This window comes from Sporosarcina sp. QA0331, from assembly GCF_055808055.1.
This window is the reverse complement of record NZ_CM147850.1, coordinates 631,667-862,352: the sequence shown is the minus strand read 5'-3', so window position 1 is coordinate 862,352 and position 230,686 is coordinate 631,667. Positions and strand designations below refer to the sequence as shown.

201 protein-coding genes, 3 pseudogenes and 1 riboswitch (2 of these 205 cut by a window edge) are annotated in these 230,686 nt (G+C 42.8%); of the genes and pseudogenes, 67 read left to right on the top strand and 137 right to left on the bottom strand.

Features of this window, described 5'->3' with window-relative positions:
• Positions 1–284, bottom strand: the 5' portion of a protein-coding gene (locus AC0L13_RS04145) for a helix-turn-helix domain-containing protein (RefSeq protein ID WP_473644262.1). 259 nt of this gene lie to the left of the window's left edge; the window shows 284 of its 543 coding nt (coding positions 1–284); its start codon is at positions 282–284; the stop codon falls past the left edge of the window.
• Positions 285–445: 161 nt separating this feature from the next.
• Between AC0L13_RS04145 and AC0L13_RS04140 the strand changes: the two genes are divergently transcribed.
• From AC0L13_RS04140 to AC0L13_RS04130, 3 genes are all read left to right on the top strand, one after another.
• Positions 446–1,723 carry an MFS transporter gene (locus AC0L13_RS04140; protein ID WP_473644260.1) on the top strand — a complete coding sequence of 426 codons (1,278 nt, stop codon included), beginning with the start codon at positions 446–448 and terminating at the stop codon, positions 1,721–1,723.
• 229 nt (positions 1,724–1,952) lie between these two features.
• Positions 1,953–2,942 (top strand): ornithine cyclodeaminase family protein, encoded by a 990-nt coding sequence (locus AC0L13_RS04135; RefSeq protein WP_473644258.1) that lies wholly within the window; start codon positions 1,953–1,955, stop codon positions 2,940–2,942.
• A 65-nt stretch (positions 2,943–3,007) separates the two neighbouring features.
• The gene (locus AC0L13_RS04130; RefSeq protein ID WP_473644256.1) at positions 3,008–3,280 is read left to right on the top strand and encodes a hypothetical protein; all 273 of its coding nucleotides are present in this window, start codon (positions 3,008–3,010) and stop codon (positions 3,278–3,280) included.
• On the opposite strand, the gene AC0L13_RS04125 is transcribed toward AC0L13_RS04130, so the two are convergent.
• Positions 3,246–4,025: an SDR family NAD(P)-dependent oxidoreductase gene (locus AC0L13_RS04125; RefSeq protein ID WP_473644254.1), complete on the bottom strand. Its 780-nt coding sequence runs from the start codon at positions 4,023–4,025 to the stop codon at positions 3,246–3,248. The two genes, AC0L13_RS04130 and AC0L13_RS04125, sit on opposite strands and share 35 nt — an antisense overlap.
• A gap of 175 nt (positions 4,026–4,200) precedes the next feature.
• Between AC0L13_RS04125 and AC0L13_RS04120 the strand changes: the two genes are divergently transcribed.
• The gene (locus AC0L13_RS04120; RefSeq protein ID WP_473644252.1) at positions 4,201–4,602 is read left to right on the top strand and encodes a hypothetical protein; all 402 of its coding nucleotides are present in this window, start codon (positions 4,201–4,203) and stop codon (positions 4,600–4,602) included.
• Positions 4,603–4,649: 47 nt separating this feature from the next.
• Here the strand turns inward: AC0L13_RS04120 and AC0L13_RS04115 are convergent, their stop codons facing one another.
• The 5 genes from AC0L13_RS04115 to AC0L13_RS04095 form a co-directional block, all read right to left on the bottom strand.
• Positions 4,650–6,176, bottom strand: a complete 1,527-nt coding sequence (locus AC0L13_RS04115; protein ID WP_473644250.1) for a tripartite tricarboxylate transporter permease — start codon at positions 6,174–6,176, stop codon at positions 4,650–4,652.
• Positions 6,177–6,194: 18 nt separating this feature from the next.
• Positions 6,195–6,644 (bottom strand): tripartite tricarboxylate transporter TctB family protein, encoded by a 450-nt coding sequence (locus tag AC0L13_RS04110; RefSeq protein ID WP_473644248.1) that lies wholly within the window; start codon positions 6,642–6,644, stop codon positions 6,195–6,197.
• Positions 6,645–6,882: 238 nt separating this feature from the next.
• Positions 6,883–7,893, bottom strand: coding sequence for a Bug family tripartite tricarboxylate transporter substrate binding protein (locus AC0L13_RS04105; RefSeq protein WP_473644246.1), 1,011 nt, complete (start codon positions 7,891–7,893; stop codon positions 6,883–6,885).
• Positions 7,894–8,040: 147 nt separating this feature from the next.
• The gene (locus AC0L13_RS04100; protein WP_473644244.1) at positions 8,041–8,727 is read right to left on the bottom strand and encodes a response regulator; all 687 of its coding nucleotides are present in this window, start codon (positions 8,725–8,727) and stop codon (positions 8,041–8,043) included.
• Positions 8,728–10,320, bottom strand: coding sequence for an ATP-binding protein (locus tag AC0L13_RS04095; protein WP_473644242.1), 1,593 nt, complete (start codon positions 10,318–10,320; stop codon positions 8,728–8,730).
• 164 nt (positions 10,321–10,484) lie between these two features.
• Here AC0L13_RS04095 and AC0L13_RS04090 point away from each other — a divergent pair, with 164 nt between their 5' ends.
• Positions 10,485–10,706, top strand: a complete 222-nt coding sequence (locus tag AC0L13_RS04090) for a hypothetical protein (RefSeq protein ID WP_473644240.1) — start codon at positions 10,485–10,487, stop codon at positions 10,704–10,706.
• Positions 10,707–10,968: 262 nt separating this feature from the next.
• Positions 10,969–11,109: a hypothetical protein gene (locus tag AC0L13_RS04085; protein WP_201024365.1), complete on the top strand. Its 141-nt coding sequence runs from the start codon at positions 10,969–10,971 to the stop codon at positions 11,107–11,109.
• A gap of 186 nt (positions 11,110–11,295) precedes the next feature.
• Here the strand turns inward: AC0L13_RS04085 and AC0L13_RS04080 are convergent, their stop codons facing one another.
• A complete protein-coding gene (locus AC0L13_RS04080) occupies positions 11,296–11,430 on the bottom strand; it encodes a hypothetical protein (protein ID WP_473644238.1) in 135 nt (44 codons plus the stop codon).
• A gap of 354 nt (positions 11,431–11,784) precedes the next feature.
• On the opposite strand from AC0L13_RS04080, the gene AC0L13_RS04075 reads away from it, so the two are divergent.
• On the top strand, positions 11,785–12,291 hold the full coding sequence (locus AC0L13_RS04075) for a hypothetical protein (protein WP_473644236.1): 507 nt from the start codon (positions 11,785–11,787) through the stop codon (positions 12,289–12,291).
• A gap of 36 nt (positions 12,292–12,327) precedes the next feature.
• Here AC0L13_RS04075 and AC0L13_RS04070 read toward each other — a convergent pair whose 3' ends face one another.
• The 6 genes from AC0L13_RS04070 to AC0L13_RS04045 all read right to left on the bottom strand — a co-directional run bounded on the left by AC0L13_RS04070 (position 12,328) and on the right by AC0L13_RS04045 (position 19,344).
• Positions 12,328–13,647 (bottom strand): acetamidase/formamidase family protein, encoded by a 1,320-nt coding sequence (locus tag AC0L13_RS04070; protein ID WP_473644234.1) that lies wholly within the window; start codon positions 13,645–13,647, stop codon positions 12,328–12,330.
• A 116-nt stretch (positions 13,648–13,763) separates the two neighbouring features.
• Positions 13,764–15,173 (bottom strand): tetratricopeptide repeat-containing diguanylate cyclase, encoded by a 1,410-nt coding sequence (locus AC0L13_RS04065; protein WP_473644232.1) that lies wholly within the window; start codon positions 15,171–15,173, stop codon positions 13,764–13,766.
• Between the two features lie 162 nt (positions 15,174–15,335).
• On the bottom strand, positions 15,336–15,557 hold the full coding sequence (locus AC0L13_RS04060) for a hypothetical protein (protein ID WP_473644230.1): 222 nt from the start codon (positions 15,555–15,557) through the stop codon (positions 15,336–15,338).
• 232 nt (positions 15,558–15,789) lie between these two features.
• Complete coding sequence (locus AC0L13_RS04055; RefSeq protein WP_473644228.1) at positions 15,790–17,460, bottom strand: acyl-CoA dehydrogenase family protein; 1,671 nt, start codon at positions 17,458–17,460, stop codon at positions 15,790–15,792.
• A complete protein-coding gene (locus AC0L13_RS04050; protein ID WP_473644226.1) occupies positions 17,457–18,962 on the bottom strand; it encodes a class I adenylate-forming enzyme family protein in 1,506 nt (501 codons plus the stop codon). The genes AC0L13_RS04055 and AC0L13_RS04050 overlap by 4 nt, the downstream gene beginning before the upstream one ends.
• A 4-nt stretch (positions 18,963–18,966) precedes the next feature.
• Positions 18,967–19,344 carry a MerR family transcriptional regulator gene (locus AC0L13_RS04045; protein WP_473646836.1) on the bottom strand — a complete coding sequence of 126 codons (378 nt, stop codon included), beginning with the start codon at positions 19,342–19,344 and terminating at the stop codon, positions 18,967–18,969.
• A gap of 217 nt (positions 19,345–19,561) precedes the next feature.
• Between AC0L13_RS04045 and AC0L13_RS04040 the strand changes: the two genes are divergently transcribed.
• The 3 genes and pseudogenes from AC0L13_RS04040 to AC0L13_RS04030 all read left to right on the top strand — a co-directional run.
• Entirely contained in the window at positions 19,562–19,984 is a 423-nt protein-coding gene (locus AC0L13_RS04040) for a hypothetical protein (protein WP_473644224.1), read from the top strand.
• A 293-nt stretch (positions 19,985–20,277) separates the two neighbouring features.
• A pseudogene (locus AC0L13_RS04035) lies at positions 20,278–20,412 on the top strand (hypothetical protein); the annotation flags it as partial.
• A 50-nt stretch (positions 20,413–20,462) separates the two neighbouring features.
• Positions 20,463–20,783 (top strand): annotated as a pseudogene (locus AC0L13_RS04030) (transposase); the annotation flags it as partial.
• Between the two features lie 126 nt (positions 20,784–20,909).
• Here the strand turns inward: AC0L13_RS04030 and AC0L13_RS04025 are convergent.
• From AC0L13_RS04025 to AC0L13_RS04015, 3 genes are read right to left on the bottom strand one after another with little or no spacing between them, the layout of a single operon-like run.
• Entirely contained in the window at positions 20,910–21,824 is a 915-nt protein-coding gene (locus AC0L13_RS04025; protein ID WP_473644223.1) for a glycine betaine ABC transporter substrate-binding protein, read from the bottom strand.
• Positions 21,821–22,672 carry an ABC transporter permease gene (locus AC0L13_RS04020; protein ID WP_473644221.1) on the bottom strand — a complete coding sequence of 284 codons (852 nt, stop codon included), beginning with the start codon at positions 22,670–22,672 and terminating at the stop codon, positions 21,821–21,823. Before AC0L13_RS04020 ends, AC0L13_RS04025 begins: the two co-directional genes overlap by 4 nt.
• Positions 22,665–23,930, bottom strand: a complete 1,266-nt coding sequence (locus AC0L13_RS04015; RefSeq protein ID WP_473644219.1) for a quaternary amine ABC transporter ATP-binding protein — start codon at positions 23,928–23,930, stop codon at positions 22,665–22,667. Before AC0L13_RS04015 ends, AC0L13_RS04020 begins: the two co-directional genes overlap by 8 nt.
• 204 nt (positions 23,931–24,134) lie before the next feature.
• On the opposite strand from AC0L13_RS04015, the gene AC0L13_RS04010 reads away from it, so the two are divergent.
• The 3 genes from AC0L13_RS04010 to AC0L13_RS04000 all read left to right on the top strand — a co-directional run bounded on the left by AC0L13_RS04010 (position 24,135) and on the right by AC0L13_RS04000 (position 25,828).
• Positions 24,135–24,689, top strand: coding sequence for a GbsR/MarR family transcriptional regulator (locus AC0L13_RS04010; protein ID WP_473644217.1), 555 nt, complete (start codon positions 24,135–24,137; stop codon positions 24,687–24,689).
• Between the two features lie 294 nt (positions 24,690–24,983).
• Positions 24,984–25,169, top strand: a complete 186-nt coding sequence (locus AC0L13_RS04005) for a hypothetical protein (protein WP_473644216.1) — start codon at positions 24,984–24,986, stop codon at positions 25,167–25,169.
• A gap of 113 nt (positions 25,170–25,282) precedes the next feature.
• On the top strand, positions 25,283–25,828 hold the full coding sequence (locus AC0L13_RS04000; RefSeq protein ID WP_473644213.1) for a manganese efflux pump MntP: 546 nt from the start codon (positions 25,283–25,285) through the stop codon (positions 25,826–25,828).
• Between the two features lie 109 nt (positions 25,829–25,937).
• Here AC0L13_RS04000 and AC0L13_RS03995 read toward each other — a convergent pair whose 3' ends face one another.
• The gene (locus tag AC0L13_RS03995) at positions 25,938–26,102 is read right to left on the bottom strand and encodes a hypothetical protein (RefSeq protein ID WP_473644211.1); all 165 of its coding nucleotides are present in this window, start codon (positions 26,100–26,102) and stop codon (positions 25,938–25,940) included.
• A gap of 225 nt (positions 26,103–26,327) precedes the next feature.
• On the opposite strand from AC0L13_RS03995, the gene AC0L13_RS03990 reads away from it, so the two are divergent.
• Positions 26,328–27,623, top strand: coding sequence for a tetratricopeptide repeat protein (locus AC0L13_RS03990; protein ID WP_473644209.1), 1,296 nt, complete (start codon positions 26,328–26,330; stop codon positions 27,621–27,623).
• A complete protein-coding gene (locus tag AC0L13_RS03985; protein WP_473644207.1) occupies positions 27,623–27,757 on the top strand; it encodes a hypothetical protein in 135 nt (44 codons plus the stop codon). Before AC0L13_RS03990 ends, AC0L13_RS03985 begins: the two co-directional genes overlap by 1 nt.
• Positions 27,758–27,811: 54 nt before the next feature.
• On the opposite strand, the gene AC0L13_RS03980 is transcribed toward AC0L13_RS03985, so the two are convergent.
• The 4 genes from AC0L13_RS03980 to AC0L13_RS03965 all read right to left on the bottom strand — a co-directional run bounded on the left by AC0L13_RS03980 (position 27,812) and on the right by AC0L13_RS03965 (position 31,741).
• Positions 27,812–29,023 (bottom strand): acetyl-CoA C-acyltransferase, encoded by a 1,212-nt coding sequence (locus tag AC0L13_RS03980; protein ID WP_473644205.1) that lies wholly within the window; start codon positions 29,021–29,023, stop codon positions 27,812–27,814.
• Positions 29,024–29,211: 188 nt separating this feature from the next.
• Positions 29,212–30,030, bottom strand: coding sequence for a hypothetical protein (locus tag AC0L13_RS03975; protein WP_473644203.1), 819 nt, complete (start codon positions 30,028–30,030; stop codon positions 29,212–29,214).
• A gap of 293 nt (positions 30,031–30,323) precedes the next feature.
• Positions 30,324–30,458: a hypothetical protein gene (locus tag AC0L13_RS03970; RefSeq protein ID WP_473644201.1), complete on the bottom strand. Its 135-nt coding sequence runs from the start codon at positions 30,456–30,458 to the stop codon at positions 30,324–30,326.
• On the bottom strand, positions 30,458–31,741 hold the full coding sequence (locus tag AC0L13_RS03965) for a helix-turn-helix domain-containing protein (protein ID WP_473644199.1): 1,284 nt from the start codon (positions 31,739–31,741) through the stop codon (positions 30,458–30,460). The genes AC0L13_RS03970 and AC0L13_RS03965 overlap by 1 nt, the downstream gene beginning before the upstream one ends.
• Before the next feature lie 403 nt (positions 31,742–32,144).
• On the opposite strand from AC0L13_RS03965, the gene AC0L13_RS03960 reads away from it, so the two are divergent.
• On the top strand, positions 32,145–32,864 hold the full coding sequence (locus tag AC0L13_RS03960; RefSeq protein WP_473644197.1) for a hypothetical protein: 720 nt from the start codon (positions 32,145–32,147) through the stop codon (positions 32,862–32,864).
• 82 nt (positions 32,865–32,946) lie between these two features.
• On the top strand, positions 32,947–34,116 hold the full coding sequence (locus tag AC0L13_RS03955) for a hypothetical protein (protein ID WP_473644194.1): 1,170 nt from the start codon (positions 32,947–32,949) through the stop codon (positions 34,114–34,116).
• A 178-nt stretch (positions 34,117–34,294) separates the two neighbouring features.
• Here the strand turns inward: AC0L13_RS03955 and AC0L13_RS03950 are convergent, their stop codons facing one another.
• Both AC0L13_RS03950 and AC0L13_RS03945 read right to left on the bottom strand, forming a co-directional pair.
• Positions 34,295–35,359, bottom strand: a complete 1,065-nt coding sequence (locus tag AC0L13_RS03950) for an alanine/ornithine racemase family PLP-dependent enzyme (RefSeq protein ID WP_473644192.1) — start codon at positions 35,357–35,359, stop codon at positions 34,295–34,297.
• An 11-nt stretch (positions 35,360–35,370) separates the two neighbouring features.
• The gene (locus tag AC0L13_RS03945) at positions 35,371–36,780 is read right to left on the bottom strand and encodes an alanine/glycine:cation symporter family protein (RefSeq protein WP_473644191.1); all 1,410 of its coding nucleotides are present in this window, start codon (positions 36,778–36,780) and stop codon (positions 35,371–35,373) included.
• 258 nt (positions 36,781–37,038) lie between these two features.
• Here AC0L13_RS03945 and AC0L13_RS03940 point away from each other — a divergent pair, with 258 nt between their 5' ends.
• Both AC0L13_RS03940 and AC0L13_RS03935 read left to right on the top strand, forming a co-directional pair.
• On the top strand, positions 37,039–38,988 hold the full coding sequence (locus tag AC0L13_RS03940) for a methyl-accepting chemotaxis protein (protein WP_473644188.1): 1,950 nt from the start codon (positions 37,039–37,041) through the stop codon (positions 38,986–38,988).
• Between the two features lie 275 nt (positions 38,989–39,263).
• Complete coding sequence (locus AC0L13_RS03935; RefSeq protein WP_473644186.1) at positions 39,264–40,319, top strand: acyltransferase family protein; 1,056 nt, start codon at positions 39,264–39,266, stop codon at positions 40,317–40,319.
• A 43-nt stretch (positions 40,320–40,362) separates the two neighbouring features.
• On the opposite strand, the gene AC0L13_RS03930 is transcribed toward AC0L13_RS03935, so the two are convergent.
• A complete protein-coding gene (locus tag AC0L13_RS03930; RefSeq protein ID WP_473644184.1) occupies positions 40,363–41,079 on the bottom strand; it encodes a GDSL-type esterase/lipase family protein in 717 nt (238 codons plus the stop codon).
• Positions 41,080–41,419: 340 nt separating this feature from the next.
• Here AC0L13_RS03930 and AC0L13_RS03925 point away from each other — a divergent pair, with 340 nt between their 5' ends.
• Complete coding sequence (locus AC0L13_RS03925; protein WP_473644182.1) at positions 41,420–43,168, top strand: methyl-accepting chemotaxis protein; 1,749 nt, start codon at positions 41,420–41,422, stop codon at positions 43,166–43,168.
• A 181-nt stretch (positions 43,169–43,349) separates the two neighbouring features.
• Entirely contained in the window at positions 43,350–44,477 is a 1,128-nt protein-coding gene (locus AC0L13_RS03920) for a response regulator (protein ID WP_473644180.1), read from the top strand.
• 43 nt (positions 44,478–44,520) lie between these two features.
• Here the strand turns inward: AC0L13_RS03920 and AC0L13_RS03915 are convergent, their stop codons facing one another.
• From AC0L13_RS03915 to AC0L13_RS03875, 9 genes are all read right to left on the bottom strand, one after another.
• Positions 44,521–47,562, bottom strand: coding sequence for a hybrid sensor histidine kinase/response regulator (locus tag AC0L13_RS03915; RefSeq protein WP_473644178.1), 3,042 nt, complete (start codon positions 47,560–47,562; stop codon positions 44,521–44,523).
• Between the two features lie 13 nt (positions 47,563–47,575).
• On the bottom strand, positions 47,576–48,487 hold the full coding sequence (locus AC0L13_RS03910) for a diguanylate cyclase domain-containing protein (protein WP_473644176.1): 912 nt from the start codon (positions 48,485–48,487) through the stop codon (positions 47,576–47,578).
• Positions 48,488–48,576: 89 nt separating this feature from the next.
• Positions 48,577–50,697, bottom strand: coding sequence for a cellulose biosynthesis cyclic di-GMP-binding regulatory protein BcsB (locus AC0L13_RS03905; RefSeq protein ID WP_473644174.1), 2,121 nt, complete (start codon positions 50,695–50,697; stop codon positions 48,577–48,579).
• Positions 50,694–51,962, bottom strand: coding sequence for a glycosyltransferase family 2 protein (locus AC0L13_RS03900; RefSeq protein WP_473644173.1), 1,269 nt, complete (start codon positions 51,960–51,962; stop codon positions 50,694–50,696). Before AC0L13_RS03900 ends, AC0L13_RS03905 begins: the two co-directional genes overlap by 4 nt.
• The gene (locus AC0L13_RS03895; protein ID WP_473644171.1) at positions 51,955–53,664 is read right to left on the bottom strand and encodes a DUF2334 domain-containing protein; all 1,710 of its coding nucleotides are present in this window, start codon (positions 53,662–53,664) and stop codon (positions 51,955–51,957) included. Before AC0L13_RS03895 ends, AC0L13_RS03900 begins: the two co-directional genes overlap by 8 nt.
• Complete coding sequence (locus AC0L13_RS03890; RefSeq protein ID WP_473644169.1) at positions 53,654–54,517, bottom strand: GGDEF domain-containing protein; 864 nt, start codon at positions 54,515–54,517, stop codon at positions 53,654–53,656. Before AC0L13_RS03890 ends, AC0L13_RS03895 begins: the two co-directional genes overlap by 11 nt.
• Positions 54,498–55,592 carry a glycosyl hydrolase family 8 gene (locus AC0L13_RS03885; RefSeq protein WP_473644167.1) on the bottom strand — a complete coding sequence of 365 codons (1,095 nt, stop codon included), beginning with the start codon at positions 55,590–55,592 and terminating at the stop codon, positions 54,498–54,500. Before AC0L13_RS03885 ends, AC0L13_RS03890 begins: the two co-directional genes overlap by 20 nt.
• A gap of 164 nt (positions 55,593–55,756) precedes the next feature.
• Positions 55,757–56,368, bottom strand: a complete 612-nt coding sequence (locus AC0L13_RS03880) for a class D sortase (protein ID WP_473644164.1) — start codon at positions 56,366–56,368, stop codon at positions 55,757–55,759.
• A 15-nt stretch (positions 56,369–56,383) separates the two neighbouring features.
• A complete protein-coding gene (locus AC0L13_RS03875; RefSeq protein ID WP_473644162.1) occupies positions 56,384–61,507 on the bottom strand; it encodes a collagen binding domain-containing protein in 5,124 nt (1,707 codons plus the stop codon).
• 319 nt (positions 61,508–61,826) lie between these two features.
• On the opposite strand from AC0L13_RS03875, the gene AC0L13_RS03870 reads away from it, so the two are divergent.
• A protein-coding gene (locus AC0L13_RS03870; RefSeq protein ID WP_473644159.1) for an IS3 family transposase occupies positions 61,827–62,968 on the top strand; the annotation gives its coding sequence in 2 pieces (ribosomal slippage) (positions 61,827–62,100 and positions 62,100–62,968; 1,143 coding nt in all).
• Between the two features lie 109 nt (positions 62,969–63,077).
• Here AC0L13_RS03870 and AC0L13_RS03865 read toward each other — a convergent pair.
• The 4 genes from AC0L13_RS03865 to nikC are packed head-to-tail and all read right to left on the bottom strand — an operon-like array spanning position 63,078 to position 66,983.
• Complete coding sequence (locus AC0L13_RS03865) at positions 63,078–64,109, bottom strand: ABC transporter ATP-binding protein (RefSeq protein WP_473644157.1); 1,032 nt, start codon at positions 64,107–64,109, stop codon at positions 63,078–63,080.
• Positions 64,054–65,106, bottom strand: coding sequence for an ABC transporter ATP-binding protein (locus tag AC0L13_RS03860; protein WP_473644155.1), 1,053 nt, complete (start codon positions 65,104–65,106; stop codon positions 64,054–64,056). Before AC0L13_RS03860 ends, AC0L13_RS03865 begins: the two co-directional genes overlap by 56 nt.
• Before the next feature lie 25 nt (positions 65,107–65,131).
• Entirely contained in the window at positions 65,132–66,073 is a 942-nt protein-coding gene (locus AC0L13_RS03855) for an ABC transporter permease (protein ID WP_440500083.1), read from the bottom strand.
• Positions 66,074–66,089: 16 nt separating this feature from the next.
• On the bottom strand, positions 66,090–66,983 hold the full coding sequence (gene nikC, locus AC0L13_RS03850) for a nickel transporter permease (RefSeq protein WP_473644153.1): 894 nt from the start codon (positions 66,981–66,983) through the stop codon (positions 66,090–66,092).
• A gap of 348 nt (positions 66,984–67,331) precedes the next feature.
• On the opposite strand from nikC, the gene AC0L13_RS03845 reads away from it, so the two are divergent.
• Complete coding sequence (locus AC0L13_RS03845) at positions 67,332–68,951, top strand: glutathione ABC transporter substrate-binding protein (RefSeq protein WP_473644151.1); 1,620 nt, start codon at positions 67,332–67,334, stop codon at positions 68,949–68,951.
• A gap of 385 nt (positions 68,952–69,336) precedes the next feature.
• Here the strand turns inward: AC0L13_RS03845 and AC0L13_RS03840 are convergent, their stop codons facing one another.
• The gene (locus tag AC0L13_RS03840) at positions 69,337–72,093 is read right to left on the bottom strand and encodes a M14 family metallopeptidase (RefSeq protein WP_473644149.1); all 2,757 of its coding nucleotides are present in this window, start codon (positions 72,091–72,093) and stop codon (positions 69,337–69,339) included.
• A gap of 268 nt (positions 72,094–72,361) precedes the next feature.
• Here AC0L13_RS03840 and AC0L13_RS03835 point away from each other — a divergent pair, with 268 nt between their 5' ends.
• Positions 72,362–73,780 carry a DUF6612 family protein gene (locus tag AC0L13_RS03835; protein WP_473644147.1) on the top strand — a complete coding sequence of 473 codons (1,419 nt, stop codon included), beginning with the start codon at positions 72,362–72,364 and terminating at the stop codon, positions 73,778–73,780.
• Positions 73,781–73,999: 219 nt separating this feature from the next.
• On the opposite strand, the gene AC0L13_RS03830 is transcribed toward AC0L13_RS03835, so the two are convergent.
• The 14 genes from AC0L13_RS03830 to AC0L13_RS03765 all read right to left on the bottom strand — a co-directional run bounded on the left by AC0L13_RS03830 (position 74,000) and on the right by AC0L13_RS03765 (position 94,101).
• Complete coding sequence (locus AC0L13_RS03830; protein WP_473644145.1) at positions 74,000–74,680, bottom strand: DUF4956 domain-containing protein; 681 nt, start codon at positions 74,678–74,680, stop codon at positions 74,000–74,002.
• Between the two features lie 20 nt (positions 74,681–74,700).
• On the bottom strand, positions 74,701–75,411 hold the full coding sequence (locus tag AC0L13_RS03825) for a polyphosphate polymerase domain-containing protein (RefSeq protein WP_473644143.1): 711 nt from the start codon (positions 75,409–75,411) through the stop codon (positions 74,701–74,703).
• A gap of 1 nt (position 75,412) precedes the next feature.
• Positions 75,413–78,526: an exopolysaccharide Pel transporter PelG gene (pelG, locus tag AC0L13_RS03820; protein ID WP_473644141.1), complete on the bottom strand. Its 3,114-nt coding sequence runs from the start codon at positions 78,524–78,526 to the stop codon at positions 75,413–75,415.
• 2 nt (positions 78,527–78,528) lie between these two features.
• Positions 78,529–79,938: a GT4 family glycosyltransferase PelF gene (gene pelF, locus AC0L13_RS03815; protein WP_473644139.1), complete on the bottom strand. Its 1,410-nt coding sequence runs from the start codon at positions 79,936–79,938 to the stop codon at positions 78,529–78,531.
• A 4-nt stretch (positions 79,939–79,942) separates the two neighbouring features.
• Positions 79,943–81,775: a DUF2194 domain-containing protein gene (locus tag AC0L13_RS03810; RefSeq protein WP_473644137.1), complete on the bottom strand. Its 1,833-nt coding sequence runs from the start codon at positions 81,773–81,775 to the stop codon at positions 79,943–79,945.
• Positions 81,756–82,673: a hypothetical protein gene (locus AC0L13_RS03805; RefSeq protein WP_473644135.1), complete on the bottom strand. Its 918-nt coding sequence runs from the start codon at positions 82,671–82,673 to the stop codon at positions 81,756–81,758. Before AC0L13_RS03805 ends, AC0L13_RS03810 begins: the two co-directional genes overlap by 20 nt.
• 1 nt (position 82,674) lies before the next feature.
• On the bottom strand, positions 82,675–84,552 hold the full coding sequence (locus AC0L13_RS03800) for an NAD-dependent epimerase/dehydratase family protein (protein ID WP_473644133.1): 1,878 nt from the start codon (positions 84,550–84,552) through the stop codon (positions 82,675–82,677).
• Positions 84,553–85,035: 483 nt separating this feature from the next.
• Positions 85,036–88,002, bottom strand: a complete 2,967-nt coding sequence (locus tag AC0L13_RS03795; RefSeq protein WP_473644130.1) for an S-layer homology domain-containing protein — start codon at positions 88,000–88,002, stop codon at positions 85,036–85,038.
• 287 nt (positions 88,003–88,289) lie between these two features.
• Positions 88,290–89,060, bottom strand: coding sequence for an ABC transporter ATP-binding protein (locus tag AC0L13_RS03790; RefSeq protein WP_473644128.1), 771 nt, complete (start codon positions 89,058–89,060; stop codon positions 88,290–88,292).
• A complete protein-coding gene (locus tag AC0L13_RS03785) occupies positions 89,050–90,042 on the bottom strand; it encodes a FecCD family ABC transporter permease (RefSeq protein WP_473646834.1) in 993 nt (330 codons plus the stop codon). Before AC0L13_RS03785 ends, AC0L13_RS03790 begins: the two co-directional genes overlap by 11 nt.
• A gap of 14 nt (positions 90,043–90,056) precedes the next feature.
• Positions 90,057–90,938 carry a heme ABC transporter substrate-binding protein IsdE gene (gene isdE, locus AC0L13_RS03780; RefSeq protein WP_473644126.1) on the bottom strand — a complete coding sequence of 294 codons (882 nt, stop codon included), beginning with the start codon at positions 90,936–90,938 and terminating at the stop codon, positions 90,057–90,059.
• Between the two features lie 15 nt (positions 90,939–90,953).
• Positions 90,954–91,919, bottom strand: a complete 966-nt coding sequence (locus AC0L13_RS03775; RefSeq protein WP_473644124.1) for an NEAT domain-containing protein — start codon at positions 91,917–91,919, stop codon at positions 90,954–90,956.
• A gap of 70 nt (positions 91,920–91,989) precedes the next feature.
• Complete coding sequence (locus AC0L13_RS03770; RefSeq protein ID WP_473644122.1) at positions 91,990–93,507, bottom strand: NEAT domain-containing protein; 1,518 nt, start codon at positions 93,505–93,507, stop codon at positions 91,990–91,992.
• Positions 93,508–93,525: 18 nt separating this feature from the next.
• A complete protein-coding gene (locus tag AC0L13_RS03765) occupies positions 93,526–94,101 on the bottom strand; it encodes an NEAT domain-containing protein (protein ID WP_473644120.1) in 576 nt (191 codons plus the stop codon).
• Between the two features lie 483 nt (positions 94,102–94,584).
• On the opposite strand from AC0L13_RS03765, the gene AC0L13_RS03760 reads away from it, so the two are divergent.
• The 3 genes from AC0L13_RS03760 (at position 94,585) to AC0L13_RS03750 (ending at position 97,675) form a co-directional block, all read left to right on the top strand.
• Complete coding sequence (locus AC0L13_RS03760) at positions 94,585–95,559, top strand: agmatinase family protein (protein WP_473644118.1); 975 nt, start codon at positions 94,585–94,587, stop codon at positions 95,557–95,559.
• 32 nt (positions 95,560–95,591) lie between these two features.
• Entirely contained in the window at positions 95,592–96,245 is a 654-nt protein-coding gene (locus tag AC0L13_RS03755) for a helix-turn-helix transcriptional regulator (RefSeq protein ID WP_473644116.1), read from the top strand.
• Between the two features lie 158 nt (positions 96,246–96,403).
• Entirely contained in the window at positions 96,404–97,675 is a 1,272-nt protein-coding gene (locus tag AC0L13_RS03750; protein ID WP_473644114.1) for an Nramp family divalent metal transporter, read from the top strand.
• 50 nt (positions 97,676–97,725) lie between these two features.
• Here the strand turns inward: AC0L13_RS03750 and AC0L13_RS03745 are convergent, their stop codons facing one another.
• On the bottom strand, positions 97,726–98,949 hold the full coding sequence (locus AC0L13_RS03745) for a hydantoinase/carbamoylase family amidase (protein WP_473644112.1): 1,224 nt from the start codon (positions 98,947–98,949) through the stop codon (positions 97,726–97,728).
• Entirely contained in the window at positions 98,946–99,698 is a 753-nt protein-coding gene (locus tag AC0L13_RS03740; RefSeq protein ID WP_473644110.1) for an L-2-amino-thiazoline-4-carboxylic acid hydrolase, read from the bottom strand. Before AC0L13_RS03740 ends, AC0L13_RS03745 begins: the two co-directional genes overlap by 4 nt.
• A 345-nt stretch (positions 99,699–100,043) precedes the next feature.
• On the opposite strand from AC0L13_RS03740, the gene AC0L13_RS03735 reads away from it, so the two are divergent.
• From AC0L13_RS03735 to AC0L13_RS03725, 3 genes are read left to right on the top strand one after another with little or no spacing between them, the layout of a single operon-like run.
• Positions 100,044–101,138, top strand: a complete 1,095-nt coding sequence (locus AC0L13_RS03735) for an endospore germination permease (protein WP_473644108.1) — start codon at positions 100,044–100,046, stop codon at positions 101,136–101,138.
• A gap of 19 nt (positions 101,139–101,157) precedes the next feature.
• Positions 101,158–102,597 (top strand): spore germination protein, encoded by a 1,440-nt coding sequence (locus AC0L13_RS03730; protein WP_473644106.1) that lies wholly within the window; start codon positions 101,158–101,160, stop codon positions 102,595–102,597.
• The gene (locus AC0L13_RS03725) at positions 102,590–103,744 is read left to right on the top strand and encodes a Ger(x)C family spore germination protein (protein ID WP_473644104.1); all 1,155 of its coding nucleotides are present in this window, start codon (positions 102,590–102,592) and stop codon (positions 103,742–103,744) included. Before AC0L13_RS03730 ends, AC0L13_RS03725 begins: the two co-directional genes overlap by 8 nt.
• Before the next feature lie 173 nt (positions 103,745–103,917).
• On the opposite strand, the gene AC0L13_RS03720 is transcribed toward AC0L13_RS03725, so the two are convergent.
• Entirely contained in the window at positions 103,918–104,532 is a 615-nt protein-coding gene (locus AC0L13_RS03720; protein WP_473644102.1) for a PH domain-containing protein, read from the bottom strand.
• Positions 104,533–104,910: 378 nt separating this feature from the next.
• Between AC0L13_RS03720 and AC0L13_RS03715 the strand changes: the two genes are divergently transcribed.
• Positions 104,911–105,720 carry a YitT family protein gene (locus AC0L13_RS03715; protein ID WP_473646831.1) on the top strand — a complete coding sequence of 270 codons (810 nt, stop codon included), beginning with the start codon at positions 104,911–104,913 and terminating at the stop codon, positions 105,718–105,720.
• Positions 105,721–105,826: 106 nt separating this feature from the next.
• Here the strand turns inward: AC0L13_RS03715 and AC0L13_RS03710 are convergent, their stop codons facing one another.
• Complete coding sequence (locus AC0L13_RS03710) at positions 105,827–106,489, bottom strand: peptide-methionine (S)-S-oxide reductase MsrA (protein WP_473644100.1); 663 nt, start codon at positions 106,487–106,489, stop codon at positions 105,827–105,829.
• Between the two features lie 222 nt (positions 106,490–106,711).
• On the opposite strand from AC0L13_RS03710, the gene AC0L13_RS03705 reads away from it, so the two are divergent.
• A complete protein-coding gene (locus tag AC0L13_RS03705) occupies positions 106,712–107,506 on the top strand; it encodes a hypothetical protein (RefSeq protein WP_473644098.1) in 795 nt (264 codons plus the stop codon).
• A gap of 258 nt (positions 107,507–107,764) precedes the next feature.
• Here the strand turns inward: AC0L13_RS03705 and AC0L13_RS03700 are convergent, their stop codons facing one another.
• A complete protein-coding gene (locus AC0L13_RS03700; RefSeq protein WP_473644096.1) occupies positions 107,765–109,405 on the bottom strand; it encodes an SWIM zinc finger family protein in 1,641 nt (546 codons plus the stop codon).
• 296 nt (positions 109,406–109,701) lie between these two features.
• Here AC0L13_RS03700 and AC0L13_RS03695 point away from each other — a divergent pair, with 296 nt between their 5' ends.
• Complete coding sequence (locus AC0L13_RS03695) at positions 109,702–111,042, top strand: S8 family peptidase (RefSeq protein WP_473644094.1); 1,341 nt, start codon at positions 109,702–109,704, stop codon at positions 111,040–111,042.
• Positions 111,043–111,209: 167 nt separating this feature from the next.
• On the opposite strand, the gene AC0L13_RS03690 is transcribed toward AC0L13_RS03695, so the two are convergent.
• Positions 111,210–111,473, bottom strand: coding sequence for an excalibur calcium-binding domain-containing protein (locus AC0L13_RS03690; protein WP_473644091.1), 264 nt, complete (start codon positions 111,471–111,473; stop codon positions 111,210–111,212).
• 210 nt (positions 111,474–111,683) lie between these two features.
• On the opposite strand from AC0L13_RS03690, the gene AC0L13_RS03685 reads away from it, so the two are divergent.
• Entirely contained in the window at positions 111,684–112,325 is a 642-nt protein-coding gene (locus AC0L13_RS03685; protein ID WP_473644089.1) for a metal-dependent hydrolase, read from the top strand.
• Between the two features lie 260 nt (positions 112,326–112,585).
• Here the strand turns inward: AC0L13_RS03685 and AC0L13_RS03680 are convergent, their stop codons facing one another.
• The 6 genes from AC0L13_RS03680 to AC0L13_RS03655 all read right to left on the bottom strand — a co-directional run bounded on the left by AC0L13_RS03680 (position 112,586) and on the right by AC0L13_RS03655 (position 118,813).
• The gene (locus tag AC0L13_RS03680) at positions 112,586–114,127 is read right to left on the bottom strand and encodes a class I adenylate-forming enzyme family protein (protein WP_473644087.1); all 1,542 of its coding nucleotides are present in this window, start codon (positions 114,125–114,127) and stop codon (positions 112,586–112,588) included.
• Positions 114,128–114,411: 284 nt separating this feature from the next.
• Positions 114,412–115,131, bottom strand: coding sequence for a DUF6904 family protein (locus AC0L13_RS03675; RefSeq protein ID WP_473644085.1), 720 nt, complete (start codon positions 115,129–115,131; stop codon positions 114,412–114,414).
• 307 nt (positions 115,132–115,438) lie between these two features.
• On the bottom strand, positions 115,439–116,026 hold the full coding sequence (locus AC0L13_RS03670; protein ID WP_473644083.1) for a class D sortase: 588 nt from the start codon (positions 116,024–116,026) through the stop codon (positions 115,439–115,441).
• A gap of 16 nt (positions 116,027–116,042) precedes the next feature.
• Positions 116,043–117,293 carry a hypothetical protein gene (locus tag AC0L13_RS03665; RefSeq protein WP_473644081.1) on the bottom strand — a complete coding sequence of 417 codons (1,251 nt, stop codon included), beginning with the start codon at positions 117,291–117,293 and terminating at the stop codon, positions 116,043–116,045.
• A 5-nt stretch (positions 117,294–117,298) separates the two neighbouring features.
• Positions 117,299–117,709, bottom strand: a complete 411-nt coding sequence (locus tag AC0L13_RS03660) for a hypothetical protein (protein ID WP_473644079.1) — start codon at positions 117,707–117,709, stop codon at positions 117,299–117,301.
• A gap of 24 nt (positions 117,710–117,733) precedes the next feature.
• On the bottom strand, positions 117,734–118,813 hold the full coding sequence (locus AC0L13_RS03655) for a hypothetical protein (protein WP_473644077.1): 1,080 nt from the start codon (positions 118,811–118,813) through the stop codon (positions 117,734–117,736).
• Positions 118,814–119,050: 237 nt separating this feature from the next.
• On the opposite strand from AC0L13_RS03655, the gene AC0L13_RS03650 reads away from it, so the two are divergent.
• Complete coding sequence (locus AC0L13_RS03650; RefSeq protein WP_473644074.1) at positions 119,051–119,524, top strand: DUF4352 domain-containing protein; 474 nt, start codon at positions 119,051–119,053, stop codon at positions 119,522–119,524.
• 237 nt (positions 119,525–119,761) lie between these two features.
• Here the strand turns inward: AC0L13_RS03650 and AC0L13_RS03645 are convergent, their stop codons facing one another.
• From AC0L13_RS03645 to AC0L13_RS03635, 3 genes are all read right to left on the bottom strand, one after another.
• Entirely contained in the window at positions 119,762–121,573 is a 1,812-nt protein-coding gene (locus AC0L13_RS03645) for an ABC transporter substrate-binding protein (protein ID WP_473644072.1), read from the bottom strand.
• A 62-nt stretch (positions 121,574–121,635) separates the two neighbouring features.
• Positions 121,636–123,123, bottom strand: coding sequence for an ABC transporter permease (locus AC0L13_RS03640; protein ID WP_473644070.1), 1,488 nt, complete (start codon positions 123,121–123,123; stop codon positions 121,636–121,638).
• Positions 123,124–123,136: 13 nt separating this feature from the next.
• The gene (locus AC0L13_RS03635; protein ID WP_473644068.1) at positions 123,137–124,555 is read right to left on the bottom strand and encodes an ABC transporter permease subunit; all 1,419 of its coding nucleotides are present in this window, start codon (positions 124,553–124,555) and stop codon (positions 123,137–123,139) included.
• A gap of 120 nt (positions 124,556–124,675) precedes the next feature.
• On the opposite strand from AC0L13_RS03635, the gene AC0L13_RS03630 reads away from it, so the two are divergent.
• Both AC0L13_RS03630 and AC0L13_RS03625 read left to right on the top strand, forming a co-directional pair.
• The gene (locus AC0L13_RS03630) at positions 124,676–126,409 is read left to right on the top strand and encodes an ABC transporter ATP-binding protein (RefSeq protein WP_473644066.1); all 1,734 of its coding nucleotides are present in this window, start codon (positions 124,676–124,678) and stop codon (positions 126,407–126,409) included.
• Between the two features lie 280 nt (positions 126,410–126,689).
• Positions 126,690–127,235, top strand: a complete 546-nt coding sequence (locus tag AC0L13_RS03625) for a DoxX family protein (RefSeq protein ID WP_473644064.1) — start codon at positions 126,690–126,692, stop codon at positions 127,233–127,235.
• 142 nt (positions 127,236–127,377) lie between these two features.
• On the opposite strand, the gene AC0L13_RS03620 is transcribed toward AC0L13_RS03625, so the two are convergent.
• Positions 127,378–128,904 (bottom strand): Na+/H+ antiporter NhaC family protein, encoded by a 1,527-nt coding sequence (locus AC0L13_RS03620; protein WP_473644062.1) that lies wholly within the window; start codon positions 128,902–128,904, stop codon positions 127,378–127,380.
• Positions 128,905–129,244: 340 nt separating this feature from the next.
• On the opposite strand from AC0L13_RS03620, the gene AC0L13_RS03615 reads away from it, so the two are divergent.
• Positions 129,245–130,855 (top strand): GNAT family N-acetyltransferase, encoded by a 1,611-nt coding sequence (locus AC0L13_RS03615; protein ID WP_473644060.1) that lies wholly within the window; start codon positions 129,245–129,247, stop codon positions 130,853–130,855.
• A gap of 210 nt (positions 130,856–131,065) precedes the next feature.
• Here AC0L13_RS03615 and AC0L13_RS03610 read toward each other — a convergent pair whose 3' ends face one another.
• From AC0L13_RS03610 to AC0L13_RS03595, 4 genes are all read right to left on the bottom strand, one after another.
• Positions 131,066–131,719, bottom strand: a complete 654-nt coding sequence (locus tag AC0L13_RS03610; protein WP_473644058.1) for a plasmid pRiA4b ORF-3 family protein — start codon at positions 131,717–131,719, stop codon at positions 131,066–131,068.
• Positions 131,720–131,969: 250 nt separating this feature from the next.
• Positions 131,970–132,998, bottom strand: a complete 1,029-nt coding sequence (locus AC0L13_RS03605; RefSeq protein ID WP_473644056.1) for a hypothetical protein — start codon at positions 132,996–132,998, stop codon at positions 131,970–131,972.
• Between the two features lie 320 nt (positions 132,999–133,318).
• A complete protein-coding gene (locus AC0L13_RS03600; protein WP_473644054.1) occupies positions 133,319–134,845 on the bottom strand; it encodes a Na+/H+ antiporter NhaC family protein in 1,527 nt (508 codons plus the stop codon).
• A gap of 16 nt (positions 134,846–134,861) precedes the next feature.
• Positions 134,862–136,004, bottom strand: coding sequence for an aminotransferase class V-fold PLP-dependent enzyme (locus AC0L13_RS03595; RefSeq protein ID WP_473644052.1), 1,143 nt, complete (start codon positions 136,002–136,004; stop codon positions 134,862–134,864).
• Between the two features lie 62 nt (positions 136,005–136,066).
• Here AC0L13_RS03595 and AC0L13_RS03590 point away from each other — a divergent pair, with 62 nt between their 5' ends.
• Entirely contained in the window at positions 136,067–136,726 is a 660-nt protein-coding gene (locus AC0L13_RS03590; RefSeq protein ID WP_473644049.1) for a Crp/Fnr family transcriptional regulator, read from the top strand.
• A gap of 508 nt (positions 136,727–137,234) precedes the next feature.
• Positions 137,235–137,570, top strand: a complete 336-nt coding sequence (locus tag AC0L13_RS03585; RefSeq protein WP_473644047.1) for a DUF192 domain-containing protein — start codon at positions 137,235–137,237, stop codon at positions 137,568–137,570.
• 138 nt (positions 137,571–137,708) lie between these two features.
• Here the strand turns inward: AC0L13_RS03585 and AC0L13_RS03580 are convergent, their stop codons facing one another.
• The 11 genes from AC0L13_RS03580 to AC0L13_RS03530 form a co-directional block, all read right to left on the bottom strand.
• The gene (locus AC0L13_RS03580; protein ID WP_473644045.1) at positions 137,709–139,244 is read right to left on the bottom strand and encodes a bifunctional metallophosphatase/5'-nucleotidase; all 1,536 of its coding nucleotides are present in this window, start codon (positions 139,242–139,244) and stop codon (positions 137,709–137,711) included.
• Positions 139,245–139,447: 203 nt separating this feature from the next.
• Positions 139,448–140,812, bottom strand: coding sequence for an aminotransferase (locus tag AC0L13_RS03575; protein ID WP_473644043.1), 1,365 nt, complete (start codon positions 140,810–140,812; stop codon positions 139,448–139,450).
• A gap of 23 nt (positions 140,813–140,835) precedes the next feature.
• Positions 140,836–142,122: a TRAP transporter large permease gene (locus tag AC0L13_RS03570; RefSeq protein WP_473644041.1), complete on the bottom strand. Its 1,287-nt coding sequence runs from the start codon at positions 142,120–142,122 to the stop codon at positions 140,836–140,838.
• Between the two features lie 5 nt (positions 142,123–142,127).
• A complete protein-coding gene (locus AC0L13_RS03565; RefSeq protein WP_473644039.1) occupies positions 142,128–142,652 on the bottom strand; it encodes a TRAP transporter small permease in 525 nt (174 codons plus the stop codon).
• Complete coding sequence (locus AC0L13_RS03560) at positions 142,622–143,629, bottom strand: TRAP transporter substrate-binding protein (protein WP_473644037.1); 1,008 nt, start codon at positions 143,627–143,629, stop codon at positions 142,622–142,624. Before AC0L13_RS03560 ends, AC0L13_RS03565 begins: the two co-directional genes overlap by 31 nt.
• On the bottom strand, positions 143,629–144,318 hold the full coding sequence (locus tag AC0L13_RS03555; protein WP_473644036.1) for a GntR family transcriptional regulator: 690 nt from the start codon (positions 144,316–144,318) through the stop codon (positions 143,629–143,631). The genes AC0L13_RS03560 and AC0L13_RS03555 overlap by 1 nt, the downstream gene beginning before the upstream one ends.
• 271 nt (positions 144,319–144,589) lie before the next feature.
• A complete protein-coding gene (gene rbsK / locus AC0L13_RS03550; RefSeq protein ID WP_473644034.1) occupies positions 144,590–145,465 on the bottom strand; it encodes a ribokinase in 876 nt (291 codons plus the stop codon).
• 23 nt (positions 145,466–145,488) lie between these two features.
• The gene (locus AC0L13_RS03545; RefSeq protein WP_473644032.1) at positions 145,489–146,412 is read right to left on the bottom strand and encodes a nucleoside hydrolase; all 924 of its coding nucleotides are present in this window, start codon (positions 146,410–146,412) and stop codon (positions 145,489–145,491) included.
• A 205-nt stretch (positions 146,413–146,617) separates the two neighbouring features.
• Complete coding sequence (locus AC0L13_RS03540) at positions 146,618–147,880, bottom strand: M20/M25/M40 family metallo-hydrolase (RefSeq protein ID WP_473644031.1); 1,263 nt, start codon at positions 147,878–147,880, stop codon at positions 146,618–146,620.
• Positions 147,877–149,685 (bottom strand): S9 family peptidase, encoded by a 1,809-nt coding sequence (locus AC0L13_RS03535; RefSeq protein WP_473644029.1) that lies wholly within the window; start codon positions 149,683–149,685, stop codon positions 147,877–147,879. Before AC0L13_RS03535 ends, AC0L13_RS03540 begins: the two co-directional genes overlap by 4 nt.
• Positions 149,686–149,799: 114 nt before the next feature.
• Positions 149,800–150,201, bottom strand: coding sequence for a hypothetical protein (locus tag AC0L13_RS03530; RefSeq protein ID WP_473644027.1), 402 nt, complete (start codon positions 150,199–150,201; stop codon positions 149,800–149,802).
• 188 nt (positions 150,202–150,389) lie between these two features.
• Between AC0L13_RS03530 and AC0L13_RS03525 the strand changes: the two genes are divergently transcribed.
• On the top strand, positions 150,390–151,097 hold the full coding sequence (locus tag AC0L13_RS03525; RefSeq protein WP_473644025.1) for a DNA alkylation repair protein: 708 nt from the start codon (positions 150,390–150,392) through the stop codon (positions 151,095–151,097).
• Between the two features lie 156 nt (positions 151,098–151,253).
• Here AC0L13_RS03525 and AC0L13_RS03520 read toward each other — a convergent pair whose 3' ends face one another.
• Entirely contained in the window at positions 151,254–152,285 is a 1,032-nt protein-coding gene (locus AC0L13_RS03520; protein WP_473644023.1) for an SDR family oxidoreductase, read from the bottom strand.
• Between the two features lie 311 nt (positions 152,286–152,596).
• On the opposite strand from AC0L13_RS03520, the gene AC0L13_RS03515 reads away from it, so the two are divergent.
• Entirely contained in the window at positions 152,597–152,992 is a 396-nt protein-coding gene (locus tag AC0L13_RS03515; RefSeq protein WP_473644021.1) for a VOC family protein, read from the top strand.
• Between the two features lie 239 nt (positions 152,993–153,231).
• Here AC0L13_RS03515 and AC0L13_RS03510 read toward each other — a convergent pair whose 3' ends face one another.
• Positions 153,232–154,527, bottom strand: coding sequence for a serine hydrolase domain-containing protein (locus AC0L13_RS03510; protein ID WP_473644019.1), 1,296 nt, complete (start codon positions 154,525–154,527; stop codon positions 153,232–153,234).
• A gap of 186 nt (positions 154,528–154,713) precedes the next feature.
• On the opposite strand from AC0L13_RS03510, the gene AC0L13_RS03505 reads away from it, so the two are divergent.
• Positions 154,714–155,787, top strand: a complete 1,074-nt coding sequence (locus AC0L13_RS03505) for an S-layer homology domain-containing protein (RefSeq protein WP_473644017.1) — start codon at positions 154,714–154,716, stop codon at positions 155,785–155,787.
• An 84-nt stretch (positions 155,788–155,871) separates the two neighbouring features.
• Here the strand turns inward: AC0L13_RS03505 and AC0L13_RS03500 are convergent, their stop codons facing one another.
• Positions 155,872–157,254 (bottom strand): aspartate aminotransferase family protein, encoded by a 1,383-nt coding sequence (locus AC0L13_RS03500; RefSeq protein WP_473644015.1) that lies wholly within the window; start codon positions 157,252–157,254, stop codon positions 155,872–155,874.
• Positions 157,255–157,431: 177 nt separating this feature from the next.
• Between AC0L13_RS03500 and AC0L13_RS03495 the strand changes: the two genes are divergently transcribed.
• The 3 genes from AC0L13_RS03495 to AC0L13_RS03485 all read left to right on the top strand — a co-directional run bounded on the left by AC0L13_RS03495 (position 157,432) and on the right by AC0L13_RS03485 (position 160,591).
• Positions 157,432–158,295, top strand: coding sequence for a MurR/RpiR family transcriptional regulator (locus AC0L13_RS03495; RefSeq protein WP_473644013.1), 864 nt, complete (start codon positions 157,432–157,434; stop codon positions 158,293–158,295).
• A gap of 190 nt (positions 158,296–158,485) precedes the next feature.
• On the top strand, positions 158,486–159,373 hold the full coding sequence (locus tag AC0L13_RS03490) for a PucR family transcriptional regulator (RefSeq protein WP_473644011.1): 888 nt from the start codon (positions 158,486–158,488) through the stop codon (positions 159,371–159,373).
• 111 nt (positions 159,374–159,484) lie between these two features.
• Positions 159,485–160,591 (top strand): ABC transporter ATP-binding protein, encoded by a 1,107-nt coding sequence (locus AC0L13_RS03485; RefSeq protein WP_473644009.1) that lies wholly within the window; start codon positions 159,485–159,487, stop codon positions 160,589–160,591.
• 461 nt (positions 160,592–161,052) lie between these two features.
• On the opposite strand, the gene AC0L13_RS03480 is transcribed toward AC0L13_RS03485, so the two are convergent.
• The 14 genes from AC0L13_RS03480 to AC0L13_RS03415 form a co-directional block, all read right to left on the bottom strand.
• Complete coding sequence (locus tag AC0L13_RS03480; protein ID WP_473644007.1) at positions 161,053–161,994, bottom strand: ROK family protein; 942 nt, start codon at positions 161,992–161,994, stop codon at positions 161,053–161,055.
• Positions 161,995–162,003: 9 nt separating this feature from the next.
• On the bottom strand, positions 162,004–163,023 hold the full coding sequence (locus AC0L13_RS03475; protein ID WP_473644005.1) for an SIS domain-containing protein: 1,020 nt from the start codon (positions 163,021–163,023) through the stop codon (positions 162,004–162,006).
• A 20-nt stretch (positions 163,024–163,043) separates the two neighbouring features.
• On the bottom strand, positions 163,044–163,976 hold the full coding sequence (pfkB, locus tag AC0L13_RS03470) for a 1-phosphofructokinase (RefSeq protein WP_473644003.1): 933 nt from the start codon (positions 163,974–163,976) through the stop codon (positions 163,044–163,046).
• A complete protein-coding gene (locus AC0L13_RS03465) occupies positions 163,973–164,815 on the bottom strand; it encodes a class II fructose-bisphosphate aldolase (RefSeq protein ID WP_473644000.1) in 843 nt (280 codons plus the stop codon). Before AC0L13_RS03465 ends, pfkB begins: the two co-directional genes overlap by 4 nt.
• Before the next feature lie 275 nt (positions 164,816–165,090).
• Entirely contained in the window at positions 165,091–165,822 is a 732-nt protein-coding gene (locus AC0L13_RS03460) for a GntR family transcriptional regulator (RefSeq protein WP_473643997.1), read from the bottom strand.
• Between the two features lie 59 nt (positions 165,823–165,881).
• Complete coding sequence (nagA, locus tag AC0L13_RS03455; protein ID WP_473643995.1) at positions 165,882–167,090, bottom strand: N-acetylglucosamine-6-phosphate deacetylase; 1,209 nt, start codon at positions 167,088–167,090, stop codon at positions 165,882–165,884.
• A 22-nt stretch (positions 167,091–167,112) separates the two neighbouring features.
• Entirely contained in the window at positions 167,113–167,757 is a 645-nt protein-coding gene (locus AC0L13_RS03450; RefSeq protein ID WP_473643993.1) for a YesL family protein, read from the bottom strand.
• 62 nt (positions 167,758–167,819) lie between these two features.
• The gene (locus AC0L13_RS03445) at positions 167,820–169,433 is read right to left on the bottom strand and encodes an extracellular solute-binding protein (protein WP_473643991.1); all 1,614 of its coding nucleotides are present in this window, start codon (positions 169,431–169,433) and stop codon (positions 167,820–167,822) included.
• 15 nt (positions 169,434–169,448) lie between these two features.
• A complete protein-coding gene (locus AC0L13_RS03440; protein WP_473643989.1) occupies positions 169,449–170,327 on the bottom strand; it encodes a carbohydrate ABC transporter permease in 879 nt (292 codons plus the stop codon).
• Between the two features lie 12 nt (positions 170,328–170,339).
• Positions 170,340–171,320 carry an ABC transporter permease gene (locus AC0L13_RS03435; protein ID WP_473643987.1) on the bottom strand — a complete coding sequence of 327 codons (981 nt, stop codon included), beginning with the start codon at positions 171,318–171,320 and terminating at the stop codon, positions 170,340–170,342.
• A gap of 27 nt (positions 171,321–171,347) precedes the next feature.
• A complete protein-coding gene (locus tag AC0L13_RS03430) occupies positions 171,348–172,499 on the bottom strand; it encodes a Gfo/Idh/MocA family protein (protein WP_473643985.1) in 1,152 nt (383 codons plus the stop codon).
• 111 nt (positions 172,500–172,610) lie between these two features.
• The gene (locus AC0L13_RS03425) at positions 172,611–173,636 is read right to left on the bottom strand and encodes a LacI family DNA-binding transcriptional regulator (protein WP_473643982.1); all 1,026 of its coding nucleotides are present in this window, start codon (positions 173,634–173,636) and stop codon (positions 172,611–172,613) included.
• A gap of 378 nt (positions 173,637–174,014) precedes the next feature.
• A complete protein-coding gene (locus tag AC0L13_RS03420; RefSeq protein WP_473643980.1) occupies positions 174,015–174,809 on the bottom strand; it encodes an SDR family NAD(P)-dependent oxidoreductase in 795 nt (264 codons plus the stop codon).
• Positions 174,810–174,849: 40 nt separating this feature from the next.
• Positions 174,850–175,692, bottom strand: a complete 843-nt coding sequence (locus AC0L13_RS03415) for an aldo/keto reductase (protein WP_473643978.1) — start codon at positions 175,690–175,692, stop codon at positions 174,850–174,852.
• A gap of 172 nt (positions 175,693–175,864) precedes the next feature.
• Here AC0L13_RS03415 and AC0L13_RS03410 point away from each other — a divergent pair, with 172 nt between their 5' ends.
• Positions 175,865–176,236, top strand: a complete 372-nt coding sequence (locus AC0L13_RS03410) for a winged helix-turn-helix transcriptional regulator (protein WP_473643976.1) — start codon at positions 175,865–175,867, stop codon at positions 176,234–176,236.
• 101 nt (positions 176,237–176,337) lie between these two features.
• On the opposite strand, the gene AC0L13_RS03405 is transcribed toward AC0L13_RS03410, so the two are convergent.
• From AC0L13_RS03405 to AC0L13_RS03320, 18 genes are all read right to left on the bottom strand, one after another.
• The gene (locus tag AC0L13_RS03405; RefSeq protein WP_473643974.1) at positions 176,338–177,318 is read right to left on the bottom strand and encodes a 2-hydroxyacid dehydrogenase; all 981 of its coding nucleotides are present in this window, start codon (positions 177,316–177,318) and stop codon (positions 176,338–176,340) included.
• Between the two features lie 45 nt (positions 177,319–177,363).
• Positions 177,364–178,440, bottom strand: coding sequence for a tartrate dehydrogenase (locus AC0L13_RS03400; protein ID WP_473643971.1), 1,077 nt, complete (start codon positions 178,438–178,440; stop codon positions 177,364–177,366).
• A gap of 82 nt (positions 178,441–178,522) precedes the next feature.
• Positions 178,523–179,938, bottom strand: coding sequence for an SLC13 family permease (locus tag AC0L13_RS03395; RefSeq protein WP_473643969.1), 1,416 nt, complete (start codon positions 179,936–179,938; stop codon positions 178,523–178,525).
• A gap of 101 nt (positions 179,939–180,039) precedes the next feature.
• Positions 180,040–180,732, bottom strand: a complete 693-nt coding sequence (locus AC0L13_RS03390) for a class I SAM-dependent methyltransferase (protein ID WP_473643967.1) — start codon at positions 180,730–180,732, stop codon at positions 180,040–180,042.
• Positions 180,733–180,765: 33 nt separating this feature from the next.
• Complete coding sequence (locus AC0L13_RS03385) at positions 180,766–181,437, bottom strand: GntR family transcriptional regulator (RefSeq protein ID WP_473643965.1); 672 nt, start codon at positions 181,435–181,437, stop codon at positions 180,766–180,768.
• Positions 181,438–181,536: 99 nt separating this feature from the next.
• Entirely contained in the window at positions 181,537–182,700 is a 1,164-nt protein-coding gene (locus AC0L13_RS03380; RefSeq protein ID WP_473643963.1) for a mandelate racemase/muconate lactonizing enzyme family protein, read from the bottom strand.
• 33 nt (positions 182,701–182,733) lie between these two features.
• Entirely contained in the window at positions 182,734–183,651 is a 918-nt protein-coding gene (locus AC0L13_RS03375) for an NAD(P)-dependent oxidoreductase (protein WP_473643961.1), read from the bottom strand.
• A 25-nt stretch (positions 183,652–183,676) separates the two neighbouring features.
• Positions 183,677–184,231: a Fe-S-containing hydro-lyase gene (locus AC0L13_RS03370; protein WP_473643959.1), complete on the bottom strand. Its 555-nt coding sequence runs from the start codon at positions 184,229–184,231 to the stop codon at positions 183,677–183,679.
• Positions 184,232–184,242: 11 nt separating this feature from the next.
• Positions 184,243–185,088, bottom strand: coding sequence for a fumarate hydratase (locus AC0L13_RS03365; RefSeq protein ID WP_473643957.1), 846 nt, complete (start codon positions 185,086–185,088; stop codon positions 184,243–184,245).
• Between the two features lie 26 nt (positions 185,089–185,114).
• Positions 185,115–185,618 carry a PaaI family thioesterase gene (locus AC0L13_RS03360; RefSeq protein ID WP_473643955.1) on the bottom strand — a complete coding sequence of 168 codons (504 nt, stop codon included), beginning with the start codon at positions 185,616–185,618 and terminating at the stop codon, positions 185,115–185,117.
• A gap of 14 nt (positions 185,619–185,632) precedes the next feature.
• Complete coding sequence (locus AC0L13_RS03355; protein ID WP_473643952.1) at positions 185,633–186,994, bottom strand: MmgE/PrpD family protein; 1,362 nt, start codon at positions 186,992–186,994, stop codon at positions 185,633–185,635.
• A 66-nt stretch (positions 186,995–187,060) separates the two neighbouring features.
• Complete coding sequence (locus AC0L13_RS03350) at positions 187,061–188,230, bottom strand: acyl-CoA dehydrogenase family protein (protein ID WP_473643950.1); 1,170 nt, start codon at positions 188,228–188,230, stop codon at positions 187,061–187,063.
• A gap of 28 nt (positions 188,231–188,258) precedes the next feature.
• Positions 188,259–189,065, bottom strand: coding sequence for an enoyl-CoA hydratase/isomerase family protein (locus tag AC0L13_RS03345; protein WP_473643948.1), 807 nt, complete (start codon positions 189,063–189,065; stop codon positions 188,259–188,261).
• 27 nt (positions 189,066–189,092) lie between these two features.
• Positions 189,093–190,016, bottom strand: coding sequence for a hydroxymethylglutaryl-CoA lyase (locus AC0L13_RS03340; protein ID WP_473643946.1), 924 nt, complete (start codon positions 190,014–190,016; stop codon positions 189,093–189,095).
• A gap of 23 nt (positions 190,017–190,039) precedes the next feature.
• A complete protein-coding gene (gene pcaC / locus AC0L13_RS03335) occupies positions 190,040–190,420 on the bottom strand; it encodes a 4-carboxymuconolactone decarboxylase (protein ID WP_473643944.1) in 381 nt (126 codons plus the stop codon).
• Positions 190,417–191,634: a CaiB/BaiF CoA transferase family protein gene (locus tag AC0L13_RS03330; RefSeq protein WP_473643942.1), complete on the bottom strand. Its 1,218-nt coding sequence runs from the start codon at positions 191,632–191,634 to the stop codon at positions 190,417–190,419. The genes pcaC and AC0L13_RS03330 overlap by 4 nt, the downstream gene beginning before the upstream one ends.
• 64 nt (positions 191,635–191,698) lie before the next feature.
• Positions 191,699–193,018: an MmgE/PrpD family protein gene (locus AC0L13_RS03325; protein WP_473643940.1), complete on the bottom strand. Its 1,320-nt coding sequence runs from the start codon at positions 193,016–193,018 to the stop codon at positions 191,699–191,701.
• A gap of 77 nt (positions 193,019–193,095) precedes the next feature.
• The gene (locus tag AC0L13_RS03320) at positions 193,096–194,130 is read right to left on the bottom strand and encodes a DctP family TRAP transporter solute-binding subunit (RefSeq protein ID WP_473643938.1); all 1,035 of its coding nucleotides are present in this window, start codon (positions 194,128–194,130) and stop codon (positions 193,096–193,098) included.
• A 294-nt stretch (positions 194,131–194,424) separates the two neighbouring features.
• Here AC0L13_RS03320 and AC0L13_RS03315 point away from each other — a divergent pair, with 294 nt between their 5' ends.
• The 3 genes from AC0L13_RS03315 to AC0L13_RS03305 are packed head-to-tail and all read left to right on the top strand — an operon-like array spanning position 194,425 to position 197,026.
• The gene (locus AC0L13_RS03315) at positions 194,425–194,922 is read left to right on the top strand and encodes a TRAP transporter small permease (protein WP_473643935.1); all 498 of its coding nucleotides are present in this window, start codon (positions 194,425–194,427) and stop codon (positions 194,920–194,922) included.
• Positions 194,910–196,175, top strand: coding sequence for a TRAP transporter large permease (locus AC0L13_RS03310; RefSeq protein ID WP_473643933.1), 1,266 nt, complete (start codon positions 194,910–194,912; stop codon positions 196,173–196,175). Before AC0L13_RS03315 ends, AC0L13_RS03310 begins: the two co-directional genes overlap by 13 nt.
• 20 nt (positions 196,176–196,195) lie before the next feature.
• On the top strand, positions 196,196–197,026 hold the full coding sequence (locus tag AC0L13_RS03305; RefSeq protein WP_473643931.1) for an HpcH/HpaI aldolase/citrate lyase family protein: 831 nt from the start codon (positions 196,196–196,198) through the stop codon (positions 197,024–197,026).
• 302 nt (positions 197,027–197,328) lie between these two features.
• Here the strand turns inward: AC0L13_RS03305 and AC0L13_RS03300 are convergent, their stop codons facing one another.
• The 3 genes from AC0L13_RS03300 to AC0L13_RS03290 form a co-directional block, all read right to left on the bottom strand.
• Positions 197,329–198,963: a copper amine oxidase gene (locus AC0L13_RS03300; protein ID WP_473643929.1), complete on the bottom strand. Its 1,635-nt coding sequence runs from the start codon at positions 198,961–198,963 to the stop codon at positions 197,329–197,331.
• Between the two features lie 126 nt (positions 198,964–199,089).
• Positions 199,090–199,308 (bottom strand): hypothetical protein, encoded by a 219-nt coding sequence (locus tag AC0L13_RS03295; protein WP_473643927.1) that lies wholly within the window; start codon positions 199,306–199,308, stop codon positions 199,090–199,092.
• 340 nt (positions 199,309–199,648) lie between these two features.
• On the bottom strand, positions 199,649–201,298 hold the full coding sequence (locus AC0L13_RS03290; protein ID WP_473643925.1) for a glycerol-3-phosphate dehydrogenase/oxidase: 1,650 nt from the start codon (positions 201,296–201,298) through the stop codon (positions 199,649–199,651).
• A gap of 170 nt (positions 201,299–201,468) precedes the next feature.
• On the opposite strand from AC0L13_RS03290, the gene AC0L13_RS03285 reads away from it, so the two are divergent.
• Complete coding sequence (locus AC0L13_RS03285) at positions 201,469–202,032, top strand: glycerol-3-phosphate responsive antiterminator (RefSeq protein WP_473643921.1); 564 nt, start codon at positions 201,469–201,471, stop codon at positions 202,030–202,032.
• On the opposite strand, the gene AC0L13_RS03280 is transcribed toward AC0L13_RS03285, so the two are convergent.
• From AC0L13_RS03280 to AC0L13_RS03250, 7 genes are all read right to left on the bottom strand, one after another.
• Positions 202,027–202,803: an HAD-IIA family hydrolase gene (locus tag AC0L13_RS03280; RefSeq protein WP_473643919.1), complete on the bottom strand. Its 777-nt coding sequence runs from the start codon at positions 202,801–202,803 to the stop codon at positions 202,027–202,029. The two genes, AC0L13_RS03285 and AC0L13_RS03280, sit on opposite strands and share 6 nt — an antisense overlap.
• Positions 202,804–202,819: 16 nt before the next feature.
• Complete coding sequence (locus AC0L13_RS03275) at positions 202,820–203,530, bottom strand: MgtC/SapB family protein (protein ID WP_473643917.1); 711 nt, start codon at positions 203,528–203,530, stop codon at positions 202,820–202,822.
• Between the two features lie 41 nt (positions 203,531–203,571).
• Entirely contained in the window at positions 203,572–204,342 is a 771-nt protein-coding gene (locus tag AC0L13_RS03270; RefSeq protein WP_473643915.1) for a sugar phosphate isomerase/epimerase family protein, read from the bottom strand.
• 18 nt (positions 204,343–204,360) lie between these two features.
• Positions 204,361–205,707, bottom strand: a complete 1,347-nt coding sequence (locus AC0L13_RS03265; RefSeq protein ID WP_473643913.1) for an MFS transporter — start codon at positions 205,705–205,707, stop codon at positions 204,361–204,363.
• A gap of 390 nt (positions 205,708–206,097) precedes the next feature.
• Complete coding sequence (locus AC0L13_RS03260; RefSeq protein ID WP_473643911.1) at positions 206,098–206,667, bottom strand: DUF6434 domain-containing protein; 570 nt, start codon at positions 206,665–206,667, stop codon at positions 206,098–206,100.
• Between the two features lie 306 nt (positions 206,668–206,973).
• Positions 206,974–207,333: a cupin domain-containing protein gene (locus AC0L13_RS03255; protein ID WP_473643909.1), complete on the bottom strand. Its 360-nt coding sequence runs from the start codon at positions 207,331–207,333 to the stop codon at positions 206,974–206,976.
• Between the two features lie 149 nt (positions 207,334–207,482).
• Entirely contained in the window at positions 207,483–207,614 is a 132-nt protein-coding gene (locus AC0L13_RS03250; protein ID WP_473643907.1) for a TRAP transporter large permease subunit, read from the bottom strand.
• A 243-nt stretch (positions 207,615–207,857) separates the two neighbouring features.
• Here AC0L13_RS03250 and AC0L13_RS03245 point away from each other — a divergent pair, with 243 nt between their 5' ends.
• The gene (locus tag AC0L13_RS03245) at positions 207,858–209,093 is read left to right on the top strand and encodes an EAL and HDOD domain-containing protein (protein ID WP_473643905.1); all 1,236 of its coding nucleotides are present in this window, start codon (positions 207,858–207,860) and stop codon (positions 209,091–209,093) included.
• A 13-nt stretch (positions 209,094–209,106) separates the two neighbouring features.
• On the top strand, positions 209,107–209,577 hold the full coding sequence (locus AC0L13_RS03240) for a chemotaxis protein CheX (protein WP_473643903.1): 471 nt from the start codon (positions 209,107–209,109) through the stop codon (positions 209,575–209,577).
• Between the two features lie 130 nt (positions 209,578–209,707).
• Here AC0L13_RS03240 and AC0L13_RS03235 read toward each other — a convergent pair.
• From AC0L13_RS03235 to AC0L13_RS03225, 3 genes and pseudogenes are all read right to left on the bottom strand, one after another.
• Positions 209,708–210,151, bottom strand: a pseudogene (locus tag AC0L13_RS03235) (transposase); the annotation flags it as partial.
• 551 nt (positions 210,152–210,702) lie between these two features.
• Positions 210,703–211,473 (bottom strand): SDR family NAD(P)-dependent oxidoreductase, encoded by a 771-nt coding sequence (locus AC0L13_RS03230; protein ID WP_473643901.1) that lies wholly within the window; start codon positions 211,471–211,473, stop codon positions 210,703–210,705.
• Between the two features lie 16 nt (positions 211,474–211,489).
• Complete coding sequence (locus AC0L13_RS03225) at positions 211,490–212,896, bottom strand: SLC13 family permease (RefSeq protein ID WP_473643899.1); 1,407 nt, start codon at positions 212,894–212,896, stop codon at positions 211,490–211,492.
• A 187-nt stretch (positions 212,897–213,083) separates the two neighbouring features.
• On the opposite strand from AC0L13_RS03225, the gene AC0L13_RS03220 reads away from it, so the two are divergent.
• The 14 genes from AC0L13_RS03220 (at position 213,084) to AC0L13_RS03155 (ending at position 226,471) form a co-directional block, all read left to right on the top strand.
• Positions 213,084–213,989 (top strand): LysR family transcriptional regulator, encoded by a 906-nt coding sequence (locus AC0L13_RS03220; protein ID WP_473643897.1) that lies wholly within the window; start codon positions 213,084–213,086, stop codon positions 213,987–213,989.
• 104 nt (positions 213,990–214,093) lie between these two features.
• Positions 214,094–214,525: a hypothetical protein gene (locus AC0L13_RS03215; RefSeq protein WP_473643895.1), complete on the top strand. Its 432-nt coding sequence runs from the start codon at positions 214,094–214,096 to the stop codon at positions 214,523–214,525.
• Positions 214,526–214,744: 219 nt separating this feature from the next.
• Positions 214,745–214,827: riboswitch (cyclic di-GMP riboswitch) on the top strand.
• Positions 214,828–214,877: 50 nt separating this feature from the next.
• Positions 214,878–215,531 carry a response regulator gene (locus tag AC0L13_RS03210; RefSeq protein WP_473643893.1) on the top strand — a complete coding sequence of 218 codons (654 nt, stop codon included), beginning with the start codon at positions 214,878–214,880 and terminating at the stop codon, positions 215,529–215,531.
• Positions 215,532–215,695: 164 nt separating this feature from the next.
• Positions 215,696–216,016, top strand: coding sequence for a hypothetical protein (locus AC0L13_RS03205; RefSeq protein ID WP_473643891.1), 321 nt, complete (start codon positions 215,696–215,698; stop codon positions 216,014–216,016).
• Between the two features lie 23 nt (positions 216,017–216,039).
• Positions 216,040–216,846 (top strand): TrmB family transcriptional regulator, encoded by an 807-nt coding sequence (locus AC0L13_RS03200; protein WP_473643889.1) that lies wholly within the window; start codon positions 216,040–216,042, stop codon positions 216,844–216,846.
• 92 nt (positions 216,847–216,938) lie between these two features.
• Positions 216,939–217,706 (top strand): cyclase family protein, encoded by a 768-nt coding sequence (locus AC0L13_RS03195; protein WP_473643886.1) that lies wholly within the window; start codon positions 216,939–216,941, stop codon positions 217,704–217,706.
• Between the two features lie 14 nt (positions 217,707–217,720).
• Positions 217,721–219,712 (top strand): sodium:solute symporter family protein, encoded by a 1,992-nt coding sequence (locus AC0L13_RS03190; protein WP_473643884.1) that lies wholly within the window; start codon positions 217,721–217,723, stop codon positions 219,710–219,712.
• A gap of 21 nt (positions 219,713–219,733) precedes the next feature.
• A complete protein-coding gene (locus AC0L13_RS03185; RefSeq protein WP_473643882.1) occupies positions 219,734–220,642 on the top strand; it encodes a fumarylacetoacetate hydrolase family protein in 909 nt (302 codons plus the stop codon).
• 485 nt (positions 220,643–221,127) lie between these two features.
• The gene (locus AC0L13_RS03180) at positions 221,128–221,526 is read left to right on the top strand and encodes a cupin domain-containing protein (RefSeq protein ID WP_473643880.1); all 399 of its coding nucleotides are present in this window, start codon (positions 221,128–221,130) and stop codon (positions 221,524–221,526) included.
• An 18-nt stretch (positions 221,527–221,544) separates the two neighbouring features.
• Positions 221,545–221,943 (top strand): RidA family protein, encoded by a 399-nt coding sequence (locus AC0L13_RS03175; protein WP_473643878.1) that lies wholly within the window; start codon positions 221,545–221,547, stop codon positions 221,941–221,943.
• A gap of 301 nt (positions 221,944–222,244) precedes the next feature.
• On the top strand, positions 222,245–223,582 hold the full coding sequence (locus tag AC0L13_RS03170) for a short-chain fatty acid transporter (protein ID WP_473643876.1): 1,338 nt from the start codon (positions 222,245–222,247) through the stop codon (positions 223,580–223,582).
• Between the two features lie 44 nt (positions 223,583–223,626).
• Positions 223,627–224,304 carry a GntR family transcriptional regulator gene (locus AC0L13_RS03165; RefSeq protein WP_473643874.1) on the top strand — a complete coding sequence of 226 codons (678 nt, stop codon included), beginning with the start codon at positions 223,627–223,629 and terminating at the stop codon, positions 224,302–224,304.
• Positions 224,305–224,306: 2 nt separating this feature from the next.
• Positions 224,307–225,173: a fumarylacetoacetate hydrolase family protein gene (locus AC0L13_RS03160; RefSeq protein ID WP_473643872.1), complete on the top strand. Its 867-nt coding sequence runs from the start codon at positions 224,307–224,309 to the stop codon at positions 225,171–225,173.
• Between the two features lie 395 nt (positions 225,174–225,568).
• Positions 225,569–226,471, top strand: a complete 903-nt coding sequence (locus AC0L13_RS03155) for a LysR family transcriptional regulator (RefSeq protein ID WP_473643870.1) — start codon at positions 225,569–225,571, stop codon at positions 226,469–226,471.
• On the opposite strand, the gene AC0L13_RS03150 is transcribed toward AC0L13_RS03155, so the two are convergent.
• From AC0L13_RS03150 to AC0L13_RS03130, 5 genes are all read right to left on the bottom strand, one after another.
• Positions 226,462–227,469, bottom strand: coding sequence for an ABC transporter ATP-binding protein (locus AC0L13_RS03150; RefSeq protein ID WP_473643868.1), 1,008 nt, complete (start codon positions 227,467–227,469; stop codon positions 226,462–226,464). The two genes, AC0L13_RS03155 and AC0L13_RS03150, sit on opposite strands and share 10 nt — an antisense overlap.
• A gap of 6 nt (positions 227,470–227,475) precedes the next feature.
• Positions 227,476–228,456, bottom strand: coding sequence for an ABC transporter ATP-binding protein (locus AC0L13_RS03145; RefSeq protein WP_060203998.1), 981 nt, complete (start codon positions 228,454–228,456; stop codon positions 227,476–227,478).
• A 17-nt stretch (positions 228,457–228,473) separates the two neighbouring features.
• On the bottom strand, positions 228,474–229,409 hold the full coding sequence (locus tag AC0L13_RS03140; protein ID WP_060203996.1) for an ABC transporter permease: 936 nt from the start codon (positions 229,407–229,409) through the stop codon (positions 228,474–228,476).
• Positions 229,410–229,425: 16 nt separating this feature from the next.
• Positions 229,426–230,343: an ABC transporter permease gene (locus AC0L13_RS03135; RefSeq protein ID WP_060203994.1), complete on the bottom strand. Its 918-nt coding sequence runs from the start codon at positions 230,341–230,343 to the stop codon at positions 229,426–229,428.
• A 70-nt stretch (positions 230,344–230,413) separates the two neighbouring features.
• Positions 230,414–230,686: the 3' end of an ABC transporter substrate-binding protein gene (locus AC0L13_RS03130; protein WP_473643865.1), read on the bottom strand. The gene runs 1,281 nt beyond the window's last position; 273 of the gene's 1,554 nt are visible here — the last part of the coding sequence; its start codon lies beyond the right edge, outside the window; its stop codon occupies positions 230,414–230,416.

Genomic DNA, 230,686 nt, shown 5'->3' with positions numbered 1-230,686 from the left:
ATCATCCCTAAATCTTTGTAATAAATGTGATGGGCATCCATCCGTTGATCGATAATAAGGGATTGACTGCTTTCCGTTTCTTCCTCTTCAAAAAAATAACTTGGGTTAACACCGAATGCGATTGATATCTTTTTCAAAGACTCCAGCGTCGCAGATGACTTCCCTCGTTCCAGCTGGGAAAGGAAGCTGATGGAAAAGCCCGTTCGATCGGCAAGCGTCTTTAGCGTCATGCCGCCCTCCGATCTAATTTTTTTAATTTTTATTCCTAAATGATTTGCAGTCATTTGCATTCTCCTAAAAATTCCTATTGACAGAATATTATCGTGAATCTATGATGGACATACATGCAATTGAAGTGTCACTTCAATATTTCAGTAAAGCGCTTTCATTTTTTTTAGGAATCAATTGAAGTAGTGCTTCAATTATAGCAAAGGGGGAAGAAAATGTGGAGAAAAAACAGTTAAACAGGGTGTTGGTTGCGAGTCTCGTTGGAAGTTCAATTGAGTGGTTCGACTACTTCCTATACGGAACAGTCGCTGCGCTCGTTTTCAATCAACTCTTCTTTGTCAATGAGGACCCGACGATCGGTCTATTATTGGCGTATGCATCATTTGCGCTCGCCTTTTTCATACGGCCATTCGGTGGTATCATTTTCAGTCACATCGGCGACCGGATCGGAAGGAAGAAAACACTCGTTTTAACATTAAGCCTTATGGGGATTGCCACATTTGGTATGGGGTTATTGCCTACTTATCAGGCAATCGGCATTTGGGCGCCGATTTTGTTAATTACGCTTAGACTTATTCAAGGTTTAGGAATCGGCGGAGAATGGGGCGGCGCTCTCTTGCTCGCAGTTGAATATGCGCCACCTGAAAAAAGAGGCCTTTTCGGATCTGTACCACAAATGGGCGTTACAATCGGAATGGTGCTTGGAACATTTGCATTGTCGATTATGACAATGCTGCCAGAAGGTTCGTTCATGACGTGGGGCTGGCGCGTACCGTTCATCTTAAGTGCATTGCTTGTCTTATTTGGATTGTGGATTCGTAAAGGAATTGATGAAACACCTTCATTCAAAGAAGTTCAAGAGCGAGGAGAGATTCCGAAAATCCCTCTCGTTACAACATTTAAAACGCATTGGCGTGAAGTGTTGATCGCAATCGGAGCGAAAGTTGTCGAGACGGCGCCATTCTACATATTCGGTACATTCATCGTTTCGTATGCGACAACTTATCTCGACTATTCGAGGACTGCCACGTTGAATGCCGTCATGATCGCTACGATTATCACGACGATTTTGATTCCGATCATGGGAAGACTGTCGGACAAGGTCGGGCGCAAACCACTTTATGTATGGGGTGCGGTTGGAATGATCCTGTATGCATTCCCATACTTCTGGTTGATCAAACAAGGATCTGTTGCATTGCTCGTTATTGCGACAATCATTGGCCTTGGCATCATTTGGGCACCAATTACTGCAGTGCTTGGTACGATGTTCTCTGAAATTTTCTCGGCGGAAGTCCGTTATACAGGCATTTCGCTTGGCTATCAAATTGGAGCTGCCCTTGCTGGAGGGACTGCGCCACTCGTTGCAACGGCGCTGCTTGCTGAGTTCAACAATTCATATGTTCCGGTTGCGCTTTATATTATTTTCACCGCGGTCGTTTCCCTTATCGCCATTTGGGCTGTGAAAGACCGAAAAAACGAAGCGCTCGATCAATAAAGTGAAACTTCAATCAGTGGGTGCATTATCCCACTGATTAGTCGAACAAAGGCTAAGTTCGCAACGTCCTGTTGCAACGCCTTTGTGACCTGCATCGTGCAGGCCCGAATCAATCGGGCTTTTACTGGCTGTAGATCCCCACTATCAATTATGAATACTCCTAGCAATCTTTAAAAGTGGGGTCTTACAGCCAGTTAGAGCGGGATAATAATATTGAAGGAGCGATTTCATGCTAATTATTAATGAAAAAGAGATTCAAACAACATACGGGATGACAGATGCGCTGCATGATGTCGAACAGATATTGCGTGCAAAAGCAGCAGATAAAATCGCCAATCCTCATCGTACCGTCATCGAATTTCCGCAGCATAGCGCGTCTGTACTGTACATGCCAGGCGCGGATTTAGTAAATGAAACGGCTACAATCAAAACGGTGTCAATTTTCCCGGAAAATCCGGCTGCAGGAAAACCGACGACACAAGGAGTCATTCTCGTAACAGACGCGAAGAACGGCGAACATCTCGCGATGATGAATGCTTCGTATTTAACAAGACTACGGACAGGAGCATTAAGTGGAATCGCTACCGACCGTCTTGCAAGAGAAGATGCGACTGTATTGACTGTCATTGGAACCGGTGCGATGGCATTTGAACAAGTTCTCGGCGTCTTGGAAGTCCGACCGATTTCAAAAATGCTGCTCGTAAATCCGACGACGGCTAAGGCAGAACGGTTCAAAGATAAGCTGCTCGCTTTCGGGATCGATGCGGAGATTCAAATTGAAATTATGGTCAATGTTTCCGAAGCGGTTAGCCAAGCGGATATCATATGCTGCAGCACCCGTTCGAATACGCCGGTATTTGAGGGAAATGATGTGAAGCCTGGTACCCATGTCAATGGCGTCGGTTCTTATTTGCCTCATATGCGTGAAATGGATTTCACCTTCATTCAACGTTGCAGCAAAATTGTCATCGACGACGAAGCTGGCGTCAAAGAGGAAGCCGGAGAATTGATTCACGCGAACGAACAGCCTGGATGGTCGTTCGATGATTTGCATGGCGAGCTGATGGATGTAGTGACTGGGCAAACTTCAGGAAGAACCGACGATGAAGAAATCACGTTTTTCAAATCTGTAGGAGCCGCCTACTTCGACCTCGCTGTGGCGCAGGGCGTTTATCGGAAAGCGTTGAAAGCAGGCATCGGGGTTGAAGTGGATGTATAATAAAACAGGCGAAGGAATTCATTTAAATTCCTTCGCCTGTTTTATTGGACGCGGGATGTCTTGCTTTGGACGCCGAATACCTCACTTTGGTCGCGGGACGACTCGCTTTGGACGCGGGATTCCTCACTTTGGTCGCGGAACGACTTACTTTGGACGCAGGATGCCTCGCTTTGGACGCGGGACGACTCGCTTTGGACGCAGGATGCCTCACTTTGGTCGCGAGACGACTCGCTTTGGACGCAGGATACCCCACTTTGGTCGCCCGGAGGCTTGTTTTGGACGCGATTCAAACAAAGACGGATTTTATAAAACTCCTGCCATACCACCGTCGATATTGACTGATGTACCCGTGACATAAGAAGCGGCATCTGACACAAGGAAGGTAATTACTTTAGCTGCCTCATCCGTATTTCCAATACGTCCTAACGGAATTTGACTTTGTTTGCTAGAAAACTCTTCCCATGATAGTTCCGGGTTCTGTTTTTTCCACTTCTTTTCAATCTGTTCACTGCGAATCAGACCAATACACACAGTATTCACCCGAATATTGTCTGGACCAAGATCTTTGCTCATTGCTTTTGTTAAAGCCATTCCTGCTGCTCTGCTGACCGAAGTTGGCAATGATGCCTCAGAAGGTGTCTTTCCTTTAACAGCCGTTACGTTGAGGATTGCACCCCCGCCAACTTGCCGCATATGTGGTATCGCATTTCGGGAACAACGGATGGCACCGAATAGTTTCAAGTCAAGATCTTGATGCCAAAGTTCCGTCCCTACTTCATCAAATGGATGAGCTTGAGAAGTCCCAGCGTTATTCACTAAAATATCTAAACGCCCATATTTTTCGATTGTAGCAGAAACGATTTTTTCGCAATCCTCTTCTTTTGTAACATCCGCTTCCACAAAGAACACTTCTTTACCTGTTTGTTCTAGAATAAAGGCTACTGCTTCTTCCAATCGCTCTTTATTTCTTGCACAAATCGTTACCTCGGCGCCTTCTTTAACTAAATAGAGAGCTGTTTCTAAGCCAATCCCTCTACTTGAACCCGTAATGAGTGCGACTTTTCCTTTTAATCCTAATTCCATTATAATCCCCTTTCCTAAATGCAATTTGTTCAACTACTCCTATTATAGCTTTATATCATTTTCCGCGGGAATTTTCAGTCTTGGGAGGACTTAGTACTGGTTGTATTGAAATTAATAATGCAACGGCACAAAGTATTGAGCCATCCTAAAATACAAGCCTTCTGGAGGTTGTTAAATGGACGATTATAATCAATTGGATTTGTTTACCAAAGTTCATGATAACTTTATTAAGGACTGGAACGAAGCAATGAATTCAGGTGATACATCTGTGTTAGAGAGGATGACTGAGGATTATTATGTGGCATTCTTTAAATCTTCGAATGAAAAACCGATGTTTTTTAATAAAGAAGAATCTATAAATGGAATGCGACAATCCGTTAACCAGCTATTGGGAGCGAAAAAGCGATTTGAAAATCGGGTTATTCGTCTTCGGAATGAACAAAATGCGGTGGTGTTTTATGAACTTTTGATTGAAAAAGAAAATAAAATTATTGCAAGGCTGTTTAGTATCGAAAATTGGATTTTTGCAGAAAACAATTGGATGATTGTCCGAGAAACGGAAGAAGCGATTAATTAAAAGTAAAAAACGGATTGCCCATTTTTTATGGCAATCCGTTATATTTATTAACCTTCTTCTTCCACAATGACCGAACGGCCTTTCATTTTCAACAACAGCGGAATTAAGAGCCATGCTGCAGCCGCAATGATGAACACAAGCGACAACGGTTTAGTGACAAAAATGCTGAAGTCGCCGTTCGAAATCGTAAGCGCCCGACGCATATTGTTCTCAATCATCGGACCTAAAACAAGTGCTAGCACGAGAGGAGCGACCGGATAATCGTTTTTTGACAATAAATATCCGAGCACGCCACATCCAAGCAATAAATACAAATCGAAAGTCGTATATTGCACAGCGTACACACCGAAAAATGAAATTGCCACAATGATCGGCAATAAATATTTCTTTGGTGTTTGAATGATTTTTGCGAAGACACGAACGAGTGGCATATTCAACGCTAGAAGCATTAAATTGCCAATGAACATACTCGCAATAAGCCCCCATGCGACTTCAGGATGCTCATCGAAAAGCAGTGGACCTGGCTGAATGTTATACATGATGAGCGCGCCCATCAAGATGGCTGTCGTGCCGGATCCAGGAATCCCGAGTGTCAGCAATGGAATCATCGCACCTCCGGAAGCTGCGTTGTTCGCTGACTCCGGGCCTGCAACTCCCGCGATGTTTCCTTTACCGAACGTCTCAGGTTTCTTACTGAATTTTTTCTCCGTCATATACGAGAAGAATGAAGCAAGCGTTGCGCCTGCCCCAGGAAGTACACCGATGAAAAATCCGAGCAATGAACCGCGGACAATCGGAACGGAGCTATCTTTCATGTCCTGCTTCGTCGGAAGAATACGATTGATCTTTGCAATCGCTCCTCCTTCATCATCCCGTTCCAATATCGTTTTGAACACTTCGCCAAGCGCGAATAGCCCGACCGCAATCGTCAAAAACTCCAATCCGGAATACAAAATAGGTTGGTTGTACGTAAAGCGAGCGATTCCAGAGACGGCATCAATGCCGATTGTGCCGAGCAAAAGTCCGAAAACTGTCATGATCAATGCTTTCGTCATCGATTTCCCTGCCAAACCACTAACAGCCGCCAAACCTAACAGCATCAATGAAAAATATTCCGCAGGGCCGAATTTGATGGCAACATTGGACAGCGGTTCTGCAAGCAAAACGAGACCGATCAAGGAAATAATTCCGGCACAAAATGACCCGATAGCGGCAATTGCCAATGCCGCCCCTGCCCGACCTTGCCTTGCCATTTGGTAGCCATCTAGCGTTGTGACAACAGACGCTGATTCACCTGGAGTGTTCAAAAGAATCGAAGTGGTGGATCCCCCATACATCGCACCATAATAGACACCCGCAAGCAAAATGATGGAACTCGCAGCCGCCGCACTAGTCGGCATACCGGATGTAATAGTTGCCGTGACCGGAATAAGGAGGGCCACCCCACTCATCGGACCGATGCCGGGCAATACGCCGACAGCTGTTCCGATGACGACGCCGATGAACGCAAATAATAGATTATGCCATTGGAAAGCGGTTGCGAAACCATCGGCTAAAAATTGTAATGTGCTCATGTTTTGACTCCTTTCTCCTTAAAACGTCGGGAATCCGGGCAATGAGCCCCCAAGAAATTCCGCAAAGAAATAATAAACGCCAAATGAAAATACCGCAGCGATAATAAGACTCGGAACGATCCGGCCGCGCTCCATCGTCTGGAATGCGATGAGTAAAAAAAGAAAAGTTGAAATGACGTACCCGATCTTTTCCAATAAAAATGCATATAACGCAGCACTCACAAAAATGATGAGGAACTTTTTATACTGAAGCTTTTCCGATGACGTCGTTTCAGTTTTGTATTTGAACGTTTCATATAACAATCGTAAACTCAAAAGAATTAAAATGATGCCAAGTCCTAACGGAAAGATTTTCGGTCCAACCGTCGACCCGTACGCGCTGTTCGCAATCTTCGTACTTTCGATTACAAATAAAAGACCAATCAGTAAAAAAGCGATGCTTGCATATCGATCGAATGTTTTACTCATAGTCTTTGACACCCCCTTATAAAAAAAGCGAATAGCGCCTGCATGGAGGCGACAGGCATAAGACAAAGATGTGGCGTGGCACTTTTTGCCACAGAACAGCTTTGACTTATGACCCCGAGCCAATCGAACAGCGAAAGGTTCGATTTGCCGTTTTTCTGCGATTTCTGCAGAAAATAAGGCATCCTTTCAGCGCAAGTAGCTGGACTGAAAAGGCGGCCGTTCAAGCCGCCAATACGCTTTATTTTTGCATGCCGAGTGCTGTCAGAAGCTCCACAACGACTTTGTCTTGATCTTCCAAATACTTCGTGAAATCTTCAGATCCACGGTATTCGCTTTCCCAGCCATTTCGCTCAAGCTCCGCTTTCCACTCATCCGTTTCAACCATTTCTTTCAGCTTTCCAGACCAGTAATCGACAGCTGCATTAGACATTTCCTTCGGTCCGAAAAGTCCGCGCCAAATTGTGAACTCTGCGTCAATACCTTCTTCTTTAAATGTCGGCACTTCAGCTAATTCGCCGCCAAGACGCTCGGATGAACTGACAGCAAGGACACGGACATCACCTGATTTCACGTACTGCCCGATTGTCGATGCATCCGTTGCAATGACATCTGCATTGTTCCCGAGAAGCGCCGCAACAGCTTCTCCTCCGCCATCATAAGATACATATTTCACAGTTTTCGGGTCGATGCCATATTCAAAAGCAGGCAAGATTCCAACTAGGTGATCCATGGATCCAGGTGCGGACCCACCAGCTAGCGTAACCGATGTTGCATCACTCTTAATCGCTTCTAATACATCCTTCAGCGTTTGGAATTCTGAATCGGCTTTCACGACAATTGCACCGTAATCCCGCGTCAATTGCGCCAATGGCGTTGTGTCTTTATAACCGTAAGGGCTGTTCCCTTCAGCCTTATTGTTATTAATCAATAGTGGTGGTGATTTCACTATTAAAGCGTAATCATTCTTCACTTCTTTTGTTGCAAACTCCGCCATGTAAACGGCGCCGCCGCCACCTGGTTTATTCTCAACTGTAATCGGTTTTTCGATCAATTTCGTGTCATTCATCGTTTTCGCGATGGCACGTGCTGTCAAATCCCATCCGCCGCCCGCCCCGGATGGCGCGACGATCATTATGTTATTTTTCGGATAATCCGAGGAGCTACCCTCTGCCCCATCATTCTTTGAACATGCTGCAAGGCTAAACGCCAATACCCCAGTCAAAGCAACTGTCGTGAGTTTCTTCCACATCTTCATGAATCCCCCTTTAAAATAAAAAAGATGATAGCGCTTTCATACGCTATCATCAATTTATCAGAAAGTTGGTTGTTTTCAATGTTTGCGATCATAAGTTCAATAATGAGCGTAAACATCATTTTGTTCATAAAGTTCACAACGTTAGTGAATGAAATACCTTCTTTCAGGACGTCCGACTGAACCGTAAATAAGTTCGGTATGTGCCTGTTTTTCTGAAACGAGGTACTCCAAATAACGCCTGGCCGTTGACCGGCTAACACCGATATCCACACCAAGCGTTTCCGCAGTAATTCCCCCCTCAATCTGTTTCATATGTTTGACGACTTTCTCTTTCGTTATTGGATCAATCCCTTTCGGCGGGAGGGAATCCATGTTTACAGCTGGTGGTACATTGGTTTTATTCCACAAGAACTGGATGGAATCCTCCTTCATAACCCCGACAGCTGCCAGCTTTTCATGTTTCGCTTTGTAGGAAAGAAGGCTTTCCTTGAAACGATCGAATGTGAGCGGCTTCAATATATAATCAGCTACGCCCCGGCGGTACGCTTTTTTTACAATATCAACTTCGGCGGCTGCCGTTATGAAAATGATATCTGTTTCAGGACTGTTTTCGTGGATGAAGCCCATGATTTCCGTGCCAAGCGCATCTGGCAAATAAACATCGAGCAGCACAAGATCTGGCGACAATGCCTGCACCCAATCCTTCGCTTCCTCTCCAGTGTGCGCGGCCCCAACAACGGTGAAACCTTCTATTTTATCTATGAATCGATGATGAATATCGGCAATCCGTTTATCATCTTCAATGATGAGAATTTCAATCGGTCTCATTCAATTCCCCCCTTTCGGAATAGAGATGATGAACAGTGCACCACCTAAATCACCTTTTTCTACTGTAATGGAGCCGCCTAGATCTTCGACGTTCTCCGCGACTTTTAAAAGCCCGTAGCCTCGGTCTTCCACATCTTTCGTCGACACTTTTTCCTGGAATAAATCATCCAATACTTCATTTGCAATTCCTTTGCCCGAATCCTCCACTTCAAACAATATCTCTCTTCCATTATCCAGGATGAAAAGACGGACCATCCGCTTCACTTCTGGATTCATTTCGACTGCTTCAAATGCGTTCGTCACTAGATTTCCGATAATGGAGACAAAATGGGTCTTCTCCAAATGGGACGGCAGCTCTTTCAGGAAGCTATCTTCATCGATTAGGAAACGGACTTTCAATTCCCTTGCACGGTTGAAGAAGCCGATGACGATTCCGCCAAGGAAAGGATCTTGCAATCGCTTCGTAACAAACTGGATGAGTGATTGGTGCTCGGCTGTCTCGTCATGGATCAGGTTGAGCGCCTCGTCATATGAGTGCAATTGGATAAGCCCTGAAATCGTATAAAGAAAATTATTATATTCATGTGTCTGCGCACGAAGCGCCTCAGTATAACGTTTCACTTGCGACAATTCCATAGATAGCTGATCGATCTCAGATTGAAGACGAAACGTAGATACTGCGCCGATGATCCGGTCGTCTGCATGAATCGGGACACGGTTGACGATGACTTTCTTCCCGTGGATTTCCATCGGCCGATCAAGATGCCGCTCCCCCGTTTCAAGCACTTTCGGCAATAATGTATTTGGAAGTACTTCTTGGATTGTCCGTCCGACCAGTTCTGTTTGGCCCGGAATTGAAAGCGTGTCATAGGCAGCCGCATTCACTGTTGTAATAACCCCTTTTGCATCGACCATTATGATGCCTTCACGCACGGACTCGATAAGTGCATTCCGTTCGGTGAATAAATTCGCGATTTCAGCAGGCTCCAAATCAAATAGCTCTTTTTTAATATTACGTGCCAAGACGCTTGAACCGATAATTCCAAGAACGATGGCAATGAGCACGATATACGAAATATTATCGATGTACTGAAAGAATATGGAAGAAATATCTTCATTCAAATAACCGACAGAAATGACACCGACAATATCGCCTTCTTCATTGAAAACAGGCGTTTTCCCTCGGAGTGCAGGACCAAGAGTTCCAGTCGCCTTCGAAACATAGGACTCCCCGAATTGAAGCGCACGTTCGTTGTCGTCACCGACCATTTTTTGGCCAATTCGCTCGACGACAGGGTGTGCATACCGTATGCCTTCACTATTTCCAATGACGACATATTCGGCTTCGGTTTGTAGTCGGACGGCTTCTGCGATAGGCTGCAGCAGCCTGGAAGGATCGTCCTCTTCAAATGCCGCAACGACATCCGGTCGGGCCGCCGTCGTTTTTGCAATACTCAGCGCGCGGACGCCAATCTGTTTCTCAATCCCATTCGACATTGTGAAGTAGAATGAAACGCCGATAATGATCGCTATGAGGGAAACGAACAAGGCGCCATATGAAAATATGCGTGATTGCAACGATTTTGGTTTCATGGAGGATCATCTCTCAATCTTGAAGTGTATATGCTAGTCGATAGGGACTTCAGCGAGAAATCCGTTTGTCCCTATGTTACACTATTGGCAATAGTGAAGGAATAGTATGAATCAATCAAGATGGATGCGGGTACGATATCATTGACGGAAGGGAGCGTGCCGTGATGAAAGAATTCAAAATCACATATTTTTTTGATGAGGAACATTACATAAGGCGCTTCATCCATACTGACTCCATGGAAAGCGCCGAACAGCTTGTCAAATCGGAACGGGATCAATACATCACCTTCCGCGATAGTCGGGGCATCTATCATGAGCTTCACACTGGCAGCGTGAGGGTCGTGCAGGTTTCGGAGTATTTTCGGGAGGATAAAAAAAATCGATGAAAAGTTGTCCTGTGATATTTGTGGAACAGCCTTTTATATCATTCAAATAAGTTGACTAACAAACCTGCCAAAATAATAATCAATACGCCGCCTAACCGGGATGAGATTTGTCCAATTAATTCAGCCTTTGGTGGTATAAACGAGCCTTTGCGAAGTTAATTGAGCCTCGATGAAATAAATGAGTCCTCGTTAAAAAAACATATGAATAATTAATAAAGGACAGCACAAAATAACTCGATTCTAATTTTGAGGAGGGATAAGAATGAAATCCAAAAAATTTCTTCTTCCGTTTATGTCGGTTATTTTGTCAGCGGGCTTACTATACGGTTGCAACGGCGTTGACGAAGATGAACCAGATCCGACGGAAGAGCCTTCGGAGCAACGCGAAGATAATAGTCAATAAAGTCTAAGTAGCACCGTTCAAGGCGGTGCTTTTTAATGCTGCAATAAAAAAGAATTTACTGGTGATTCATTCCAATCGGGTAGGAAGCTAATCATTAATTAACTAGCCGCCTCTTACCCCTATGTCATATGCTCAATATTAAATGAGGTCTTTTACCTTCTGACAAATGAATAGTAATCGTCTCGATCAGCTCTGGAAGTTCACGCATCGTCGGATTGTAAAGTCCGCTCCCTTTTCTTTAAAGAATCGTGCTGTTTTATCGATAATCGCTTCTTGATCGGCATGTGCCAATGCATTGTATTCATCCAAGCGTAAGCCCATTTCCGAACTTCCCACCACGACGCCGTCTGACCAAACACCGGCATTCACACCTTCTTGAATATCTGCAATCGTGTCGCCTACTTTTACGACTTTCCATGGAGTACTTTTTTCATGATGCCACCACTTTCATATAGTTTTCTATTAACGAGCAAAGCGATAGTCTTATCTTCTTCTCAAAAAACAAGCACAAACTCGATTTGTGTAGATTCCTCCATATAATGAAGCATGGAATTGCCGCTAGTAAATCATCTATGCGGCATTTTTGGTATTTGCAAGCAGTAAGCGGCTCAGACAAGTAATTGAAACTTTCCTAATACCCGACCGTAATTTGTTATAGCAAAGGAGTTGGGCATTTTGACGAAATGGGCTGGCTTTCAACTAGGTACTATCATTTTCATCGGGCTTCTCATAGTCGGAAAACAATTGTACAATCAACAAATTACAGATTTTATTTCCTCATTCAGTTTCGGGATTCAAGCATCCCTCTTGATCACATTCCTGACGGTTGTCGTGACGATATGGGCTTGTGCACTTTTATTTTATTGGCAAAATCGAAAAGGCAACACGAGTTTCACTCATAAAATTTGGCGGATCATGCCGGCGATTTCGGGTGGACTGTTATTTCTATCAATTCTCGGATTTCTCATTCTTGGATTGACTGTCTTGTCAAATATGACGCCGCAATTGCATTGGCTACTTGATGTGTTTGTCGTTTATTTTCTAATGGTGTTCTACTTGTTCATCTTTTCAATTGTCGTCAGGTATGGAAAACAGGAACAGCCAGGAAATAAAGTCTTCACATCCGCTCATATTGCTGTTCTCATTACGCTAATTACTTTATTTTTCATTCCAGGCATCTAAAAAAGAGCGGGGACATTTCCTCGCTCTTTCCTTTTGTTAATCACGATTTCGATATTGTTCATCCACTACACTATACAAATTCGCCTTTTCCAAATAAGCCTTTGGCGCTTGGAATGTGACCGTGACAACACCTGGATGGCGTCCGATTTCAATAGAGCCTGTAATTGTAGCGCGGTTCATGATTTCTTCGACTGGAACGTCGAATAGCTTCGCCGCACGGGCAAGCCCGTTCGCCGTTGCGACATTCAGATCAGTGCCTGACCCGATGACCGAAATCGGGAGGCTTTCTTCAATTTCCTCTACTCCCCATTTCGCCGCTAACGCTTTGGCGGATTGTTTTTCCGATGCAGTGAGCGGTTTAGCTGTATACGGAAGATCCTCTTCATTCGGCAAAAGAATCGGTCCTTCGATGTTCATCCCCTTCAAAACATTCACTTGCAAATGTACAATACCGGCAACATCCGCTGTATGTCCCGCGATTTCGCCGTCTCCTTGCATCGCATGCATATCCCCGATATAGACACCGCCGCCCGGCACTTTCACTGGACAGATGAGTATTGCACCCGCGCGTACACGGCTAATGTCCATATGTCCATCCGTACGGTGCTCGTCCAGCTCTTCCTGCGACACTGCATATTCATGCGGCGCTCCGACGAGGAAGGAACCAAAATCGCCGGCATTATGCGAATCCGGCATTGGCATCGATGGCGTCGTACCAAGCTGTCCAAGGAAAGGACGCATTCTCGCTACTGTACCAATCAGGTCATGCGGTGCAAAAGTGACGATTGGATTTTGAATTGAGGCATCCGGCGTGCGCATATATTTCCTGCCATTTTGACCGATTTTCTCTGCAGCTTCCTTCGTCACCGTCAATCCAACATCGCCGCGGTCGCTGAACGTAATCGTATAGCCGTTCGTGAAAGTGAATGGTGTAATATCCTCATCACACTTCGCACAGCGGATCGCTTCCTGCCCGATTCCTTTAATGACTGTTTCCGGATACATCGTCCCGCACCCTGGGCATTTCACGGCCACAAAAGGATCTCCTAAAAATCGTCCTTCCACCGGCTGGTCATGTCCTGACGAAGTGGCCATCGAAGTCACTTGGATTGATTTGATCCGGATGGCAATCGCATCTCCTACTTCAGCACCTTCGACGAAAACAGGCGTCGTTACTTCATGTCCGCCTTTGATACAAGGTGTAATCATCGGTCCCCAGCATCCCGGTGCAGTATTCGCGACAATTTGACCTCCGTCCTTCACAGGGCCTAGCATCTCTTTTGAAGGGTCCAATACTCCGTCAATGAATGAGTTCACAAAAAGCGTTTCAACTGGTGTGCCTACTGCAGTTTTCATCTTCTCTTCCCCCTTGTTCATATTCTACCTTGATTATACCAAATATTAATAGAAATTTCAGAACACCATCGTTCTAGCGATTCAAACAAAAAAGAGACTACAAGCAGCCTCTTCTTTCAACTCAATATGCATATGCGGTTTTTCCCGCCCTCTTTCGCTTGATAGAGCGCGACGTCCGCTTGGTGGAACAGTTCGGTGAATGTTTGAATGTTACCCTTTGCATTATCGGCAAGGCCGACACTGGCGGTTAATGAAATGTAAATGCCGTCTTTTTCAATTTTGATTGAACGGACGGCCTCGAGTAGTTTCTCTGCTTTATGGTAAGCTTCTTCAATGGAAAGATCTCGCAAAATAATAGCGAATTCATCACCACCGAAACGGCCCATCAAGTCACCGCTCCTAATTTGGCCGGAACATGCTTGACCGATCTTCTTTATGATTTTATCGCCAAATATATGACCGTATGTGTCATTCAAGCTTTTTAAGTTATCAAGATCGAGAGCGATACAAACGACGCTTTCGCTTGTCTGAGCAGCTTCGGCTAACCATTTGTCCGTCGTCGTTTCCATGTAGCTCCGGTTGTATAGACCAGTAAGGAAATCGGTGTTAGCTTGGCGTTCGATTGTAGAAATTCGATGCTTCACCCCTAATTTCACGGCGGCCATCGTGATTTCGTGCTGTCGCAGATCGCTTAACAGATCAATATATGCCTGTTGGGCTTTATACCCACGTTGCATATCCCCCATGAGATCACAAAGCTTGCATCTCTTTTCTAAAATGCCTTTCAGCAAATTCCTGTCATTATAGCTTTCCGCAAGCTCTTTCGCCTTGTCGTATACTTGCAATGCTTCAGGGTACATCTTTTTCTGCATGAAAAAGCGTCCGTACAAGTCATGTACTTGCGTCTTTTCCCGAATGAAAGATTCCAGTAGCGGGTCATTCACCATCTCATTTACGAGCTGTTCAGCCTCTTTCATTTTCTCTAAACCAATTAGCGCATTGGCAATATTTAATTTCACCCGAAATTCCAATATCGGAGTTTGCGGTTCATGCAGTTTTGCCATCGCCAATCCTTTTGTCGCCATTGTATGGGCACCTTCAAAATCCTTTTCGACGGCGAGAATCATACTATAATTGCTATAAGCATTGCTGACGATATTATAGTGTTTGAGCTTTTTGCCTAACTCAATGGCTCGTTCTAATGTTTCTTTCGCTTTCTGATAGTCTTTATTATATTCATATAGCAGGAACAGGACATTGCATCCATTCAGTCGATCGTCTTCATCGCCATTGTCCGCACAATAGTCAATATAGGCATCGATACTATGAAAAGCTTCTTCGATTGCGCCGATGCAATAAAATGATGCAGCATTGTTTATATGGGCAGTTAAAATGGATTTTGGGTCATTCGCCTTTATACCGGCTTCCAATAGTTGAAAACAAGCTTCAATTGTCTCTTCGTATTTCCCTTCCACACGTAGCTTCAGGACATTACGTTGCAATGAAATCAGATCTTCCTTCTCCATGCCCACAACTCCTATTCAATATATCTAGTTCAATATAACCTCATCCGTCTTTTTGATGTGTGATTCCATAGTATCATATACTGGGTTATTGTGGAACTTTTTTATTGAATAATTATGTATGGAGCTTTCAAAAACAAGCCCCTTTTTATATGACATTTCCCCCTATTTACTAGCTTGTCCGTTCAATGCTTTGGTAATTTCTTGTCCAGACGTTTCAGCTACGTTCAACAAATCGGTTTCAGTTTGAAATAAATGATTCTCATATTCCTTTTCAATCGAAGCGAGAAGATTCAATGCCGGGCCAACGCCTGCAAATATTGCGGCGCTGCTTGCTATGACGGTGATTGCCAAAAGTATTGCAGCTAACTTTTTAATTGCGCTCACTCCCCCAAGTTTATATCCTTTCTATTACTATACGACGGTTAGAAGGAATAGAAAATTCAATTTTATTGATAAAATACGCTATTCAACTAGCAAAATCGCCAGTAAATAAAATGAACCAATGTGCATCGACAGATTATATTGTCAAATGCTGGGGGAACTTGGGGAAACATTCATTTTTCGCACCATGCATAAATGGAAGAAAGGAGCCGGCAGTTATGCCGACTCCTCCCCACTACATAATTTGGTCAAAATATGCGACAGTCTTCATTTCATCTCCGACTTTCCGTAAAGACCAAGTAACTTCTATATAAATTTCTGCTAATTTCTCAAATTTGCCACCATGTTTCATTGCCCATTCAAGAGCGACAACACTTTCGTAAAGGTGTGCCATCCTCTTCATTAACCCTTTCGCCTCGAATGTTTGGAGTGCATTATCGAAGCTGGCAAACGCGATAAGGTCAGTCGATAATGAATTTAGTTCAATCGATATTGCTTTTTTCATCTCACAATCATTTATGACGACGAGGCGGTTACGCATTTCGTCTATAAATAGTTTATGGGCTTCGAATTTATTGACGAGGCGAATAAGCTCCAACCCTAAAATATTAGCGGTGCCTTCCCAAACGGTGAGCACTTGCGCATCCCGAAGCAGGCGTGGCGTGACGAAATCTTCGATATAGCCGTTACCGCCATGCATTTCTATCGCTTCATGCGCAAAGTGGATCGCTTGCTCAGCCGTCTCCTTTTTGATGAGCGCGATAAAAAGCCTGTTGAGGATCATTTCACGGTCAGACGCGGCGCCTTCCGTTACTTTTTCATACAGTTGAATGAAGTCAAAGACGGTTGCCACTTCGACATGGAGCCTCGCCGCCATCTTACAGAGCGTGTCCTGTACCATCGGATAGTCGGTAAGTCTGTGCCCGAATGCATTTCGGCGAGTTGCATACGCTTTAGACTCCAACAAGGCACGACGCATAATACCAATGGAGGCGACCGCATTGCATATGCGAGAAAGATTGAGCGCTTCCATCATATAATAAAAGCCTTTCGACGGATCCCCGATCGTATAGGCTAGCGCACCATCGAATTCTACTTCTCCGGAAGGGACCGCCCGCACACCGAGTTTGTCTTTCAAGCGGCGAATCCGAAGCCCGTTCGATTTGCCGTTTTCATTACGCCACGGGACAGCGAACAATGTTAACCCTCGTGACCCGGCTTGTGCTCCTTCGATCCTTGCAAGTACCATAGCGACGCCTGCCATTCCAGCATTCGAGGCGAAATATTTCTCGCCGTATAAGCGGTACTGATCCCCATCCTTCACCGCCTTCACGACATTCGCCCCGACGTCCGATCCGCCTTGGCGCTCTGTCAGAAATGTCGCTCCTTCGAAAAGCGGAACTTCTCCCGTCGAGCAAACATTGCCGAGAAACAGGTTTTTCACGTGTTCATCTGCATAATGATCGAGCAAATAGGCGGTCGCCATTGTGAGGGTCACCGGGCAATAAAACCCGGGTTCCGCATGGGACAACAAATAGCCTTGGGCGAAACTGTACGTGTAGTTTCCTTTATGGCCAAGCTCCGGAATTTCCTTATGGACATACCCGACAATGCCCGTATCATACGTTTCTTGGACAGTTTTTCGATATCCTTCATTCACCCAAACGTCAGAAACTTCCTCTCCGAACTTGTCGTATCTTATAAGGCGCGGCTCCCCTTCACGGTCGGTATGCTTCGCGCGCTCATCAATCTCGTTTGCACACTGCTCCCCGAATAATGATAGCTCACGTTTTGCATACTCGAGGAACTGGCCTTGCAAATGATCCTCTATTATTAGCCGGAGCGTGTCGTCGCCTTCAAAGAAGTTGTCAGTCTTGATCGATTCTGCTTCCTGTACTACTTTCATTGGACTGTCACCCCTTCCCGCAACGGCTGCTTCAAGATTTTCCCTGAAGCGTTTCGTGGCAATGCGTCAACTTGTTCGTACAGGCGCGGCACTTTATATTTCGCGAGATGCTCTTGAAGGAACTCTTTTAATTCCCCAATATCGACCGGATTCGCTGCAGCGAACACCGCTTTTACCGTTTCGCCCCATTCGGGATGAGGGACACCGACGACCGCCACTTCACGAATGCCCGGATAGCTGAGAATCGACTCCTCAATTTCTTTCGGGTAAATGTTGACGCCTCCTGAAATGATCAAGTCCTTTTTCCGGTCGACGATCCATATATAGCCGTCCTCATCGAACTTCGCCAAGTCCCCAGTTTTGAGCCATTGCCCGATAAACGCTTCCTTCGTCGCTTCCTCGTTTTTATAGTAGCCAATCATATTCCCTTCGCCGAAAAGGACAATTTCACCGATTTCCCCCTGTGGAACGTCGTCTCCCTCTTCATTCACAATCCGTAGCTCTGTATGAAGCGGCGCACGTCGACCGACGCTGCCTGATTTCGCTGCATGTTCATCTGCAAGCAGCAACGAGCCGCTCGGACCTGCTTCCGTCAGACCATAAACACAAATAAGATTATCTGTCCGGAAAGCGGTTTTCACCATGTTCACTTCTTTCGCAGATAGCGGCGCCCCGCCGTAAATCCACCATTTCATCGAGGATAAATCGGCGTCCTTTAATCGTGGGTGTCCCGCTGTGAGCAAATAAGCGACAGGTGCGCCGAAGAAATGCGTCGTCTTCTCCTTCTCCACAGTGTCAATCAAGAGGTCAGGCGTAAAAGTCGGTGTCAGGACGAGCGTCGCGCCGACATACATGCCCGCCATCATGAATAAATGAAGCGGCGCTGAATGACTGAGCGGCATCATGAGGAGGACGCGACTTTCCGGCTTGAATTCCATTTCGACAGCGATCATTGATGCGACAGTCAGGATGTTGCGATAGCTAAACAGCACCCCTTTTGGATTTCCGGTCGTTCCGGACGTGTAAAGGATTGTTGATTCATCATCTTCCTTCAAATCACATGGAATCGGTTTGTCGTCTGCGTTTTGGATGAGCACTTCGAAGCTTTTCCAGTTTCCAGACGCTTCTCCTGTCTTAATTAATATAGAAGGAGATTGCAATGTTTTTACAGTTTCAAACAGCAATTCATGCACAATGATCGCTTCAGCATCTGAATGGTTCAGCACATACGCCAATTCTTCCGTCGTCAGCTTGACGTTGATCGGAACGACAATCGCGCCAATCCGCTGAACTGCGAAATACGCGACGATGAATTCCTCGACATTCGGCAAAAACAATGCTACTTTTGCACCTTTTCGGATACCTTCATTTAAAAGCGCGTGTCCGAACCGGTTGACCCTCGCGTCCAGTTCCTTGTATGTCATCCGCTTCCCCATGCTGACGACTGCTTCCGTTTCTGGATACTTTCTTGCATTCCTCTCCAACAAATGTGAACTGTTCATCCCTTCATTCCCCTTTCGAAATATCCAATTTTCCAATGAATCCATCGAGCAACTCTTCCATTTCAGCCTTCATTTCCTGAAGCTCCTGGATTTTACGATCAATTTCCCCGATACGCCGTTTGCCGTATTCAATCGTCACTTCAAGCTGTTTGCGCCCTGTCCGATCCTTATCAAACAACAACACCATCTCCCTGATATCGTCCAATGAAAATCCGTACCGCTTGCCGCGGAAAATGAGCTTCAACTTTGCAAGCTCAGCATTGGAATAGAGCCGTTGATTTCCATCCGACCGATTCGGCGAGAGCAGTCCAATTTCCTCATAATACCGGATTGTACGTGTCGATACCCCAAATAATTCCGCCACTTCCGTAATCGTCTTCAGCTTCACCACCCCTTCAGCCTTTCTTTGAATATAGCATTGACGTTAACGTTAAGGTCAAGTAATTGTTTTGAATAGTGAATAAACGATTCGCACTATGAAAACTTGGATGTTTTACAGTTATTCTAATAATTTAGAAGATGTTGTAACAATTTAACTATAATTTTCAAATTAATCATGCTATAATGAAAAATAACTATGCCAAAAGGAGGAATATATTATGTCTAGTAAACATTTTTTGCATGATCACCGGTCTGTTAACGCATTGCGTTGGGCGAAAACATCCAATGGCTTGTCGGAGATTTTCACGACACATGGTACTTATTCTTCTACCCTTACACCTATGGACATCCTCGAGAAACTATCAGGATCATCGAGAGTTGTCCTACAAACGGAACCATCGGATCATATCGATTGTGTATGGATCTTGAATAGTTCCTTCAGAACATATGAATTGGAAGAGTACCTCACCAATGTAGTTTTCAATGATGGAACAAACATTTTAATTCCTGTTCCTCAAAAATATATTGACCAAAATAGAAAGCGTTTACATACTTTCGTGTATAACGAAGGGCAATTGAACTACATATTTCCTAGCATTAAAGAGTTCAATGAACAATACTATCCACGTGTCTATAAATGATAAAAAAGGCAGCATCCGCTAAAGGAGGCCACTGAAAAAGTCCTTCAAAATAGGATTACCTTTAAAACTGTTGATTTTCGTTCCGGGCGGGCGGTAAGCCTCCTCGGTCGCTTTGCTCCACTGCGGGGTCTTACCTGTCCCGCTCATCCCACAGGAATCGCCGCTTTGCACTCCAATCAACGAAACTCAAATAAAATAAAAGCGTAAAAACAAGCGATCCATTTCCTATCATCAGGGAATGGATCGCTGTTTTTATTGTATAATTAACATATTAAATCCTGGTGGTGTTCCCGATGATTTCTAATCAAGAAACTTTAAACCTCAGTCCATATATGGTTTACGATATCGTCGTCCCAAAAGATAATATGCTGCGTCAAATAAATGAACTTGTTGATTTCACCTTCATTCTCGAGGAGTTGAAAAGTAAATATTGTGTGGATAATGGCCGTAAAGCGGTGCCACCGATTCGCATGTTTACTATTATTTTGACATTAATAAATGCAAAATTTGTCCGCTTCGTGAAGGTTGTTATAGGTAAGGTGCGAAAAGTAGAACCTATTCCGTAACGATTAAGTCGACGGAACATAAAGATCAAGAAGCGTTTCAAAATAGCGTGGAATGTAAAGAGAAGGCAAAGTCCCGCTATAAGATTGAGGCGAAGAATAGTGAGTTGAAACATAGACACGGGTATAATGTAGCCACATCTGCGGGTCTATTTGGCATGCAAATGCATTGAGCCTTGACCATATTCGCAGTTAATCTCAAACGAATAATAACCTTAATGCGAGAAGCAGAGTAAGAAATAGCAAAGACACCATTTCGTTCGAAAAAGAACGAAATGGTGTCTTTTTTGATTTTGGAGTACCTTGCAGATTAAAAACGTAAGTTTTTCAGTGGCCACCGCTAAAGGAGGCTGCCTTTATATTTATTCCTTTAAATCTTCGATTGAATCGATGTCCATATATTGTGGTACGACGAGACCGATTTTCACGCCTTCCATACTAACTCCGAGATCCTCGAATTTACCATCGAATTTCTCTGCATATGTTGCATGCGTTACTGGCAACCATGCAGCTAGCGTTGCGTCAGCACTTCCATCAGCAACAGCTGTCCACATAGGACCTGCTTCGACTTGCGTCAATGTAACATTGTATCCCATATCTTCAAGTACTAATTTCACGACGTTATGGCTTGCGATTTCACTATCCCACGCCACGTAAGCAAGTGTGATTTTATCACCATCAACTTTGTCCACACCATCAGTCCACTCTGCAACCTTTTCCGGATTAGCATCAATCCAGTTTTGTGCAGCAGCTTTTTCTTTCTCGCCTTCCTGGATAGCAACCATTACTTCGCCCATATCTTCTTCAGACCAATTGAAGTTAGAAAGGATTTGATGGGCTTCCGGCAAGTCTTCTGCAAGACCAAGACGACCAATTGAATGGATTTGCTCTTCCCCGCCGTACGACCCTTTTGGATCATCCAAGTATTTCAAGTCAAACTTCGCGAATTTCCAGTGAGGTGTCCAACCTGTGATGATGATCGGCGCTTCAGCGTCATACGCTTTTTTCAAAGCCGCAGTCATTGCTGCGCCCGATCCTGTCGTTACGTCCCATTTGTCGAGCTCATAATCAGCGATCGCTCTGTCGGTCGCTTCCATAATGCCAGCGCCTGGGTCGATTCCCGTAATTTTATAATCAACGGATTCTCCGACGCTTGCCGTACCGCTTCCGCCTGACGTAGATGAATCACCAGCTTTATCGTCATTTCCGCAAGCTGCTAAACCTACTGCGAGTAGTGCTGCTGCTCCGAGTCCAAACATTTTCTTCGTCAATTTCATTGTATAGTTCCCCCTTGTTTTTTCTTGCCTGCTTGCTGTGTGATCCGGTCAAGGATGATGGCGACGATGACGATGGATAGACCTGTTTCAAAGCCTACACCCGTCTTCAATTGTGTCACCGCTCTGTATACTTCCTCACCAAGTCCAGGTGCACCGACCATTGACGCGATAACGACCATGGAAAGTGACAGCATGATGCTTTGGTTGACCCCTGCCATAATCGTCGGCTTAGCGAGCGGGATTTGCACTTTCCAAAGTCTTTGCCATGTAGTTGAGCCGAATGCTTCGGTCGCTTCGATCAAATCTTTTGGCACTTGCTCGATTCCAAGCATTGTAAGCCGGATCGTCGGCGGCATTGAGAAGATGACCGAAGCGACAACACCCGGTACGACACCGATATTGAAGAAGAAAATCGCGGGTAATAAATAAACGAATGCAGGCATCGTCTGCATCAAGTCCAAAATCGGACTAATAACCTTCTTCACTGCTGGTTTTTGTGAACCCCATATGCCGAGCGGGATACCGATAACGAGCGCAATGATAACGGATGTAATGACAAGCGACAGCATTTGCAGCATCGAATGCCAATATCCGAGATAATCAATGAACAGCAACCCGACTAACGTAAATATTGCAATACGCCTTGTTGAAATAAACCAGGCGAGCAATGCGAACAAGATTGCAAGCACAATGGACGGCACCATATCCATCCAATTAACTGCCCCTTCGACGACACCTTTTAAGAAAGAGGAAATTCCGTCGAAGACAGATCCGAAATGGGTGACAAGCCAATCGACACCATTATCGATCCAGCTCGCGAATGGTAAGCGCGGTAATAAATTATCCAATGTTGCTCACCTCCATCTCCATTTCATCTTGCGATTCAACCACAACTTCACTTGAGCCGCTATTAATAAACTGCCCGTCGCCTGCCAACGCGCCGATCAGTGCACCACGAATAATAATGCCTTGCAAATGGTTCTCTTCATTCACGACAGCAACCGGAATCTGTGTCGTCGATACTGTATCAAACAGATCGGTTAAGACAGTGTCCGGAGAAATCGTAGGAATATCGGTGATGAGGACATCCTCCAACGTTTTTCCTGTTTCTGTTGCGTCGGATGCGGCTAGCGCTGTCACAGCACCAAGCAGTCGGTTCCCTTTATCCACAACGTAAATCGAAGAGATCCCTTGCTTTTTCATAAGGCGCAATGCAACGAGCGCACCTCGGTCGATTTGCACCGTATCCGCCTTTTTCATAATATGTCCTGCCGTCAACACTTTCGAAAGGTCGACATCTTCGACGAATCGTTCTACATATTTATTCGAAGGATTCATCAAAATTTCTTCAGGCGTTCCGATCTGGACGATATCCCCATCCTTCATTAATGCGATGCGGTCACCGATCCGGAGCGCCTCGTCCAAGTCATGGGTAATGAAAATAATCGTTTTCCCCATGTCATGGTGAAGCTGGAGAAGCTCATCTTGCATATCTTTTCGAATTAACGGATCAAGTGCACTGAATGCTTCATCCATGAGCAGCACATCGGGATCATTGGCAAGCGCACGCGCCAAGCCGACCCGCTGCTGCATTCCGCCACTCAGCTGGTTCGGATATTGGTCCTCGTAGCCAGCAAGACCGACAAGCCTTAACGACTCGATTGCCTTCGCTTTTCGTTCCGGTTTTGCAATACCTTGGATTTCAAGGCCATATTCCGTGTTTTCACGGATTGTTTTATGCGGGAAAAGCGCAAAGTTTTGGAACACCATTCCGATTTTCTTCCGTCTCACTTCACGGAGCTGTTCTTTATTCATACCGACAATGTCTTCTCCATCGATGCGGATCGAACCCATCGTCGGATCAATCAACCGGTTCAACATCCGTACTAATGTTGACTTCCCGCTTCCTGACAGTCCCATAATGACAAATATTTCACCATCATAGACGTCGAAAGTAGCGTTCTTCACGCCTACTGTCGCGCCAGTGGATTTGAGGATTTCACTCTTCGACTTCCCCTCGTTCAATAGCTGTGCTGCGCGCTTGCTATTTTTACCGAAGATTTTCGTCGTGTTGACAACTTCGATTTTCTTTCGTTGTTCTACCATGTGTACACTCCCTATTTTTTTGGAAACTCATCGTTTACTAGTATATGCATAAAGAATTTACATTACAACCGTTATTTCGAATTAAATTGTTTGTACAGTAAAAACTGTACAAAGTTTAAACTTATCGTTACACTTGAATTGCGGTTATAATACGCTTAGGGTATTTATGGGGAATTCACCCCTAGACAGCGGAGGGAAAGCACTATGGACGGTAAAGAAACACTCGACAAAGCACGAGAGCGGATTATCGAAACAATCGCACAAAATATACATTTATATGGACTCACTGCATCTGCCGGCAGACAGTATGGCACGATGTTCTTCCACGACAAACCGATGACATTGGACGACATGACCGAAGAACTCGGCATGAGCAAAACAAGCATGAGTACATCCGTCAGAGCACTGGCCGAATTAAAACTAGTTGAGCGGGCATGGGTACGCGGCGTCCGCAAAGATTTGTATCAAGTGAAAGACGATTGGTACCAAAGCTTCATTAATCTATTTTCAATTAAATGGCGCAGATCCATTTCACTCCATTCCGTCGCCGTCAGGAAATCACTGCGTGAACTTGAGCAGCTGAACAACAATCCCGACATCGGTGAAGATTTGAAAGCAATTGTCGAAACGGATATTAGCAAACTCAAATATGTACGCGACTACTTCGAATGGCTAGAACGCCTCGTCGACGCCTTCGAAGACCACGACATCTTCGACCTTGTTCCTCTGAAGGAATACGAAGAGCCAGAAAAGAAATAATCGAACATCACCATATAAAAAGGCGGCCCCAAAGGGACCACCTTTTTTCATTGTGTGAACGGAAATTTTGAAATGTGGCAGAAACGCATAAATCATCAGAAACACGCATAAATCAGGAAACTCGCGAATAAATGTCATCATTGACGCATAAATTTGCGTAGAAACGCATAAATGCCTGCAAAAGCTCATAAAACGCTATATTGACGCATAAATGTAAAAAACGAGTCCCCATTGCATTCACGACACAGTTATAATAGTGTTAAAGGCGCCTGCATTGTAAAAGGAGGCATTCGAATGCAAAAAAAGATACCACTACTAATGCTCTTGCTCATCATCGGTTCAATATCACTCGTTTTTTCCCTAACCCTTTCGTTGCCGAACACAGTTGAGTGGATTTTGCTCATCTTCGGAGTTCTATGCAACGTGATAAGCGCAGTCAGTCTCATGATTATCGGCGCGAAGAGGACGAGAGGCTCGTAAAAAGCTGTTTCGAAGTTGAAATCTACTTCGAAGCAGCTTTTTTTCATCCGCCTACATTGCCCCCTCAACTAGTCATATACATAGGGGATAAACTTGGCACGGAGGAATTTTCAATGAAGTTGATAACCATTTTGATCATTGCAACAGCAGCAAATATTGATAACTTGGGAATCAGTATGGCATACGGTTTACGGGCCAACCGGATTCCATTTCGTTATAATTTGATCATTTCACTTATTTCAGCGGTATGTGCATTCGTTTCCATCTTTGCTGGAAGCTTATTATCCGACTTCCTTTCCAAGTCCACCTCCAACATAATTGGCGGAAGCTTGCTGATCGGTCTCGGTTTTTGGGTTGTCGTGAAATCAGCAAATCCTTCCGAGGAACGCACCCGCAAAATGGGTTTCATTAATTGGAAGGAGTCCATTGTCTTAGGTTTCATCCTTGCCTTTAACTGCCTATCCATCGGCTTTAGTGCAGGTGTTACAGGCGTAGAGCCTTACTCAACAGCACTGATGATCGGTATTTTTTCATTTATTTCCATTGTACTTGGGGTTCGGATTGGAGAGCAAATCGGTACAAGCTGGTTCGGACAGCAGGCGGAGCGCATTGGTGGAATTCTGTTGATAGTGATTGGTTTGATTGAGATATTCATTTAGGAGTTTATTCGAAGACATTTATGCATAAAATGCTTCTTTTATTCGTATATAATCAAAAAGATGACTATAACCTTCATCGAAGGTCAGCCATCTTATGTCCAAAAATAAATCACTTTGTTGTAAGCTTATCTGTCAATTCATCGTAATCAACTGATTTCAATAAGCCATTGGATTGCATCTTCTTCACAAATTCTAAGAGTTCCATCTTCATCTTCATGATCTCGATGTCCAGGAATTCCATATCGCAGTCTACTTCAGTTTTTGCTATCGTCATCCCCTTCACACTCCTTTTGTCCTGTTTAATTTAGATGAATCTCCATGGCGTGGGACTATTAACTACAATATATCATGCAAGCTCCTCCTAAAGAAGTATAACCGATTGGGACATTTTTTTTCAAATCGGCGTTTTTTTTCACTTTTCTTAGAAAAGTTTCTCATTTTGCATATTCATGCTTTATACTATAATAGGAATAGGATAAATAAAGAGAGGGATCGGCGATTGAAAATAGGTCATTTGATACGTGCAGAACGTGTACGGCAAGATATGAAACAAGTTGTCCTAGCCAAAGGTATTTGTACGCCATCTTATTTATCAAAAATTGAACGGAATCAAATTGAACCGAGTGATGACATTACCGAACTGCTTATGCAGCGGTTAGGAATGGATCCGGGGAAATTGCAGGAAAATGATGAAGAAACTGAACGCGAGTTTGAGCAGATGTTGATGAAGACATATCGTGAAGTATTGACAGAGAGAGATTTAAATTTTACGAAAGAAAAATTGGAATATCTTGAGCAAAACATCCCCCTATTTGAAAATGATTCATTACATTTTACTTATTCGCTTATTACTTTTCGATTTAATATGATAGTAAGAATTGATTTAGAAAAACTCAAACAAGAAATTGAATTACTTGAAGAGTCTATTGATAATTTTGATGTATACCAACTTTATTTGTTTCACTTAAACAAAGGGTTATTCTGTTATAATACCGGCAATCGAAAAATGGCCATACATTATTTTGAGTTAATACTTGATAAATTGGAGTCGCTACCTCTTGGTGAATGGGAAAAAGCTGAATTTAATTATATAATTGCTGCGATTTATGCGGCCGATGGACATATATTTAATTCGACTGATCATGCTAGACGTGCGCTTATTTATTTCCGAGAACATCTAATGATGAGTAGAGTGTTAGACTGCTATATTCTTATCGGAATTTCTTATAAAAGAAGCTATAAATACCAAGACGCACTAGAAGCATATTTAAAAGCTATGCAAATTAGCGAAGAATTTAATTTACATAGCGAAAAAGGGATTATTTATCATAATATAGGAACTCTGAATAGTACTATGAGAAATAGTGACGAAGCCATCCAATATTATAAAAAAAGCATTGACCATAAAATAGATTCCTCTGAAAAGCTGATCACTATTCTCTGCTTAATTGAGGAATATTCAAAAATGAGTGAAAAGAATCTGGTTAGCGATTGGGCAAGCAAAGGGATTGCAATGTATCACCAATTAAATGATGAAAACGAAATTTCTTACTTCCATCATTTCAGTCTATATAAATCGCTGCATAGCAAAGAAGGATTGTCTGTAGAAATAGCAGAAGCAGCAATTCAACACTTCAAAGAAATTCAAGACTTCAGGTATATCCATAAGTATTGCATTGCTCTAGCAGAATGGTACTATTATAATAGGAAATATAAGCTAGCATCTATTTTTTATCGAGATGGGAATAGATATGGCTATATTTATAGGAAAACGGAGAAATGGGAGGATTTATAATGAAAAAAGTTGTATCGATTCTTTTACTAGTTATTGTTTTAGGCATGACAGCTCACAGCAATTCAGTTACAGCCAGTACTGCTGATCAAATTCCAAAGGTTTTAAAAACTTTCTCTTACACAATTGAAAAATGAAAAAAGGAATGCTCCGTTTCGGATGCATTCCTTTTTTTCATCTATTAAACCTTCTTAGCTTTCATCCACACCTTCCACCACAACTGATATCCCTTGTCCGACTCCAATGCACATTGTTGCCAATCCGCGTTCAGCTTTTCTCCTCTTCATTTCATGAACCAATGTTGTCAGAATTCGCGCCCCGCTTGCTCCTAGCGGATGCCCTAATGCAATGGCTCCCCCGTTGACATTGACTTTATCCGTATCCAAATCGAGTTGTCTTACACACTCCAATGATTGAGAGGCAAATGCTTCATTAATTTCCACGAGATCAAAATCGGATGGCCGTAACCCCAATCTTTTCATCAATTTCTTCGTCGAATAAATCGGTCCAAGTCCCATAACGGATGGCTCTAACCCGGCTGTTGCGGACCCGGTGTATTTGACGAGTGGCTTCAGTCCATGCTTTCTTGCAAACTCTCCGCTTACAAGCAACAAGGCTGCCGCCCCGTCATTTACTCCGGTTGAATTTCCCGCCGTCACGGTTCCACCTTCGAAAATCGGGGATAATGCAGATAGTTTCTCTATTGTAGTGTCCCCTCTTGGATGCTCATCACTATCTATGACATGCTCGTTCCCCTTCTTTTCCGTGAACGCAACTGGAATGATTTCATCCACGAACCTTCCTTCCTCCATTGCCCGCTTCGCTTTCTGCTGGCTATTGAACGCGAATTCGTCCTGTTGATCCCTCGTAACACCAAAGCGCGACGCAACATTTTCTGCTGTCTGCGGCATCGAATCTGTACCGTATAAATTAGCCATTCGAGGATTGATGAACCGCCAACCGATTGTTGTGTCGTACAAATTCAAATCACCACGAGGAAATTCCGATTCGGGCTTCTTCATTACGAAAGGGGCTCGTGTCATGTTTTCGACGCCCCCCGCAATGATCGCTTCGCACTCCCCTGATAAAATGGAGCGAGCTGCCAAACTGACCGCATCTAAACTTGAGCCGCAAAGTCGGTTCACAGTCGTCCCGCTAATCTCTTTCGGAAAACCGGCTAGCAATAACGACATCCGCGCAACATTCCGGTTCTCCTCCCCCGCCCCGTTCGCATTTCCAAATATGACATCATCGATTGACTCCAATGGAAGCCTAGGATTCCTTTCAGCCAATCCTTTAAGAATAAAAGCCCCTAAATCATCGGGACGGATGTGCTTCAATTGCCCTTTATACTTTCCGATCGGAGTCCGAACCGCATCGATAATAAAAACTTCCCTACCCAATCACTGCACCTCTCTTCTTTTCTAGGCGCCTGTTCAGCAAACTATTCAGACAATACACTAAAATTGCATATTCGATAAGCAAGAAGCTTATAGTATCAAAAATTACATCGCTTCATTCTGCATAAATATTATTTTCAGTGAGTTGTCATAAATGCTTCTTACACAGGCACCGAAACAATTCTTACAATTTAAAGGAATATTCTTAAACTGGATAAGTATGATACAACCGTGGAGTCGGCGAGGAGTTTGAATAGGATGCCGAATAGGATGATAACTAGGACTGTGTAGGCTGCGTAACCGTGGAGCGGGTCGATTCCTTTTGGTTTTTTGGACAATAGGACACTCATTACATATCCGGGCGACAATATAAGGACATAGGCGACACTAACAATCAGCAGGAAACTTCCGTACCAATAGGATTTTATTAGTAAAAAAAATAGGGCTACGACACCGATGACGATCGCCGGTAATGAATGAGCACCATACAATACTACAGTTTGTTTGAACGGATATGTCGGCCCGAAATTCTTTCCGATAATGAAAAGTCCGATCGATACAATTGCTATGCAAACCGCCATGAATCCAGCTACATTTAGGAAAACTGACGAAAATGATGGCCCGCCATCCGCAGCGTCAATGAACGGTAAACCGTCTATCGATTCAAGTGCCGCCCCTTTCAGAGCCGTATAAAACGACAGACCAAAGATGACTGCATAAAGTATCAATGAAATAAAGCCATTCCTGAACTCATCATCCTGTTTCGTAAGACTGATCGAAGGATGTTTCACATGCTCTACAAAATAGGACCAATACTCCTTCGTTAAATTACTCACATTCTCAAGATGAGCGTTTGACTCCTGATTCACAACGGTCGCCTCCACTGCTGTCTGTCCATTTCCATGAGGTAGTTGTTCTTGAAAACCGTCCGCTTCTTCAGTCAATCTGATGCCACAACTCCCACAAAACCGCCCGTTCGCAAACTTATTTCCGCAATTTGTACACGTCAAATGTTCTCCTCCTGTTTATTGGTCAATTACTTCATCCAAGACTACGGTAGCCAATCCAGGGTATTGGCCTTCTATAGTTACTGTATTACGATAATCCAATAGTTACGACTGATTTTTAGAAAAATACGCTTCGCATATGTGGGAGGTCGCAATTGCAGATTAATGCAAGGGCTTAAGCGAGTAAAGTAGCTTATGAGCTGAGATACGTGGCACAACAATCTATTTGCATGCAAAAAAAAGCACGTTCATCGGGCTGATTTACGTGCTTGTAAAATTAATAATCATTATCTCATTTACCCCTTGCCATGTGGCGGGCCGACTTCCGGTCGGTCATTGGTGACGTAATCGCTGCCGATTGCCGGATTCATCAAAGGAGCGAATACTGCTAAACCGAGTACGAGGCAGGCCATCATGACTTTCCTCTTCACTATTCTACACCTCCTTTCACCTCCATCGTTAACCGCTTGTATGCTTCGATGCAAAGCTCCTGGAATTTGTATGCGTTTTTATATTTTTTGATTGATTCATAGTAAAGGGAAATATCCTGGGCGGCATTCTTCAGTTTTTTCCAGTCTTCATTTGCATGCAGATGGCGGATGCAGTTCCTCATTTTCTGTTCGTACAGATCATATTCCCCTAAGGCATAGTACAGCTTTCCCTCATAATAATCGAGATTGGCCTGATCTAACTCATTCTCGATCGTACTTTGCAATCGGTTCATACTTTCCCGTAACGCCAATTGATCACCGTGCTTGAATAAAATCCTTAATTTCAGCAATTGTGAGTCGAAAAGAGTTGTACACTTCAACTGTTTTTTCATTTCAATGCATTGATTGACTGTTTTTAATGCTTGAGCATAATTGTTTTCTTCCATCAATACATAAGCCAAGTTATGGTAAAGCCACCCATGAGTCGTTGTCATCGGAATCCTCAATACGCTGAATCCCTTGTCAATATACTGTCTCGCTTCTTTCACCTTATGTTGATCGAGGTAGAGTGCCGCAATCAGATTATAGCAATCTCCGGACTTGGCCCAATCATGCAAGTGTATATACTGATGCTTTGCACGCTTCGCATATACATGTGCGGTGCCATAATCATATAGCTTGTAAAGCGCTAAGGAAATATTGTAATTTATTTTCGCTGAAAGGGATTCCTCTCTCGTCAAGTGGAGAGCGTCTTGAAAATGGGAAATGCTTGCCTGGTAGTCCTTATTAAAATAGTAAAACAGCCCTGATATATACGTATATTTTTCAATAAGTAACCTGCTGGCGTTTTCGAAGAATGTCTGTGGGATATAGGCGATTTCTGAGGAGTAATAAGCTTGGGCTTCTGGAACTTGGCCAACTTTTACTAATTCGGTGTATTTCAATAAATGAAACAGGATTTCCTGATAGATGGAGGAGATATATGCAAATTGCTTGCGATGCTTGTTTAGAAAACCAGGAATTCCCTTCAAATCCGAAGATAACAGCTCCTCATATTCCATTAATATTTTTTGGAGACCTGCATCATCTTCATGAACTCGCTGGAAATAGGCAATTGGCACATCTAGCCGCTCGGCAAGCAATTCGAGTACATCAATGGATGGTTCAAAACGACCGCTTTCAATATTGCTATAGTGGGAAGTTGATATGATTTCGGAGCTCGCCTCCTTTTGAGTGAGGCCTCTGCTTTCCCGCAGCCTCCGTATCCGACTGCCGATGTGCATGCTGGCACCTCTTTTCTTCCTTTCCACCATTGTACGTAACTTATTTGTTATATACAACAAGAAATTTATCTATTCCTAATTTTCATTCTTTAGTACTTGTTTTGTGGACAGGCAAATGATTCTTCCATCATTATAGGGAAAATCCACTCCTTAATTTGTTCTATTAAGTTTTTTATCATTTCATAAAAATAACCGCCTATTTACCTAGCAAGCATTGTTAATCTTTGCATATACGCAAAAGATTCCCGGCTTTTCATTCAATAACATACAAGAATTTCGTGCAAATTAATTAATATCACAAAATTTTAACTATTAAATTATCCGTGATATAGTTTAAGTATGTTGGACAACATACAATTTGAAGGCAAACTGGCCAGTTGTCTTCGCAAAAGGAGCGAGTAACGTGAAAAGATTCATTGCATGTGCATTGGCAGGAATTCTCGTTATCGGTGTTCAGTTCCCTATCCGCGCTTCAGCAGTCCAGCAACTTAAAGATGAGATGTTAACGATTCAACCTATTTTTTCCGTTGAGGAGCTCGTCCTTTCAACAAGAATGAGCGAGAAGGAGATCCCCGGGCAAATAGACAAGGAAATGGATAAACAAAACCAATTGTCCAGTGAACTAGCGAAGCGGTTGACCGAGCATTTCGGCAAAACTGATAAGGTTCAAGGCGGGGGGGCTGCAAACTATATCGTCGGTCCGAGTGCTAGTGGCGATTTCTTCTATACACCGGCCAAAACAGCATTCGTAAACCATGGTCATGTCGGATTATACTATTCCAGCAACACGATTGTGGAATCGGTCTTCCCTACCGGTGTTCGCAGCATTTCCGCCAACGTCAAGATGGTAGAAAAAGGGACTGTTGTAAAATCCGTTTCCACAACAAGCACGGTCAAGCGAAATGCGGCAAACTGGGCGTATTCCCAGATCGGGCAGCCGTACTCATTGAACTTTATGAACAACCGCAACACGGGACATATGGGTGCGAAAAACTGCTCCAAACTTATCTGGTCAGCTTACTTATTGTATGGCGGACTGGATTTGGACGCAAATAAAGGCTTTGGCGTCTACCCTCGAGATATCCGCGACGCTAAACAGACAAGATTCATTCGCCAAATATAAATGACACCGAGACACAACTGATTCTTACGAAGGGGCTGTCCGTTTGAGGCAAGCCCCTTTCTTAGCTAAGGAGGTTTCGGAATTGGAGAAAAAGTTGATGATTGCCTGTTTCATCGCGATGGTATTCGCTGTCTTGACTGCCTATTTTACTTTTAGCCATCAACATTCAATAGAGCTCCTATCAGAGACTGACCTTTCAAATCCTGATTTGCTGACGGATACTGCGGCTATTCTATATTTCTCTACAACTGCGGATCAGGACAAGAATGGGGATGGCCTCAGCTTTGCGGTTTTTGTAGATCAGAATGGAAATTCAAAACTGTGGAAAATGCATGGCCTTGAACTTGGAACGGTTTTTGCAACAAAGGATACATTCTTTTTGTCGGACCGCGATCATGTCTATTTGGCTGATTTGAATGGGACCAAAACGTTCACCATGCTAACGGAAGAACATACCGGTGAGTTGACGGCTTTCAATAACAAGGACGGTCTCTTTTACAGCGTCTATAATTCTGGCTTCACCGATGATGGCGGCTATGCATCCAACATTCGGTTCGGTAATCAAGACAGCTTCGAAACAATCCACATCCCCCATTATTTGCAAATGTCCGGCAAGGTAGACGGAAATCTGCTGATGGTGATCGGTGACGCTGACCGCCTTTCATTGCAAAAGATGCCCCTTCAAAAAGATGTCCAGCTGGAAGAAATCGTATCGCTTGGCAAGATTGGCGAACGGGTCGGATTGGCATCGATTCTCAAAGAAGGCGACTATTATTATCTCTTAATTGCCGACACGGAAAAGCTGACAAGCGATGTGTACCGGATCCACGAAAAAACGAAAGAAATCGAGACGTTTCCATTGTTCAGTTACAAGAATATCGAAGATTATATCGCCCGCATTCCGTATAACCTCCGGAACGCCGCCACAATCCATGACGGCATCCTCTATTATGTGGACGGAATCGGAGAAGTGCATGCGTTCAATTCCAAAACAGGTGAAGTCGATATACCATTCACCCTGCATGGGGCGAGTCAAGGACAAAGGAAAATGTCCGAGCAAACGTATTTCAAAAACGGCAAGCTCCACTTCTTCCGCCATCATGAATCGTCCGATACGCACACAATCGACACATATGACTTGAGAACAGGTGACTTGATCAACGAATTGCCAGTCAAAGGACTGGACAACATGTTCGACTATGTCAAACAAAAGAGAAAGCACGTTTCCCCTTACGACTTCATAGTAAGATGAAAACTGTTCAAAACGGTGCCTGTGCAGCAAACAATACAGATTATGCACTATAATTGCATAGATAAAATAAAGAAATCATCCGTATCGATCTTCGGATGATCTCTTCTCGTATAAAAATACTAAAAATCGAATTATCATTATTGTGCCATGCACAGGCACCTATAAAAGGGGCACCTACTCAGTCTACGTAGACCTTCCTAACGTAGCGGGAAGTGAAGGCGCGCATTGTAGAGAAGTAGCCGAGCTGCAGTTCAACTGTATCGCCGACTTTGTAGGCGGTTTTGCTGTCGGTGACGTCGAGCATGAGATGGTCGGAGCTTGCGCCAAGGATGATGATGTCTTCGTCGACAGGTGTGGACGTTTCGACGTCAAAATCCTGTTTTCCAAGAGCACAAATCGCTTTCAACCTCATGCCCCTGTCCGTAAATGTCGGGCTATTCCCATACGAATCTACTCCGACTGTCCCCCACGGCAAGGATGGCTTCTCTTTCAGTTCGACGATTTCACATTCCAAAGTGAACACATCTTTAAACGTTCCCGGCAGAAACGTGTAGTTGGAGCGTTCCTTACCGAACAAAAGTGATTCGCCGAGGCGTAAATTGTTGACACCTTCGCTAATTCCACCTTTGAGCATCAAGTCCAATGTCGCAGAATTCCCCCCGCTGACGACTTCCAGGTCCCTGCCGATCCTTGTACCAATCGTTTTGGACAACCCCGCAAGCGACGCCATTTTCTCCGAATCGGATTGGATGAATGAAAAGCATGTCAAGTTGACACCGATTCCATATAAATGGACGCCTTCCTTTTTCTCGGTTTCCACCGCAACATTAATAAGCTCCTCATAATCGGTAAATCCTTCGCGGATATCGCCAAGATCCACCATCAAAATCACTTTGTGGACCTTTCCTTTTGCAATTGCAACGTCATTGATCGCCTGGATCGTCGCAAGCTCCGAATTGAGTGAAGCATCCGCGTACGATACAAGATCCTCAACCTCACTCATCATCGGCGGACGGATTAGCCACTTCTCCGCATCAAGGTCTTTCAATAATTTCAAGTTCTCAACACGTGAATCGCCGAGCCGCATAATGCCGCCAGCGACATATACGGAGGCAATTTCAGGATCCGCGCCGAATACTTTCGTCACGCCTGTCACAGCAATATTCCTTGCTGCGCAAAGCGCTGAAACGGCACGGACATTTTCAAGCAAATGTTTTTTATTAATACGAACGACTGGATACATACCCATCCCTCTTAATTCCAGAAATCAGTCTTCTCTTTAAGCCCGATCGATTTCGCCTTAAAGACAGGGTTCTTCCCTTCTTTTTTCTGTCTCGTATAATCATCAAGACATTTGAAAGCAGTTCCTCCAAGGATCAAAATGATCGGAATGTTAATCAGTGCCATAATGCCCATGAGAACATCTGCCGTGTTCCATGCAATCGAGAAATCGAGTTGCGCGCCGAAGAAGACGATGACGACGGCTGCTAGTCTAAAGAGTGTTAAACCGGTTTTGCCCACTTCTTTTTTATTCAAATACTTAAGATTCGATTCTGCATAGAAGAAGTTCCCGATAAGCGATGTGAACGCAAAGCAGAACAGTGCAAACGTAATGAACCAAACACCAAATCCTCCGAAAAGCGACGATACAGCTGCTTGCGCATAAGGAACTCCCGCCATGTCTTCAGTAGGCACGACGCCCGAGCTCAATAGCATGAAAGCTGTTGCCGAACAGATCAATAACGTGTCAATGAACACCGACAGCATTTGGACCAGACCTTGCTTTGCGGGATGGGAGACGCTTGCCGCCGCAGCAGCGTTCGGTGCAGAACCGACACCCGCCTCGTTGGAATAAAGACCGCGCTTAATCCCGTACATGATGACGGAACCAGCGAAACCGCCGAATGCCGATTTGAAATCAAATGCCGATGTAAAGATGTCTACGAACATACCCGGCACAAGATTCAAATTAGCGATGACCATGATCAGCGCCACGCCGATATAAGCAATCGCCATTACCGGAACGATGATACTCGTAATTTTACTTAATGCTTTTCCGCCTCGGAAGATACTCAATCCTGTCAGAAGCGCTAAAATCGCACCGACGATGATCGGTGTCGATGAATTGTAGAATGAATATCCTTCAAAAGCCGATGCAATGTTGAAGGAAGCAACCATGTTGAATCCGCCCATATACGTTAAAATGAGGGCGACCGCGAAGACGACTCCTAAAAATCTGCTTTTCAGCGCCGCTTGGATGTAATACGCTGGCCCACCGTAAGAGCCGCCATCTTGATCTCGCTTCTTATAAATTTGCGCAAGCGTACTCTCGATGAACGCGGAAGCGCCGCCAATAATCGCGATAACCCACATCCAAAACACTGAACCTGCTCCGCCGAGGACAATTGCAGTCGAAACACCAGCAATATTTCCGACACCGACCCTTGACGCGGTAGATACCATCAATGCTTCGAATGCAGAGATCGAATTTTTGTCTTCTTTCGGCTCCGCTACAAGCTTAATGGATTCCTTGAATAGACGGAATTGGACAAATTTCGTACGAATGGTGAAATAAAGTCCTGCAACAATCAAAAGTATAATAAGAATGTAGCTATACAACCATGTACTAAAACTGTCAATTAATCTCTCATACAATTCATACATAAAATACACTTCCTCTCTACTTTTTTAATATTTTCATGAATCCGCTTTCATTTCAAGAAGATGCATATACTTTTCATATTTTATTACAATATAACTTTATTGACGATTTTTCAATGTTAAATATTGTGATATATAGTTCTTTTTATTTAAAAACTTGGAAACAAATACTTTTCTTCTGATATTAAAATTGAATTTATTTTTGCCGAAATAAAAAGATAGAAAGAGTTGATGGAATGACTCACAGAGAGGAAGAGAATAATGTTTACAAACATTCGTACAAAACTAATTTCAGCTTTTGCGCTAATATTGATCATTCCCACGGTCAGCATTGGATTACTATCATATATAAGTGCGAAAAATGCCGTGGAAAGCCAAATTATCGGAGAAGCTACTGATAGTATCGAAGTGTTGAATACGACAATCGATAGCACTTTATCAGCTAAGATTCATGATATTAAAACATTGAGCGAGCAAATACAGTTCGCTGGAAATGAAAGCGAAGCCCTACGGAGCAAACTAGCTCAATATGCGGAGTTGCATCCAGAGATTTTGAGCATTTATGTCGGTATGGAGGATGGGACTTTCATTCAGGAACCCGTTATTAACGACACGTCTTCCTATGACCCGCGAACACGGGATTGGTTTAAGCAGTCCATGGAACATAAAGGCGAGGTTCAAATTTCAAAGCCGTATGAAGATGCTACCGTGGATGCTATGGTTGTCACCATTTCAAAGACGACGAAAGACAATGCCGGTGTCATTAGCGTCGATATTACGTTAGATTTTATCGATCAATTAACCCGTCAAGTGTCGATTGGCGATGAAGGGTATGCAATGCTATTGGACGGTGATATGAATTTCATTTCCCATCCGACGAGCGAAGCAGGAACGTTGGCGGAGGAAGACTTCTACCAAAATATGTACAAGCAGTCGAGTGGAGATTTTGATTATAGCTTAGAAGCCGACAAAAAATTTATGACATTCACGACGAATGAATTGTCGGGATGGAAAATCGGAGGTACCCTCTTTGAATCGGAAGTAAAAGATGCAGCGGCTCCAATTCTGAAGACGACGATTGTCGTCATTATCATAGCGCTAGTTGTTGGCATCATTCTCGTTTATTTCATTATGCGATCCGTCCTCAAACCGATCAAGGATTTGCGGAATAAAGCAATTACAATCAGCAACGGCGATTTAACCGAGGAAATCATTGTCGGGTCAAAAGATGAAATCGGGCAATTGGGGCAAGCGTTCCGGGACATGCAACATAGTTTGAAACGTTTAATCGGAAATATCGAGAAAAATACGGAATTCGTCGCTGCCTCATCCGAACAATTGACGGCTAGCGCCGAACAGACGATGTATGCAACAGAACATGTCGCGTCAGCTGTACAAGAAGTGGCTGGCAATGCCGAAAGCCAACTGAACAGCGTTGAGCAAAATGCGCAGCTCATTAACGAAGTAACAGAAGGGATTTCATACATCGCCGATCGTTCTACAAAAGTGTCTGAGCTCGCCATCCATACGATGACGCAAGCCGAAATCGGCGGACAGGCAGTTAGTGACACGATGAATCAGATGTCGTCCATTCAGTCTTCTGTATTGGAATCAAACCGGATGATTAGCTCCTTATCTGAACGTTCGAAAGAAGTCGGCACGATCTTAAATGTTATCACCGGCATTGCACAGCAGACAAATTTACTTTCATTGAATGCCGCCATCGAAGCAGCAAGAGCGGGTGAACACGGAAAAGGATTCGCAGTCGTCGCAGATGAAGTTCGGAAGCTTGCCGAGCAATCTCATCAGTCCGCTACGGAAATTTTCACGATCATTCAAGGCATCCAACAAGACACCGAAAGCTCCGTCAATATTATGGCGAAAGTGACAGATGACGTTAAAGAAGGAATGGCCATCTCGAACGGGGCGATTGAAAAGTTCCAACAAATCTTAACAAGCACGCAGGAAATTACACCGCAAATGGACGAAGTTTCCCAAACGGCACAAATCGTCCAATCCGCTATCCAAGCGGTTCATGACACAGCCATCGAACTTGAAAACATGGCGAAAAGCAATGCTGCTTCCTCCGAAGAAGTAGCCGCCTCCACAGAAGAGCAGCTCGCTTCCATGGAAGAAATCACCGCATCCGCCAAAACCCTCTCCACTATGGCCGAGGAACTACAAGAACTCATCTCAACCTTTAAACATTAAGCGGGTTGAGACAGTTCCCGAGGTGGTGCCTGTGCAACACACATTTATGACAATTCAATAATAGTCATTAAATTCAAACAGAAGCCAACCAAAGACTGATACGGTTGGCTTCTTCTCATTTTATATTCAATGTTAGTACATAGTCAGAATAGTTTCTGTACGAGCACCGTAATTTGCCAGCATTTTTTCATTTTCATATCAATGCTGTTACAAAGCGCTGAAAGCTTGAGAAGGGGGTATATAATAGCAGCATATTTAGTTAGAGGTGTATAGTTATGAATAAGAAACGATTAACGTGGGTGGATGTCACGAAAGGGTTTTTGATGATCCTTGTTGTCATCGGTCATTACCCGGGAGAGCTCGATTTTCCACTCGCGAAATATATTTATTGGTTCCATATGCCAGCATTTTTCATCTTAAGCGGTTTGTTTTTTAAGCCGGTTTTCGAAAAAAAGGATATGAAACCGACAATCCACAAGCGATTTATGCAATTGATCGTCCCCTATCTGTTTTTCCTCGTCAGTATTACGCTGATTCGTTATGGGATGGAAATCGGTTCAGGCAACTGGGACTTGTCGTGGTATCTCAATGACTTATGGACGCTTGCCGTCGGCGGGCGATTCATTCGCGGAGCGTACGGGGTCTTTTGGTTTGTGACTACATTGTTTTTCACTTATATATTTTTCTTGCTGCTCACGAAATATTTCAACCGGACGAAACAGTTCATCATTCTTGGCGTTTTCTATATCATTGCTCATTTCGAGAGTATTATCGCCATGCATGTCATCGGCGGGAAACCGTCCGAGGCGGCACAATCTATACCGATGATTTGGAACATTGACGTCGCCCTCATGGCAATCGTCTATTTCGCCATCGGATATTACTTGAAGGATCTTTGGATGGACATTTCGAGAAAGTGGATCGTTGCAGCATTGGTCGTCAGTATGACCGCTGTCCTGCTCGATAGCTTCCACATCATCGACTACCGACTGAGCATGAAATTTTTACGGTATGACCATTTCGTATTAGATTTGGTGATTCCCCTTTCATTCACAGTTCTATTGGTAGGCGCCTTTCAGTTCATCACAGCGCGACTGTCGCTTAACTGGCTGCGAAAAATTGAGCAGCACTCGCTTTCCATTATGTATTTGCATATTTTTGCAGATATCATTTTAAACGATTATTTCACTTATGGCCTTATCGGCTTTACAGCGATCGGATTATTCATTCCAATCATCGTTTCTATTTTAATTAATAAACTGCTGCCGCACGGCCAACTTCTGCTAGGCGGATTTAAACCGAAGAAAAAGTCAGAACCAATTCCAACATAAAAAAAAGCTGGACCTCGAAGGTTCAGCTTTTTTTATATTATATTTATTTAGAACGAAGCTGTTCGACCCAAACTTCATATCCTTTTCCATTCAAATGAAGCCCATCAACCGTGAACTTCTTATCCAACTGCCCGTTCTTATCCGTAAAACTCGAATGTAGATTGATGAACATAATTCCATGCTCATCCGCAATCCTCCGCAATATATCATTAAATTCATTTACTTTTGCATTAGATACTTCATTCCCAAAAAGCCCGTAATTCACCGGAAGGATTGATTGAATATAAAGCTGGGTCTCCCTCCCTTCAAAAGCATCAACGATCGCATTGACGCGGATTTCGAAATTCTTGGCATCTGTTTTATAGCGAATATCATTGACCCCAATCATCAAATAGGCCTCTTTCGGATTCCGGTCCACCACTTCTTCGATCCGATCCAATACGCCTTTGGCCACATCATTCCGGATTCCTCGATTCAGAACAACGTCGTCACGGAAGTATTCCTGAAATTCTCCGTAATCGGTAATGCTATCCCCGATGAAAACTTTATCCACATTGTCCGTGGCAGAGTGCTCGAAGACACTCTTTTTCGTATAGTAATATGCAGAATCTCTTTTAGGGGAAGGCGTTGTTTGCATTTTCGTTTTCACAAATTCGATTCCGCCAATCTTATGTACAACATAACTTCCTGTTCCAATTAACAAGACATTTAAAAGCAATGACACTACAAATAAAATAGTTCCTTTTTCCAATCCAGACACTCCTGTTCTTCCACCAATAAAGCATGTTATACCCCATTCCGCGCGAAAAATAACAGGAATTGTTTGGTTGCCTGTTCATGGTTCAATTATGGCAATTCACTTTTTAAAATAAAAATACAAAAACCTACCGACAGATCATTGACTTGATAAGCTTTTCGTTTTTCATTATACAATTGTATTGCATTATCTGAGTTGTGTGCTGCACAGGCACCAGGCGAAGGAAGAAAGTTACTGTCGGTTAATTTTATTTTAATAGTATTTTCATACTTTAATAGGTATAATGAGATGGTAATATTCTTTTCGTTTTCATTACTTTTGATTCAGTCAGGGAGGGACTTCTTTGTTTAGGCAAAAAGGAAGCGTTCGGAAGAAAATTATTCTAGGAACTTTAATTCCTATTTATCTTCTCACAATGGTATTTGGTTTTGTGTTTTATTACACATCAATGCGCATCGTTGAAGTAAATGTCATGCCAGAGTTTGAGAAATCACTGAGCTCGGCAATGGATGATGTGACAGAGAAAGTGACGGGACGACTTGTCAATCGCGCATTACAGGATAAAAATGCGCATAATCAGCTTCTCCATATTATCAATGGCGTGAAGAAAAGTGACGGTGTAGAAAACATTTCGATACATAGTAAGGTTGACGGTGAGGATACGCTTCTTGCGTTTTCAGAGTCGACCGATTATCTAGTTCCACGGTCATTCAATGAGAACCATAATCTAACGCTTGAGAAAGGCGAGGCATTGTTCAGCGATGTCTATAAAGATGAAGACGGTGTGCATAAATCACTTTATTATCCGATTCCGGAAACAGATTCGGTCATTGTGGTGAGCCAGGACGCTTCGTCGATCAGTGATCTGGAACGTACGATCATTATCGTAAGCATTGCCCTCATCGTTCTAGGAAGCATCCTTGGAGTTGCAATCCCTTCACTCGTCTCAAGACAGATCACGAAACCGCTTCAGCAATTGGTTCGTTTCACTGAAGTCATCGCGCGAGGCGACTTGACGCAAACGATTCAAATGAAGAGCAAAGACGAAATCGGCCGGCTTGCCCATAGTTTCGATCATATGAAAAATGAACTTAACAGCATGATCAAACATGTGAATACAGCGGCGGACAATGTCGTCACTTCATCAAGCGAATTAGCCTATAGCGCCGAGCAGATGAGTGAAGTTGTAAATCAATCAACCGTTGCGACGCAAGAAGTTTCATCAGCTAGCGAATCGCTTTCGGTTGCAGCCAATCAAAATCTGACAGCACTTGAGCAGATTACAGCGGGCATCCAGGATATTGCGGATTCTTCTTCAAAAGTTGCGGAAGAGACGTCAGAAGTTTCGAAAGCAGCTGAGCAAGGAAGCCAGTTGATTAACGACTCGATTGAAGGCATCCATACGATTAATCAATCGGTGCAAGCTTCGATGAAAATTACAGAAAACATGTATATCCGCTCAGCTGAAATCGAGAAGATCATCGGCATGATCACCGATATTTCTGACCAAATCAACCTTCTTGCATTGAATGCCGCCATCGAAGCGGCTCGTGCTGGTGATGCCGGGAAAGGATTCAGCGTTGTAGCGAGCGAAGTACGAAACTTGGCCGAGCAATCTGCAGCTTCTGCAAATCAGATCCGTGGCCTCATTACCGAAATGCAAAACGGCTCCCGGCAATCAGTTGAGGCAATGGCACAAGTGTATTCCGACGTTGAACGCGAAACGGTTATCGTCAACAATGCAGGAGAAACATTCGGCAGTATTTTAGCAAAAATCGCGAACATCTCGGCAAACGTACAATCCGTTTCCGCGACAGTCCAAGAAATTTCCGCAGGTTCCGAAGAGATTCTCGCATCGACACACGACACTGTTCAATCGCTTGAATCCACATCCGGCCATACGCAAAATATCGCCGCTTCTATGGAAGAGCAGCTCGCTTCAATGGAAGAAATGGTGGCAACGACAGATACGTTGAACGGCTTGGCGAATGAATTAAAGTTGGAAATTAGTAAATTCCAAGTGGCCGAAGAGACTCCAGTTGATGAAGTTGAGATTAAAGAAGATTTGCTAGAAGATGAACAATCAGAGTAAAAATACAACACCGCCTGTCAGTTGCTAGGCGGTGTTCTTTTATAATAAGTAAAATATATCAACCGCTGGCCAAGCGTGGAAATGGCGTTATCCATCGGCATTGCTTCTTGCACAGCCGTTAAATAATTGAGATAATATTGGAATATATTGCTTACTATTTCAATGATGGGGGTAATTCATTGTGATCCGTGCGATTGTTGTGGATGATGAGCAGCTGGCTCTACGCCATATGGTGAAGAAGCTGCAATCAATCAAAGAGGTTGAAGTTGTCGGTTCTTTTTCAAATGCGCGTGATGTTCTCAAGGAAATGAAAAATCTTGATCTCAATGTTGTTTTCTTGGATATTGAAATGCCGGGATTAAGTGGGCTTGATTTGGCGGATCTTATCAACGATTGGGACAAGGATATTTTCATCGTCTTTGTAACAGCTTACCGGGATTATGCAGTACAGGCGTTTGAACTGCATTCCATTGACTATTTATTAAAACCAATCATGTCGGAACGGCTGGAGAAAACGATATTGCGGATCCAAGAACAGCTTGAGATGCAATCCCTACAAAAGACAGATGCTCCACTTACTTCAAATGCCTTGAAAATTATCTGCTTCAAAGAATTTGCTGTATATTATCACAACACCCCAGTGAAGTGGAAAACCGGAAAGGTGAAGGAACTTTTCGCCTTTTTCATAACAAACCTCCAAGATCCTATCCACAGGGATACTATCATTGAAACATTATGGCAAGACGTGGAATACCAAAAAGCAAAAATTCAATTGCATACTGCAATTTCATACTTACGAAAAACGTTGGATTCAATGGGTTATCCGAATGCCATCACTTTTTCAAACGGTAGCTACGTAATGGAAATCGATCATTTTCAATGTGATGCCCATCAATTTGAACTGATCTTCGAAGGGCATCCACAAATAACATTTGCTAATATCGAGATATTCGAAGACATCATTCAAAATTATAACGGTGATTATATGGAGAACAACGGATATGAGTGGGCTCATGTGAAGGCGCATGCACTCCGTCAAAAACTATCGCATCTCCTTCAAATGATGATCAACTACTTCTCTGATAATAATTTGTTGAATAAAAAACAGCAGTACTTACAACTCCTCGTTTCCCTGAATCCGTATTCGGAGTCTGCCGTTCAACAACTAATGCGATTCTATGTCAATACTGGCAACCGCGGAGAGGCCGTAAAAATTTATCATGAAATGAAGGATCTGCTTGTTGAGGATCTTGGCATTTTACCGGATCAATCATCGACAGAGCTATACGACTCCATTTTGAAGGGATAGAAAAAGTGCCATAAGACTGGCTAGACAGTCAACGGCACCTTTTTCATTTTGGAACGGTAAATGACACGGTTGTACCAACACCAAGCTCACTCGTAATTGTCAATCCCTTGCCGAATAATTGACGTAGCCGCTTATCAGTATTCAACAAGCCGATTCCTTTATTCCGTTCACCCACCTTGGATAACAACCTCAACGCTTTTTCCTGCTCCATCCCGACTCCGTCATCCGCAATCGAAATTTCGACAAATCCTTCTAATTCTGTGATGGATATTTTCACAGTTCCGCCATCAGGCTGTTGTAGAACCCCATGGTTAATAGCATTTTCAACTAGCGTCTGGATTGCGAGTGGAGGAACGAGCACTTTTAAATTTACGTCCACTCGCCACTCTACTTCCAATCTTTCACCAAACCGTTCCTTTTCAATAAATACATAGGAACGGACAAGTGCAAGCTCCTTATTAAGCGGCACGAGTTCACTTAAGTTTTGGGTTGTAAAACTTGCATTCAAGTAATTGCCGAATTCATTAATCAGTTTCAGCATCTTTTCTGGGTCCTCTTCACTGAGCGCTGCTATTGTATTTAAAGTATTAAATAAAAAATGCGGTTGTATTTGTGCCTGTAGCCATGCAGCTTCCATAATAACCCGGTCGGACATCGATTTTCCGAGATCTGTCAGTGCCTTCGCTCGTACAAACAATTCAACTTTATCGACCGGTTTTATAATATAATCATTTGCCCCAAAATAAAACCCTGTTTGAATATCCTCTAACTGACTGCGGGCGGTCAACATCATGACAGGCAGCTCTGCCATCGTGTATCGCTGCCGAATCCTCTCTGTCAATTCATAACCGGACATCTTCGGCATCATTATATCTGTCAAAACGAGATCCCATTTGCCTTTATTCAATACTTCCAATGCTTCTATCCCGCTCGTGCATGTGGTCACTTCGAATTGCGCAGCTCTCAAAATGCGCTGAACAATAGTTAAATTGAGTGTATCATCATCGACGACAAGAATCCTTGGCAGTCCTTCTGATTGTAACCCTGCAGCCATTTCCAAACGGACGTCCGTGGACTTATTCAGCGCTAGATGCTCCGTTCTCGATTTTATCCTTTCATCTCCTACGGGAATCGCGAATGAGAAGGTCGACCCTTCAGCAACAGCAGATTGAACTTCCAGCTCGCCGCCATGAAGACTGACGAGTTGCTCACAAATGCTAAGCCCGAGACCAAGTCCCCCACCCATTGCCGTAATACTAGAATCAGCCTGCTCATATGGAAGAAAAATCGATTTCAACATTTCCTTGTCCATACCGACTCCGGTATCTTTCACGCTGATCCTCGCCATCTCCCCTTCGATATCGGCGGAAATCGTAATTTCTCCACGCTCCGAATACTTCACAGCATTATGAATGAGGTTGAACATAATTTGGAACAGCCTATTTTCATCAGCTCTCACGTAAGGAAATTCATCAATTATTTTTATCGCGAATGAAATATCCTTCCCCTCCGTCATAAGTCGCATCATGTCAACGACGCTTGCGACAACGGCGGAAAGATCGACGTTAGCTTTATGAAGCTTTATACCGCCCTCTTTCAATCGTTGAATGTCGAATAGATCATTCAAAATATAAGACATCCTCTTACTGACAGAAATAAGTGTCTCCATATTCCTCTTGCTTTCAGGAGATAAATTGTCATTTTCCGTTTCATAAATCGTTTGAGAAATATTCATTATGCCATGCAACGGATTGCGCAGCTCATGCGAAGTATTTGCCAGAAATTCATCTTTCTTTTGATTAACACGTAAAAGCCTTTCCGCGAGTGCCTTACTTTCCTCTGTAGCTCGAAAAAAATGTCGGAACCAGAAAACGGCAAAACAGATGACAGCAATAATCATATTAAATGGGTAATACGGCAGAACGATCAATCCAATCGTATTGAATGATGCACATAATACATTGAACGCAATACTTATCGTTGCAAATAACAAGTAGATTGAGCCGCTCATCCCGTTCGACACGATTTTCAGCAAACTGAACGGAATTAAGATCGGACCAACAATGAAGATCAAAGAAAATAAATATCCCGAAATAGGTCGAATATCCAATAAAAGAACAAAAATATAAACAAAATATACGATGACCAATAATCTACATAGAATGGAAAGTAGCGATGTAGCTTTCAACGTACCGGCTAGCAACTTTTTGAAGAAGAGCACAAGGAAGATAATACTTGTTGCATAAGAGAATTGTACAAGCTTCATCAACCAAAATTGTTTGATGGCCGGGAATAAATAAAGCAAGATCCGCTCATCATCAAGAAGGATTGATATTGCAGCACATCCAAACACAATAGCCAAATATAATAGTTCGCTTCTTCTTGAAAAACCGATGTAAATGATGACTGCGAAAACAAAGTGCAACAGCAAGATGCTGACGGATAAGATTTGGGACATGAGTGCAACAGTGTGGCTTTTTTCAACCGATGACGAAAAACCAAATTGAATCGGCTTCATCATCCCACTTCTTTTCGACAGACCTGCGTCAGCTACTTGTATGGATAAATCAATCACTTTGACATCGCTATCCAAGTTCACTTTAAAAGGTTTGACGTTTGGAACATAATCAGTTACCTCCGTCGCGACAATCCCCTGTTCAATCACTTTTTCACCATTAATATAAATGGCCGATGCGGATCTAATATCTTTTACATATAACGTATACGGCTCACTCATCTCATCCACTAAAATCATAAGATGATATGTGCCGTATAAAAAGGACAGGTCCTTTCCAGCTGGTGGATCTATTAGCGACTCTCGCCATTTACCTGGCACGGTTATGTATGCCTCCGGCGTATTGTCCGGCTGCTTGGCTTTTTCAAGACTCCATGGGGAAAACATCCATTCCCCTACTAACTGAACCGGATCTTCCGCTAAGTCAACTCCGCGCAGATCTAGCACCCCTCCTTCTGCTTGCGGAAAATCCTTATCATAGTACAGGTTGGCCCATACGAATCGAAGCCCTACTAACGCAATTAAGAAACAACTTGTCAGTATGATGATTTTCTTTCTATTCATGCTCATTAATTTCGCCAGGTTACTTCATATCTCCTTCATTCACTAAGAAACTGGTTTTATATCGTTTATTGGCGTTACCGACTTTCCCTTTTGCTTCATACATAGCATCATCTGCTAGTTCGATCAATCGTCGGGCATTCATACTATCATCAGGATAAATACTCGCACCGATGCTGACGCTAACTTTGATATGATGCCCTTCTAATTCGAAATTCTTGTCAAATTGAACTAAAATACTTTCGATTACACTTTCCAGATTATCGGGATCTTCGAGGAGGATAATGAATTCATCCCCACTCACATGGAAGACTCGCTCGGCAAGAAACGGCAGTTGAGAGATCCTCTTCCCAACCTCGATTATTAGCAAATCCCCGATAGTATGGCCATATTTATCATTCACCAACTTGAGCTGATTCACATCCATGAAAAGCACCGCAAACTTTGTGCCGTCTTGCTCCGCTCTACAAATATGCTCATCTATCGAAAGGAGCAATTTCCTTCGATTCGGCAGCTGCGTCAATTCATGCCTAAAGGCAAGCTTTCTCCATTTTTCCGCATTTTTTTGGTCGGTTTTATCGACATGCAATATAATCACTTGTTGTACGGCACCATTGTTAGTCACCGGGATGAACGTGGATTCAATCCATTTCAAATCGCCATATTTCGTAACGAAATAGCTTTCTCCGTTCCACTGCTTTCCTTGCTGTATTTCATCCCAAATCCCCAGCCAGTCGGCTTTCTCCTTATTTACCAAATCCCAATAATTGCTCAACAGCAATTCATCCGCTGTATAATGAAATTTTTCGAGAAAGAGCTCGTTCACTTCTATAATCTCTGCTTCACATGTAAGTTTGACAATCATAAATGTTTGATCAAATACATGTTGAACAGTTAGAAAGGTACTTTTATCAAATATTAAATTTCCAGACATTAGACTCACCTCTGTAATTGACTCATCTATTACTATAGGTGTATGTTCTTATAGTTTTCTTAAACTTTTCGAGGGAGGATGTGCTTAACTCATAATTCCATGTTATTCTTCCGTGCTTTTCTCCTCATGATTATATAAACAACCACCGCAACAAGAAGTATGCTCGCGAAACCGATTAGCCACCATTTCGTCAAAACATCTACTTTTTCTTCCGCCTTCACCGATTTTACAGCATCCTTCACTTGTTGGAATTGTGTTGCATTCGTATAAAGATGTTGTTCTTTCGTCTGGATGGCAACAGTTGAAGGTTCCTCCAAATTGCTTAACGTTTCAATGAAGTGAGCGTCGAAAAGGGGAGTATTTTCTCCTAGCCCACCGAAAATGATCATGGCATGCTTTTTATCACTCCACGGATTTCCTTGCATCCAACTGAACTGCTTGACCGCTTCTGGAAGGAAACCGAATGATTCGAAAGTAGGGGCTCCTTCTTCCATGCCAACAATAAGATCCTTTTCCACCTCGCGCAATGAAGGATGGAATGAAGGTCCTCCAATAAAAATTAAATGATTATTGCTCGCTTGCTTACCGTCGAATCGGTCACCATCCACTAACTCGATGGCAGGCACTCTTCCGAAAGCGGTTAATGAACCGAATAACGTCATCAATTCATCATCCCCGACTTTCTTTCCAGCCGGTAAGACGATTTTCGTTAGTTCGGAAGGATCGTTGAACGGATACGGATAACTAGCTAATGTTTCTTCACTCATCGACTCTCCTTCTTGAAACGTGAAGTAACTGTCTTCCGACAAATAGATCCAACGATTTTCATTGTTGCTGAGACAAGGGTTCTTTCTCTTTAATCCATTCACTTCAAATTGGAGAGAAATCATACGATTTGCTTTGATGGTCCCCTCTTGAATCGGCACGTGAACGGAATAGACTCCATTTTCCTCCTCACCAAGGGAACGGACGTCGATTGGATAAGGAACATTATTTACATAGATCACCATCTCGACCGCTTCGCCAACAAGATTGCTTTCAATTTCCTGCGATGTATACTTCAGCGTATCAGAGCGACGCAAACGAAGCTCCATTGCAGGATTCGCATCCATTCGAGGAGGTGCATAGCCAAAATATGTGTCACTCTTACTAGTGGATCGGTCGAACGTCAAATTTCCGATACCAAACTTTTTCAAAGTGATTGTTCCACTCTCATTTACATTTTCCGGAATAGAAGTAATATTCATCATCTGTCCTACTAATTGTTTACTATACTGATCTTGCGATAAAATACCGATGCGGCTCCCAATTTGGTCAGGCGACTGTGCCGTAATAATTAATGACTCGACCGTCCCGCCTTGATTAGTAACGCGGTGCCTTGAAAGGGACAGACCCTCTTTTTGAACCTTCACTTCCGCTTTGGCAAATAAGCTGTTCATCGTTTTAGATGTAAATTCAGATGGAGTGCCGATAACGATGAAATTCCCAGTAATGGTTCCGATTTTTGATTCTCGAAGAATCTGTATGCCATTTGTGCCTTCAGATTTCCCCGTTAGATATGCACCAACCGCCGCCCCAGCACCCCTAGTTTGCAAAGAAGGATTATCTGGAAGGACTATTGCGACTGGCTGTCCTTCCTTTTCGGTGAATAAGGCTGGATACTCCGATAACGACGGACTATCTGATGATTGTTCGTTCAATTGCAAGGAGGAATCAATACCGATTGTGAGCCAATTCCCTGGTGTTTCCTGATCGACACAAACCCCTTCTTTAATGACACCGTTAAATGTCACTTTCACACTATGAAACCCTTTAGTGAGGGCATTGCCTGTCAGCGCAATGACAATACGGTTCTCCAGTGTTTCACTATTTAACGAGATGGAGCGGACATTTTCCTCGTCAATACTGACAGTGACTGCGGATGGTTCGATTAGCAGCTCTGAATGCTTCAAATGCAGGACAATTTCATTCCCCGCGGGAGCGATATCAGATCGAATTTCGTAGAAGAAAGTCTTTTCCTCAACCGGACCGTACAACTCGATCGGTATATTCGTTATAACTTGACGATTTTTATGCGTCTCTTCGGTGGAAGCAATCGACAACCCATCCAACTGGATCTCATATCCCGCCTTCGCTATACGACCGAGAAACATTGTGCTGCCTAGTAGGCAAATCGTAAGTAGAAGCAATTTTATATTACGTTTATTCATTGGACATCTCCCCGTTTTTGTTCGAATCGTTCTGTCTTGTACCAGCGAACTTCCTGCCGCAAAAAGACCCGTTTCAATTCCAAGCCTAACGAATAGACGACTAGAACGATCCACATTTGTGAATACGTGAAATACATTAAAATGACATAGAAGAAATTAGAGCGATTCATCTCCGTCTTCTCGATACTTAGCGTAATCATAACTTCTGCTAAAAACAGGAGTAAGGCAAGCCCCCAAAGGACAAGCGCCACATTCCCGATAGATAAATTTAATTCGAAGAAAATGTTGACGATAAACAGGGCGTTCGAAAGGATGACCCCAAAAAAGAACAGGAAGTAGGTGAAAAAGAAATAGAACAAGTCAAAGATGATTCGTTTCCGTTTCAACTTAAAAAATTGCCTTAGGAACTTCAGGACGACATATTGATTGCCCCTCGCCCACCTCGTCCTCTGCCGCCACCAAACCTTCAGTGTTTCCGGTTCCTGCTCCCACGTAATCGCGGCCGGGAAAAAACGTATTCGATACCCGAGATTATAGACGCGCACCGTCAATTCCGTATCTTCCGCCAGCGCTTTCACATCCCAACCACCCAATTCCTCCATCACGGATCGCCGGATCGCAAAGTTCGTACCGGGTATCGTCGCAACTTTGAACCATTTCCAGCGTCCTCCTTGCGCCATCCATTGAAAGCAGATCGTTTCGATATTAATGAATCTAGTGAGCCATGTGTTTTTCGCATTTGTGACACGGAACTTCCCAACGACAGCTGCGGCTTCTTTATCATTCAACAAACCCATAACCAAATACCAGACCGCCATCCGCTCAGGCGTATTATCAGCGTCGTAAACAACTATTACTTCACTGGAGGTTTGCTTCAGCGCTTCATTCAACGCCGAGGACTTTCCTATCCCCTTGTTCGGCGGCTTCGTTTCAATCACCTTAATGAATGGAAATTTATCCGTAAACGATTCAGCGATTTCTCCCGTACGATCCGAGGAATTATCATTTATGACAATGACCTCCAATTTGTCTTTTGGGTAATAAAGCCTAGACATCGCCTTCAAAGTTTGTTCAATAACGACCTCTTCATTATGTGCTGGGATGAAAATGCTGACAGTCGGCAAATTGGTCATATTTTCCTTCCATCTCGGTATAACACGTTCATACGTTTTGAAATGACGGTAGCCGCCTTGCATGAGAAACATATGGTATAACAGCATGACCCAGATGAGAACGAGTGCAGTGTAAAAAAGTATATTAGCCAATAGATTCCCTCTCTCTGAACAGCCGTTTTTTCAATCCGACACGTAAACTTGCAATATAAATAAAGAAGGCAGTTAGGAATAACGCTACTACAACGACCATCAGCCATAATGCTCCTTCTAGCGGATGCTCTTTCGACCATTCAACGAACCGATTCCAGTAGTTCCTTTCAGATTGGACCTTCAAAACCCCATTCTCTTGTTGATGGATGAGTATATTGTTCGTCTTCACGATCTGCTCATTTGAACGTAAATCCAACCATTCAATCTGCCCTACCGAATAAATGAGCTCCAGCATCTCCGGCAAATACTCAAGACCTAAATACGGATGATAAAACCCGCCAACTATTGAGCCAGGAATTTCCTTCAATTGTTTAACAGACTCCCTTGCACTTTCAAGAGGGTCTGCCATTGTCGGATCCGCATAACCGATCGTTTCAGGATAAAGTGTCATACCAGATAAGATTTGAGGTGTTGAAATAAACAGCGGGGCATCCATCACTCCCCAATTATCATCACTTAATTGCACTTGTCCGAAAATCGATGTGAAGTAATCCGAGGTAATCTCGTATCCTGTCGAACTCATCGTGTAATGCGGCGCTTCGAATGCTAGCGGAATTAGGCCGAGGTCGACCAAATCTTCAATCGCTTTCCGATGTTTACGTTCGATATACCTTTTCTCGATCAAGTCAACTTCACTCATGAACGATTCAAACTCTTCTTTCGAACGAAAGGACTCGCGGGAAGGTAAAGGGGCCGGCAACTTGTCCGTACGCTCCGTCGTGATTTTTTGATTTAATTGATCGTCCCAGAACTCGAATCCTTCCCCGGTTTCCTCGTACCGATAGGAATGCGTATACCCATGTGCAATAATGATGCCACCGCGGTCCTGTAAATGTCTTAGCACATCAACAAGCTTTCGATTTGCAGACAACCGCATCTGTTCGCCCGTTTCATTGTTCACATAAACCGGAATAACTGCCATATAGAACGGAATGCCCCGATCCGCCAAATAGTCCCCTGTCTCTTTAACTAACTCATGGTCCGAAACAGGTGAAATGTCCTCTAATCGAAGATAGGCAGGATGCACGTCAGGCGGATCTATCCCTAATATTGGATAAACCGCTTTCGATATTTGCATCTTTTCATCCGTGTCAAAAGAGGTTGCTGCTATATAGGAAAGCCGCCCATTTTTGATTATGAAAGGGATCGTTTCATTCAAACTATTGCCACTTACGATAATTTCACTTCCTTGCGGCGGGATAACTTTCATGGCTGAAATAGACTTAGTAAGCGAGCGATTATCAAGCGACCTTAATTCAACCTCTCCCCGATAGTCCCAACCTTTGAATGTCCGAAGTTGGTCCGCGTTGTGTCCGAATGCGATAATATCCCCCTTGTACCGATCCAGTGCATTAATGAGTGGCTCGGGCAAGTCCATCTTTGCATCTCCAACAAAAACAACCGCATCCTTCCCCGCCAGAAGTTCAGGTTGAAATTCCTGTACGGAAATGACTAGTTGCTCTGTTGTGAAAGCAGAAAATGTAGCGTCAATCATGTGCACATTTTCATCTATCCGATCTTCTTCGGCTGCATAAATGAGCAATAGTTTTAGGCTGTCGCTTGCTGCATCTAATCGAGATGGCATAACGCCCCAACTTGGAAGGAGAAGAAAGCCGATCAGTATCCACCTTCTATATTGCATGGGTGATCATCTCACTTTCGACTTTTTCCAACAGCTCTTCATATTCCAGATTGAACGAATTCTTGTCATATAAGACAAATCCGATATGGAATGAAAGATCAATATACTTTCCGTTCAGCAACTGATGGGTTTTAAGTCGTTCACGTAACTTTTCGATAATAGTTTCCAAGGATTCATCAGTCGTATTCGTTAATTCAACCGCGATGCAATCGCGATCATACCGGAACTTCCGATCTGTCATCCTCAACATTTCCTGCAATACTTGAGCAATTGACGAAAGCACATGTTCCCTTTCTTTTTCGCCATAGAGTTTCCTGAACTCTTCATAATGCTCAACTTGGAGGAAGAGGAGGACGAATGCGCCGCCGTATCGGTTAATGCGTTTCATTTCAGAAGTCACTTCCAACTTCATCCGTTCACGATTATCAAAACCCGTTTCCGGATCCACGGCCACGAATTGACGGATCTTTTCGCTCAGCTGAACAATCTGCTTTTGTTGATTCATAACTTGCTCATGCACTTTACCTGCAAAAACGATGAGAACGATGAGCAATAAGCCATATGCCAAGAAAAAAGGCAATGGAATACCGATTGGCGCAATCGGCAATCGATTGTTCGAAAGATGACTAAAAAACAAAGTAGAGCCAAGTATAAATAAATACGGCAAACACCAAAATAATGCCGTCACTGGGCCTTTACTAATGGCGATGGCTAACAAGAGAAGCAAAAAGCCAAGTAGAAACAAACCAACTGTGCCATATGGCGATAAAAAATATGTTGGAACCTGAACGCCTATTAACAATAGGACGAGTAAGACAAGGCCTCCCTTGCCCTTATCTAAATACTTCTTCATCGATTCCTTTCCTCTCCGCAATCAAAGCTAATAAATTGTCGAACGTATGTGTATCGAGAGTAGGCACGTCAATATAGCCTCCATAGTATTCTTCTGTTTCATTCACCTGTTGTAACGTCTGCATTTGAGCGAACAACGCTCTTGCCATATCCGCCTCTCCTATTTCCAAACACATTAAGATCGCTAGCGCATACACAGCAGGTGCTTCATAATCGACCAAAGGAGAACCCGTCTTTAAGTCGTATCTTCCGTATAGCTTCCCATTCCCTTTTGAAAATGCCTCTTTTGTAAAGTCGAGTAAGGGCTTTACGTTCCCACCCCATAGTGCCCGGTGATAACCAATGTAATATTGGTCGATTAAGTTCACTTCTTCGTCATAGGAAAAATGATTCGTCTTTATTTCATACGTTTTCGGGAAAAAACCGACGGAAGTATAGGGCATTTCCAAGATCAAAGAGACTGTATCGTCATATGTCCGTTGTTCGATGAACTTGTGTTCTTTCAGAAAATCAAATGCTGAGGGGATAATATAACTAAGCGTGATGGTCGTCCCCTGGTACTTCGATTCCAAATCGATATAATCCACCATCCAACCCTCATTGATTTGATAATTTCCCAAGCTTTCTCCCATCTGTAAAGCCAACTTGGTGTACGCGGTCTTATTCCATTTCCTACCTGCCTCGAATAACGCATTCATAATCCTCAAATCATCGATGGAGGCATTGGCGGGTGCCGAAGCCATTCCCCTTAATTCCCAAGCGACTAAATAATCCTTCGTTAAAAAATATTTTTCCAAAACACGTACTTGCCGTTCAAACTGCTTTACATCATTTTTCGCAAGCAAATATTCCATCCATAACCCGACCGTTTCGGACAAATAGACATCCTTCTGCCCCAGCAGGTCCGTCTGGATTCTTCCATCCTTCTTCATAAAATGTTCCAAAATATACTGTTCAGCAGACAACTGACTTTTTGCAAACGCCCCTTCCTGCTTTTTCATTGAAGTGACTTTCGAAGCAACTCCAATAATGAGGAGCAGTGAGATAATCAAGATGCAAGTATTACGAAAACCCATACGCTAGTTCCTTTCTCATGCTGCGATACTTTGTATATGCAATTATATAGGTCCTTTCTTATAAGACTCTTAAAAAACGTCAACTCAGCAATCAGCAAAGGCGATAAGTTGAGAATAAAAATGAGCCATCCCCTTTACAAGGAATGACCCACCTAAGTTTTTTCCTATTTCCGCTCCATACTCTCTACCAATTCGCCTTTCACAGCAACCCGCTCTTTGCCGGAAACTGTACAAGTTATTAAGGTGATTTCATTTTTATCTTCCGAATCATCCAGCACTTCGACGAAGGTCGGTTGAATGACTTCTTTGCTCGTAATCTCATAGACATACGTCTTATCGCCTGCATGAAGATGGATCTTTTCACCAATCGGCACTTTGGCAAGATTGCTGAAATGACGTCCATCCCGATACCCTCGGTGGCCAGCGATGGTGAAATTCCCTACACCTGGCTGTTGATCGGGTTTGATTTGCGTAAGAGCGATGTTGAGATTCTCATCTGTCGTTTCGTTCAAAATATGCTGTTTCATGTGAATGAAGGGAATCTCAAGTTCCATGACATCGTCCAACTGCTCTTGCGTCAACGTTAAATGTTCAATTTGCTGCAATGGAACCGACTCCACTCCATCCCATTCAGCGATGAGCGACAAGGCTTGTTCCATTGCCTTCACCTCTTTGGTTTGGTTCCACTCCACATAAAGCGGAAAAGAAACGAGGACGAGCCCCGTTAGCAAAAACAAAATTCCCACTAACGTTTTTTTGTTTTTCAAGGTTCTCATCCTCTCTTTATTTACTTATTCATTTGTCTTTCGACGACCTACCATAAACCCGCCCATTACCATCAAAGCGAATCCTAGGATGATCATGTACAGTATATGTTGCTCACCGGTTTGTGGGAGCGTGTCCTTTCCAGAAGCCTTCACGTCTTGACCGTCCACTTTAGAACCGACTTCACTTTCGACGTCTCCTGTACCTGTCGTGGAAGAATCAGGTTGGCCGTCTGTCGTTCCATTGTTGACATTGCCGTTATGGTTGTCCGCTGGGTCATTGTCGGGCTTGTCTGTATCACTTGGCGTGCTGTTTTCGCCCGGCTGTACTGATTCGTCCGGATCATTGGCTTCACCCGGTCCTTCCGTTTCCTTCGGATCTTCCGGTGTAGGAACTACTGGCTTCCCGGGATCCGTTGGTGGATCTACCGGCTTCTCCGGATCCGTTGGCGGATCTACCGGCTTCTCTGGATCCGTTGGCGGATCTACCGGCTTCTCCGGATCCGTTGGTGGATCTACTGGCTTTTCTGGATCCGTTGGTGGATCTACTGGCTTTTCTGGATCCGTTGGTGGATCTACCGGCTTTTCTGGATCCGTTGGCGGCGTGGATTTTTTTCGATTTTTCATTGTTTTTTCTTTTACAGTAATTTGATTTTCTTCTATGGTGAATTCAATCGGTTTGTTATCAAGCACATAGCCAGTCGGCGCCTTAATTTCAATAAGTTGATACTCCCCGATTTGCATGTTTTCGAAGAGGATTTCACCGTTTTTGTCGGAAATTACATTTCCATTTGCAGCAAGATTTGCATCCGAAACAAGACGATTGTCAACTTCTACTTTTTCATATTCTCCATCAGCATTTTTCTTACGGAGTTCAAACTCTGCCCCTTGCAACTTCTTATTTGCATTGTTGCTATCAACCTTCGTCAGTTTGAATGAATGGATGATTTTGTTATTTTCGACAGGGATATTTTTCGACTCCACATCGATTGTAACCTTAATACCCTCAGCTTCCATGACTACATAACCGCTCGGTGCTTCAATTTCGATAAGCGTATAGTCATCATATGGAAGATCCTTGAAAAGTAATTCACCGTTTTTATTTGTTGTACCTGTTCTGACGACATCACCATCATTGTTTACAAGATTGAACGTAGCGCCCCCCAACATTATGGAATCGTCAGCTGCATCTACTTTCAACACTGTCAATTTCCCTTTGGAGCGCTCATTTTCCTTAACAACTTCCACAATAGAATCTTTATTCTTGTGAATAGTGAAGCTTACCGGCTCCTTATTTAATTCGTAGCCTTTAGGTGCTTTCGTTTCAACAAACTGATACTCTCCAGGTTCCAATTCATTCAACTGGATTATACCCTTTTCATCGGTAGGTAAGCCTTCTCTAACTAACTCATAATCCTCACCAACGCCTTTTTTATATAAATCAAATTCAGCGCCAGATAGCGTTTTTTCCAGATCATCTTTATCTACTTTTTTTAGCTCGACCGCTTGTTTTGCTTTCTCATTGGTTACGGTTACTTCTTTGTCCCCTGTTACTACTTCCTCTTTATTTTCTGCATTTAAGAGATAACCAGCAGGTGCACCTGTTTCCTGTAACTGATATTTACCATAAAGGAGATTCGAGAATAATACTTTTCCATTTTCATCCGTTTTTTTCACATCCACAACTTCTTCGGTCAATTCATCGATCAGGGTAAACTCGGCACCTTTTAGAAGCTTTTTGGGATCGTCTTTATCTACCTTTGTAACGATTAAACTTCCAGTATAGCCTTCACCTGTTGCAGATCCTGTAGTTCGTTTAACCACAATCTCAGATGGGATACTTTTTGTCTCTCCTGTAATTTCATCTCCGGTAAATTTGATTTCGTTTGTTATTTTCTCACCGGGCTTCGCAAGGATGATCGATTGATATTCCAAGATATAAGGTTTATCGATTCTATTGAATGAAAGTGTAAAGGAAGTGATTAAACCGTCGTCATTTTCAATAAAGTCGATGGAATAAGTATTCTCATCTAATTCATCTCCACTCGACTTTACATTGCCTCCCCAATCTACTTCGGTTTCATAGATTTTGAAAGACTCTTCCTTGATGAATTGATTGTCACTCGGAGTATCCACCAATTTAAAATTGGAGATGCTTGATTGGCTATAGTTAATTTCTACAGTCCAATTCACTTCGTTTTTATTTTGCTCTCCGCTCTTATGGACATACTTACCGCCATGAGTAATGGACACTGAAGCTGGTAGTTCAGTTATTTTATCATCTCCACTAAATAATGTGGCTGTATTGTTGTAAGTGGATTTGATTTGTTGGTCGGCTAAACTTGTTTTGTATTCAATTAAATATGCTTTGTTTTCAATATCTCCTAATGACACTTTGAAGCCGGGATTTTCGTCTTCATCCTCAATTTTTTCGATGTTTTTAGGGTCAAATGGGATTTCTTTACGGTCAGTTTCGATTCCATTTTCGCCGCCTGAAAGTTCGATTTCATAAACTTTGATCGATCCTTCAACTAATTGCTGGTTATCTAAGATGTAATCGACGACAGCTACGCCAGACAACGTTCTTAGATTATAGTTGATGCCAACTTCCCAAGTAATTTCTTTCGTAGTTGCATCATAGGAACCGCCTTTAAATCCGTTAGCCTGCGTGTACTCGTCTGGGGTGAATGGGGTAGTTGCAACTTTGTTCTTGTCAAACCCATATTCATCCACCCATGTCAATGTAGCCTTGTTTTCCAAATACGTCTTCCCTTTATCTTCCCGGGCATCATAGTTGAACGCTGTTTCATATTCAATCACATGCGGGACACTGATGTCTTTTTTAAAATTAATGACAAACCCATTGCCATCTTCATTTATTTTCAGTTCATAATCTGTATCTTCCAACAATTCGCGGTCTGTATTATCTTTGATTTTTAACGAACCGTGTGTAAAAGTAAGACCCTTATTAGTGAAATCATCTTTCAATTTGACATTTTCCATGCGGTGGCTGTCGTTATTGAATTCAATTTTCCATTTAGTTGTTTTTGATTTGTAATCAGTATCAAAATTTGTTTTATACAGAATATGTTGATCTATTTTTCTGTTAGCTTCCTTTTCCTCGCCGATACCGCTGATGACTTTATTGTTTACGGTCATTTCACTGAAAACGCGTTCACTAGCGGTTGTTTGATAGGTAATTTTGTATGCTTCCGATATGTCGCTATCAAACTGTAGCGTAAACCCGTTTTCACTTTCAACAATGGAGAAATTTGAAACGGGTTCTGACTCGCCTTCAGTTCCATCATCCTTGATGGTGACCTTTTTAACTTCTATATCACCAAGCTTCTGACTTTGCGAAAATTCATCGGTCAACTTAGCGCTATCCTTTGGAATTGTTTTTTCATTATAGTTATAATAAATTTCCCATGTGATAGTTTGCGTATCTTTATGGTAGCTAACAGATTTTTTATCCAATGATGTTCCGCGCTGAATGTCCACAGACGCTGATGCAGTGGTATCCTCAATTCCTGTGCCCGTCAACTTTGCTTCGTTCTCGAATTTTGTTTTATCTTGGTCTGTGATTTTCGTTTGATAGGATAGGCGATATGGAGAGGATATATCCTCTAAATCTATTTTGAAGTCTTTCCCTTCAACTTGGCCTATTGTGGGATTCATAATTCTTTCTTCATCTATGAACGTTCCATCAAGCTGTGTAATAACTTTGTACAATTCAATCGATCCGGGGACTAATTCCATACCATCTTGAAGTAAATCTTCCAAAACAGCACCGGAAATATGATCGTGCCCTTTATTGAACTCTACTGTCCATGTAATCATATCACCGTTATAATTTTTATTGGGTACGCCCTTTTTATCAATTGTACTTCCCGTGTGTTGATAGATGTAAGGATAATCAACGGATGCTCCTCCCTCAATCGGAGTGATTGTGATTATTTTTTCATCTGTCATAGTCATTGTTTCATTAATTTTCGTTTCGACTTCCAAGGTACCGGAGATGTTTGAATGTTTTTCTATGAATGAATTAAAAACAATTGTAGCATTTCCGTCTAAATTTACCGAAAACGTTCCAATTTCCTGACCGTTAAATTGAACAGGCTCACTAAATGTGTCATGGACTTTTAATTCTGACGGCAATGTAAAACTAAAGGTCGATCCCCCTTTGTAACCATGCATTTCAGGAAGAGACCAGTAGTATTTTACGTTAATGATGGATTCAAGTGTTATAAAATCCAATTCCGCATTACTTGTCTCGTTCTCAAATACGGTGACAACGGCGTCTGTTAGAATGTTTTCCGTAATTGTACCTTCGCCATTCCCCTCCGCTGATCCTTCCGCAATGGTGAATGTTTTCCCGCCAAAAACAAACTCATTTACATCCTCAGCCAACTTCGCTTGTAGTGTAAATGTACCTGAAACTTCCTTACTAACAGGTTGTACCACAACTTCGGGTTGTTGATCACTTTCCGGTTGTTCTTCAATCTCGTGTTGTTGATCACTTTCTGGTTGCTCATCAATCTCGGGTTGCTGATCACTTTTTGGTTGCTCATCAATCTCGGGTTGCTGATCACTTTCTGGTTGCTCATCAATCTCGGGTTGCTGATCACTTTCTGGTTGCTCATCAATCTCGGGTTGCTGATCACTTTCTGGTTGTTCATCACCTTCGGATTCTTGATTGCCTTCGGGGTGCTCATCTGAAGTGTCAGGTACTTCATTTGGCACATCAGGTTTTTGTTCTTCACCTGATGTACTAGGTTCTTCTGGCGAAGGTTGTCCATCAAGCGTAATCAACAAATTATTCCCAGCTAGTTCATAGGAACCGAATGTAGATTTTCCTGAAGTCAATGGTCCACTTGGGGAAATTCCAATCAATCCTTCTGGTAGTTGAACGGTTTGTTCTAACTTATCTTCTGGCAATACTGCAGTCCATTCATATAAAAGATGAATAGTAGAATCTGCACGCAATGCATTATTATCACTGAATGCATCGCCGTTTTCATCAATTGCATTCAATTCCTTCAATGATAATGGAGATCCCTCAAATCCACTAGCTTTCACCACCCCAATCGGCCCCAATATCGTCTGACCGATTAGCAACAGCATTAACATAAATACATATACTTTTTTCATACGGTACTCCTTTCCTATTACTTGTATTACAGCTGATAGTCTTTCCCGTGACACCGACATTGACAAACGTCATTTATTTTGAGATGACCGTCACTTATCCATCCCCTTCGACATTATTTTCCACCAATCCAATAATAGTGAACTGCTCTTACATATCTCTAAATGGATTCTTACACTTTTCTTAAACTACTTTTTTGAAACGACAAAAAGCCCCGCAGAAAGAATTCGCACTGACCTGAGAATATGAGACAAATAAAAACACCTTACGTTGAAAAACGGGTATTGAACCTTAATACATCAACGTGGAGGTGTTTTTTCTATGGGAACTAAAGTTAGTTATCCAGAAGAAGTTAAATTAAAGGCGATTCAAATGAGGTTAGCGGGTGTTCCTGTAAAAGAAGTTATGGAGGAACTGAATATCCGAAACCGTACACAGCTGAAAACTTGGATGAAATGGTATCGGAATGGTGAATTGCATCGTCTTGCACAACCGGTCGGCAAGCAATATGCCTTCGGCAAAGGACCCGGGTATGAAAGTGAGACAGCGAGGTTGCAGGCTGAAAATCGATATCTGAAACAACAGGTGGAAGTGTTAAAAAAGTACGCGGAATTGGAAAGGAAGTGGCGCCAAGAGTTGTGATTCAGTTAGTGGAAGAATTAAGTGGAAATATGACTATAGGAGAAATCTGCAGACACTTGGGCGTCGGTCGATCATCGTATTATCGCTGGAAAGCTCAAGAAGGGAACGAAACGCCAAAGGAGGCGCGGAATCGACAGATTGGGGAATTGTGTAAGAAGCATAAATTCATATATGGCTACCGGAAGATTGCGGAACTGTTTCCTGGGGCCTGCGAGAAGACAGTACAGCGCGTCATGCAGAAACATGGTTGGCAGTGCCGTGTAAAAGTGAAGAAACGGAAACGTACTGGGCAGCCTGCATATGTCGCACCGAATCTGTTGGCGAGGGATTTTACTGCGTCTAAACCCTTGGAAAAGCTAGTGACGGATATTACGTACTTGCCCTTCGGGCAATCTATGATGTATCTTTCAAGTATCCTAGATGTCTACAATGGAGAAATTGTAGCCCAGACCATCGGTTCCATCCAGGATACTGCCTTTGTGCTGGATACGTTGCATCAATTACCTGACTTGCCGGAAGGCTGTATTTTGCATAGCGATCAAGGTTCGGTTTATACATCATATGCCTATCAAAAGGCAGTAAAAGAAAAGAGAATTACCATGAGCATGTCCCGAAAAGGCACGCCCGCTGATAATTCTCCAATCGAAACGTTCCACTCCTCGCTAAAGTCGGAAACGTTTTACCTCGACGGAATCCATCGCACAACGAATGCGCATGTGATTCAAATTGTCGAAGAATACATTACTTATTATAACAATATCCGCATCCAAACGAAATTAAACAGCCAATCGCCGGTACAATACCGACAACTGGCTGCATAATAAGGTGTTTTTTAATTGTCTCAAAAAAGATAGTCAGTGCCAATTCTTTCTACAGGGCTTCTTTTGTAGTATTTAGTTTAACTACTTGTAATTTTTAGGTCGATTCAGTTTAAAAAACAGCTTCCTCAAACCCCTTCACTTTCAACTCGCCGTTTTCAATTTCTTCAACGAAATGGCAAGCGGCTTTATGGCCTTTGATCATTGATTCATGCGTACGCAATGCAGGTATATCCACTTTGCATTTTTCCTGCGCGAACGGACAGCGTGTATGGAAACGACAGCCTGATGGAGGATCGATCGGCGAAGGGACATCCCCCGTCAGGACGATATGCTTTTTCTCGCGTGTCGGATCCGGCACTGGAATGGCGGAAAGCAATGCTTGCGTATAAGGATGCTTCGGATTTTCGAAAATCGAATACTTATCGCCGATTTCTACGATTTTCCCTAAGTACATAACGATAACCCTGTCCGAAATATGGCGAACGACGCCTAAGTCATGTGATATGAATAAATACGTCAATTTGAATTCTCTTTGCAGATCTTTCAACAAGTTCAGTACTTGCGCTTGAATGGAAACATCCAATGCTGAAACGGCTTCGTCGCATATGATGAGCTTTGGATTGACCGATAATGCCCGGGCAATACCGATACGTTGCCGCTGACCGCCGGAAAATTCGTGTGGGTACCGATCCGCTTGATATTCATTCAACCCGACCGTCTCAAGCAGTTCGATAATGCGCGCTCTTCGTTCCTTCGAAGGCAACACTTTCTGGATTGCCATCGCTTCATCCAGGACATCCGACACGGTTTGGCGCGGATTGATGGACGCATACGGATCTTGGAAAATGATTTGCAAATCTTTCCGTTGCTTCCTCATTTCCCGTTTCGACAACGACGTCAATTCCTTCCCGTTAAACGTAACGATGCCCTCCGTCGGCTCCTCCAGTCTAAGAATGGCGCGACCCGTCGTCGATTTGCCACAGCCGGACTCTCCAACGATGCTGACCGTTTCCCCCTCGTAAATCGTAAAACTGATATCATCGACCGCTTTGACATGATTGACGGTGCGTCCCATCATTCCGCCTTTAATCGGAAAATATTGTTTCAGCCCCTCGACTTTGAGCAATTCTTTTTTCGCCATAGACAATCACCTCCGATTCGCCTTCCCATTTTTCCGAATAAATCCAGCAGCGTACATCGTTCCCTTCCTCATCCTTCAACAATTCCGGCATGACATTTCTGCACAAATCAGTCGCAGCTGGACATCTCGGTGCAAACCTGCATCCTATCGGCATCTCTTTCGGATTCGGCACATTCCCGCTGATCGACTCCAGCTTTTCAAGCTCCATATCATGCCTCGGCAATGAATTCATTAAACCGATCGTATACGGGTGCTTCGGCTTTTGGAAAAGTGTCACGACGTCCGAATATTCCACGACCTGTCCCGCGTACATGACGACGACCTCTTCACAGGTTTCCGCAACGACGCCAAGGTCATGCGTAATCATCATGACAGACATGCCAAGCCGTTTCTGCAAATCACGGATGAGTCTTAATATTTGTGCTTGAATCGTTACGTCAAGCGCGGTCGTCGGCTCGTCAGCGATCAAAATTTCCGGATTGCATGCAAGCGCCATCGCAATCATGACACGCTGACGCATCCCTCCTGATAATTCGTATGGGTATTGCTTTACGCGTTTGTCCGGTGAGGGAATTCCGACGAGTTGCAACAATTCGATGGATTTCACATAGGCCGCTTTCTTTGACAAATTCTGGTGTTTCATTAGTGATTCACTAATCTGCTGGCCAACTGTGAACACCGGATTCAAAGACGTCATCGGTTCTTGGAAGATCATTGAAATTGCATTCCCCCGGATATCCCGCATTTTCTTATCCGTGAAAGAGAGAAGATCTTCCCCTTTGAATTTGACTTCTCCCCCAATTATTTTTCCATTCGCCGCTAGAAGTTTCAAAATTGAAAGCGCTGTAATGCTTTTGCCTGAACCCGACTCCCCGACGATTCCAAGCGTCTTCCCTTCTGGAAGGGTGAAACTGACGCCATCGACCGCCTTCACTTCCCCGTCATCCGTAAAAAAGGACGTGCGAAGATCCCGTACTTCCAGTAATTTCGTTTTCATTCCGGACACCCCTTTCAAACATGTATCAGTTCAAATCGATTCGCTTGTTCAATACGCGGTACGATATATCGACGAGCAAGTTTACAAAGACGAACAGGAATGAAATAACGAGGACCGTTCCTTGGACAATCGGGAAATCTCGTGTCCTAATGGCATCTATTGTTAAACGTCCCATTCCATTGATTGCAAAAATCGTTTCGGTCAAAACGGCTCCGCCGAGAAAACCGCCAAACTCAAGGCCGACAACCGTAATGACGGGAATTAAAGCGTTTTTCAGCGCATGGCGATAAATAACAACGCGCTCCCCCATACCTTTTGCCCTTGCCGTACGGATATAGTCCTGCCCAATCACTTCGAGCATCGATGAACGCGTCATCCGCGCAATAATTGCCGCTCCTCCTGTCCCGAGCGTAATGACAGGCAGAAGCATTTGCCGCCAATCATCCCCCCAACCCGACGGACGCATTTTCATAAAGTCGGGCATCCAATCCGGACCGATTGCAAACCATTGGATGAGCATGAGCCCGAACCAGAAATTCGGCATAGACAACCCAAAAAGAGCGACAATCATAATGGATATGTCCGACCATGTGTAATGGCGGACAGCTGAAATGATACCCGCAATTAAACCGAGGAAAACGGCGAGAATTGTCGCATAAAAGGACAGCTCCACGGTCGTCCAAAAACGCGCCTTAATTTCATCCGTAACAGCACGACCGCTACGAACCGAGTTTCCGAGATCGCCTTGAACGACATTCTTCATATAGCTGAAATATTGCACCGGCGCAGGTTCATTTAAACCCAGCTTCTCCCGGATCTGCTCCACCGTCTTCGGAGACGCCCCCTCCCCCGCGATGATCTGCGCAGGATCTCCAGGAATCAAATACATCATTGAAAATACAAGAATGGAAACGCCAAGCAAGACCGGAATCGTCTGAAGTAGGCGCCTTATAATGAATTTCGACATACATGTGCCTCCTCCATCATTTTTTCATTTTCGGGTCAAGCGCATCCCGCAACCCGTCCCCAAAAATATTGAATGCCAACACGACGATAACGATCATGACGCCTGGGAATAAAACAAGATGGGGCGCCTCCCTCATATAAGCCCTACCCTCACTGAGCATCGCCCCCCATTCCGGAGTCGGTGGCTTTGCACCTAACCCAAGGAATGCAAGTCCGCTTGCCGTCAAAACAGCTGTCGCAATTCGCAGCGTCAACTGGACGATGATCGGCGACAGGACGTTAGGCAGAATATGTTTGAAAATGATTCTTCCATCCTTTGCCCCTAGCGCTTTAATCGCGTCGATATATTCCAGCTTCCTTACCGTTAATGTAGACCCGCGAACAATCCTTGCGAATGCAGGAACTGAGAATATCCCCACCGCGATGATGACGTTCTGCAAGCTTCCACCAAGCACTGAAACGATGGCAAGTGCAAGAAGGATTCCCGGGAATGCGAGAAGGATGTCCATAATCCGCATGATGACCGTATCAAGCTTTCCTCCATAATAACCGGAAATGATGCCGAGGAAGACCCCGACAACCCCTCCGAGCGCGACAGAAAAGAAACCGACTTTCATCGTAATCCCCATGCCGTGGATGATTCGAGTGAATATATCCCGTCCATAATTGTCGGTGCCGAACCAATGCTCTGCCGATGGCGGCTTCAACTTATTAGCGATTTGTGGCGTATTTGGATCAATCGATGTTAGAAATGGACCGAATATCCCTGTCAAAATGAAAAATATGACAAGGACACCTCCGACGACTGCAGCCTTGTTTTTGCGAAGCCTGCGCCAAAAAGCTTTATAAGCCTCAACTCTTGGACTGGACCGTTTCTGTCCGATTTGTGCAACAGGTGTATGTTGAACCATGTGTAAACACCTTCCCCCATTCGTATTCTATGAAAAATCAGTATATTGACAGTAGCATATCACGAATAGACGTTTTGCGGAATGCTTTTTATCATTGTTTTCATTTAATTTTAAATAATTTGATTTTAAAATCATAAGATTGCGGGCTAACCGTTTTGCCTTAACATTCCTTTCTTATGCTCAATTAAGTGAGTTAATGCTAATAACTTATTTTAATATTCAATTATGCTAATTATTCTGAAATGTATTGTCTGTTTCCATGTTGTGTGCTATATTGCAACTAACTATTACAATTTCTATAAATCTTCAGAAATTGAAATATGTTAAAAACAAACGGGGGGAACACACATGAAGAGAAATGGCAATGTAAAGTGGCTGTTTGTTCTTGCTTTGGCTTTCTCAATGATTCTTGCTGCATGTTCTGGGGGGGGTTCATCTTCTTCGGAAAATGAAACGGGGAAGGAAATTGACGAAGACAAAGGGGAAGGAACTGTAGGAGGAGACTTAGTGCTCGCAGTTCTATCGGATGCATCTTCATTAGATCCAGCTGGATCCAATGATGTACCGTCTTCCGTAGTACAAGCGAATATTTATGAAACACTTGTAAAAAGGGATGACGACAATAAAATCGTCGAAGGTCTTGCGGAAAAATGGGAAGCGATCGATGATACGACTTATGAATTTACTCTCCGCCAAGGTGTCACATTCCATGATGGCGAGCCTTTCAATGCGGAAGTCGTGAAAATGAACTTGGAGCGGGTTCTCGATCCAGAAGTCGCATCACCACGTTACTTCCTATATGAAATGGTCACTGACATTATCGTAAAAGACGACTATACTGTACAGATCAAAACGGAATATCCGTTCGCTCCTTTGCTCGCCCACCTTTCACATAACGGCGGCAGCATGGTGAGCCCAAAATCGATTGATGCGGATTATGAAGCGATGAAAAATGGGGAAAAGGCAGGTTCTGTCATTGCGACTAACCCTGTCGGCACAGGATATTTCAAATTCGAAAGCTGGGAGCCTGGCGCTGAAATCAAGCTCTCCAAAAACGAAGATTACTGGGGAGACAAAGCCCATGTGGACACTGTGACATTCAAAGTCGTTCCTGAAAGTGCGGTCCGGAACGCAGACCTTGAAACAGGATACGTCCATATCGCGGATCCAGTCCAACCGAATGAAGTTGCAGGCATCAACGACGGCAGCTTCGCCAAGGTCAACCAAAAAGCATCGTCCAGCCTTGCATATTTAGGATTCAATACAGAAAAAGAACCGTTCAATGATCCAAAAGTACGTAGAGCAATTTCCATGCTTGTCAATAAAGACGACATTAGCCAAGGAGTATATGACGGATTCGGGATACCTGCAAAAGGGCCTCTAGCCCCTGGAATCTTCGGCTATAACGAAGATGCAAAACCGATTGAATACAATGTGGAAGAAGCGAAAAAACTTCTGAAGGAAGCAGGCTATGAAAACGGCTTCAAATCTTCCATTTGGACGAATGATAACCCGCAACGTCAACAAATCGCAGTCCTGTTGCAGGATGAATTGAAGAAAGTCAATGTCGAAGTGAGCATCGAAGTGATGGAATTCGGAGCTTATCTTGAGAAAACAGCAAATGGTGAACACGACATGTTCATCCTTGGCTGGTCTAACCCGACTGGAGACGCTGATTACGGAATGTATGCACTATTCCACTCATCCCAAAAGGGTGACCCAGGGAACCGTTCATTCTATGATAATCCAGAAGTCGACAAACTCCTTGAAGATGGCCGCCGCGAATCAGATCCAGATGAGCGTATTAAAATCTACAATAAAGTCCAGGAAATGTTAATTGAAGAGGCTCCGATGGCATACTTGATCCATACGGAATACCTCACAGGCGTCAGCAATAAAATCAAAGGCTTCTCTATCGGTACTGACGGAATCTATCAATTGAAAGATGTACAGTTCGTAGAAGAATGAGACATGGAAAAGGATGCTGCGTTGGCAGCATCCTTCAGAGTGTAGACAAAGTCGTTTTCGGACTTTGTCTACACTCTTTTTAAGGCAAGTGGCAATGGGCAGGAATTTCCTCAGCCTGATTGAAAACGCTTGCCAAGGAAGGCAACCTAAAAGCGCCACATCCTGTGGCGACGGTTGCATGACTCGCATCCTGCGAGCCCGCGCGAAGTCGACCGAAGACGCGAATAGAACTAAAGTTCATGAGCGGACGAGCGAGTAGGGAAGGCATCCTAAGGACGCCGCGTCCTGCGGCAACGGATGCATGACCTACTTCCTGTAGGCCTCAACAACGGATGCGAGCGTTTGTCAACAGGCTGAAGGATGCTGCGTCGGCAGCATCCTTTTATTAATTTTTATCTATCCCGCGCTTTGGCGCTGGGGCTTCTTCCGCTGATGCGAAAATGCTGTTAGCAAGCATGCGGTAATAATGCTTCGTATGTGCTCTGAACGCGAGGTCGTTTGCGAAAAGTGTGATTGTCGCATCATCGAATTGCTGGGTGAACGCCAGGGTTTGACCTTTAGCATCTTCATGTCCAGGCCACCAGCCAGCGACATAGAAATCATCAGTGCCTTTCACTTTTGCCAATACTTCCGCCCCTTCAGGAACAGCAGCAATCCACGACCCTCTCGTCGTATAGAAGAGTTCATCTTGACGATAACCGGCCATCAATGGATGCTCCACATTGACTGTCGCCTTGATTAGCCCTTCATGTCCGCCTTTTGTCGTCTTGTAATCAAACCCTTCTAGCAATCCTGCCTCATGGACCGCCTTCAACACGCTGTTGCCAATACCGATGAATGTTTTGCCTGCGAGCTCCTTTGGCAGATTCGTATCGGAAACGACGACCTCAGCTTGTTCCTCTTCCGTCAAATTGAATCCTAATTCCTTCAAAGAGAAGACTAATTGGCCGGATCCGTTGCTCGCCACTTTCGGCTCAACAATCCATTTCGTATTGATTGCTTGGTAAGCAGGCAACACGTCCGCTTCAAATACATACTCGTCCTTAAATGGTACGACATCTTCCGTGCTGACAACAAAGTCGCCCACTTTGAACCCGAATTTGTCTTCTTGAACAATCCCAACATGTTTGCCGTCCTTCAGCAGTTCATTCACTAATCGGATCGTATCATTATTAACATTTTTCAGCACTTGCATCGCTTTTCTTTCATCCACTTCACTTGAAGGCACTGCTGCTTCTGACACTTGTTCAGTCAGCCCTTCAAGAACGTCTTCCTCTCCCATGCGCACATCGACAGCCGTAAACCCTCTAAGTGCTGGGAAGTTGGCAACGACCGGATCATACATCGCTTCCCAGTCGGAGACGTCATCGCCTGCGTATAGCATCGCGTTTGCCAAACCGCGTTTCGCCTGCTTCATCGGTACGACATAAGCCCCTTTCGGATACGTCGTCGGTCCAATTTTGACATCTTCCGTCGTCCGCTCAACCTTTACGCCATTGCGGATTAAATAATCCACCATATTATAAACTTCCGACACATTCTTTTGATTCCATGAGTCGGTCGGCAACACATAATAATCCGGGAAGAAGTTTTCATTCTCACCTCGAATGCGCCCGATCGATTCGCCAGCCGCGTTCGTCAATAGTGGATCTACCGCGCGATTATCTTCCCCTTTGATGCCCCTATTGAAAATTTCAAGCTGTCGCGCATACAAATCATCTTTATTCTCAAACACATAATCAATCATCCCGAAACCTGCCCCGACCATTGCGTCATAGGATTCCTGGCTAAGTGTCGGAACTTCGACGGTATGGCCGAGTGTCCCATGTAACATCGAGAAGATCGGCGTGTAGGATGGGCCCATATCATCCCATCCATCCTTATACCCTTCGGATGCAAGGAAATACGATGTCAATCCAGAGCTGCCGATTCCCGCCTGCCCCATCGCATGCGCTTGCGGAATCATTCCTTCCATTAATAAGTCATATTCGAAGTTTGGATTATGTGGAGGCGTTGCCGGCTCAATGAGGAACCCTTTCACATAACCGTGCCCTTCCATCATCGCAAGAGGCGTCCACTTTGCAATCACTTGATTCAACTGGATTGTCTCAACTTGCGTCTGATAAGCGTTGTCCCTATTTAAGTCAAACCCGTTTACATTCGCTCGTGTATTATGGACACGTCCGTCCGGGTTATGGGAGAAGTTGAAAATGAAAATAAGATTATCAAGCACTTCGTCAACATTCAATACAACTTCTTCATCTATACCGTTTTCATTCGTTTTTTTGAACGTCACTTCAGATTCCAATGCGAACTTCTTTAATAATTCCGTTTGGAAGTCAATCCCTTCCACTTCATCCGGATGGATATTATTGAACCAGATCGGAATCTGATAATCACCCATCGTTCCCTCTTTCAGCTTCGCTAATAAATCTTCAGGCATTTCAAGCGCAGTCGGCAAAGTGTTTTCCAAATAGTTATTCACCACTTTTTCATCTTTCGCAAGAACGACGAGGTGCATATCTTTTCCTTCCACACTCTTCCCTGGGCTTTCATAATGCAAATATCGGTCATTCAATTCGTTAGCCTCTTCAAAAATCTGATCAATGGAAGGCTTGATTTCATCCCATTCAAGGAATTCGTCATATACATTCAACTTGACCGTCGTTGCTGCTTTTACTTCATTCTCTGAGTCTATTAACGCAAGTTCATAGTCCCCTAGCAATTCCTTATAAATGACTCGGATACCGCGCGGCGACAAATCGGCTGTACCGAAAGGCAAGCCAAATTCCAGCTCCGCCGCAATCTTCGTCGTTCCATCGACATAATGCGGCTCTGTTTTCACGAGGATGAACGGTTCCCCGGAATACGATTTCACATCCGCATCCCATTGTTTCCATTCATCGAGCGCTTTCCCGCCGAATTGGAGTTCCAGTTTGTCTAAATCGACCTCCCGCCCAAAATCCGCTTCAATCGTCACATCGCGGATTTCCGTCAGTGATAATACCGACCTGCTGGCATCAAGCTCAACCGATTCGGCAACTTGTATAGCCTCTACGGATTGTGCCGCTTGTGCGGACAACGGAACCGCTGTCGCAAACACCATGAATAATGCTAAAAATCCAACTAAAAATCGTTTCAACATCTCATCCCCTTCACCTATTTTTATTGTAGATTAACAGCCTACAATAATCTGACTATAGCAAATTGATAGATATATAGATAGCTATTTACTTCGATATCTGAAGTATTTTTTAAAAATAAGCTAAATGGTTTAGGCAGAGATTACTAATTAAATAGAAGTAGCAGAAAAATAATCCAAAAAAACCTGAAACTTTTACCAATTGTTTGCGTATAAGTAATATGTCCATCTTTTTATTAGGGCAAAAATATTGTAGGGGGTTATGTTGTTGAGAAAACTAGCAACATGGGCCTTGGCGTTTGTTTTAGTTCTTTCATTCGCTTGGCCAAGCATGACGGCATCAGCTCAAGATGGTACTTTGAAGCTTGTTGTCGATGGAGTGGAAGTGGAAGGCTATGAGCAGCCATTCATGTCCCAAGGCAAAGTATTGATCCCGGTGGATGATTTATTCCAAGAAGCGGGCTTTAACGTCACGAAGGAAGCAACTGGTAAGTTGAACGTGACGAATTCATACTTAACGCTTGATTTTGACATCGCAGATCAGCAGATCAGTGTGAATGGCAAAGCAACGGATGAAGTATTCCCGCTTACGTTACGAAACTATGGAAATTATATTTCAACTGATTTCCTAGATTCATTGGAAGGTTTTGATGTAACTGTTTCTGAAGATGAGCAAACAGTGAACGTGACAACGAATCGTGTACAAGATGTCGATGCATTCCTTGAGAAGTTAATGGGTGCGGACTTGCAAAGCTATGAAGCTAACTTGACTTTGGACCAATCAATGGAAGCGACAGGTTCAGAAGAGTTTTCGATGAACATGCTAATGGATATGGCGATGAGCATGACAACAGAACCAGTCGCATTGCATATGACGTCGAAAATGACGATCGACATGGGTGAAGAAGCAGAAGAAGTTACAACTGAAGCTTATTTCACAGAAGATGGTTTCTTCCAATCCGATGGCGAGGAATGGACAAAGCTTCCTGCAGAACTATCTGACGTTATGTTAGAAGCTTCCACGACTCAAGTAGATCCTGTTGCACAATTGCAACTGGTGAAAGCATTCATGAAAGGCATCCACGTATTTGAATACGAAGATGTCTATATCATCACACAAACGATGACGAACGAAGAATTCAAAACAATGATGAATGACGCAATGTCTTTATTCTCAGGATTACTTCCAGAAGGTGTTGACTCTGTCGTCACTGAAGGCACTGTTGTGGAAGAGGTAACTGAGGAAGAAGCAGTGACTGAAGAAGAGCCTGCTACTGAAGAAGCAGTTGAAGAAGCGGCTACTGAAGAAGGCACTGTTACCGAGGAAGACGCTGCTGAAGGAGAAGCTACTACTGAAGAAGAAACTGAAGATGTTGTAGCTGATGAAGAAGCAGTTGAAGAAAACCTTGAAGATGTTGAAGTGGATATGGGGTCAATCCTCGACATGCTCAACATCAACATCGATAAATACTTCGTCGTGACAGTAGTCGATAAAGCGACATTGTTCCCACAATCGACTTCTGGTACAACAATCATCACAATGTCGATGGACGGCGAAACAATCACTATCAAGCAACTGATCGACGGCGTATTCAGCAAATTCAATGACGTAGAGGCAATTAAAGTACCAGCCGAAGTCATCGAAAAAGCTGTAGAGCTTGATTTTAGTGAAATCGAAGCAGAATAATAATGGTGCCTGTCCAAGGCATATTTATAACTATTTAATATCATGCATATAAATGCAACAGGAAGCCAACCAAAGTTTAATGCGGTTGGCTTCCTGTTTTTTAATATGCAATTGTAGTGAGCAGTCAGAATTGTTCACTGCACATGCACCAAAAAATTTTTCATTATGGATTCGCTTTTTTAAAACTATTCGCCATGATGCACGGCTATAAATAATTGGTCACTGTGCATAGTCACCGCTATAGTTGATGAGCGAGCATTCGACTACGCCGTCAGTGTCGGAAATTTTTTTCATGAAGGCTGTGTTGTCGTCGCGTAGCTTTAGTTCAAGAGTCAGTTCGATATAGCCTTTCCGGACATTTTTGGATTTCAACGTTGTGTTCAGTTTCCGCAAGTGATCTCGTAGTTCATCAGTCGCGGTTTCCTCATGCCGGATGATGAGTAGATATGATTGTTGGCGGAGTTTCTTCTTAGAAAGTACCGCAAGTGTGAAACCGATGACGAGGGAACCGATGAGAGCGAGTGGATACATTGCTGCGCCACTTGCAATGCCTGCCGATATCGCCCAAAACATGTAGACGATGTCGAGAGGATCCTTTACAGCTGTCCTGAACCTCACGATGCTGAGTGCGCCTACCATTCCGAGCGAGAGCACGATATTCGTACTGATTGTCATGATGATCATCGCCGTTATCATTGTCATTAGGACGAATGACACGTTGTAATTATAACTATAGACGACGCCCCGGAAGCATCGACGATACGTCCAGTAGATGAACATACCGATTGCAAAGGAGCAGAGAAAGCCGAAAAGCATGTCGATATAGGAAACACTTTTAAAAACATCTAGGCTCAATACACTTTTCTTTATAATATCATCAAAATTCAACACATCATTCATCCCATACTGCCCCCCGGGTACTATTGTTTATAATGGAATATATTCATCTCTCTACAAATGACGTATTTCGAAATGGCAGAACGCACAAAGTTTTCGGGCTGGAGGATGAGCCTTATATGGTCTGGCAAAAATTCATCGAATTTCACTTCCATGATTGTCTGCCCAGGCCCGATCACCTCCTGGAGAATTAAACCGTCATGAAACAAATCCATTCCATTCACTCCCGCCGCGAGCCGTTTATCAAAAGTGATTCTCACATTGCCCGCGTGATGCACGTAAGCTTCTCTCGTATAATCTGTTATCGCCCCCGGCTGGAAATTCCTGAATGCCAAAGCATGATAGAAGTCGCGACGCAACGGATCCGTATCATCACCCAATACCTCATAATCGCCCGCTAAAATGCAATCATACTCCACCCTGCTTAACGGGGAAGTTTCTTTGTGGATATAGCTGCCATACTTGCTTTTCCTCTCCAAATTGATAACCCGGTCACTTCCGTTATAAATCCGGATCCGATATTTTTCCCGATTGAAAATCCCATCGTTTTTATCATATAAAGAATGATCTTGGATTCCGTCAAAGTATAGACTTCGGATACCGTAACCATCGTTTGTAATCGAATGGGCATCCATCTCAAGGATGGCGGAAATTTTTGAACGTAAGGTGAGATAATCTTGAATATTAATGTAATACTTCAGCTCATTCCGAAGTTTTTTTCCTTGAAAGTACATCCTAGTCCACCTCAAATTCCCTTATCCCGTAGTAAAATTCCCCTTCTTCGTCCATATGCATGTCGAAAGATGTCTGCTCATTGCCTTTACTATCCTTCACTGTCACTTTCCAGTAATAAATCCCGTTAGCAGGTCTTTCCATCTGAAATTGATTCGTCCGCAAATCTTTTTCGGTATGGATGATTTCTGTGAATAAAGGATCCTTTGCTACGGCTGCTGAATAGAAAAGATCATCTCCTTGCAAATCGAATGAAATTTGCCAAGAGAATGTTAGGGTCCTCTCACCATCATCCTCCACATCGTCCATGTAAAACGGCTTCGGCTTTTGCAAATCCTCCAAAAATCGCTCAACTGCACGTTCTGGTGTATCGATAATCTGCTGAAGCTCCATCTCGTACAATTCCATCTTTTCCGGCATGTACTTTATATCCGGTTCTCTATAAAGAAATGGCTTTACGACCGGAGTATATTTTGTCAGTTGCTCCTCAATTGATTCTGCATTTATAAAGGTTTTCATTTCCTCGACCTTATCTATGAGCAATTGAACATGCTCCTCTGTCCTGAAAAAGCGGTTATGCAACGTATTGCCCCAATAGTTGCTAATGCCCGCCTGATACGGCCTGATGGTCATTTTTTCCCTTTGGTGTTCCCATGCTCCATCATAATCCCATGGGAGGATGTACCACTTGTCCGAATTCAATGGGGAATATAAATAAAAATTATTCGCGTCGGTATCCATATTGTCCATGAGAATGTTGACCGCGGTCCACGTCAAAAAGTTATCCAAGTCGAAATGGGCTTCCATCACTTCTTCGATCGGCTTCTTCATGTCATTTACATCTTCCAGCATTGCAATTAGTTTTTCATGCTCATTTCTGCCTTTAATTTCAAGTATAGATTCAAACATCTCTTCATTGTACGAAGGGGATGTCGTTGGTTTTATCTGATCGGGATAACGCTGGAACTCAAAGAACGTCACTTTATATAGATAACCATGAGGATCTAACCAATGTGTCTTAAGGAATTTTCCGTTAGCCTGCTCAACATGGGTGTATAAACCGTAATCCTCATATGCGCTGTTCGCATTCCGAGCTGTCATATCCTTCACATACAAATGGACGAACTGAGTTCTCAAACTCGTCAAATCCGGAACGGTTTCTAGCAAATCAAAAGATAGCTTATTCCGTACACGAGAAAAATCGCCAGTATGCTTGTTGAAATTCAATACTCGCTGATCCTGCCACAATCCCGCTTCATCATACAATTTAATTTTGTATGATTTTTGCGCAGCATAGCGGGACGAATTGCCCCGTATGCTAATTTTGGCATTCGGGGAATCAGCCCCATAGCCGAACATCCCAGATTGTGGCCCTTCTCCATCCTCAAAACCTTCGGCAACTGTAACCCGTAAATTTGCATCACTGTAGCGATCCGTCATTCGGTTCATTTCATACCAGTCGACTGACTCACCACCGGTATGCTCATCGGGCCAAATCGTAATATATAATGTTTTGATAGAGTCATCGACGTCCCGTTCATAAATTCGTTTATCTTCCTCCAAACTGCTCAATTCATTAAACATATCACTACTAGCTTCTCCAGCTACGAAAGCTGTTGATTCTTCCGGATGAGATGAATCAGGAGAACAGCCTGCTAACGCAATACCCGCCAAAGCTAATAAAAAAAGAGAAAGGGAACTGCGCATTCGCTTCTTTCCCTTAACCGCTTTAAGTGTCTTGAGCGGCTGCGGACAGAACGTATAATAGTGGATATGGCGGAGCACATATAACAGCCGAAGCAATGTTACTCCCATTACCAATACTGCCGCAACGAACAATCCACCGCCGTCAATCCCCCACTTCATTGCCCCATATGTCAGGCCGGCATTGAGGATGAAAAACAAAGCGCTGCAAATGAGGACACCTTTTTTATCATCAAAGTACATTAATGCGTGGAGCATGACGAACAGAAGGATGAAGAAGAAAAAGCCAAGAACGAGGACAACGAACAGATCCAGTTGCTCCATCGTAAATCCGATTTTCGGCAACCATTTTAGACCGAGCGCAATCGATAACAATGAGAAGAGCAACTGCACTTCAATCAATAAGCTGATTCCCGCTACCAACGAATTTTGCATCGATTCCTTTGCTCGCTTCAACCGTTCGTATGTGCCTCCTCCAACAACATTTGTGTAATAGATTTTATACTTTTCATAGAAGGATGTTTCAACGAGGACGACAAAGACGACAAGCGACGGAACGACAGATAAATACGCATAAAATACAGGAAGATCATAAAAAGGCATTAACCGATATTGATCAGCCACTACCATGGCATCTGTTCTCAGCCAATAAATAAAATTCTGGACAAACACACCGGAATAGACGAATACCCCGGCAACGCAAATTAGAGGATATTTCTTGAAATAATACATGAATGTGAAATAACGCCTTGAGTTGCTACGTGGAAACACTTGCTCCATATGAGCGGTGAGCAATGCTGCGACAATACCTAGCCCTATAACACATGCTCCAATCGCGATTACGACACGTTCCATATCCGTAAAAGTAAATAGCAGCCATCCAATTGGGATAGCGACAGCAAAGCCGATTGCAAAGCTTCTAAAAATACGCGCATAATCTTTCAATGCTGACATGTATACCGTTTGCAGCCAAATGACAACCAGTTCCATGAACATCAAGTATGCAACCAATTTGTAGATGCCGCTTTCCGAAACTCTGCTGAAAAAAACAAAACCAACGATTGCGGCGATTGGAAGCGTGAGTAGAAGGGCTCCGTAGAAGGAAGATATGATTTTCCCATATTCCCCTTCGTACACCTTATCGGCAACGAACCGTGTCAACACCATAGCAATCCCACTCGTCAAAATGATCGAGAAGATGAAACAGTACGTCATCGTCGCAATGAATAACTCGGATTCCATGCGTATACCGCCGGATAGTTCCATCATTTTTTTCAACACGAGCACTAAGGCTATGCAAAGCAGCATCGGTCCTGCCGTCATCGCAGACGAATAGCCGAACGCTTTGACAGTCCTCACGATACCCTCTTCCTTAAATAATTTCCTAAGCTCAAAACCGATTCCCGCCAACACAATCACCTACCTAAAGATTGATACAACGTCCGGTACCTTTCGATGAACGCACTTTTCCTATAATCCTTATGGACCCGTTCATATCCGGTCCTTCCCATCGTCTTCCGCAGTTTACTATCATGGCAAAGTTTCATAAGCGCTTCAGCAATCTGTTCATAATGAAGAACCGGGCAAATGATTCCGGCAGGTTCATCGTCTTCCGCCTTCCCTAATAGAAGTTCTTTACAGCTGCCGACATTCGTCGCGACAACCGGCTTCCCGTTCGCCATCGCTTCCAAAATGGCCAATGGCTGCCCTTCACTTATACTCGTCAACACGACCATATCCATTTTGCCGATATACTCCTTCACACTTACCTGCCCCGTGAAGATAATATTGTTGACACCGAGTGATGCTACGAGCTGCAAGCATTCTTCGTAATACATCTTTTCCTCGTTCACTGGCCCCATTATATAGAGTTCGGCTTTCGGAATTTCCTTTTCAACGAGTGCAAAACTGTGAATCATCGTTTTAATATCTTTTATCGCAACGACCCGCACAATCGCTCCAATACGGATGATACCGTCATCAGGAGGAGCCTCAAGTTCTGCATAGTCTCCGATTTCGACTCCATTCGGAATGATACTGATTTTCTCCTCCGCACATCCCATCTCTACTTCGATTTCCTTATTGCGATGGAAAAGCGTTATCACTTCATCCGCCGCATTATAAATAGCGCTCGACAACGTATAGAAATAGCGGATCCACAAATCTTTGAACTCACCTTTGACCCAATCAGCCTTAATGATCTCCTCTTCCCTCTCTCGGGAATAAATTCCATGCTCGGTCAACAGCAATGGTTTTCCGTGGAGATGTTTAGCCAACACGCCAATCATGCCCGCGTAGCCGGTTGATACGCTATGATATAAATCTGCTTCCGGAATGTCCGCACGAACCGTGACGATTAGCGGCAAGATCATCGAATTGACCGTCCAAAACAGATCATTGAAAGGTAGAGGTTGATCTGTTTCTTCCGCTAATCTTTCCACGATATCCAAATAGTCCTTACTCGATAGAAAATCCAACGAGTTTGCAAACATGCCACTTCGCATTAAATCAAACAAACGCCCCCAATCCGCCAACTCATTCCCGCTAATTAGGGAAGCGATATTGTCTAGATCCTCACGCGGCAATTTGAATCGCCTTCCCCACTTCCCTTTTTCCATTACGTACGAATCCAGGCAGATTTCCTTCACCTCAACAAGGTTTGAAGGCAGCTCATATAAGTACTTGCCTTTCCGTTTCGAATCGGCACTGATAGCGCAAATGATAAATTCATGCTCCGGCATCTCCTTCATCAGCGTTTGAATCCATGTCGAAACGCCGCCTGCCACGTAAGGATATGACCCTTCCGCAATCAAACAGATTTTCATCCGATTACCCTCCAAATTCCAGTTTGAACCGGTTATCATATACGGTAACTAGAAATACGCCTTCATCGATCCGTTTCACTGTACAGTTCGTCAATCGGCCGATTTTGCGCTCTGTCCGTAAGATGAAAAACACGTTCTCGTCTTGTCCGGACAGTTCCCCTTCAATTCCAGCCTCATTCACTGTCCATCTCATATCGGTTTTCATTACCCGCGCCATCTCAAGCGCCGCTTCTGTCGCCGTCATCGCTCGCACCCAAGGATAGGTCTTTTCAATTCTGGCCATATTCTCCTCGTACCCTTTGTAAATTTCTTCCCACGTCATGTTATAGCTTCTATCCTCACTAATTGCATCATCTGGATGAAGGAAGTTCGAGTAAATACCCAATGATGTCATCACATTTGCCTCCGCCCATCTGTCAAACGGTCTTTCTGTATATCCGGAGGTGACACGCGGCATTTCAATAATTCCGTCCGACGCAATTTCATATTCCTGCACATACGCTGCATTTGTCCGATCCTCGACGAAAAGCGAAGCAATTACCGTCAATTCCGGCCACGCCTTTTTAAGAGCCTCCCTTCCTTCAGCAGAAAGCACATTGGAAGGAGGTACATAGGAAGCGACGGTGTAATTCGGAAACGAAGCTTCCGTGAAGTCCAACACTTCTTCGATGGAAGCGACCATGTTTTGTTCATTCTCCCAAACATGATAGTCAAACTGAGCAGCAATATCGGTATTCCTATTGAGCGGTTGGTGATTGTATCCATGGATTCCCAACTCTCCCCCGCTCTTAATAATTTCACGCCCATAGGAAATGAGGTTCATCCGCGACGCATCCACTGGGTAGACATAAGGTGGATTGACGTCATCCCCGTACGTCTCGATCAGCACGCCTGTGTACTTTAAATTGTATTTCTTAGCAGTTTCGAGCATATTTGGCCACCAGATGTCCCTGTAAAACGTTGGCAAATCTTTTCGGTATTGCTCGTAAATTGCAGAATTCCTTCCCTTTGCAATCGGTGCAGGGAAATCGTCTATGAAAAACACTTTCGAATTATAAATCGGGTACATGAAATCCGGTTGCAGCATGCTTAGCGCCCCAGCTAGGAAACCACGATTCAACTTTTCCTCGAGCATTGACCCGTTAAAGACGACAAAAGCCCCTTCACCATATGCCGTCTTCCAAAGAAGCGGAATGCCTTGCGGGCTTTTTGCAAGCAGCTTCGCAGAATCGTCAAGCGAGACGAGCAAAGTGGAGTTGTAAATAAATTGGTTGTCAATTTTCCAACCGTTCTCTCCGATAAGTACATCGGAGACGAGCTCGATGCCGTACGAACTCACTTGATAGTCATAGGAGGATATGCCGAGTTTACGGTACAGGACAAGAAACTCGGGATCCGGTTCCAACGCAGTCATGAATAAAACATAACCTCCACTGAAAGCAAATTCTTCAACATCTTCTGCAATTCCTGCCTTGCCAAGTTGGTTGACCGCCAGAAGAACGACGTCGCAAACCTTGTAATCAAGCTTTCCATAATCAATATCAATTTCAAGTGTGTTAAGTTTCATATGACCTAACGTTTTCTCAGCATTATTTTTCAGCTTCATACTCGATTCATCGGATGACGAGAACGCTATACAATAAAGAGAGGTCCCATCCTCGGTCACCCTTCCATCCTTTTTGTCCACTACGGCGAGAAGTTCATCCATTTGACTGAGCAGCTCATCATTTTGTTGAAATGTCAGCACGAACTGTGAACGAGCAATGAGGAAGAAGATGCCTGATGCAAGTACCATAAAAAGGACAATATAGACACTACTAGCGAAGTTCACTTTCATAGGCGTTTATCCCTTTCGACCAATACCTGATGATTTTGATTCCACGGTTCGTCAAGACAACTTCGGAGTCCTTGACGGCTTGAATCATCCTTTGCAACGCCTCAGGTGAATTGATAGTGTAATAGAATTTTATCAAGTGTAAATAAGGGCCTTCTCTATCCGGATACCGATGCAAATACGCATTGCCGGTCTTTTCCGCTTCCTTATAAGTACCACTTCTAATTTCGCAAAGTATTTTTTCCTCGTAATCTTTTCCGGTATCTCCGTCATTTTTGGAAATTATCGTTCCGAGGACATCGATGTATTGCTCCCGGTAAATGCGGAGAGTGTGTTCATCCATAAATCCGCTATCCATATTTTTCTTAAGAGCATCACGGTAGTCACACGCAACTTCTATATTATCGGGATTACTTTCAAACTCTTCGGCAAGCTGCCGGATTGCTAGTGCCAGTTTGCGCTTTACTTCCATAATTGCACTTACAGCGTAATGGGACGTTTCGGTATCCTCATTTTCTACAGCTTTCTTGACGACATCCAAGTATTGGGTCGCGTCATCCTTAAGGACTTCAATCATTATTTTTCTCCGTGTTGTGTGGTCATTTATGAGTAGAGCCTCTTCAATCGCAACAGCATTAAGCTCTTTTCTTTTATTTACCTTCTCGAAAATATCCTCTCCTTTAACGAGGATATCTTCATCCAACTTGGCCATGTAGCGCCCGAACTCGTCGCCGTCATTTCGGATTGCTCGTTTCGGCCAAACAAATGCGAATGCCCAGCCTATCAAAGGCAGCAGGGAAACAACTATGAATCCAAGCATCCATTCTTTCCTTGAGTGGCGATGCAATATGGCGAGGAGTAAAGCCGAAACGAATGTGTACACAGCATAGATGTAAAACATATCAATTCCCTCCTCCCGCCCTCGTTTCGGTGAATATTAATGCGCGGGACAAAGCGGTTCCTGCCATGTCCGCTACAATCGTCAGCACATTTTCCATATAGAGTGACATATGGTCGAAGTCGATTCCTTTGGCGCAAACAATTGCCGCGATTTTCCCGTCAAGACGGATAGGGGCTGCCATCATAGGTGCGGAGGGATCCAATTTTTTATTCACAAATAAAGATTCCTTCTCGAGGACATGTCGAAGAAAGGCATGATCGTTAACTTTTCTAGAGGTCAAACTCGCTACCATTACGTGACCCGATCGGGCGATAAGCCGGGCGTACCGACGATCTTCACTTAATAGGAGGAGGAATACTTCTTTTGCATTAAGCACTTCCTGTACGACATGCACGGTTTGCAAATACACTGTTTGCGGATCCAATCCATCCAGTTCCTTTAAAAGAGAATGCACTTTTCCAAAGCTATCTTCGTCTGTCAAAATCCTATGCCGCAAAGCATTTTTTACATCCAATACGTCCTCATGCACTTCATTCAACAAGTCATATTTCAAGTCTAAATTGCGTACCTGTTCCCTTTGCGTCAAAATGATATTATTTTTCCTCTGAATTGCGTATCCAATGACAAGTGCGATGAATAAATAAAGGATTGCCTGAAATAAAAACGCAGTGTCATATAAAAGCGAAATAAATTCTCGTCCTTGTGATAAACGACCATACAGTATGAGCAGGATTGATAAGCCTGCTGCGAGCACTGCCTGACGTTTGCCGTAAAGGATGCCGAGCACGACGATATAAATGACGACAGCTACGCCGATTGACTGTTGCAGTCCTAGATCCCCATTCATAAAGAGCAAAGCAACTATCAAAAAAGCAAGCATGTTCTCGATATATGGCTTGGCGGACTGAACTGCTATTGACGATAGGAACCTGCCTGTTTTGCGTGCTTCTTTCTTTTCTTCCTTTTCATGTTGCGTCTTAAAATACATATATGTCCGCTTAAGCCCTTGCTCTAAATCATAAAGAGGCGCCCAATCGAGATGGTTCCTCAATTTTTCATTACTTAAGAAGGAACGCCGAATATCCCCTTCACGTTTCGGCCGATACTCTATTTCACCCGAGCCGTGCAAGGAAATAAGTGTTGAGGCAAGAGTATTGACGCTCGTTTCGGAATTTGTCGATATGTTATAAACACCCGTCAAATCTGAATGGGACGCCCGAAACAATACATCTGCTACATCTTCCACGTAAATGAAATCCCTTGTCTGTTCTCCATCGCCGAAAATTGCCAAAGGACGACCTTTTAACAAACAAGAATGGAATTTGGCTACCACACCTGCTTCGCCTTCGCCCCCTTGCCGAGGTCCATACACATTTGAAAACCGGAAGCTGACCGTATCCAAACCGTACAACTCTTTCCATTTCGCACAATAAGATTCCCCTGTCCATTTACTCATCCCATATGGGGAAATCGGATTGGCCGCATCCTCCTCCGTCAAAGGAACTTTGTCCCGTGCCCCGTAAACTGCCGCGGTTGAAGCAAAAAGAAACTTGCTAACCTTGTACTTTTCCGCAAGGACCAGCATATTCACAAGACCAAGCACATTACTCTCCGCATCGGCCTTCGGATCCTTCATTGAGGTATGCACACTAGCCTGCGCCGCCAAATGAACGACAACATCGAAAGGAAAAGACCGGAACACTTCCTCACATGCTGCATCTTCGACAGAAAGATTATAGCTTTTATGCTTACATGCTACTCTCTCCCGCCTGCCCTCAGAGAAATCATCAATAATGTAGACCTCATATCCCTCTTTGTAAAACCGATCAGCCACATGCGACCCGATAAACCCATACCCACCCGTAATCAGTACCTTCATCCAGTCACCTTCTACAATTGAATAATATTGTTTCCTACTAACTTACCAACACAAGACACTGAGGAACCACCAAACCTCCCATACTATATGAACGAGTAATTTAAAATAGGACTATTACAGGTTATGATTTTAAAAAGCCCATCAAAGGGCAAGAGCCGGTACCTACCATGGTGCAATCGCCTTAGTAGGTGCCTCTTTAGTTCGTGTTTGTGCATGGTGCATTTATGACAATTCATCCATATGTATGTAAATATAAAAGGAAGCCAACCAAATATTATTTTGGATGACTTCCTGATTCAGTGCATTAGCTGAATTGTGTCGGTGCCTGTGTAAGTAGCAATTATGACAATACCCATTTATGTATACTAATTCAAAAAACCAATCAAACGTTGATTTGATTGGTTTCTGAAATATAGATTATGCAATTGTAGTGAATGTCTTAACTGTTCGTTGCACAGGCACCGGTTTTAAGGTTTCCAATTTTCAATTCACTATAACATCTCGGCCGAAGATTACGTTATTTCCTTGAGTATCTTGTACAGGTGAATTACGGTCGTAGACAATTGAGACTCTTACATCGTATACATAATTTGAATATAGGTTGGGCACTACATTGCTATCATTTCGGGAGTATGTTCTGAAATCCAAGACATCCAGTAGAATATCTCCGTTTTCATATTTACCATTCCCATTTGTATCTATATAGATTATGTCACTAGTTCTATAATTATAAGTGTCATCATTCGCAACCGAAGCCCTGATTTTTACTGCAAATGTATCAGCTTCGGAGTTCATTGGAATGACCGACACGATAGATCCAGTGGGCAAAGCCTGTCCATTTATCGTGATAGCAAGATCGTGTTTATCCAATGAAGGAATCGAAATTGATCTATTAAAACTCAGCTGAATCGATCCGTCATTATATCCAATCGTTGCGGAAACGAGCTCAGGTTGAACACCGCTTACAAAGTAGACACTTCCACTTCCTGGTGCGGCAATCGTATTCCCTGCATTGTCACGAATATTATTGACAGTGAACAGAGCACTTTGGGACGTAGAAATACCTGAAGATGGAACGTGAATTGTTACATCAACTGATGTTGCTCGGTCAGCCGTACCTGTGATTTTAGTCGTCACATACGAACCAACCGGCAATGCTTTTCCATCCCACGTATAGTTATTAATATCTTGCACAGTTTCCAAGTTTACACCGCTGTCTGCATCACTTACTGTATAAGCTGCAACTTGCTCCCCATTATAAGCATCTTTCGGCGAACCGTTTGTGACTAGCCCCACAACTGGACGCGTACCGTCATACGAAGCTGCATTTTCCACAACGAATGTTTGATTCACGACCGCATTTGGATTCGGAATGCCAGCTTTATCCCGGACTGTATTAGCCGGCAAACGTAATTGATATGTTCCGTTTGACAAAGGCTCATTGATCGTGAGTGTATTATTGGCAATTACTGTATTTTGATAGCGGCCGCTATAAATTAGATTGAAATCTCTAGCCACACCCGTTCGTTGATCAATTAGCATGATTTTACTATTTCCGCCCGCATCAATATCTTCAGTAAAACTCGCCACAATTTTGCCGTTTTTATATTCAATCATTGTGAATGAAGGTGCTGTCGTATCCCTTGTTAGTGTCACGTTCGTTGAATAAAGAACCGCGCTGTTACCAACAGTATCTTTCACGTCAGCATCAATGAAGAGGACCGCGTTGTACGAATCTCGATATGATGTGCCCGTCCCAGTCAGGACAACCGTCTTTGCGTCCTTCCCAGCTTCCGCCTTCAAGTTCATGACCGTGCCATTCGACTGGACAAGACGCGCTTTCCCATTGAACGAAGTGATGTTCATTTCCTTATCATAAGTCACTTCTACCCGATTTTCGCCAATCACTTTGACGTCTTTAACAGTCGGTGCAACTGTATCCGCTGTAATCGTAATGGATGCTTCCACTGGATTTGGAGATGCAAAATTATTTTTATAGTCCTTCACGTTCAGCAGTTTAACGGTCGCTGTTGTTCCGGCTGCAATTTGTTTACTTGCAGTTACATTCAAACGGTTCGGGTTGGAAGGATCGTTTGCTACTGTTGCCGCAACATCATTCACATAAGCGATTACGCCTGAAGCACTGACCGGTTCATCAAATAGCACGGAGAATAGATTAGTCGAAGTTTTCGCAGTTGCTGATCCCGACACGAATTTCGGTGCAATATCATCTTTCGCCTTCAGAATTGCGGTGTATTCCTCGAATTTCCCACCAGCTGTGGCTTGAATTGCTTCCGTCGTTTTTACTGCATATTCCCCGTCAAATACCCATTGTGCCGTAATCGTCAACGTTTTCCCGTCTTCGGACAAAGAGCCAGTTAGCTGACCTGGGTTTACAGTCGATCCAGATACCATCGTAAATGTGATATTACGAATGTTATTGGAGGAATCAAGCACCGTAGATTTCGTGACAGGTGTTGCAAATTTCACTTCCACTTGCTTCGAGCTGATCGTCTTCACGTCAGTGACAAAGCGGTCATCCGCTGCATAGTCGAAAGTGATGGCGAGTGTTTTTTCCGCTGTCGCCTCGCCTTTTGTCAATGTAACGATATAGTTTCCTGCCGTTTTTCCTTGACCCACTTTCGCGGTGACATCTTTTTCAGTAATTAAGGACTCGGCATATTTTTGAACAGCTGCTAGTTTATTTTCTTCTGTCGCCAAAGGACCACGTGAAACGGTGACAGCACCCGCTTTTAATTGATCAGCCGCTGCATCTACTGCCACTTGATCTTCATCCACTTTCGGAACAACAAATGCTTCGCTTCTGAAGACGAATGAAGCCATTTGGCCACGAGTCACGAATGCATTTGGCGAAAAAGTAGTCGATGTCGTGCCTGTCGTAATTTCATGCGCATAGAGTGAACGAACAAAGTCAACATGCCACTGCTTGCTGTTTATATCGCTGAATGGCAGATGAACGGACTCCATCTCCTCTAAGCTAAAGCCAAGTACGATAATTTTCGCCATTTGGGCTCTCGTCAGACTATCATGCGGTTTGAATGTATTGTCCTCATAGCCTGAAATGATTCCCTCTTCGACAAGCGCAGCAATGTAGCCATAGTAAGGGCTTGTCTTGCTAACATCCGTAAAGCCCGGATCACTAACATTTTTCGTATCCAAATCAAGTACCATCGCCAAAAGCTTTGCCGCATCTTGCCGTGTAATGTTCTGCCCCGGCTTGAACGTTCCGTCCGAATATCCGCTCATCATGCCAGCCGCCGTATATTTCATAACTGCATCATAAAAATGATGACTTGGAATATCTCTTACATCCGAAAACGACGGTGTCTCCGCTTTCACTGACACAGGCGCAACTGCAACAACCCCTGATGCTGCAACCGTAGTCGCCAATGCCGCTGTAAACATCTTCGCTTTACTATTCTTCTTCATAATCTACGCCTCCAATTTGTATTGAATAAAGTATGTATACTGTACTTTCTCTCACAATCTACCAAGCTAGTCAGCTATTACTAGTATAAGTTAAGTGGAAAATTCATGCAATGCAGAACTTAATTGTGGCGTTGCATATGCATGGTGCTTTTATAACAATTCATTATTTCGTATATAAATATAAAAAGAAGCCAACCAAGTATTAATTTGATTGACTTCTTGTTTTTGTCTATATAATTGTAGTTCATAATCAGAGTCTTTTACCGCACTGGCATCATTTAAAACCATTAAATTCCCACTGGCACAATGTACATTCCTGCGGCTGGGTCGTGTTTGACAACGACATTAACGCCATATATGTCCTGGATAAGGTCTGCTGTGATGATTTCCTCCGGTTTGCCTTTAGCAGCGATTTGCCCGTCTTTCATGACGATGATGACGTCGCTGTATTTGATGGCTTGGTTGATGTCATGCAATACCATGACGATGGAAATGCCGTGTTGTTTATTTAAACTACGAACGAGTTCGAGCAGCTCATACTGATAATAGATATCTAAATACGTCGTCGGTTCGTCTAAAAATAAATACGGCGTTTGCTGAGTGAGCGCCATGGCGATCCAAACCCGCTGCATTTGCCCGCCGGATAGGCTGTCGATCGGCATATGCCGCTTATCAAGCAAATTCGTGCTTGTGAGCGCCCATTCAATCGCCTCTTCATCCTCTTTCGTACTTGACGCAAAAAAGCTTTGATACGGAATCCGCCCATACGCGGTCAGCTTTTCGACCGTCATATCGGAAGGGGCGTTGTTTTGCTGATGGACGACCGCTAACCGCTTCGCTAACTCCTTCGGTTTGAATTCGCGCAACGATTTCCCGTCTAACAACACATCCCCATTTTGCGGCTGATGATGATTCGACAGGACACCCAACAACGTTGATTTCCCACAACCATTCGGCCCGATGATCGTCGTCACTTTGCCGATATCGATTGAACTGTCGATTCTTTGCAAAGTATCACTCTTCTTGTCGTATGAAAATGTGACTTCCTTAATGTCCATAAATGCGATCACTCTTTCGTAGCAAGAATATGAGGAATGGCCCACCGATCACTGCCATGATAATGGAAGCTGGAATTTCATTCGGTGCGATCAATGTCCTTCCTAACGTGTCCGCCAATAAAATCAACAGCGCACCTGCCAACGCGGAAAACGGGATCAACACTTTATGGTCGTTGCCGACGAGTGTTCTGCCGATATGTGGAACCAATAAACCGACAAAAGCGAACATGCCCGCCACTGTCGTCGCAATCGAAGCCAATAAAACCGCAATGATCGAAATGACAAATCTCGCCATATTCACATTAACGCCAAGGCTTTTCGCCGTCCGATCCTCAAGGGATAAATAATTGCACCATCTATATACGAAAAACGACAGCAAAAGTCCGATCGTCCCATAAAGCGCGATCACTTCCACTTCGCTCCATTTTTTCATCGTCAACGTCGAAGTCGTCACTTGACTCACCGACTGTGTAATGCCGTTCCCGCTAAATCCGATTGCCTGACCTAATCCAGTGAATAACGCGTTGACCGCAATACCGATTAAAATCATCCGCAGCGGGTCCAAGCCCGACTTCCACGATAATGAATATACTAAGAAAAACGCCAGCGCACCGCCGATAAATGCGAACAAAGGAACAAAAAAGAATAATGCCGGGAACATCGCGATCACCAGCACAGACATGAAGCTCGCTCCTGCGGAAACTCCGATGATGCCAGGATCCGCCAACGGATTTCGCATGACTGCCTGCAGCAAAACGCCCGCCACCGACAAAGCAGCTCCCGCAAATACCGCGATCAAAATCCGAGGCAACCGCAAGTCTTTAATGATGGCGACATCATCGTTCGTTCCCGTCAACAGCCCGTGAATTAATTCGAAAGGCGTCACCGAGATGCTGCCTGTCAATGCAGATTGGACGAAAACGATCACTAAAAGAAGCGCAACAACTATAAAACTGATGCTTTTCCGATTGAATCCCGACATGATTTTACCTGCCTTCATTTCTCTTCATGCAGCATGTTCATTAACTCATCCAACGCTTCTGCCGCGGCCAAATTGCCTGTCGTGCCGAACAGCGTCTCCTCCAAATCATAAACACGCCCATTTTTCACCGCATTAAAATGCTTCCACACATCATTCGTCCGGAACTCCTCATCAAACATCTTGATCACTTCCTCAGGCATTCCGTGTGCCGCCCGTAAAATGACATCCGGATTCGTCTGCTGCAAGAATTCCGTATTAGAAGAAATAAATTCAACATCCTCGCCTGTAATGACATTGACGCCGCCAGCCCGCTTGACGAGATCCCCGATATACGAATGCTCCGTTCCCACCAAATAGCTGCCCGGAATCCCCATGAGAATGAGTACAGAAGGCTTCTCTTTCCCTTCAATCGCTTTTTCGATTTCAGCAGCCTTGTCCTCGAATTGTGCCACAATCGCTTCTGCCTGCTCCATCCGATCGTATTTCTCACCGATTTTCAAGATTTCTTCGTGCATCGCGTCGATGCTTTCGAGATTCGCATACGTCATATCGATCCCGCGTTCCTCAAACATTTCTTGCAAGTCATATTTCAACGTTGTCACCGAATAAATTTCCGTCGGCTTCAACGACAACAGCATTTCCATGTCCGGGCTCATTGGATTACCGACTTCCTTCGCATTCGCATAGCGTTCCGGCAAATCCTTGTAACTCGACGGTACGCCGACCAAATCGATGTCAAGGGCGTCCATGATTTCTGTCAGCGCGACAGTCGTTGCAACGATTCGATCGCCGTCCTGCTCGCCGTTTTGTTCATTCGCCTGATCTCCGGCATTCGCAGAACAGCTGGCAAGCATGACACTTACCACCAAGCCGAAAAGGCCGATCGCTTTTTTCATTCCAGCACAACTCCCTTATTTTCGAGCACGTTTCCTTGCTAAAGCAAATACGATCGCGGCAACAATGACCGCAGTAATTGCAGCTATCAAAACGAATGTGCCTGTCGAAGATTCTTCTTTTTCATCTTTTACATCTTCAACTGCAACTTCTTCAACTGCAACTTCTTCAACTGCGTCTTCTTCCTGTTCTTCAAGTTCTTCGTCATTCGCAGCATCAGCTTCTTCAGACACAGCATCCTCTTCTGTATCTGCTGCATCTTCATCTTCCGTATTCACTTCAGTCGCGTCTTCCGATTTTGCTTCGGATTGCTCAGCCTTATCTTTTTCAGATTCAGTCACAGTCAATTTCTCTTCTGCTTTCGTTACGTTCTCAGTCGTTTTTGCTGTCTCGGTTTTATTCTCCGCAGGCTTTTGAGCTGGCTTTTGTTCCTGCTTTTGAACCGGCTTCGCTTCGTTCTTCTTCGGCGTTTCCGGCTTCGTTTCCTTAGCAGGAGGCGGTGTCGCTACCGGTTTTTCCACCGGAGGAGCCGGGATGGAAGACGTATTGAAGCTGAAGCGGATATCGTATTTATTGTCATATTCAAATCCAGGAATGCCTGTCACGATAATATGGATTTTGGCATTGACCAACTTCGTCAAATCCGAAACCGTAAATCGCACGACTCGTGTATCACCTGATTCGCTCACCACTTTCACATCCGAAAAACTACCGCCGTTTTGCACTTTGAAATATTGCCACCACGAGCTGTTTTTCAATGTGACCGTCACAGTCGCCTTATCGTTCGCCAACTGCACTTTCGCAGGGCTCACCATGTAGTCCGCCGTTGTGGATTGTTCGTTGCTATTATCCTTCAACACAGTGAACGGGACAGTATATTCCCCATCCGCAAACGTTGCAGCAGCCGCTTTTTGCGGCATGATTGGAATGAAAAGCACCGTGACCAAGAAAAGCGTCATTGCTACAATCAAATGTCTTTTCATTTTAAACTCCTTCGCTCCACACACAACGCCGGCTGTCACAATAAGCGTGACGCCGGCATCCGTGCGAAAATTATTGAACTGTTTCAAGCATGTTGTAAACCATTTTAACTGCATGAGCACGAGTTGCGTTTGCTTTCGGCGCAAACACTTTCTCGCCTTTCACAACATCGCCGTCAATAATGCCAAGACCAACTGCCAATTGAACAGCGTCTTTTGCATAGTCGCTCACTTGAGCTGCATCTGCGAATTTAACAGTTGTTTCTACGTTTTCTAATGCAGAACCATTTTTATATTCGATTGCACGGACGATCATCGTTGCCATTTGCTGACGAGTGATCGCTGCATTCGGGTTGAATTTCCCTGCATCACCTTTAATAATTCCAGCACGGTTCGCTGCTTCCACTTCATATACGAAGCCTTCCATTTCTTTCGTTACATCAGAGAAAGTTCCTTGGAATTCTTGCTTTTCAAGGTCCAATGCACGAGAGATGATCAATGCGAATTGAGCTCTCGTAATTTTGTCATTTGGCGCAAATGTTTCAGATGATTTTCCTTTGACGATTTGCTTCGCAGCTAGTGCTTCGATATATGGTTTTGCCCATGTTTTCTCGATATCTTTGAATGAAACCGTTACTTCCTCTTCCGGTTGTTCTGGTTGCTCAGGCTGTTCCGGAGTTTCAGGTGTTTCAGTCGCTACTGGTTTAACGCTGTCTTTGTCGAATGCAAGGCGAACTGTGTAATTTCCAGTGTGGTTAGCTTCCGCAACGAAAACCGTTACTTTCGCGTTCATAATTTTTGTGATATCAGCAACTTCGAAAGAAACAACGCGTTTGTTTGCTTCTTCATCGACACTTACTACTGTCGCGTCGACGAATTCGCCATCTTGCTCAACTTGGAACTCAGTGATTTGCTCGTTGTTTGTCAATGCGAATGAAACGACTTGCTTGTCGTCTTTCACAGACAATGCTGCTGGCGTTTCAATAAAACGTGCCATGCCTGCAGACTCTTTATCTTCTGTTGCATGCAACACTTTGAAATCAATTGTGTACTCGCCTTCTTCAATTGCTGCAGGTGCTTCAGGAGTTTCTGGTGTTTCTTCTACTTCAGTTCCTTCTTCTTCAGCTGGAACATTGCTTCCGTCGAATTGGAAACGGATGTCATGCGTTTGATCATACTCACCAAGACCAGGAATTCCTGTCACAATAATATGCGCTTTTGCATTTAATATTTGTTCAACATCTTTTAATTCAAACTTCACAACACGTGTTTTCTCTTCTTCGTTTTCGCTAACAACTTCAGCGTCAACATATTTGTCGCCATCTTGGATCTTCAACGATTGCCAATATTGGCTATCCAAAAGTGTTATGTAGACGAACGCCTTACCATCTTCCACTTTCACTTGTGCTGGGCTTTTCACATATTTACCTGCTACAGAAACCTCGTCCTTATCTTCTTGCAATACTTTGAAAGGAAGCTCATAAGACGCCTCCTGTTCAGCAGTCACTTCAGCAGCTGCTGCTGGAAGTGCAGGCATAGCTGTAAAGATCAGCAACATCGCTGAGAATAAAACCATTAAATTCTTCTTCATACTTTGTAATCTCCTTTTCTACTTTTTCGACCGTAGTAATTTCATAGCAACAAAAATCCCAACTATAACAACTATCGCAGTCGCAATATAAAACCAAATTTTACTGCCTTCACTTACGGATTCAACCCATTGCTGGTCCGTTTCCTTCGAGGAATCCACATCAACCGCAACACGCACCGTGTATGAGTGATCATAAGGAATCTCCAACTCATCGATCACTACATGCATCTTCACTGGGAATGGCTCAGCCAACTCGCCGTCCACATTCAGCTCAATAACGCGCGTATCCGCCTCTACATCCTCCGCAACGACTTTCGCGTCTATAAAACTATCGCCGCTTTTTTCCTGCAATTGTTGAACCCACTTACTATGATTCAACGTCAACTGCAAAACCTGGTTGTCGCCATCCACCTTTAACAACGCTGGCTTCTCGAAATAATCATTTGCAATCGACACCGAATCCGAATCGCCCTGCAGCAGCTCATACTCCACTGCATATACACCGTCGGACAACGACTCCGCCACCACAGGCACAGCCGATAACGCCCACAGCAGTATAACAGCACCAAACCAAGGCGCCACCCGTCTCCTCATGCAAACTCCTCTCCCACTAGTGAGAACTGTTATCAATTATTACATTCTTATCATAGGACAAGAGCCCCCCTTTTAAAAGCCCCCTCACCAATATTCACACATTGTTCACATAAAAAGGAATGAAATGTGACGGATTATTATATCGGCTTCTTTGCACCGTGCTTATGACAACTCAATTCGAAAGATAAAAATCCAAAAGGAAGTCAACCGTTATCAAACGTTTTTATTTTTAAAAATAATCAAAAGCCCTTTTAAGAAGAACCAGTTTTTAATTTTTTTAAAACTATTTTCAACAACTGTAAGAAAGGCTTTGTAATGCTTATTTTAAGACTTTATTACACACTTCTCTGCATCTTAAATTAAATGATTTCATTGCTTGGTTTTAAAAATTTTAAAAAACCATTTGACTTTTTTTAAAAATATAAGTACGATTCTATTACGCATTACACAAATTATAGAACAATTGCGAAAGGATTTGACTTCATGACTACTACTTTATACGGAAATACTCCTTGCTTTCTCGGTGCAAAAAATATCTCAGTCAAAAAATCGTTTGAAGACATCGATGCGGTCGTTTATGGTATCCCTTGGGAAGGCGCTGTAACATGGGGCGATTATACAGGCTGTGAACTTGGACCGAAAGTGATGCGTCTTACATCAGCTCGATACAGTGGCTATTTACCTGAACTTGACCATATTGATGTATTTGAACATATGAAATTGGGAGATATCGGTGATATCGATGTTGTACCTGCCGATGTCGACGAAACAATGACACGCATTACAAACTTTACTCGTCAACTTTGGGACAGTGGAAAATTCTTGATCGGTCTTGGCGGAGATCATGGTGTCACTTTCCCGATTGTGAAAGCGCTTGCCGAAACAGGAAAAAAAGTAGGCATTATTCATCTCGATGCACATTACGATAACCTCCCATCCCATAACGGCGACCAGTATGCACGTTGCAGTCCATTCGCACGACTCTATGAGCAGGAAGGCGTCCGAAATGAAAGTATTATTCATACAGGAATTCACGGCCCTCGCAATGAGCCACAAGCTGGCCGTAATGCAAGAGAAGCTGGCGCAGTGACTGTGACAATAAACGATATCCGTAACCATCAAGATTTAAAACAACTTGCTGCAGAATTGCATGCAATGGCTAGCAAAGACGTAGATTGTGTCTATTTAAGCATCTGTAGTGATGTTTTGGACTTCGCCTTTAACCCAGGTGGACCAGTTGATGGGAATGGACTTACGTCATTCGAATTACTAACACTTGTTCACGAGATATGTAAACAAGGAGTAGTTGGTATGGACTTCGTGGAAGTTTATCCTCAACAAGATCCAAACCAAAATTCAGCACATTTCGTTTCAACGGTTGTGTTATATGCACTCGCCGGAGTCATAGCCAAAAATAAATCAGTATCGTTATCTCCTGCTGCAGCTGGTACAATGTAAGCAACTTATTTATTAAGAAACTGGTGATATCGATGAATGAAAATCGGCATATCTTAGATCGCTACAAACCTGTAGCTGATATGATTTTCGCAACATTTGGCAGCAACTGTGAAGTCGTGCTTCACGACATCCATAACGTTCAATCATCTCTTATCTATATAAAAGGGACTGTAACAGGAAGAGAGCTTGGAGCACCAACAACTGAAGTCATCTTAAAAGAATTGCGACAACATGGCAATCAGGTAAAAGACAAACTCGGCTATACGACGCGGACGAAGGAAGGCAAATTAGTCAAAACATCCATTTCGTTTATCCGAAATGATCATGGAGAAGTGATCGGCTTTTTAGGGATTAACTTTGATATCACGGCCTTTTCAATGGTCAATCAAATTATTAAAGATTTTTCCTCCACAATGGATTTCGATCAGGTAGACCATCATTCAAATGAATCATATGCAAAAAATATTGAAGAAGTCTTTGACCATTTGATCAATACTGCGCTCGTCGAGACAGGTGTTTCAATCCAGGATATGTCAAGAGAAGATAAAATCCGGTTCGTTCAAAATTTAGAGGAAAAGGGTACTTTCCTCATTCAAGGATCAACCGAGCGAATTGCAAAAGTCCTGAGCGTATCGAAACAAACCATCTATAATTATTTGGAATTAAACAAGGCCAACAAAAGCTGAAGTGGATCTCTAAGTTAACAATGATCCACAGTCCAAGGCTTGGATAATTCCTAAATTTAGAACGATACCTGTAACAACTTGTTACAGGTATCTTCCACAAACACAAGACTGAATTTTACAAAAATAGAGGAGTGCAGATACCAGAGGGGGAGAAAGAGATGACTCGTATTGAAGATGTAAATGTAAGCGCCAACATAAATGTGTCGAAAAAAAAATCCTTACTAGATAGAGTAAAGACTATTGGACCCGGGTTAATCATCACTGCCTCATTTACCGGCCCTGGTACTATTACAACTGCAACAACTGCAGGTGCTTCGTTCGGGTTTGCCCTTTTATGGGCAGTCGTATTTTCAATCATCGCTACAATTGTGTTGCAGGAAATGACAGCCCGACTCGGAATCATTACCCGGGGAGGCCTTGGTGATGCGATTCGGGAACAATTTGCTCGACCCATTTTAAAGTATGGTTCGATGTGGTTGGTGTTAATTGCAATCAGTGTTGGTTGTACTGCATATATGGCAGGAGACTTAATTGGTACATCTCTCGGTATTTCTACGCTAACAGGAATTCCTACACATATACTCGGTCCGATGTTCGGGATTGTCATTTTATTTATTGGGCTTAGCGGTAGTTTTAAACTAATTGAAAAAATCATGGTTGCTCTCGTGACAATTATGAGTATTACCTTCATTACCACCGCAATTGTTTCAAAGCCGGACCTAGGAGAATTGTTTCAAGGTGCTTTTGTTCCTTCATTCCCTCCCGGATCAATGATTATGATTATCGCGTTGATTGGAACAACAGTCGTACCGTACAACTTCTTCCTTCATTCATCGATTGTCCAGCAACGTTGGAGCAGCCCGGCCGGTTTAAAGGAATCACGCTGGGACACGATTATCTCCATCAGTATTGGAGGTCTTATTACAGCAGCGATCCTAATTACAGCAGGTGCGATGATTAAAGGAGTAGAAGTGACAAGTGCAGCTGAACTATCTCTTCAACTTGAACCTTTATTGGGCTCATGGGCAAAATATTTCATTGCCATAGGACTTTTCGCAGCAGGATTTTCTTCTGCACTTGCTTCACCACTTGGCGCTGCAATTACAGTCGGCAGTATTTTAAAATGGGAAAATGGGATGAAAGATAAGCGATTCAAAGCTGTCTTCGTCACAATTATAACGGTTGGAATTATCTCATCCGCCCTGCAATTCAAACCTATGGACGTATTGCTTTTCGCACAAGCGTTGAATGGAATTCTATTGCCAGTCGTCGCGATTGTTTTACTATTAATCATGAACAACAAAAAACGCCTTGGAAAATACACCAACTCCCTAAAAGCCAATATCATCGGCGGAATCGTTGCCTTAATTTGTACAGGCCTCGGCATTTATAGTTTAGTCGATGCGATCATGGCATTTATCGGAGCTTAACTATTATAAAAAAAGTGCTTCATCCAGTAGGATGAAGCACTCTTTTTCGTTTATTCACTAGCAAGAGCCAGTACTGTCTCGTATAAGATTTCCGTCCCTATTCCACAGTCCTCTTTCGAACTCCACTCTGCGGGATTATGGCTAATGCCGTCTTTCGAGCGAATAAAAATCATTCCAATCGGCCACGTGTTGAACTGCATACCATCATGCCCCGCTCCGCTTGGAAGCGTAAATGGTTCAACTCCCGTTTTCCGGCAAGCTTCTCGGATCACTTCTTGAATAATATCCGAACACGGAACAGGCGTGATGCGCTGGAGAGGTTCAATGTTCAGCTCCACATTCCGCTTACGGCATACTTGCTCCGCATAGACTTTAATGTTTTTTTCCGCTTGATCACGGATTGTTTCATCGATTGCACGGAGATCCAGTGTAAACTCGACTTCTCCAGGGATCACATTCACACCGCCCGGTTTGAGGGATAGCTGCCCAACCGTTGCAACCGTTGCTGAATGCTTTTTCGCTTCGTCTTCCATGAACTGCATTATTTCTGCCGCTGCCATCAAAGGATCCTTCCGGCTGTCCATCGGAGTCGCCCCGGCATGTCCCGCCTCACCTGAGATATTCCACTTTGTCCAAAGCGGGCCCGCGATGCCTGAAACGACACCAGCAGGGAGCCCCTCCTTCTCTAAAACGAGACCTTGTTCAATATGTAGCTCCACATAAGCTTTAACCATCGAAGGCTCTCTCTTCGCTTCACCGATATTTTCGGGATCAAGCCCGCTCTGTTTCATCGCCTCTCCTATTGTAATGCCATCTTGATCTATCTGCTGTAGTTGCTCCTGTGTCAACGTTCCGGCAATGGCGCGGCTGCCGATCATCCCAAGTCCAAAGCGGCTGCCTTCCTCATCGGTAAACGCGATGACCTCAATTGGATGGTCGAGCTCAATCTTTTGCTCATTCAATGATTGAGCAACTTCAATGCCCGCAAGGACACCCAGTGCTCCGTCAAACTTGCCGCCATGCGGAACCGTATCAATATGCGAACCGATTAATACTGCAGGCATATTCCCCCGCAGCCCATCACGCCGTCCGATCAGATTGCCGACCGCGTCTTCCCTGACATGCATGCCCGCCTCTTTCATATAAGAAGCGACAAGCAGTTTCGCTTCCTGTTCTACTTCTGTAAATGAAAAGCGCGTCACCCCACCGCTCAGTTGTTTTCCCAGTTCCCCTAATTCTAGTAATCTATTCCAAAGCCGTTCTTCATCAATCATTTGGACGCCCCACTTTCACTCTGTTCTTCGTCCTTCATTTGAAAACGGAAATGGCAAGTCCCTTCCCGCAACACATATTGATCATGCACCACTTCAAAATTCGGATTATAGCCTTTAGCAATCGAAGGATCAATCATATGGCAATAAAGGATGCCATAGTCCTCCATACCATCTTTCTTCCATTGTTCTGCAAACGCACATTTCGTAAAGGACTGTTCGATTTCCTTCGGATGAAAATGAGTTTCATATTCAAACAGATCACTGCGGCCCATGTCGTAGTTGGACAAATAATTCTCCATCGTGTTCGGTTTCCCGACCGCCGCAGCTCGACGGGCAATATCCTTGCCACGTTCTTCGCCAAATGCCCCGACACTGTCCATCATCACACGTTCCCCTTCTTCTTTACCGTACGTTTCCACCATTACCTTGGCAATATGGGCAAACAGTTTTGCCATGATCGCAAACATCGTATAAGGTTCACGTCCCGCAGTTGTCAGTTGGGTATTATAAGCATCCAGCGTTTTCCCAATCAGTCCTGCATCAAACAGCTTATCGAATGAAAAAAGGGATTCTCCCCCGAGTCCTTCCACTCCTTTATACTGTTCTTCCACCACTCGCTGCACGCCTGATTGCACAGCCATTTCTCCTTCTACGCCGAAACGTTCCGTCGCAGTAGCAACAATATGAGTCATCAACTTAACAGTAATTGTATCCATTGTGACAGGTTCTAGATTTTTTAATTGCCCCATGTAGTTCACTCCGTTTCCCAAGATTATATCTCTATTTTATCAAACAACTGAGATAAATCTTGCAAACTACCTCACAATTTCAAATTATTAAGTGATAAATTCTGTCGGTGCCTGTGTAATAAACATTTATGACAATTTAATGGAAATCATAAAAATACAAAGGGAAGCTAATTAAAGATTGAATTGATCAGCTTACCTATTTTTGTTTATACAATTGTAGTTAATAATCCGAATTGTGAGCTGCAAAGGCACGGACAGTGGTTCTGCTCCAATCTGCTTAATCACTTATAATCCCACTCGTTCGTGTCAAGACTAGACAATATCAATAAGGTGGGAGTTTTCGGTATGAATAAGGTCGGCTCAATTAGTATGCTGCATGTAATTCTTTTATCAATGACGGTCATCGGTCTTAAAAATCACGTAACCATTATTCCATCACTACTATCGCACGCTGGACGTGATGCCTGGATATCTGTTTTTATTGCTACAGTGACTTTGATTCCGTGGATTTTCCTGCTCGTCTACATTCATCGTAGTTCAAAACAGGTTTCGCTCACAGATTGGTTGCATACAAAGATCGGCAAAGCCCCGACTACCATTTTTCGATATATCACTGCTCTTTTCTTCCTGCTGATGGCCGTCTTTACAATGGCCGAGACTTTACAGTGGATTAAAGCAACATTCTTACCTGAATCTCCTTTAGTCCCCATGATATTAATTTACTCGATTCTATGCATCTTTCTTGCCACGACAAATTTGCAAACGATTGTCATGGTCAATGTCGTTGTCTTGTTTTGGGTCGTTATCCTCGGCTTCTTTGTCGCCATCACGAATATACAAGTGAAAGACTATTCATTACTAAGGCCTTTTTTTGAGCATGGATTTAAACCTGTCATTTCTTCTTCAGTGTATCCTGCATCAGGCTTCATTGAACTTCTATTTTTTCTTTTCATCCAACAAAATGTGCAAGGCCGAGTCCGTTGGTATCATTATGCAATTATGCTTTTTATTCTGCACAGTTTGACACTAGGCCCGCTTGTCGGAGCGATAACAGAATTCGGGCCTCAAGAAGCAACAAAGCAAAGGTACCCTGCTTATGAGGAATGGGGGCTCGTTTCCATAGGAAGGTTCATCCAGCACCTCGACTTCTTATCCATTTACCAATGGTTGACAGGCGCATTTATACGCGTGTCGTTCATCTTATATATCGTCACGGATTTATTGCAAATGAAAGGCAATGCTATTCGTACTTGGAGAATACTTGGTCCTGCATTCTTCTTCATGAGTTTGTCGCTTTTTCTAATAAATGACCATATTCTTCTTAAATTAAAAGGCGATTACCTATTGATCGCTACATTCTTCTTCATGCTATTACTGACATTCTTCTTCACAATTATGGCGTTAATTAAAAAAGAGCGGCAAAAGAAATATAAATCTTAACTAGAAGATGGTGAGCGCAATGGACATCACATCCTTAAGACAGTTATTTCAGAAGTCGGCAGATATTCATTTTCAAAATTACACGTTCAATGGCCATTCAGTCATCTTCGTTACATGTGAAGCGATGATCGACCAACAACTATTACAAGAAGTAATTGTGCCACGAGTTAACCATTTCGTTAGCACCTTGGAGGAAGAGCCAACCGAAGCAATGATTGAGTCGAAATTGCATATTCCCGACTTGCAAGCAGGACACGACTTAGATAAGATCATCCCTCTCGTATATACAGGATATGTCCTTATATTTTTTCAGGATTTCGGACTTCTCTTCACAAGCAATATCGTCAAAAAACCAAATCGTAATCCAGAGGAAACGCGATTGGAAGTGCCTGTAAAAGGTCCTCGAGACAATTTCATCGAAGATGTCTCTGTCAATATCGCTTTAATGCGAAAAAGACTGCCGACAAACTCATTATGTGTGGAGAAATTCGAGTTGGGCAGTCGCTCCAAAACATCTGTTGCTCTTTTATACTTTGAGGACATCGCGAACAAAGAGATACTAGATGGCTTAAGGAGTCAGCTACAGAAAGTCGATATCGACATTGTTATCAGCCCTACACTTCTTATGGAACTTTTGAATAAAGGCTCCAAGCTTTTTCCAAGAATTGATTACACCGGTCGTCCTGACAATGCCGTTCAGTCGCTTGTAAGAGGCCGATTTCTGATTTTCGTTGACGGAGCTGCATACGGCGTCGTTCTTCCTGTCAATCTGCTTTTGCTTGTAAAGACGGGAGAAGATAATGAAACACCAGTCATCTATGGTTCCATGCAGCGTTTAATGCGCATTTTTGGATTATCGATCGGGTTGATTTTGCCAGCATTCTGGCTTGCATTGACGACCTATCATCAGAACCAGCTTCCGGTACAATTATTGGCGACTGTCGTTCAAGCGAATACAGGACTTCCACTCCCATCATCCATCGAAATGCTGCTCATGCTGCTCATGTTCGAATTGTTTCGGGAAGCCGGTTTGCGCTTGCCGACTGCTTTAGGAGGAACGATCGGCGTCGTCGGCGGCTTGATCATCGGAGATGCAGCCATTCGTGCAGGCATTACAAGCCCCGCGATGATTGTCGTTATCGCCATCTCAACAATTGCAACATTTACATTAGTGAACCAATCGCTCGTGAACGCTGTGAGTGTACTACGTATCGGCTTCATATTACTCACCTCACTGCTAGGCTTGTTCGGCCTTCTTATGTCTGTGTTCTTTACACTTGTCTATTTATCAAACATAAGGACTTTCGGAGTTCCTTACATGAATATCTCAACCGACTTAAACTTTAAAACAATTATGGTGTCTTTCTTACGGCTTCCTCAGAAGTTTTATACAACCCGGCCTCCTATGATGAAAACGACAGATCCAACACGCATGAAGAAGGTGGATAAAGATGAATAAAAGATTGGTCGGTTTGATTGTATTATTTCTAACGCCGGTAGCCTTATTCGGCTGTTGGGATAATAATGAACCCGAAAGGATGTTGTATATTAATGGAATCGGCATCGACTATAAAAACGGTCAATATGAGCTGTATGCCCAAATCATTAATTTTGCCAATACAGCTAAATCCGAGCAGCCAACAAACAATGAAACGATACAAGCTGAAGTCGGTTATGCTTCCGGAAAATCATTGGATGAAGCAGTTTTCCAGTTGTATCTTACCGTCGATGAAAAAGTTTTTTGGGGGCATTTATCCTATTTGGTCTTTTCCGAGGAAGCTATGAAAGAAGTAAAATTAAGTCCAGTCATCGATCTTTTTATCCGTTATAGAGAAACACGCTATCAAATTTGGGTATACGCAACAAAAGATCCGGTGAAGGAAATATTATTATTGAGACCCGTCATCAACAAAGCCATTACGTTGTCAAAGTTAGGGGACCCGGAAAACTCCTACGAGCAAGACTCATTTATTAAACCGACCAATATCCGCGAATTGCTGATCCAATTGAACGAACCTAATCATGAAGCTATAATTCCACTCATTACGGTTAAAGACAATTGGGAATCAATTAACGAAACGATAAAAGCACCCTATCTGGCTGGAGCAGGAATAGTGACACCAGATGGATTCAAAGGGTTCGTCGAAGGAGACAAAGCAAGAGGAATCAGGTGGATGTCGAATGATACAGTGAGATCGGAAATCACTGTTCAAACGGAAAGCGGAAATTATCTCTCTTTAGTCATCGAGAATATAAAAGTGAAAATCGAACCAGTCATTGTAGATGGTACAGCTAAATTCGACATCAATGTGTACGCCGAAGGAACTGTCGATATTATTACCGATTCGGCAACACCTAAAGAAATGGAAGAATTGGTGAAGAAGGAAATGGAAAAACAAATTCTTACAACCTATGAGGAAGCGTTACAAAATGGCGCCGATATCTTTCGATTATCGGAGCAATTGTATCGAAAAAACCTAAAAGAATGGAAACGACTTCACAAGGAAGGAAAAGTGGAACTGACCAAAGACTCAATACGAAACATCGACATAACTATCGGAAAACTCTCCTCCAAACGAAAATCGTTCGAACAAACAATTGACTGAATCGTGTTGGTCGCATTTTCGTCGATGCCTGTGCACGAAACATTCATGACAATTCAACTAAAATCATAAAAATACAAAGGAAGCTGATCGTAAATTGATTTGATCAGCTTCCCTATTTATGTTTATACAATTGTAGTTAATAATCTGAATTGCACCCTGCACATGCACCAATTTTAATTATTTATATACTTCTCAAACACATCTCCAAAATCTTTTACGTGGTATTTGTCACGGGCTGATGTGAGCCAAGAAAAGCCGAATTCAGTCAATTGCTTATATTGATCAGCCATTTGGATATCGGACGGTCTTGAATTCTCTAACACTGTCGCTGCTTTATTCAGGCTTTGTGTCGCCATCTCAAATAGAATATTGTTCTCATGAGCTTTTTCCGAAATATACACCAATGCTTTGTACAGATCATTCAATTGCGCGAGTTGCTTTTTATCGACGTCGATGCTGAATAATTGATTTCCTAGCGTGAACTTGATTTCAACATCCAAATCGATTTTGCCCGCGGTTTCCAGTAGGACATCAGTGATTTGATATTGCGAATAAGGGTAGCGTTTCAACACGCGCTTCGAAGAGACGGCCTTGTCGCCATCAACGTGAATGAACGCTATGTTCGTAAAGCAATACTCATCCGCCTTCGTCTTAATTAAGAAATAAATCTTCTCGTCATCTTCATGACGAATATAATCATCCGCATCTGTCTTATCATAATCCTCAGGACCAATGATTTTACCGATATCCGACAAGCCCAATGCATCTGAAGCCAACTTTTTCAGCATATGAACGACCTCTCCCTATACTAGAATTCTTCCACTTGAATTATACCATTTCTTTAGTTGAATAAGTTCATCGTAATTAGATAGTGTCGGTACCTGCGCATAGTCATTTATGACAATTTAATTTCAGGAATAAAACTACAACACCTTACGAACCAAACATGTATGTAATTAACCTACTACAATTTCTCTATACAATTATAGTTAGTAAACTGAATTGTTCGTCACAAAGGCACCCGTACAATTCAAGGGGTATGAACTGACAACGGGGAGAAGTTAAGTGTAAAATAGAAAAAAAACTGTTTAGAAGAGGAACGTCATATGCCCAAAACACAACAAAAAGCACCTGTCTGGAAATTATTCACTCGCGGCTTTGCGGTTATGCTCGGCGCAGTGATCGCAGCTTACGGATTAGAGTCTGTGCTCATCCCAAACCAAGTGTCGGATGGAGGCGTGACAGGTCTTAGTATCGTCGGATCACAATTATTTGGTTTTCCATTAGGACTTCTCATTGCAATTTTAAATATCCCATTTGTTTTTTTAGGCTATAAGCAAATCGGAAAAAGCTTTGCCCTTTTCTCTGTTCTTGGAATTGCAACACTTGCTATTAGCACGAGCTTGATGCATCACGTGCCTACTATCATTAAAGGGGATACACTATTAGTCACAGTTGTCGGCGGTATCATCCTTGGTCTCGGAATGGGTATTGCGCTGCGTAATGGTGGTGCCCTAGACGGCATTGATATGTTAGCCGTCTTGCTCTCCCGGAGGATGCCATTTGGTACAAGTGACTTAATCCTATTTTTGAATGTTTTCGTTTTTGCTATCGTATCAACTGTTTTCGGTCTTCAAGGAGCTTTCTTATCCGCAATCGCTTACTATATTGCCACAAAAGTGATTAGCATTGTCGAAGAAGGTCTAAGTGGTTCCAAGATGTATAAAATTATTACGAGCGAGCCCGAAGATATGGTGGAAACTATCCGCGACCGTCTTGGCCGTAGTTCGACGTACAGCATGGTTCAAGGTGCGTATTCGAACGAGAAATTTAAGGAAATTACGTGTATTATCAACCGACTGGAAGATAGTAAGATGAAGGAAATTATCCTTGAAATCGATCCGTCCGCGTTTGTCACTGTTTATGAAGTCGCTGAAGTGCGCGGCGGGAACTTCGGCAAGCGAAACATCCACTAAAACACGTACCCCAGTAATAAAAAGCTCAATATAAAGAGACCATCCATTCGCTCTGAATGTAATGGTCTTTTATATTGCTTTCGCTAAGATACTAGCAGCAAAAACACTACCACTTCATTTTACTGAATAAATCAAGCAAAACCTTACGTCCTTCCGATCCGATTTCCCAGCCCGACAACTCCTCCAACAAGCTATCCTTTGAACGGAACCCTTTGACGAATCCATTCAGGCGCGCGGCAATCGTGGAATTGAGAAGCAAGCTCGGTTCCGGATAAAGCATCTGCAGCTGATCCAACGCCTTCGGATACCGCTTAAGATAATATTTCTGATGGCGTTCTTCCGCCAGTGTGAAATCCGAAAACGGAGCAATGTCCGTTTCGATTCTTTCACCAAGTTCCACTTCCATTTCCTTCTTCACCCATTCTGCCACCTTTAGCTGTTCATCGCCTCTACATCGCAACAACGACAAATACTGACGCCCTTTATATTGGTCTCGGTTTGGATAATGATTTCGCCAAAAATGGCGCAAGACGTCCTCATAACGTATGATAGCGGGATCGAAGTCAATTTCAATCGTTTCTGTATGATCGCCCATCTGCCGATATGTCGGAGATGGAGTTGTGCCCCCTGCATAGCCGACTCGCGTGCGGATCACCCCTGGCAAACTGCCGAATCGGGCTTCCGGTCCCCAAAAACACCCCATCCCGAACGTCGCCGTTTGTAAATTCGTAGACCGATGCAGCGGATTTTCGATTGTTTGAATATCCATATCCATCCACCTTTCTGTGTAATTGTGTCGGTACCTGTGTGTGGTTCATTTATTACTAATACGGATTGAGATAAGCTAAACTCGTCTATAATAACCTTCCCTCTTCTTCAATATTCAATTGTAGCGAATACACTGAATTGTATGGTGCCCAGGTACCTCATAAAGAAAGGTGAAACCTTCCTTGGTGTGTGTCGTATATGAATTGAAAGGGAGGTGGCAATCTTGTTGTTCGTTATGATGACAGTCCTCATTTTTTCGATTCCGGGGATATTGCTTCTTTGGACGGCGATCGATTTCAAATTAGGAAAAAGAGAAAAGATTCCTTGGAAATTAATAATGATCTTACTCATTGTATTGACGTTCAGCAGTGTTCTAATTCAAATTTATTTACTACAAGCATACGGCTTTCCAATTTTCCAAACAAATATCGAAACGATCGTCGGTATGGCGGTAGTTGGTTTCATCGCTGGGATTATCCTCATTATCAATTTGTTCATTACGAAAACAATGGGGAAAAAATTACCGAAGTCCGTGCATGATCCAAAAACGGTGAATGTATTCACATTATGCATTGCCATTTTTTTATTCATTACATTGTTCATCGCAGCGCCAACCGGTAAAAAAATTGCTTATGCCACGTCGATCCATCAAGCAATGGCAGCTGCAAAGGACAATGCCACGGAGGAATTTTCCGTTGTGCTAGTGACTTCTGAAAGAGAATGTTTGCGTCGAACGGCAAGCTGTCGGAACACGGCATATAGCAATCAATTTTTCATTAAGAATAACATAAGTGAAACACAAGAAGTCCAAGTGAAAATCAGGGCTCTGAATAGCAGCAACGAAGAAATGAAAGTCATTGATTCTAAAATCATGACATTGGAACCGAATGAATTGCGCTTATTGGAAACGGAAGAGACAAACGAGGACGCTAGTGTGTGGAACAAGTATTCCTTCCAAACCGATCATCGAGTCTCCCATTATGAGCAAATGATGCGATATCGGGACGTAGATGAATAAAAAAGGAAGTTACTTTAATAGGGTGACTTCCTTTTAGGTTTGACTCCAGTCCCAATATTCTCTGCAGTCTCCACACCTAATTTCAGCTAATTGTGTCGGTGCCTGTGTAAGGAGCATTATGACAATTCTTTGCTGGGTATATAAATACGAAGGGAAGCTGACCAAATGTTGATTCGATCAGCTTCCTAATATTCAAATATACAATTGTAGTGCATTATCTGAACTGTTCGCTGCACATGCACCGGTTAAAAGGCATACCTACAGCTTGCTTAATTCATCAAGGAAGGCGGGGCGGTTTTTATATGTTTGCTCGAGCTCTTTTGCCAGGTTCATTTGGGCTTCGTGCCCTGCAAGTTTCCGAAATCGGTTCAGCAATTTGCAAACTTCCTTGTATTGCTTTCGATTAAATGCATTTTCAGCATTCTCTCTAATATGACATTGGAAAAGCCGGATCGCCTCATCTTTGTGGGAGTCTAACAAGTATTTCAAATAACGTTCAATCGTCGAAGCATCTTGACGTACATAATCCAGGATGGCGTCTACGTCGTTTTCAGTCTCGATCAGTTGAACATACATACTATCATTTTTGTCTGCCAACTCCTGCTTCAACTCATCATAAAAAGAAGGTTCATCAGCAACTAGCTCCTTCAACTCCGAATAGTATTTAAAATCCCCTCCCATAAGCAACTCTCGTCCGATTTTCATTTGCTCCGAATAAGACTTTAATTGTTTATATGCTCGATATCGCCATTTTTTCCATCTTGTTACCAAGCCACAGTACTCTTTGTCCATCCGCTCCCCTTCAGTAGCGAGCGCCAATACGCTTTCGTAGTTTCCTTCATCCATCGCATATTGCATCAACCGTTTCCGGAATGATGGGTAGCTTATGTTCTCCTGAAGGAAGTGTTTCGCTTCCTCTGTCGTACCGTAGGTTTCAATGAGGTCATACATCAAATTATAAATCCGCTCATTTTCATACCGACCATAATCATTTGCAGACGAATCCATTACCATTGCTTCCAACTCATCTATTAAAGTTTGCCGCAGTTGCACATTTCCCGCAAATTTCATACCGATGCCTAGCACATCAATTCGAAAGTCACTCCATCCTTCGAGTATGTCAGATTTCGATAAGCGAATGAGCCTGTCCAACATCTCACTTTGTTCGGAAGCTTCTAAAGGTCCATTCGCAACCATGTCCATCGTTTTGATCGTTTGATCTAATAAATAACCGATGTCACCGCTCGAGTCATCCGCATATTGAAAGGATTTTATCCCTTCATTGAACAGCACCTCGGCAATTTCCATGGCAACCAACGGATTTTTCAACGTCTCTACTTTGTTCAGAACGACAGACAGTTCATTCGTGAATTCACTAACATTTTTATATGTAATAAATCCTTCTCTTCCAACATATTTCTCAACGATCGAATCGATCATCTTCTTGGAACGAGCAATCTCTTGCTGCTCATCGACCGTTGCATAGTTGAAGAGCAACTCATTATGTAAACTTTGGTCACTGTTCGCCAAATCAATGAGTATATCAATTAGTTCCATTTTGGATAGACTTTCAAGTACCGTTTTCAAATCCGGCTGGTCGGCCGTTGCAGCCTCAGAAAAATCATTATCCTTCAGTCTTTCAATCAACTCATAATAAACAGCAACTTCATGCTTACATACTGGCCCCAAATCGTAAGGACAATCACAATATGACGAAAGGATATTGCTTTCACTATCTAGGTGAACGGAAACTTCATACATATCCGCCCCCTCAACAAGCGCGCTATAACGTCCTTTCCCAAGGCCCACAAGCTTTACAACGAAACCCGCATCATAATACTCGGAACCGCGATCGACGATAGTAGGGTTCACTACCTCTTCAAAATCGTAAAGATTCATCGCCCTTCCCCTCTCTTCCTCCGGCGCACTACTCTTACTATACCAATACGACACCCAACCGGAAAATCCTTTATTTCGTAGGTGTTGGTGCCTGTGCAAGGCGCATTTATGACAATTCACTATGTAACATATAAATACACGAAAGCACCTCGCAAACATTTAATTTGAAAGATTCCTATCCATCTTTTGTGCAATTGCAGTGAATAAACTGAATTGCCTGCTGCACAGGCACCTGTTTGAAACGTACTCATCCGTGCTATAGTTTAGTAGATAATTAGAAGGCGGTGGCTTGATAGATGAAGAAGTTTGTTGGGACAAGTCTATTTTCTGTGTTGCTCATGTTTAGCTTGGCATGTTCCGTTGCATTGGCGAATGAAAGTGACCGGTTCTTAGTTGAAGTGCTCAATAAGGAAAATGAACCGATTATTGAAAGTGTACATAGGGATGAAGTAGAAGAGCTTTCGGATGCGAAGGTGCTGCAGCCTGATTATATCCGTAAGATAGCGCTGCAAGCAGGTACTTGGCAAGCAAAATCATGGGGACCTGCTCATATTGGGGCAGACAAGTTAATTGAACGAACAAAGGAGTTAGAAGGAATCGTAATTGTGGCAGTTATTGACACGGGTGTCGACTCAAACCACCCTTTCCTCCGTGACCGTTTGGTGGCGGGCTATGACGTATTGGACAAAGATTCAGATCCGATGGACGAACATTTCCACGGCACGCATATATCTGGAATTGTCGCAGATACGACGCCGGCCAATGTAAAAATCATGCCGATTCGCGCAGTGGACAAGGAAGGGAGGGGCTACGACAATCATATCGCTGAGGGAATTCGATATGCCGTTGATCATGGCGCAGATATCATTAACATGAGTTTTGTAGGCGAAGAGTATTCGACTTATTTGGCAGAGGCAATCGGTTATGCACTTGAGCATGACGTCGTTGTCGTCGTCGCGTCAGGGAATGAAAGTACGGATACATCTCCCCTTTATCCTGCTGGGGAACAGAAAGTGATCGTTGTCGGGGCATCCGATCGGAATGACCGAATTGCAGACTTCAGCAATACGGGAGCCTCCGTCGATATTGCAGCACCTGGCGTCGATATCCTATCTAGCGTCCCGGGTGGTTCTTTCAAAAGTTATAGCGGCACTTCAACCGCCACACCTTTTGTCAGTGCAGTCGCCGCCATGCTCAAGCTGGAAGATCCGACTAGGACAGTGCTAGACATCGATCGGCTGCTGAAGAAATATACGATCGATCGAGGGGCAGCAGGTTGGGATCCACAATTCGGCGAGGGAATTCTTAACCTCTCAATCTATGATGAAAAGGTAACTCAAGAAATATCAGCACCTCCAAAGGAAGTGTCATCGGATCTCAAATCATTTCCATTACACGAAGGCGTCCCGTTGAATAAAAGCTGGAAAGTCACCTTTGACCGAGCGTTAACGGAAGGGGATAAAGTCGACATCCGCATCAACCGTTCAGGCAAAGAAGTCCCGATTATGACAGAAACAAAAGCAAATGAGATCATCGTAACCCCGATTCGTAAATTCTTCCCTCATTCAAACTATCAATTGCTGCTATTTGTCGAAAATGGCGAGCAATTTGAGATGAAATTCCGAACCGGGGAGTGACAGTAACTATCAGAATTGTTTCGATGACTGTGTAAGAAACATTTATGTCAATTAACCCATTGGTATATAAATACAAAAGGAAGCTCATTAAATTTGATGAGCTTCCTTTTTTTGATTATACAATTATAGTAAATAAACTAAATAGTTTACTGCAAAGGCACCTACTTTTACCGTTCACAAGCAATGCCATCCTTGTCACGATCCATTTTTGTGTGCAGTTTATAAATTTCTGCTGATACAAAAGGTTTGTACTTTGTTTTTCCGCCTACGTTTCGGACTTTGGCATTCTTCGCGACGCCGCCTGGATATGTTTTAGTCAACTCGGTGCAGTTTTTAAACTTTGCAGGGGCGGCGTTAGCCGAGTGAATTGGCATGGCAAACAGAAGAAAGGCAAGGGACATGGCGATTAATCCTGACAAAATCTTTTTCATTTTCATCTCTCCAACTATTAAAATTTGTAAATAATTGTAACATAAAATTCCAATTACGCTATTATAATTTTCATTAATCTATTACTAATTTTCAAATATCCTCTACCAAACTACCCATCTTTGACCATACAAGTGTTAACATCCACCCATTGCTTTCCACCCTACCACTACGAGATAATAAGAAGATTACACAACAAGAGAGGTTTACAGATGAAAGGAAGTTCACATGCAGCAATCGGCGTCACCGTCGGGGCAATTGCAGGGTTTCAGGTGCAGCCTGACCTATATACTATCGCAATTTCATCTTTGGTTGGCGGAGTGTCAGCGCTCGTCCCCGACTTGGATACAAATGGGTTAGCAAGCAATCGGATAACCTTTTCAAAGCAGTTCACTCAATGGCTAATGCAGTTCGTCGGAATAGGTATTTTAATCGCGATTGCATATCAGTATTTCACAAAAGGCTTTGCCCCTTCCATTATTCTTTACGCGGGAATCGGCTTGCTCTTTTTCATCGTATCGCGCTTTATCACACAAAGAAGAACGTTGACGCTAACCGGAGTCATGGTGATGTGGCTAGGAATTGTAATGCATCAATCAATCGGCATCCTGTTAGTCGGAAGCTATATCGTCATCGCATCTTTCCTGCCGCACCGATCCTACACCCACTCACTACTCGGGCTCGCTTTTTATACGTTTATTTTGCATCAATTACAACAGGAGTGGGCAATTGAAAGTCTGCTCGTGGCAGGGATAGCCGGTTATGCCAGCCACCTAGTTGCAGATATGAAGCTCTTGCCAATGAACCGTCGAGGCGTGAAATGGTTCGCACCGCTTTGGAATAAAGAATGGTGATCATAAAATAAAGCATTTCAATTCGCATACTCATATATAGAGCGTGAATTGAACCTGGGAGCAACAGCTTAGAAGGCTGTTGCTCCCAATTGTGCCGGTGCCGGTGCCGGTGCAAGAATCATTTATGGCAATTCACCTTCTAAAATAAAAATACAAAAGGAAGTCAACCAGACACCGTTCTGGAGGACTTCCCTTTTTTATATTACAATTGTAGTGAATAAATTGATTAGTTCCTTTCACAGGCACCCAAACAATTCTAACTATTTCTCAACAGCTACCATTTCCCGCAATTTATACTTTAACAGTTTTCCTTGTAAGCTTCGTGGGAGTTCAGCGGCGAAATCGACTGACCGCGGCTTTTTATAACCCGCGAGCTTGCCCTCACAGAAGTCAATGATCTCTTTCGCATCTGCTTCCTCCCCATCTCGAAGAACCACGATCGCTTTTACGGCTTCTCCCCATTTTTCATCCGGGACACCAATCACCGCAACGTCAGCTATTTTTGGATGGCGGTGGAGGACACCTTCGATTTCTGCAGGATAGACGTTCAGCGCACCCGACAAAATCATATCCTGTTTCCGGTCGACGATTGAGTAAAATCCGTCCTCATCCTGAACGCCCATATCGCCGAGTCCGAGCCATTCACCTTGGAACGCTTCTGCTGTCGCTTCCGAGTTCTTATAATACTCATCACAAAGTGTCAGCCCCTTCACCAAGAACTCGCCCGGTTGTCCCGGTGGCACTTCATTTCCATCATTATCGACTAGCTTCACTTCCATCCCAAGCATCGGCACACCGACGGAGCGATCCTTCAGCTCCTGGTACTCTGGGAATAAATTCGTCGACCCGCCATGCTCCGTCGCACCGTAAAACTCATTAAGCTCCGCATCTTTAAAGAATGCCATCACCTTTTCCTTCGTGCTCGAATGTAGAGGCGCGCCGACCGAGAAGAGTCCCTTCATTGAACTAACATCATACTTGTTTCGGATTTCCTCGGGCAAAGCAAAAATTGCATCGAACATCGGCGGAGCCATAAATGAAGTCGTCGTTTTCTCCTTATCAATCGCTTCCAACACTTCAACAGGGTGGAACTCTGGCAAAATATGCACGGGATTGCCGACGAAAAGATTCGGTATCGAAGTCGACAGTGCCGCCGCTCCATACAACGGACCTGAAACCAACCCTTTCCCATTCCGGACAATTCCAAATTCAATGCTGAACAGCAGCGCGACAAGGTACATGCTTCGATGCGAGCGAACCGCCCCTTTTGGATGACCCGTCGTCCCTCCCGTATACATGATGCAAACCGTGTCATGCTCCCCTAACTCGTAATCTAAGACCGGTTCCTTCTCAGAATGAAGAGCGATCCAGCTTTCATATTCGACGGATGCCATCTCACCAAGAGCTCCAACTGATACATAGAGCTGCACGTCCTTCACGCGCTCTATAATAAACGAAATTTCTTTTTCGAATTCCACGCCATACAACAACGCCACCGCTTCGGAATTCTTCAATACATGTTCAATTTCCGGACCGACAAAACGGGAATTGATTGGCACGAAAACAGCCCCGATTTTCGCGCAAGCAAACATGATTTCAAAAAGCTCATTGCAATTCAACAACATGAAAGCTACCTTATCGCCCTTCTCAATGCCCGAATCTAGCAATGCATGTGCCAACCGATTAATGCGCTCATTGAATTCACGATAACTAAACCTCTTCCCCTTGTACGACAGCGCTTCCTTCTCCCCATAACGAATTGCATTTAATTTAATCGGATCGCCAAACAACATATGCTGCATTCAGAATCCCCCTTTTCTTCATAAATGAACTATAAAGACTACTTCGATAAATAAAATAAAAACCCTCTTTTTGATGCACGCTTCTTTGTATCGGTGCCTGTGTAAGAAACATTTATAACAATTCAACACTAGACATAAAAATGCGAAAGGAAGCCTACCAAATATTTACTTGGCGGCTTCCTCTTTTTATAATATACAATTGTCGTCAATAAGCTGAATTGTTTGCTGCACAGGCACCTTAATAAAACCTTCTTAAAAAGAGATACCATCCACCCGAAGCATCCCTACCACTGAAAATTCCTAGGGTAATCTCCAGGGTATTCAACAACACTCAGGGACACCCGATCTTGCACGGCAACCTTTTCCATCTGACTCTTAATCTTTATATACTTAGCATCCTTATTGGCCACTCGTTTGGCAGCGATGCTCACATGAGCCAACCGCTTCTCTTTGTCCATTTTCAAAAATTCAATGTTGAGATGATCTATATATTGAATGACGAAGTTTTGGTAATAGCCAATAAAATTAGGTGTCAATAATCCCTTTATTAGCCGAAACTTACTTTCCCCTACTGTATTCTCAAGACACTCACCAATAACCGATTGAAATAAACGGAGGCGTGCTTGCGTGGAGTCCCAGAAATGTTGTCTATGTTTTGCCGACAATTCAATGAAATCATTCAAAACAAACCCAAGAAACAATAATTCAGGCCATAGTACACGGATCCGAAAGTACATATTGTTCTCCAATGAATCGATTGGAAGTCTATTCATATTCTTTCGTTCCAAACCAATGGGCGCTAGAATCACTTCTCGTTGACCCTTCGCCGCTTGATACAATTCATCACACAGATCCAAGATACGAAGCCGTACGTGCTCATACCCTAGATATTCTCCCTCTTCTCCAACAATCAAATTGATTGCTTCATTCAACGAAGCAAGATCATTTCGATCGCCTGAAAGATAGACTCCCGCGTAATTTGGTGTATTTTCCAACCATATCATCTACAATTCTCTCCTCTAGTATTCTAAGTTGCAGATATATATAGTAACACCCCAAAAGACTTAGGTCTATAAAGCCATCTTAACTCCTTATATTGTAATTTAATTGGTTCCTATCATTTATTCATAGATAAATACTTTTAAGCGGTGCCTGTGCAAGACATATTTATGGCAATTCATAAAAATCATAAACATACAAAAAAAGTCAGCCACTTCTCAATTTGACTGACTTTCCTTTCCCACAGTATGCAATTGTAGTGAATAAACTGAATAGCATATCGCACAAGCATCGAAACAATTCGAACAATTGTCAATCTGCCCGCTTCCCTTGCACGACGAGCCTGTATTCGTTTGAGTACGCTGGGTAGCACGTAATGAGAGATATGAGCGCCATTCCTTCTTGAGATTCCAACACTTCGACTTCGTGCGGCCTAACGATCTTGATGTCGAAAACAGTGAATGACATCTCCTCAGCAGCTGTGTGGAATGTGAATTCGGTGCCGACTTCCATTTCATGAAGGCGATTAAAATATTTGCCAAATACATGGGCTTGGTGCCCGGCGATGGCGTAACTGCCGTTCATCTCGCCGGGCAAGTCCATGTTTTCAATAGCGCCAAGGGAATGGTTGAGCGTTTCCGCATCCGCCCCATAAAGAACCGGCGCTTCCAAATCAATCGCAGGAATCGACAAGATGCCTTCCATCTCATCAAGCTTAGTAGAATCGACCTTCTGTTCCGGCAACTCGACTGTCCCCTCTGTAGCTTGGATAGAACGAAATGCTTCAATCATTTCTTGTTGCTGCACGTCACTTTTCGCATTGCCGTTCAAGAGCCAAGCGAACATCGCTACGCCAGAAACTATCATCAACGTTCCGAGCATTTTCAAAGTTCGCTTCATCTTCCATCCACCGCTTTCATGCCGCGGACCATGTCGACTTTCCCATTTTTCTCAGTATAACTCCCATCGCCATGAGGGCTAGCGCAAGGAACGCCAACCGCTTTCCGTCCCAAAATCCGCCCGTTTTCGGCAATGAAGATTGAGAATCTGCACCGTTCATCGCAAGGCTCTTCATTACCTTAGATTGACCTGTTTTAGAAAGGCTTGATGCATCAGCAGTTCCGTTGAGTTCTCCTGTTCGGGAGCCTGAATCGGCGTCCACATTACCGGATAAGCCATTTCCCGCTGTTGATTCCTGTTCCGATTCTTCTACTGCGTCATCCGCACCGGAATTGTTCTCCATTGTTCCGTCTTCCTCACCGCTAAAACCGTCTCCGGAAGTTCCCCCACTTGCAGGTGGCGTCACCATTTCCTGATCGGTATTCGGCATAGCTCCTTCTTCATTCCCATCTAAAGAAGGATCCTCGGTACTTTCCGGAATAGCAGGGATATCGCTTTCCTCTTCATTAACAGGGGTATTTTCTTCCACCACGTCACTGTTTTCCTCACCTGTCGATGGAGGTGTTACACTCGGTGCTTCATCATTCGCAATCTCGAACTGCCGTTTTCTCGTCAACACATTCGCTGAAATGTCATCCGTTCCTGGCAATTCAAGATTCAAACTCACACCGCTGCTCGTTATCGAACCCCCGTCTTCTGCCAATTCCATTTTCTGGACGAGTACACCAACAGACGCATCTTCAAGCAAACCATCATTCAAATCCGTTTGAACCAAACCCGATGAATAAGATTCTCCATCCTCATCAGCCATCACATGCTTATCCAACACACCGACATGCGTTTCGCCAAGCAACGGCAAATCTTCTCCGTTCACTTCAACAAGGCCACCATCGAACGAATTGATCGTCCTGTCGCTCGAAGCTATGTCAACGGCCACATCATCTGTCAATGCAGTCTCCAATTCGACGGAAGCAAGAGCAGCTTTCGACTCCGTTTCCGATGCATCACGCTTCAACACCGACACACCAAGATCATCCAAAAGCCCATCGTCATCGTCGACGGAAACATCCACTACAGTCGACATCTCCTTTTCTTCCGCTTTCTCCGTCGCCAATACGTCGACAGACGCATCTTCAAGCAGACCATCAGTCAGATCCGTTTGAATCAAACCCGCTGAATAAGATTCTCCATCTTCATCAACAGTCACATGTTTACCCAACACACCGACATGCGTCTCACCAAGCAAAGGTAAATCTTCTCCGTTCACTTCGACTACACCCCATCATACGAATTCGATGTTTGTTCGTCGGACAAAACATCGACTGTCGCATCATCCGTCAAGGACGACTCCAATTCGACGGTCGCCACAGACGCTTTTGTATCGGTTTCCTTCAACACCGAAACATCCAAATCATCGACAACACCGCCACTTGTCTCAACTGTTGCCAAAGCCTCCGAATCGTCGTTTTCCGAGACTGATGGAATATTTACGTTAACATCACCGACAATCGGTACATCCAAAATTTCAACATCGAGCACCGAAGACTTGCCATCCTCTTTACTCAAAACATTTACATCCACGAATGAATCACCTTCAGCTGCTGATGTATTCGAAGGCGATAAACCAAGCGCAACCCAAAGACCAAACGATAAAACTCCAACATTTTTCAACTTATTTTTCATTTCGTTTCCTCTCCTTTTTTACTTTTATGCATGTAAAAAAGGAGTAGTTTGGGGTGGTTGACCGGGTGGTGCGTGAACCCATTGGATCCTCATTTGTTCATCGGAATGAACCCATTGCCTTCCCGACATATTGTGCGAAATCGTGGATCCATCCATAATTCCCGCCACAACATCGGCATTTCCTCCCAAAAATAATGGAGAAGCGACTGATGTTGTGCTAGTCGTTATCGCAATCGGAATCCCTTCCCACTGCGTTTTTGATTCAACTGGAATTATAGGTGTTTCCTGTTCGACTGGCTTTCTCTCCTTAACTTTTGCACTGCTAGCAAACTGCTTCACATGACTAGGAGCAATATGTTGAGGGATTTCATTTGAAATAAAAGTGATATTTTCATCTATTCCTTCCGGTTCAGTAGGTTCCGCAATTACTGGGGAATCAACTGTAGTTACCTCATCTTCAGCTGGCGTTTTTTCGTTCATTTCCAAAACCGGCTGTTCAATTACTTTGGCAGGCTGGACATTGCTAGGAGGTACAACTTCCTTTTCAGGAAGCACCGGCGTTTCATTCTCCACAACCACCTCAGTTAAATCAGCCGCCTCTTCAACTTCTATAATTTCAACAGTTTCGTTCACCGTCTTAGTCGTCTCATTAACTACCTTTCCTACTTCGTCAACTACAGGAGTGATAACAGGAACTTCAGGTGATTCTTCCACAATCCCTGTTACCGATGAGGTTACAGTGTGTACAGTCTCCGTCGTGTTTTCAACTACCGGGATGACATTGTCGACAGTCCCTTCTACAAAATCAACCGTATGATTTACAATCTCAGAAACTGGTTTTTCAGTAGAAGAATCCCCGAGCGTTTCAACCGTATCTTTTGTGAATGAAACAGTATCCTTCACCGTTTGATCCACACCCTCAACAGCGGATTCGATAACGGTTTCAACCGACTCAGTCGTCTTCTTCACCGATGAATCGACCTGATTCAACACGCCAGACAAAAGGCCTTTTCCCTCTCCACCACCATCCTTAGCATGCGCAACAGCAATCGGTGTAGTGTACACACAGAAAAAGAGGCTAACACAAAGGATCACCCATCTCACATAAATCACCTCCTTCCTTCCATCCAATAATTTCAAAATATTCTATCTCCTTCTCACGTACCCACCTACCAAACACATAAACATAAATTGCACCGGTGCCTTAGCCCTCTTCAACCACCGTGAAGGAGTCCCTCGTAATAGACTAACATGCTCTACAGTTCTAATTCGCATTGGATTAGAATGGATGAAATGAGGGAATAATTTATGGTAATAAAAGAAAATTGAGGAGAGTTTTCAGTGGTAAAGAAGCCGTGGTTCAAAAAAACAGTATTTGCAGCGCTGATCGGCTTAATCATTGTAGCCGTATTCCTTGTACTCAAACCTGGTTCCCCATCAGTTGAACATGTACAAGCAGAAAAAAATACCGATTTCACATCAGACGTAATACTAGTCGACGACTTTGCGTTTCAGCTTACCAATTCATCACATAGCAAGTCAGAGCAAACTTTTTATTTTACTGTCGAAAATATTGCGAACACCGAAGTATCGACTAATAGTATCTCATTCTCCATTAAGAATGAAGGCAACGTTTACTCAAGCTGGAGCGTCGATATTGCAGATAGTCGATTGAACCCAGGAATGAGCACAACCGCAACAGTCACCTTTAAAATGTTGGATACCTATCTGATGGAAGGCCAACCAGTAATGGAAATCCAAAGAGGCGTATTTTTCCCTGTCATCAAGCAGTTTGAGTTGGAAAAAGAGAGCTAAGATTATTCGTGCTTTCTTTTAAACAAACGATTCACCTAAACAGGTCTAAAGTTCCGTTTCGGTGATAACTTCCGTTATTCAATAGATAACCTAGTGGATTCAATAGATAACTTTTCACATTCGATAGATAATCCTAGGTATTCAATAGATAACATCGCATATTCAATAGATAACTCTACAAGCACAAAAGTCAGTCGTTTACGAGCACGACTGACTTTTACTATCTTGATTATTAAATTACTCCGCCAAGTACTCCGCTAGTAATTCTTTCACTTTCGCTGGATCAGCTACTAGTTCATTGCCTGTTTCGACTAATGGGCTTACTGTTGAATAAGCTTTCTTCTTATTCCCTTGGTAGAAGTTCAAGAACTCATCTTGGTTGATGGAATAGAGAACGGCTTTCCGTAAGTTTTCGCTTTTCGCAACGTCACGATCAGATCCGTTGAATAGCAAGTAGGTGACGGCGTTGCTGTCATTCTTTTGCAATACTAATTTATCATCGTTCTCTACCAATTCATATTTCGTTTCCGGTACGCCATTGAATAGATGGATTTCGCCGTTACGCAAAGCAGATAGCGCACTGTCTGCATCTTCAATGAAGCGTACAGTCACAGTAGCAATTTTCGGTTCGAATTCGCTGCCCGCGCGATATGCCGGGTTTTTCACGAAGTCGGCTTGGTAATCGTTTTTCTTCACAAGAATATATGGACCGCTCGCATACAGATGGTTGTCATAGCTAGCCCCTTCCGTCACGGTACGCTGATCGCCGTACGGAATATCTTTATTCACATCAAAAGCCGCCACGTCATACGTGTTAATGCTCTCTACTTGCTTCTTCGACACGATTCCTGCTGATTGGTGCGCCAAATAGTTCAGCACTTGCGGGAACGGCTCGTTTGTCGTCACTTTTACAACTTGATATTTCCCTGCACTGCTGTCAGCAGCTGTTTTATCCCCAACAAGTTCCTTAATATCTGCTTCGAGCCCTTCTCCAAGCGCATCAAGAACCGACCCTTCGTCGCCAGACAACTTCGCATCTTTCAGCTCTGCAAGATCTGTCACGATTTCGATATCCTTCATGCTTTCATGCAAGCTGTACGTCCGGTGATCCGGAACAGAATCCTTATCTTTCGCGCGGTTCAATGAAAATACGACATCATCCGCACCGACGCGCTCTCCTGTATCGAACGCTGTTCCATCTTCCACTTTCGCAAAATTAATATCATCACGGAGAATGAAGTAATAATCCGAGTTGCCTTCTCCAATCGCATAATTGTACGAAAGTGAGCCATCTGAAACGACTTGATCGTCATCCGTCAAATTGACGAGACGCACGTACATATTCGTATTCAACGTATTGATCGAGCCGTCATTCCCTTTGATCGGATCAAGCGACGTCAACGAACCAATCGCCTGCTGTGTAATCAACGCATCCGTATCACGCTTAGATCCATCATTGAAATCGATCGTCTCCCATGCGATCGCACGTGATTTCGCAAGGCGGACTGTATCCGGGTTCAACACATCTTTATTAACTCCTTGCGCTTTGAATGAAATATAAAGCGGCGCAATATACGCTTTCTCTCCTATAATCCGCTGTTCAAGCTGCTTATACGTCTCTTTGAATTCATCAGGTGTTTCAGTGCTCGCTTTGTCAATCAAATTATCCACTTTAGAATCGTTAATATTGCTATTATCACCGTCCGATTTGAATAAAGAACGAACCGCGTAATCCGGATTTCCTGTCACAGTCGTCCAGCTTGATAACGCGATATCATAATTCCCAGCATCCCGCTGTGCCTTAAAACTACCGTAATCGGGCTGGATATTCAATTTCACATCAAAGCCGTTTTTGATCAACTGGTCGCGGACAATGTTCATATCTTCCTCGCCAGCACTCGTTCCAAGCAATTCAATCGTCGTTTTGCCGGAGCCACCGCCTTTTGTCTCTCCGCCATCCTTTTCACCGGATACGTCCGACTTTGTTTTCACACAGCCCGCCAACACAATGACGAGGACAAGCAAAACAGCCAATAATCTTTTTCCCATGATTAATTCTCCTTTTCCTTCTATCTAAATTCATTACGCCAAAACGAAATCCGCAAATTAACTCAATCAAGCCGCGGGTCAAGCGCATCCCTCAGCCCATCCCCTAAAAAGTTGAATGACAGGACGAGCAAGATGATGGCGAGCCCCGGGAAAACCGCCAAATACGAATGGGATTCCAAATACGTGCTTCCGACCCGCAAAATATTTCCCCACTCCGGAATATGCGGCTCCACGCCAAGCCCTAAATAGCTCAAACTGCTCGTTGCAATGACTGCTCCGCCAATCGTTAACGTCGACTTAACAATCATCGGCGCCATCGAATTCGGCACGACTTGTTTGAAGATGATCGCCAAGTCCGAAGTGCCAAGTGCACGAGCCGAATCGACAAAATCATAATTCGACACCATCAACACATTCGCTCGCATCGTCCTGGCATACGTAGGAATTGACCCGACACTAAGCGCGATGATCAAATTCACCGTATTCGCACCGAACGCCGCGATAATCGCAATCGCGAGCAAAATTCCCGGAATAGCATAAAGCACATCAAGCATGCGCATGATCAAATTGTCCGTCCGGCTGCTGTAATAGCCGGCAATCCCGCCAAGGAATCCGCCGATGACCGCCGGAATGACGGTCGATGCGAAGCCGACAATCAATGAAATCCGTGCGCCGAACACAATTCGCGAAAACACATCGCGACCGAAGTTATCTGTTCCGAACGGATAGGCCAAACTTGGCGATTGTAATATATTACCGTAATCGTTCTCGACCGCAAGTGCATAATCGAACGTAAACCGGCTCACAACTGAAATCGTCAGCATGAGAATAATGAAAAACATGCCCAACGCTGCTGTCGAATTTCGCGTAATCTTCTCCCACATCACATTCCATTTCAAAACTCGCGAACGGTCGTTGCTCATTGATTTCAACAACAAGCTCCATCCTAATAACAAAGCGAAAAGATTACCCGTCAATGCCGTTAGAAGAATAATAACAGCCATTATTGCCATCGAACGCGGAGCTTCCACTTCTCCAACTGATTTCGCCACGACGACTAAAACAGCTATATCAAAAACCGCAATGCCTAGCAAAACGACCATCGCTGCAGGAAATGTGTCCGTCACATATGGTTTAAACATATTCATAGCCGAAATCGCGATAACGAATAGTTGCGTCAAAAACATATACACAGCAAATGTATATTCCGGCGTCTTCCGTTCATTAATTAAATTGAACGCGAAAGCCGCTGCGAACACATTCCCCGTTAATAAACTGAGCAACTGCACATACCCGATCCGCCGGGTCTTTTTTTGAATCGCGCCATGGTGCAGCAGATCTCTTTTCATTCTCCGCGTAATGTAAAACTGCAAAAGACTTGTAGCCAAATAGGCGATGAACAAGGCGAACACGTACGTATTCATGTCTCCGGTTTTGAACGAGAAACTGTTCGTCAAAAAGAGTAATGAAATGATCAACGTAATGATCCATGTGAAATTCGCTTGCGGGTATTCCTTTGATAAAATCAATGCATGTCGATTCTCTTCCATCTTTACACCTGCTTTATGATTGTTTCATCTTCGAACGGATACGCGGATCGAGGAAAGCATACAAAATATCGATCAACAAGTTCACGAGCGATATCGTAATCGCGATATAGACGACGCCCCCCATAATGGCGGGAATATCTGGAATAAATTGCTTATCTACGATATAACTGCCAATCCCTTTAATATTGAACACTTTCTCTGTTACCGCTGCTCCGCCAAGCATCCCGCCGAACATTAATCCAATGACGGTAATAACCGGAATCATTGCATTCCCGACTGCATGCTTCCAAAGCATTTGGCCTTTCGTCAGCCCTTTGGCCCGCGCCGTAATGATGTAATCCTCGTGAATGATTTCAAGTAAAGACGATCGCATCATTCTCGCAATTGATGCAGTGAGGCCTGTTCCCAGCACAATAACCGGCATGATCATCGACAAGACATTTCCCGGGCTATAAGTGGCAGGCAGCCAATTGAGCTTGATCGAGAAATTCAAGATGAAAATAAGCCCTTGCCAGAAATTGGGAATCGATAAACCGATCAATGCGATGAACATGAATGTCGTATCCAAAAACGAATTCGGCCGTGTCGCGGACAAAATACCGACCGGAATGGCGATGATAATTGCCATAACGACGGAGAACATCGCAATTGTAAACGTAATCGGGAATTTATTTGCAATGCTTGACGCAACATCCTCGCTTCCCGCAAACGAAGAACCGAGATCAAACGTCGCAATCCCTTTCAATGCATTCCATAACTGCTGCAAATAAGGGAGGTCCAATCCATGGATTTGATTGAATGCGGCAATCTGCTCCTTCGTCGCCGATTCACCAAGAATGTTGGAGGCCGGATCGAAAGGTGAGATATAAAGAATGGAAAAGACGAGTATCCCTACCCCGATAATGACAAATATACTTTGGACGAGACGCTCCAAAATAAATTTCAAAAACGGATTGCTCATCAAAAACAGCCAAACATACATAATGACACCTGGTACTAGTGAAGCGATGAGGAACATCGGCCGTTCAAGGAGAGACACGAAGTACGTAGAATACGTCTCTTTTCTTACACCAATTTTCGCAAGCCTTTCATCGGTCACGCGCATAACTTCATCCTTCAACCGTTCGTCCGCCAGCTTTTCCGCCTCTCTATGAATCTCTTCGCGGCTTCTTTTCTCTTCGAAAAACGCCGCTTTCCGCAGCAATTGGTTCTCATACTCTTTTGCATATTCGTTGCGTATTTCGTCCGATAGCTTCCGCTCGATATCTGCCTTCGTCGCTTCATATGTATCGTCTTTTCTCTTCAATAAATAAAAGAGATAAACAAGTAAATGAAGAGGCAACCCTGTCAAATAGAGCAAAAACCGATATAACGCCCTTCCATGCGCCTCTAGGAACGTTCTCTTGAGCAAGGCAGATACGCCAAGTTTCATCCATAGTCCCCTCCTTAACTATATTGTATAATTCCTATCGGTATACTATACTATATTCAAACGTAAAGTTGTTGTCAATTTAGGATTTTTCAATTTTGATGACCGATAGGGGGATTTTGTATGTCGGATACAGTGTTGCGCGTGACTGATCTTCATGTTTCATTCGCCGGTAGGGAAGAAGATTTCAATGCAGTCCGTGGGGTAAACTTTGAAGTAAAGAGAGGGGAAACGTTAGGCATCGTCGGGGAGTCCGGCAGCGGAAAAAGCGTCACTGCGCGCTCCATCATGCGCCTGCTTCCATCCCCTCCATCCTATATGAAGCAAGGCATCATCGAATTCCAAGGAGAGGACCTCTCTTTAAAGACAGAAAAGGAAATGGAAAGCATCCGAGGGAAAGAAATCGGAATGATCTTCCAAGATCCGATGACTTCATTAAATCCAACTATTAGGATAGGAAAACAAATCGCGGAAAGCCTAGTGAAACATAGAGGATTATCAAAAGGTGAAGCGAAGAAGGAAGCAATTGGGCTACTGAAGCTTGTCGGAATCAAAAACAGTGAAAAGCGTTTTACTCAGTATCCCCACGAATTTTCGGGAGGCATGCGTCAGCGGGTAATGATTGCCATCGCACTTGCATGCAGGCCGTCCCTCTTAATTGCCGATGAGCCGACAACAGCGCTTGACGTAACGATTCAAGCACAAATTTTAGATTTGATGAAGAGCATGCAGCAGCGTTTCGGCACGTCGATTATTTTGATTACGCATGATTTCGGTGTCGTTGCGGGGATGTGTGACCGAGTTGCGATCATGAAAGACGGAGAAATTGTCGAAAGCGGGACGACGATCAACATTTTCGAAAACCCGCAGCACCCGTATACGAAAAAACTATTGAACGCATTGCCACGTCTTGATGAAAAAAAGAAGCCAAAACGGCCTCCGCATATTAAAAAAGGTGTGGATACTTCGATTCCACTCGTTCAAGTCGATTCGCTTCGACAGCATTTCGACAGCGGAAAAGGCGAGATGTTGAAAGCGGTCGATGATATTAGCTTCTACATCCGCCCCGGAGAAACATTAGGGCTCGTAGGGGAATCCGGATCCGGTAAATCAACGACAGGCCGCGCTATTTTACGGCTCAATGAACCGACAGCAGGCGATATTCTTTACCAAGGAATCGCCGTCAACCGGTTATCGAAAGATGAAATGAAAACGATGCGCAGCCATATGCAAATGATTTTCCAAGATCCGTATTCGTCTTTGAATCCTCGCTTCAAAGTACTTGATATTATTGGGCAGGCGCTCGACATCCATAAACTGAGCAAAACGAAGGCGGAACGGAAAAAGAGAGTGGAAGAGCTGCTCGAAATGGTCGGCCTTAAACCGGAGCACGCCATGCGATATCCTCACGAATTTTCAGGGGGACAGCGCCAACGAATCGGAATCGCCCGTGCCCTGGCAGTCGAACCCGACTTCATCGTCTGCGACGAACCATTATCCGCACTCGATGTTTCGATCCAAACCCAAATCGTTGAACTGCTTGAGGACCTTCAACATCGACTCGGTCTCACCTATCTATTCATCGCCCACGATTTGTCAATGGTGAAGCATATAAGCGACCGGGTCGCCGTTATGTACGCCGGTAAAATCGTCGAATTAGCAGAAAGCGAGGAACTGTACAGCAACCCATTGCACCCATACACAAAATCCTTGCTCTCCGCCATTCCAATTCCAGATCCAAAAGTCGAAGCAAACAAAAAGCGCCACATCCCTGAAGTAAGCACGACAACCGACCGCTACAACCTAGAAAACACTAAACTAATAGAAGTAACACAAGGCCACTGGGTCGCTATGTAGAGGGATCTTTTACCCTGCGCCTGCGCATGGTGTAATTATGTTAATTCAATATCAAGCTTGAATTCACATCAAAACGTCAGCCATTTACTTTAATGGCTGACGTTTTGCTTCTTTATTATACAATCGTAGTTAATAAGCTGAATTGTGTGTCGCAAAAGCAACAGTTCAGATATTGGTAAACTTACATATTTTTTATACATTTTTAAAGATGACATTATTATGAACTTAGTAGATAAACAATCTCCTTTACAGTAAAATAGGTAAAAAGGAGGTATTTTATATGAAAAATGGCAGAACTATTATCGTACCCGAAAACCCGTTTTCACGTTTTTTATTTAGCGACACACGCTCAGGACTTATTTGGTTGGTCATTCGTCTGTATGTTGGATTTTCATGGTTGAAAGCAGGTTGGGGAAAAGTAAGAAGTGAGGCATGGACAGGCGAACAAGCAGGTACAGCTGTTCAAGGTTTTATTAACGGAGCATTGGCTAAATCGCAAGAAGGCGGAGATGTTACAGGATGGTATGCTTCATTTTTAGAAAACACCGTACTGCCAAATGCAAAGCTATTTGGCTTCATCGTTGCGTACGGTGAACTCTTAGTCGGGCTAGGACTTATCTTTGGATTACTAACCGGAATTGCCGCCTTCTTCGGGGCATTGATGAATGTCAGCTTCTTATTTGCCGGAACTCTTAGTATAAATCCGTTGCTCTTTATTTTAGCAACCTGGCTCGTGCTAGCATGGAAAGTAGCCGGATGGTACGGTCTCGATCGTTGGGCGTTGCCGAAATTAGGAACACCTTGGACTCGAAAAAAATCCGTATAACCTATTTTGTTATTACAGCTGAAAAAGGAAGAGGAAGTCACTGGCATATTGTCGCCAATGACTTCCTCTTCTTTTGTATACAATTGTAATGCATAATTTGAATTGCGTGCTACACAGGCAAAGTCTAAAAGAGTGGCACCACTTATGAAGCGTTAACTTCCGCACCGACTTTTGCTGTCTTCCTTTTTGATAAAACGACAGTTGCGGCAAGGAGAAGAGCGACGACTAACGCAAGTGTATACACACTTCCCGTCAATCCTGCCACAACAAAGCCGACGAGAGCGACTGATGCGTTCAACGCTGCATAAGGGAATTGCGTTTTGACGTGATCGAGATGATCTGCACCCGCTCCTGTGGATGAAAGGATTGTCGTATCCGAAATCGGCGAACAATGGTCTCCGAAAATGCCACCGGACAATACCGCTCCGATGCATACGAGCATATGGGCATCAAGTGAAACAGCCATTGGAATTGCAATCGGCAGCATGATGGCAAATGTTCCCCAAGATGTACCGGATGCGAGGGCCATGACCGCACCGACGACAAATAGTATGGCAGGAATGATGAATGCCGGTACGTTTCCTTTGGTCACTTCTACAATGAAAGCCGCTGTTCCCATTTCCCCGATCACTTTTCCAAGCGACCATGCGAGGACGAGCGTCACAGCCACGTACACCATCTTTTGCATACCAGATGTATAAATATCGAAAATCTCATTGAATTTCTTTACTTTATAAACAATCATCAGAATGACAATCGTAATGGCCGCAAATAAATACGCCGTGCTAAGCGCTACACGAAAATCCCCGCCTGGAACTGGCGTGACAGGAAACCCTTTTGAGATGAGCAAACCGAACAACGTAACGAATAAAACAAGAAGCGGAAGCCAAATGAGAATCGTGCGGCTACCCTTCGTATATTCTTTCATTTCCTCCGCCTTGCGCAATGGCTTCGACTCAGGCCAATAAAGTTGACCCGTTTGACGAACACGATTTTCAGCTTTTGCCATCGGACCGAAATCAAGTTTTGTAAAAGCAATCAATGGTACAAGCAATACCGTCAAAATAGCGTAAAACTGAAATGGAATGACTTGAATTAGAGTACTAAATTCAGAATCGGCAATCCCTAGCTTATCGAACTCCGCACGGATCAGTCCCATAATATAAACGCCCCACCCGATGAACGGGACAAGAACAGCTACTGGTGAAGCAGTCGAATCAATAATCCAAGCAAGCTTCTCCCTAGATATTTTCAATTTATCAAAAATCTTTTCAAAAACGGGACCAACGATAAGTGGCGTCCCAAGGTCAGAGAAGAAAATGACGATGCCCCCGAACCAAGCTGACACCTGGGCACTTGCCCTGGATTTTATGTATTTGACCGAAGCAGCTGCAAGCGCTGCCCCACCACCTGACTTTTCCATAAGCGCGACAAATCCGCCGATGAAAAATAATAGAACAAGCACTGCCGCATTATAACTATCCGTCAGCTGTGGAAATAAATAGTCCCCAATCACACCTGTTGTAGCGGTTAGAGGATTACCGCCGACAAGCAGAATAACACCAACGAAAACACCAGAAAACAAAGATATAATAACGTTCTTCGTAACAATCGCTAAAATAACCGCAATGAGCGGGGGAATCAACGACAAGAGACCCATATGTTCCATAAACTTCATTCCTTTCAATATAGATTCATATTATTGCATAATAATACATAAATAATTGTTAATATGCAACAACAATTTTTATCGGTGCCTTTGCAAGACCCAATTATGACTATTCATAAAAACGTATATAAATAATGTTGATAACAAATCAAACATTGCATTGACCGTTTTATCGTTTTCCATTTATACAATTGTCGTATATTATCTGAATAGATCGGCGCACTGGTACCCCTTCCAACCACTGCACCTGTTCTATCTTAACGTATCAAGAATATATTCTAGTAAGAAGAAATACGGCTAAAGGATGATGATTTGAAGAATAGGTCTAGGAAGATAGCAATTGTTCCAGTATAGCGTCGTAAATTCATTAGAGGAGCTAGAGACATATAGGGACAGCTGGGCCGCCTTGCTGGAAAAGGAGAGGAACACCAATCCATTCATTGAGCCTGAATGGTTCTTTTCTTGGTTGTCGTTCTTCGCTGAACCCGGTTCTTTCGAAATTTTTGTTGTAAAACATAATCAAGAGGTCGTTGCTTTCTTTCCATTTGTCCATTCTGTCCGTTTTGGCATACACCAATTTCAATTCACCCACAGTCATTATATGCAAGTAATCTCATGTGCCGAGTGGAGAGAAAAGGCAATCCAATATTTGTTTGATGAAGTCACAGCGCGTTTCCAACGAGTCATCTTTCAACTGACAGACCTTATTGAGAGTGAGGAATCGTCCCGACTAATTGAGGCGTATGCCGTCCGCCATCAGCTCCCCTATTCCGTTTTTCGGATAGTAGAGCCCAAAATCGATTTAGCATCCTTTGGACTCCCAGAATACAATAGAAAGTTGCGAAAAAAGGTGGCCAATATTAATCGGCGAGAGCGGAAACTACAGGCTCTTGGCAAGCTAACTTACGAAGAAGTGCAAGCAGAAAATTTGAATGAAGTATTCGAGCTCTATGATAAAAGGTGGAAGAAGAGATATGAAAGCAGCGGGTTTACGGACACAGTGAATCGGGCATTTTTCGAAAACCTGTTCAATCAAAAAAGCAAAGCCTTCCATGTGGAAATCAATAGGCTTTCACTGGAAAACACCCTTATCGGATTCTCTATTTACCTATGCTGCAGGGACAGAAAAATTTGTTTCCGGATCGGGAATGACCCCGATTTCCATCTTTTTGGTCCTGGCAGCCTACTCATCTACAAAGACTTACACAAATCAAAACATGAAAATTTCAAGAAACTCGATTATTGCAATGGCTATGAGCCTTACAAAGTTGAATGGTCTACCCACTTAGATTTCACACGGCATTATTTATTGAGCACAAAAGGAAGAAGAGAAAAAGCGCTGAGGCGTATTCTCGCCTTGTTTTATACATTCAAATATAAACTTAGCTCAAGCCATCGTTATGTCGTGTTCAAACGAGATACGTTAGGCAACATTAAGTATTTGCTAACGAAATTAAAGGTAAAAGAGGCTATGGAGGCACTGACAAATGCATTCCGAAACTGGTTTGACATACGTGCTCTCGATGTATATCAGCTGGAACACAACAACATACAAGGATCTTCCCGCTTCAACGAAATACTTATAAAAGAAGTATTAGGAACGGGCGATCAATCATTGCGTGTGCCTGATTACTTCAAAGGATTTCGGCTATATACTGACGAAGGAAAAGAAATCATTTATAAACGGCATGACCGCTTCATCCGGAACGATTCGGTCCATTTACTGGATGAACTCCCGCTTAACTCAACATATATCACAGATTATGAGCTAAAGAACCTACCTCAAATACTACAAGACGAAAGCCTGCAAAACCTCTCCATCTGGACAATTGCAAACGCATTTGCATTACGCTCCAAACGAAAACTGACCAATATAGGCTTCACCCATGTCGAACAAGTGCGCACCTATCGTATCTTCGGACAACTTAAGAAAGTGCGACTGATGAAATGAGCACATTCCTGCCTAATTCACTTCCATAGGCCCCCCTCTATTCAATCGGTGCCTGTGAAAGGTTCAAATTATGACAATTCATCGTTATGTATAGATATCCAAAAAGAAGCTAGTGACAGGTTAACGTCATTGGCTTCTTCAATCTTTATATGCAATTGTAGTGTATTATCAGTATTGTCCCTTACACAGGCACCGGTTTCGGTTACCAATCTATTTACTAGGACCGCGGTATTTATCCGATATTACATAATAATTTTCGTGGTCAATTCGATCCCACTCAGTTTTCTGGTACTTCATATATTTTATCGATCTGTTAATGGCTTCCATATCAAAAGGCTTGTAATACTGTCCTTCCGCCCATGCACGGATCATCATATAATCAGGATGATTCGGGTCGTGATATACATTCAGGAAATGCGCATAACCGGGCGGTCCCCCTACATCTTCAGGAGGAGCTGCACCCTCCCCTGCTAGAACGGTTGGGAATCCGAAATAGTAATCTTCAACGACCTCTTCAAGATCCACTATGATTCGCCAGTCGTCTCCCGAATCATACCGGTACACGAATTGGCCATTCGTCTCCATATACTTATCGATTTTCAGGTGGGAAGGACGTTTCAGTGTCAATCCATTAAACTTTTTTCCATATTCCTCATGAATCATTGGATTATTTGAAATGAAAAGTCCATTAACCTCTACATCGAAATAATGATATGGCTCATCAATAAACTTACTTTGAAAGTTCGTCACGTTTTGAATCATTTCGTGCAATCGATTAAAGGTTGCTCCTGCAGGAAGAACTACTCTTCTCCAAATCGGGGGACTGATATCTTCAAACGTCAGTTTTACAATATACGCTTTCATGGAAACACCTCCATTTTATATAAATTCAACTTGCATTTAGTATCTATACTAAATCTCCAACTTATAAATAGCCAGCAGAGTACAAGTATCCTGAACGGTGCCTGTGCAAGACCCTATTATGACAATTCACCGCTGAGTATATAAATACGCAATAAAGCCAATCAAATAACGACTCGACTGGCTTCCTGCATTCTCAATATACAATTGTATTTAATAAACTGAATTGTGTGCTGCACAGGTACTCAGAAAATTATTCCTTTCTCTCTTTTATTCTAACCTTAGCTTTCTTCCCTTCTCCCTCTTCCTCAATAAGGTCGCCTATCATTTTCTCGCCGTTCTCACCGTATGTTTCAATCGCCGTTGCAAATAGCGTATTGTACATATCCGTTTCTATCGTTATTTCATATTCTTCAAGGTTTTTAATTCGGGAATCAGTTTCCGGATTATCAAAAATGATACGGAATGATCCATCCGGATTCACAGTCGTATGTCCGATAAATCCCGAGGTAATATAACCGGGCAGAAGTGCGCGCCCGCGCAATTTTGTTCCTTCAAGTAAATTACTCTTACCGTCAATATAAGTATATCGTTCACCTTTCGTGATTTTTGTCGGCTCAATTCGTACCGATGTGGAACCAAAATCATCCGGCTTATTCCAATTTGGCGGAGTAATCTCAACCTCAACCGAACCTTCATCAAGTGGCAGCTCCACAGTTGCAGATGCCTTATGGTACACAATTTCCTTCATTTTATAATCATACTGGCGAATAAAAGGCCCTTCAAGATTCTCCCCGGATTCCCCGTAATGAGTTTTAATTTCCTCATTCTGATGCCCCGGCTCGAATTTCACTTCAAGAGTAATCAACCCGTCAATCTTTTCCGGAAGCTTCGTTTCATACGTAAAACTCCCGTCCGATTCAACAATAGCAGTATTATTACCACCGAATAGAGCGCCTTCCGCCCAATCAAGGCCAATGACAAGTTTCGATCCTTCAAGCAAATTGGTCTGCCCACTCACCTCCAACATCCGATTATCAACGGACGCGGTACCAGAAAGCTCAATTTCCATTCCTCCGAGATGCTCAGCCTGTTTAATAATTTCAACTTCACTTTCTTCAAGATCTCCTTCCTCACCCTCGTCATCAGTTGCCTCAGCCTCTTCAATTTCATCAGGCGTTTCAACTGCTTCCGTTACACTATCATCCTCTTTCTTCGTACAACCGACCAACAACATAATTATGAATAAAGCCGAAAACACCATTATCATTCGCTGTCTCATTCTTCAAATTGCCCCTTTCCACTCTATATCATCCACTCCCATCTACGTGGATGAAGCAATAGAGTTTCAGCTTCTCCTGCTATTACTGACAAAACAATCCTTTCGACATAAACGATTGGTACTAACGACTGTATAGTACTGGCATCTATCCAATTCGCATTTATTATGTCGGTACCTGTGCACCATATATTTATGACAATTCAATCCAGAGAATAAAAATAAAAAGCCAGCCATTTCCCCAAATGACTGACTTCCACTCTCCACAAGATGTAATTGTAATAAATAACTATAATTGGTTGATACACATGCATCGATTTATTTTATTCCACGCCTGAGGTTTCTAATTGTAGCTCTGCAGAAGCGGTTGGTCGTTTCTCTTGTTCTTTTACTATCAAGGTTTCTTCTTTCTTGGTTCCATATAACTCAATTGTTTCCTCGTCATATTCTGCGTCCGTCAAGTAATCACGACCGAATCCGGTAAATGCTGATACAAGCATGACAATGACCATTGCTATACAATAAAATACGAAAGGAGCGACTCCTACCGGGGTAAAAGTAGGGTGTGCCGACATATCTACCATTCCACCGACAAAAGCAAATGGAATAAGTACTGCAACAGAATATGGTAAAAACCCTATAATCGATGTTGAGCATGCATCCAATAGATTTCCTCGTCTCCAAGGAGTTATTTTGAATTTATGCCCTAACCTTCTCACAAAATCTCCAAGCATCACCATCGTTGGTGTCCCTGCTGTCGTTAAGGCGTTGACGAATAACGCTACAATAACAATGGTGAGCTCTGCTCTTCTTGGAGTCGTTGCTACTTTACTCGCCTTCTCCATAAGCCAATCAAGAAAATGCCCTCTGTTCAGCGTCCCTATCATACCCATCAAAAAAATAGTGAACACGGCAACACCAACCATCCCCATAACCCCATCGATTATGATTCCGCCGGCCGTGAATTCCTCTCGGTTGATCATAAGTATGCTCCCAACGTTTATCAAACCGAGCGACAAAGCTAGCAGGATCCCAATTACATTGGCATATAGCAGCGCTTCTACAAGATCTTTCCCTCTCCACATTAGGAATAAGAGAAGTAGTGGAACAGCAATCATGACGAGACCTAACGGGTTAAGTTCATCGGGAGGTGTTACCGTTCCTCCAGACTCTGCCGTTAGCGCAAAATACACGTAAGCTAATAAAGTTAACATCCCAGCGACAGCAGCATATTTCAATCGACTCTTCACTACTTTATCAATTGTAGTTCCTTGAGAATAGGCGGACACAATAGTTGTATCAGAAATCGGAGCAAGATTGTCGCCGACAAATGAACCACCAATAATTGCACCTATAATCAATACTGGATCAGCGCCTAGCAAGTATCCAACAGGAAACAGAATCGGGCTGACCGCTACAAGTGTTCCCACAGCCGTCCCTGTAGACATGGAAATTAATGACGTTATTAAAAATACAATTAACGGAAACCATGCAACAGATACGCCCATCTCTAGAAATACCCAAACTAGTCCTTGGACCAGTTCAGCTTCAGACAATAGCTTTGCCATGATACCTGCCATGAACCATGCAAGTAACATAATTGCTAACATTTTTGATGTAATACCTTCAATCAGTGCTTCTACATATACTTTTTTATTTCTTGCAAGAAGAAGGCCAACAAAGATACCTAGTAAAATCATCGGCCAAAATGCTTCAGGCAAAGCTGCTCCACTAATACCCAACCATAAAATCCCTATAAACATCACTGCAAAAGGAATAAGTAATACTGGCACCCCACCGTAAAACTTCAACGATTCCTTTTGTTCGAGCGTCTTTTGTTGATTTCCCATTCCACTTCCCCCTTTGTTAGTTGGATATAATTGTTGCTAAAGCTTGAATAGCTTGTCTGACATCATCCTCCGTATTGTAATAATGAGGAGCGATTCTTAGCACATCCCCCCGCGCAGCTACAATGATCCCCTCGCCTGCTAATATTCTTTCAACTTTAGAAGCGTTTTCAACAAACACTGCAGTGGTCGATCCTTTTTCGTCTACTGGAAATAAACTACGATTCACTAATCCCAACTTAGCAATCTCGGCTGCAGCTACTTGCGATAAGTGAGCTAAATGCTTTTCTACTAAATTTATATCCAATGTGTCCAACAAGGTCAAAGCAGCACTTGCCGCATATCCGTTGATCATCGGAAAAGTACCAGAATCAAAACGCCTTGCGGCAGTTGCATAGTCCTTTCCACGAATGTCAAAAGCAAAGGGATTCATTTGACCAAACCAACCGGTGATTTTAGGTGTCAATGTTTCTGCAACTTCTTCATTAACGTAGAGAAAAGCAATCCCCGGAACTCCAAAAGCATATTTTTGCATGCCTGTAGCAAGGAAATCGACATTCATCCTTTTAACATCAATTGGTGTTTGTCCAAAGGATTGATAGGCATCAACGAAAACATATCCCCCTTTTTCGTGTACACTTCGCGAAATTTCCTGAAGGTTTTGCTTATATCCGTTATAATAATTGACATGGGATGTTGAAAAGAGCAATAAGTCATCTGTTAAATATGGCTCATAGTCTTCAATACTGTTTGAAGCATTCTCATTCTGTCGCACATATTCAATGGCAAATGTAGATTCAGCCGACTGCCACACATTACCAATCGTAGGAAAGTCAAAGTCTGTAATAACAATCTTATTTCGTCCACCTACCGGCTTTAAACTAGTGGAAATCGCAGCGGCAGCATGTGAAACACTAGATACGATGGCCACTTCGGTAGGTTTCGCGTTGATTTGCTTTGCAAAAAGGGTGCGAGCTTCTTCACATTTTTCCATCCATCTGTTCCAGTCCATCCCTTCGTTCGCCCAAGAATGAACATAATCAAAAATCGATGATTTCACGGACTGGTGAAGGGCACTTTGCGAGCAACTCGAAAGTTGGATCTTTTCTTTTAAAATCGGAAATTCACTTCTAAATTGTTGTGGAGTTATCATTGTTATCATTATTTTCTTCAATCCTTTCGTATGTGAATAAATCTAATCTGTGTATAAAGGATGTGAGTATTTTGTTCAAAGAGCTCTCTCCATGGTGCCAACTCCCAAACAACGACTGGACATCCATCATTCATCAAGGCACGACCAAAATGATCGAGTCCGGAGAAGTTATATATACAGTGAATGAAAAAGCAACGTTCATTTACTTAATCAAAGAAGGCCGAGTGCGTCTGTTTCACACTTCTCATGAGGGAAAGGAAAAAGCACTAATCATCATGTGTAATGGCACACTCATCGGCGATTCAACCCTAAACGACTACCACTTTGAAAGTGCAATAACAGCATCTACAACAGTTGTTGTGGAGTTTGAACGAAAACAATTCTTATCGTTGCTTCAGAATGACCCAATACTTATGGCGCAATACGCAAATACACTTGACAGGAAAGCTCAAACCATTGGATTATCCAACTTATTAGTAGCATGTTATGATTCTGAAACACGAGTCCGTTACGCTCTCTTCCACCTTGCAAATCAATTTGGCATCCCTCTGCACAGTGACTACAAAAGGATATATATGCAATTCACACAACAAGAGCTTGCAGATCTAATAGGGACAAGCAGGGTCACCGTCGCAAATTTGGTCAATGACTTAATCCAGCAGGGCTATATAATAAAAGATGGTAGGTACTATATCATCCCCTCGGTAAATAATATTCTTCCTACTGAATAAACCTTTCATAAACCGATTATAAAAGATAATCTGCTAAAACGATGTAAACTATTTTACATTTTCCGAATGTTTTAATATCAATGACCTGTTTGCTTGTCAGAGATACATAAAAGGGTACTCATTTTGATATAAGAAAACACAATGAAAGTTTATGTAGATAAAACTTCGAATTTCGCCATTATAGGAATCACTTTTTTAAAGTAATAAGGATTGCGAATAGCCCCACGCTCTTGTCTGCGCGGGGCTTGGAAAAGTGTATTAAATCCGTGGCTAAATCAGATTCTCCATTATTTTTTTCCAGCCCTTCTGCTCTACACAGTCACATCCATAACAGCGCAAAAACCAGCCATTTCCAAAAAAGAATGACTTTCTATCTTAGTAATTGTAATGAATAGTCATGAGGTTCAGGTACACGTCTCCGCAAATTAGCGAACGTTTCCCTTCTTGTCGACTGACCAAGCGCATTTTTGCCTTTCATAAAGAATAAGCTATACAAAAAGGGGGCTTGATGGTCATTTCCAAAACTATTCTTCTACCATTCCAAATCAGTCATACTAATACTGTTTGGAAAAGATTGATAGGTCCTTTAAGTCGCAAAGGACCTTTAGTTAACAGGGGGCATCTACTTTCACCGTGCAATTCCATTCACATGCTTTTTACAAGACACCCAATTGACGTCGTTTTCCTTAATAAATCAAACCGCGTCATCAAAACAGTATCTTATCTTAGGCCATGGCGAGTCATACCGCCTGTAAAAAATGCACATTCCACACTTGAACTTCCCGTTGGCACGGTGAAGGCGGAAAAGATTCGGGTTGGGGATACAATCGGATTCAAGGAATGAACTGTATCGGCACATGTGAATAATTGTACCAATAAACCCCAAAGGATAATTATCCAAAGAAAAGTCAGCCATTTAAAATGTGGCTGACTTTTCGTTTCGAATTTATACAGTTATAAAGACCACATAGGCAACTTTGACTCATTGTTTCACTGTAATCCTTCCTTCAGGCTTCATATCAATAGTCTTTAATGTCTTTACATATTCGATAAATATTTCAACATCAGTCTTAGCATTCGATTCTTCAACGAGGATTTTATCATCCGAAAACATTGTATAGCCGTCTCCTCCAGCGAAAATGAAGTTCGGCAGTGCTACTTTATATGCCTTTTCATTATCAAGAGGATCATCGCCTACATGGACGGAAAGTATTCGCTCTCCAATCGGTTTTGAGGGATCATACACATAAGACAACCCCGACACTTGTAAAAAGCCACCGCCTAATTCTTTTGATACACCGTTTTCTAATGCTAATTTAAGACTTTCACCTTTAATTTCTGCTAGTACCGGTTTGTTTCCGAACGGAAGAACGGAGTGCGCATCTTTTAATGTAAGATTCCCAGATTCTATGCTGGCACGGATTCCCCCGCCATTCATCAAACCAATATCGGCATCATAATGCGCTTTGTAGCTATCTGCTATTAAATTCCCAATATTAGATTCTTGAAAGCGTGATTCATGGTTCTCTCCATAGTCAAGCTTTGTTGTAACAGCTGCAATGGTTTGTCCTAACTTTTCTTCAAGTTGGGTTTGGTACTTATTCGCAATCTTCTCTAGTCCTTCATGAGGCTCCACTGTTTCATTCACCTTTAAAAATTTTGTTTCAAATGCAACTCTATCATCCTCTTTCGTAATATCTAATTGAATGACAGATCCCAAATTCCCTTCTGGTTTTGCGACAAAACGATTTTCCATCTGATAAAGGGTCGACATGTTTTCAAACTCTTCTTCCGAAAAGATATATGAGATTTCCGGGACTTGTAATAGCAATTCTTTGTCTTTCGCAAGCGGCTGCTGCGTATAAGCAATAATTACATCGGCTTCAGCTTCTGCATGAATCGCTTCGACTGCATGCTTGGCAGATTCAATAAGGTCAGCTTGAACTACCTCATCTGTCTGTACCGTTGTATGCATAGCATCTGTCAAAGCGATCATCCCAATAACAATCCCATTTCGCTCTTCAATCGCATAAGGCGGGACACCAGCAAATGACTCTCCTTTGGAATCAATCAAATTGGAGCTGATCCATTGGAAGTCGGACTTTTTAACAAGATCCACAGCATTCTCGACGCCTCCATCAAAATCATGCTGACCAAAGTTCGCGTAATCTATCTTCATCTCATTAAATGCTTCTACCATCGGAAAACCTTTAAAAACTCCGCCGAACAGTGTACCGCCGCCCAAATCGCCACCAAATGCCACGATTGGATCCACTTTATCTGCTCTGACCGACTCAATGACAGTCATAAGACGTGCGACACCGCCCCGATCTCCATATTGATTTACAACGGGGCTGATTTCATGACCATCATTAAAATATAAAATGGTAGCAGTACTACGTTCGTTTTGCTCTGGAAGTTGATCTGAGAAAGATGCACTAGCATGAGAAACTTGACGAATGGATAATAACAAAAGAACAGCCAAAAGGATTCGCGAAAGCATTCTTTTTCTTTTCAATTTCATAACCTCCTTAATTTTTCTCCATAATAGCTCAAACCTCAATAAAGTTAAATGAAATTTACAATAATTTAACGCAACTTATATTATTTTCACAGTAGACAGAACACAGCAGTAGACCGAAAAGTCAGTCTACTGGATATAGACTGACTTCATGTTTCATCAGTATTGAATCTAATTAAATCGTTAAGAGTGTCTTTTTACTATCTTAGCACCTCGTATTTTCCAAACACCTCTAAAAGGACTTCGGTAATCATTTCGATTTCCTTATCCTTACTAGATAACGGTGGACCGATCATCAACACATTACTAAACCCTTCCACGGTTTCACCGTTCCTTCCTATAAGGATGCCCCTTTTTTTACACTCTTCCAATATTGTATCTATCCAGACCCCATCGATTGGTTCCTTTGTATTTTTATCCTTTACTAATTCGATTCCAATTAACAATCCAATCCCGCGTATGTCACCGACGTTAGGATGACTTGTTAATGCTTGTAATCCTAGCATAAGTTCTTTGCCTAATGAGGCTGAGCGGGCGACTAATTGTTCCCTTTCGATAATCTCAATATTTTTTAAAGTTACTGCACAAGCAGTAGGATTACCGCCAAACGTATTGATATGTCGAAAGTGATTATAATTCTCTTCTCCTTTAAAAACTTCAAAAATATCTTTTTTAATTGCGGTTACAGACAATGGTAAATAGCCACTAGTCAACCCTTTGGCCATCGTAATAATGTCAGGCTTGATATCGAAGTGTTGGAAACCAAACATTTTTCCAGTTCTCCCAAAGCCACATATTACTTCATCGATTATCAATAAAACTCCATATTGTTTGCAAATTCTCTCGACCTCTTTTACATATATCTCATGGGGAATTAACACGCCCCCACCGGTAATCAACGGTTCCATAATAATGCCTGCAATTGTCTCTTTTTGTTCCCATAAAATCTTCTGTTCAAGTTCACTTGCACAGGCAAGATTATATTCTTCAATCGATAAGTAATCAGGCTTCCGATAATTATCAGGCGGTGTAACATGTAGAAAACCTGGAGCTAAAGGTTCGTATTTGTACTTGCGCAACGATTGTCCTGTTGCAGCCAAAGCTCCATAACTGCTGCCATGATAAGCCCTGTATCTTGAAATGAATTTTTGGCGTGTATATTCGCCATTTTGCTGATGATACTGACGCACAAGTTTAAAAGCAGTCTCATTTGCATCAGATCCACTATTCGAATAAAAAACCATGTATTCGTCTTGTAACAGTTCGTTTATCTTCTCTGCCAATTCAATTGCTGGGGTATGACTTTGAGTCATAGGCGTGTAACTTAAATTCTTCATTTGTTGAAAAGCAACTTGAACGAGTTCTTCTCTTCCATAACCAACATTCACACACCATAGACCCGACATTGCATCTAAATATCGATTACCATCGATATCTGTTATCCATGAACCATTTGCACTTTCCATAATCATTGGCGATTTATCTTCATTAAATTTGGTTAGATGGTTCCAGACATACCGATCATTCTTATTAGTAATTATACTTTGTGTACTTTTCACTTTCATTATCAACTCCTCATTTACTAGTTTTACATACCAAATAGGTTAGGTATCCCAAGTGAAACTATTGGTACATAGGTAATAATCAACAAAATAGCAAACAATAATAGTAACATTGGCAATGCCGCCTTAAACGACTTTCCAAAAGGCACTTCCGCAATTGCTGATGTAGCAAAAAGATTTAATGCTACAGGAGGCGTTAATAAGCCTAACATCAGATTGAATGTCACGATAATCCCGAAGTGTACCGGATCAACGCCAATATCCGCCATTAGTGGCAGGAATATTGGAACTAAAATGACAGTAGCCGGTGTGGAATCTAAAAACATGCCTGCAACTAAAAATACAACATTCACGAGAAGTAATATCAAAATCGGATTATCTGTAACCCCCAATACAAACTCAGGCAATATATTAGGAATGTCATGAATGACTAGGATGTATGCTACAATTGAACTAGCTCCAACCACAACCATAATATTTGCCGAAGCTAATGCACTGTCTCTCACCATTTTAGGCAAAATGCTCGCCGATAGCTCACGACGCAGAAAACCGATGATCATTGCGTAAACAATAAGGACAGCTCCCAATTCGGTTACTGTAAAAACGCCCGCAAGGATGCCTACTATAATTAAGACTGGAATAGCTAAATCCCAAAGTCCATTCTTTGTCCGTTGTCCCAATTCCTTCATTGTAATCTTAGGTTCCCGTGGGAATTTCTCTTTTTTCGCTACGTAATTCACATAAATCATCAGAACGATTACTATTAATAACCCTGGTACATAACCTGCTGCAAAAAGCTTCAAGATTGATACTTTAGCGATGACGCCATAGATGACTAGCGGTATACTCGGTGGTATGATAGGCCCGCAAATTGCTGCCGCTGCCGTCAAAGCTGCACTGAATGAACTTGGGTAGCCCCTTTTTTTCATCTCAGGTATAAGCATTGATCCCGTTGCCGTTGCATCAGCAATAGCTGAGCCCGAAATGCCCGCAAGAAACATATTCGTTCCAACGTTTACTTGGGCTAACCCTCCTGGCATCCTACCAAAGATTCCTATGAACACATCTACAATCCTTCTTGAGCTACCGGAAGCATTCATTACCTCTGCGGCTAAGATAAAAAAGGGGATTGCCAACAGTGTAAATGAATCCATTCCATTTACCATCTTTTGAGCGATAAGCCAAAGTGGTTGCTCCGGCCATATAACAAAAACAATAACGGCAGATGCAAGAAGAGAGAAAGCAACTGGGACAGATAGTAGTATTAAGACGAATGTCAATACTCCTAAAACGATAATTGGAAGTAACTCCATTGCTCTCAGCGCCCCCCATCCGATTCGGGTTGCTTACGTAACATAATTTCAAGCAAGAAAAACAGGGATAGGACTCCCGCTATTGGAACCACCGCATACAAACACATAGTAGATAGGCCAGTTGCCGGTAGTATTTGTCCTTTTACAAGTTGAATCATTTGAACTCCTAACAAAATAAGGATGATTAACACGATGAACATAAGGATGTTGCTTAATTTTGTAAAGAAGCTCTGCCAACGCCGTCCGACAATTTCCAACAAAGTATCTACTCCTAATAAAGCCCCTTTCCGAATAAGCAGCGCCATCCCTAAAAAAGATATCCATACATAGCTTAGCCGTGAGACTTCCTCCGGCCATAGGAGTGGTGAATGTAAAATCGATCTAAAGATCACTTGGGTAAATGTAGAGGCGACAATTACTGTTAATAGTGTAATTACAATCCATCCAAAGATAGATTCCAATCGATCGCCCCATTGCTCAAATTTACCCTTCTGATCATTTAATCGATTGATCGGAAACGGTCTACCCATGGCGCCAATTCTCCTTCAATTTTTAGCTGTTTCACTTTTGCACGGAAAGTTGATAAATCAGGCTCCAATACTGTTACGCCCTCTGCCTTTACTTTATCGATCATTTCCTGCTCTGTTTTCTTCGTTTCTTCTTTTGAAAATTCCGAGCTAGCAAACGCTGCTTTAATGATCGCTTCCTTTTGTTCAGCATCTAGATTGTTGTACCATTCTTCATTAAAAATAAAGCCTACTGTTTCAGCCATATGGTTTGTTAAAACTAAATAGTCGACTACTTCATAAAATCGATGATCCATAATAATGCCTAAAGGATTTTCTTGCCCTTCTACGAGTCCTTGCTGAATCGCTGTGTATGTTTCTTCAAAATCCACAGGAGTCGGACTAACCCCTAATGCTTTCCAAGCATTGGCGTAAGCTTGAATTGCAGGAACTCGCAATTTAATTCCCTTCAAGTCATCTGCCGTTTCAATTGGTTTGTTGACTGTTAGCTGTCTAAATCCACGGAACGAAGGACCTACAACTCTAAAACCAGACATTTCCGCGAGTTCATCTAAATACTCTTGACCTTCATCACTTTTCCATATTCTAAAGAAATGTTCATCATCTTTATACAGGTAAGGAATTGTCTCAATTCCAGCAAGCGGGGACCACGTCTCCAAAATCCCGATACTTTCATAAATCCCTTCTAAGGAGTTGTTTGCAACCTGTTCAACCATCTCACGATATGTTCCTAATTGAGAATTCGGATAAACCGTAATCTTCACCTTGTCACCTAACTCTTCTTCTAGCACTTTCGCAAACTCCTTGATTGCCTTTCCTGATGTACTATCTTCAGAATCAATGCTACCGATTCGTATTTTCAGTACATCGGACTTTGTTGCACCACTTGTATTCGAACAACCCGCCAAGATGAGAAGAACTGAAAACGAAAAAATGATCCAACATAACCATGGGTTTTTCCTTCTCCGGATTACATTCACTATTCATCGCTTCCTTCCGAGTCTTTTTTTTGCAAATGTCTTAATAATTGTTTTCCATCATCAATAATGTGTTTTGACATCAATCCCAATGCCCTATCGACATCTTCATTCAGCATCGCTTGAATAATCGGTTCGTGCAGATTTAAAATATCATTGCCGTCCACATGAAATTCTTTTGTTAATGATAAAAATAATCTCGTTTGAACTGATAGCAAACGATAACTTTCCATTAAACGCTGATGTCCTGAAAGTTCTATTACTTTTTGATGAAAAATCCAGTCTTGTCGATGACTCTCTTCATAATCGTTGTTCTTCGCGGCAATTCTCATATTGTGTAAGACTTCTTCGAGAACTTTTCTCTTTGAGTCGTTCATCTGTTGTGTTACTAACTCAGTTGCAAGCGCTTCCATTTTGTCACGTAAAGTGAAAATTTCCCACACATCGTTTGCCGTCAATTCAACAACAAACATTCCCTTATTTTGTCGATGTTCCAATAACCCTTCATGACGTAATTGCTGAAATGCAGTACGAATGACAGCACGACTAACTTGCAAACTCTCTGCTAAAGCAGTTTCCGTCAAATGGGTTCCAAAAGGAATTTCCTGGTTCAAAATTAAATCTCGAATACTCTCAGTCGTTCTCTCCTCTAAACTTGGTTGACTAATCGGGACTATATTATTTAAGTCCAAATCCCTCACTTCCTTCAAAAATAGATTTAATTGTAGATTGTCGACAATCTACAATGTGAATATAGAATAGCTCTAATTACTAGAATAGTCAATAAAGTTTATTAAGAATTTTGACAGCCCTGTGCAACACATTTATGACAATTCTCTCCACTGCATGAAAACACACCAAAAAGTCGGCCATTATAGTACATGGCCGACTTTTTGTTTTAGTCATATACAATTGTAGTGAATAACCAGAATTGTGTGCTCCACAGTCAGCTCAGCGGATACCTCAGCGAGCTAAACGCGCCTCCACTTCTTTCTTCGTCGGCATACCCGTCTGGGCACCCAACTTTTCAACAGACAATGAAGATGCTGTATTTGCAAATTTCACCGCATCATATAACGCATATTGATGACTGATCGCATATGCCAATGCACCGTTAAACGTATCCCCGGCACCTGTCGTATCTACTGCATTTGTCTGAATGGCCTCAATATGAATATGCTTTTCCCCGTCAAAATAGCGAACGCCATCCTTGCCTAATGTTACAATCAATTGATTCGGATACATCTCCAGCGCTTCATCCATTTGGACACCGAAAAGCTGCTCACATTCATATTGATTTGGCGTTATGTATCGGATACCCGAAATCATTTCGGCATCGAAGAATTCCGCTGGCGCCGGATCCATGACGACCGGAATATTCAACTCATCACATATTTTCAACACCGCTTTAACTGTTTCCGGCAGGATTTCCAGTTGCATTACGACGACATTGCTCATTTTTATAATGTCTCGCAAGCCTTCAATCGTTTGCGGTGTTAATTCATAATTCGCGCCGGGTACAACGATAATCCGGTTATCATTTTCTGATAAGATAATGTTTGCGATTCCTGTAGATTTTTCGGGGGAGTACGATACATTTGCAGTGTCCACTCCTTGTTCTTGTAAATTTCGGGTCAATTCCGTTCCGAACACGTCATTCCCTACACACGCGACCATATGGACATTTCCGCCTAGCCGCGCAGCTGCAACTGCTTGATTGGCACCTTTGCCGCCCGGAAACGTATAAAAGTCCTTCCCTAAGATGGTCTCCCCATTTTCTGGTACTCTATTTGTGTCTACCACTAAATCCATGTTCATGCTGCCAATGACCGTTATCATTTCATCACTTCTTTCCGAATTCATTAAAACCCTAACTGCTCATGCACTTTTTTGAACGTCGCAATAAACTCACGTCTGAATTCCTCAACATCGACATCCAAGACTACATGCACATGTCCCTCTTCATTATAATGCGTAAGCGTACATCCTGATGCATCACCTTCCGTGACGACATTCACAGTTGCCCGTTTACCTGTAAACAGTTCTGGTCTCGTCAAATAAATAATGGTGCATAGATCGTGAATGGCAAATTCGTCCTCGGCAGTTGAAGGGCTGTCATAGTGGCTTAATAATTGGCTGACCATATCTCCCACCTTACCGTAGCCTTCTATTTCCTTTACATCGTTGTTTGAAATCCGGGTCTGCAACGTCACATCCAATCCGCACATGACGATTTTTACATTCTCATCAAACACAATCTTAGCCGCATGCGGATCCACAAACATATTAAATTCAGCTACCGGCGTCCTGTTGCCGCCTTTAACCGCTCCGCCCATAAGGACAATCTCTTTAATATTCGTTTTTACTTCAGGGTACATTTTCAAAAGCAATGCGATATTCGTAAGCGGCCCAATCGGCACAAGCGTGACCGGCTCGTTTGAATGAAGAATGGCATCCCGTAATTCCTCAACCGCATGTTTATTGGAAAGCAGCGTACTATTCTCATTAAATTCGAATTGATAGCTGCCTACTCCACTTTCCCCATGAACTTTTGCAGCAGATACTAATTTATTCAGCAACGGTTGATCCGCGCCTTTCGCAACCGGCGTATCTTTCCCCAAGAAATTCACCAAGTTTACTGCATTATTCGTCGTATTTTCAATGCCAACATTGCCACCAACTGTCGTGATTAATTTCACATCGAGTTCTTCAGCAAACAACGCTGCCGTAATGGCAATGACGTCATCAATTCCCGGATCTGTATCAATAATTATTGGTGTTTTCATAAAATCATTCCTCATTTCACTAATTATACGTCCTACCTATTATAAGAGACCGTTGTAAAAACATCACGGTTCTTTGCCTTTCAATCGTACCCCAAAATATCCCTTTAACTATATGTATAAAAAATATGAAGGGAAGCCAATCAAACATTGATTTGACTGGCTTCCCTTTTCCAATTATGCAATTGCTTGAATAGATTGCACGCATCTATTTTTGTACAACTTCCGCTTGGCGTGTCGCTAGCATCGGCTCCGCTGACTCCCCGTAACCGAGCAGCGTCAATACGGTTAGCAGTATTTTTTGTGGACCGAAATGGGCATTCGTCGGGTCGTAATATTCGTTAAGTGTATGAATGCCTCCTGAGTCTCCTCCGCCGCTAAGTGTAACGGCTGGAATGCCAAGATTAATCGGCACGTTGGAATCCGTACTCGATGCACCATCCAAAACCGGAACAAATCCGAGTGCTACGACAGCCGCCATCGATGCCTGCACAATATCCGCGTCAGTACTCTGGCTGCCTGCGGGTCGATCGCCAACTTGCTCAATGTCCACCGTCACTTCTTCCGACTTCCCTCTGAAAGTGTTCTCATCAACTGCCGCCTGCCGCAATATGCCAAGCACCTTCTCCTCGAGTTTCACCAATTCCTCTTCTGAATTGGAACGGAGATCGATGATCATCTTCGCCGACTCTGATATTGTGTTCACTGAAGTGCCGCCACTAATGACGCCGACATTATACGTCGTCTTCGGATCAGTTGGTGTCTCGAGAACAGAAATGGCCGCAATCGCCCTTCCAAGCGCGTGAATCGGATTCGCGGTCCCGAAGCTTCCAAAACTATGTCCCCCAGTACCCTTATACGTAACGGAAAACCGTTTACTCCCCGTTGCCAAATACGTAATCCTTTCATGAGCTCCAGGTTCAACGGAAATGAATCCATCGATATCATCACGCGTCTTGAATAAATGCTTCACCCCACGTAAATCGCCAAGCCCTTCCTCCCCGACTGTCGCTCCGACAATCAGATCACCTTTCGTCTCAACCCCTGCGTGATTCAATGCTCTAAGAATCGTTAGGACAACAGCCAACCCGCGACCGTCATCCGAAATCCCCGGCGCAAACACTTTTCCGTCAATCCATTTCGCTTGTACATCGGTCCCTGCAGGAAAAACGGTATCGAGATGCGCGCAAAGTACAAGCGAAGGACCGTTTCCTGTTCCTTTGCGAATGCCGAACACATTTCCGACTTCATCCACCTGAATATCCTGAATACCCAAATGCCGAAGTTTCTCCTTATACGCCTTCCCTCGCGCTCCTTCATCAAATGTAGGTGCTTCAATTCCTGTCAACTCGATTTGCTCATGCGTCGTCACATCATTATCGGATTCCAAAAACGTGAGCGCTTTTTTCACTTTTTCATCATTTGCAAGCGCCTTAACTGCCTCGGCGATTTCCGGCTTCAATGCATTCATAGCGACAAGTCCCCCACTTTTGATGTATTTAGATACTGATCAAAAAACTCCACTGTCTTTGTATGCATCGTTATATGATTTTCGATTTTTTCCGTTTGATGACCCTCGTCTTCGAAAATGAGCAACTCCACTTCACGGTTCAACGTCTGTAAATCGGCAACAAGCTGTTCCGCTTCGCTCACCGGTACGCGCGTATCATTCCTGCCATGGAAAACGAGCAACGGCGCTGTGATTTTATGTGTCAGATTCATAGGAGCCGTTTCATCGAAATAATCGCTGTATTTTTCAAGGGAACCATATTCATACTCTCGCAAATACCTTCTCCATTCCCCTGTATTCGTCAAGAACGTTTTCAAATTGGACATTCCGACGATATCGACGCCCGCCGCCCACAAATCCGGATAATGCGTCAACGCCGACAACACCATGAACCCTCCATAGCTTCTCCCTATAATGCCAATCTTGTCAGGCAACACTTGATGGGAGTCCGTCAGATCCTTCGCTAAACTAGCCAAATCCGCGACCGCGTCCAACCTTTTATCCGCGTCATCCAGTTTTAAATACTTCCTGCCGTACCCATTGCTCCCGCGGATATTCGGAACTGCCACCGCAAAACCTTTATAAACGAGATATTGCAAAACAGGATTATACTCCGCCTTCGACTGGCCTTCAGGGCCGCCATGCACGTAAATGACAGCAGGCTTCTGTCCCTCCTTGTCTTTGTTATAGAAGAAATAAGGAACTTCTAACCCATCAAAAGATGAATAGGAATGCAGTTCAGGTTCAATCCAATACTTGCCGACAGATTCTGATTCGCCAATGAACGTCAATCGCTCCGCTTTTTTCGATATCAAATCGTACTTCCAAATGTCCCCCGGGTTCGTCGGCGTTTTCAATGTGAATAAAAATGATTCATTCGATACCCAAGATAGAGATCCAATCACACCTTTCGGCAGCGAATCCATCAATTCATAGTTCTTTAATTTCGGGTAATAAACACCTAATCTAGTAATGCCGCCTTCATTCAATGTAAAAGAAAGCGATTCCCCATTCGGCGAAAGCGCAATTTCTTCCATATCCCATTTCTTCCAATGGAGAAGCTTTTCGAGACTACTCGGATTGTGCAATGAAAACCTGCATAAATGCAGCGTATCCTCGTTTGTATCGGTAAGGACAAACCCTTCACCATTCTTGACGATCGGGGAATGTATACGGGCAACTTCCCCTTCCACACCAAGACGAACCTTTTCCTTCGTTCGGATGTTCACGATAAAAATGGATCTGTCTATATTCGTTTCCATGACGCTAATAAAAATCGACTCATCATCCACCCAACCGAGCGGAACACAATTAATATCACTTGTAAAGACTTCCTCCACTTTCTTCGTGTCCACGTCGATAATAAATACATCAAAAGATCCGGGATGACGACGGTTGCTCGAGTAAGATAAATAACGCCCGTCCTTCGACCAGCCCCCAATATGATGGAAATGTTCGAGTGATTCCACAAACACTTCTGGATTGCTTCCATTCGCATCAACGAGATACAGTTGCTGCTTTTCATTCCCCTTGCTGTCTACTCCTACGACAGTCCGATCCCCCGTAGGCGAATGGTGTACACTCAAAACACGGTCATGCATTTCAATAAATTGAAACGGCTCACCATTTTCATCGAGCTTCCACACTTGCGGAATCCCCGTCAACTTCGTCAAAAAGGTAAACGTGCTCGTCCCCGGCACAACCTTCGCTTCATACGCAGAGTTCACTTTCAAGAAATCTAATAACACTTTTTCTTCATCGGTCATAAATAATCCCCCACTCTTGAAATAATTCGTATATTTCATACTAGTATACCATTTTCGATGCCACGTATATAAATGAGAAAAGAAGCCAATCAAATGTTGATTTGATCAGCTTCTTTATGGAGCGAACCCGTAAAAAATAAGGGTGAAAATAAATAATGACACAAAGCTTAACGTCATCAGTACAACCAATGAAACTATATATACACTAATCCTAACCCGAGTTTCTTTGAATTTTTTCATGGTCCATTTAAATAGCAAATATGCAAACATCAACATTGAAGGAACAATAAATAAAAGTGAGAACGCCCCAACCCAATTACTTAGGCTTTGGAAGCCGCCTTCTACAGGACCATCATATAAGTTATACTTAAATGAGATTCGATTGATTCCTACTAAAAATACGATGGATAGCAAAGCAAAATAGGCGATAATAATAAATCGAATTGCTTTCTTTTCTTTGTTTAGAACAGCATACATTGTGATTACAAAGAGAATCAAAACAATAATTTTAAACATAACTTCACTCCTCAGACTCAATCGATTTGCAATTCGTTCTTGCCAATACAGAATCTTCCATATTCTTTAATTTAATGATATCTCTTCCGACCTTATGTTTCAAATACCTCTTAAAGTACTGACAAAAAGCAGTTCCTTATAGGATAATGAAATTGACAATTGACAAATAAGAAGGAAGTGCTAAAACAATGGATTTTGAAACAGTGATGCAGGAGCTCGAGGCGCTCGGCAAGGAACGGATGAAAAAAATGTACATGTCGAATGGTGCACATGAGCCGGTTTTCGGTGTGGCGACAGGCGCGATGAAGCCAATGTCCAAGATAATTAAAATAAACCAAGCGTTAGCGGAAGAGCTTTATGCGACAGGGAACTATGATGCTATGTACTTCGCGGGCGTCATCGCGGATCCAAAAGCAATGAACGAGACGGATTTTGACCGTTGGATTGATTCTGCGTATTTTTATATGCTTTCCGATTACGTCGTGGCCGTCACGTTGGCAGAAGCGGATATCGCGCAAGAAGTTGCGGATAAGTGGATCGCGAACGGTGATGAACTCAAAATGTCGGCCGGTTGGAGCTGCTATTGCTGGCTTCTAGGAAATCGAAAAGACGTCGAGTTTTCCGAAAGCAAAATCGCAAGCATGCTTGAAACCGTCAAGAACACGATTCACAACGCGCCAGAGCGAACAAAATCCGCCATGAACAACTTCGTATACACAGTTGGATTTTCATACGTACCCCTACATGAAATGGCAGTCGAAACTGCGAAAGCAATGGGCCCAGTAGAAATGAAACGGGACAATAAAAAACCCGCCATCCTAAACGCATACGAAAACATCCAAAAAGAAATAGACAGAGGCAAAATCGGCTTCAAACGCAAATATGTAAGATGTTAATTAAGTCGGTACCTGTGCAAGGCATATTTATGACCATTCAACAAAAAATATGAATATACAGCGGAAAGCCGGTCATAATCTAATCTGACTGGCTTCACTTTTTTTCAGTATACAATTGTAGTGAATAAATTGAATTGTGTGCGGCACAGGCACCGTTTATTCGACTTTTTCCACCCACGCTTCTAGCAGCCCTTGCTCGCGTTCCCTCGAGATGCCCGCTTTCCATTCTGTATCTTTTGCTTTTACGCATTCATAAATATCAGAAACAGTCTCTTCAAGTGGTCTAAAGGACAGGCCAGTGTTGACAGCTTTCTCTATACTAATGAAGGAACTGCCTTTCCACGGTTCCGAGGCTCCTTCCAATGCAAATTGTTCTGGAATCCATAACGGCATTTCCGTCCAAGGCTGGACCTTGTTTTCAAGCATGAATTGTTCGTCCGCCCATACAAATTCCGCATCACTACCCGTGACAGCTTTGCATGTGTACAAGAACTCTGCCATCGTCAACTCATAACCAGGTCCCGTTACATTGAACGTACCCGCTTTTCTGTTTTCCGCCATATTGAGCGCCCATGCTGCTAGATCCTTGACGTCAATGAACTGTACCCGACGTTCTGGACGCCCCGGTACCAACACAGCCCCGCCTTGCGCTACACGATGAACCCAGTACGGAACCCGATCCGTATAATCAAACGACCCGACGAGCAATCCCGCTCTCACTTGCAGTACCCGGCCTTGCCAATACTTCTCCGCTTCTGCTTCACACGCCACTTTCATTCCACCGTAATACTCGTAAGGAGACACGGTCCCCTCCTCTATTTCTTTCAAAACATTTTCCGGCGGGATAGCATGTACATGATAATCCTCCGCAATATTAAGCGGAATCCAATCCGGATAAACGGAGATGCTTGAAATATAGGTTATATGCTCAATGTTATCTCCAAGCACAGCTGCGATTTTTTCAATTTGATACGGCGAAATCCCACATGTGTCTATGGCAACATCCCATTTCCGGTTTTCCATTTGCGACACATCGCCATTTCGATCGCCAATTAGCTGCTCCACTCCCGGAAACACTTCAGGATTTGTGCCACGATTAAACATAGTGACCTCATGCCCTCTTTTCAACGCTTCCTCTACTAAAGCTCTCCCTAAAAAACGCGTGCCCCCTAATATAAGAACCTTCATAGTTCTTCCCCCGTTCATGTAAATGAATTTCATTTTTAATTCGCCATAAAACAGACGAAACCCTCTTCGCATAACCCAACATCATATGAAATGACAGCTCACTTTATCCTTCATTCACTAGTCCGAAAGTCCTGTTTTGGTTAGAACTTCTCAGATTCAATAGATAACTTCTTGAATTCAATAGATAACTTCCCAGATTTGATAGATAACCTCGCATATTCAATAGATAATCATTTACACATTCAATCGTAAGATGATATCATTAATCGAACAAATCTAAATATTGAAAAGTAAAATTACAGGAGGAAACCATGGGTAGATTAATTCATTTCGAAATCCATGTAGATGACATGGAACGGGCAACAAAGTTTTACGGGGAAGTATTCGGTTGGTCATTCCAAGATTGGAGCGATTTTGCGGGAATGCCTTATTTCGGAGCAGTGACGGGCGAAGATAGTGAACCTGGCATAAATGGAGCTTTGATGCAACGGCAAGGTCCGCGTCCTGAAGTCGGACAAGCTGTAAACGGGTTTACGTGTACGATGAATGTAGTGAATTACGATGACACGCATGAGAAAATAATGGCGAATGGCGGCACAGTCGCATTGCCTAAACACGCCTTACCAGGCATGGCGTGGCAAGGCTATTATCTCGACACGGAAGGCAATGTTTTCGGCGTCCATCAACCTGATGAGAATGCGAAATAGAATCAAGTAGCAAGAGCTGTCCCAGTTTCTAGGACAGCTCTTTTTATTTAAACCCTTTGTCTTTCAATCGCGTCCAAAAGACCCTATCCCCATGCCACAATCCCGCATAAATCTCTCAAATCACTCATAAATCGGGGTTTCCACGCATAAACTCCGAAATCCATTCATAAATAAACGAACTTACGAATAAACTGTCACAAAACCGCATAAACGCCTCTACTCACGCATAAAAGCAACTTCTAACTTTTCACAAGCATTCTCAACCCTAAAAATAACGCCCATGCATTATTGTTCTCATCAAAAAAGAACCGTATTGGCTTTTCTATCGGCAGCATAACGAGAGTTCTTTCATCACTCGCTCGCAGTTTGTAAGTCTTATCCGATATAGTTGCCATAATCGTTTCATCTACCTGGGTAATTTTTACTTCTGTCCCCTCTCCAGACCGATACGTTCCGACTAAGCGCTGGAGCTGTTCTGAATTCACTTCAAAGTGAGGCTCTGTACTCCTCTTTTCGTCAATCGCCAGACCAAGAACGGTATTGATCGCTGCAAGCCAAATGGCATTTGCACTTACGTCACTCAAATTAGTTAAAACAGCTGCAACAATTCCTCGTTCAGGAATAAAACCGAAATTCGACGATACCCCCGGTTGTCCCCCGCCGTGCTCGACTAATGTAACGCCAGAATAGTTAGGCGTCGTTTGAAGACCGAATCCGTAATAGCTATTTCCGCCAATATAATGGATGGCTTCAGTCATATTTGCAATCGAAGCACGACCGATAACTTCCTCTTCAAGTGCATCGCCAAAAACATTTCCATACTTAAGCAAATCCGACACGGACGACCGAATGCCGCCGCCAACAGCATAGTTTCCTAATGTTGGCCATTCACATATTGTTGGTGTACCTTTTTCTAATACATAAGGTTTCGTTACATTATCTAAGCTTTGTAATTCATGTAAATGATAAGTCGTTCGAGTCATCTCCAATGGTGCTATTATCAGTTTATGAATGTAATCCTTATAGTTTTCACCCGTCACTTGTTCAATAATAGCGCCCAATAATAAAAACAGATCATTGTTATAACAAATATAGTCCCCTGGCTTCCCTAAGATTGTTCGCTCGATTTCGTTTATATAGCGAAGATGCTCTTCAAATCCGTTCAATTCTTCCTTTCTCTCCATTGTAGCAATTCCGCTCGTATGAGAAAGAAGATGGTGAATCTTGATTACGTCCATATTGTCGTACCCAATTAATCGGAAACGTGGAAGATACTTCGTAACTGGATCGTCTATTTTCAACTTTCCTTCTTCTGCTAGCTTCATGATCGCAAGTGAGATAAATGATTTTGTGACGGAGGCGATACCAAAAATGGTGTCAGGAGTGACCGGCTCATTCGTTTCCAAATCCTTCGTTCCAAACCCTTTTTGGTATATCGTTTTCCCGTTCTCGGAAATCGCTACTGCAACTCCAGGTATGTGCTCTGCTTTCATCATTTCTTCGACGAACACTTCAAATTCTCTCCATCGACTCAATTGTATCGTCCCCCTTCGTGAAATAATTCCCACTCTTTTCATCAATTCTATCATCACTTTTGCGAATTTGTAACAAGATTGAAAAGGAAGTATCTACACCTTCTCTACTGTCTGTGAATCTACTATGATATAGTTGATACGAATATTCTTTTTTATCAAAATTCAAAACCACTCGGGGGAAATACTATGAAAAAGACAGTAAGAAAGACTTTTATATATATATTCATCATATCGTTGGCTGCTAGCTTGTTCATAGCAGGCCTAGTTTCGGCTCAAGCGGCAGTCACTTCATTCAAAGATGTGCCGAAAAGCTCCGACCACCATGATGCAATTTTGAACTTGGCCGAAAGGGGAATCATCCAAGGATATGACGATGGCACGTTCCAGCCAGACGCAACATTGACACGTGCGCATGCTTCGAAAATCTTAGCGTTATCTCTCAAACTTGATACGAGAAACGTGAAAGATCCGGGCTTCAAAGATTTGAATAAAAACCAGTGGTACTACGGATATGTCGCTGCACTTGCGAATGCAGGACACATCTCAGGTTTCGAAGACGGCACTTTCCGTCCGAACGCACCGATGACACGTGCACACGCCTCGAAAATTATTGACTTGAGCTATAAACTTCCGCTCGAAGCGAAATCGGAAAACCCGTTCAAGGACGTCAGCAATTCCGCATGGTACGCAAAGCATATCCGAACGCTCGTTGAAAACAAAGTGACGAAAGGAAAAACGACAATCACATTCGAACCGAATGCAAATGTCACACGCGCACAAATGGCGTCATTTGTCGTACGCTCAGAAGACTTAGTGAAAGCCGCCAACATCGCTGAAGAAACAAAAGCAAAGATTCAAGCCATCGTCCTTGAAAATAGCGTCATCGAAAAAGACGGGAAAAAAGTATCGCAAGCCTCATACGATCAAAAAACCGATACACTAACGATGACTGCCTTTAATCGTGTCGAAGGATTAAAAGCAATCCAAGGCCTCGGCTTCTTTTCTGACAAGCTCCTTGCCCTCGGCGTTTCTCACATACGCATCGCGGACGGCCCTCTCATCAATGTCGTCGACAATCGTACAGCCGCCAAACAACAGCTCCAAGAATTAATGACAGATATGCTGAAAGCACCGAAAGACAAAACAAACGGAGACTTGGTGGCGAATAATATTAAAGTGACACTCTTCGGTCAAAGTGAAGGCATTCAGTATTGGGAGTATTTTAATGTGAATTTGCGAGTGTTTACAAGGGAGAATTAGATAATTCAACCCCACAGAATCTACTGTGGGGTTTGCTTTTCTTCTATTCTAGCGAATGTGAAATCCCTATGCACAGGCACTAAATTAGAATAGTGAATTGAGTGTTTGTTTGAATGCTTCCAACGTCCGATCCACTTCTTTTTCTCCATGGACAGTTGCTAAACTGTAACGGTTTAAAGGTTTATTATAAATACCGCGCGCTAGCAAATGATAATCGATGTCTTTCCTCATTCCAAATTCGGATTCTTGCAAGTCCCGATAACTTTGAATTTTTTCTTTTTCTGTAATGATGTAATTGAAAATGGAGCCCAAGCCTATTGTTTGAACATTGATTCCTTTTTGATGGAACAATTCGCGAATTCCTGACTTCAATTGATGAGCCGTTTCAAAAACATTATCGATTTCTTGCTCCAGCACTTCAATTGTCGCTAATCCGGCGGCAAGGATCGTCGGATGCCCGTTGTACGTTCCGCTGTGGAATAGTACATCCTTTGCACCTGAACGTTTGCTTTGACTATTATCAAATACATCCGAAGCTGCGGTCGGTGCGCTGATGTCCATGATCTCCTTACTGCCCCCTACGATGCCTACCGGGAATCCGCCCCCGACGACTTTCCCCAATGCTGTAATATCAGGTGTCACTCCGTACACTTTTTGCGCTCCCCCTAAACCAAGGCGGAAGCCCGTCTTCACTTCATCGAAAATGAGCAGGATCCCTAACTTTTTCGTCACTGCCCGTAGGCCTTCCATGAATTCCTGTTCCGCCGGTATGAATCCTCCTTGAACAGGCTCGAGAATGACAGCTGCAATTTCATCTTTATGCTTCGTTAAAATTTCGGACGTTGCTTCTAAATCATTAAAAGGCAAAATGATAGTATTTTCTATGTTGTATGGTTCAACGCCTTTTGATTCCACGATCGAGTTTGGATTTTTTGCAGGACCGGCCTCATTCAATGACGGATTCACACTGAGAAGCACTTGATTATAGCCACCGTGGTAATGGCCCTCAAATTTTGCAATCTTATATTTTTCTGTGTATGCGTAAGCCATTCTTATCGATAGCAATGTCGCTTCTGTACCGGAATTCGTATAACGCAATCTTTCCATTCCAGGATAAAGTTCTTGAATTTTCTTTCCCATTTCGATTTCTAAATGGTGTGGCGTTCCAAATAGCAGCGTTCCTTCTTCTTCCATTTGATTCCGAATGGCTTCCATCACTTTAGGATGGCCATGTCCGGTCATCAATGCTCCATAAGAAAGAAGGTAATCGACATATTCATTCCCATCCAAGTCTGTCAAATAAGCACCTTTTCCCTTTTTCATAATTACCGGATAAGGTTCAAAGAACTTGATGTTAGCCGTTACTCCTCCCGGCATGACGTTCCGGGACATCTTTGAAAACTCAAGCGAAGCTGGTGTTTTTTTACGATACTCTTCAATCCCCGATACTACTCTACTTTGCGTCATTCCTTCCACCCCTCATGAATTTTTTATTTCATTTTCAAACTATATGAAATATTTATTTCAAGTATACATCGGTGGTTTAGTAGAGTAAATAAGGAAAACATCTAATTATGAAATAATTATTGCATTTTCCCTTATATTCAAATAGTATTGGTACCAAAAGCAAAAGGATTGGATTTTATGAATCAAAGAAATGTTTTTCAACATATTGCTGAAAACATGAACGAACTGAGTAAATCGCATAAGAAAATTGCCAACTATCTTTTGAAGAACTCCAACATTGTACCGTTCTTCAAGGTAGCTACATTAGCGAAAAAAGCGGATGTAAGTGAAGCAACTGTTGTCAGATTCGCAACAACCCTTGGATACTCCGGCTATCCAGAAATGCAACAGCAAATGCAGAACTCCATTCAAGAGCAGCTAACGACAATGGAACGGTTGAAAATGTCTTCACATGTCTATGATGACAAAGAAAAAGCAATCTATGACATATTCAATGATGATATAAGTAATATTAAATCAACGATGGAAAACCTGGACATCAAAGCTTTTCATCGAGCTGCTCAGCTACTATTAAACGCGAAGAAAATCTACATTTCCGCGAACAGGAGTACAGCATCACTAGGTATCTTTCTTCACTACTATTTAAACATCATACTTGAAAATTCCGAACTACTCGGTTCTTTTGAAGTGATACCTGAGCAACTTTACTCACTGACCAAAGACGATGTTGTCATTGGAATAAGCTTTGCCCGCTATTCGAGCAGTACAATTGACACCGTAGCCTTTGCGAAGGATTTGGGAGCGAGCACGATCTCCATTACGGATAATCTACTGTCTCCCCTCTTCCAATATTCAGACGTTACATTGACCGCTTCCAGCGATATGCCGTCATTCATCGACTCCTTCACTGCCCCTTTGAGTGTAATAAACGCCCTTATCGTTTATTTAGGGAAAGAACGCGAAAAGGAAGTCGAAATTCGCCTCACGAAAATGGAAGAGATATGGGGCAAATTCGGCAGCTTCTATAAAAGAGAAACTTGATTAAAGCGTTGCATGAATTAAGACGAAATCATGAAAGTACTACAAAAAGTCAGCCACCTCGGCTGACTTTTCATTTTAAACCTAAAAACATTGCAAAACATTTCACTTTTTTCTAGCAGCTAGACATCCAATCTACCTTTTATCCATTGTATACTAGTGATAAGTATCACCGATGGAGGGAGCGAATCTTTTGTTATCTGAAATGGCATCTTTATTCCCATCTTTTGAAATTCTATCGTCTCGACCTTCTTTAACTCAACAGCATGAATACCTTTTTCATCATCCACAGGAAAACTGCTGGATACGCATTTTGAAATCGGACGTTTCGACGCGTGACTATACGATGTTGGCTTCCTTTTTCACGGAAGTACCATATACTCCTTCCCCATCTACTCCAACAACGGAAAGATGGATTCGTTTTTTGCAGGGGACAGGCAATTCGCCTATCGGCAATAAAACAGAAATCCGGGCCATTCATCTGATGCTCCGAAATGTTGATGTTGAGGAGCTGGAGGATGCAGTAAATGCATTTTTTGACGGCAGCATGCAATTTGTATACATATCAGCAGACCAAGCGGTTTTGATCGAACAGAAATCGACTTATATACAAACCACCGAAGATTTGGCTTCGTTTGTAAGCGCGCTAGAAGCCGATTTCTTTATTAAAACTAAACTATACATCGGGAAGTTCCATACGGCTGATGATTGTTATCATACGAAATTTGCAAAGGAAGCAGAATGGTTTTTACAAGGCATCTCTTTACTGCCAAAGAATAGGATTTTTACGATGGAGCTCCTTTTTCCCTCTTTCTTTATTCACCAAGCATCACAGGAGATGAACGAGATGTTGCAAAGAGAAATTCTTGAACCAATCGGATATGACGACAGTATGCTTGAAACAGTCAGGTCGTTTTTTGAAAACGGATTCAACGCCTCTGTCACTTCTGAAAAATTGCATATTCACCGAAATACGTTGAATTATAGGCTTGCCAAATTTCAAGAAACGACAGGCATATCTGTCCGTAGTTTCGACGGTGCACTCGTGGCGTATTGCGCCAGCTTGCTTGCTTCTCGGTAAGAAGACAGTTTGCACAATACATTGCCGATCTTTTTTGTGCAACGTGTCCATACCGCCCTTTCGGCTGCATTGCTATCCTTAATGTATGAACTGACTAAAGGGGTGGCTTGAATGGAAGAGTTAGTATTGGATCGTATTTATAAAAAGTACGGGGATGAAGCCGTTGCTGTATCGGATTTTAATTTGCGCGTCGAGGAAAAGGAATTCATTGTCCTCGTCGGCCCTTCCGGCTGCGGTAAGTCCACTACGCTACGGATGATTGCTGGGCTTGAGGAGATAACTGATGGTGAGCTGCGAATTGAGGGCAAACTGATGAATGATGTTGCTCCAAAGGATCGCGATATCGCAATGGTATTTCAAAATTATGCGTTATATCCACATATGACTGTTTACGATAATATGGCATTTGGATTGAAGCTTCGGAAATTCTCGAAAGCTGAAATCGATGAGCGGGTCAGAAAGGCGGCAGACATTCTCGGACTCGATGAATATTTGACGCGTAAACCTAAAGCTTTGTCTGGGGGACAAAGACAGCGGGTTGCTCTCGGTCGGGCGATCGTACGGGACGCTAAATTGTTTTTGATGGACGAGCCTCTATCAAATCTTGATGCTAAGTTGCGAGTCCAAATGCGAGCGGAAATTTCGAAATTACATCAGCGTTTAGGCACGACAACCGTTTACGTAACACATGATCAGACGGAAGCAATGACGATGGCAACTCGTCTTGTCGTTATGAAAGATGGATTGATTCAACAAATCGGGACGCCAAAAGAAGTATACGAAAATCCACAAAACGTCTTCGTGGGTGGATTTATCGGGTCTCCGGCCATGAACTTCTTTACGGGTAAAATCCAGGATGAGCATTTTGCCATTGGACCTGTTTCACTCAAAATACCAGAAAAATCCTATCAACTATTGGAGAAGCAGGGATTCGTTGGTGAAGAAGTGATACTTGGCGTCAGACCAGAGCATATCCATTATACGAGTGATGGTACTGAGAATTCGTCCGACTCCCTTGTGCAAGTACAAGTCGATGTTGCCGAATTGACCGGTGCTGAAATGATGGTGTATTCCTCTATTGAAGGACAATCATTCATCGCTCGACTGAATGCGGATGCGGACGTCCAGCCTCGACAACAATTACAGTTAGTCTTTGACATGGAAAAAGCCCATTTCTTTGATAAATCTACGGAAATGCGCATTACAGAAGAAGTATGATTATACGAGCCTTTGCCCTTCAGACGAGCAAAGGCTTTTTCATTCCCATAACCGCGAACATAAAAAAGGTGCAGGATATTAACATATCCTACACTCTTTTTAGGCAAGTAAGAATGGGCAGGGATATCCTCAGCCTGATTGAAAACGCTTGTCAAGGAAGGCAACCTAAGAGCGCCACTTCCTAAAGGTGCCTTAATTTCTGCAAAGAGCGCAGAAATTAAGGCAAATCGAACCTTACGCCGTTCGATTGGCAACGGTTGCATGACTCGCCTCCTGCGAGCCCGCGCGAAGTCGAGCTAAGACGCGAATAGGACTAAAGTTCATGAGCGGACGAGCGAGTAGGGAAGGCATCCTAAGGACGCCGCGTCCTGCGGCAACGGATGCATGACCTACTTCCTGTAGGACTCAACAACGGATGCGAGCGTTTGTCAACAGGCTGAGGTGCAGGACATGATCATATCCTACACCTCATTCATTAAACAGTATATTGGATTAATCTCTTCCAGAGAATCCTTCCTTCGGGCTCCGAAGCGGAAAAAGGCACCCCATAAGCCCGTATCCCCTTTCAGAAGGCTCGGCTCAATTCGCTGCTCTTTGCCTTTGAATAAAGGATGTTGTAAATAATCGGCGAGTTCTTTTTTCACAGCTTCGACGAGTCGCGGATGGTTATTGAACACACCGCCGCCTAATACGATGGCGTGTGGATCGAGTAGGAGAAGTGTGTGATGCACTTCCCTCGCCAAAGCCCGAACCGCTTCATTGAGAATAAAGACCGCTTGATCGTCATTTGCATAATAGCGGTCCATTACTTCGTGCAGCGATATTTCAGGATCAGCGAAGGCTGTTCTCCCCTTCGCCTCCATTGCCGGTCCCGACACTTGCGTCTCCAATCTCGCCATGCGATCATTCACAATGCCAAACCCTATTTCACCAGCCATTCCCGCTCCTCGCACGAACTGACCGCCAATTATACTGCAGCAGGAAATGCCCGTGCTCAATGTGACGTAAACGAGCGACTCTTCTGCAAACCCTCTCTGTTTGTATTCTCCCCACGCAGCCATATACACATCGTTGTCCACTTTGATGTCTGCCGCTGTGTAAATGCCAGACAACCGTTCCTTTATCGGAAAGTCCCGCCACGGTAAATTGTTTTGGAATACCGCGACGCCTTTATCCACATCCACGATACCGGGTAGTCCAATTGAAATGCCCTTTATAGCCATCCGTTCTAATCCAGCTTCAGTGCACAGTTCATCACACGCATTCGAAAACAAGCGATAAAGCAATTCCCCGTCTTCCGTTTCACTCTTCTTCACAGTGGAGCTGACCATTACCCCATCCGCACTGAAAAGCGCCACCGCCAACTTCGTCCCTCCGATATCCGCCGCGAGTATATATTCCATTCGAAACACTTACGCCAATTTGACGACCTGCGTAAGATTTCGCGGTTGGTCGGGGTTGAATCCAAGACGGACAGCACGCTCATATGCCAGGAATTGAAGGAGCGGAACGTATAGGGAGTAACGATTGCGGTCGGTAATTTCATCAGTCAGTCGAATGAGTTGATTCGCTTCAAAATCTTCATTTGTTGGTCCGATGACGAGTACATACCCCCCAAGACGCTGTATATCTTTCACAAGACTTTGGTCAAAAGCAGCCGTCTCCTTTTGTGCAAGAAGAATGACAACAGTCGATTCGTCTACAATCGAAATGGGACCGTGCCTGAATTCAAGGCTGGAATAGCTTTCGCATTCTGTTTGCGTCATTTCTTTCAGCTTCAATGTAGCCTCTTTCGCCAATCCGTTATATTGACCCGATCCAAGATAAATGAATCGTTTTTTCGTCAAATCTTCCGCAATCTTCTTCGTCCGGTCCTCTGACGAAATCAATCCATTCACAAGATCCGGAATGAGTGCAAGCTCTTTCAAGTCTTGCTGTGCCCCCACCCATTTCACTGCGTACAGTTGCAAAGCATACATCATATTCGAAAAAGATTGCGTCATGACTACACTTTTCTCCGAGATATGATCAAGAGCAATCACTTCATCAGCCATCTCAGCCATTGCCGTATCGCCATTGCAAGTGATCGCCAATGTACGGATTTGCTCATTCTCCTTCAAGTTGTCCAATGCCATAATGATTTCCGATGTCGTCCCTGAACGTGAAATAGCGACTACTAAATACTTCTTCCCCGGTATAATCCACGAAGAAGCATGAAGAAAGAGCTCGGAAGCCGGTACAGCTGCAGCTAACACATCTGTTACGTTTTGATAGTATCGCGCAGCTGATGAGGCCAAGTAAAATGACGTGCCGCATCCCGTGAAGATGACTTGGTCGACTTCATTCGTATTAAAAGCTTCCTTCTCTAAAAGCTCATAAGTCTTGTGCAACTGTTCCGCCTGGTTTTTGATTTCATTATACGTATGCATCATAATCTCCTCCTCAATTCAATTCAATTCAATTCATGAATCTCAATCAATTTCAACAAATCCTCTACTTCATTCCAATCACTGTAGCCGATCTCCGGATGTGCCGCATTGACAGAACCGCATGCAATCGCACGCTTATATGCTTTCACATCATCTTCAGAAGAGGAAAACCCGTACAGCAATCCGCCGATGAATGCATCCCCGCTCCCGACAGGGTTTTTGAGGTCAATAAGTGGCGCTTCCGCTTGGAAAGAACCTGATTGATTACAAAACAAAGCGCCCTTTCCTCCCAACGTAAGACAAACATGCCCAATCCCTTGGTCTATAAGGCGGCAACCTTCTTTACGCATCCTCTCCATCGTCAAGGACTCTGCTCCGACCATGTCAGCAAATTCCCGCTCGTTCGGCTTGATTGCAAACGGTTTTGCTTCAATGCCATACCGCAATGCCATTCCACTCGTATCGAGTACCGCCTTCGCTCCATTCGCATTAATAATATCGATCATTTGCGCGTAAGTATCATCCGGCAACCCTTTCGGCAAGCTGCCGCTCAACGCAAACCATTTCGTCTTCTTCGATTTCTCGCGTAACCAGTCAAGCATCGCCTTCCATTCATCCTCGGAAATAACCGGGCCGCTTTCCAGTAGCTCTGTGCCTTTCCCTGTCGATGTTTCCATAACAGTCAAGCATACCCGGCTTTCACCAGCTATCGGTATGAACTGTTCAGGGATCCCTTTTTCTTTCACGAGGCGACGGATTTTTTCACCATTGTTGCCGCCTAAAAAACCACCGACATCTACCTTGGCCCCTAATGAAATAAGAACTTTGGCGACGTTCAGGCCTTTTCCACCAGCATCATGGTGCATATCCGAAATCCGATTGACTCCGCCTACCGCCAAACAATCAAGCCGATAAATCTGATCAATTGCAGCGTTCAATGTGATCGTTGTAATCATCGTTGCAGCATCTCAATCTTCTTTTTCACTAAGTCGATGAGTGCCTCTCTCGCCGGAAGGAAATATTTCCTTGGATCATTTTCGTTTGGGTTATCAATGAAATAGGAACGCAATTCATCAGCAAATAAGTCCTTCAATTCTGTCGAGAAATTCACTTTGGCTACGCCATAATTCAATGCCTTACGTACGCTTTCCTCACTGACGCCTGACGCACCATGCATCACTAGAGGAATGGATGTCTCATCTTGAATCTTACGAAGCAGATCGAATTGCAAATCCGGTTCTTGCTTATAATTTCCGTGGGCAGTTCCGAAAGCAGGGGCTAATGAGTCGATACCCGTTTCTCGTACGAACTCCCCCGCAAGTGTTGGATCGGTGAATGCTGCCATGCTTTCATCGACAATGAGGTCATCTTCCACACCGCCAATCGTTCCAAGTTCCGCTTCTACCGGTATCCCGATCGGTTTCGCAGCATCCACAACGCGTTTGACGAGCATCACATTCTCCTCAAACGGAAGAGTGGAACCGTCTATCATGACGGACGTATAACCTGCCCGCAAACATTCCATCACGACATTGAAAGATTCCCCATGGTCCAAATGCAATGCGACCGGAACTTTCGCTTGTTCAGCGGCCGCTTTTGCCATCGCAATCATATAAGGCATTCCGACATATTTATATGTACTAGATGTAGTTTGTAAAATGACCGGAGCTCCGACCGATTCAGCTCCTGCAATGATTGACTTGATGATTTCCAAATTATGTGCACCAAACGCCCCAATTGCGTAATGGTTGTCTCGAGCATCCTTCAGCATCTCTTTTGTAGTAACTAATGGCATTTACATAACCTCCTATATGATAGGGTTGTTGGTACAACCAACGAAAAGCGGAAGGCGCTTGCTCAGATGCGACAGGCATAAGGCAAAGATGCGGCGTGGCGCTTTTTGCGCTGCTCCTAACGCTACGCTTTTGCTTTGACTTATGACCCGAGCAAGTCGAACTGCGCAGGGTTCGATTTGCCGTATTTCTGCGGTATTTGCAGAAATTAAGACATCTTCCTAGCGCCTGTAGCTGGACAATAATAGTAAGCGAAGCACATAAAAAAGCTATGTACTTACACCAAATCAGTATAAAATCTGCAGCGATCGCCACGTACGATTGATATGCAAAATTCCACCGGACGATTGTTCGTATCAAAAGCCGTGCGTTCCAATAGCAAAGCAGGCTTTCCTACTTCCGTCTTCAAATGGACGCTTTCTTCTTCCCGAATCAAAACAGGTTCAAAAGCCTCTTTTGCACGTATGACGGAAACTCCATAACGGTTAGCCAGCAAGTCGTACAATGATGACGTTGCCACGTCAAACAAATCATCCTTGTTTTGTACGATTGACTTGGGCATGTAAGAGGATTCCAATATGATCGGCTCTCCATCTGCACAACGGATACGTTTCATCTTGATCACTTTTTCTTCGCGTTCAAGCTGCAATCCTTTCCGCACAGCCGAGGAAGGACTCACTTCTTCAACTTCCAGTACAATATCCGAAGGTTTGAATCCCTTATCTCTTAGTACTTGGCTAAAACTATAAAATCCTCCAAGCGATTGTTCAAACTTCGGATGCGAAACGAAAGTCCCTTTTCCTTGAATCCGATAAAGCATGTCCTCTTGCACCATTTCTTCAATGGCCTTTTTTACTGTATTTCGACTAACATTGAATGCAGCCATCAACTGGTTTTCCGAGTCTATTTTATCACCAGGATTCCATTCGCCAGATTTGATGCGCTCCTCTAAACGTTGCTTAACTTGATAATATAATGGAATAATGCTTGCTTGATCTAATGGTTTCATCTAGATTCATCCTTTTAAATAGTTCTTCAAGTTCCAATATATCATCACTTCAGCAAATTTCACATCAAATCATATAATCTCTTAAAATTGGAGTTAGCGGATGCATAGGCAATCGTCCCGTTACAGATTGTCATTTCGATATGGTCCGTATCGTCTAGAATGACGATATCAGCATCTTTTCCTACTGCAATGGACCCCTTCCGGGAATCGATGCCTAACCGTTTTGCCTGATTGAACGAAGTAACGTATGTCTGCTCAAGCAATGACAAGCCACCCCACTTCGCCATGTTTTTTCTCGCTTCATTCATCGTCACGATGCTGCCTGCTAAGGAAGCCCCTTGTTCTAACGTACATTTTCCATCTTGCACAATGACATTGTTGCCTCCTAAATCATAAACCCCATCAGGCATTCCTTTTGCCCGGATGCCATCTGTTATGACAAGCGTCCGTTCGATTCCCTTCTGCCTCAATATAAGTTTCAGCAAATCAGGATGAAAATGATGTCCGTCCGGAATCACTTCGACAAAAACTTCGTCAGCGAGCAGTACTGCTCCTACCACTCCAGGTTCGCGATGATGAAGCCCTCTCATTCCATTGAATAAATGGGTCGCATGTGTTACACCTCGTCGCACATTTTCCAACGTTTCGGCATATGTCGCATTTGAATGTCCAATCGAAGCGATGATCCCTTCTTCAACTACCCTTTCAACAAAGGAATGATCGCCCATCTCAGGCGCAAAGGTGACAATTTTGATAGCCCCTCCCGATAACCGTTGCCACTCGTTAAACAATTCAATATCTGGGCGTAAAATATACTGCTCCGGCTGAGCCCCTTTTTGCGCCGGATGAATAAAAGGCCCTTCCAAATGGATGCCGATCATTTCAGGAACGCCTTGCATATTTTGCTCACGGTACGTTTTTATAGCAGACATCGCTTCATCGATCCGATTGACTGGGTTTGTCATCGTTGTTGCGAGGAAGGAAGTCGTCCCTTCCTTTGCAAGTTTTTTTGCAATGCCTTTTAACGCCTCAACCGAAGCATCCATCACGTCAAAACCGTCCGCACCATGAACATGAATATCAATCATGCCGGGGATGATCCGTTTCCTTGATTGGCAATCAAATTGCAAATCAAAATCAGGTATGGGCGGGCAATCCGCCATATGTCCAATAGAACAAACTGTACCATCCTTCAAATATAAATAACCGTCTTCTAGTATCGATCGTTCCAATACGATTGTTGCGTTCAGCAGCCAAATTGGTTTCATGATCATGACATCCTTTCCAAGTCTACTGGTCTTCCGCCTGCAATGTGCCGTCCATCTTCCCTTTTATACGAAATATTGCAGAGGACATCCACGACAGGAACAGAACGGTTAAACTGATTCCGAAAAAAGGCAGAAGTCCGGGAATAAATAGAAAGAGACGATACAGCCCATAAAGACCAATAACCGACAAAAGCGCTTGAAGCGGAAACGATATGCTTAGCAAAATGGAGGTCGAAAAGTATCGGGTGAAGGGAAGCTCATAATGGGCGAAAACAGGAAATATATTCATTAACAGTACCGCATATAACAACAGAACCATACTGAGTAATGCAAGCATAACCAATCCATGCATTCCACCGATTGTTGACACGATTCGGAAATTCAGCACTAAAAAGTAGCCGAGAACAATCAAGACGATGCCTATTTTGTTCGACGTAATAAATTCTTTCTTATACGTCTGCCAAAAACTACGTACTAATGTTTTCAAATCATCCTCGCCTTGCAGTCTTTTTCGCATGACATGAAACATCCCGACTGTAGCTGGAGTGACTCCAAAAACGATGGCTCCAAGCAAGGTCAATCCAATCCAAAGCAGCTGGACGACCGCCAACATCATTACCAATTCCGCAAACCAATATAATTTTCCTCTCCACCCTGTCAGTCCCACTGAAACCATCTCCCATAAATGCTAAAGCTCATACGGAGGATAACCTCCGTATAAGCTTCCGATCACTTTTCTTTGTCCATGCGCTCGTATGCTTGTTGCGCAATTTCCAAATAATCTTGTAGTCCCATTTTTTCAAGATTTTTCGTGTACTCTTCCCATTTGTTGAAATCCATCTTTCCTGTAATGAAAGCTGCCGTCGATTCATTCACATATGTTTGGATATCCGTCATGATGGCGCTCACTTTATCATTTTCTTCAACTGTATAATTCAGCCCAGGTAAAATGTTTTCGTCTTTAATACGGTAAGGCTTGACCTTCTCGGCATTCAACATTGAATTTTCCTTCGACTCGGCACCTTGGAAAAATTTCTGTCTAACAATTCCTGGGTAGTATCCGCCCGGCCATGTCAAATATTCGCTGATCGCCTGGTCCATATTCAAGCCGTCGGAGTTATTCGTAATTGTTTCAAGGTATTTGAAATTCCCTTGGTCATCTTCTTCATACGTTATGCCTTCAAAGCCCATGAAGAACATTTTCGTCCCTTCTTCTCCATAGAAATAGTCCATCCAACGAACCATCGCTTCCGGATTCTTCGCTTTATCCGTTATGACGAACATCCCCAAATTTCCGAGTCCGTTCGAAACCGTATTGTAAGCTCGCTCTCCATGTGGTCCTTCGAGGACAGGCAATCCGACATATCCGTCAAGCTTCACCAATTCAGCCGGGTCGATCGCGTCTAACACTCCATAATTCCCTTTCGAGATTTCGGCAGTGAAGTCTTGCGGAGCGACTGTAAACACGTCTTGGTTAATTAACCCTTCCGAATATAATTTATGCATATACATGAGCATTTCCTTATATTCATCAGTAGAAGGAACAAAACGGAACGTATCAGTCCCTTCCTCAAAGTCTAGGTTTATGTTCATAGAGCCTTGTTTGTTTAATCCGAAGCTTCCACGAAGATAGGAGAGCATAGGATTAATGCCATACACACTTCCCCATCCTTGCTCATCCGCCTGTCCGTTGCCATTCAGATCGTTCTCCTTGAATGCTTTCAACATTTGGTAGAACTCTTCCGTCGTTTCCGGTTCCTTCATGCCTAATTTATCGAGCCACTCTTTTTTGACCCAAGGCGCCCCTGCTCGAAGTGCTTCAAATTGCGGGTCATAAATTGTCGGGAATCCATAAATATTTCCGTCCGCCATCGTAACCCCTTGCTTTACCGATGGATTTTCATCAAGAAGCTTCTTGAAATTAGGAGCATATTTGTCGATATAGTCATTCAGTGGTAAAAAGATTCCTTGTTGCCCGTACTTCAACAAATCCGTTTTCGAGAAAGCCGAAGCAAAGTAGATTTCTGGATAATCTCCACTCGTCAATGACAAGTTTCTCTTTTCAGCCAACGCTTCCGTTTGGACAGTCGTCCAATCGACTTCGATGTTCGTCATTTTCTCATATTCGTCCCAAAGCATAAGATCATTCCAATCTTGCGAAGCAAAAAACTTTGCTGCAAAGCCATCCACTTGGATTTTCTCCTTCACGATCGGCATGCCCGTCTCGTTTACATTCTCCAAGTCCCCTTTTTCGGAAGCTCCGTCCGTTTTGGAACAAGCTCCTAAAATTCCAGCTGACAGCAGTAGACTTGCTGCCATACCCGCAAAATATTTTCTCCTCAAACCAAACTCCCCCTATTATCCTTTTAATGAACCAATCATGACACCTTTTACAAAATACCTTTGCAAGAATGGATACAGCATAAGCATCGGTAGATTTGCAACAATGAGTACTGCATATTTCAAGCCTTCCACACTAAGTTGCTGCGCCAGGAAACTTTCGCTCGTTGTCTGGATCATGTCGTCTGTCTGCCCTTGGATCAAAATTTGCCTCAAAATGAGCTGCAAAGGGAATTTCTCTTGGTCTTGCAAATAGATAAGAGCTTGGAAATACGAATTCCAATGGCCGACAGCATAGAAAAGGACCATAACTGCAATGACAGGAAAGGACAGCGGCAACACGATGTTCCACAAAATCCTGAAGTTGCTGCATCCATCGATCATCGCTGATTCTTGCAATTCATGCGGAATCGATTGGAAGAAAGTCCTCATAATGATGATATTCCATACAGCTACGGCGTTCGGAATGATCATGACCCAAAACGTGTTCAGCATCCCAAGATCCTTTATTAACAAATAAGTCGGAATCAACCCACCGCTGAAAAAGATCGTGAAGACGATGAACGCCATAATGAGTCCCCTACCCTTGAAATCTCTTCGGGATAGCGGATAGGCGGCTAAAATCGTCATAATGACGTTCAATGCTGTGCCTACAACCGTATATTTCACCGTGTTCATAAATCCGGTAATGATATCCTTGTTTTTAAAGACTTTCTCATATGCATCCAACGTGAATTCCTTCGGCCAAAGCCACATCTCACCCGAAATGACGTATTGCGGATTACTCAAAGAGGCGCTTACGACAAAAATTAACGGATAGATGACAAGCAATGCGATTACTGTAAGGAAGAAATAATTAAAAAATATAAAGGTTCTATCGGACTTAGACTCTCTCAATTACTCCACCCCTTACCATAAGCTTGTCTCATTCACTTTCTTCGCAATCTGATTCACCATGATGAGCATGATGAAATTGATAATGGAGTTGAAAAGCCCGACCGCTGCCGAGAAGCTGTATTGCGCCTCCAAAATCCCGCTTCGATAGACGAAGGTGGAAATGACGTCGGATGCCGACATATTAAGCTCGTTTTGCATCAGATATACTTTTTCAAACCCGACGGCCATAACCGATCCCGCATTCAAGATGAATAGAATGACTATGGTCGGCATAATTGCGGGTATATTAATATGGATAATACGCTGGAACCTGGAAGCCCCGTCAATCATGGCCGCTTCATGCTGGGCCGGGTCGACCGCTGCTAGTGCCGCAATGTAAATGATCGAGCTCCATCCCATCGTCTGCCATACATCGGAAAACACATACAAGCTTTTAAACCATCCCGGCTCCGAGATAAAATCGATTGGAGATCCTCCGAAAAGCCGGATTACTTGGTTAATCAACCCGTCGGTTTTCAAGAATAGCAAGAGCATGCCGACGACTACAACGGTCGATAAAAAATGAGGCGCATAAATTACTGTCTGGACGAATTTTTTGTACCGGAGACTTTTCACTTCATTCAACATCAACGCGATAATGATAGGAATTGGAAACGACACGGCTAATGTGAATACTCCAATGCCTACCGTATTTTTAATTAATCTCCAAAAATAGTAACTATCGAAGAACCGTTCAAAATGCTTAAATCCTACCCACGGGCTCCCGAGGATTCCCTTAGATGCAATGAAATCTTTGAATGCGATTTGCAGCCCGTAAAGCGGGAAGTAGTGGAACACGATAAAATAGATGATGACCGGTGAAATAAGGACGTAGAGCTCCCAATTTTGCCAGATCGATTTCCACCACTTCGCCCTTGCCTTCCGTTTTGCTTTTTTCCGCTCATCCGCTTCCAACTTTTTCACCGACTGGACGTTTTCACTTACATTGGTCATATACACACCCCTTTCATTCAAACATCATCAGTTATGTACAATGCTAGATGTTTGTGAAACCTCTACCACCTTGCCTCCTGAACGAATGGACTCAGTAGCTGCGCAACCGACCGCAACACTCATCCTGCCTGCGAAAGGCGACGTCAGCGGTTCTTTGTCATAGAGCACGAGTTCGACGAAGTCTTGCGCAATTTTCGGGTCAGCTCCACCATGGCTCCCTTTCTCAGCTTTCATGTCATACGTGACATCACTGAATTCTTTCCATGTATTCGTTTTACGCGTTTTTAAATAAACCTTCCCATTCACATCATCGTTTTCAATCCGGCCTTCCGTTCCGATGAACGTGTAATTCCGCGAATAATCCGGCGTGAAATGGCATTGTAAATACGATGCTTTCACTCCACCTTCAAGCTCCATAATAAGCATGTTGTTATCTTCCACATCGATTTCTTCCCGGAATGCACACTCCGTGAAAGTGTGCGGAACATACTCAGGACAAGTTTTCTTCAAACTGCACTCAGGGCACGTCAAATTGTTCGGCATGTTGCCGCCATAGTAATCCAAACTTCCGAACGCCGACACTTTCGTCGTGTATCTCCCTGAAATCCAATGGATGACATCGAGATCATGCGACCCTTTCTGCAAGAGAAGCGACGTCGTATTTTTCGATTGGCCGTGCCAGTCATGATAGTAGAAGTATCCGCCGAAACCGACAAAATGACGGACCCAAACCGCTTTCAACTCACCAATTGCTCCTGAATCGATAAGACCCTTCATCGTCTGATACATACTCATATAACGCATATTGAAGCCGACCATCAAATGTTTGCCCGATGCCTGCCAAGCCTCCAAAATCCGGTCACAACCTTCGACCGTAATCGCTAGCGGCTTTTCGGAATAGACATGCTTCCCTGCCTGCAATGAGGCAATCACATGCTCCTCATGTAAATAATCAGGTGATAGAACAGCAATCGCATCAATATCGTCCTTGTTCAAAAGATCCTTATAATCCTTCGTCAAAAACAATGGAGAACCAATCATTTCCTGAAACTTCTGCTGCCGCGCTTCAGAAATATCCGCAAGCGCCACAATTTCAGATTCGCCATCCGGCTTGTGCCAATACTGCGCCAAACCTCCCCGTAAACCAGCACCAATTACCCCAATCCTCACCTTTTTCAAAATAGCCCCATCCTTTCCCTGTTGAACAATTTTGTAAAATAATCTGTGGATATTTTCCGGTTTTGCGGAAAACGTTATCACAGAGTGCAAAAATGAATAGTCGACGGTAAATCAAGTAGATTTCCGGACGATTAACTCTGTCGGTACAAATGTTTTTAAATCTATTCTTTCAGATTCCTCTGCTATTAGATTCAATAAGGCCTTCGCAGCAACGACACCCATTTCGAACTGAGGTATTGAGATCGTCGTTAAAGCAGGCACAACGTATTGAGCCAAATCATTATTATCAATGCCTACAAAAGCGACATCATCCGGAATGGACAACCCTTTCTCTTGAACGGCACGCATAGCTGCAATAGCAAGCAAATCACTGGCACATAGGAAGCCGGTCGGCAAATCGCCATCTGATTGTTCAATGGTCTTTTTTAACCATTCATAGCTCCGCTCTAAATACCATTCCGTGTCAACAACGAATTTCTCATTCATCTCCAACCCGAATGCATGCATCGCTTTCCGGTACCCTTTGAACCGCTTTTCAAGGTGTAGGTCACCGTCAACGCCTCCGCCTATGAATCCAATACGGGTATGGCCTTTGGATACGAGATGCTCAACTCCCTTCCATGCAGCTTCTTCCCGATCATAGTCGACGACTGACAAACTATGGTCACTATAATTGAAATCGACTCCAACGACAGGGATCCATTTCTTTAGTTCAGCCAATGTCTCCTTTCGTACAGGATCAACTAGCAAGATTCCTTCAATTTCTTTTTCTCGAATCATTCGTTGGAACAGATCTTCTTCTTCCAAATCGTCCGATTGAAGAAGGAGCAATGTATAACCCGCTTTGTTCAACGTCTCACTAATACCAATGAAAATTTTTGAAAAATACGGATTCTCATTCGCTATTCGAGGATTTGCTAACCAACCAATCCTTTTCGTCTTCCGTTTCTTTTCATCAGATGAATAGACTAGCCTTCTAGCATTCTCATTAGGCGTATAACCCATTTCTTTAACTGCCATCCATACTTTTCTTTTAATTTCCGGATTAACATTGCGTGAAGAATCATTTTGAATAACACGCGAAACCGTACTGATAGACACTCCAACCTTCTCGGCAATATCCTTCAACCTCACCATATCAATGCCCCTTTTCTTGGAAACGTTTTCAATTCATCGTAATAGATAAATTGAATAGGGGCAACAGGAAGTAGCAATCCATAACAACACGTCATCAGGTTGTTGGTACAAGTTGAATCAAATAAAAAATGTCAGATTGATTTCTGAACATTAGTATAATAAGAATTATAGAGAGTAGTCTTATTCATGTCAAGATAGTTTTTATATTTTTTATACTCCGTATAAATATCGCTACCAATATGACTTTCTGTCCGAATTCAAATTGCCATGAAAAAGCGCCAAACACCAATCAACTAAAGTTGAACGGGTGCTTGGCGCTTTTCAGCTTTCAAGTATGGGAACAAATCGTTTAACATCAACGACGTTTTTTATTATCCACTAAAACACACTACGCACCAATCCCCCATCTATCCGTAACGCAGAACCATTAATCGCCGAGGAGAGCGGACTACTTAAGAAAGTAACAAAATGTGCAATTTCCTCTGGGCGGATGAGCCTTTGAATAATGGAAGTTGACCTGTTCTCTTTCATGAATCGCTTTTCAGCTTCTTCCATCGTTAAGTTCTCATGAGGATACAGGCTGTTCAACATCGTTTCCACCCCTTCTGTCAAAGTGGAACCAGGCATTACTGTATTGACCGTCACATTCGTTCCTTTCGTCAGCTCAGCTAAACTGCGGGAAATCGAAAGCTGCATCGTTTTAGTCGCACTATAATGAGCCATTTCTTGAGATGGCATGATCGCTGCTTCGCTAGCGATAAAAATAACTCTACCTTCTCTTTTTTGAATCATTTGGTTTACATAGTGGCGAGTCAGTCGAACGCCGCTCATGATGTTCGTCTCGAAAAACGTAAACCAATCTTCATCACGGATATCAAAATAATCAGCAGGCTCGAAAATTCCTAGGTTATTAATAAGAATGTCCACTCCAGGGTACTTCTCAATAACCTGCTGGCATCCTTGCTCTGTTGCTAGATCAGCGACTACCGGATGGAGGATGGCGTCAGGATACTTTTCTTGGATTTCTTTTATCGTTTGCTCGACTTTTTCTTCACGACGTCCATTTATTAGAAGAGTGGCACCTTCTGCTACTAATGACGCGGCGATTGCTTTCCCAATTCCCGACGTAGACCCAGTAACTAATGCCATTTTACCTTTTAAATTCAGTTGCATGCAGGTCCCTCCCAGCTTCGTGTTTTTTCACCATACCTTATTAGAAATCAAAATTATCCGGATCCGGCCCGACCCGATAATCTTGATTCAAATCATCAATGATCTTCATTTCCTCATCCGTTAATTCAAAATCATACACATTCGCATTTTCAACAATTCGATGCTCTTTTGTTGATTTCGGAATGACGACAACCCCTTGTTGCAAATCCCAACGCAAAATAACTTGGGCGACCGATTTATTATGCTTGTCCGCAATTCCCTGCAGAACTTCATTGGAAAGCAACTCACCTTGCATTAACGGTGACCATGCTTCAAGTTGAATGCCGTTGTTTTGGCAATAGGCTTGCAGCTCTTTTTGCGTTAATCGTGGATGGCGCTCCACTTGGTTGACCATTGGTTTAATTTCTGCATCCTTCAGTAAGTCTTCCAAATGGTGAATTTGAAAATTACTTACACCGATCGCTTTGACTCGTCCTTCTTTATAAAGAGTTTCTAATGCTCTCCAAGCCTCTTTATACTTCCCTTCCACCGGCCAATGAATCAAATATAAATCCAAATAGTCCAAGCCAAGTTTCTGTAAACTTGTTTCATATGCAGCGAGCGTTGACTCGTATCCTAAATCTGAGTTCCAAACCTTTGATGTAACAAAAAGGGCTTCCCTTGAAATCCCCGCTTCTATCAAGCCCTCTTGGATTCCTTTGCCGACACCTTCTTCATTCGCATAAATCGCTGCTGTATCAATACTTCGGTATCCATGTGAAATCGCGGTTTTTACTGCGTTTAGTAATTCAGGCCCTTCCTCGACTTTAAAAACGCCGAGTCCGAACCAAGGCATTTTCACGCCATTATGCAAAGTTGTTGTAGCTTGTAAATTTGTAACCATCCTATTTCATACCTCCAATTTTTCATCTAAAAAAGCACGTATAGTATGCACGTTCCTGCAAATGTTATTATGATATATATTATCCCTAAAGAAAAGTACGCACTTCAAAGTAATATAGATACCAAAAAGTAATATAGGCACTTTTTAGTTCCTATGAAAAGGAGGACAACTTATGCAAAGCAAGAAATACAATATCTCAGTTGAAGCAACACTTGAAGTAATTGGAGGGAAATGGAAATGCGTTATCCTTTGCCATCTGACACATGGCAAAAAGCGTACAAGTGAACTAAAACGCCTCATGCCAAACATCACACAAAAAATGTTAACCCAACAATTGCGGGAGTTAGAGGAAGATGGGGTAATTAATCGGATCATTTATAATCAAGTTCCTCCAAAAGTGGAATACGAACTAAGCGAATACGGACAAAGTTTAGAAGGTATTTTACATTCACTTTGTGTTTGGGGAGAACATCATATTACGAAGGTTTATGGAGATAAGTTTTCAGTATTAGAGAATAGCGTTTTAAACGACCACTTGAAGTGAATAGCCTCAAACAAAAAATAAGCAGGATTCACAATTACCAATTGAAAAGGACCTTTCCATTCGTGGACAGGTCCTTTTACTTAAAACTCTTTATGTTATATTCAATTCCAATACACCCTACCAGCCATAACCTCTTCATTAATCAAAGCTCCCGGCCTCTGCCCAGTCAGCGCGGCTATGAAATCCCGACAAGCCATCTTCTCCATATTCGCACGGGTTTCAGCGGTCGCCGATCCGATATGTGGAAGGGTCACTAAGTTTGGCAAATCAAGGAATGGATGAGCCTTTGCAATGGGCTCCTGTACATACACATCCAATCCTGCAGCAAGGATTTCGCCTTCCTTTAAAGCAGCTGTCAGATCATCCTCATTTACTAAGCCACCTCTTGATCCGTTAATGAAAATCGCGCTATTTTTCATAAGTTCAAACTCACGGCGGCTCATCAGGCCAATGGTTTCCGATGTTTGTGGTGCCATCAGGCAAACAAAGTCCACTTGCCTCAGCAGGTCGTCCATTTCCAAGTACGTTGCACTAAACTGTTGTTCTGCCTCGAGATTCCTTGAACGATTGTGATAGAGAATGTCCATTTGAAACCCGAAGTGTGCACGCCTTGCTATCGCTTGTCCTATCTTCCCCATCCCTATGATGCCAAGCTTTTTCCCATGTACATCTACACCGAAGAGGGACGGACTTAACCTTGCATTCCAATTCCCTTCTTTCACATACTTGTCGAGTTCAGGAATTCTTCTTGCAGTTGCGATTAACAGACCGAAAATAGCATCGGCAGTTGTTTCGGTTAGAACGTCTGGTGTGTTTGTCGCTAGAATTCCCCGTCTTGTCAGTTCCTCAACGTCCAGATTGTCATATCCTACCGAAATATTTGTAACGACTTTCAATAATGGTGCTTGGTCAAGAAGTCGGGAATCTACTTCCACTCCTCTACCAATTAACCCTATTGTTGTAGGAAGCTCATCAATAAATTCCTGACTTCCGGGTTTGGCGATGACAACAGTAAACTGTTCTTCCAGTTCTTTTACCCTTTCTTCAGGAAGCGGACTGTAGATCAACACTTTTTCGCTCAATTACAATCACTCCTATTGCATATTTACATTCACCGCACGAAACGATTAGTTTCCAATCGCCACTTTACCAGATTTTAATCTACCTATGATTTGTTCAGTAACCTCAGCTGTAGTATGCTTGCCTCCAATGTCTGGTGTTAAGAATCCATCGTTCGTAACAGCTTCAATCGTATTCAATAGTTCCTGACCAAGCTCCTCTTCTCCGAAATGATCCAACATCATTTTAGCGGTCCAAATTTGTCCGATCGGATTCGATATTCCTTTTCCAAAGATATCAGGAGCAGAACCATGCACAGGTTCGAACATAGAAGGATACTTTCCGTTCACGTTGATATTTGCCGCTGGTGCTATGCCGATACTTCCCATAATGGCAGCGCCCAAGTCTGTTAAAATATCCCCAAATAGGTTGCTGGCAACGATGATATCGAATTTGTCCGGATGAGTGATGAAGAACGCAGACAGTGCATCAATATGCTGCGAATCCGTTCGGATATCTGGATAATCTATCGAAACTTCCTTGAATATCTCATCCCAAAATGGCATGGAATGGAAGATCCCATTAGATTTTGTCGCACTAGTTACATGCTTTTTCCGCTTGGTCGCCAGTTCAAATGCAAATCGCATTGCCCTCTCAGTACCTTTTCTTGAGAATATGGCATTTTGGATTGCAATTTCGTCCTCGCCTTGATAGATTCTCCCGCCTACCGAGCTATATTCCCCTTCGCTATTTTCACGGACAACCACAATATCGAAATCTTTCGGATTGACTAAAGGAGAACGGACGCCTCTGACTAGTTTTGCAGGGCGGAGATTAATGACTTGCTCGAATTCACGCCGAATTTTTAGTAGAAGTCCCCAAAGAGAAATATGATCAGAAACAAGTGTGGCATCACCCACTGCACCTAAAAAGATGGAATCGAAGTTTTTTAATTTTTCAAGGCCATCGTCATCCATCATCTTTCCATGCTCTAAATAAAAGTTGCAGCTATAAGGAAACTCTTCAAATTCGAATTTCAATCCGCCATGCACATCCGCAATTGTATGAAGCACGTCAATTGCCGCTGGTACGACCTCTCGGCCAATTCCATCTCCTGGTATCGAAGCGATTTTGTATTTCTTCATCACTATTCCTCCCTTTTTATATAAATCGATTATCATTATCAACTATTCCGACAATTAATTAGCTAAAGATAGAATAATAGATTCAAAACAACCCAATCCATCTCCACCATGTGGAGGCAATAAAAACTGTAGCTATAATCGTTATGATTGTCGCATATAGACCAGGCTTCAAGAAGTCATTTTGCGATATCATTCCTGTGCTATGAGCCAAAACATTCGGCATTGACTCTACAATTAAAATGAATCCAAAGAGACATGTGAGCCCAGTCGTAAACCCAACAACTAACGGATCTAGCCCTGCATTTGTCGCCACACTTATCATAACTGGAACCAACGTGACGACTGCAGTTGAAACATTCGATATTAATTTATGGAATAACTGTGCCGTAAGAATAACAACAATTATCGTTATGAAAGGATTTTGCAAAAGTGCCACAAACCAGTCCACACTTAAATAATCACTGATTGTATGCGTTGCGCCAGAATCGACAAATGTATAGCCTATCGACAGCGTAACACTTAACAGCAGTACCGTATTATAATCAATTTTCACGATTGGTTCCCATGCAGCAACACCAATTTTGGGCAGCGTCATCAGAACAACTCCTATTAGAGCTGGGATGCTCGGATGCATTCCATGTAATGGCTCTGTCAGCCATAGCCCGACAATGAAAAACAATATAAGCAAACAGCGGATTTCTCGTTTATTCACCGGACCTATTTCCTTCAATCTTGCTTCCATCTCTTTTCGAATTAAAGGGTAGTATTGTTGTTCCTTGGGTAACGGACATATTTTCAGTAACAAGAACCATATGGCTGGAATCAGAATGAGCCATAGAGGAAATGTATAGTAAAACCATTGGAAATACGTAATCTTAATGCCGGCAAAACGATTTAGAAGCTCTACAGTTAAAATGTTCCCAATTGCCGCGGTCATAACTGCGGTGCCGCTAATAACACCGCCAAAAGCAACGCCTAACATGATCATCTTCCGCAGATTGCTGCCAGGTTTAGCGTCAATCGTGTCGATGATCATCGACGAAACCGGTAACATTAATGCTGAACGGACCGCTGTCGACGGAATGAAAAAAGCTTGGATCTGTTGGACAATAATAATGCTCCCTACCAATCCTTTTGAACTGCTGCCCCATCTTTTTAATATTTCATATGTCATTCTCTTAATAAGAGTCGTTTCATTTACAGCTGCCGCTAACATCATCCCGGCTACGATTAGAAATGTGGCAGGGGATGCAAAACCGCTAAAGATGACCGACGAATCGGCTACATTAAAGATCAGCATTAATAACAGCAAAATCAACGCAGTAAGACCAATAGGTATTGGTTCTAATGACCATAAAATAATGCCAAAGATGATAATGCTCGTCATCAGTTTTCCCGTAGTAGAAAATGTATCAGGCAATAAGAAGAACATGCCCAGGAAACATAAAATCGCTAAAGCGATATACAACATCGGAGTTGCTTCCTGCATCTTACGCATTTATAAAGCCCACAACCTTTCCTGTTCAACACCTCGACTTTTGTCATAAATGAAAAAGAGTATGTATTCTCTGGTTGTGTTTTTTATGACTCAAGACTCCTTTATTTAGCGAAACAGACCCAGCCCGCAAAATGATTCGTCCTAAAAAAGTTTGCTATTTTGTGGAAACCAGCTTCGTCAAGCAATCTACGAATTTCTCGCTCGGGGATAGATGATTCGGTTAACGTACCTTTCATGAGCTCTTCGACTTTCTCTTCCGGCATGCTTGTCGTATCCAGCCAGTAATCTTTCCAAAGAGAAACGAGCATTTGAAACTCAGGGTCATCGGGATCACCGCATTTGCTTACTAGCACGAATGGAGCGCCAGGCTTCAAATGTGATATTACCTTTTTCAACAACGCTAGTTTTTCATCTACGTCTGCAATGAAATGAAGAACTAAAATACATGTTGCGGCATCGAAAGAATATTCCTCCGGCACATCCAAAACCGTTCCGTTGATAAATTCCACACGATCATCGATTCCTAGTTCCTGGGACTTGAATTTCGCCAATTCAAGCATCGATTTTGCCGGATCAACAGCCGTGAATGTCCAACCTGGATTTGTCGTTCCAAACGCTTTCAGTTCATTCCCCCCACCGCCTCCAACAATAAGGAGAGAAGCGTCTTTTTTAAGATTCGCACGCAAAAATGTCTGGGAAAGTCGCATCATTGGATCGTACGTCGGAAGCGTCCGTCGTACCCCTCTGTCATATTCAATCGCAATCTTTGAATTAAACTCCATCTTTTCAGGCACTGTAACAACCCCCATCTAATGTCGGATGACTCTTTAATTTTGGTTGTTTTTCATCATATTAATTAAGTTATCTCTCGTTCTCAATATATGTTTTTCAGTAACTTTTCTAAGTTTCTCGCCATTTCCTTGCCTTGCATATTCCAACATTTGAAAATGTTCTTTACGGCCTTCATCTATCGTATTTGCAAGCAGACTTGGCGTATATGACGGAATGCCTTTCCAAAGCGTATCAATAAATCCTTTAATCCTTCTCCAAGAACAGCCTCCCATTAAAACTGTATGGAATTTTTCATTGAGAACCATATATTCTTCAATGTCATCGTCGTTTCCATGTAAGCTAGACATTTTCATATATAATTCTTCTAACTCTTCAAAGTCTTCGTCTGTTAAAAATTTATAAGATTGTGCTACAGCTTCCCCTTCCAATAATGCCCGCAACCGATAAATTTCCTCAATATCCTCTATCGAAATGGGTGTTACGATTGCTCCTCTCCTTGGCTCAATATGAACAAGGCCCTCCGTTTCCAATTGGCGCAACGCTTCCCTGAGAGGCATCCTGCTTACACCTAATTTTTTGGCCCATTCCTCTTGCATTAGTCGTTCCCCCATCTTAAATTCACCTTTTAAAATGAGTTCACGTAATCTAGTTGTTACTTTGAATTGCAGCGTCATTCGATCATAATCAGGCAGTTTGTAGTTATTCATGTTCTTCCTCGCTTCTATTTTACTTCTAGATAAAAGGCGCCTTCCATTTACACACTACTTATGTAATACGAAAGACGCTCACTTCCATTTTATATGCTGTTATCCAATAGTCAAAAGTAATTCATACAAATCCGACTTCGCTTCAAAGCCAATCCCAGGAGTTTCAGGCAACTTTACATACCCACCTTCAACTGCATAATGATCCGCGAATCCTCCAAATGGTTCAAATACCCCCGGATAGGACTCGTTGCCATGCAATGCAAGTCCAGCCGCTATATTCAATGACATTTGATGTCCCCCGTGAGGTATGCATCGTCTAGATGACCATCCGAATTCCTTCAGCATATCAAGAATCCGTAAATACTCTACCAATCCGTAGCTAAGGGCACAATCAAATTGAAGGAAGTCTTTTTCAGGATTCATTCCCCCATAACGGATTAAGTTTGTAGCATCTTGTAGCGAGAAAAGATTTTCGCCCGTTGCGATTGGATGCGGATAACGCTTCGATAATTCAGCCTGTAAATAGTAATCAAGCGGATCTCCCGCTTCCTCATACCAAATCAGTTCATAGTCTTTGATCTTATCGCCAAACTCAATAGCGTAGTCTAAATCAAATCGCCCATTGGCATCTACCATTAAGCCGCTTCCATTTGGCAAAATATCCAGAACTGCCTCTATACGCTGCAAATCCTCGTTCAAGGAAGCTCCGCCGACTTTCATTTTAACGTCCCTGTATCCTAAATCCAAATAACCCTTCATTTCATCTTGAAGCTCTTTTAAGCCTTTATCCGGATAATAATAACCGCCTGCAGCATACACATACACTTTTTCATCCACTTCACCATTCCCATACTCTTCCGCCAGCAATCGATACAACGGTTTTCCTTCTATTTTTGCAACAGCATCCCAAATAGCCATATCAAGGACTCCAACCGCGACTGTCCGTTCACCATGTCCACCCGGTTTTTCATTCGCCATGAGAATGGCATGAATTTTATGCGGATCAAAATTAGTCCCTTCATCATTTACAATGTCTTTAGGATCTGCTTCAAGCAATCTTGGTATAAAGCGTTCGTTCAACAGCGAAGTCGGTGCATAGCGCCCATTGGAATTAAAACCGTATCCGACTACCGGCTTCCCATCTTTAATAACGTCTGTCGTAATCGCTAAAGCCGATGCAGTCATTTTACTAAAATCAATATAAGCATTACGGATAGGACTGCTTATCGGAACTGTCTTCACGTCAATTTTAGTGATTTTCATATCCTCAACCCCCTACTTGTTATTGGAGCGACCTCATGAAGAAATAACGTTCATCGAATCATGAACGCTTTTGATTTCAACTTCGTATTTTTCTTCGATATGCTTAACGATCATTGTATGATCCGCACCTTTTTCCAACTGTTCCAAAGCATGTTTCCATAGTTGAAGATTCGTATTAGCAACATCCAATGAGATGTTTTCGGTTTCTGCTATGAGATTGGCAATCGATAAATCTTTTACCATTAGGTCAAGAGTGAAGCCCGAATCAAATTTCCGATTGACTATTTGACTAGGAAACTTCAACTCGCTTGAAACACTTCTTCCCGTACTCGTATTAATGACAGAGAGCATTTTATCAGGATCTAAGCCTAACTTTACGCCAAGCGCGATTGCTTCTCCTGTAACAGCAAGAGTGGTTGCAGATACCATATTGTTCAACGCTTTAATTGTATGTCCCGCACCGATCGCTCCTACATGAATGGCATTTTCGCCAATCTTACATAAAAGCGATTCAACTTCTTTAAAATCTTTTTCTTCACCGCCTGCCATTACGGACAGAGTGCCTTTCCTCGCTTTGGCTACACCTCCGCTGACAGGAGCATCAATCATCCGGAAGCCTTTGCTCTTTAGGATTGCATTCAATTCCTTTGTTGAAGCGGGATCAGAAGTCGTCATCTCAATCAACAGACTTTTCGGTCCCATCCCATTTACTACACCTTCTGCACCAAGGACAATCTCCTTAACGATCTTTGCATTCGGTAAAAGGGTAATGACATAAGGATAGTTGCTCGCCAACTGTGCCGGCGTACGCTCAGCAACAGCACCTGCTGCAACCATTTCGTCCACCGCGTCTTGATTGATGTCGTATACACCGACAGAAACTCCGACTTCGAGAAGTCTTTGCGTTATTCTGCTCCCCATATTTCCTAGCCCAATAATTCCTACTCTCATCTACATCACCCCTTGCTTGGAATCGCTAGCCGTCTTGCCTAAATTGTAATACGCTATCCCTGTAGACATCTCCACCGTACATATCGTTAATAACGACAACAGGAAAGTTTTCGATCTCCAATTTTCGGATTGCTTCAGTTCCTAGATCTTCATAAGCTATCATTTCAGAAGACTTGATGGAACGGGAAATGAGAGCTGCCGCCCCTCCAACAGCACCGAAATAGACTGCCCTATGATCTATCATCGCTTGCTTGACCGCTTCACTTCGATGCCCTTTTCCAATCATTCCTTTTAGACCTTTTTCCAATAAATCCGGTGTATACAAGTCCATGCGTTCACTCGTTGTCGGACCTGCGGAACCGATCACTTCTCCGGGCTTGGCTGGAGTCGGGCCAACATAATAGATGACTTGACCAGTCAAATCTATGGGCAATGGCTTTCCTTCCCCAATGCACTCTACCATCCGTTTATGCGCCGCATCTCTCGCGGTATATACCGTGCCGGATAACAATACGCGGTCGCCGGCCTTTAATGTCTTTACACTCTCTTCCGTCAATGGAAGCTTTATTTTTATCGGCATACTGACGCCTCCTAACCGAATTGAACCGTTTCATGCCTACTAGCATGGCAATTTAAGTTCACTGCTACCGGAAGCGCTGCGATATGACATGCCTCCGATTCTATTTTCACATCCAGCGCCGTCGTACTTCCGCCCATTCCTTGAGGACCGATTCCTAAACGATTGATTTGTTGAATGAGTTCTTCTTCCAAATCAGCAATTTCTTTACTAGGATGGCGGACACCAATCGGTCTGAATAACGACTTTTTAGCTAAATAAGCGCATCTTTCAAAATTTCCGCCAATACCAATTCCGACAACTAAAGGCGGGCATGCATTCGGACCGGCTACTTTCACAACGTCCAGCACATAATCTTTAATCCCTTGTATGCCATCCGATGGTTTCAGCATTTTCAAGCTGCTCATATTTTCTGCACCGCCGCCTTTTGCGGTCATATGAAGAGTCAACTGGCTCCCTTCCACTAGTTCAATGTGGATGACTGCTGGGGTGTTATTACCTGTATTTTTGCGCTGTAAAGGATCATAGATCATAGAATTTCGTAGATATCCCTCGCTATAACCTTTTGCAACCCCTTCATTAATCGCCTCTACTAGACTTCCGCCTGCTATTCTACAATCTTGGCCCAGCTCGACGATGAATACTGCCGTTCCTGTATCCTGGCACATTGGAACTTGGTCGCGTTTTGCGATGTCGGCGTTTTCAACCAATTGGGAGAGAATTTCTTTGCCTGTATCGGATTTCTCTGTCTGTAATGCTCTTTTGAATGCCGAGTACACATCTTCGCCTAAATCATAATTCGCCTTTTGACACATCAATTTGACATGATGGACGATATCTTCATACGTTATTTCCTTCATCGGTATCCCCCTCTGTCCGCCTTTCGTCAACTGACGACGTAAAACGTACCTAAAGCTTTTGCAACGATATCACCTTCTGAATCCTCAATTGTACATTCAGCGACAATTGTCGTTTTCCCCCACCTTATTATCGTTGGGAGTGCTATCAACTGAGCTCCTGCCCCTTTTTTGATAAAATTCATCTTCATTTCTAAGGTGAATACTTTTTGATCTTCTGAAAGTCTTCTCAAAATCATAAAACCAATCGCCACATCAGCTAACGTATATAGGGAGCCACCCTGCGCCACGCCATACGTGTTGACATTATGTGGCCCCAAACGCATTTCAATTTTATCCTCTTCCAACTGCTTAAGACCTGTCAGCCTTCCGTATAAATGCATAGGCAATTTATTTTCTTCCGATTGCTCGGTCAATTCTTTATAGGTGGATAGTAAGTAGTTCACTTCCTCTAATTGCTTGATTGACAATCCATCCAGTTTGCTTGCGATTGTTTCTAGTAGCTCTTTGTCGTTATGATCAGGAGTTGTCATGTAAAACTCTCTTTCTATATATATTGGACATTCGTGTTCAGCTCGGCCATGAGATCAGCGATATTATCCATTGATTCAATCGCTAGCACGCGGTCAGCAAAAAGTTGACGATTCTCTTCCGGCAAACTTGTTGCAAGCTTGACGAACTTAGTACGTAAATCCTCTGACGTCACTGGATTTTCCGGGTCACCTTTAGGGAAATCAGTCTGTTTACTAAAGGTTTCCCCGCTCTTAAGAACAACTGTCACTTTAGCTCCCCATTCTTTCGGATAATTGGCATTTATATCTGGATCCAATGCTACCTTCACTTTATCCATCACTTCACGGATGGTCCCATCCCAGAGATTTTCACCGCCAAAGTCATCCAATCCCGCGCTTTTCTTGACCAATGCTAAAGCAGTGCAATATTGAACGCTGAACTTGGAAGCATACTCAGTTTTTGGATCATTGTTATCCGTTATTTCTAAGGTCGCTTTGTACGCCCCGATGTCGATATGATCGATATCTTCAAGATCAAAATTGTTCTCATTTGAAATTTCTATTGCCAGATCGATGACTGCATGCGTATGTCGGCATGAGGCGTGCACTTTGAATGAGTTCTCCAAAATTTTATATTCATTTCCAAGATTCCTAGTGATTTTGCTCCTATCATGAACTTCGCTCATAGCGTTGAAGAAGCCTCTGTCACCCTCTAGTATCTTCTTGGCGCCTGTAAACCCTTTTTCTGCTAATAAACTCGCTAATAATCCATTCATTGCGGCCTTCCCGGTATGAAGCTGCTTCGTCATAGCTCCATCTTCAATGAACTCCCATAGTCCAGCCGCCTGGGATCCTGCGTTTCCTAGAGCATTGATGAACGCTTCTTCATTCAAATTAAGTAATTTTGCTACAGCAACGGCAGAGCCGAATGTCCCGCACGTCGCTGTATTATGCCAATAATGATAATGTGAAGGCGAAACTGCTTCACCGATTCTAAAGCAAACTTCGTAACCTAAAGCGACAGCCAAAATAAGATCTTTGCCACTCAGCTTTTTCCACTCCGCCACTGCTAACGCTGCCGGTATGACGACTGTTGCAGCATGGATGATGGAGGACTTGTGTATATCATCCAATTCAACGATATGACTGGAAGCACCGTTCACGAGGGCAACGTTCAAAACAGATGATTTACCGCCTGTTAAAAGAGTAGCTTGAGGATTGCCTCCAAACTCCCCAACTGCTTCGCTGATCATTTGGATTGGAGCTTTTGATACCCCTGCAAGCGCGGAACCGAAGTAATCCAGTATACAAAGCTTTGTAAATGAAATGACTTCTTCCGGCAAATCTTCGTATGTCAGTTGCGAATAGTACTTTGCCAGCTCTCCACTCAAATTCAATTGCCATTCCTCCCCTGAAAGTTCTTGTTTATCCCCGAAGAGTTCTCGTTTTCTAAGCATTCACTTTTAAAACGATCTCGGCATTCCCAAAACATGTTGACCTACAAAACTGACAACCAAGTTATTAGAAATTGGTGCTATCATGAATAAGCGCGCTTCCCTAAATTTCCTTTCAATATGGTACTCTGTTGCAAAACCATATCCACCATAAGCGTCCATTGCAGCATTGGCGGCTTTCCAAGCGGCTTCGGATGCCAAATATTTAGACATATTCGCTTCAGCTCCGCCTTTTTCACCCGCATCAAACATCGCAGCGGCCTTATCCCTCATCAACTTCGCAGCTTCAATATCCATGTATGCTTTCGCGATTGGGAACTGCACCCCTTGGTTCTGGCCGATAGGGCGATCAAAAACAACACGTTCGTTGGAATATTGAACGGCTTTATCCACAAAGTAATAGCCATCCCCAATGCTTTCCGACGCAATCAATATGCGCTCGGCATTCATGCCGCTTAATACATATCGAAAGCCCTTGCCTTCTTCACCGATCAGATTCTCAACAGGGATTTCAACGTTTTCCAAGAAAACTTCGGTCGTCGCATGGTTGATCATCGTATCGATTTCACGAATCGTAATTTTATCCTTCTGATCGTTCATATCTAAGAGGAACAAGCTCAGTCCATCCGTCTTTTTCGCCACTTCCTCTTTTGGCGTTGTCCTCGCCAACAGTAACATCAAGTCCGAATGCATCGACCGGGAGATCCAGATTTTCTGTCCGTTCACAATATACTTATCGCCTTTGCGGACTGCCGTCGTCGAAATGCTTGTTGTATCACTGCCTGCCGTAGGCTCCGTAATTCCAAATGCCTGCAAACGTAATTCACCAGTGGCAATCTTAGGCAGGAACCGCTTCTTTTGCTCTTCGCTTCCGTGATTAAGCAGCGCACCCATCGTGTACATTTGCGCATGGCCCGCCCCTGCATTTCCACCTGATCGGTTAATCTCCTCCAAAATCACGCTCGCTTCCAGCATGCCGAGTCCCGCTCCGCCATATTCTTCGGGAATCAACACGGAGAGCCATCCTTCATCCGTCAACGCTTTAATGAATTCCTCGGGGTATTCTTTGTTTTTATCCAGCTTTGCCCAGTAATCCTCCGTGAACTTGCTGCATAACGCACGTATGCTTTTTCGAATTAATTCAATTTCATCTTCTGAGCTTTTCGTATATATAACCATGCGACACACTCTCCCTTGTTTATTTTTGTTAGATTCCTCGCCAATTCGGCAACCGTTTTTCATTGAAGGCCAGTACGCCCTCTTTTCGATCTTCCGAGTTAGCGCATTTGTAGTATTGGTCCAACTCGATTGACAGGGCTGTATGTAAATCGGTTTCAAGCCCTCTGTCAATTGATCTTTTGATCGACTGAAGGGACAAAGGAGCGTTTTTAGCAATTTCACGAGCCGACTCGACTGTCCTCCCGATTAATTCATCACTGGAATAAACATTGTTCACAAGACCGGTTTCGGCTGCTCTTTTTGCAGTAATTTGATTCCCTTTGAATAAAAATTCTTTTGCTAACGCTACAGGAATGGCTCTAGGAAGAAGCTGAGTTCCTCCGACTCCCGGGATGATTCCCAATGTCACTTCCGGCAAGCCCATTTTTGCATGTTCAGCCATATAACGAAGGTCGCAGCTCAGCGCCATCTCCATACCACCGCCAAGGGCATATCCATTAATAGCTGCAATAACAGGGAACGGAAAATTTCGCAATGCACTATACGCATCTTCAAAAATATCATGCTGCTTTTTCCACTGCTCATTATCCATCGTTTTCCGTTCTCGCAAATCCGCCCCTGCACAAAAGCTTTTTTCTCCGGCGCCGGTTAGAACTAGCACTCTCAAATCCTTTTTGTCTTTCAAGATTGATAAGCATTCAATAAGCTCAACCGCCATCAGAGTGTTCAAGGCATTCATAGCTTCGGGCCGATTAAGCTGCAGGACGTATACATTGTCTTCTGCATATGATTCATCCAGTTTAAGTGTTTCCCATTTGCTTGTTGTCAACTGCATAGTCATCCTCCTGATTATTGGTCTCGTCTATTTTGAAACAGGGACAGCGTACTTCCGATCATACGGTCCCGCTTTAAGGAGATAGCTGCTATTCGGATGTCCGATAATTGTTTCAAGTAAAGCTGATGCTTCTAGCAGTCCATCCAATCGGATATCCGTCCGGATTCCCATACTTTGCAACATATGAACAACATCTTCAGTACAAACGTTTCCTGTCGCCCCCGGAGCAAAAGGACATCCCCCTAAGCCGCCTAAAGCTGCATCGAAGTTTGTCACCCCAGCTTGTAACCCTGCGAGTATGTTTGATAACCCCATTCCTCTCGTATTATGGAAATGCAAATTGAGATTTTGCTCCGGAAATGCTGCCTTCACTTCTGTTAATAATTCAAAGACTTGCTTCGGATTCGCCATCCCCGTCGTATCAGCCAAAGTGAGCTGGTTGATAGTAAAATCTAGCAATTGATTAATAATAGAAAGAACACGTTCTTTAGGAATCTCTCCCTCGAATGGGCAACCGAATATAGTAGCAATCGTTGCATTGAGAACTATATTATTCCGATTACAAAAGTCATTTATTTCTTTCAGTTCCGCAATAGATTGTGCTGTAGTTTTATGGACGTTCTGCATATTGTGCGTGTCACTTGCCGAAAAAACGAAGTTGATCTGTTCTACTCCGGATTCCCCCGCTCTTTCTGCCCCCTTCAAATTTGGGACAAGAGCTACTAAGTTTGCAGCCTCATCTGCAATTTCTTCGAACAATTCATCACTGTTAGCCATTTGCGGCACCAACTTAGGGTGGACGAATGAGCCGAACTCAAATGACTTCACTCCTGCATCCTTTAAGGATGAAAAGAGGAGCTTTTTCTCTTCAACAGTCAATATTTTTTTCTCAAGTTGTAGTCCATCACGCAAGACCATTTCATTGATCCGTACTTCTTTAGGGAAGTCCATTGTTATCCCCCTCGCCTGCTTTCTTATTTGGATTCTTCCTCCTCAAACACCGCATTTGCTACACGAAAACTATCTATTGCAGCAGGCACGCCACAATAGATTGCTGTTTGCAATAAAACTTCTTGAATTTCATCCTTAGTTACGCCATTATTCAGCGCACCTCTGACATGCAGCTTCAGCTCATGTGGACGGTTCAATGCTGTAATCATGGCAAGGTTCAACATACTTCTTGTTTTTTTCGGCAGTCCAGGCCTTGACCAAACCTCTCCCCAGCAATATTCGGTAACTAATTGTTGCATCGGCATGTTAAAATCGTTCGCATTTTCAATTGATTTATCTACATACTCTGCTCCTAGGACACTTCGTCTAATTTCCAACCCTTTTTCGAATTTTTCACTGTTCATATTTTGGCAACCCTTTCAACTTTTTTAGTTTGAATGACTCCTTTGGACAAAAGTTCATCAATCGTCTCCTGCGAAATACCACTATCTTGTAGTATCGAAATTGTATCTTCTCCTAATAGAGGCGGTGCTTTTCTAATCCTGACAGGCGAAGCCGACAATCTAATCGGCAAACGCGCAAGCTTCATTTCATCGATTAACGGATGGGCAACTTCCTCCAACATCCGTGTGCTCTCCATCTGTGGATGATCAATCATTGATGAAATGTTTCGGATTATAGAACTAGGAACACCGGCTTGATCAATTCGTTCTAACCAATAGGAAGCATCTTGGCTGCTAAGTACCTGTTCAATCTCACGAGATAATTGATTTCGATTTTTAACTCTATCTAAGTTCTTCTTAAACCTCGGATCCTCTATCCACTCTTCTTTATCCAACGCTTTACATAGCTTTCCGAACAGTGAGTCATTTGATATTCCAATCATGAGTTCACCGCTTTTCGTCTTGAACGCCCCATACGGCGCAAAGGAGCTATGTCCCGTTCCCATTTTTACTTGTTCTTCTCCAGTTGCCATGTAAGAGAGTAAATGATAGCCCGTCCAAAAGACACCTGTTTCAAACAATGAAGTTTCCACTTTTTGTCCTTCGCCTGTGCGCTCTCTATGTAATAAAGCAGAGAGTACCCCAATTGCCCCCCACATCGCGCTTCCTTGGTCCAAAATAGAAACTGCCGCCCTAGCGGATTCCCCTCCGGCAGGTCCATTGATGCTCATAATCCCTGTCTCGGCTTGGACGATTGCATCATATCCGGGTTTTTTGCTATCCGGCCCTTCTTGTCCATATGCCGTCAGCGAACAATAAATCAAACTAGGATTAAGCGCTTTCAACGTTTCGTAGCCAAAACCGATTTCTTCCGCCTTTCCAAGCCGGAAGTTCTCGACGAAGACATCACCTTCTTTTACGAACGTATATAGCAGCTCTTTCCCTTCCTCGCTCTTCAAATCAATGACAATTGAACGTTTATTTCGATTGATTTGAAGATGGTAGACTCCTTCGCCTTCCCATAACGGCCCCATGCCCCGGGAATCATCCCCAATGAATGGACGCTCTATTTTAATGATGTCAGCACCTAAATCACCCAAAATCATTGTTAAACTAGGTCCCGAAATATTCGTTGTAATATCAATCACTGTTATTCCTTTTAGCGGACCTTCCATGCCAAGCTCCTCCTTTTCATGTAACTAGCGGTGGATTTTGTATCCAAAATAAATAAAAATAATATCATCTTGTTGTTAACTCTTTAACCGATTCCACTCGTTCCAAATTCAATATGTCATGAATCAATCTCTCCGACTCTGACTCATTAGACAAAACATCACTTGCTAAACCTTTGAATTTATTAATGATACCTTCAAGCGTCATCGGATTTCCAAGACTGCCTTTTGCATGCTTCACCTCATATACGATGCTAGTACCATCATGCAAAACTGCCTTCGCCAGCACCTCTTCTTCCTTCATCATCTCATCAACAACGACACGGATTTTCGACTGCAATTCCACAATGGCAGGATCTTTTACATTTTCATCCGTATACTGTTTTTCACTAGCGTCCCCTTTTAAGAAAGAAACTGCCGCTGTGAAATAGATGCTGAACTTCCCTTCGAGCCCTGTTTGAGGATTTTGCTTTCCGGTCAATTCAAGTACATATGGATTCACTTTTAACTCAATACATTCGAGGTCTTCTTCAGCCACTTTCTGTTTCAAGTGGATGCACGCATCGATCGACGGGTGAAGGACAATCCCGCAGGCATATGGTTTAAAGCTGTTTTTTCCAAGCTCCCATTCGGCGCCCCAGTTAAAGTTGACCTTTGACAAGTCGTGCTCCGGAGCAAGTACATTAGCAAAGCCCCTTTTGGCTTCTAATATCTGTACTGAACTCGTGAATCCTCTTTTCGCAAGCAATGCAGCCAACAACCCATTTTGCGCAGCTTTTCCGGGATGAAACGGCTTTGACATTGTTCCAAAAACCTCTCTGAGCCCAGATGATTGAGTTCCTGCAATTCCTAGCGCCCAAGCTAACCTCTCTTCATCCAACTTAAGCAATAAACCGGCGGCTATCGCTGCACCAAATATTCCTGTTGTGCTTGTAATATGCCAACCCAGTTGATAATGACTTGGATAAACAGCATTAGCAATCCGGAGTTCAGCTTCACACCCTAAAATAAATGCATGAAGTATTTCTTCCCCACTCAAATCCATATGCTCCCCTAACGCCAAAACAACCGGAGCAATAGGACCACTAGGATGATGGATCGTATCTAAATGAGTATCATCGTAATCAAAAATATGGGAAGCTGTGCCATTAATCAATGCCCCCATCAGCAGGTCCACTTTGTCATCCCTTCCGAACAGCGAAACCTGTTCAGCTGATTGAAGTTCCTTTGACAAGTCAACTAACATATCGATCGAACGATCATTAATTGCTCCTATTGTTACTCCAAGCCAATTCAATAGACTTAACTTCCCGTGTGCTTTGACCTCATCCGGTATTTGATCGAATGAAGTCGTTAAACAATTCGAAACAAGTTCTTTAGTAACCATTCTTCATCCCCCATATAGAAGCGATTGAAAAGTTGCACATACTCTGTTCAACTTTTCAATCGTTTTAGATCTAGTCGTTATTTTTTCGAAATCTCTAAAGCCGCATCGATAACATCTGCGCCGATTTCATCGCGATACTCGTCATATACCGGTGCTAGAACATTACGGAATTCCTCCACTTGCTCAGGAGTAAGTTCGATAATTTCAATAGCGCCGCTTTCTTTTATTTTTTCATACGCCTGGTCATTTAAGGATTTCGCTTCCGCTCGCGCAACCTTAGTCCCTTCCGCAATTCCCGCTTCAACAATTTCTTTAGTTGCATCATTTAAGCCGTCCCAGAACTTTGTATTCGTGAATATTGCATAATCGACTCGCGTATGGTTCATTACTGTCATATACTTTTGAACTTCGTGGAACTTCTTCGATTCAATGTTGCTGAATGTATTTTCCTGGCCATCAACAACGCCTTGATCTAACGCTGTGTACAGCTCTCCAAATGGAATGGATTCAGACCCTGCCCCCAAAGTCTTATAGATCGTCTCCAACAATTGGCCACCTTGTGTCCGGAATTTCAATCCTTTCAAGTCGGCTGGTTCCTTAATCGGTCTTTCATCATTCGTAAGATGCTTCCCACCGTTTGGCCACATGGATATACCTAAAACTCCATCGCCAGTTAAACTGCCGAGAATTTCCTGACCTTTCTCTCCATCCCAGAATTCAATTGCCTGTTCATCATTTGCAAACAGGAATGGCAAGGATGGCATGTTGAATTGTGGATTATTTCCAACAAATTTAGATAAGTCAGGTGCGATGAACTGGATATTATTCGCTACCAAGTTTTGATATTCATCCTGATCTCCAAATAAGGAACTGTTCGGATAGATTTCCACCTTAATCTTTCCGTCGGATTCTTTCTCAATATATTCCTTCATAGCGAGAGCACCTTGATGTTTCGGAGTGTTCTCAGCTACTACGTGTGAAAACTTCAAAGTCATTTTCGTGATTCCATCATCACTTCCCGCGTCCCCACTTGCGCTATCACCCTCGCTACATGCAGATAAAACCAATACCAACATCAAAAGAAATACGAACAAAGAATACTTCTTCCCCATGTAAATCCTCCTCCCATAATGTTTGAACGGTAATGCTGAATGTCCCTGTAGAATTCCCCCTCCTATCAATTCCACGGTTTTTGGATACAACTCACAATCAATCTAGCATACAGAAAATAGAATGTAAAGAACTATCCAAAAAATTAAACTATCTTAAATATTTAGTATTGATATTCTATTAGCGGTGTACTATTATGTAGTTTAACAATCTGTATCCAAAATACATTTTTCTGAGGAGGTAGAAAAACAGTATCTTTTCTGCACAACAATAAACATGTAGGGGGTAAGTAAAACATGAAAATTTTAGCTAAAATTGAAAACGCTTTCACTTGGATATTCTTCTCAGTTGGCATTGGGGTTAGTTTATATTCTGTTTTTATGCGCTATGTAATGGGCAATTCCCAAAGTTGGGCGACTGAGATTTATACAATGTTATTAGTTTGGGCAATCTTTATCGGCTTTTCAACCGCCTTGAGGGATGACAAGCATATCGCAATTGATATGGTATACGACAAAGCTGGTCCACTGTACAAAAAGATTGCCAATATCGTTACCCTACTAGTCGGACTCACCTTCAGCGTCTTCATCATTTGGACCGGCATGGAAATGGTTCTAGCCGCTTATTCACAAAAAATAAAAACAATCGATGTAGGTTTCCCAATTTGGATCAATTATTTGATTATGCCAATCGCGGGAACTCTCCTATTTATACGTTTTATTGAAAAAGCTCATCGATTTTTCATTAGAAAAGAAGATGCGACAAGCGAGGTGGATCATAAATGGCAGCAATAGTCGTAATTCTATTACTTTTCGCCTTAGCCTTTTTAAGGGTGCCTGTAGCGATCAGTTTGGCAGTTTCAAGTATCGTCGGTCTTTTCATGGTGGATTTTTCAGTAAGCACCGTTATTCAGAAAATGTTCACAGGAGTTAACAGTACAACATTAATGGCCATACCCGGTTTCGTATTCGCCGGCTTAATCATGGCTCAAGGCGGGATTTCAAAATATCTTATTGAATGTATCCAGTCATGGATCGGCCATACAAAGGGTGGACTATCAGTTGTTACCGTTGTTACATGTATGGTTTTTGCGGCAATTTCAGGTTCCAGTCCTGCAACAGCCGCCGCGATAGGAAGTATTATGATTCCGATGATGGTAAAAGCAGGTTATGAAAAAAGATATTCGATGGGGTTAGTTGCAGCTGCTGGTACGTTAGGCATCCTAATTCCGCCTTCCATTCCTTTGATTCTATATGGATCCGTCTCTGAACAGTCCACAGGAAAGTTGTTCTCAGCAGGAATTTTACCGGGAATATTGCTCGGAGCGGCATTAATTTTATATGCTGTGTTTGTTGCTTATAGAAAAGGCTACGGCGGTTTGGAAAAAGTTCCTCTTAGAAAGCGCTGGATGCCAACTTTAAAAGCCTCTTGGGGGCTAATTATGCCAGTTCTCATACTTGGTGCCATCTACACCGGCGTCATCACGCCTACCGAGGCATCCTTTTTAGCTTGCCTTTATGCACTTATTGTGTCAATTTTCATTTATCGGGAGTTGACATGGTCCAAAATGCAGACAATTCTTATGGAGTCCGTGAATACGACTGCGATGATTTTCTTGATTATCGCATCCGCCCTTGTACTAGGAATGTTCCTCACAACAGAACAGATTCCACAGGAATTCGCTGCGTGGGTGAGCAATAGTGGCTTCAATAAATGGACGTTCCTCATTGTAGTCAGTTTGCTTTTCTTTGTACTCGGCATGTTCCTGGAGCCAACTGCGATAATACTAATCACTTTACCTATTTTCCTGCCGATTATAGCTGCACTTGACATTAACGTCATCCACTTTGCAATCATCATGGTAGTGAATATGGAATTAGGGATGATAACTCCGCCGGTAGGACTGAACTTATTTGTCGTCAGCGGGATAACCGGAGAAAAAGTAGAAAAAGTCATCAAAGGAGTCGTACCGTTTTACGCGATTTTTGTACTCGTTTTAATTATCATCGTCATATTCCCGCAAATTTCACTGGCGCTTATTAAATAACTGGAAAGAGATGATTACCTTTGATTACATCTTATCTTTTTGTTCCAGGCAATCGTCCAGACCGTATAGAAAAGGCAATTCTTGCCGGAAAAGCAAATGCTATCATCATTGATTTGGAAGATGCCATCGCTTTCAACGAGAAGAAGAAAGTACGGGAACTGGTAAATGAATTCTTAGCAGAAGCCGTACTCCCCTCTCAGCCGAAACTATATGTCCGTGTCAATGATTCCTCTACTTCCTTTTATTACGAAGATGTAGATATGGTTTCAAAATTCCCTGGCGTTGGCATTATGTTGCCTAAAACCGAATCGCCTGTTGATATCCATCAATTAGTGGATAGGATTGAATCAAATCAATCCATCATTCCATTAATTGAAACAGCTAAAGGCGTTTTAAACGCATATGATATCGCTTCCTACAGCAATCAAATCTCGAGATTAGCATTTGGCGCCGTGGATTATTGTTTGGATTTAAACACCTCGATCTCTGCCCATGGCCATGAGCTCATTTATCCGAGATCAGCTCTCGTACTTGCTTCACGGGCTGCCGGCTTGTCACCGCCAATTGACACAGTTTTTATTGATCTATCTGATGAAGAAGGTCTAATTGCAGAAATCCACCGTGCAAAAAACCTTGGCATGTTTGCGAAATTATGCATCCATCCAAAACAACTCGATCCCGTCAACCAATTATTCGCACCTTCCGATTCAGACATTGCCTGGGCGAATAAAGTTGTAGAGTCATTTGAAGAAGCATTGTCTAACGGCCTCTCAGCGATTCAACTAGACAACAAAATGATTGACCTGCCAGTTTATAAACAAGCACTATCGACTTTAAGTAGCAGTAAATGAGGTGCCTGTGCAGGGCACATTTATGACAATTTAACTTTAAGCATGAAAATGCAATAAGAAATCAACCGTTCCTCGTAACGGCTAATTTTTGTTTCTGTAATATGCAATTGTAGTGCATAAACTGATTTGTTCCGGTGCCTGTGTAACAAACATTTATGACAATTTATTGGAATGTATAAAAACCCAAAGAAAAGTCATTCATACGACAATATGAATGACTTTCTATTTCCACAATATACAATTGTAGTACATGAACTCAATTGATTGCTGCACAGGCACCGAAGTAATTAGTCCCCAAACTCTTACCAATTTCGCGGTTTTAATTCCGGACCAAGAATATGCGAAACATCCTCTCCACTTGTTTCATCATGGAGGAAATGTGCCGCGTACCAAACAACTAAGTCCTGTCCATTAATATTTTCTCTTGTAGTGAGGAATTTGTCTAAATTCGCCCTTGCTTTATTTACGTCTGTCGTGAAACCCTGTCCGTCATCCAACTCATTACTATGGTAACGAAGAAGCCATACATCCCCCACTCCAAAACTATCTGCTTTACCATCGTTCTCTCCAGGGAGCAACGCATATCCTTCACCCGTTGATTTGTTGGAAATGAGCCAATGTCGATTATGAAAAGTGTCTCGTGGCCTTCTAATTTCATAATTGATTGTTCTCGGAATCAAAGTTCCGGTACTGATCTGCTCATTAATCTCTTGTACAACGTTGTTGCCACTAGTGCGTATATCAAAATCAAATCTCCAATATACGTGATGCGTATGAGGATTGCATGTACACGAGTTAGCGATTGCGCTAAATCCAAAGCGAGGTCGAATCGTTCCATCGTTATGAAAACGCCATTCACTTATATAGCGATACCACCCTGCTTCCACTTCGCTAACTAATACAATTTCTTCCCCATCCTCATAAATGGCTACTCCGTGGAAGTTACCAGTATCTGAGTCAGTATCAAGGATTGTTCGCGCAGGGGTGGAACACATTCGGATTCCAGGTGCAACATCTGTTCCAATCGCTTCAAACATCCCTTCCTGCCACTGCCAATCACGGTAGGGACCACAAACATCATTTGCGTAACGGACATTCAGGATTGGTACATGAGCACGGGATAATACTTTCTTTCCACGATACAGCACATCTCGAAGTTCGATGCCCGAACCAACTCTACCTGTAGAGGCAGTTGGCCTCACTGCAAGGAAACTCCATATTTCCTGATTGTCTTCCGTGATTCTTACTTGGTATTGACCCAACGTACCTTTTCTCGCCGTAGCTTGATTGGCATCTGGCGGCGGCATACAGATTTGATCAAGCGCTATGGAAGATGGCGGTGCACCAGCTTCATAGAAGATTACTTCACGTTTAATCATATTAACTCCAACAATCTGATGTAAGGTCTCTCTAGCCTCTGACTTCCCTTCAATAGGGAGAAGTCCTACCGCAAGGATCCTATCCATACAGCCATCTAAAAGTTCTGTTTCGATAAGTGCCGGCATTGCTCTGTAAGGACTCACAAGATTTTCTCGAAGTAAGCAACCGAGCTCAGGATGATCCCGAACAATAGATACCGCTACCTCAAACTCCTCCGCACTAGGCAATGGCTGTGTATCTAAGTAGGAGACCCTGATACATTCAGGATCATGAATAGGTCCAGTTGCCATAACTGTACGATTATTGGAGTAGTCATAGTAGGTTGCCAGAAAATCACTCGGTACTGTAGATTGATCACTTTTTGGGAGGCTAACGGATTTATTTCCCGAATTATCTTCAACATCAAGCAACTCCAGCGATAACAACAAATGCCTTGTTCCCTGTAAATAAGATTGGATAGAAGGATGATTATCACAAATACCTTGCAATCGATTCATCGTTTCATGCCCCGGTCCAACTGGAACTACCTCCACACTACGTTTTGAGCTTAAGCCCATTCCATCAGTCTCCTCATTTATTCATTACTAACAGGTTATGTTAATGAAAATTCAACTGAAACGGAGGTTTACCTACCCTTTTGCAGTATTTGGTTTATTGCTCGTGAAATTAAGATGGGAAGCTGATCAATAGATTAATTGATCAGCTTCCCGCTTGAGGTATTTTCCCCCTGCCTTCATAAATAAGTAAAGACGGATGATAGATAAATCCTCCCTATAATTCTGAGGATCCATATTTCTTCCTAGAAGTATAAGAGCAATTTTATCGTAGTCCCGGTTAATGGTTTCCGATAGCAATCTCCTGCTGGATAGCAACTCTTCTGGTACATTAACAATGTACTTCATCTTCCCCAACCCCTTCTAAAAACCTATTCGACAACAGGTTAAAAAGTCCTTTCATAAATTCTCTTTTTTTAGATGCCCCCAATATCCTTGTCTGTCGTAATGTAATTGCACAATATAGCACAGTCAAAAAGTCCCTTTTCGGAGATAACTTCTCCTATTCAATAGATAATTTTCTGGATTCAATAGATAACTCTTTACATTCAATAGAGAACTTCAAGGATTCAATAGATAAATCCCCATATTCAATAGATAACCCCAAACCAACAAAAAAACAGCAAGCCGACCAGTCCTTCAACTGATCGACTCACTGCTCCACTTATACAGCTCAATTACTCGCGTTTCATTTACTCTCCACAGCATCCCAAATTCTAGCTTCCAACTCGCCCCAGTGCATTTCCTTTTCTTCATCCTTCCAGCCCATCATGATCGCCATGTATTCTACGACTTCGTGTTTCCATTTATTTACCCAGTCGATGGCGAACAATACACCGCCTGTTCGTCTGATGAAATAGTCGGTAGGAGTGATTGCCATTTCTTCTTCAATTGCGTAGTGCAGGGTCAGTTTGATGGATAGCGGCAAGTTAGTTTCTTGCAGTAATTTGTTTGCGTACCGCATTACGCGTTCTGTATTGGTGCCGTATGTCGAGAGGATGCTCATGGCGTCAATCGAAGAAATTCCTATTTTCGCTACTTCATCGGCCTTCTCGTGAATGAAACGCTTATAGTCTTCTGGCTGCCCAAAATTCCCTCCAGATAATTTTAAATGCTTGGTCGTTGATTTTGTGCTTTGCTCGCGATCTGGCTGAAGTTGCTGGCAGACCATGTTTGTGACGGACTCGGCCATTTTCCGGTAGCCGGTCAGTTTACCTCCTGCGATTGTGATAAGTCCTGTGTCGGATGTCCACACTTCATCTTTTCTTGAGATTTCGGAAGGACCTTTTCCTTCCTGCCGGATGAGCGGACGAATTCCTGCCCAGGAGGATTCGATGTCTTGCAAGCTGAGCTGCACGTCCGGGAACATGAAGGCAATGCTCGCTACTAAGTATCGTTTGTCCTCTTCGGTTATTTCAGGGTGAATCAAGTCGCTATGATACTCGGTGTCTGTTGTCCCGACATATGTTTTGCCGTTCCGCGGGATTGCAAATACCATCCTGCCATCTGGTGTGTCGAAGTAGACGGCTTGTTTCAATGGGAACTTAGAGCTGTCAATGACGATATGAACGCCTTTTGAATGGAATAAACTTTTTCCTTCTATATTTTTGTCCTTCGCAATGACATTTTCAACCCACGGACCTGTTGCGTTTATGATCTTTTTGCCAGAAACGAAGTAACGTTGACCACTGAACATATCTTTACAATACAAACCCGATACTTTGCCATTCGTATCATACGTGAACGTTTCGGCTTTTACATAATTCAGCATGTCGACTCCGTTCATAAAGGCAGTTTTCGCCACTTCGATTGTCAATCTTGCATCGTCCGTCCGATATTCCACATAATAACCTGCACCTAACAAACCCTTTTTGTTCAATAAAGGTTCCTTTTGCAATGCTTCTTTGTTCGTCAACATTTTACGGCGCTCTATTTTCTTCACACCTGCTAGAAAATCATACACTTTCAATCCTAACGATGTAGAATACTTACCAAATGTACCTTTCCGGTAAATCGGCAAAAGCATCCATTCCGGGTGGGTAACATGAGGGGCATTTCGATAGACGATCTCCCTCTCCTTCCCGACTTCTGCAACCATGCCGACTTCAAACTGCTTCAAATAGCGCAATCCTCCGTGGACAAGTTTTGTGGAACGGCTTGACGTACCGGCTGCAAAATCCTGCATTTCGATTAAAAGAGTTTTCAATCCTCTCGTACTGCAGTCAAGGGCGATTCCCGTTCCGGTAATTCCGCCACCAATAATGATGACATCATATTGCTCGTCTTCAATCCTGCCTAACAGTTCCTGTCTGCCGTTAAATGAGAACGACTTCATCATTAACACGCTCCTATAAAGTAAAAAGACCATTACAATAGCCCTGCTAAATGCAGGGATTGTAATGGCCTTCTCTCATCATCTCTGACCGTATAAAATTTTCCTTTATCTACTTTCCTGCTATGGTATTATAATAGTGTACTATTTCATATTTTTCGAAAGGATGAATAAACTTGAATCTAGTTGACATGGTGGAATCCCAAATGATTGCCTCCGTTAAGAATGAGGAGGATTTACAACACGCTCTGACATCCAATTCCAACATCGTCTTTCTCTTAACCGGAAATCTAATGACCATCGCGGACTATATACAAAAGCTTCGTGCTGCGAATAAGCATGTATTTCTCCACCTCGACTTTATTGACGGACTTTCCAATTCCAAAAATGCGCTCAACTACGTAGCTGAATACTGGAATCCGACAGGAATCATCACAACGAAAAGCCATATTGTGAAAATGGCCCATGAAGTTGGTTTACAAACGATTCAGCGGATTTTTCTGCTGGATTGGGGTGCGATTAATAAAGGGATTGAAATGGTGAAATCGTGCAAGCCGGATGCAGTGGAAATTCTCCCTGGCATTATGCCTAAAATTATCGACCAGCTATCACGGGAGCTTGACTTCCCGATCATTGCCGGAGGGCTTATCACCGATATTTCAGAAGTCCATGCTGCACTTGAAGCGGGCGCACTTGCAGTCTCTTCAGGCAATCCGGCCATGTGGAATTTTGATTTATAAAGAAGCGATATCTTTTACACTATCCAAAACAAACGCAGGACGATCCGTTGCTATTTCCAGCATGGCTGATGTCGTAATGCCAGTCATTACTAAAACAGAATGGATGCCTGCTTCATTCGCCATCCGGATATCTGTTTCCAACCTGTCACCGACCATATAACATTGGTCGGCTTTCAATTTCAACACATTTTTCAATACATATTCCGACATCAAGGAGGAAGGTTTGCCCGTAATCTGTTTCACGGGCTGACCTGTTGCACCCTCCAAAGCTCCAATCATCGCACCACAGTCCGGAATTTCCCCGCCTTGCACTGGACAAGTACGGTCTGGATTGGTCGCAATGATTTCCGCCCCGTTCCGCCACGCTTGAAAAGCATCGTTCAACTTTTCATAATTGAATTGGCGATCCCATCCTAAGACGACATGCGTTGCACCCGCCGCTTTTGACGCCAACTCGATGCCAGCCTCAAGCAGCTCATCAAATAACGGCTGTTCTCCGATGACATATGCCGTATCTCCGGGAGCCATCTCATATTTTAAATAATGAGCCGTAATATAATTGGAATTAATGACTTCATCCAATTCCACTTCAATTCCCATGCCATTTAGTTTCGTAACATAATCCGTTCGACGGGCAATTGATTTATTCGTCAAGAAGACCACTTTGTCTCCCCGATTTTTCAACTCCTGAATTGCTTCCGGAACACCTGGGATAATATCATCATCCAAGTAAATGGTTCCGTCCAAGTCAAAAATATAGCCTTTTGCCAACCTGCTCCCCTCACTGTCAACTGATGATTTCAACGTTTTGCACATGGTCAATCTCTTTAATCATGAAGTAAATTTGTGGCAATGCATGTTTCACATTCACCCTAGTCTTGATTTCCAAAAGATGCTGCTCTTCATCCTGTAAATCTTTAATTCTCGACTGTGAAATGGAGAACCGCTGTTTAGTAAGCTCATCCATCACCGTCTTGATGCCTTCGGACTGATTCACTGTAATCCGGAGAGTCAGATCTCTTCTTTTCAAACGCTTCGGACCGAAGCGACTTACAAAAAGCGGAATCAGTTCAACACTTATGAGAAGAAGAAGAACACCGAAAACCGCTTCCACATAAAAGCCTGCTCCGACCGCAATGCCAATTCCTGCTGCTCCCCAGATCATCGCGGCCGTCGTCAGGCCGGATATCCGTTCATTTCCCCGACGCAGGATGACGCCTGCTCCAAGAAACCCGATGCCAGAAACAATTTGTGCCGCGAGCCTAAGCGGATCCATCTGAATCCGGACATCATCGCTGCCCGGGAAAGAATAGGCGGATTCCACAGAAACGATTGTCAGCAAACAGCTGATGATTGAGATGACGAGACTCGTTTTCAGCCCTAGAGGCTTGCGCTTCAACTCTCTCTCCAATCCGATGACGAGACCGAGAACCGCCGAAATACTCAGCTTTGTAATCATTTCAATATCTGCCCATTCCAACCATTCCAACCATTCCATCTGCTCACCCCCAGATCCGCTAAGTACGGCTTATTGTCAATTTAAAATTGTGCTGACGGATGTCGGATAATATCTTCCAAACTATACGTATATGGATTGATCTCAAACACAATCGGTCCGTCAAATTGTTGCTCCTGTAATACGTTCATAAGTGCATCTGTACTGATTCCTGTTTCTCCATCCCCAGGCAATTGATGCAGATCTCCTTTTGCATCATTATCAGAGTAGTGGACAGAAACAAGACGCTCGCCCAATCGAGAAACCGTTTCCTCAAGAGGCGCACCGAGAACTGCCAAATGTCCTGTATCTAAACAAGCTGCCGTGCCGGTCTTCTCCAAGATTTCCAACCATTCGTCAACCGTGGAAGGGAAAATATGCGTATAGTTCAACCTGTCCGGAATTTGATTTTCAAATAAAAGCGTGCTGCCGAGCTCTTCAGCCATTTTCCGTGTACGAGTGAGCCGATCAATGACAAGCTTCTTCGCCTCTGCATGTCCTTCAGAAGCCCAAGCCATACCGCCGTGAATGACGGCATGTCCTCCGCCATAAGTCTTAAGCTTTTCAAGCCATTGCTCATTGATTTTGAAGACCAAGTCCTCAACTTCCTGAAATGGGGAAGCTAGATTCAAATCATGGAAAGGTAGGTGCAAACCGATTTTCAGTCCTGCTTCCTTCGCGAGTTCCATATCTTTTTCGGCAGTCAAATGCTCCGCCCATATTTCAACTCCGTCAAAGCCGGCATTTCGTATTGCCGCCATATCTTCAGCTGTCTTCTCTTGGCCTGCTGACCAAAGACTTAACCACTTTTCCATCTAGAACTCCTCCTCGTATTACTGATTTTTAACCGTTTCAAACTCAGCATTAATTTCTTCCAACTTGATGCCTTTTGTTTCTGGTGCAAGCGTGTAAGTGATCAATAGTCCAACTAGTGCGACACCGGCAAATACACCTAGCGCAGCCGAATTGCCCCATACCGCTACGACGTTCGGGAATACTAATACACCTAAGATGGAACCGATCCGGCTAACAGAAGTCGCAAATCCGGATGCCCCTGCCCGAAGGCTTGTCGGGAACAATTCTGTCGGATAAACAAAATTCAATATTCCTCCACCCATATTCGCAAAAAGGACCGCAATACTGAATAGAACGACCAAGAACACGAGTGTTGGATGCGGATTAAATGTTAGAACTGCAAGACCTGCAGTCAATCCAGCGAAGGACGTGATGAGCAATGGACGACGTCCCCAACGCTCAACGAGGTTCATTCCAATGATAGCTCCGAAGAGACCTAAAATACTTACAATCGATGAAGCGACATACGTCTTATGAAGATCCCCTTGTGTAAACGCCGAAAGAATCGTCGGTGTATACATCGAAATGCCATAGTAAGAAGTCGAGTAACAGAACCAGAATCCTGAAACAAAAATGGTCCGTTTAATCAGCTTCTTAGAGAACAACATGCTTAGCGGAACTTTTTTCGTTTTCGGTTCCGGCAATACTTCAACTTTACTTCCTGTAATATTGAAAATGACTTCTTGCGCTTCTTTTTCCCGACCTTTCGAAACAAGCCAACGAGGCGATTCTGGTAAGCCGATCCGGAAGATGAAGATAATAAGAGCAAGAACAGCCCCCAAGAAGAACATATACCGCCATGCATGATCACCTAACGGAGCAAAGACGATTCCACTCATATAAGCGACAACCGCGCCGACAAACCACATAGCTGCGAGGAAAGTTCCCTGCTTCCCCCTATTTTTCGTTGAACTGAATTCAGAAACCAATGTGGCTGAAATCGGATAATCGGCCCCAATTCCAATACCGAGTAAAAACCGGAAGACAATAAGCCAGAGAACATTCGGTGCAACCGCTGTCAAAACTGCAAATAAAACAAATGCAATTAAATCAATCGTAATCATCGCTTTTCGTCCAAAGTTATCAGTCAACCTTCCAAGCCATGCCGCACCAATAAAAGAACCGATAATGGCGGATGCTGTAAGAAGACTTTGTTCCCAAGGCATGATGCTCCATTGTTTTAAAATGAGCGGCATCGCAACAGCGATAATCGTCAAGTCAAATCCGTCTAGAAATGTTCCACCTGCTGAAACAATCTTCACTTTCCGTTGAAATTTATCAAGTTTCTGCGGATCTGCTGGCGAGTCTAAATAATCGAAAGCCATACATATTCCCCTTTTCATTTAAAGATTTTGCTATGCCATTCTTCGCGTTACCCCTTCTAATCGGCTATCGTTTCTAGGTCCCCCCTTTATCAACACAAAAAAACCGGCAAAGCCTAATAAATGCAGTTACCTTCAACAGGCCGCATGAATGGCTTCGCCGGGTTCTCATCGTCTCTACCCGGTAATTTACTATTCAATTCCCTCTAGTAACGGGATTGACATAAGCATAACAATTTCGACATTTATCGTCAATAGTTTTATTGTTTTCAGATAAAGATAGATATGGAGTTATAAAGTCCCCTTTTTGGTGATAAATTCTTATATTCATAGATAACTTTGTGTATTCGATAGATAACTTTGTGCATTCAATAGATAAGTTCCTGGTATTTACTAATTTGCAGGTCTATATTTATTACTCCCTGGAAGTTTCTTAATTTCATTCCAAGCTTTAATCGCTTCTTCACGACTTTTCCCTTGATTTTTCGGATCGGCATAAAAGTCACGTATAAATTGATTGTATTCAAATTGAGGCGCGATTTTTTTCTTGTATGAAGGGTCCTTTGTCCGTTCTTCTTCCTCATACCAAGCGTCTACAACATCGCGATATGTTTTTCCGACATTGTTTTTAAAATAGTTTTGGATATGAGTGGAAAAATGAAATGTAGGGATAACCGTCTTAAAAAAAGCTCTTACATTTTGGCTACAACGATGGCTTTCCGTAATGACTGTTTCAAGACTTAAATCTACTTGAAGCTCCAACTTCGTATTCACTTTTGCCTTTCTTAAAGGGCTTTTTATCTCCCCTGTTAGAAGAAATGTTTCAATCCTATCGGTAATCTCTATTTTAGATCCAGAAGCACTTATTCCATTTTCTCTACAAAAAGATTGTAATTCTTCTTTTAGCCAATAGAAATCTTTAAAGCTTTCTACACTTATATCTTTCGTTAATTCAGGTCTCATAATCTACACCTTCCAAATTTACTACTATCGGTATTATAGAACAAAAGTTCTCGTCCGGTAAACCCTTAGTAGTATGCCAGTAGGTCATAGACCTAGACTTTCAAGTTGAAATCCTTTCAATTAAAATAGCTCTACATTTTAATTAATACATTGAAAAAAGGATGCTACTTCAAAGCTAGCATCCCTTCTTTATCAGTTACCCTTATTCTACATCAGGCATTCCAGTTGCTTTATTAACTACTTTAGAATGTACTATAAACTTTAATTTTCAGGCCCAACAACATCCATCGTTTCCTACACAAGAACCTATTTCTTAGATAGATCTTTATAATACCGAACCTCAAACATCGTACATCCATGTATGGATTTCCAAGGGCCATGCTTCATTCCGGGCGGCCTTGATGCTACCATTCCTTTTGTGAACTCCTTATTTAACGTTAAATCGATTATTGAACCGTCAATGATATATATTTCTTCCCAATAGTCATGAACCTGGACACCATTTGGAGAAGTATCCGTTCCTGGAGCAAATTCTAGAATACGGACTAAGTCCCCCGCTTCGGAGACCTGTGAAATAACTCTTTCTGATAAGCCTTTTACGCATCCTTCGATTGTTTCTGGACTGATACTTTCGTAATCCGTAAATTCTATTTGCGGTCTTGACACAACGTATACCCCCTTTTGCAAATACTTTATACGCCAATCTCGCCTTTCCAAAAGACGACTTCTATAGGTTACGACTCTCATGAGTAACCATATAGAAGTCGGCACTGGTCGAACAACTATTACTGATTAATTATCCGCCACTTAACAAATTAACCGGGAACAGCGATAATCAATGCGTACAACACCGCAATAACTCCAGATTCTGTAGCGGTAAAGATACCCGAGATGATTCCACCAATAATGATCAACGGCATAATCAACAATGTATCCAAATTTTTCACAGCATTCCCGAATAACACATGTAATATATCGCAGTAAAAAGTCCTATCCCACTTGGCTACCCTTATTTTTAGTGTTACTATAGATAGGTTAGAGTTCAAAGTATAAAAGTCCCAAAAACATAAAAATAATCAGATAGGAAAACGAGCTACTTTCCCCTTCTGATTTATTTTGCTGTCTGCATATCGCCTTAGATTCTACTTCAAATGTGTTTGTGAGAATTAAAACTAATGAGGTGTAGGGAATTGGAAGAAATATTTGTAGGAAGACAACCCATTTTAGATGCTAAGGGGAATTTGTTTGCGTACGAGTTACTGTATCGAAATAGCAATAAAAACTTTTTTCCGGATATCGATCCGGAAATCGCCACAATCGGGGTAATTGTGAACACATATTTGTCACCGGGGTTTGAGCATATTGCAGCAAAGAAAACATTCATCAACTTTTCGTCTTCTCTTCTCACGTCTGATATTTTTGACACGTTAGACCCTAATCGAATTGTCATCGAGATCTTGGAAGATGTGGAGATAACACCAATCCTCCTTTCAAAACTGCAAAAATTAAAAGGCGCTGGATTCAAACTCGCTTTAGATGACTTTATTCTTCAAAAGAAGTTCAATATTTACCCAGCCTTATTTCAACTAATTGATTACATAAAAGTTGACTTTATGTCTACTTCAGAACCTCAGCGGGTTGCTATCGAATCCTTAAAAACGTTGTATCCGCACATTATCCTGCTCGCTGAAAAAGTGGAGACGGAGGAAGAGTTCAATGAGGCGAGGATTAGTGGATATGAACTTTTCCAAGGTTATTTTTTTGCGAAACCTGATATCGTGAAAAACACTAAATTGCCTGCTAAAACTTTGCTCTATTTCGAAGTTCTAAAATTACTGAATGAAGACACACCAAACATTGAGGAAATTGCATTATTGATCATGCAGGACGTCTCATTGTCATATAGGCTACTGAAACATTTGAACACATACGCTTTTAGATCTTCAAAGAAAGTCATCTCCATCCATCAAGCGATTGTCATTATGGGATTAAAGGATTTTAAAAAGTGGATTCAATTACTGGCCCTTTATCAAAAATGTGCCAAAGAACCAGGTGGGCGTCAAAAGGTGCTAATTAACTACTCTTTAATGAGAGCGAATTTATGCGAACTGCTTGCTGCGGAAAGTGGAAAGCAGAATGTAGATGAATACTACATGCTAGGAATGTTTTCACTGATTGACGTAATCCTGAAACAAGAACCAACCTATATATTCCCGTTGCTGCCTGTCACGAAGGAGATCATTGATACATTATGTGGGCAAAAGACGGAAATGACTCCATATCTTCACCTCGTCCAGGCTCTTGAACACTTGGATTATACGAGTGCGATAGGATTAGCGGAAACACTCGGGATCAGTGAAAAAAATCTTAGTCAAATCGCTTTAAAAGCGGCGCAGGTAGGTAAAGAAATGACAAAAGTAAATTGAAGGAGATATTAATGTGGTACTAGCTGAAGAAATAAATACAAACATAAAAGACAACATTCAATTCTTATCGAATGGCATTTACACGTCCTTAAAAAATATTGTCCCGATGGAAATAGCTTTTGAAAAACCAGAACTACAGCAATTGCTCAACATCGAACATGGCATTATAATCGAAACCGTCGGAGACTTGAAAGGGCATTTGGCCATCTTCGGTGATCAAGAAGCCTTTAACTCAATTGCACAAAGAATGTATGGCATGTCGCTGGACGGTGACATGCTCAACTCTTTTAGTTGCGAATTAACGAATATGGTTGGCGGTGCATTTGCGACAATTATGGACTTAAGCAACATCCGCATGGACATTTCAGCTCCCATGGTAATCAGCGGAGAATATATATCTGCTGATGTGGATTCTGCAATTCAGTTGCGTTGTTTCCTGGAAAACGGATATCCGTTGAATATTTGTTTTTCATTAAATAAATAATGAAAGTCAACCAGCCATCATCGTGGCCACTGAAAAACTTACGCTTTTAATCTGCAAGGTACTCCAAAATCAAAAAAGACACCATTTCGTTCTTTTTCGAACGAAATGGTGTCTTTTTCTTTGCTATTTCTTACTCTGCTTCTCGCATTAAGGTTATTATTCGTTTGAGATTAACTGCGAATATGGTCAAGGCTCCCTGCATTTGCATGCCAAATAGACCCGCAGATGTGGCTACATTATACCCGTGTCTATGTTTCAACTCACTATTCTTCGCCTCAATCTTATAGCGGGACTTTGCCTTCTCTTTAAATTCCACGCTATTTTGAAACGCTTCTTGATCTTTATGTTCCGTCGACTTAATCGTTACGGAATAGGTTCTACTTTTCGCACCTTCCCTATAACAACCTTCACGAAGCGGACAAATTTTGCATTTATTAATGTCAAAATAATAGGTTTGACTTTGATTATCCCCTATATTTTTCTTTCCTGTACGCGCTTTTCGAACCGCCATATGACCAGCCTTGCACACATACATACCTGCATCCTTATTAAATTCAAATTCATCCTCTTTTGCGCTTTGGGACGACGATATCGTAAATTGCCATATATGAACTGAGGTTTAAAGTTTCTTGATTAGAAATCATCGGGAACACCACCAGGATTTAATATGTTAATTATACAATAAAAACAGCGATCCATTCCCTGATGATAGGAAATGGATCGCTTGTTTTTACGCTTTTATTTTATTTGAGTTTCGTTGATTGGAGTGCAGAGCGGCGACTCCTGTGGGATGAGCGGGACAGGTAAGACCCCGCAGTGGAGCAAAGCGACCGAGGAGGCTTACCGCCCGCCCCACGGAAAGCGTCCGCTCGGAACGGAAATCAACAGTTTTAAAGGTAATCCTATTTTGAAGGACTTTTTCAGTGGCCTCCCATCATCCTGGTTGACTTTCTCTTTTTCTATTCAAGCATCTCACTTATCAAACTTAATATTTAACAGAGTTTTTCTTTGTTTGCCTTGTCAAAAGTTGAATTATGGATTAATTTGTAGACACCTTCGTTATTCTGAAGCTCCAAACTTAAAACCCCCTCTCAACTGATGTAGTTGAGAGGGGGTTCGCTAATATCACATCGCAACAGCAGACATGCCGCCATCCACAACAATTTGCGTACCAGTCATATACTTAGAAGCGTCTGAAGCAAGGAAGACACAAGCGCCGACAAGATCGCTCGGATCGCCTAGACGGTTGAGTGGAGTATTAGCGAATACCTTTTTCAAACGCTCTATCCTAGCAGCAGATGGCTCTAACAAACCTGTATCGATGAAGCCTGGGCAAATTGCGTTGATGTTAAGGTTATATTGGCTTAGGTCTGCAGCCATCGTTTTCGTCAACTGCAATACGCCGCCTTTACTTGCATTGTACGGGGCAGTTTCGCTCAACGCCATAAATCCACCAACGGATGCCATGTTAATGATCTTTCCATATTTGCGCTTTACCATTTCTTTTGCAACTGCACTGGACATTAAGAACTGGCTATTGAGGTTCACACCTACAATCTTTTTCCAATCCTCTTCTGTCACTTCAAGGAATGGCTTTGGTGCATTAATACCTGCATTATTGACAAGGATATCAATTTTTCCAAACTCCGCGATCAATTCGCTTACCATTGCACCAATTTTACTGCTATCGGTAACGTCTATGCCGTACATTTTTGAATCACGGCCTGTTTCCTTTTTAATTATTGCAGCTGTATCTTTAAGGTTATCTTCTAAAATGTCAACAAGAACGAGGGTAGCGCCTGCCTTCGCAAGTCCAACTGCATAAGCTTGTCCAATTCCTCTTGCGCTTCCTGTAACAATCGCTACTTTGTCCTCCAATGAAAAAATGTCCAACATGCTAATCATTCCTTTCTTATAATAATCCGATGAGGTACCAATACGGAATGGCAATCAATGCAATGAAAATCACATTCAATACCATTTGAATAGAGAAGAACTTAAGAAACTGTTTGTACGTCATTGCCATATAGCTGAATAATAGTAATGGCAATGTGGATTCGTACGGCAATAATAATTGGTACAAACCATGTACAAAAGAATACGCCAACGGTAATGGACTAATCCCTAAATTATTTGCAAGCTCCGCAAGCGGAATTGCCATAGTTGCTGATGCCGCAAATGGCGTCAGGACGAAGTTAATGCCTACTGACAGCACCCATGTAGCAACAACGGTGTAGACTGTGCCGCCGAGAGACATGAGCGGGAATAGGGAATCCGCAATAAATGCCCCCGCTCCAACTACAGCTGAAACTTGCCCGATTGCCATTGTTGCAGTAATAAAGAAAATCATACCGAAATTCGTTTTCGCCATCGTTGCATTATCCGCAAGTGAAATGCCCGGCAAGAAACAGATGAAGGTGATTCCTATAAAAATCCACCCTAAGGCGATTCCGTGGATAGAGCTCGTCGCTAAAAGAGCGATTAATATCAATAAAATAAAGGTCACTTTTTTCTCTTTCAATGAAAATTTACCTAGTGCTTTATATTGTTCTTTAAAGTACTCTTTACCTTCAATTTCTTCTTCAACCTTAAACATTTTCGTTATGGCAAAAGCCATTACATACGTCCAAATAATTGTAATGGGAACATTGTGCACGACGTATTGTAACCACGATGCCCCGCCCATACCGATACTCTCCAATTGACTATTAAACACAAGCATCGGCTCAATTCCTGTTAAACTGACAAAAGATGCCGTAACCGCTGCATTATAAGCCCCGAACAGAAGTCCTACAGATCCTTTAGAGAATTTCTTCAATCCCAATGCATTAATGATCCCAAATGCCATACCGGCGTAAAGCGCAATACGTGCAAGTAAACCCGGGACAAGAAATGCGATGATAAACCCGGAAGTGGATAGCGCATAAATAATGCCTTTATACGTTCCCCCACCTCGCAAAATGAACCAGTAGGCAAGCCTCTTCAAAAGTCCCGATTCATCAAAAACTGCAGAGAGAATTAATGCACCTAAAACGAGATACGGCAAATCCTGACTCCAAGGCGCATAGACATCTGCCGGAGTCGCAACCCCACTTAGAATGAATGAAACAGGAAGAACGAGCGCAACGATAATAAGATTGATTAGTTCAAGCGCCCATAGTAAAATTGCTATGACTGTAATGACAAAGAATATTTTCATTTCATGCGTAAATGCATCCGTCGTCGGTAATAAATAAATTATCAATGGCGGAATGAAAACAATTAAATATTTCAATAAAATATTTTTGTTCGCCTTAGGCACAGTTTGAACTTCACCCATACGATCCCCTCCTAATTTATAAAACTATAAAGAAACCATATTTCTTTATAGTAAAAGTTTCTTATCGCCACAGACAATTATGTCACAAAAAGAACTTAAAAAATAATACTAATTCCCCTATAATACTGATAACTAATTTGTTATGGCCGCAGTTTAGCGCCAAATTAGCGGATGGAGGCCGACCGTAGTGAAAGACTTAAGTACTAGCTATTTAAAAGCGATTGCTGAACATGGCAGTATTTCCAGCGCAGCGAAGGAACTTTATATTTCACAACCATACTTAAGCAAATACATCCAGCGGCTAGAAAAGGACCTTGGAGTAGAAGTCATCAACAGACAATCCACGCCTGTTACGCTCACCTATGCAGGCGAAAGATATCTTTCCTATATGAATGACGTGGAAACGATCATCCATACGATGTTAAACGAACTCCATGGTCTATCCAGTTTAAAAAAAGGCCGACTCAAAATCGGTGTCAGCCCTTTCCTTTCAACGTATACACTTTACAAGTTTCTTCCTGACTTCATGCAAAGGTATCCCGGCATTGAAATCGAACTCGTGGAAGACGCGACAGAAACTTTGGAAACATTGCTCATCCAAAATCAGATTGACGTATGCTTCAACTCACTTCCCATTACAAATCATGATATCGTCTATGATCATCTGTACGATGAGTACAATTACATCGTCATCCCGCCAAATCACCCATTGTATAAAAAAAGCCCACTACCGGACGAGGAGTTCAATCCTTCCTTGTTGGATGGGCAAAAATTCATATTAGCAAAACCGGGACTCGGACTACGTCGTTTCACCAACCAAGTATTTTCGGAATATCATATTCACCCAAAAATCGTATTGGAAACATCCAATACGGAAAACGCATTACGATTAGCAAATAAAGGCGTCGCCATTACGATTGTTCCTCAAAGTGTTATCGAAAGTGCCGCTGTAAAGGTAGAAGCCAATTTGTATCCTCTCAAGGATCCAGCATTTAAAAGCAAGATCGTTCTCAGCTATCGGAGAAACGCTCAACAAACCCCTGCCTCTACAGTGTTTATCGAGATGGCGAGGGAGAAGTTTCCTTTGCAGTGAAGAGGGAGTGATTTCAACAGACCAATCACTAGCCCATAAAACCCACTCCATTCGTTTCAAATGCCGTATTTTCGCGAGCCACCCCTTCTTGAGGAGGATGTTGGATGGCGACTACTAAACTTACATTAATGGAAGCGTATATGATTGAAACACTACGCAGCAATGGCATATCAAATGAGGAGCTGCTAACTCAACTCGAGCAAAGGGACAGCAGTTCTTGGGAACGCATCAATCCAAATTATTATTATGGTGATTTGATTTCACTTTATCAGCAAGATAAAAATGCTTTTGCATCAATCCTAGTGGACGGATATCAAGTGAAATTCATTACCATAAGAGGGCTTCTGGAGTTGAAATTCAAAAAAAACGCCGGGAAAGATTACTCGTTGACAGATGAGGGCATGAAACAGTTGAAAGTGAGTGAGAGTGAGTTAGAAACACTGAAGCAGTTCCTCTCACAAAACTGGACAATTACGGAATTGCCGTTGAAAACAGAAGATGAAATGAAAGAAATTACCATACTGAATGGCAGATGATTTGAGCTGCTGATATGAATAGAATCAGGAATAGCCTCTTGTATACGTCGTCGCATGACACAAGTATACATGAGGCTTTTTGTGCTCATTATCGCGCGTGGAATGTTCATGAAACAACCAGAATTTATGAATATTAACATTCCTCAGTATTCAACATTCAAAGACGTCCCTATACTAAATGTAAGGATTTTGTATACTTATTTAAAAATGTCACTCTATGCATACATAGGAGACTATGAACTATATCCTTTATGTGGGCACCTTGGATATAGGGAGTCAGTGGTGCAACCGGCCCTGTTTCTTCGGGACATTTTTAATGTTCCTACATTTTAGGCGAGGGGGCTTTCTATCGATGAAAATTGTATTGGCGAATGATCAACTGCTCATTCGCAAAGGGCTCGTCTTGACCCTGTCATTGCCTAGCGGGCTCGACGTGGTTGGTGAAGCAAAAAACAAGCAAGAATCTCTTCAGTTAATTCGAAAAGAACATCCGGATTTGCTAATTACCGATTTCATGTTAGGGCACGAAAGCGGTTTGGAAATAATCGCTGAAGCGAAGCGGCTCAATGTCGCCTGCAAATTTGCAATCTTGACCGATTTACAGGACCTTCTCCTGTTCAATCATGCAAGGAAAATGGGCGTGGATGGATTCATATCGTTACAAGCAGATCCCGACGAACTCATTTACGCGCTTCATCTGATTCAGCGAGGAAGGAAGTATTATGATCCCGATATGATTGACTTGCTGATCCAGTCACAGAGGGAGCCGCTAGTAGACAACCGTCCACTCGAACAATTGACCGTAAAGGAAAAGGAAGTGTTGGAAAAGTTGGGGATGGCATACTCTAATAAACAAATTGCCAACAGCCTGTTCATTACGGAGCACACGGTAAAGAAACATGTCAGCCAAATCTTGGCTAAGCTTTGTCTTGGCGACCGCACACAGGCCGCCCTTTACGCAAACGAGACTGGATTAGTGCAATACCAGTTTGATCTGCCTGTTTGATAGTGGTATCTAGATGACAAAAGAGAGCCGACCCACGGGCTCTCTTTTGCGTTTTATAAGACAGAAATCATGTAGACAATAAATTTACAGAAGTGTAAAATTAGGAATAATCGGTAATTATAGATTACTTTTATATAATTGCACCTGAATAGGAGGGAAAATTGATGACGGTTCTTCTTTCTGCAAAAACAAAGTTACCGCAACCCCTTTCGGATAGCGTTAACAGAACAAGATTGCATGACAAATTTCATAATGGTACCTTCAAAAAGGTGACCATTCTTCGGGCTCCTGCAGGCTATGGCAAAACAACGCTGATCAGCCAATGGCTAAAAACCTTGCATCACGATCAGGTCGCCTATCTAGCCATCGATTCTTCTGACAATGATTCATCCCGCTTTTGGGCATATGTTTTCCACGCTGTTTCGAAAGCGTGCCAATCGGATGTCGATCTGACATTAGCCCCTGACTTACTACAACCATGGTAGTAGTATTAATCCAGGTGATAAAAATGAATATTGACAAAACAAACTCAACTCTAAAAAGATATGGATTTACGGAATATGAAGCTAAAATCTATGTTGCTTTATTACAATCTAATCCATTAAACGGAAATGAAATCGCTATTAAATCGGGCGTTCCCAGCCCGAAAGTGTATGAAAATCTAAATCGAATGTGTGAAAAAGAAGTTGTCTTTCCGGTTTTAGACGGCAATTACTCAATCAAAAAATTATATTCTCCCCTTCCTTATAAGGAATTATTACGAAAGATAGAATTGGACTTCCAAAACGATACCGCTTTTATGGAAAGCCAATTTAAAGTGATCTCCAATCAGATGAAACCAGATTGGTCGGAACTTTATCATTTGGATGGGTATGTATCTTCCATTGATTCTTTAAGGAATATGATCCAATCCACAGAACAAACAATTTACCTTAGTTGCTGGAACAGTGAATTGGAGCTTTTATGGGATGACTTACTTGAAGCGTTTAAGAAGGGGGTTCGAGTAATCTCCATTCTATTCGATGGCACTGATAAGAAGATTCCATGGTTGCATTTCACCCATCACCAAGGTGAATTCTCCGACCGCAGGCATACGGGAGAACTTTCATGTGTATTAGATGAAAAAAGTGTCTTTATACTTCATTCTGCTGAGGGAAATGCACATGCCATTATATCCAGTCATACAGCGTTAACCCGGACTACACTCAACTATATTCGACACGATATTTATATCAATCAAGTTGTTAATCACTTCCATGATGAATTAGCAGCTAAATATGGTGAAAATTTTGTAGGGCTTTTAGATATTTTTTGAGAAGGTATCACCGATTTATCGTTAATTATAAAAAAGGGGGAGAAAGGAGGATCGTTGGTCGTTTTTACTTTAGTCCAATTTCGAAAGGGGTTTTGAGAGTGGGAGCTCAAATTATCGATTTAAGTGTACCGATGGACAGTAATGCGAAAGAACCTTTTCCACCAACAATTGAATATGAGGCACATGAAAAGGGAGCTGAACAAGCTGCAGCTATTTTAGGTTTGGAGAAAGAGAACTTCCCTGACAGCAAAGCTTGGGCTGTCGAAACCGTAACATTAACGACCCATACTGGTACCCATGTAGATGCGCCTTGGCATTATGCCGATATGACAGCAGGTAAGAAATCCAGGACGATTGATGAACTGCCAATTGAATGGTTTTACGGAAATGGCGTAGTCTTTGATTTCAGTGATAAAGCGGCGGGATATGAACTGCAAGTCGAAGATTTCAAAGAAAAGCTAGTTGAAATGAATTATGAATTACAACCTTTCGACATCGTACTCGTTCGCACTGATGCCGATAAGAAGTATTACGATGATGAATATGCATTTTGCCATGCCGGAGTGTCAGCGAATGCAACTAGATGGCTTATTGATAAAGGTATTAAAGTCATGGGCATCGATGCATGGGGTTGGGACATTCCGCTTCCTCTCCAAGCACAGCTTTATCGAGAAAATCCACGGGAAGACATTTTATGGGCTGCCCATTATGTCGGCAAAGAGGCGGAGTATTGCCAAATTGAGAAACTTGCAAACTTAGATCAGTTACCTAGAAAACACGGATTCAAAGTTGCTGCATTTCCTATCAAGGTCAAAGACGGAAGTGCCGGCTGGGCAAGACCAGTCGCCATTTTCGAATAAAGGGGAGGATGACCATGGGCTTCAATGGTGTTTTCTTAATCTTTTTCGCAGCATTTGTAGTAGTTCTTTTATTAGGGGGATGGGTAACTAGAAAATGGGTTACCGGTTCAAATGACTATTTTATCGCTGGTCGAGAAATTGGATTGCTTGTGAATATATTCGGGGTCGCCGCAATCGGTTTTGCCGGAACTATTATTACACTAGGACCAGGTCTCGCAATTTTAACTGGTTTCTGGGGCTCTTTCGGCTTCGGCGTCATATACGGAATAGGCGGCCTTGCGCTCTATGGACTTTTTTTTGCTCCATATATCCGCCGATCCGGAGCACATACTTTATCCGAATGGCTAGAAATGCGTTTCGACAAGAGAACTAGAACGCTAGTGACGATTGCGACAATACTGGGCTTGCTGGGCATTATGGCAAATAACGTTATGTCCATGGCAATTGTAACAACAAGCTTCACAGGATGGTCGCTGATCGGCACATTGTCTGTCATTTTTGCGATGTTCCTTCTATTTACGTATATCGGCGGATTTTGGGCAGTTACACTGACAGATTTCATTCAAATGTGTATTGGCCTAATCGCTTTACCCGTTATGCTCATTACGATTATCTCCAAGTTTGGCGGTTTTGATTTCATAGGTAGCAATTGGCCAGGGAATGGAAGCTACTGGACGAGTGGAATAGCAGATGGACAGTTGCCGTTACTCTCTTTTCAATATCCAAGTGGTCTGACTTTCATCATCTTATTCGCCTGTTTCCTTGTGTGGGGCAACAATTACTATTGGCTGCGCGTTTCATCGACTAGAAGTGAGCGGACCGCTAAGCTTTCATTCGTTTTTGGCGCACTGCTCCTAGTATTCGTTCCAATCTTGATTTTAGCGTTAACAGGCTTATATGCAGGATCTGCCATGGGAGATCAGTTCCTTCCATACGGAACCGTTGACCCTATGGCGGCATTTGGAGTTGTTTTAAAAGCGTTGCCAATCGTCGTTGCCGCTTTTGCTCTACTTGGTGCATTGGCTGCATCAATATCAACTTCAACCACAGCTCTTATTGGAGCTTCCAGTACGGCAGTACGTGATCTTTACCAACGTTACTATCGGCCGAATGCAACTTCTAAAGAATTAACGTTACCTTCAAAGGTCATCACATTAGGGCTAGGGCTTATCGTTTGGGCACTATGCTTCTACCCTGGCGGACCGCTCTATCTATTCGCATTCTCCACGGCTTGGCTCGGTGCACCATCCATCCTCGTCTTCTTAGGCATGTGGTGGAAAGGTACAACGAAAAAGGGTGCTTTTTATGGCGCGGTTTTCGGAATCTCGGCGACAGCCCTCTTTACAATTCTTGACTTGACCAAATTGATCCCCCTAGGTCAATACACTCATGTTGGTGTTGTCGGCCTGGCAGTTACAGTTATTACGACTGTAGTCGTGAGTTTGATGAGTGAGTCGGATTATTATACAAAGAAGAATTGGAATGAAGACCTCCGTCTTCCAACTTCGTTATCAGATGATGAGAAAGAAGTATTGACACTCATTCATTACGGTTACGATACGATGGCGGAAATTAGTGACATGCTAGGTGTAGATTCTTCTATAAGCAACAAAATTATCGAAGATCTTGACAAGCAGCATGTAATCCGTAGACGCAAATATTCGGGTCCGGGATTTTACACATTCTATATTCCATCAAACGTTTCTCCTCATCTCTATTTGAAGGAAATGGGAGGCAAGTTTGCCAGCGATCAACTGACGGAAGAAGATTATTTATTCCTTGAGAAGTTAGAGAGCGGTTTTGCTCTGTTGAATAAACATCTCCAGGAAAACAATTTCGACTCGTTAAAAGCATCTGCTATTCTTTCAAAGCTCATTAAGCAAGGGTTTCTAGTCGAATCCGGTTTATGGAGAAGAAAAGTAAGCCTTAGCACGGCAGGAAAAGATATTTTAATGAAATACACCAGTTCTCCAACAGTGACTGAAGAGCTGCATGCCGTACATTAATTCTCGAAAGGAATGACAAGTATGAAACTCGTCACGTTTAAAGCGCCGCATCAACAAGCGCAAGCTGGCTGGATTGAAGGAGAAACAGTCTATTCGATAGCAGAATGCAGCGGTGGAAATCTTCCAGATACAATGTCAGCGCTTATCAAAATAAGTGCTGACAAAATGCCTGAACTACAACAGTTAGCCGGCAAACAGCAAAAAGGGTTTTCGATTAATGAAGTGGAACTCTTGGCACCACTGGAGGACCCTTCAAGTATCCGAGATTTTATGGCTTTCGAAGACCACTTGCTGAACGCTTCCAAAAAGAGCGGTCTTACAATTCACCCTGAATGGTATAAGATTCCGGTTTTCTATTTTACCAATCACCAATCCATTCACGGACCAAATCAAACAATCGAGATACCTCCGAATTGTAAAATGTTCGATTACGAACTCGAAATTGCGGCAGTCATCGGCAAACAAGGGAAGAATATCAAAGCCGCTGAAGCTGATGACTATATTTTCGGATACACAATCTTTAACGATTGGTCTGCCCGAGACTTACAGATGCAGGAAATGCAAGTCGGACTAGGTCCCGCAAAAGGCAAGGATGCCGCTACTTCCATCGGACCGTATATTGTGACGAAAGATGAGTTGGAAAGCTACCGCTTACACGACCGATACGACTTACAAATGACTGCCAAAGTAAACGGAAAATTACTTTCAACAGGCAACTTCAAAGATATCCATTACACATTCGGTGAAATGATTGAGCGCGCATCTGCAGGAGTTACAATATATCCCGGAGATGTAATCGGTTCAGGAACGGTTGGAACCGGATGTTTACTAGAGTTGGGGCAAGACATTCATCCATGGTTACAACCTGGTGATGAAGTGGAATTGGAGATTACCGAGTTGGGGGTATTACGGAACCTGATTGGAGAATAACGTGATTACGGATAATGAATTATAGTATCTATGACTTCTAGATGATAATGAATGCACCAGAGAAAACTGACGTTTACCATTCCAGCCTTTGTATAATGAATGAGCACCTACTAGGTGTGTCATTCATACAAAGGCTTTTTTATGTAATCAATTACCGTAGATACTTGAATAACACGAAAAAACAAGCAGAAACCTAGATACGAAGCTGTTCCTTCTACATCCCCATAAATGTAAGCAATCAATATCATCCAAAATCTAATCACCTAAAGGGAGGCTGATAAGATTTATCAACTTAAAAACTAAGAGACACCGAACAAACCAATCCCATCCTCTCATTATCCCCCTCCCAAAGATAGTTTCAATTACGCATCATTTACTTTTTAGACTCTTTCAAAAAATATCATTGTTTTTTCTTGTTTCTTGGTTTATCATTCTATATATCATATATGATATATGATTATTAATTTGAATAAGGGGTGATTTTGGTGAAACATAATCCGAATCAAAAACTGGAAACCGAATTTACAGTTAACACGAATGACATGGGCTGGGAAGCGAAATCGTTAGAAGGTCTATATGACAAAATGCTATTTAGAAACGAGGAAACAGGTGCCACAATTGCGTTGATTAAATTTGAAAAAGGAGCAGGAATACCGACTTTACATGAACATGCTTCGAATCAATTTATGTTTATGCTATCTGGCAAATACCAATACACTACATCTGGAATCACATTAGAAAAAGGAGACTTTTACGCAAATGCAATGGGACATTTTCATGGCCCTGCAATAGCATTGGAAGAAACAATCTTTTTAGAGGTTTATGACGGTCCGCATTATCCTTCCCGACCTGACTTTTATGACAATGACGAGGATGCAAAATAATTTAGGAGGTTTTTATAATTGAAAATCAATGAATTGGTAAGTACTCAATTGAGCGAGCCATTAGGGGTTTATTCCCAAGCCATCGAGGTAATTTATCCTGAAAAAATGGTGTTTGTATCGGGGATTACATCTAGAGATAAAGAAGGAAACGTTGTCGGAGAAAATGATATAAAGTTGCAAACCGAAACAGTTTTGTTAAGCATAAAAGCAATTTTGGAAGAAGCAAATTTAACGCTAAATGACATTGTAAAGATGACCCTTTATATACGTGATATGGAGATGTTTAGCGAAATACATGAGGTCCGTGCACGTTACTTTTCTAAGCCATATCCTGCTTGCGCAATGCTAGAAGTTTCTAGAATGGTTAGTAAGGAACATTTGATTGAAATTGATGCTATCGCCATAGGTAAAGCATGAAATTTCATTAACGCCCTAATCGATCCAGCCGATCTAGCGGCTTATTCGGCTATACAAGTAACCTACGGTACACAGAATTCCCCTAATGTATCAAGGGAGTAAATATGAATTCAATACGGGAAGTCAGACAAAAAGAATTAAAAAAGGTGAATGTCCCGTACAAAACAATGCCTACAAGTAATCATTGGTAGTTAGTACGGAAAAAAAGCAGCAGAAAAATTACGCTTCTGACTTCCCTATTTAATCAGGGACTCCAAAGAAAAAATTGCAAATACTAATTTGTAGTGGAGGTTGATAACACATGAAAAAAATTACTAATTTTTTCAACTCACTTGTTCAACGATATTTTCCAGACCCCTTGATATTAGGAGTATTCATGCTAGTAGCCGTATTTCTAAGCGGGTTTCTCTTTACACCGAGTTCACCAGCGGATTTACTATCATCTTTCGGCACTGGTTTTTGGAGCATGCTCGCATTTACTATGCAGCTTTCCTTAGTGTTATTGGCGAGTTCTGCAATAGCAAATACCAAAGGCATAAAGAAAGCATTGGTTAAACTGGCTTCTATTCCGAAAACACCGTCTCAAGCAGTATTTTTTGTTGCAATTACGACCTCTTTAGTTGGTGTAATCAACTGGGGAATTGCTTTAGTTGCGGGAATTATTTTTGCTAAAGAAGTGGCAAAACAAGTTAAAGGAACTCATTATCCTTTGCTAATAGCAGCATCCTATATAGGATTTACACTATGGAGTTCGGGGCTATCCTCTTCAATTCCGTTAACCTTAAACACTCCGGGCCATCCTATTGGCGGCGTAGATGGGACAATCCCTTTAACTGAAACGATTTTTACGGGTTATAATCTAATTATCACCTTAGCTTTGCTGCTTACGTATGCCCTAGTAAGTAGATTCATGACTCCGGCTAAAGAATATGCTATTGCAATAGACCCTGAAATTTTGGCGCACGAAAATGAAAGCGCAAACACTGTGGAAGTATCTGGGGAAACATTTGCTGCTAAATTGGATCATAACAGGATTATTACAATAATACTTGGTGCTATCTGTTTACTATCATTTGGTTATAGTTTTTACATCGGTGGGATAAATTCTATTAACTTGAACACGATCAATATGTTGGTGATCGGAGTTGGGCTACTCTTATATAAGGGCGTACGACCTTACTTGGAGGAGATCGGAAATTCAGTCAAGTCTGTTGTTCCTTTATTGATCGGTTACCCTATCTATGGTGCAATTTCAAATTTAATCGTTGAATCTGGAATGGGAACAACTTTAACAGAATTCTTCGCCTCAATGGCCACTGCTGAAACTCTACCTTTACTAACATATTTTTCTGCTGGGTTACTAAATTTATTTATTCCGGCAGCTGGAGGTCAAATCATCATTCAGGGACCAATTTTCCTGCCAATTGCGGAACAATTAGGGGTATCACAAGGGTTAGATGCAATGGCTGTCACTTATGGGGATACATGGACAAACCTTTTACAACCTTTTTGGGCTTTACCGGCACTGGCATTAGCAGGATTAGGGATTCGCCATATTATGGGTTTCTGTATTGTTGCGATGATTGTTAGCGGGATCGTAACAGGGAGTTTATTATATTTATTGCCGTTCATATTATAAAATATATACATGATTTAATAGTGCGTATGTAAGGAGAGAATGTCTTGAAGCAATATCAAACTAAAAAAGAAATGATTTACCAGTCCATTAAGGCAAAAATTTATGATGGACATTATAGACCGGGTGAGAAAATTGTGATTGCTCGAATTGCTAAAGAGTATGATTGTAGTGATATTCCTGTTCGAGAAGCACTTAGTCTACTTGAATCCGACAAGCTTATTGCATTTAAACCACATGTCGGGGCTATCGTAAGTCATTTATCTTTAGATGAAATTGAAAACATCTTTAATGTCAGGAAAGTTTTAGAAGGGTATGCTACCGCTTTAGCTACTGATCATTTGAAGGATGAAGACATACACAAACTAGAGGAAATTTTGTCAACTGCAGATGAGGCCTACAATGAACATGACTACTCTAAATTCAATAAATTGAACAATGAATTCCATATGACTATATACAACAAGAGCAATAATGAAATATTAGTTCAGCTAATTGAAGATTTATGGAAAAATGCGAACCGTTATGATTCTGTGTTTGAAAAGAACGATACGTATATACAACAATCTATTGAAGAGCATTATGCTATTTTGAAATTGCTAAAAGAGAAAAATAGTACAAGTGCTCAGGAAAAGATGCTAAAACATATGGAACGCGTAGGTTCGGAGATTAAAAAGATTTCAAAAAAGTCATTCGATCAACTAACAAGTTTGAGGGAGATGTAAATTTGAAATATATATCTTTTTTTCACAAGCAAGACGATATCCGCAATATAAAAGTAGGAATTTTAGATGATAATCAAAATGTTTATGATTTATCACCTATCTTTCCCGATATTTTCTCTATCATAAAAACGCCTGGAAGCATTGATATTATCCAATCTTATCTCGAGAATAATAAGGATTGCATCCATCTTTCGGATGTCAGCCTAACAGCTCCGATTACTAAACCTATACGCAACATCTTCTGTGTGGGCTGGAACTACCTAGAACATTTCGAAGAACGCCATAACAAAGATATTGATTTACCAAAAAAACCAACATTCTTCACAAAAGGAACTAACACTATCGCTGGACCTCATGAAGACATTCCAATCATAGAATCTTTTACAAGTAAATTAGATTATGAAGCAGAATTAGCTGTAGTTATCGGAAAAGAAGGTATCAATATAAAACCGGAAAATGCATTAGAATACGTTTTTGGATATATGTGTGCGAATGATATTACTGCGAGAGACGTTCAATTTGATCACGGCGGACAATGGTTTAAAGGAAAAAGCATGGATAAATCTTGTCCAGTCGGACCATATATTCTTTCAAAAAATGAGATATCCAATCCACATAATTTATCAATTACATGTACAGTAAATAATACAATTGTTCAATCTAGCAATACGGGGTTAATGAATTTTTCCATTGAACAAATTATTTCGGAGCTATCGTGTGGAATGACCCTATTACCTGGTGATATCATTTTGACAGGGACTCCAAGCGGAATAGGCTCAAAGAGAACTCCCCCATTATTTTTGAAGAAAAATGATATAGTCGTTGTGACTATTTCTGAACTCGGTGAAATCAGAAATCTAATTTGTTGACTGGCGCACCGTAGCAAGGAGCATTTTCATTATGAAGCATAATGTAGAGAGACATTTCAAGTGTTGTTTTTAAAAGGCAAACACTTCGAAAGGTCTCTTTTTATCGTTTGATGAACTCTCCAAAGATGAATGAGTTTTCACCGGATTGCGCACCTGTCCATTTAGGAGTGTCGATTTCTGTTTATGAGTAAATGTCCTTTATGGGCAAATCTGAGTAACCTCCCAATCCACAATCACCTGAAATCTTTTCTATTTATTTTTTTCATAATTCAAGAGACAATAGATTAAGTGGATAACTTACTGAAAATAACAAATGATACCATCGGGTTACTGTGCTTATCATATTTTACGAACGTAATCTAAGCCGTTAACCGTCAAAATAGAGGAGGTCACTCATGCAAAAGCAAGATTGTCTGATGCTTATTTCTGTATATGAAGAAAAAAATCTCACGAAAGCCGCTGAAAAGTTATTTACATCCCAACCAGCCATCACTTATCGCTTGCAAAAACTGGAGGAAGAACATCAGGTCAAACTTTACACTCGGGAAGGGAATAAATTATTTTTCACTCCGGAAGGGGAATACTTAGTTGATTTCGCTAAAAAAATGCTTCTCGATTTGGATAAATTAGAAGAAAACTTGAAGACATTAAAAAAAGACGCAACCGGAACAATCCGCATTGGCGTCTCAAGTAACTTTGCATTATATAAATTACCAACTCTCATAAAGCAGTTTGTAGACCACTCTCACTCCATACAAGTGAATGTAACGACCGGATGGAGTTCTGAAATTATCCAGTTACTGAATAAAAATGAAATTCAAATTGGAATTATCACTGGGAACTACAATTGGTTTGATGAAAAAATATTATTGGCAGAAGATCCGTTAACGATCATTGCCAAAACCCCAATCATTCTAGAGGACATTCCTTTTCTGCCTCTCATTTCGTACCAGCCCAATAAAAAGAAAGGCCCTGGGGAGAAAGCTACGAACCCTCTTGCACAAATGATTGAAAACTGGTGGCAAGACCGCTTTTCCGTTCCTCCTTTAGTGCGCATGGAACTGGACAAGGTCGAGACCTGTAAAGAGATGGTGAATAAAAACCTGGGTTACTCAATCATCCCAAAATCCTGTTTGACCGAGAGGGATTCTTTTTTCACACATGATCTCATTAATGATAAAGGAAAGCCTCTAAATCGTAAAACATGGCTCTTCTACAGGAAATCGAATGTAGAACTTTTGACAGTCAGCCAATTCATCAACTTCATCCAAGAGCAACTTAATGAAAATCAGTCCTGATGCAGCGGGAAATGGCACGCAACAAAGCGGCCTTCTTCTTTCTCTTCAAACTCAGGAACGACCAATTTACATTTCTCTTGTGCGAACGGACAACGAGTGTGGAACTTGCAGCCGCTAGGAGGATTTACAGGGCTTGGCATATCCCCTTCCAGGATTACTTCATCCTTATCCGCCCTTCGCAAACGCGGATCGGAAATAGGCAACGATGCTAGTAATCCATTGGTATACGGATGCATCGGCTTTTTAAAGAGCGCTTCCTTCGTTGCCAACTCCACCATATTTCCTAAATACATGACACCAATCCGGTCGCTAATATGGCGTAAAGCAGGCAAACCATGAGAGATGAAGATATACGTTAAATCATATTTCTTCTGTAGCTCATCCAGTAAATTTAATATTTGCGCCTGGATGGATACATCCAATGCTGAAACTGGCTCATCACAAATAATGAGTTTTGGTTTTAATGCAAGAGCACGTGCAATCCCGATACGTTGTCGTTGTCCTCCACTGAACTCATGTGGATAACGATGCGTATAGGAAGGGTCAAGCCCGACATCAATCATCAATCGGTGCACCTCATCCTCTAATTCTTTCTTAGTGAGTTTCAGGTGTGTAAGTAATGGCTCCGCTATTAAATCAAAAACACGCATTCTAGGATTTAAAGAGGAAAAAGGATCTTGGAAAATCATTTGATAGTCTACCCGATATTTCTTCAGATCCCGCTCTTTCATATTCGAAATTTCTACTCCATTAAAGTAAACTTCTCCCTCAGTTGGCTGCAGCAGTCCCATGATTAAATTTCCTAATGTAGATTTTCCACAGCCCGACTCACCAACTATCCCTACTGTCTCCCCTTTGTATACAGTTAAATCGACACCATCAACCGCTTTTAAGTATTCTTTTTCCTTTTTAAAGAGCTGTTGGTTTACAGGAAAGTGCTTTTTCAAGTTCTTTACAGTAAGGATCTCTTCCGTTTGAACCGGTACACTATTAACCATCACCACTCACCCTTCCTGATGGCTTTCATGTAGCCAACACCTTACTTTATTGCCATTCTGTTCATTCGTCTTTAACTCCGGCATTTGGCTTTTGCATATGTCCATCGCGAATGGACATCTCGGATGAAAGTAGCAGCCGGACGGTTTATTGCTTGGGGTCGGGACGTTTCCTTGAATGGAATTTAACGTATCCACTTCCGAGTCAATTTTAGGGGTGCTTTGAATTAATCCCTGTGTATATGGATGCTTCGGTTCAGCGTATAAAGACATGACATCCGCTTCTTCCACAACTTGTCCTGCATACATCACGATGACCTTATCTGCCAGCTCTGCAACAACTCCCAAGTCATGGGTTATTAATAAAATGGAAGTCTCGAATTCTTTTTTCAGATTCTTCATCAACCTTAAAATTTGAGCTTGTATTGTAACGTCCAACGCCGTAGTTGGTTCATCTGCAATCAGTAAACTCGGATTGCACGACAATGCCATAGCAATCATAACCCGCTGTCTCATTCCGCCACTCAGTTCATGCGGATGCATGTCATACACGTGCTCAGCGCGTGGAATCCCTACTTTTTTAAGCATTTCAACGCTCTTATTTTTCGCTTCTTTTTTTGATAGAGTTTGATGCAACAAAAGGATTTCGTCTAATTGGTCCCCGATTTTCAATATGGGGTTTAAAGATGTAAGTGGCTCCTGAAAAATCATGGATATCTCATTGCCTCTAATTTTTCGCATCTCCCGATCACTTAACTCTGTCAAGTCCTTGCCTTTAAAAAGGATTTCTCCACCGACAATTTTCCCTGGAGCGTTTACCAGTTGCATAATAGAAAATGATGTAACACTTTTTCCGCAGCCGGATTCTCCAACTAATGCTGTCGTTTGCCCTGATTCCAGGGAGAATGAGACTCCATCAACGGACGGAACAATTCCGCTAGTCGTATAAAAATAGGTTTTCAAATCATTTACTTCTAATAATGTCGACATACAGAAGCCTCCTCTCGTTACGAATTGGTTCCTTGAGAACGCGGATCAAGCAAATCGCGCAACCATTCTCCGAAGAAAATGATTCCTAAAACGGTAACTGTAATGGCAACCCCAGGAAACGTAGCCAACCACCAGCTAGTAGCCACGTATTCCTTACCTTCGCTTAACATGATTCCCCACGAAACAATAGGCGGCTGGATTCCTAAACCTAAAAAGCTTAGGGATGATTCGGTAATGATCGTGCTTGCCACACTTAAGGTGGAAATAACAATAATCGAAGAGGTGACATTGGGAAGGATGTGACGTTTCATAATTTGGAAATCGGACACGCCCATTGTTCTTGCTGCCTTCACATACTCCCGTTCCCTCAGACTTAGTGTTTCGCCTCGGATCATCCTCGCATATAGCACCCAGCTTGTCACACCGATAACAATAATTAATGTCGGGATTCCTGGGTCAAGAACTGTCAGAAACACGATACAGAAGAGAATCGTCGGGACGGATAAAAACGCATCGACAAGACGCATGATCATATTATCAACCAATCCACCGTAATACCCTGAAATCAAACCAAAAACAACGCCAATTGCCCCGGCAACCAGCACAGACAGTATTCCGACAATTAATGATATACGTGACCCGTAAATAATACGGCTTAATATATCCCGCCCCAGATTATCGGTCCCTAAAATATGGGCCACGCTCCCTCCATCCGACCAAAATGGAGGCACTAACATATTTGTTGTATCTATTTTCCCTGGATTGTAGGGTGCGATCCAGGGCGCAAATACAGCCATTACACATAACGCTAAAACAATTACTAAGCCAACGGAACCTGTCTTGCTTCTTGAGAGCTTTGTAAGAAAAATTTTGAATTTATTTTTCGTTTTTATACTTCTATCATTCTTATCTACAGGAAGTGCAGCTACCTCAGCATGGCTGCTTGATTTCATATAGTCAAATCCTTTCTTAGCTATATTTGATTCGCGGATCTAAGAAACGATAGAGGACATCCGTCGCTAGATTCATCAACAGAATCATGACGGCGGTTACAAATACAGCCGCTTGTATAATTGGCAAATCCTTATCGTAGACTGCCTGTATGATCAATTGTCCAAGACCCGGCCAAGAGAAAATCATTTCCGTGATCAAGGAACCGCCTACTAAACTCGCCATTTGTAAGATTGTAATTGTTATTACAGGCACCAGAGAATTTCGGAATGCATGACGGAAAATAATGATACTTTTCTTCTGCCCTTTGCTTCTTGCCGTCCGAATATAATCTTGCTGAAGTATTTCCAACATATTGGACCGAACAAGTCTAGTAATCTCAGCTGAAACAGCAGTCCCCAATGTAATCGCAGGCAAAATAAGATGTTTCCAGCTTCCCGTTCCGGAAACTGGCATCAGCTTTAAGTTAACCGCAAAAACTAAAATCAGCATTATACCGAGCCAGAAGTTCGGGATCGCTTTTCCAAGTGCAGATAAACCTGTCGCGAACAAATCAATAATGCCATTCGGTCTAATAGCTGAAATAATTCCAAGTGGCACCGCAATAATGATTGCCATAATCATAGAAGCCGTAGCCAATTCCAATGTAGCCGGCAGTCTTTCCAATACCAAACCTAAAGCGGAAACTCCATATTTATAGGACTCTCCAAAATCACCTTGTACCAAGTCGACGATGTAGTTCCAAAATTGTATGTAAAATGGTTGGTCAAACCCTAAAGCAATCCGTAAATTCTGGATCTCTTGCTGTGTCGCTTCTGCAGGCAGCATCATGGCCACTGGATCTCCGGCTACATAAACGAGAACGAAGATCATAAGGGAAATGATAAGAAGTACAATTGGAATCTGCAAAAACCGACTAATAAAGTATCTCCACATAGTAATCCTCCCTTGTAGAAGGCGGCAGAGTCTGCTACAAAAGCAGTCTACTGCCGTTTCCCCTCATCCCTTATTTTTTATGAACATCCGGAATATAGATTAACTCATCTAACCGGGGAGCGTATTCAATTCCATCGGTTACACCGAAGAACTGGTCAATCTGGAATAATGGAATGATTGGCATTTCAACACTGGCAATCTTCTGCACTTCCTGGTACTTTGCCGTTCTCACCGCTGGATCTAATGATGTATTGGCCTCCTGCAACAACTCATCAATTTCCTTATTGCTATATCCGTTAATGGAGGAAGAACGTTCAGTACCGTAGTAATCTAATGCCTGGCC

Bases quoted from the DNA above. Each gene is read 5' to 3' on its own strand.
- AC0L13_RS04135 (WP_473644258.1), top strand. From the start codon at position 1,953: ATGCTAATTATTAATGAAAAAGAGATTCAAACAACATACGGGATGACA.
- AC0L13_RS04125 (WP_473644254.1), bottom strand. From the start codon at position 4,025: ATGGAATTAGGATTAAAAGGAAAAGTCGCACTCATTACGGGTTCAAGT.
- AC0L13_RS04120 (WP_473644252.1), top strand. From the start codon at position 4,201: ATGGACGATTATAATCAATTGGATTTGTTTACCAAAGTTCATGATAAC.
- AC0L13_RS04115 (WP_473644250.1), bottom strand. From the start codon at position 6,176: ATGAGCACATTACAATTTTTAGCCGATGGTTTCGCAACCGCTTTCCAA.
- AC0L13_RS04110 (WP_473644248.1), bottom strand. From the start codon at position 6,644: ATGAGTAAAACATTCGATCGATATGCAAGCATCGCTTTTTTACTGATT.
- AC0L13_RS04105 (WP_473644246.1), bottom strand. From the start codon at position 7,893: ATGTGGAAGAAACTCACGACAGTTGCTTTGACTGGGGTATTGGCGTTT.
- AC0L13_RS04100 (WP_473644244.1), bottom strand. From the start codon at position 8,727: ATGAGACCGATTGAAATTCTCATCATTGAAGATGATAAACGGATTGCC.
- AC0L13_RS04095 (WP_473644242.1), bottom strand. From the start codon at position 10,320: ATGAAACCAAAATCGTTGCAATCACGCATATTTTCATATGGCGCCTTG.
- AC0L13_RS04090 (WP_473644240.1), top strand. From the start codon at position 10,485: ATGAAAGAATTCAAAATCACATATTTTTTTGATGAGGAACATTACATA.
- AC0L13_RS04085 (WP_201024365.1), top strand. From the start codon at position 10,969: ATGAAATCCAAAAAATTTCTTCTTCCGTTTATGTCGGTTATTTTGTCA.
- AC0L13_RS04080 (WP_473644238.1), bottom strand. From the start codon at position 11,430: ATGGGCTTACGCTTGGATGAATACAATGCATTGGCACATGCCGATCAA.
- AC0L13_RS04070 (WP_473644234.1), bottom strand. From the start codon at position 13,647: ATGAAAACTGCAGTAGGCACACCAGTTGAAACGCTTTTTGTGAACTCA.
- AC0L13_RS04065 (WP_473644232.1), bottom strand. From the start codon at position 15,173: ATGGAGAAGGAAGATCTGATTTCATTGCAACGTAATGTCCTGAAGCTA.
- AC0L13_RS04055 (WP_473644228.1), bottom strand. From the start codon at position 17,460: ATGAAAGTAGTACAGGAAGCAGAATCGATCAAGACTGACAACTTCTTT.
- AC0L13_RS04050 (WP_473644226.1), bottom strand. From the start codon at position 18,962: ATGAACAGTTCACATTTGTTGGAGAGGAATGCAAGAAAGTATCCAGAA.
- AC0L13_RS04040 (WP_473644224.1), top strand. From the start codon at position 19,562: ATGTCTAGTAAACATTTTTTGCATGATCACCGGTCTGTTAACGCATTG.
- AC0L13_RS04025 (WP_473644223.1), bottom strand. From the start codon at position 21,824: ATGAAATTGACGAAGAAAATGTTTGGACTCGGAGCAGCAGCACTACTC.
- AC0L13_RS04015 (WP_473644219.1), bottom strand. From the start codon at position 23,930: ATGGTAGAACAACGAAAGAAAATCGAAGTTGTCAACACGACGAAAATC.
- AC0L13_RS04010 (WP_473644217.1), top strand. From the start codon at position 24,135: ATGGACGGTAAAGAAACACTCGACAAAGCACGAGAGCGGATTATCGAA.
- AC0L13_RS04005 (WP_473644216.1), top strand. From the start codon at position 24,984: ATGCAAAAAAAGATACCACTACTAATGCTCTTGCTCATCATCGGTTCA.
- AC0L13_RS04000 (WP_473644213.1), top strand. From the start codon at position 25,283: ATGAAGTTGATAACCATTTTGATCATTGCAACAGCAGCAAATATTGAT.
- AC0L13_RS03995 (WP_473644211.1), bottom strand. From the start codon at position 26,102: ATGACGATAGCAAAAACTGAAGTAGACTGCGATATGGAATTCCTGGAC.
- AC0L13_RS03985 (WP_473644207.1), top strand. From the start codon at position 27,623: ATGAAAAAAGTTGTATCGATTCTTTTACTAGTTATTGTTTTAGGCATG.
- AC0L13_RS03965 (WP_473644199.1), bottom strand. From the start codon at position 31,741: ATGCACATCGGCAGTCGGATACGGAGGCTGCGGGAAAGCAGAGGCCTC.
- AC0L13_RS03950 (WP_473644192.1), bottom strand. From the start codon at position 35,359: ATGTATCCAGTCGTTCGTATTAATAAAAAACATTTGCTTGAAAATGTC.
- AC0L13_RS03945 (WP_473644191.1), bottom strand. From the start codon at position 36,780: ATGTATGAATTGTATGAGAGATTAATTGACAGTTTTAGTACATGGTTG.
- AC0L13_RS03940 (WP_473644188.1), top strand. From the start codon at position 37,039: ATGTTTACAAACATTCGTACAAAACTAATTTCAGCTTTTGCGCTAATA.
- AC0L13_RS03935 (WP_473644186.1), top strand. From the start codon at position 39,264: ATGAATAAGAAACGATTAACGTGGGTGGATGTCACGAAAGGGTTTTTG.
- AC0L13_RS03915 (WP_473644178.1), bottom strand. From the start codon at position 47,562: ATGAGCATGAATAGAAAGAAAATCATCATACTGACAAGTTGTTTCTTA.
- AC0L13_RS03910 (WP_473644176.1), bottom strand. From the start codon at position 48,487: ATGTCTGGAAATTTAATATTTGATAAAAGTACCTTTCTAACTGTTCAA.
- AC0L13_RS03905 (WP_473644174.1), bottom strand. From the start codon at position 50,697: ATGAATAAACGTAATATAAAATTGCTTCTACTTACGATTTGCCTACTA.
- AC0L13_RS03895 (WP_473644171.1), bottom strand. From the start codon at position 53,664: ATGCAATATAGAAGGTGGATACTGATCGGCTTTCTTCTCCTTCCAAGT.
- AC0L13_RS03890 (WP_473644169.1), bottom strand. From the start codon at position 54,517: ATGAAGAAGTATTTAGATAAGGGCAAGGGAGGCCTTGTCTTACTCGTC.
- AC0L13_RS03885 (WP_473644167.1), bottom strand. From the start codon at position 55,592: ATGGGTTTTCGTAATACTTGCATCTTGATTATCTCACTGCTCCTCATT.
- AC0L13_RS03880 (WP_473644164.1), bottom strand. From the start codon at position 56,368: ATGAGAACCTTGAAAAACAAAAAAACGTTAGTGGGAATTTTGTTTTTG.
- AC0L13_RS03875 (WP_473644162.1), bottom strand. From the start codon at position 61,507: ATGAAAAAAGTATATGTATTTATGTTAATGCTGTTGCTAATCGGTCAG.
- AC0L13_RS03865 (WP_473644157.1), bottom strand. From the start codon at position 64,109: ATGGCGAAAAAAGAATTGCTCAAAGTCGAGGGGCTGAAACAATATTTT.
- AC0L13_RS03860 (WP_473644155.1), bottom strand. From the start codon at position 65,106: ATGAAAACGAAATTACTGGAAGTACGGGATCTTCGCACGTCCTTTTTT.
- AC0L13_RS03855 (WP_440500083.1), bottom strand. From the start codon at position 66,073: ATGTCGAAATTCATTATAAGGCGCCTACTTCAGACGATTCCGGTCTTG.
- nikC (WP_473644153.1), bottom strand. From the start codon at position 66,983: ATGGTTCAACATACACCTGTTGCACAAATCGGACAGAAACGGTCCAGT.
- AC0L13_RS03845 (WP_473644151.1), top strand. From the start codon at position 67,332: ATGAAGAGAAATGGCAATGTAAAGTGGCTGTTTGTTCTTGCTTTGGCT.
- AC0L13_RS03830 (WP_473644145.1), bottom strand. From the start codon at position 74,680: ATGAATGATGTGTTGAATTTTGATGATATTATAAAGAAAAGTGTATTG.
- AC0L13_RS03825 (WP_473644143.1), bottom strand. From the start codon at position 75,411: ATGTACTTTCAAGGAAAAAAACTTCGGAATGAGCTGAAGTATTACATT.
- pelF (WP_473644139.1), bottom strand. From the start codon at position 79,938: ATGAAAATCTGTTTGATTGCGGAAGGGTCATATCCTTACGTGGCAGGC.
- AC0L13_RS03810 (WP_473644137.1), bottom strand. From the start codon at position 81,775: ATGAAAGTGAACTTCGCTAGTAGTGTCTATATTGTCCTTTTTATGGTA.
- AC0L13_RS03805 (WP_473644135.1), bottom strand. From the start codon at position 82,673: ATGTTTTACATCTATGCTGTGTACACATTCGTTTCGGCTTTACTCCTC.
- AC0L13_RS03800 (WP_473644133.1), bottom strand. From the start codon at position 84,552: ATGAAGGTACTGATTACGGGTGGGTATGGGTTTATCGGGTCGCATGTG.
- AC0L13_RS03795 (WP_473644130.1), bottom strand. From the start codon at position 88,002: ATGAAGAAGAATAGTAAAGCGAAGATGTTTACAGCGGCATTGGCGACT.
- AC0L13_RS03790 (WP_473644128.1), bottom strand. From the start codon at position 89,060: ATGGACATTAAGGAAGTCACATTTTCATACGACAAGAAGAGTGATACT.
- AC0L13_RS03785 (WP_473646834.1), bottom strand. From the start codon at position 90,042: ATGTCGGGATTCAATCGGAAAAGCATCAGTTTTATAGTTGTTGCGCTT.
- isdE (WP_473644126.1), bottom strand. From the start codon at position 90,938: ATGAAAAAAGCGATCGGCCTTTTCGGCTTGGTGGTAAGTGTCATGCTT.
- AC0L13_RS03775 (WP_473644124.1), bottom strand. From the start codon at position 91,919: ATGAAAAGACATTTGATTGTAGCAATGACGCTTTTCTTGGTCACGGTG.
- AC0L13_RS03770 (WP_473644122.1), bottom strand. From the start codon at position 93,507: ATGAAGAAGAATTTAATGGTTTTATTCTCAGCGATGTTGCTGATCTTT.
- AC0L13_RS03765 (WP_473644120.1), bottom strand. From the start codon at position 94,101: ATGAGGAGACGGGTGGCGCCTTGGTTTGGTGCTGTTATACTGCTGTGG.
- AC0L13_RS03760 (WP_473644118.1), top strand. From the start codon at position 94,585: ATGACTACTACTTTATACGGAAATACTCCTTGCTTTCTCGGTGCAAAA.
- AC0L13_RS03755 (WP_473644116.1), top strand. From the start codon at position 95,592: ATGAATGAAAATCGGCATATCTTAGATCGCTACAAACCTGTAGCTGAT.
- AC0L13_RS03750 (WP_473644114.1), top strand. From the start codon at position 96,404: ATGACTCGTATTGAAGATGTAAATGTAAGCGCCAACATAAATGTGTCG.
- AC0L13_RS03745 (WP_473644112.1), bottom strand. From the start codon at position 98,949: ATGATTGATGAAGAACGGCTTTGGAATAGATTACTAGAATTAGGGGAA.
- AC0L13_RS03740 (WP_473644110.1), bottom strand. From the start codon at position 99,698: ATGGGGCAATTAAAAAATCTAGAACCTGTCACAATGGATACAATTACT.
- AC0L13_RS03735 (WP_473644108.1), top strand. From the start codon at position 100,044: ATGAATAAGGTCGGCTCAATTAGTATGCTGCATGTAATTCTTTTATCA.
- AC0L13_RS03730 (WP_473644106.1), top strand. From the start codon at position 101,158: ATGGACATCACATCCTTAAGACAGTTATTTCAGAAGTCGGCAGATATT.
- AC0L13_RS03725 (WP_473644104.1), top strand. From the start codon at position 102,590: ATGAATAAAAGATTGGTCGGTTTGATTGTATTATTTCTAACGCCGGTA.
- AC0L13_RS03720 (WP_473644102.1), bottom strand. From the start codon at position 104,532: ATGCTGAAAAAGTTGGCTTCAGATGCATTGGGCTTGTCGGATATCGGT.
- AC0L13_RS03715 (WP_473646831.1), top strand. From the start codon at position 104,911: ATGCTCGGCGCAGTGATCGCAGCTTACGGATTAGAGTCTGTGCTCATC.
- AC0L13_RS03710 (WP_473644100.1), bottom strand. From the start codon at position 106,489: ATGGATATTCAAACAATCGAAAATCCGCTGCATCGGTCTACGAATTTA.
- AC0L13_RS03700 (WP_473644096.1), bottom strand. From the start codon at position 109,405: ATGAATCTTTACGATTTTGAAGAGGTAGTGAACCCTACTATCGTCGAT.
- AC0L13_RS03695 (WP_473644094.1), top strand. From the start codon at position 109,702: ATGAAGAAGTTTGTTGGGACAAGTCTATTTTCTGTGTTGCTCATGTTT.
- AC0L13_RS03690 (WP_473644091.1), bottom strand. From the start codon at position 111,473: ATGAAAAAGATTTTGTCAGGATTAATCGCCATGTCCCTTGCCTTTCTT.
- AC0L13_RS03685 (WP_473644089.1), top strand. From the start codon at position 111,684: ATGAAAGGAAGTTCACATGCAGCAATCGGCGTCACCGTCGGGGCAATT.
- AC0L13_RS03680 (WP_473644087.1), bottom strand. From the start codon at position 114,127: ATGCAGCATATGTTGTTTGGCGATCCGATTAAATTAAATGCAATTCGT.
- AC0L13_RS03675 (WP_473644085.1), bottom strand. From the start codon at position 115,131: ATGATATGGTTGGAAAATACACCAAATTACGCGGGAGTCTATCTTTCA.
- AC0L13_RS03670 (WP_473644083.1), bottom strand. From the start codon at position 116,026: ATGAAGCGAACTTTGAAAATGCTCGGAACGTTGATGATAGTTTCTGGC.
- AC0L13_RS03660 (WP_473644079.1), bottom strand. From the start codon at position 117,709: ATGAAAAATAAGTTGAAAAATGTTGGAGTTTTATCGTTTGGTCTTTGG.
- AC0L13_RS03645 (WP_473644072.1), bottom strand. From the start codon at position 121,573: ATGGGAAAAAGATTATTGGCTGTTTTGCTTGTCCTCGTCATTGTGTTG.
- AC0L13_RS03640 (WP_473644070.1), bottom strand. From the start codon at position 123,123: ATGGAAGAGAATCGACATGCATTGATTTTATCAAAGGAATACCCGCAA.
- AC0L13_RS03635 (WP_473644068.1), bottom strand. From the start codon at position 124,555: ATGAAACTTGGCGTATCTGCCTTGCTCAAGAGAACGTTCCTAGAGGCG.
- AC0L13_RS03630 (WP_473644066.1), top strand. From the start codon at position 124,676: ATGTCGGATACAGTGTTGCGCGTGACTGATCTTCATGTTTCATTCGCC.
- AC0L13_RS03625 (WP_473644064.1), top strand. From the start codon at position 126,690: ATGAAAAATGGCAGAACTATTATCGTACCCGAAAACCCGTTTTCACGT.
- AC0L13_RS03620 (WP_473644062.1), bottom strand. From the start codon at position 128,904: ATGGAACATATGGGTCTCTTGTCGTTGATTCCCCCGCTCATTGCGGTT.
- AC0L13_RS03610 (WP_473644058.1), bottom strand. From the start codon at position 131,719: ATGAAAGCGTATATTGTAAAACTGACGTTTGAAGATATCAGTCCCCCG.
- AC0L13_RS03605 (WP_473644056.1), bottom strand. From the start codon at position 132,998: ATGAGACAGCGAATGATAATGGTGTTTTCGGCTTTATTCATAATTATG.
- AC0L13_RS03600 (WP_473644054.1), bottom strand. From the start codon at position 134,845: ATGGGAAATCAACAAAAGACGCTCGAACAAAAGGAATCGTTGAAGTTT.
- AC0L13_RS03595 (WP_473644052.1), bottom strand. From the start codon at position 136,004: ATGATAACAATGATAACTCCACAACAATTTAGAAGTGAATTTCCGATT.
- AC0L13_RS03585 (WP_473644047.1), top strand. From the start codon at position 137,235: ATGGTCATTTCCAAAACTATTCTTCTACCATTCCAAATCAGTCATACT.
- AC0L13_RS03575 (WP_473644043.1), bottom strand. From the start codon at position 140,812: ATGAAAGTGAAAAGTACACAAAGTATAATTACTAATAAGAATGATCGG.
- AC0L13_RS03570 (WP_473644041.1), bottom strand. From the start codon at position 142,122: ATGGAGTTACTTCCAATTATCGTTTTAGGAGTATTGACATTCGTCTTA.
- AC0L13_RS03565 (WP_473644039.1), bottom strand. From the start codon at position 142,652: ATGGGTAGACCGTTTCCGATCAATCGATTAAATGATCAGAAGGGTAAA.
- rbsK (WP_473644034.1), bottom strand. From the start codon at position 145,465: ATGATAACGGTCATTGGCAGCATGAACATGGATTTAGTGGTAGACACA.
- AC0L13_RS03545 (WP_473644032.1), bottom strand. From the start codon at position 146,412: ATGAAAACACCAATAATTATTGATACAGATCCGGGAATTGATGACGTC.
- AC0L13_RS03540 (WP_473644031.1), bottom strand. From the start codon at position 147,880: ATGAATGCATTGAAGCCGGAAATCGCCGAGGCAGTTAAGGCGCTTGCA.
- AC0L13_RS03535 (WP_473644029.1), bottom strand. From the start codon at position 149,685: ATGACCGATGAAGAAAAAGTGTTATTAGATTTCTTGAAAGTGAACTCT.
- AC0L13_RS03530 (WP_473644027.1), bottom strand. From the start codon at position 150,201: ATGTTTAAAATTATTGTTTTGATTCTCTTTGTAATCACAATGTATGCT.
- AC0L13_RS03525 (WP_473644025.1), top strand. From the start codon at position 150,390: ATGGATTTTGAAACAGTGATGCAGGAGCTCGAGGCGCTCGGCAAGGAA.
- AC0L13_RS03520 (WP_473644023.1), bottom strand. From the start codon at position 152,285: ATGAAGGTTCTTATATTAGGGGGCACGCGTTTTTTAGGGAGAGCTTTA.
- AC0L13_RS03515 (WP_473644021.1), top strand. From the start codon at position 152,597: ATGGGTAGATTAATTCATTTCGAAATCCATGTAGATGACATGGAACGG.
- AC0L13_RS03505 (WP_473644017.1), top strand. From the start codon at position 154,714: ATGAAAAAGACAGTAAGAAAGACTTTTATATATATATTCATCATATCG.
- AC0L13_RS03500 (WP_473644015.1), bottom strand. From the start codon at position 157,254: ATGACGCAAAGTAGAGTAGTATCGGGGATTGAAGAGTATCGTAAAAAA.
- AC0L13_RS03495 (WP_473644013.1), top strand. From the start codon at position 157,432: ATGAATCAAAGAAATGTTTTTCAACATATTGCTGAAAACATGAACGAA.
- AC0L13_RS03485 (WP_473644009.1), top strand. From the start codon at position 159,485: ATGGAAGAGTTAGTATTGGATCGTATTTATAAAAAGTACGGGGATGAA.
- AC0L13_RS03480 (WP_473644007.1), bottom strand. From the start codon at position 161,994: ATGGAATATATACTCGCGGCGGATATCGGAGGGACGAAGTTGGCGGTG.
- AC0L13_RS03475 (WP_473644005.1), bottom strand. From the start codon at position 163,023: ATGATGCATACGTATAATGAAATCAAAAACCAGGCGGAACAGTTGCAC.
- pfkB (WP_473644003.1), bottom strand. From the start codon at position 163,976: ATGATTACAACGATCACATTGAACGCTGCAATTGATCAGATTTATCGG.
- AC0L13_RS03465 (WP_473644000.1), bottom strand. From the start codon at position 164,815: ATGCCATTAGTTACTACAAAAGAGATGCTGAAGGATGCTCGAGACAAC.
- AC0L13_RS03460 (WP_473643997.1), bottom strand. From the start codon at position 165,822: ATGAAACCATTAGATCAAGCAAGCATTATTCCATTATATTATCAAGTT.
- nagA (WP_473643995.1), bottom strand. From the start codon at position 167,090: ATGAAACCAATTTGGCTGCTGAACGCAACAATCGTATTGGAACGATCG.
- AC0L13_RS03435 (WP_473643987.1), bottom strand. From the start codon at position 171,320: ATGACCAATGTAAGTGAAAACGTCCAGTCGGTGAAAAAGTTGGAAGCG.
- AC0L13_RS03425 (WP_473643982.1), bottom strand. From the start codon at position 173,636: ATGGTGAGGTTGAAGGATATTGCCGAGAAGGTTGGAGTGTCTATCAGT.
- AC0L13_RS03420 (WP_473643980.1), bottom strand. From the start codon at position 174,809: ATGCAACTGAATTTAAAAGGTAAAATGGCATTAGTTACTGGGTCTACG.
- AC0L13_RS03415 (WP_473643978.1), bottom strand. From the start codon at position 175,692: ATGGTTACAAATTTACAAGCTACAACAACTTTGCATAATGGCGTGAAA.
- AC0L13_RS03410 (WP_473643976.1), top strand. From the start codon at position 175,865: ATGCAAAGCAAGAAATACAATATCTCAGTTGAAGCAACACTTGAAGTA.
- AC0L13_RS03400 (WP_473643971.1), bottom strand. From the start codon at position 178,440: ATGAAGAAATACAAAATCGCTTCGATACCAGGAGATGGAATTGGCCGA.
- AC0L13_RS03395 (WP_473643969.1), bottom strand. From the start codon at position 179,938: ATGCGTAAGATGCAGGAAGCAACTCCGATGTTGTATATCGCTTTAGCG.
- AC0L13_RS03385 (WP_473643965.1), bottom strand. From the start codon at position 181,437: ATGAATAACTACAAACTGCCTGATTATGATCGAATGACGCTGCAATTC.
- AC0L13_RS03380 (WP_473643963.1), bottom strand. From the start codon at position 182,700: ATGAAAATCACTAAAATTGACGTGAAGACAGTTCCGATAAGCAGTCCT.
- AC0L13_RS03375 (WP_473643961.1), bottom strand. From the start codon at position 183,651: ATGAGAGTAGGAATTATTGGGCTAGGAAATATGGGGAGCAGAATAACG.
- AC0L13_RS03370 (WP_473643959.1), bottom strand. From the start codon at position 184,231: ATGCCGATAAAAATAAAGCTTCCATTGACGGAAGAGAGTGTAAAGACA.
- AC0L13_RS03365 (WP_473643957.1), bottom strand. From the start codon at position 185,088: ATGAAGGAAATAACGTATGAAGATATCGTCCATCATGTCAAATTGATG.
- AC0L13_RS03360 (WP_473643955.1), bottom strand. From the start codon at position 185,618: ATGACAACTCCTGATCATAACGACAAAGAGCTACTAGAAACAATCGCA.
- AC0L13_RS03350 (WP_473643950.1), bottom strand. From the start codon at position 188,230: ATGGTTATATATACGAAAAGCTCAGAAGATGAAATTGAATTAATTCGA.
- AC0L13_RS03345 (WP_473643948.1), bottom strand. From the start codon at position 189,065: ATGCAGTTGACAACAAGCAAATGGGAAACACTTAAACTGGATGAATCA.
- AC0L13_RS03340 (WP_473643946.1), bottom strand. From the start codon at position 190,016: ATGGACTTCCCTAAAGAAGTACGGATCAATGAAATGGTCTTGCGTGAT.
- pcaC (WP_473643944.1), bottom strand. From the start codon at position 190,420: ATGAACAGTGAAAAATTCGAAAAAGGGTTGGAAATTAGACGAAGTGTC.
- AC0L13_RS03330 (WP_473643942.1), bottom strand. From the start codon at position 191,634: ATGGAAGGTCCGCTAAAAGGAATAACAGTGATTGATATTACAACGAAT.
- AC0L13_RS03325 (WP_473643940.1), bottom strand. From the start codon at position 193,018: ATGGTTACTAAAGAACTTGTTTCGAATTGTTTAACGACTTCATTCGAT.
- AC0L13_RS03320 (WP_473643938.1), bottom strand. From the start codon at position 194,130: ATGGGGAAGAAGTATTCTTTGTTCGTATTTCTTTTGATGTTGGTATTG.
- AC0L13_RS03315 (WP_473643935.1), top strand. From the start codon at position 194,425: ATGAAAATTTTAGCTAAAATTGAAAACGCTTTCACTTGGATATTCTTC.
- AC0L13_RS03310 (WP_473643933.1), top strand. From the start codon at position 194,910: ATGGCAGCAATAGTCGTAATTCTATTACTTTTCGCCTTAGCCTTTTTA.
- AC0L13_RS03300 (WP_473643929.1), bottom strand. From the start codon at position 198,963: ATGGGCTTAAGCTCAAAACGTAGTGTGGAGGTAGTTCCAGTTGGACCG.
- AC0L13_RS03295 (WP_473643927.1), bottom strand. From the start codon at position 199,308: ATGAAGTACATTGTTAATGTACCAGAAGAGTTGCTATCCAGCAGGAGA.
- AC0L13_RS03290 (WP_473643925.1), bottom strand. From the start codon at position 201,298: ATGATGAAGTCGTTCTCATTTAACGGCAGACAGGAACTGTTAGGCAGG.
- AC0L13_RS03275 (WP_473643917.1), bottom strand. From the start codon at position 203,530: ATGGAATGGTTGGAATGGTTGGAATGGGCAGATATTGAAATGATTACA.
- AC0L13_RS03270 (WP_473643915.1), bottom strand. From the start codon at position 204,342: ATGGAAAAGTGGTTAAGTCTTTGGTCAGCAGGCCAAGAGAAGACAGCT.
- AC0L13_RS03265 (WP_473643913.1), bottom strand. From the start codon at position 205,707: ATGGCTTTCGATTATTTAGACTCGCCAGCAGATCCGCAGAAACTTGAT.
- AC0L13_RS03260 (WP_473643911.1), bottom strand. From the start codon at position 206,667: ATGAGACCTGAATTAACGAAAGATATAAGTGTAGAAAGCTTTAAAGAT.
- AC0L13_RS03230 (WP_473643901.1), bottom strand. From the start codon at position 211,473: ATGTTGGACATTTTTTCATTGGAGGACAAAGTAGCGATTGTTACAGGA.
- AC0L13_RS03225 (WP_473643899.1), bottom strand. From the start codon at position 212,896: ATGGGTGAAGTTCAAACTGTGCCTAAGGCGAACAAAAATATTTTATTG.
- AC0L13_RS03215 (WP_473643895.1), top strand. From the start codon at position 214,094: ATGGCGACTACTAAACTTACATTAATGGAAGCGTATATGATTGAAACA.
- AC0L13_RS03210 (WP_473643893.1), top strand. From the start codon at position 214,878: ATGAAAATTGTATTGGCGAATGATCAACTGCTCATTCGCAAAGGGCTC.
- AC0L13_RS03205 (WP_473643891.1), top strand. From the start codon at position 215,696: ATGACGGTTCTTCTTTCTGCAAAAACAAAGTTACCGCAACCCCTTTCG.
- AC0L13_RS03200 (WP_473643889.1), top strand. From the start codon at position 216,040: ATGAATATTGACAAAACAAACTCAACTCTAAAAAGATATGGATTTACG.
- AC0L13_RS03190 (WP_473643884.1), top strand. From the start codon at position 217,721: ATGGGCTTCAATGGTGTTTTCTTAATCTTTTTCGCAGCATTTGTAGTA.
- AC0L13_RS03185 (WP_473643882.1), top strand. From the start codon at position 219,734: ATGAAACTCGTCACGTTTAAAGCGCCGCATCAACAAGCGCAAGCTGGC.
- AC0L13_RS03170 (WP_473643876.1), top strand. From the start codon at position 222,245: ATGAAAAAAATTACTAATTTTTTCAACTCACTTGTTCAACGATATTTT.
- AC0L13_RS03155 (WP_473643870.1), top strand. From the start codon at position 225,569: ATGCAAAAGCAAGATTGTCTGATGCTTATTTCTGTATATGAAGAAAAA.
- AC0L13_RS03150 (WP_473643868.1), bottom strand. From the start codon at position 227,469: ATGGTTAATAGTGTACCGGTTCAAACGGAAGAGATCCTTACTGTAAAG.
- AC0L13_RS03145 (WP_060203998.1), bottom strand. From the start codon at position 228,456: ATGTCGACATTATTAGAAGTAAATGATTTGAAAACCTATTTTTATACG.
- AC0L13_RS03140 (WP_060203996.1), bottom strand. From the start codon at position 229,409: ATGAAATCAAGCAGCCATGCTGAGGTAGCTGCACTTCCTGTAGATAAG.
- AC0L13_RS03135 (WP_060203994.1), bottom strand. From the start codon at position 230,343: ATGTGGAGATACTTTATTAGTCGGTTTTTGCAGATTCCAATTGTACTT.